Origin of the sequence: Microbacterium sp. SORGH_AS_0454 (assembly GCF_031453395.1) — a bacterium.
Taxonomy (GTDB): Bacteria; Actinomycetota; Actinomycetes; order Actinomycetales; family Microbacteriaceae; genus Microbacterium.
In genome coordinates, this window is the sequence record NZ_JAVIYS010000001.1 from 1,084,702 (window position 1) to 1,314,392 (window position 229,691).

Sequence of the window (229,691 nt, forward strand, 5' to 3'; positions counted from 1 at the left end):
GCTTGTGGAAACGACTGAACTTGCGCCTGCCCCAGCCGGCAGGCGTGCATGGGCAGGGCTGGCGGTCTTGATGCTGCCGGTGCTGTTGGTGACAATTGACAACACGGTGCTGAACTTCGCGCTGCCTTCGATTGCAGCCGAGCTTCAGCCGGGGCCGGCAATGCAGCTCTGGCTGATAGACGCGTACCCGTTGGTACTGTGCTCCCTCTTAGTTGCCGGCGGCAATTTCGGCGACCGCTTCGGCCGTCGTCGCACTTTGATGATCGGGCTGACAGGCTTCGCGATCGCGTCGCTCGGCGCAGCCCTCGCCCCGACCGCAGAGCTCTTGCTGGTTGGACGCGTGCTCACAGGAGTCTTCGGTGCCGTCATCCTGCCCGCGACGCACTCCCTGCTGCGCAACATGTTTCATGTCCGTGCTGAGCGCCGGCTGGCCATCGCGATCTGGTCGACCGGCTTCGCAGCTGGAGCAGCTATCGGTCCAATTCTTGGCGGCTGGCTCGTGAGCATCGCCGGCTGGCCGGCGGTGTTCTTGATCGCGGTGCCGTTCGCGGTCGTTCTCCTCCCGGCGGCGCCGCTGCTCGTCAGCGAATCCCGCGACCCCGAACCCGGTCCTTTAGACAGCTTGTCGATCCTGCTGTCGGCCCTGACGCTTGCGCCTCTCGTAGCTGCCATAAAGCATGCCGCCGACGGTGGGCCGGATGCTCTGTCAGGGGCGCTGGCAGTTATTGGTATCGCCGCCGGGGCACTGTTCGTCCGGCGGATGCTTACGGTTACTAATCCAATGCTCGACCTTCGGCTGCTCCGTAGGAGCGGGTTCACCGGCCCGATCCTGGTGAACCTCGTCAGCATCGCATCGCTCACGGGTTTCCTGTTCTTCGCTGCGCAGCATCTGCAGCTGGTTGCGCGGCTGTCTGCCTTGGAGGCAGCTTGGCTGCTGGCTCCTGGTGCGCTCGCGAATATCATCGCCGGTCTCGCTGTCGTCAAGCTGGTCAAGGTCATGCGGCCGTCGACGGCCATTGCCGCAGGCCTCCTATGCTCGGCGGCCGCATACTTGCTTACGGCGATCACCAGCGGGAGCCCTGTCGTCGCCGCGATCTGCCTGGCCTACATCCTGATCGGTATCGGTGTTGGATCCGCCGAGACGCTCGCTGGTGACATGCTGATGGCCAATATCGCGCCCGATAAGGCCGGGGCAGCATCTGCCATGTCCGAGACCGCGTACGAGCTTGGCACAGTGCTCGGCGTCACCGTCTTCGGAGGAATTCTGACAGCCACCTATCGAAGTGCTCTCGTCCTGCCAGACGGTTTGACGCAGGTGCAGGCAGACGCCGCACGAGCGACGCTCTCGGGCGCCCATGCGACAGCGGGCGCTCTGCCGGCAACGACCGCGGACGCCCTCATGACTGCAGCGGGGGCAGCGTTCGATTCCGGCGTCCTGACGACCTCGACGATCGGCGCCGTTCTCATGGCCGCCGCAGCCACGCTCGCCCTCACGACGCTTCGTCGTGAGACAGCCTGATGATATCCGCGCCCCTGGAAGGCAAACACATGACCGATCTCACCTGTACCCGCCGCGTGCATTTCTCCGCTGGTCATCGCGTGATGAACCATGAGTCCAAGTGCGCGACCGTCCACGGGCACAACTACTATGCGTCCATCCAAGCGCAGGCAAGCGTGCTCGACGACATCGGCCGCGTAATCGACTTCTCTGTCTTGAAGGACCGTGTCGGTGGCTGGATCGATGAACACTGGGACCACAACTTCCTCGTGTGGGAGCGCGACACCGAGGTGGTTTCGGCGTTGCTATCGCTGCCCCGAAAAAAGGAACCCTTCTTGTGTCCGTTCAACCCGACCGCTGAGGAGATGGCGCGCTACCTCCTGGACCACGTCTGCCCAGAGGTATTGAGCGGCACCGGAGTTCAAATTCAAAGCGTAACCGTGTACGAGACGGACAACTGCTCCGCGACCGCTCGGCGAGCCGGAGAAGGAGAGCGCTTTGTCAACTGACGCCATCTCGGGAGCCCTGGTCGCGGCGACGAGCGAGTCGGGGTACCCCCACCTAGTCAATTCGTTGAGCGATGACGAGAAGATCGCGAGGATCGAGCATCACTTCGCTCAGATCATGACGACGCTGGGGCTGGACATCGACCATGACTCCCTCCAGCGTTCTCCCCACCGTTACGCGAAGATGCTGGTGAACGAGCTGTTCTCGGGACTGAGCGGTGAGAAGTTCCCGCGCATCACAACCCAGGAGAATTCGTTTGGATACGACCAGCCCCTGATCGAGACCAACATCGCGATCCACAGCGTCTGCGAGCATCACTTCGTACCGATCGTGGGGTATTGCCACATCGCGTACATTCCGGGAGAGCACGTCATCGGACTCTCCAAGCTCAATCGCATCGCGGAGTACTACGCTCGTCGTCCGCAGGTGCAGGAGCGACTCACCTGCCAGATCCGGGCGACGCTGTCTCAGGTCCTAGAAACCGAGAACGTCGCTGTCGTGATTGACGCTTTGCATTTCTGCGTGCGTATGCGAGGCATCCAGGACCGGGACGCGCTTACGCGAACGGTGGACCTCGGTGGAAGGTTCCGGGCTGGCGAGGAGCGGCGCGATTTCTTTGCCTCGCTGACCAAGCTGTCGGAGGTGAATATCTAATGCGTAACGCCGGGGATGCGATTGCGTGGGATGTCCGCGCTGAGGAGTTCAACGACGGCGGCCATCTCACTCGCCTGATCGAGGAGTACAGGACCGAGTCGTTCACTCAGTTGATCGAGATGGAGTGCGAACGTAACACTCCGTTTCTGGTCGAGTGGGAACGTCAAATTCGGTCTCGGCCTGGCGCTGACCCTCAATGGACTCCAGGTCTCGTCGAGCTATTTCGTGAGACCCCGGCTCTGAGCGGAGTCCTCTACGTCTCGCAAAACCATGTCGTATCAGAAACGCTTTTCGCTGACGCGCCTGACGAGAAAGCGCACCTCACGGACCGTCCACTGCACCCTGCGGCTCAAAACGGACTCTCGGATGCTGACGCTCTCACCTTCTCGTTTCCTCGACTGTACGACATCGAAGGCTTCGGGAACGCGTGGGGATTCATGCGGATCGAGCGCCAAGACGATCAGGGCAACGGAGCGGGTGTGCTCCTGAGCGTCACGACGATCGACTCCGAGGTGATGGAGCTGCTTCGTGACCAGAACCGCAGAGACGTACTGTCGATGTACAACCGTGCCTGGGATGGGGCCATACACGATTATCTTCATCATGTAGCCCTGTACACGAACCCCTCATTCGGGATCGGGAAGATCTCGCCGATGTCGCTGAGCGGGTTACACCATGGTGTGGACGCGTGGGGCGAAGACATGCACAGCACATTCAACTATGAGTACTGGGCGCATCGCACACACCGCGCAATCACCACCGTTCTTTTCGACGACGAAGCCCGCGAGCAAGTCATCGCGAACGGGGTCCGATATTTCCGAGAGGTTCGCGCGTTCGCCGAAGATCTCCTGAAGTATCACAATCCTCACTACGTCCAGCGAGTCGTCGACTATCTCGCATGCATCTACCTCTGGCCGTTGAACGTTCTTCTGAGCCCGCTCGACGAGCTCTTCGATCAGCTCGCCGGAACTCTCGACGATCTTCAGGTAGACCCGGCTGCAGACATCAGCACGCTCGTCTCACGTGTTGCCGGCGATATGGTCGCTGAGGCGGAGCAGGCTGACCCCCCAAGAGCAGGGGCACTGATGGGGGTTGCGCGAATTTTAAGCGCGCGGGACAAGGAGCAGCATGGGTGGTCGGATGTTCTCCGACTCAAGGCCAACTGGGCCACGCAACGTGGATACTACGAGGGATGGTTCCACGAGATCCCCGTCATGTATCAAGGGCGTCCTACTCGATTGCATGACCCCGCCGAGGAAATCATCCGCCGTGTCATCGAGACGCGACTAGCATACGAATCGGTCCGTACAACCAGCGGCGGTTACGAGTTACGCGGTATCAGTCGCCAAGGACCCGAACTTTCAGCCGTCTGAGGGCAGATACATCCACGCTCGTGACCCGTCTGCCAGGACGACAACACCTCGCTGGTACTCGGGAGCCTCGAATTCGTCCGCCAGCTCTATCTGTGCCGGCGATAGTCGTACGACGAACCCGTCGACGACGGAGTCCTGGTCGGCTGTTGGCACGGCAACGGATCGAAACGGCTCCCGGTCAGTCGGAAGTAGCTCCTCCGCAGGAATTGGCACCCGCTCCAGTCTGAACCCGCGAACCCTCGCTGGCTCGACGGCAACAAGCTCTTCGAAAAGCGACCGCTGAAACTCGGGACGAGCGAGCGCGCCGTAGGAAAATACCGGAAGCTCTGTCTGTGAGTGCATGAGCGAACTATGCCAGATCGAGATTTGGCCGAGGCGACACCGTATTGGTCGATGCGGTCGTCCTACGTTCACACGAAGCGTGAGCGTCACGGCCTGCGCGTGGACCGCGCCATCGAATCCGGGGGCGATCCAAACGATGCAGTCGGCGACGTCGGCCAGGAGCGTTCCTGCTGCGCACGATGCCGCGTCGCCGGAACTCATGAGGGTTCTCTCATACGGCTCGCCTTGGCCCCCGTCTCTGACTAGGTTGAAACGCTGTAAAGGTCCGGCCAGGGTCGGTCGGCCCGTGCGACCAGAGGTGGGGGGACCATGTCGACAGATGACGAGCAGCTCTTCGCGCTCCATGACGAGGTGACGCGCAAAGCGGACCAGATGAGGGTCGCACTGGGCGCCGACACCACAACCGTGACCGAGGACCCGCACCGTCAGATCGCCGTACGGTGGGCCGACGATATTCCCGAGATCGAGATCGGAACGTTCTGGCGCACGGCCATCGCCCCCGACGATCTCGCCACCGCGGTGCTCACGACGGTCGGCACCGCCGCCTCCGAACGGCTCGGCGCGTGGACGCAGGCCTTCGGCTCCGAGGCGCCGACGGTACCCACCCGCTCCACGCTGACCGCGACGCGCACCGGCGGAGAGATCGAACGCCTCATCGAAGACGCCGACGGCGACGCCCTGCACCGCAATGTCAACCGGTTCCTCGAGGACTACTCCGAGCGTCTGCGACAGAGCCTCGACATCGTGCGGGAGCGCGCCTCGCGGGCGACGACCGCGAGCGATCGCGAGGGCCACGTGCACGTGGTGCTCGGGCCGGGCGACGACCTGCGCGAACTCGAGTTCAACCGCGATTGGCTCCGCTCCGCCGACGGCGAGGAGGTGACCTCCGCTTTGCGCGCCGCCCTGGCGAACGCGCGCGCAGCTGCCCAGGACTACACCCCGCAGGGGCTGTTCGCGGGAACCCCGCTCGACGTCTACGCCACCGAGCTGGCCGACCCGGTCGAACTCGTCCGTATGCCGAGAGTCGTGTACATGAGCGTCGTGAACACGTCGAGGCCGCCAACCGCACAGAGCCAGATCGACGGCGTCGCCGAGCGCGCGACCGCCTGGCCCGGGTTCGCGAGCCAGTGAGCGCCGACGTGAGGACTGCGATTGCCCGCTCCGCCCTCTGGCGGGGCGTCGTCGCCGCCGTCCTCGTACCCATCACGCTCGTGATGCTGCTCGTCGCCCTCGACGTGTGGGTCGCCTCGGTCGGCGCGGCCTTCCTCGCCCTCCCGGGCAATCTGCTCGTCGCGGTGCTCTTCGCCGTCGTGGCGGCCCGTTCGTTCGTCCTCGCCCGCCGAGGTGCGCAGACCGAACGCGGCGCGTCCATCGATCGAGCGCTGGTCCTGGTCTCCCTGATCATCGGCGGCTTCATGCTGGTGCTGCCGGCCTGCACGGTGTTGGGCGACCCCGGCGGGATCGCCGTCGCGATCTACGCGGTGGTGATCACCGCCATCCTCGTCGTCCTCTGCCGCTCAAACTGGCGGACGCCGTCGTCGAGCGCCCCCCTCGCCTCGCACGGTCCGCTCATCTGACACCTCGGCTCCATCGGAGGGCGCGGGCAGGCTCCTGGCGTGAGCGCCAGAGGCACGGGGCTCAGCGGAGCGCGCGGATCGCCAGCGCCACCGCCTTCACCTCGCGGATGCGACGCTCGTACGTCGCCGCGATCACGATGAGGAGCACACCGGCGATGCCCAGCCACAGCCACCAGAGGCCGGAAGCACTCTCGTAGAGCGAGGTGATCCACGGCCAGAGCTGGGCGACGGCGTGGAGGACCAGCACGACTCCGCCCAGCAACACGGGAGCCTGCCAGCGGAACCGCGCGCCGACCAGCAACACTGCCAGGGCGACGACGCCGAGGGCGAGGATGCGCCACAGCGCGTTGCCGCCGGAGAAGTCGAACAGCAGTGAGGGGACCAGCAGAAGCGCCAGGCCGACGCCCAGCGCGGGCCAGGTGCGCAGCTCGGGACGCAGACGCAGCGTGCGGATGCCCTGGACGAGCAGCGCCGCGGCTAACGGCGCCGTGGCTGCTTCGACGGGGTCGGCGCTGCCGAGCACGAGCGCCACGAGCGCGAGGACGGCCGACAGACCGGTCGTCGTCCACAACACGATCGCACGGCTCCACCACAGCCCGAGGGCCAGGACGGCGACGAGGGTCGCGACCAGACGCAGCGGACCTTCTGCCGTCGCCGAGAGCCGAGCGGCGGTCAGTGCGACGGCAACGGCGGGGGCGGCGATCGCCAGAGCGGTGGGCACGGAGGCCGGAACGTCCGGACGCCGCAGACGCACGAGAACCGCGACTCCGACGAGCGGGAGCGTCGCCGCGAGCATCCATACGTCGAAGAGCGCGGCGGGGAGATCGTGCAGGGCACGGAGGGCCGCCGCGACCACCAGGCTCAGCGATGCGACCGCGATCGCCGGGGCCGCCAGCGGAGCGAGCGCGTCACGGAGCACGAGGAGGGCGACGGCCAACACGGCGATCGCTGCGATCGTGACGCCGATCGTGCGCACCAATGACGCGTCGGCGAGCACCGCTGAGGGCAGCAGGCCGACCGCCAGACCTCCTGCGGCGAACAGCACCGGGGCAGCGGCAACCGGGCGACGGCGGTCGACGACGGCGGCGGCGGCGGCGATCCACACGAGTGCGAGCGGGACGGTCGCCCACTCGATGGGCCGGACATCCGCGCCCACACCGACGAGGGCGACGAGGGCCGCCCCGGAGTGCGCGGTGATCGCGAGCGGCACCCCGACCAACGGGTGGCGCACACGCAGCGCCGTGACGCCGACCGCACCGAGCAGGACCACCGCGGCCACCAAGCGCACGATCGGACCGGCGTCGACGGCGACGAGCACGGTCGACCCGAGCGCGAGAAGCGCCGCGGCCGCCACGACGGTGTGCCGAGCCGACGGCGGTGCCCACTGCGCGGGACGTCGCGCGACCCCGACCGCCGCCGCACCGATCGCGACCGCGGCCACCAGAACGACGAGATCTGCGACACCGACGCCGCCTCGATCCGCGGAGTGGACGAGCTGCATGGCCGTGAGAAGCACGAGGGAGAGAGCCCCGGCGGCGCCCACGGCGACGGGGAGCTCGTCGGGAGTGCGGGGAGGGCGGATCCAGGCCCCGGCCATCAGCACGGCGACCGAGACGACGGCCACCACGAGGACGCGCGCGAGGTCGTCAGGGGCGGAGAGGGCGCTGGGGGCGAGCGCGACGGTGGTGCCCGCGGCAGCGATCACCGCGGGTCCCGCCACGGAACGGCCCGCGACCAGACGTCGAGCCCGTTCCTGACCGGCGGCGATGGCGAGGACCGCGACGCCGACGGGCACGGTGAAGAGCTCGACGGTGTCGGTCTGCTGCCAGACCAATCGCGTCCAGAGCGCGAGGGTGCCCAGGATGAGGGCGAGCCAGATGAGGTGTCGGCGCGGGCCGCGAGAGCGGAACAGACCGTCGCTGTCGGTCGCCCACAGCACGACGGTGACCGCCGCGAACAGCAGCGGGACCCACCGGACGCCCTGCGACGGGACGACGACGATCGACAGAGCGGCCACGAACGCCGTTCCGACATCGACACAGGACCGAGTGGACGGGTCGTCACCGAGGAAGCGCAGCGCCCCCGCGGCGATGACCAGGGCGATCGAGGCGTAGACGATCGCCGGCACAAGAGGCAGAGCGTCGATGAGTCGGAACCCGGAACCCGCCGCCCCCGCGACGAGCAGCGGCGTCATCAGCGCCGCGACAGGCCGCGCGACGCGCCACGACCGATACGGCGGAGTGAGGACCGCCGCCGACGCGCCCGCGGCGACCAGCGCCGACACGAGCATCCAGACCTCGGACGTGGTACCCATGCGGAACAGCAGCGCGGGGCCCGCGACCACCACGATCACCGCGAGGGCGGCGACCGCTCCGGCGCCTCGCTGAGCGTCGCCGAGACCGAATCGTCGAGCGAACGAAACCACGACAGCGACGAGAGACAGGGATGCCACCGCGAGCGCAACCGTCAGCGGGGTGGCGCCGTCGATGGCGACATCGGCGCCGGCGCGCAACGCCCCCGGAACGAGAAGGGCGCTTCCGGACAGGAACAACACGACCGCGACCGTGGACGGCACCCGGAGACTCGCATGCGCGCCGGCGACGGCCGCGAGCACGGCGGCGACCACGACGGTCGCCAGTCCCCACGCGAGCGGCGACGAGAACGACAGCAGCCATCCCGCCCCGAGGGCGAGGGAACCCCCGATCGCAGCGAGGGCGATGTCGCCGCGACGGCGACGCAGCACGATGACGGCGACCACGGCGAGCACCAGGTACCAGGCGACGACGAGGACCAGGACGCGCAGCTGTGGCCCCGCGAGCAGAGCGACACCCGCCGCAGCGATCAACGCGGGCGTCCGGCGATCCGCCCACGCCCCCGACAGGCGCCAGACCGCGGCGGCGAGACCGACGATCGCGGCGAGCGCGATTACCGCGGCGGTGCTGGTGGCATCCGGGATGCCGATGTCGAGCGCCGCACGATCGAACACGAGGGCTGCTCGTGAGAGGAGGGCACCGACGGCCGTCGACGCCGTGATGAGCGGGAGGATCGCGGCGACGCCCGCGGCGATCGCCGCCGCCAGGGATGCGACGACGACGGTCGTGCGACCCAGGCCGGCGCCGACGCGACGGGCAGCGGTGTCGAGAGCCAGCGCGATGGCCGAGGCGACGAGCACCGGCACCGTGACCGCCAGGGTGGCGTCCGCCGCGCGGACCACCGTGGCCGCGATGCCCACGCCGACGACGATCACCGCCGCCACAGCGGCCGTCGGCGCCAGGGTCGCATCACCTCGACGGGCGAACGCCCACGCATGGAGGGCGAGGACGAGGGCGAGCACGCCGCCCAGGACGGCCGGGGTGGCCGTGCTGCGCGGGTCGACGATGAGCGCGGCGGTCAGCGCGACGACCGTGCCGAGGCCCGCAAGGCCCCGGACGACGGCGATCTCGACGGCCAGCTTCGGGCGGGGTGCCCGCCCGAGGAGCGGCGCGAGGGGTGCCGCGAGGGCGACGAGCAGCAGGGTGAGCCCCCAGGCGTACCAGCCGAGGGCGGCGTCGCGCGTGAAGATCCCGGCGACGAGCATCGCGGGGCCGACGGCGAGGGCGACGACGGCGACGGAGAGCGGGGCGCGCAGGCGTGACAGGCGCGCCCACCCGACGAAGGCGGCACCCGCGACCACTGTCGTCGCGCCCCAGTACACGCTGGGTTCGAGGGAGGCCGCCCCGCCCAGATCGTTGGCGCGAACGGCCCAGACGTCGAGGGCGACGAAGGCGATCCCGAGCAGGGCGATGCCTTCGGCGGTGGCGCCGAGACCGCGCCGGCGAAGCAGCGACGCCGTGGCGATGATCGCCGCGGTGACGAGTCCGATGACGATCGAGCGCAGCACGAGGCCGCCGCTGATCCACGCGACGGTGAGGAAGAAGGCCGCCGCGACCGCGAGCAGGACCACGCCCACCGACAGGAGGAAGACCTGGACACTGGAGCGACGGGGCTTCGACGACTCCGCGGCGACGGGCGGGGTCGACAGGACCGGAGGGCCGCCGGCGAACGGGGGCGTGGCGGGGGGTGCGACGAGCGGTCCCGGAGCGATGGCGGGCACGGACGGCGGCGTGAACGTCTCGTCCGCGACCGTCACGGGGACGGAGGCGGGTAACGCGGGGATCGAGGCCGGTGCCGTGGGGACGGAGGCGGATGCCGCGGAGGCCGTCGTGACGGGGTCGCTCGCCGGCGTCACCACGGGAGGCGGCAGCACCGGGTGGAGCTTGGACGCGGGGGCAGCCGGCATCCGCTCCTGTTCTGCGCGAATAGCCTCGGCCTCGGCGCCGCGATGCACCCGCATGAGGACGTCGGCGCGCTCATCGACCAGGGCGACGATCCGCTGCGAGAGCTCGAGCACGCGCGCGGTGCGCCCATCGGAGAGGTTCAGGCCGCACGAGGCGCACGGCGAAACGGTGATCGCCGCGAAGCACGAAGGGCAGCGCGAGGTGTCGACGAGCGCGCCCGGCCCCGGCGGCCATGCGAACCCGGAAAGCTGTGCCCCACCGTCGACTTCCGTCATCGTGCCCCCTCGGCGTTGGTCGTCGACCAGGCTAGCGAAGTGCGGGGTCTCTGCCGGGGTTGTCCACGGCGGACCCTCCTCCCCAGGCGCACCACTTCCACCGGGCACATCATGAAGACGCACCCACCGCGTCGCGAGCCGCCGCGCGACCTAGGGTGGACACCGTGCGGGTGCGGTTCTTCGGCGGCTTGAGCGTCGACACGGGTGAGGGAGACGCCACCGTGCCCGGCCGCGGGCAGCAGTCGCTCCTGCTGCGCCTCGCCGTCGACGCCGGCACCACGGTGGGCTACCGGGCGCTGGCGGAGGACATCTGGGGCCTCGACACCCCCGACGATCCCCGCGCCGCTCTTCAATCCCTCGTCTCGCGTCTGCGTCGGACGCTCCCCGCCGGCGCGGTCTCATCGACCCCCGGCGGCTATCGACTCGACCTGCCGCGGACAGAGATCGACATCACGCGCTTCCAGGATCTCGTCGCTCAGGCTCGTGCCACGAGCGATGCCGCACCGGCGCGGGAAGCGTTGGCCCTGTGGAACGGTGAGGTGTGGACCCCGCACGACGGATTCGACTGGCTCGTCCGCGACCTGCTCGAGGACCGATCGCACGCCGAGCGGTTGGTCGCCGCCGCGCCCGCGCCCGCGACAGGGCCGTTCCCCGCTGCCGATGTCACGCCCGCGGCCCTCACCGCCCTCGTGGGTCGCGAGGTCGAGCTCGATGCCATCCGCGAACGTCTGACGACCGATCGTCTCGTCACCCTCATCGGTCCCGGCGGCGCGGGTAAGACCACCCTCGCCGTTGAGACGGCGCGCGCGGTCGCCGACTCGATCGTCGTCGAGCTCGCCCCGGCCGCCGCGGGAGACGTGTGGACGGCGATCGCGGGTGCCGTGGGTCGTCGCATCCGCCTGCCCGAATCGGCGGGCGCACCCCTGACCGCAGCCGAGCGCGTGGCCGAGGCCGTCACCGGTCGACGCGTCGTGATCGTGCTCGACAACTGCGAGCACGTCATCCACGAGGCTGCCGAGGCCGCCCTCGATCTGCTGCGCATGAGCCCGGGAGTGCGCGTGCTGACCACGAGTCGCGAACCGCTGGGCATCGCCGGCGAGGCATTCGTCGACCTCGGGCCGCTCCCCCCGGCGGACGCCGACGCGCTCTTCGCCCAGCGTGTGCGGTCGGCGCGGGGACGTGTCCCCGACGACGACGACGAGCGCGAGACCGCGCAGCGCATCGTGCGACGCCTGGACGGGCTGCCGCTGGCGATCGAGCTCGCCGCCGCGCGGTCGCGCACCCTGACCCTCACCGAGATCGACGAGGGCCTCGACGACCGTTTCGCGCTCCTGTCGAACGGGCCGCGGCTCAGCTCGCAGCGCCACCGCACCCTGCGTGCCCTCATCGACTGGAGCTGGGACACCCTCAGCGACGGCGAGCGCACCGCCCTGCAGGTCGCCGCGGTCTTCGCCGACGGGATCGGAGCGGCCGACGCTGCCCCCGTGGCTCGCGCCTTCGACAGGGATGCCGCCGAGTTCGACGCCCTCGTCGACCGCTCGCTGCTCGTCCGACGCGAGGGACGGTTCCGCATGCTCGAAACCGTGCGCGAGTACGGTCTCGAACGCCTGCGCGAGGACGGGAACGAGGTGCCGTTCCGCGCGCGGGCGGCCGCAGTCCTGACCCGTCTCGCCGCACAGCGCGAGCAGACCGTGCGCGGACCGGGGCTGCGAGCGGCCCTCGCCTGGTTCGACGCGAACGACGAGAACCTGGCCGCAGCACTACGCACCTACGTCGACTCGGGCGATCGGAGAGAGGGCATCCCGCTGCTGCGCAGCCTGCTGTGGCCCTGGGCGGTGCGCGAGCGCGGCGACGACCTGCGCCGCGCGGTCGGAGAGTTCGCCGACGCCGATGCCCCGCTCGACAGCGAGGCCCGGGTGGTGGTCGAGTCTCTCGCCCTCTTCTCCGCGTCGTTCCCCGAAGCCGGACGAACCGCGACAGTGACCCCCGAAGCATATGCGGTCCGCCGCGCCGAGCTCGAGGCGGCGGCGGCGGCGTACCCCTCCGAGGTGACGGCGCTGGTGGCCCCCCTCCTGCGGCTGGCTGCGACCGTGATTCTCGCCGGAGGCGGCGAGGGCGAGCGCACCTGGCACGTCGAGGTGACCGATGACGAGCTCGCCGAGGCTCCCCCGTGGTCGCGCGCGATTCTGCACGCCCTGCGCGCGGGAGCCGCCCAGAACTCCGGCGACATGGACGCACTCGGGGTCGAGAGCGCGAAGGCGTTGCAGATGTTCGAGATGATCGGCGACCCGTGGGGCACGGGTTTCGCCAGCCAGCTGCGCTCCGAATGGCTCGTGCTCGCCGACCGTCTCGACGAGGCACTCGCCGTCATCGACCGCTCCGGCGACGCGATCCGTGGCCTCACCTCCGCGCCGGATCTGCTTCAGCAGGAGGCTCAGGCGGTCGGCATCCTCCTCCGCCTCGGCCGCCTCGACCTCGCCCGGCGGCGGGCAGCCGACATCGATCGCGCGGCGGCGGCGGACGGATCCGTTCGCGCGCTGGGGCAGGCGCGCATGACCGCGGCCCAGATCGAGATCGCCGCCGGTGACGGCGACGCCGCCCTGCGCCAGATCGAGCGCATCGATCTGACCGGGCAACCCGGCATCCCGGATCAGTTCCTCGCGTGGATCGACGCGCAGCGGGCCCAGGCTCTGCTGCTCCTTGGGCGTTGCGACGAGGCCCGCGACGTCCTGCGCACGGGGCTCACGCGCGCCGCCGACTCGCGGGACCATCCCATCATCGCCATCGTCCTGCTCACGGTGGCGGGATGGAACGGGCGGCCGTCGACCGCCTCGACCGCGCCGAGGAGGCACTCGCCCGGGCGGACGCCGTCCGCGGAGGCTCCGACGAACGCGCCCCCTTCGCCGTGTGGGTGCGCGAGCGCATGACAGCGGGCGCCGAGGTGACCCCGGCGCCCGCTGTCGGCATCCGTCCCGCTCTTTCGAAGGTGGATGCCGAGACCCTTCTCGCGTTGCTCGACTAGGCCTTGCGCATGTAGGCGCGCACCGTGAGCGGGGCGAACACCGCCACGATCACCGCCGCACCGACGAGCGAGATGATCACGTCGGAGCCCGCCGTGCCGGTGTTGACGAGGTCGCGCACCGCGGTGACGAGGTGCGAGACGGGGTTCACGTCGACGAACCACTGCAGCCACGACGGCATGGTGTTCGAGGGCACGAACGCGTTCGACAGGAACGTCAGCGGGAACAGGATCAGCATCGAGATGCCCTGCACGCTCGACGCGCTGCGTGCGATGACGCCGAAGAACGCGAAGATCCAGCTGATCGCCCACGAGCAGGCGATGACGAGCAGGCCCGCGGCGACCACGGCCCAGATGCCGCCGGCCGGACGCAGACCCATGATGAAGCCCATCGTGAAGGTCAGCACGGTCGCGATCGCGTACCGCACCGTGTCGGCCAGCAGCGCCCCCGACAGCGGGGCGATACGAGCGATGGGAAGCGAGCGGAACCGGTCGAACACTCCCTTGTCCATGTCTTCGCGCAGCTGCGTGCCGGTGACGACCGAGGTCGTGATGACGGTCTGCACGAGGATGCCGGGGATGATGATCGGCAGGTAGCTCTGCACATCTCCGGCGATCGCGCCGCCGAAGATGTACGTGAACATCAGGGTGAACAGGATCGGCTGCACCGTGACGTCGATCAGCTGCTCGGGCGTGCGGCGGATCTTCAGAAGGCCGCGGCCGGCCATCGTGACGGTGTTCTGCAGGGTCTGCGCGAGGCTCGCGGTGCGGGGCAGGTCGCGGGTGGCGGTGAGGGCGCTCATGAGCGGGCTCCTTCCAGGTCGTCGGCGCTCTCGCGCGCGGCGGTGTCGTCGGTCGGCACACCGGTGCCGGTGAGGGTGAGGAAGACCTCGTCGAGGGTGGGCTGCTGGACGCTGAACTCGCTCAGGTGCAGCCCCTCCTCGCGGAACGCCACGAGCAGGTCGGTGACGCGGTCGGGGTCGGACATGGGCACCGTGAGGCGCGCGGCCTCGGGCGAGACGATGGCCGTGGCATCCAGCACTCGTCCGACGGTCGCTCGCGCGGCGTCGAGGTCGGAACCCGGCTTCAGTCGCAGCACGAGCGAGGCCTGGCCGACGGAGGCCTTGAGCTCGAGGGCCGTGCCCTCGGCGACGACGCGTCCGCGGTCGATGACGGCGATGCGATCGGCGAGCTGGTCGGCTTCGTCGAGGTACTGCGTGGTGAGCACGACGGTGGATCCGGATGCCACGAGCTGGCGGATCGTGTCCCACATCTGTCCGCGGGTGCGGGGGTCCAGGCCCGTGGTCGGCTCGTCGAGGAAGATCAGCGGCGGCTGGGCGATGAGGGATGCCGCGAGGTCGAGCCGACGACGCATGCCGCCGGAGAACTTCGCGAGCGGTCGAGATGCGGCCTCGGTGAGCCCGAACTCCTCGAGCAGCTCGCTCGCCTTGCGGCGCGCATCACCGCGGGACAGGCCCAGCAGGCGCCCGAAGATCATGAGGTTCTCGGTCGCGGAGAGCTTCTCGTCGACCGAGGCGAACTGCCCGGTCAGGCCGATGAGCTGGCGCACGACGTGCGGCTCGCGGGCGACGTCGTGGCCGAAGATCTCGGCGCGGCCGCCGTCGGGTCGCAGCAGCGTGGTGAGCATGCTGATGGTGGTGGTCTTGCCGGCGCCGTTGGGGCCGAGGACCCCGTAGACCGTGCCGGCTTCGACGACGAGATCGACGCCGTCGACGGCGCGGTTCGAGCCGAACGTCTTGACGAGCCCCTCGGCTCGTACGGCCGGAGTGCGGGTGGAGGAAGTGGTCATGACGACAGGATGCGCCGGAGGCTCTGCCGCACCGCTGTCACGACGGCGGGAGCGCTGTCACGGCGCTGTCACGACTACCCCGAGACGACGAGAGACCGGATGCCACGGCCTCGGGCCACGGCATCCGGTCTCTCGTTCTCGCGGGTCAGGCTCCGCGCAGGCGCTCAGCCAGGTATCCCTGAAGCGCGTCGAGGCCGATGCGCTCCTGGCCCATCGTGTCGCGGTCGCGCACGGTCACGGCATTGTCGTCGAGCGAGTCGAAGTCGACCGTGACGCAGAACGGCGTGCCGATCTCGTCCTGACGGCGGTAGCGGCGGCCGATGGCGCCGGCGTCGTCGAAGTCGATGTTCCAGCCGGCCGCGCGCAGGGTATCGGCGACCTCGCGGGCCAACGGCGACAGCCGCTCGTTGCGCGAGAGCGGCAGGACGGCGACCTTGACGGGCGCGAGACGCGGGTCGAGCTTGAGCACCGTGCGGGTGTCGGTGCCGCCCTTGGCGTTGGGCACCTCTTCTTCGCGGTAGGCGTCGACGAGGAAGGCCATCATCGCGCGCGTCAGACCGAACGAGGGCTCGATCACGTAGGGCGTGTACTTCTCGCCCGAGGCCTGGTCGAAGAAGGTGAGCGACTGGCCCGACGCCTCGGAGTGGCTCTTGAGGTCGTAGTCGGTGCGGTTGGCGACTCCCATGAGCTCGCCCCACTCCTTGCCCGGGAAGCCGAAGCGGTACTCGACGTCGATCGTGCCGGCGGAGTAGTGCGCGCGGTCGTCCTCGGGGACGTCGAAGCGCTTCATGTTCTCGGGGTCGATGCCCAGCTCGATGAACCAGTTCCAGCAGGCCTCGACCCAGTGCTCGAACCACTCGTTCGCCTCGGCCGGCGGGGTGAAGTACTCGATCTCCATCTGCTCGAACTCGCGCGTGCGGAAGATGAAGTTTCCGGGCGTGATCTCGTTGCGGAACGCCTTGCCGACCTGGCCGACGCCGAACGGGGGCTTGCGACGGGATGCCGTGAGCACGTTCGAGAAGTTCACGAAGATGCCCTGCGCCGTCTCGGGGCGCAGGAAGTACAGGCCCGACTCGTCGTCGACGACGCCGAGGTAGGTCTTGACCAGGCCCGAGAACGACTTCGGCTCGGTGTACTGGCCCTTGGTGCCGCAGTTGGGGCACGGGACGTCGGCGAGACCGTTCTCGGCCTTGCGGTTCTTACGCGCCTCGAAGTCCTCGATGATCGTGTCGGCGCGGAAGCGCTTGTGGCAGCTCAGGCACTCGACCAACGGGTCGGTGAAGGTGGCGACGTGACCCGAGGCCTCCCACACGCGCTTGGGCAGGATGATGCTGGAGTCGAGACCCACCATGTCGCCGCGGCCGCGGACGAAGGTCTGCCACCACTGGCGACGGATGTTCTCTTTCAGCTCCGTGCCGAGGGGGCCGTAGTCCCACGCGGAACGCGAACCGCCGTAGATCTCACCGGCCTGGAAGACGAACCCCCGATGGCGGGCGAGGGCGATGACCTTATCGAGGCGGGATTGTTCGGCCACGGTGGCTCCAATGGTCGGGAAAGCTGTGGGGTGCGCGAGCGCGCGGCATCCAGTTTATCGAAGCGGCTCGGGCTCTTCCGGCCCGCCGGTCAGCGCCCGATCGCGCTCCGCCCGCCAGCTCCGCAGGTACGGCATCGCGGTGTTCGCCGCATGGGCGCCGCGGGTGGCGCGCGCTGCGGCGGCCAGGGCCGCGGGGCTCTCGGCCAGCGTCGACGGCATGTGTGCGATCGGGTAGGGGAAGCGGTTGCGGAACATGTCCATCCACAGCAGCACCAGATCGCCGTCGTGCGCCAGAGTCGCTCGGGTGCGGGAGCCGCGCTCGTGCCGCTCGATCGACCATCCGCCGCGGTGGACCGTCGCCCGATAGTCGGGATCGCCGCCCCATCCCCAACTCCCCCACCCGTACCGCGGAGTGAACGCGCCGAGCGGGGCGAGAGCAGCGGCGAGGGTCTTCGGGGTCCAGGGCGCGGGGAAGAACGTCGACAGGCTCACGCCGAGAGCGAGCGGCGACAACAGCGCAGACACCTCGGCATCGTCCCGCGGCATCTCGGCGGCGAGGGCGGCGAGCAGCGCGACGGTCGTGGGCGCCGGCTCTCCCTCGTCGAGCAGGGCGACGAACGTCTGCAACGACAGCACGTACGACCGGTGCGCCGCGGCATCTCGGAACGGGGGAAGGGGGATGCCGTCGACCGCCGGACGACCCCACGGGACGTCCTCGCCAGAGGTCTCGCTGAGCCCCTCACGGCCCGGCCGGGCGCCCCGGATCATCGCGTGATCCGCTCGCGCCGCACCGTGAACCGCTCCAGCGCCGCGGTGTCGATCTCGACGCCCACGCCCGGCCCGGTCGGCACGCGCATATATCCGTCGTCGAGTACGGCCGGTTCGGTGACGATGTCGCGATCGTAGAAGCGGGCGGATGCCGAGATGTCACCCGGCAGCGTGAAGCCCGGCAGCGCGGCCAGGGCGGCGTTGGCGGCGCGGCCGATCCCCGTCTCGAGCATGCCTCCGCACCAGACGGGAACACCCGCCGCGAGCGCCCGGTCATGGATCGCAACGGCCTCGAGGTAGCCGCCGACACGGCCGGCTTTGATGTTGAGGATCGCCGCCGACCCCAGGGCGAGCGCGTCGGCCGCCGCCTTGTTGGAGACGATCGACTCGTCGAGGCAGACCGGGGTCGTCAGTCTCTTCGCGAGGGTCGCGTGATCGACCAGGTCGTCTTCCTGCAGGGGCTGCTCGATCAACAGAAGCTCGAAGCGGTCGAGTTCGGCGAGGGTGTCGGCATCCTGAAGCGTGTACGCGGAGTTCGCGTCGACCTGCAGCGGGATCGATCCGAAGGCGGCGCGGACGGCGGCCGTGTCGCCGATGTCGCGACCGGGTTTGATCTTGATCTTGATGCGCACGTACCCCTCGTCGAGGTAGCCGCCGACGGTGTCGACCAGCGCCGCCGGGTCGCTCTGGATGCCGACCGAGACGCCCGAGGGCACGCGGGTCTTCTCGGAGCCGAGGTACTGCGCGAAGCTGCGACCTTCCGCGCGCAGAGCGGCGTCGATGACCGCGAGCTCGAGACCCGCCTTGGCCATGCGGTGGCCGACGATACGGTGCAGCGCGCCGGCGACCTCCTCGGGCGCGACGATACGCCGTCCGAGCAGCGCCGGAGCGAGGAACCGGGTCAGCACGTCCCACGCACCCTGCGTGTACTCGCTGGAGTAGGACGGCTCGGACTGTGTCACCACTTCCCCCCAGCCGCGGCCGTCGGGCGTCTCGGCGGTCACGATGATCACCTCGCGCACCGTCTCGGTGCCGAACGAGGTGGTGAAGGGAGACACGAGCGGCATGTGCAGCACACGCAGTTCGACCGCATCGAGGGTCACGGGCGCGGCAGGGCGGATCGATGGCATGACGGCAGGCTAGCGGGCGCGTTCGCGAACCGATCGCGCGGTGGGCCACGCTCCTGAGAAACCGGCTCTGCGGGCGTTGTCGTCGGGATCCGGACGGACGGTGCCGCCCATCTCTCAGGAGTTTCGCTCGGGCCCCGTCGGCGGGCGGGCGACCGTAACGCCCGCGCGCGCACCTGGCAAGGGACCGTGCCCCCGTCCGACGCGCGCGTAGCGTCGGCCGCATGAGCGCTGACTTCACCCCCCGCCACGCGATCGTCACCGGCTCCGACTCGGGCATCGGCGCGGCGACCGCCCTCGCCCTCGCCGACGCCGGCATGGACGTCGCCGTGACCTACCACTCCGATAAGGACGGCGCCGAAGAGACCGCCGCGGCCGTGCGCGAGCGCGGCGTGCGCGCGATCGTCGCGCAGTTCGACGCCACCGACTTCGACGCGGTGCCGGATGCCGTGAACGCCATGGCCGACGAGCTCGGCGGCCTCGACGTCTTCGTGAACAACGCCGGCGGCGGCATCGGCGGCAGCTTCCTCGACCTCGATTTCGACACCTGGCGCACCGACATCTCGCTCAACCTCGACGGAGCGTTCCTCGCCCTGCACACCGCCGCCCGGCGCATGGTGAAGACCGGTAACGGCGGACGGCTCATCGTCGTGTCGAGCGTGCACGAGCACCAGCCGCGCGTCGGCTCCGCCCCCTATGTCGCCGCCAAGCACGGCGTCGGCGGGCTGATCAAGACGATGGCGCTGGAACTGGGCCAGTACGGCATCACCGCCAACGCGGTCGCCCCCGGCGAGATCGCCACCCCCATCAACGACATGTCGGCCGAAGACGCCGATCGCATCCACCGCCCCGGCATCCCGCTCGGCCGCCCCGGCAAACCGGAGGAGATCGCCGACGTCATCCGCTTCCTCGCGTCACCCTCGGGCTCGTACGTCACCGGTGCGAGCTGGGTCGTCGACGGCGGGATGCTGCACATGGGCCCGCAGGCGGGCTCGCACATGGAGTCGGACGCCTGGCGTTCGGCAGGACAGGAGTGACGCGATGAGCGACGAGAAGAGCTTCGAAGAGAACCGTCACGACCAGTTGACGACCGCCCCGAAGGCGACCGAAGAAGACGCGGCACCGCGCTTCGACGTCACCGAGCACGACGGCGTCACCCGCATCGACGTGCGCGACGATGCGGCCGTGCGTCCCGGCCCCGGCCAGGGTGACCCGGCGGCGGAGAAGGACACCCCGATCACCGAGCAGTGATCGCGCGGGGGCCGAGTCGATCGGGCCCCGCGCGTCACCCCACGATGAGGTAGCCGCGGCGGTCGAAACCGCCGATCCGGCGACCGGATGCCAGGTGCTCGCGCAGGTCGTCGCGCACGCGCCGGCGCCACCCGGCGGCTGCCACGGGGTCGCTGCGGCGCAGATGCTCGATGGCGTCGGGCACGGCCACGACGGCCTGGATCTCGGCATCCGTCGGCGTCGGCGCGGGCGGCTCGGCGAGCGCCCACGACACCATGAGCCGGTCGGACTCGTCGCCGCGGTTCACGGCGTCGGCCATCGCCCCGTAGTGGTCGACCAGGTACTCCGTCGCGCGAGCGCCGAGTACGGCGAGGTTGAAATGCGCATTGCGAGCCACGAGCGGGTCGAACGTCCAGGTGATGCGCCCGACCCCGCGCTCGAGCGCCCAGGCCCGCTGGTGCTCCTTGAGCTGTCGGCCGAGGCCGCGCCCCTGCTGCCCGGGCACGATGCCGGTGATGTGCGAGTGCATCGTGCGCTCGGCGGGCGGGCCGAAGAAGGCCGCAGACGCCCCGATCATGCGGTCGCCGTCGAAGAGGCCCACGACGTAGTTGCCGGCGTGTTCGAGCGCGCGCAGGATGTTCGCCGGCATGGTGCCCTGCTCACCCCACACCTCGTCCAGCACCCGCGCGGCCTCGTGGATGCCGGCGACGGTGTCGAGAGTGCGGATGTCGGTGGCGCTCATGCTTCGAGTCTGACACCGTCCGCTTCGTGTCTGAGGGGAGCGTGATGTTCTCGCCCGGCGATGCGTTTCATCGATGGAGACGAACGAGTGAGTCATCGACGAGAGGACACGACATGGCATCCATATTCTCGGCCCGCCGCCGGATGGCATCCGAGGCATTTCGTGAGGTGGGTCTCGTCGGCCCGAGCGGGGCGGCGTGCGGCGTGCGGCGTGCCGCGTGCCGCGTGCCGCGTCATATCTTCAGCGATACGCATGATGTCAGCCCGAAGTCCCGGGTGGTGGGTGAAGTTGCGCGAATCCCCGAGGCTACGCGCAACGCAAGGCTCCCGGCATCCGCTGCCGGGCGCGCGGATCCCCGAGGCTGCGCGACGCAAGGCTCCCGGCATCCGCTGCCCGGCGCGCGAATCCCCGAGGCTCCGCGCAACGCGGGGCTCCCGGCATCCGCTGCCCGGCGCGCGGAGCTGCGCGCTCGGCGACTCGCACAAGGTCAGCCCGACGACCGCGCGATGAACTGACCTGGCGCGGATCACGGAGGCTCCGGGGAATCTCGACCCGCCGAGCGCGCCCGCGAGGTCGACCCGCCCAGCGGGGAACTGCGGAAGCGATCGACCGGGCGCGCCGGAACCCCGCTCAGGCGCAGGGCACCGGGGTGTTCGCCACGTGGATCCGCGGAGTTGCGGGAAGGCGACGATCGTCGCGCGGTGGGAGTTCCCTCACTCGCCGCGTCCGACGAGCAGCGGTCGTCACACGGCCGAGTGTGGCACGACCACGGGGCGCCCGGTGTTCGGATCCACCAGGATCGTGCACTCGACGTCGAAGACCCGGCGCACGACGTCTCGGTTGATGACGCTCTCCACCGCTCCGGTCGCGACGACCCGACCGTCTCGCATGGCCACGATGTGGTCGGCGTAGCGGGCGGCCAGGCTCAGGTCGTGGAGCACCATGACCACCGTCACACCCTCGCTGTGCAGGCGTCGAACGGTGTCGAGCACTTCGAGCTGGTGCGCGATGTCGAGGTAGGTGGTGGGCTCGTCGAGCAGGAGGACGGGGGTGCGCTGGGCCAGCGCGAGCGCGATCCACGCGCGTTGCCTCTGCCCGCCGGAGAGGGTCTGAAGGGGGTGATTCGCCAGGTCGCGCAGGCCGGTGCGCTCGAGCGCATCGAGCACGAGGTCTTCGTCGACGCGTGACCACTGGTCGTACCAGCGCCGGTGCGGGTCGCGCCCCCGCGAGACGAGATCGATGACGGTCAACTGCTCGGGCGCGATGGGGGCCTGCGGCAGAAGGGCGACATGGCGCGCGAAGACGCGATGTGGGATCTGGGCGATTGGGGTGTCCTCGAGCAGCACCTCACCCTCGACCGCCGGCCCGAGCCGGCTGAGACTGCGCAGGAGGGTCGATTTTCCGCATCCGTTCGGGCCGATGATGGCCGTCACCTGACCGGCGGGGATCTCCAGGTCGATGCCGTTGAGTACCGGACGGTCCCCGAAGGTGAGGACGAGATCGCGAACGGTGAAGACGGTGGTCATTGCGTGAGATCTCTCCTCGAGCGAACGAGCAGCCAGATGAGGAACGGGGCGCCGACGACGGCGGTGACCGCACCCGTGGGAAGAAGGAGCGGGGCGAGCGCGAGTCGTGCGACGAGGTCGCTCGCAAGCAGGAGCGCGGCTCCCGCCACTGCGCTCGCCACCAAGGGAGGTCGCGGTGTGCGGCACGCGAGGCGGGCGAGATGGGGCGCGACCAGGGCGATGAAGCCGATCGGTCCCGCGGCGGCCACGGGGACGGAGGTCAGGACCACCGCCAGCAGGAGAAGCATCGCCACCGACGCCGGGACGCGATAACCGAGCGAGGTGGCGAGAGAGGACCCGAGCTCGAGCGCGGGGAGCCGCGAGGAGAGGACGATGAGGGGCACCAGGGCGGCGACGGCGGCGACGGTGACGGCGGCGACCTCCGCCCACCCGCGGCCGCCGAGCGAACCTGCGAGCCACGCGTTCGCGCGGGCGGCGTCGTCGATGCTCGCTGCGGTGAGCATCCAGCTCGTCAGTCCGCCGAACAGCGCGGAGACGCCGACACCGGCGAGCAGAGGGGACAGCCCCGTGGTGCCCGTGAAACCGAGGAGGAGGCCGACGAGAGCGGCGGCGAGGGTTCCGCCGATGAGCGCGGCGATCGGGGTTCCGATGACATCCAGCGCCGCGACTCCGGCGGCGTTCGTGCCGCCGAGCACGATCGCGGCGACCGCGCCGGCACCCGCGCCCGCGGAGACACCGAGCAGATCAGGGCTCGCCAGAGAGTTGCGTGCCGTGGTCTGCACGACCGCCCCGGCGACGGCGAGGCACACGCCCACGACGACGCCGAGCACGATGCGGGGAAGACGGATGACGTTGACGACGAGGTGATCACGGGCGCTCCCCTCTCCTCGGAGGGCGGCGATGACACCCCCGGGCGAGAGCGTGTAGTCGCCGAGGGCCAGCCCGGCACCGGCCAGAAGAACCGCACCGGCGAAGAAGAGGGCGCAGACCACGACGGTTCGCCGGTGGATCTGTTGAGAGAAGGGACCGATTCGCACGATCGTGGAGGAGCTCACGAGTACGCCCTTCGCGTGCGGACGATGATGACGAGAAGGGCCGGAGCGCCGATGACGGCGACCACGACACCCACCGGGAGTTCTGCGGGGTGGACGATGACGCGACCGATGACGTCGGCGACGACGACGAGCAGTGCACCGAGCATCGCGCTGACGGGCAGGAGCAGCGTGTGCGTCACACCGACCAGGCGTCGCGCGAGATGCGGGGCGACGAGTCCGACGAATCCGAGCGCGCCGATGGCGACGGTCGCCCCGCCGACGAGCAGGGTCACGGCGGCGAAACCGAGGAGCCGCGTCGGAAGGAGGCGGCGCCCCAGTGCCGCCGCGATGTCGTCGCCGAGCGCGAGCACGTCGAGCGCGCGCGCGTGAGCTCCGGCGAGGAGGCCGCCGACCGCGAGGGGCACGAGCGCGGCCGCGAGCACGTCGAGGCCTCGCCCCGCGCTCAGGGAGCCCACCGTCCAGAACCGGAAGAGATCGAGCGTGGCGGAGTCGAGGAGCAGAACGATTCCGGTGATCGCACCGAGCAGCGCCGAGACGGCCGTTCCCGCAAGCACCAGCGAGGCGGGTGACGCGTCTCTGCGGCGGCTCGCCGCGAGTCCGATGACGACGACCACGACGGTGCCCAGAGCAGCGCCACCGAAGGCCGCGCCGAGGTAACCGGTCGGTGTGGTGAGTCCGGCGAGGGCGATGCCCGCGACGACGGCGAGGGAGCTGCCGGCGGTGATCCCGAGCAGACCGGGATCGGCAAGCGGATTGCGGGTGTGGCCCTGGATGACGACGCCCGCGACCGCCAGAGCGGCGCCCCCGACGATCCCGATCAGCGTGCGCGGCAGACGCTGATCCTGCACGATCGCCCGGGCTTCGGCGTCGGCGCCCCCGAGCAGCGCCTGCCACACCACCGCCGGGGCGAGGTCTCTCGAGCCCACCGTCAGGCCGAGGGTGAGGCACACGACGATCACGACCGCTGCCGCGCCCACGAGGAGCGCGGCGCGGGCCGTGCCGCCCGACAGAACGTCCAGGACTCTGCGCTCAGAAGGTGGCGAGCAGGGACTCGACGACATCGAGGCTGTGCAACGCGGTCAGCGCGGCGCCCTCGTGGGTCTGCTTGTCCGAGCGCACGACATGGCCGCCGACGACCGCGGGGAGCTGCGTCCACAACGAGTCGGTCTGCAGTTCGTCCCAGTACGCGGCATCGTTGACCAACGCCACGACCGCCCTGGCGTCGCTCCACGTCGACACGAGCTGCTCCGGCGAGAATTCGACGCCTTCGCCGCTCTGAATCGCCTCAGCGAACGCGGCGGACGGTGTCGCGCCGAGATCACGCAGCACGGTCGACAGCAGTCGGTTCGGGCGCGTGTCGCTGCCGTCCGAGTGCATGTTGACGGGTGCGAATGTCTGAGACGCGAGAACATCCGCGTACGCCTCGGACACCTCCGCCACACGCGCGTCGTACTGCGCGATCAGCTCCGCGGCACGATCCTGCGTCCCCGTCGCCTCGGCGACGAGACGGAGATCGTCCTGCCACGAGCTGGTGCTCTGATCGCCGATCGCCAGGACCGGGGCGATCGCTCGCAGCTCGTCGAGGATCGGTTCGACGTCGTCGACGCGGCTGACGACGAGGGTCGGCGCGGCTTCCGCGATCGCCTCGAGGTTGATCTCCTCTGCCAGGAACATCGGCGACGCCCCCGCGGCGCCCGAGAGCACGTGCGCAACGGGTGCTTCCAGGTCGAGCGTGCTGGCCGCCTCGTACGGATATCCCGTGAGGGGCAGGCCGAGAGACAGCACGATGTCGAGATCGCGGCGCCCCTCCAGCACGATCACCGACTCGATCGCCTCGGGCACGGTCACGGGTCCGAGGACCGTCTCGACGGTACGGCCCCCTTCGTCTGCCGACGAACCGCCGCCGGCCGCAGCCGTGCAGCCCGTGAGCGTCAGAGACGCAACGCAGGCGAGGGAGAGAAGAGAGACGAGGGAGCGTTTCGAGGTCACGAGAGGTATCCTTGATGCGTCATGGTCGACTGAGTAAGGCTACCCTAACCCATCGGAGCAGAGGGGTTGTGGCGGGAGGAATCCAGATGCAGCGGACAACCCCGGGACGGGGACGTCGAGAGGGCGGTGTCATCGACGGCCCCGAGAGCGTCACCGCGATCGCCGCGGCAGAACTGCGCGCCCGGATCATCGACGGACGACTCGCGATGGGCGCTCACGTGACCGAGCATTCGCTCGCCGCGGAGATCGGCGTGGGACGACAGTCTCTTCGTGAGGCCCTCCGCGCACTCGAGAGTCAACGCGCGATCGTCCACGTGCCGCGCGCGGGGAGCCGCGTCGTGCAGCTGACCCTGCAAGACGCCTTCCACGTGACCACCGTGCGCGAACAGCTCGAGACCCTCGCGGTGCGCCAGGGGGTTCCCGCGACCGGCGACACGTTCGCGCGCCTGCGGGCGGCCATGCACGCCATGCAGCAAAGCGCGCGTGCCGACGACGAGAAGAGCGCTCCCCGCGACGGCCTGGAGTTCCACACGGCGCTGGTCGCCCTGGCAGGCAACGACCACCTGAACGCCGCGTACGCCGCGATCGCCCTACCCGTCGCCATCCTCATGCGGCTGAACCGTCACGCTCAAGCGGGGGCGGAATCTCTGCTCGAGCGCGCGGCACGGCACCAACGCGTCGTCGACCTCGTCGCCGAGGGAGACCCCGACGCCGTGCTCACGGAGCTGCGCGCGCACCATACGGCCGCCTACCTCCTGGGCGACCACCTGTCGGCCGACGGCGCCTCCGAGGACGCACTCGCATGGGCCCGAACGCTCGGCCGGATCGACGGCGAGTAACCCCCGGTGACACGAAGGGCGGCCCCGGAGATCGATCCCCGGCGTGGTGCCGCATCCGCATCGCCCGCCGCGTCCCCGGCGCGCCGGGCGGCACGTCAGCGATCCGACGGACGCAGCTTGTCGACGCCGCCCACGTGGCGGATCGTCCGACCGCGTTCGACGACGATCGCCGCGCCCCCGAGCAGCCACAGGGGCACCTGTGCGAGGAAGGCGATGCGGAACGCGTCGAGCGAGTAGGTGTCGGGCGTACCGGCGCCCTGTAGGTCCATCGCGACGCCGATGAAGAGGATCGCCAGGAGAGCCGCGAGGAACCCGCCCCCGTTCACGATGCCGGTCGCCGTGCTCAGTCGATGGCTGGGGGTGAAAGTCCGCGCGTGATCGAAGGCGATCATCGACGCCGGTCCGCCCGTCGACAGGGCGAACATCAGCACGACGAGCAGCCACACCGGCGCCGGCCCCGGCCAGGCGATGACGGCGATCCACACCACCGCCTGGAAGACGATCACCGGCAGCACGAGCCACCGGGAACGGCGCGTGGGATGCCGACTCGACAGCGCGCCGATCACGGGCCCGCACAGGATGCCGAACAGCACGAGCGTCGTCATGATCAGCGACGCGGTCGCCGGCGCCAGTCCTTCGCCCGCGGTCAGGAAGGGAAAGCCCCACAGCAGCATGAAGGCCGTACCCGCGAAGGGGGTGGCGAAATGCGACCAGAACCCGAGACGCGTGCCGGGATGCGCCCACGATTCGCGGAAGCCCTGCCGCAGGTCGGCCGAGGATCGCACCACTTTGATCGCGCCCGTCTGGGTGTCGACGGTCGTGTCGACCGGGTCGGCGCGACGTTCGGGCGGGCGATTGCGGATGATGGCGAAGGTGAGCACGGCGAAGAGCACGCCGAGACCCGCGACGCTGCCGAACGCGACGCTCCAGCTGGTGGCGTGCAGGAGCGCGGCGAGCGGCACCACCGCGATGATCTGGCCGAACTGACCGATGATGCCCGTCAATTGCACGAGCAGCGGCGCCCGCTGCGCCGGAAACCACGTCGCGATCACGCGCAGGACGCTGGGGAAGATCGCGGCGTCCCCCGCGCCGATGAGGACACGGGCCAGGATGCCGATCCCCACGGCATCCGCGAAGGCCATCACGAGCTGACCCGCCGCCATCAGCACCATGCCGATCGCGATCATGGGCCGCGCGCCGAAGCGGTCGAGCAGCAGGCCGACGGGGATCTGCATCGCGCCGTAGACGAAGAGCTGGATGACGGCGAACATCGACAACGCCGACGCGTCGGCGTGGAAGCGCGTGGCCGCGTCGACACCCACCGCCGACAGGGAGGTGCGGTTGACGATAGAGACCACGTAGGCGAGCACCCCGACGCCCCACAGCACCCAGGTACGCCACCCCGGCCGGTCGAGGCGGAGGGCGTTCGTCACGAGTCCAGGCTATCGGCGACCTCCGACACCGGGGCCGGGATGCTTACTCGACCGGGTCGGCCAGAACAGCGCGCATCCTCTCGCGCACCCGCGCCAGGTGCGCCGTCAGCGGGGCGACGTCGTCGTCGCCGAGCCACTCGTCGAGGGCCGTCTGCAGCAGGTCGACCGTGACGCCGGCCACGACGCGGGCGGTCAGCGCATCGACACCCCGCGCGAGGCACCCGGCGGCGATCGCCTCGCGCAGGGCGTCCTGCTTCTGCAGGTCGCGCTCACGAAGAGCGGGCTCGTCGCGGATGAGACGGCGAGCCGACCTCATCTGCTCGCGTCGCGGCTCGAATCTCTCGACGGCGAGAACGTGCAGGCCACCCCACACGACCGCGAACGGCGGCGGACCCGCGGGCGCTGCGGCCAGCATGGCGGTCGCGAGGGCGGGGATCTCGTCGTCGCCGAAGAACACCTCGCGCTTGTCACTGAAGTGGCGGAAGAACGTCCGCTCGGTGAGCCCCGCCCGCGCGACGATGTCGGGGACGGTGGCGCCGGCGAACCCCCTCTCCTCGAAGAGCTCGAGGGCGGCGGCGCGCAGGCGTTCGCGGGTGTCGGGTGCCCATCTGGCCATGAGACCAGCCTAAGTGATGACAGTTCATGTCATCACCGGTAGAGTGATGACACCCCCTGACATCACCGAGGAGATCGTCGTGCCGAATCACTCCGCAGCCGTGCTGCGCACCGCCCGAGCCCGGCTGCACGTCGACAGCGTCGCCACCCCCGAGCCCCGCGAGGGCGAGGTGCTCGTTCGGGTGCGCGCCGTCGCCGTCAATCCGGTGGACTGGGTGATCCAGGGCACGGGAAGCATGACGTACCGGTGGCTGCGCGGACCCGCCGTGCTCGGCTCCGACGTGGCCGGCGAGGTGGTCGCGGTCGGGCCCGGTGTCAGCCGTTTCCGCCCGGGTGACCGCGTGTTCGGATTGGCCACCGGCACGGACCGTGGCCGCGACCCCCTGCGCGAGGGGGCGTTCCAAGAGGTCACCGTGCTGCTGGAGCGCCTCGCCGCCCCCATCCCCGACGGCATGAGCGACGAGGAGGCGGCCGTCCTGCCCCTCGCGGTGTCGACCGCCGCATGCGCGCTGTTCCAGCCGGCCCACCTCGGGCTCCCGCTGCCCGAGCCGGGCCGCCCGGTCTCCGCCGAGCGCGGTGTGGTGGTCGTCTGGGGCGGCTCGACGAGCGTGGGAATGAACGCCGTCCAGCTCGCTCGCGCCGCGGGGTACGACGTCGTCAGCACCGCCTCGCCCCGCAACGCCGCCCTCGTACGCTCGCTGGGCGCCGACGTCGTCGTCGACCACCACGCGCCGGGAGCGGTCGACGACCTGGTCGCCGGGATCGCCGGACGCCGCGTGGTCGGCGCGATCGCCCTGGGCCCCACCTCGGCCGAGGCGTGCCTCGCGGTGCTGCGTCGCACCGGCGGCACGGCCCTGGCCCTGGCGAGCACGCCCGTGTCGCTCGCCGACCTCGCCGGCCGACGACGGCTGCTGCCGGGCGGTCTCGCCGTCTTCGCGCGCATCGGACTCGCGTCGGTGACCTCGGCGCTGCGCGCCCGGCGCGCGGGCGTGCGATCGCGCTTCATCTGGGGCAGCAGCCTGCGCGACGACGACCTCGGGCCGGCCCTGTGGGGCACGCTGCTCCCCGCGGGCCTCGCCGACGGCACGCTGAAATCCGTTCCCGCACCCCTCGTGGTCGGCTCGGGATTGGATGCCGTCCAGCCGGCGCTCGATCGCCAGCGCGAGGGCGTCTCGGCGCAGAAGATCGTCGTCCGGCTGTAGCCCGACGCCCGGGTTGCGAGAGCGTGCATCCGCCGCGCACCCCCGGCCCGGGTCGCCGCGCGCCGCCGCCCCCGCAATCCTGGTCGTCGAGCACCACCCGCGCACGGCAGAATGGTCCGATGGTCTCCGCGAGCCCCCACCTGCAGCCCGATCACGCGTGCCTCATCGTCCACGGCAGCGACACCCCCGGCATCATCGCCGCGGTCTCGGCGCTCATCGCCCGCCAGGGCGGCAACATCGTCGCCTTCGACCAGTACTCCGACGACCCTCGCGGCGGCGCGTACTTCCAGCGGGTCGTGTTCCACCGCCCCAACCTGTCTGTGGCCCTTCCCGACATCGAGGCCGATCTCGCCACGACCCTCGGTGAGGGCTTCGAGCTCGAGTGGACCCTGACCGACCTGTCGACGCCGAAGCGCATGGCGATCCTCGCCTCGAAGCAGGACCACTGCCTGCTCGATCTGCTGTGGCGTCACCGCCGCGGCGACCTGCCCGTCAGCATCCCGATGGTCGTGTCGAACCACACCACGGCCGCCGAAGACGTGCGCTCGTTCGGCGTGCCCTTCTTCCACGTGCCCTCGACGCCCGGTCCCGACAAGTCCGAGTCCGAGGCCCGCATTCTCGAACTGCTCGTCGGCAACGTCGACTTCGTCGTGCTCGCGCGCTACATGCAGATCCTCTCGCCCGACTTCCTCGACAAGATCGGGGTGCCGGTGATCAACATCCACCACTCGTTCCTGCCGGCCTTCATCGGCGCCGAGCCGTACAAGAAGGCCAAGGAGCGCGGTGTCAAGCTCATCGGCGCGACCTCGCACTACGTCACGAGCGACCTGGACGAGGGACCGATCATCGAGCAGGACACCGTGCGCGTGACCCACGCCGACTCCTCGGCCGAGCTCGCCCGCCGCGGTGCCGATGTCGAGCGTCAGGTGCTCTCCCGCGCCGTGCTGTGGCACGCCGAGGACCGCATCATCCGCCACGGCAACCACACCATCGTCTTCTAGAGACCGGATGCCGCGCCCCGGCGGCTACGCGCCGTGCGGCTCCCGTGAGCACGGCCAGGCGTGTGCCCCTCCGCCGACGCGAGAAGCCCCTGACCACCGCGAGACGGCATCTCGCTGACATCTCGGTTGCACGCTGCAACGGTTTCGTCAGCGAAATGCCGTCTCGACGTCGAAGGGGCCCGCGGGACGACCGGCGCGTGAGCGCTACTCCGGATCGGTCGCCCGGCTGAGCGGACCCGAGCCGCCGCGCGGCGGCTGCTTGCGCTGATCCGAGAGCTCGCCGCCCTGGCGGCCCCCGTACGGCCGGCCGTGATCGGCGAACTCCGCGCGGAAGTACGCCAGTCGCCAGTCACCCAGTTCGATGCGCGCGCCCGTGCGCAGGATGCGGCCGCCGCCGGAACGCCCCGGGCCCTGTTCTCGCGTCCCGCCGCCCCCGACCGCGTCGAAGCCGTAGAGCACGTACTCGTCGTCGCCCTCGTGCCGGATCTCGGCGTGTACCGGCGCGAGCCCCGGCAGGCGCAGGTCTGCGTCCTCGCCCGACCCGATGACCGTCGTGGTCGGCAGCAGGTCGAACTCGCGCGGGCGCGAGCCGTCCCACGTCGCGTCGCCCACCGCGAAGATCAGGCGCGGGCGGCCGGATCCGGGCGTGTAGTGCGTCGTCGTGATGCGCCGTCGCACCGTGCGATTGACCGTCGGCACCAGCGGCAGCGGCGTCTCGGGCGGGATCGGGAACGTCAACGCCCGCCCTTTGTTGCGGCGGGTGAGCAGCGGCGCGACCGCCCCCACCGACCCCAGCCGGATGTGGCGCGACCCGGTGATCGCCCGCTGGAGAGCACTCTTCTTCACGTCCCCGAGGTGCAGGATCGGCCCGTCCGGGCCCTCGAGCCTCACGGAGATGCCTCGGGATGCCAGGGCGTCGGCCACCGTGGACAGCTCGGCGAGTGTGCGTCGGCCGTTGCCGGGCAGCCGCGAGGGGTCGCTCACGACGATGCGCACCTCGGTGCCCGCGGCCGTGATCGTGCCCTCGAACGGCGGGGTGTCGGCATCCTGTCCCTCGTGCTCCGAGAAGGCGAGGTCGATGTCGAGGCGCACCATGACGGCGCCGCCCCTCAGTTGCCGCGGTACGGGTCGGACCCGGCCGCGGTGTCGTCGCTCGTGGTGACGCGGAGGGTGCCGTTGAGCTTCCAGGTCGCACGGGGAGCGTCGGGGCCGATGTCGCGCGGCACCTCGACGGTCATGTCGACGAACGAGTAGTTCACGGCGGCGCCGCGACCGGTCAGGTACGACCACATCTCACGGCCGAGGTCGGTCCAGTCGGTGATGGAGTGCGCCTCGGGCCCGGTGGAACTGGCGAACGGATCGCTCGCGGGGGTGGTGTCCGACATGGCTTCGGTCCCTTCTTTCGCTTCGAGGCCACCAGCGTCCCAGCGGGTCGGGGGGCGACAGCGGGGATTGCGCTCCGGCGCGTGGTGCGGGACCATCTGCCCGACCCCCAAAGAGACGTTTGACGGTCGCGGTCGGACGCGCCACGATGGCGGGATGTCCCGGATCGACGAGCTGCGCGCGACCGCGCACCCCCTGCGCCTGCGCCTGCTGTCGCTGCTCACCGGTGCGGCGATGAGCGCCGCCGAGGCGGGGCGCGAACTCGGCGTCTCGCAGGCGTCGGCCAGTTACCACCTGCGCGTACTCGAGCGGGCGGGTCTGATCCGCGTCGTCGAGGTGGTGCGGCTGCGCGGCGGAGAGGCACGGCGATACCGCCACGAGAGCTCGTCCCGACGATACGATCCCGACGCTCACACCGGCGAGCGCTCACCCGAGAGCGAAGAGGAGTACGTCGAAGCGCTGATCGACGAGCTCCGGCGCCGAGCACGCGCCCGGATCGATGGGCCGGCTCTGACCGCGGATGCCGAGCTCTGGGTCGACCCGCAGGTCTGGGCCCGCATCGTCCGGCACGTCGGCGAGGCATCGGCCCTCCTGCACGCCGCCGCCCAACCACCCCGGAGCCCCGGGACGAGACCGGTGTCGATGACGACCGCCCTCTTCCCGCTCCGGCACCCCCGATGACCGGCCCCCTCGCTCACGCGCCGTTCCGCTGGCTGCTCGCCGCCCGCACCACGGCGATCATCGGCAACGCCGTCGCACCCATCGCCCTCGCCTTCGCCGTGCTCGATCTGACCGGGTCGGCCGCCGACCTGGGTCTCGTCGTGGCCGCCCGCTCGGTCGCGAACGTCGCGATGCTGCTCTTCGGCGGCGTGCTCGCCGACCGCCTCCCCCGCGGGGCGGTACTGGTGGGATCCTCCCTGGCGGCCGCCGCCACCCAGGGCACGATCGCCGCGCTCGTGCTCACCGGAACCGCCGGCATCCCGATCCTCATCCTGCTCAGCGTCGTGAACGGCGCCGTCGCGGCGGTGAGCCTTCCGGCGGCGGCCGCCCTCGTCCCCGACACCGTTCCGGTCGCCCTGCTGCGGCCGGCGAACGCTCTGCTGCGTCTCGGTCTGAACGGCGGCGGCATCGTCGGCGCCTCCGTCGGTGCGGTGGTGGTCGCCGCGGTCGGGCCCGGGTGGGGTCTGGCGATGGACGCTGCGGCTTTCGCCGTCGCGGCGGTGTTCTTCACCCGCCTGCGCCTTCCCGCGAGAACGGATGCCGTCGACCCCGGCGCGGCGGCATCGGTCTGGGCCGACCTGCGCGGGGGGTGGCGCGAATTCGCGAGCCGCCGGTGGATCTGGATCGTCGTGCTGCAGTTCGCCGTGCTCAACGCCGCGTTCGTCGGGGCCACCACCGTGCTCGGCCCTCTCGTGGCCGACGAGACCTTCGGTCGCGGCGGGTGGGGACTCGTCGTCGCTGCGCAGACCGCCGGTCTCGCGGTGGGCGCCGTGATCGCCCTGCGGTGGCGCCCGCGCCACGCCCTCGGTCTCGGCGTCGCGGGCATGGCATTGGTCGCCCTTCCGGTCGCGGTCCTCGCGGTGCAGCCGACGCTCGCGCTCCTCGTGGGCGCGTTCGCCGTCGGAGGGGCGGCGATCGAGCTGTTCGCGATCGCATGGGATCAGTCGCTGCAGACGCAGGTTCCGCGCGAGGCGCTGTCGCGCGTGTACTCGTACGACATGGTCGGATCGTTCGTGGCCGTCCCGCTCGGGGAGATCCTGGTCGGGCCCCTGGCGCACGAGCTCGGAGCGACCCCCGTGCTTCTCGGGTGCGCGGCGATCATCGTGCTGGCGACGGTGTTCGCGGCCTGCTCGCGCAGCGTGTGGCGCGTGCGAACCGCCTGATCACCCTCAGTACACGTACTCCATCAGTTCGACGCCGAGCACGCGGAAGGCGTCGTGCGCACGCAGGCGGTGGGCGATCGAGAGGTCGTCGAAGTTCACGATCAGCGCGTACGAGATTCCGGCGCGGGGTCCGCCGAGCACCCCCGCCTCGGCGCGGACACCCGGGGCACGTCCGGTCTTGTTGATGAACAGCAGCCCGTGCTGGTCGTTCTCGTGCGCGAAAGGATCGAGGCCGGTGGCGGATGCCACGAGCGACAGGTCGTGGTTCAGACTCAGCCACTCCGCGACCTGCGCGCTGACCTGCGGCGAGACGATCGTGGAGTTCACGAGCCCCGCGAACACCTGCGCCATCTCGCGAGCCGTCGACAGTGCCAGGTGGGGGGCGTCGTCGGGGCCGCGGTCGTCGCGGAAACGGTCGAGCAGGGCCGTGCGGCGAAGCCCCAGCTGCTCGACGCGCGCCCGCACCGATTGCAGGCCCACCCGGTGCAGCAGGGCGTTGACGGCGAGGGCGTCGCCGGAGGAAGCCGCGAGCACCGCCACGTCGGCGAGGGGCAGTGCCGGGGCCTTCAGGTGCTGCCAGACCCCGCCGTGAGCGGCGCCGTGGACGGTCGCCCGATCGATGATCTCGAGCGGGTCGAGACGGCCGGACTCGAACGACGCCGCGGCCTCGATGAGCAGCGGAACGACACCGAGGCCGCCGACGGGAAGGGTGACGAAGTCGTCGCCCGCCAGCACCTCCGTCGAGCCCCCGTCGAGGTCGTCGATGCGCACCGACACCTTGGCGCCCGACGAGGCGAGCTCGTCGAGGGAGCGGAGGGTCGCCGTGAACGACCGACGACCCGCGGCGGCGCGACGCGGCAGGCGTTTCGGCCCCTTCCGTCCGGCTCCGCGGAGGGCCGGGGCGTCGCGACGAGACGACTCCACCGGCCCGCCGACGGGGTCGGGCGGGGCGGACTCGGGAACCGGGGGCATGCCCACGAGCGTGGCTCCTTCCGCGTCAGAAGAGCAACAAACAGGACCTCACCAAATGGTGACGCGCTGGTCGGCGTCGAGCCAGAGGGCATCGCCCTCGGTCACCTCGAACGCGTCGTAGAACGCGTCGATGTTACGCACGATCTGGTTGCAACGGAACTCGTTCGGCGAGTGCGGGTCGATCGTGAGCAGGCGGATGGTCTCGGCATCCCGACCCTTCTGCTGCCAGATCTGCGCCCAGCTGAGCAGCAACCGCTGGATTCCGGTGTACCCGTCCACGACCGGTCCGTTCGGATCGGTCTCACCCTGGCTCTCGAGGAACAAGCGGTACGCGGCGATCGCGATGCCGAGCCCTCCGAGATCGCCGATGTTCTCGCCGATGGTGAGGGCGCCGTTGACGTGGTGCTCCTCGCTCAGCCCCTGGGGGACGAGCGCTTCGTACTGGGCGATCAGGGCCTTGGTGCGCTCCTCGAACGCCGAGCGATCGGCATCCGTCCACCAGTCGCGAAGCGACCCGTCGGCGTCGAAACGGCTGCCCTGATCGTCGAAGCCGTGCCCGATCTCGTGTCCGATGACCGCGCCGATCCCGCCGTAGTTGGCGGCGGCGTCACGGTCGGCGTCGAAGAAGGGGTACTGCAGGATGGCCGCGGGGAACACGATCTCGTTCATGAGCGGGTTGTAGTACGCGTTGACCGTCTGCGGGGTCATGTACCACTCGTCACGGTCGATCGGCTGGCCGACCTTGGCGAGCTGACGGTCGTGCTCCCACACGTGCGCCCGGCGGACGTTGCCCACGAGGTCGTCGGCGGTGATCTCGAGCTCGGAGTAGTCCTTCCAGCGAACCGGGTAACCGATCTTCGGCACGAAGGTGTCGAGCTTGGCGAGGGCGCGCTCGCGCGTCTCGTCGGTCATCCACGACAGGCTCTGGATCGAGCGGCGGTACGCCTCGATGAGGTTGGCGACGAGTCCGTCCATCGCGTCCTTCGCCGCGGGCTGGAAGTGGCGCTCGACGTAGACCTTTCCGATCGCCTCGCCCAGCGCCGCTTCGACGAGGCTGACGCCGCGCTTCCAGCGCTCGCGGTTGACGGGGACGCCGGTGAGCTGCGTGCCGTAGAACGCGAAGTTCTCGGCGACGAAGGCCTCGGAGAGGAAGGCGGCCGCCGCGTGCACGACCTTGAATCGCAGCCAGGCCTTCCAGTCGTCGAGGCGCTCCTCGACGAGCAGGGCGCCGAGCGACTCGATGAAGCTCGGCTGATAGACGACGACCTCGGCGAGCGCCTCGTCGTGCCCCGGGGCGACCCCCGCGCGCCACGGCTCGAGGTCGATCCCCGAGAGGGCGAGGGTGTCGTCCCATGTCTTCAAGTTGTAGGTCTTCACCGAGTCGCGGCTGTCTTCGCGCGACCAGTGGTGCGCGGCGATGTCGGTCTCGAGGGCGAAAGTGCGATCGGCGGATGCCGCGGCCTCGGCGACTCCGGCGAGCTCCAGGATCCGCTCGATGTGCGCACGGTAGGCGGTCCGCGTCTCTTCGAAGTTGTCGAGACGGTAGTAGCTCTCGTCGGGCAGCGAGATGCCGCCCTGGTAGACGACGGGCACGTAGCGGGTCGGGTCGCCCGGATCGGGCTCGACGAAGAGCGTCAGCAGGCCGCTGATCCCGTCGCGCTCGAGCTCGCCGATGAGCCGGAGCAGGGAGGGGATGTCGGCGACACCGTCGACACGATCGAGCTGCGCGGCGAGCGGCTCGCGACCGGCGGCCTCGATGCGGTCGGTGTCCATGAAGCTCGCGAACAGGTCGCCGATCTTGCGGGCTTCGCTGCCCGACTCGGCATCCTGCGACTCCTGGACGATGGTGCGCACGTCCGCCTCGGCCTGCTCGGCGATGAGGTGGAACGAGCCCCAACGGGCTTTGTCGTCGGGGATCTCGGTGCGCTCGAGCCAGCTTCCGTTCACGTGGCGGAACAGGTCGTCCTGGGGGCGGATCTCGTCGCTGAGCTCGTCGAGCGCGAGACCGGAGCGGGGGGTGTCGGTCATGGAGACAGGATATGTGTCCGATATCCATGCGGGCTCGAAACGGCCCGAGCCCCTCGCGGGTGCGCCGCCGCGGCGGTGTCGGAGGCCCGCCCTAGGCTCGGACCGTGACGACCCCGCAGCCCGCGACGCTGAACCGCTCGATCCTGCGGCTCGCCCTGCCCCCCCGCCCTGGGCGCGCTCGTCGCGGAGCCGCTGTTCCTCATCGTCGACGCGGCGATGGTGGGCCACCTGGGTGTCGCTCCCCTCGCGGGCCTCGGGATCGCCGGGGCCGTGCTGCAGACGATCGTCGGGCTCATGGTGTTCCTGGCGTATTCGACGACGCCCGCGGTCGCGCGGCGCTACGGTGCGGGCGAGTACGGCCGGGCCGTGCGCGTCGGGATCGACGGCATGTGGCTCGCGCTCTGCCTGGGTGCCCTCCTGGCCGCAGCCGGCTCTCTCGCGACCCCCGGGATCGTCGACCTCTTCGGCGCCGCGCCCGATGTCGCCGAGAACGCGCGCACCTATCTCGCGATCTCGATGTGGGGTCTGCCCGCCATGCTCGTGGTGTTCGCCGCCACCGGCCTGTTGCGCGGCATGCAGAACACGGTCACTCCGCTCTGGATCGCCGGCCTCGGCTTCGGCGCCAACGCGCTGCTCAACGCGCTGTTCATCTACGGCTTCGGATGGGGCATCGCGGGTTCGGCGATCGGCACGGTCGTGGCGCAGTGGGGAATGGTCGGCGCCTACGTGCTCGTCGCGCGGCGACTGGCGCAGGTGCACACGGCATCCCTCGGGTTCCAGCGCGAGAGCCTCGGCAGCACCGTCCGCTCGGGCGGGTGGCTCTTCCTGCGCACGGTCAGCCTGCGCGCGGCGTTCCTGGCCACGGTCGCCGTGGCGACGGGGCTCGGCTCGGCCGAGCTCGCCGGATGGCAGATCGCCTTCACCATCTTCTCGACGGCGGCGTTCGCCCTCGACGCCCTCGCGATCGCGGCCCAAGCGCTGATCGGCAGCTCCCTGGGCGCCGGCGACACCGATGCGGTCGGTCGGGTGCTCTCGCGCACGAGCGCCTGGGGCATCTGGTCCGGCGTCGCGGTGGGGGCGGTGCTCGCCGCCGCCTCGGGCGTCATCGGCCTGATCTTCACGGGCGATGCCGAGATCGCCGCGCTCATCCAACCGGCGCTGCTGGTGCTCGCCGTCGCACAGCCCCTGGCCGGGTTCGTCTTCGTGCTCGACGGCGTGCTGATCGGGGCCGGCGATGCACGTTACCTCGCTCTGGCGGGGCTGTTGAACCTCGTGCCCTACGCGCCGGCGCTCGTGCTGGTGGCGCTGTTCGCCGGCGGTGGGGCCGTCGGTCTGGCGTGGCTGGCGGCGGCGTTCTTCGGCGTCTACATGGTGGCGCGGGCGCTCACCCTCGGACTGCGGGTGCGCGGGCGGCGCTGGATGACGGCGGGCGCCTGACGTCCTGTGGTCGGCACCGGTCTCGACGAAGCGCGGGGCGGGACGCCGGTGGGCGCCCCGCCCCCGGGAATCACGTGTACCAGGTGGGGACCGGCACCTGGTAGAGCAGCACGTACTCGCCGACCTCGCGCTTCTTGTAGGCAATGGGGTCGTGCAGGCTGTGCGTGCGGAGGTTGCGCCAGAAGATGTCGAGGCCGACGGCGTTCGACGTCGCGCGAGCCCCGGTGAGCTCGTAGACCTTCGAGGCCACTTCGAGACCGTCGTCGACGATCCGCAGCTTTCCGGCGGCGATGCGCACCGCGATCTCTCCGCGACGGTGCTCGGTCAGCTCCTCGCGCGGAGCGTGCAGGACGGCGCTGATCTCGGCGCCCACCGCGTCGAGCAGCGCTTCATCGGCCCACAGCTTCGACTGCAGCGTCCCGTACCCCTCGAGCAGGTACCACTCGTCGGTCGCGCGCTGCTTGTCGTCTCCGCCGTACGGCCACGGCCGGGTGCGGTCGCGCGTGTACGCCGCGGCGGTCTCGTGGGCTCCCTGTGCGATGCCGAGGTAGAAGTTCGCGAAGACGAGCTGGATGGCCGGCACGTTGAGGGTGTTGTAGACGAGCGGCTGGAACTGCTTGTCGACGAAGCCCGCGGCATCCGCCCACGGCACCCGGACGTCGCGGATCTCGACCGACCCCGACTCGGTGAGGCGCTGGCCGAGGTTGTCCCAGTCGCCGGCGAAGACGATGCCCTCCTGCGCGGTGGGGACGATGGCGAAGATATGGGTGTCTGTGCCTTCGAGCACGCCCTCGAGCACCGTCAGGTCGGAGACTCGGCCGCCGGTCGAGAACGACTTGTGCCCCGAGAAGATCAGATCGCCGCCGTCTTCGCGGATGACGAGGTCGGAGTCGCGCGGGTTGACCGCCCCGCCGAAGAGGAAGGCGTTCGAGGTGTACAGCGCCTCGACCGCGGCGATCTGGGCGTCGGTCGCCACGAGCCGAGCCGCCCACGCCCACAGGTAGTGGTAGCCGAGCAGCTGGCCGATCGAGCCGTCGCCGCGGGCCACCGCGCGGATGACCTTGTACGCCGTTTCCCACGTCTCGCCGGCGCCGCCGTGCTCGCGGGGGCCGAGCAGCGTGACCAGGCCCGATGCCTTGAGGAGCGCGACCTCGGTGAACGGGGGTTGATTCGCCCGATCGCGCTCGACCGCGTCGGCGGCGAAGATGTCGGCCACCTCGCGGGCGCGCGCGATCCAGCCGGCGCTATCGTGTGGAGCGGGTGCGTCCCGCCAGCGGTCCGCCAGGTCCGTCGTCGCTGAATCCGTGGTCGTCATGGTCATTCCTTCCAGGAGTGTGATTCGGTGTCGCGTCCTTCACCGGCTGCCACCGGCGAAGGGCAGGCTGCGCGACTCGCGGCGGGGCGCTTCCTCCTCCCCGCGGGTCTTGCAACCGGGTGCCGTCAGTAAACAACCGTCGCGCCGCCCAGCGGCAGCGCGTTACCGACAAAGACCCCGCGTTTCACACGGTGGCGTCACGAAGGCGCAGCTCACGCCCAGCGGCGGCACCACTCGTACATGATCACGGCGGCGGCCGACGCGGCGTTGATCGAGCGCGTAGAACCGTACTGGGTGATCTCGACCACGCCGGTGGCCGCCTCGATCGCCTCGGGCGACAGCCCGGGCCCCTCCTGACCGAACAGCAGGACGCACGCTTCGGGGAGCTCGGCCCGGTCGACCGGCACCGACCCCTCGACGTTGTCGACGGCGATCACCGGGAGTCCCGCCTCGCGCGCCCAGGCGGTGAAGGCGGCGACGTCTTCGTGGTGACGGACGTGCTGGTAGCGATCGGTGACCATGGCGCCGCGACGGTTCCAGCGGCGCTTGCCCACGATGTGCACCTCGGTCGCGAGGAACGCATTGGCGCTGCGCACGATGGAGCCGATGTTGAGGTCGTGCTGCCAGTTCTCGATCGCGACGTGGAACGGATGCCGCTTGTCGTCGAGGTCGGCCACGATCGCGTCCATGCTCCAGTAGCGGTAGACGTCGACGACGTTGCGCGTGTCGCCGTTCTCGAGCAGCTCGCGGTCGTAACGCGGGTCGTCGGGCCAGGCGTCCGGGCCGCCGGGCCAGGGACCGACGCCGTGCGCGGGTGCCGCTGCGACGTCGTCCGACCGCGGCGCCGGATCGTCGGCATGCGCGGATCGGGGCTCGGCGGCGTCGGTCGGCGCCGGCGCGGTCTCGTCGGCTTGCGTCACGTCCTCAGGCTACCCGCGCGCTGCGCGCCGCCCCGCGGTGGGCGCCCTCCCCCGCGGACAGGCCGCCCACCGCGACGCACTCGCCCGCCGCGGGTCGAGGGCACAGGCGCGAGGCCGCGCGTCGTACCGGCCGCGTCCGGGGCCGCCTCGCGCCCGGCGTGTGATCGCCGCACCCGTCGTCGCCACTTTTCGGTCGCCCGAAATATTGGTACGGTTTCGGGATGCCGAAAAATATGGATGCCGTGGATCGCCGCCACACATCCGGGCGCGCACTCTGGCTGCTCGGACCGGCCATGGTCGCCGGCGTGGCCTACCTCGATCCGGGCAACGTCGCGAGCAACATGACCGCGGGCGCGACCTTCGGCTACCTGCTCGTCTGGGTCGTGATGCTCGGCAATGTCATGGCCTGGTTGATCCAGTACCTCTCCGCGAAGCTCGGCATCGTCACGGGCGAGAGCCTCCCCCAAGCGCTCGGGCACCGCATCCGCCGACCCTGGGCGCGTCGTGCGTACTGGCTGCAGGCGGAACTCGTCGCGATGGCCACCGATGTCGCCGAGGTCATCGGCGGTGCCGTCGCTCTGCATCTGCTCTTCGGCATCCCCCTGGTGTGGGGAGGCGCGATCACGGGGGTCATCTCGATGTGCCTCCTGCTCGTGCAGACACGGCGCGGAGCACGGGCCTTCGAGACGGTGCTCATCGGGCTGCTGCTGATCATCGCCGTCGGCTTCACCTTCGGGCTGTTCTTCGCCCCGCCCGAGCCCGCCGGGGTCATCGCGGGTCTCGTTCCGCGGTTCGAGGGCAGTACCTCCGTCCTGCTGGCCGCCTCGATCCTGGGCGCGACCATCATGCCGCACGCGATCTACGCGCACTCCGCCCTCGCCCGCGATCGCTTCGCACCCGCGGGGGCCGATCCGGCCGCGAGCGGCGACGGCACCCACCGGCTCGCCGACGCGACCGCCCAGACCCGCGCCGATGCCCTCGCCGAAGCCCGAGGCATCTCGACCCCGCGCCTGCTGCGAGCGACCCGGTGGGACGTCACGATCGCCCTCGCCGTCGCCGGTACCGTCAACCTCGCGATCCTGCTGCTCGCCGCCGCGAACCTCGCCGGGGTCGAGGGCACGGACAGCCTCGAAGGCGCGTACGCGGCTCTGCGCGCGGGACTGGGCCCGCTCGTGGCCACCCTGTTCGCGGTGGGCCTGCTCGCCAGCGGTCTCGCCTCGACCTCGGTCGGCGCCTACGCCGGCGCCGAGATCATGCAGGGGCTCCTGCACGCGCGCATCCCCCTGCTCGCCCGCCGGCTCGTCACTCTCGTCCCCGCGCTGGTGATCCTCGCCCTCGGCGTCGACCCCACCCTCGCGCTCGTGCTCAGCCAGGTCGTGCTGTCGTTCGGCATCCCGTTCGCACTCGTCCCGCTCGTGGCCCTGACCCGTCGACGCGATGTGCTCGGCGACTATCGCAACCGCGCGGCGACCACGGCGGCCGGGGTGCTGGCATCCGTGTTCCTCATCGCCCTCAACGCCCTGCTCCTGTGGTTGGTCTTCACCGGCGGTTAGGCTGACGCTGTGGAATCGCCCGTGGCCGACGACTATCTCAAGGCGATCTACCACCACACCGAGTGGCAGGACAGCCCGATCACGCCCTCGCAGCTCGCGAGCGTGCTGGGCCTGGCCCCCTCGAGCGTGACAGAGATGGTCAAGAAGCTCGCCGCGCAGGGTCTGGTCACACATCGGCCGTACGGACCGGTGTCGCTGACCCCCGCGGGCGGACTCCGCGCAGCGGGCGTGATCCGCCGGCACCGCCTCATCGAGACCTGGCTCGTACGCGAGTTCGACTACTCGTGGGACGAGGTGCACGACGAAGCCGAGGTGCTCGAGCACTCCCTGAGCGACCGCCTGCTCGAGGGGATCGACGAGCGACTCGGCCGCCCGCGTTTCGATCCCCACGGAGACGCGATCCCGGATGCCGACGGCTCGGTGCACCGCGAGCCCTTCGTGCTCCTCGCCGAGGCGTCGGCCGGACACGCCGGACGCGTTCTTCGCGTGAGCGACCGCGACCCCGAACTGTTGCGGGCGCTCGTCGAGAACGGCATCGACGTCGGGCACGAGCTCGAAGTGCTCAGCGACGACGTCGTGCGCGCGGACGGCGTCGAGGTGACGCTGCCGGCCGGCGCGGGCAGTTCGGTCTGGCTCACGCGCTGAGAGCCGGGGTCTCGCCCGGCGTGCGCCGCAGACATCTCGCGCGAGCCGCGGCAGGTGCACGGGAGGGGATCCGGCGAGAAGAGGACCCGAGCGAGGTTCTCCCTCGATGCTCCTCCGCTCAGCGGTGGCCCAGGGCCGGGTTCAGGATGCCGCGCGCCGAGCCCGATCGAAGGGCCAGCGCACGTGCGTCGCCGTCTCGCACGCGCGCCACAGGTCGGCACCGAGCTCGCTGCCCCGCGTCCGGCGAGCCGGGGTCGCCACGCGCGGGGCTCCGCGGGCGACGAGCGCCGGTCCGTACATCGCGCCGCCCTCGGCGTACGGGTCGACGAGAGCGCGGACGAGGGCCCAGGCGCCCTGCTCCTTGGACTGGGTGATCGGCGCCTGCAGGTTGTCGAGGAAGCGCGTGAGCCGACTCGGCTCGTTGACGCCGCGAACGCCGCGCGTGCGGCCGCTCGTCGAGTAGCCGGGGTGGGCCACGAGGCTCTGGATCGGAACGCCGTGGGCGAGGAGCCTCTTCTGCGCCTCGAGGGCCAACGCGGTCGTCGCGGCCTTCGACTGCACGTAGGCGCGCCACGGCGAGTAGCCCTCGCGCAGCTCGGGATCGGTGGGTACGTGCCGCCAGAGCGACGTCGACATGCTGCCCACCCAGACCATGCGGCCGCGGGCAGCGGCGAGGGGTTTGAGCAGCTCGCCGGCCAGGGCGAAGTGGCCCAGCACGTTCGTGGCGAAGACGAGCTCGTGGCCGCCGGCGGTTTGGCGATCCTTGGGCGGGTGGACGATGCCGGCGTTCAGAAGGAGCCCGTCGAGCCGCCCGCGCGCGCGGGCCGTGGCGGCCGCGGCCCGCACCGAGCCCATGTTGCTGGTGTCGAGCAGAAGCGTCTCGATACTGGCATCCGGAGTCGAACGCTTGATGGCCGCCTTGGCCGCGGACATCTTGTTGGGGTTTCGGCCGGTGAGCAGCACGTGGGCACCGGCGGCGGCGAGTTGCTCGCACGCGAAGAAGCCGAGCCCGCGAGTGGCGCCCGTGACGAGATAGGACCGCCCGGAGAGGTTCGGGAGGTTCTCGGGGTCCCATTCGGTTCGCGTCACCCTTCGACCCTAACGAGATCGGGCGCGTCCGTCACGGGTGCATTCCGCGAACGGAATACCCGCGGCGAGAAGTTTTTCGCGACGTCGCGTGACGAATCGCGCTCGGGGTGCGTCTCATCCGTGAGCAACCCGCTCCGTCGCGACGAGATCCCCTCGCCGCCGACGCCGAGACGACGAAGAGGAGTCACATCATGGGTCTCGACGACAAGATCAAGAACGCCGCCCAGGACATCGTGGGCAAGGCGAAGGAAGCGATCGGCAACGCCACCGACAACGACAAGCTCGCCGCCGAGGGCAAGGCCGACCAGGTCAAGGCCGACGCGAAGAAGGCCGGCGAAGACGTGAAGGACACCTTCAAGTAAGTCGGCATCCGCGGTCGGGCGGGCCACGACTTCCGGTCGGGCCCGCCCACGCTCGTCCGCGCAGCACCACCCCTGGGAGCGTGTCGGTGGCCGGGTCTAGGCTGGGCCCCATGCGGACCCGAGGCGATATCGAGTGCTGGCTGACCGACATGGACGGCGTTCTCGTCCACGAGAACACCCCCATCGCCGGGGCATCCGAACTGCTCGCCCAGTGGCGGGCCGAGGGCACCCCGTTCCTCGTGCTGACCAACAACTCCATCTACACCCCGCGTGATCTCAGTGCCCGACTCCGGGCGTCCGGTCTCGTCGTGCCCGAGTCCTCGATCTGGACCTCGGCTCTGGCCACCGCCGACTTCCTCCGGTCGCAGATGCCCGGCGGATCCGCCTTCGTCATCGGCGAGGCGGGGCTGACCACCGCCCTGCACGAGGCGGGCTTCATCATGACCGAGACCACGCCCGACTACGTCGTCGTGGGCGAGACCCGCAATTACTCCTTCGAAGCGATCACGAAGGCGATCCGCTTCATCCGCGGGGGCGCCCGCTTCATCGCCACGAACCCGGATGCCACGGGCCCCTCTACCGAGGGCGTGCTGCCCGCGACCGGAGCCATCGCAGCACTCATCACCAAGGCCACGGGCAAGGAGCCGTACATCGTCGGCAAGCCGAACCCGATGATGTTCCGCTCGGCCCTCAACCGCATCGGTGCGCACAGCGAGAACACCGGCATGATCGGCGACCGTATGGACACCGACATCGTGGCCGGCATCGAAGCCGGGCTGCACACCGTGCTCGTCATGACCGGCATCAGCGACCAGCGAGAGATCGAGCGCTACCCCTTCCGCCCCGACGAGATTCTCGGCTCGGTCGCCGAGCTCGTGCGCCAGGAGCCCCTCGAGTCCGACCTCGCCGACGGCGAGGAAGGCCTCGAAGCGGGTCTCTGACCCCGACGAGGAGACACCATGGACGACCGTACGCTCTGGCTCATTGTCGCCTTCTTCATCACGGCGGGAACGCTCGTGGCCTTCATCGTGCAGTGGCGCCGTCCGCGTCGCGGCGGCGGCGGGCGGCGAGACCCGTTCGACGGGCCGGGCGACGGGTCGGCCTGAGGCGGGTCGGCCTGAGGCGGGCCGGGCTGAGACGGGCCGAGCTGAGACGGGTCCCGGCGCGGGGCGCGCCGACGCGATCGGCTGCTGCGCTCTGGCCGGGCGCCGGGGTGCCGGCATCCGCCATCTCCGTCACCAGAACAGGAGACGCCACCAAAACAGGACGAAACCCCACGAAACGCCCTGTCCTCGTCGCACCACCCTGTCCTCGTAACGGCGCGGCGACGCCCCGACGCACCCCGGCGGCTGCACCCCGGCCGGGCGCCCAGGGGCCGGCATCCGCCACCCCAGTCACCAAAACAGGAGACGCCGCCAGAACAGGACGAAACCCCACGAAACGGCCTGTTCTCGTCGCACCACCCTGTTCTCGAAACAGCGCGGCGACACACCGACGCACCCCGGCGGCTGCACCCCGGCCGGGCGCCCAGGGACCGGCATCCACCACCCCGTCACCAAAACAGGGGATGCCACCAAAACAGGACGAAACCCCACGAAACGCCCTGTTCTCGTCGCACCACCCTGTTCTCGTAACAGCGCGGCGACGCCCCGACGCACCGGCCGAGGGTCCGGCGGAGCGGGACTGCTTACTGCGGGGCGAGGCCCAGGTCGTCGAGGTCGATGGATCCCAGCCACTGCAGGCCCTCGGCCTCGATCGCTGCCTGCGCTCCGGTCTTGCGGTCGACGATGACGGCGACAGCGACGACCTCGGCACCAGCGCGGCGCAACGCCTCGACGGCCTTGAGGGCGGACTGGCCGGTGGTCGAGGTGTCTTCGACGACGACGACGCGCTTGCCCTCGACATCGGCGCCCTCGATCTGGCGACCGCGGCCGTGGTCCTTGGGCTCTTTGCGCACGACGAACGCGTCGAGCGGGGTTCCGGCGTGCACCGACTCGTGCATGACGGCGTTGGCGATGGGGTCGGCGCCGAGCGTGAGGCCGCCGACGGCGACGACGCCGTCGAGGTCCTTCACGAGGTCCAGCACCAGACGGCCGATCGCGGGGGCGGCGCGGTGGTCGAGGGTGAGCTTGCGCATATCGACGTAGTACGTCGCCTTCTTGCCGCTCGAGAGGGTGAAGTCGCCGTGGAACACCGCCTCGTCCTTGATGAGGCCGATGAGGGCCTGACGGTCGGCTTCGAGCTCGGGCGTGGAGGCGGTGGTCACGGCGTCGATTCTATTGCCCTGCCCCGCCGCGGACCGGGCCGCTGCCGGGCGCGGGTCTGCGGCATCCGTCGTGCGGAGATTTCCCCCGACACTCCGCCCCTGCTGCGGCGACGCCGGCGCGCCGCCCGCGCACTCCGCACGACGGCCCACCAACCGACCCGGCACGCCGCCCGCACACTCCGCACGACGGTCCTTCAACCGCTCCGGCGCGCCGCCCGCCGTCCCGCGGAGTTCGACCCCGGCACGCCGCCCCATCGGCGACCCGAACGGAATGTCGGCCACCGGCTCCGCGCGACGGGCCGCGACCGCCTCGCGCGCACGGCGATGTCGGCGCACGAAAGTAGGCTGGATGCCATGCGCCTGGCCACCTGGAACGTCAACTCCATCCGTGCCCGCGTCACCCGCACCGTCGAGTTCTGCGTGCGCGAGCACATCGACGTGCTGGCGATGCAGGAGATCAAGTGCAAGACGGAGCAGTTCCCGTACGCCGCCTTCGAGGAGGCCGGTTATTACGTCGCCGCGCACGGGCTGAACCAGTGGAACGGCGTCGCGATCGCGAGCCGTGAGCCTCTCGAGGACGTCGAGATCGGCTTCCCCGGCATGCCCGGGTTCGAGAAGGGCAAAGAGGGGCCCGACCTCCCGCAGGAGGCCCGCGCGATCGGCGCCACCGTCAACGGCGTCCGCGTGTGGAGCCTGTACGTGCCCAACGGCCGCGGGCTCGACGACCCGCACTTCACCTACAAGCTCGACTGGCTCGACAAGCTGCGGCAGTACACGGCCGATACCCTCGCGGCCGACCCCGACCTGCCCCTCGCGCTGACCGGTGACTTCAACATCGCCCCGACCGACGACGACAACGGCGACCCGACGATCGTGCAGGGTGCGAGCACGCACGTCTCGCCGGTCGAACGGGCGGCCTTCGCCGCGTTCGAGACAGCGGGGCTCACCGACGTGGTGCGACCGCTCATCCCCACCGGCTATACCTACTGGGACTACAAGCAGCTGCGCTTCCCGCGCAACGAGGGTCTGCGCATCGACTTCATCCTCGGCTCGCGCGCCTTCGCCGACGCCGTCCACGGCGCCGAGATCCATCGCAACGAACGCAAGGGCGAGGTCCCCAGCGACCACGTCCCCGTCGTCGCCGACCTCGAGCTGTCGGACGCCGACGACGATGACGACCTGCCGATGATCTTCGGCTGAACGCCGAGGTCGCGGCATCCGGAGGCATCCACCCGTGCAGGTGTGTCGATCGGCGTGCCCGCGAGGCACCGGACTCGAACCCACGGCAACAGATTCGGAGCTCAGGCGCCGGATGACCGGCGTCCGTTGCATCCACCCGATTCTGCGGGACCGCCGCGGGAACCGATCCCGCCGCGAACGCATGGCGCGCGAAGAGTGCACCCCGCAACGCACGACGGCGGGGCCGGAGCGAACCCCGACCCCGCCGTGCGGGAGCGTCAGACCGAGGGGACCTCGGCGGGAGCGGTGCGCTGGACCAGCGTCACCAGCGCCTCGATGATCGAGCGGAGGAACGCGGCGGTCCCCTCGTCGGTGACGGTGCCGTCCTCTTCGAACAGGCCGGGGGTCGACTGGATGTACCCCTCGGGCTGACCGAGGACCAGGGCGTTGTAGTGCAGGAGCACCGCGCGCAGGTGCTGCTGACCGGCGGCGGTGGCGATACCGCCCTGCGAGGTGCCGATGACGGCGGTGGGCTTGTCGTTGAACGACGCCTCGCCGTAGGGGCGCGCCGACCAGTCGAGCGCGTTCTTGAGCACACCCGGGATCGAGCGGCTGTACTCGGGGGTGACGATGAACACGCCGTCGGCGTCCTCGATCGCCTTCTTGAACTCCGTCGCGACCTCCGGGAAGTTCCCGTCGTAGTCGGGCGAGTAGAATGGCAGATCCTTGATCGGGATCTCCTTCAGGGTCACGCCCTCGGGGGCGACCTTCTCGAGTGCCTTCGCCAGACGGCGGTTGATCGAGGTGCTGGAGATGCTGCCGACGATGTAGCCGATCGTGTAGTCGGTCACGATGATCCTCTTTCTGGACGACGGGGGCGCCGAGCGCCCTGATTCATTCACGTGCAAGCATCACGGTCGAACCTGTATTCCCCCTCCTCTTGACTCCGCCGTGCGGGGGATGCAGGTGTCGCAGGTCGCCTCTAGCGTGGAGGGATGCCACGGATCACGCGCGCGCAACAGCGGAACGACATCGTGCTCGCGGTCGTGCTGCTGCTCGGCGGGTTGCTCAGCGCGGTGTTGTCGTCGGTGTCGGGCCTCTACGGCGACAAGCAGGCCTCGCTCGCCCTCGCGGTGGGCTACGTGTTCGTGCTCGCCGCCCCCATCGCGTTGCGTCGGCGCTGGCCGTCGGTGGTGGCCGTGATCGTATCGTTCGCGTACTTCCTCGCCGTGACCCTCCGCATCCCCGAGATCTACGCCGGGAACATCGCCATGTTCATCGCGCTGTACACGGTCGGCGCGTGGGAGACGAGCCGCCGCCGCGCGACGATCGTGCGCGTCGCCATCATCGTGGGGATGTTCGCCTGGTTGTTCGTGGTGATGTTCCAAGACGCCACGCAACCGGTGGAGGGGATCACCGGAGGCGCGTTCTCGCGCGCCGGCGCCTTCTCGCCGTTCGTCGCCTACCAACTGCTGATGATCGGGATCAACGCCCTCTTCTTCGGGGGTGCCTACTACTTCGGCGACCGTTCGCACCAGCAGATGCGAGAGCGCGCGGCCCTCGAGGAACGCACCGCCGAGCTCGAGACCGAGCGCGAGGTGACCGCGGCGCAGGCCGTCGCCCTCGACCGCGTTCGTATCGCGCGCGAACTGCACGACGTCGTCGCCCACCACGTCTCGCTCATGGGGGTCCAGGCGGGGGTCGCCCGGTCGCTCCTGACGCGTGACCCCGACGCCGCTCGCGAAACCCTGGCGAGCGTCGAGAGCTCCGCGCGCGCCTCGCTGCACGAGCTGCGCCAGCTTCTCGAGACCCTGCGCACGCCCGACGGCGACGCCGCCCCCCAGACCGCGCCCACCACTCACGGGCTGACTTCGATCCAGGCCCTCGTCGACGACGCCCACCGCCGCGGGGCTCCCCTCGACCTTCACCGTCGTGGGCGATCCCGCGTGCGATCCCCCTCCCCTCGTGCAGGTGAACCTGTACCGCATCGCGCAGGAGGCGCTGACGAACGCGCGCCGCCACGCGGGGCCGGATGCCAGCGCAGACGTGCGCCTGAGGTTCGAGACGGATGCCGTCGAGCTCGAGATCTCGAACACAGGACGCCGCGGTTCGTCGACGCCGGGGCTCGGACAGCTCGGCATGCGCGAGCGCGCGGCCGTCTCGGGCGGGACGATCGAGATCGGGCCGCGCTCGCGCGGCGGCTACCTCGTGCGCGTGCGCGTGCCCCTCACGCCGGCGGGGGTGGCACATGTCTGAGGTGCGCGTGCTGCTGGTCGACGACCACGCCATGATGCGCGCCGGCTTCCGCACGATCTTGTCGCTCGAGCCCGACATCGAGGTCGTGGGCGAGGCGGCATCCGGGCTCGAGGCACTCGCGGCGGCGGCGCGCCTGCGGCCCGACGTGATCTGCATGGATGTGCAGATGCCCGGCATGGACGGCCTCGAAGCCACTCGCCAGCTGACCGCCGACCCCGCCTCCGACGCGGCGGTGCTCATCGTCACGACCTTCGATCGCGACGACTACCTCTTCTCGGCCTTGGCCGCCGGGGCCAGCGGGTTCCTGCTCAAGAACGCCGGCCCGGAAGAGCTCGTCTCGGCGGTGCGCATCGTCGGGGCCGGAGACGCGCTGCTCGCACCCGAGGTCACGCGCCGGGTCATCGAGCGCTTCGCCTCACAGGGTGCCGAGGTGCCGGTATCCGCTTCCTCCGAGACGATCGAGCCGCTGCGTCTGACCGAGCCTCTCACCGAGCGCGAGAGCGAAGTGCTGCGGCTGGTGGCCGAGGCGCTCAGCAACGCCGAGATCGCCGCGCGCCTGTTCATCGGCGAGGCGACGGTCAAGACGCACGTGTCGAACCTGTTGCAGAAGCTCGGCGCGCGCGACCGCGTGCAGGCCGTGGTGCTGGCCCACCGGCACGGTCTGGCCTGACGGCGGCGCGGGCGCCAGCCGGGCCGGGGCCGGTCGGGTTGGGTGCCGTGCCCGAACCGCCGCGCCCGCCGAACCGCCGCGCCCGCCGGGCCGGGCGGTGATCGCCGGCACCGCGGGTCATCTCGGCGATCGAGGGTGATCAGGGCGCCTCGCCGCAGCCCCGCGGTGGAGGGGCCCTCCCCCGTGCGGCGGACACGCAGAACCGTCCCGGGGCGGAGGCGACGCGGCATCCGGATCCCTAGCGTGGGAGACATCGAGAAGAAGGGATGCATCGTGCTCCATCTGGACGGCATCACCAAGAGCTACGGCGGACGCCGCGTGCTCGACGGGGTGGGCTTCGACGTCGCCCCCGGGCGCCTCACGGGTTTCGTCGGCGGCAACGGCGCGGGAAAGACCACGACGATGCGCATCGCTCTGGGCGTGCTCGGCAAGGATGCCGGCGCCGTCGAGCTGAACGGCGCCCCGGTCACCGCCTCCGACCGCCGTCGCTTCGGGTACATGCCCGAGGAGCGCGGGCTGTACCCCAAGATGAAGGTGGCCGAGCACATCGCCTACCTCGCGAGGCTCCACGGCTTCGGCAAGACCGAGGCGAATGCCAAAGCCACGGCCCTGCTCGAGCGCCTCGGACTCGGCGAGCGCCTGGGCGACCTCATCGAAACGCTCTCGCTCGGCAACCAGCAGCGCGCACAGATCGCGGCCTCGCTCGTTCACGAGCCCGAGGTGCTGATCCTCGACGAGCCCTTCTCGGGTCTCGATCCGCTGGCGGTCGACGTGGTCGCCGGCGTCCTGCAGCAGAAGGCCGCCGAGGGCGCGGCCGTGCTGTTCTCCTCCCACCAGCTCGACGTGGTCGAGCGTCTCTGCGACGACCTCGTCATCATCGCCGACGGCACGATCCGGGCGGCGGGAAGCCGCGAGGGCCTCCGCGCCGAGCACGCGACCCACCGGTACGAGCTGGTCTCGCGCGGTGACACCGGGTGGCTGCGCGACGAGCCCGGGGTGCGCGTGATCGATTTCGACGGCGGCTACGCCCTCTTCGACGCCGACGACGACCTCGTCGCCCAGCGGGTTCTGCGCGAAGCCGTCGGACGCGGCGACGTCGCCAGCTTCTCCCCCCAGCGGCCCACCCTGGCCGAGATCTTCAAGGAGGTCATCCAGTGAGCACCGTGACCACCGCGCAGGCACCGGCCCGAAAGGCCGCACCGCACCGCGCGCCCGGCGAGGTGCAGAGCATCTGGCTGGTCGCCGAGCGGGAGATCGGCTCGAAGCTGCGCAGCAAGGCATTCGTCATCTCCACCGCGATCCTCATCGTCGCCGCCCTCGCGTCGGTGCTCTGGGGCGGTTTCACCGCTTCGAACGCCAGCGGCAGCGGCATCCCCGTCGCCGTCACCTCGCAGACGCAGGGCGATGTGTCGGGCCTCGACGGACTCGAGGTGACGGTTGCCGACAGCGACGACGCCGCCCGCGCTCTCGTGGCGGACGGGACGGTGGATGCCGCCCTGGTCCCGGGCTCGTCGGACTCGGCGTTCGACTTCACCGTCGTGGTGAAGGACAGCGTCCCCTCGACCCTGTTGCAGATGCTGAGCGACACCCCGCCGGTCGACCGGCTCGAGCCCGGCTCGACCGCCGCCGACGTGCTGCGGTACTTCATCGCGCTGGCCTTCGGCCTCGTCTTCCTCATCGCCGCGACGACCTTCGGGGGCACCATCGCGCAGAGCGTCGTCGAAGAGAAGCAGACGCGCGTGGTCGAGATCCTCATCTCGGCGATTCCGGTGCGGGCGCTCCTGGCGGGCAAGGTGCTCGGCAACACGATCCTCGCGATGGCGCAGATCGTGCTGCTCGCCGCCGTCGCGGTCGTGGGACTGGCCGTCACCGGCCAAGCGGGGGTGCTCGACGCCCTCGGCGCCCCGATCGCGTGGTTCGCGATCTTCTTCCTCTTCGGCTTCGTGCTGCTGGCGGCGCTGTTCGCCGCGGCCGCAGCGATGGTCTCGCGGCAGGAGGACATCGGAGCGACGACCACCCCGATCACGATGCTGATCATGGCGCCGTATTTCCTGGTGATCTTCTTCAACGACAACCCCGTCGTGTTGACGATCATGTCGTACGTGCCGTTCTCGGCTCCGGTGGGGATGCCGCTGCGGATGTACCTCGGCGACGCGCAGTGGTGGGAACCCGTGCTCTCGCTCCTCGTGCTGCTCGCCTCGTGCGTGCTCGCGATCGGCGTCGCCGCCCGCATCTACCGCAACTCGCTGCTGCGCATGGGGGCACGCGTCAAGCTCGGCGAGGCTCTGCGGGGCTGACCGGTTCGGGTCCGGTCAGCCGGGCGGGGGTTGCCGTGGCCACGGTGACCCCCGCCCTTCTGCGGGATCCCGGAGCCACGGCATCCCGCCCCCTTTTCCCGACGCTCACCCGGGACGTCTAGGCTTTTCAGGTGCTTCGCCTTGTTGCTTCCGCCGCCCTGGGAGTGGTGATCGGGGCTCTGATCGTCGCCCTGCTCGGAAATCCGGACACCGGGATGCCGATCTTCGGCATCGCGCTCACGGTCTTCATCCTCGCGATCACCATCACCCGGTTGGCGAGCGGTCTCTCGGCGTCATTCCCCTCTGCCGCCGCCGTCCACGAGGCTCGCGACGCCCGCCGCCTGGGACGCGCCCGCATCGACTCGGTTCGCCAGACCGGGACGTTCATCAACGAGCAGCCGGTCTGCGACATCGATGTGACGGTGGTCGCGCTCACCGGCGACGCGTGGGCGACCACGATCCGCACGATCGTCCCGCTGATCGAGCTGCCGGCCTACCAGTCCGGTGTCGAACGCGATGTCGCGATCCTGCTCGAGGGCGGCCCCGAGGTCGCCTTCGTCGACGGGGAACTCTCGCCCGCCGAGATCGAGCGCCTCGTCATCCCGACACGTACCGAGGTCGAGGTCCGATCGATCCCCCCGGGAACGCGCATCGACAAAGGCCGTCGCCGCGGGCCTCTCATCGGCATCGGCCGCCGCGGACGTCCCCTTCGACTCGCGGTGTTCGCCGTGGTCGCGGCCCTCGCCGCCGGTGCCGTTCTGCTGCCGTTCCGAGAGGGTCTCGGCCTGACCGTCGACGCGTGGTCGGAGGGACGGTGGAGCGTCGACATGCGCCGGCCCGACACCCTCCTCAGCGCCGAGAGGTCGCTCGAGGAGGCGATCGGTCACGATCGAGTGGTGTCGATCACCGTGATCGCGGATGCCGTGATCGTGAACGCCCCGGTCCGCGCCGGCGCCATCGAGACCGACGAGTGGACCTACCGCGGGGGCCGCGTCAGCCACGACGGGCCCGCGAGCAGCCAGCCCCAGCTCGCCGAGGAACAGTTCTCGTGGTCCGACGTGGCTCTCGACCGCATCTGGCCGGCCATCGAGAACGCTTCGGCCCAGAGCGGGCTACCGACAGACGGCGGATCGGTGTTCATCCACCGCACGACCGACACCGACCTGGACAGCCCGACCTTCAACCGCAGCGTCGAGGCGCCCGAGATATCGTTCGGACTGCGCGATGACTACCGCGACCAGTCCTTCCGCCTCGATGCCACCGGAACCGACCTCCGCGCGATGGGCTGAGCCATCCGTCATTCGTCGAGGACGGCGAGGACGTTGCCCGCCGGGTCACGGAACCACGCGATCAGCGGACCGCCCTCGCGCATGATGCCGCGGGAGTCGGTGGGAAAGTCGGCGTCGTCGTAGATCTTCGTGTCGACGCCGCGGGAGCGCAGGTCGTCGACAGCCGCCTCGACGTCGGCCACGGGGAAGTTCAACACCGTGAACGAGGCCGGCTGGTGGTGGGGCTTGCCGTAGACGAGCACGCGTCCCCCGGAACCGAGATGCAGCGCGAGAAAGCCCGATCCCTCGAGCACCTCGACGCGGAGTCCGAGGGTGTCGGCATAGAAACGGTGCGCCGCCTCGAGGTCGTCGACCGCGAACCCGGAGTAGGCGCCATCGGCGTGGAACATCGTCGTTCTCCTTCGCTATTGCGTCACGTACGCCGTGACACTCGGTGACAAACGGATCGGGATGCCGGTGACATCGGAATCATCGGGATCCCCGATCGCGACGGTGAGGGTCTCGTCGACCCCGAAGATCGCGGCTCCCTCCTGTGCCCCGCTCGCGCAGCCGGCCGACCACGGTCGATTGTCGGTGGAGGTGAAGGCGACGATGCAGCGTCCGTCGCCGTCGTCGGGCTGGGCGAGGTAGATGCGGAAGTCGCTCACCGTCGCGATGTAGCGCGTGCTCCCCGCGTCGATCCCGCTGTCGCGCAGGATGTCGGCCGAGATGACGTCCTCGATCGTCTGCGGGAAGGTCAGCTCGGGATAGGCCGCCGACGCGGGATCGGGGGTCGCGGCCATGGTGGGGGCCACGCTCGCACCGATCGCGATGCCGATACCGAGCAGAGCCAGAGCGCCGACGGAGAGGAGCACGAGGCGCAGAACGCGCCGGGGCGTGAGGGGGGCGGCATCCGGGGTCGAGGAATCCTCGTCAGGGGCGGCGGCTCCGGGGGTCGAGGGACCCTCGAGAGGGGCGGCGGCTCCGGGGACGGAGCGCATGGCGACGGGGGCGACGGGGGCGGGCGTCGAACCCGCGGACTCGGGGGCGGCGGAGGAGCCGGAGCGGCGGACCTGCTCCTCGAGCTCGGCGAGACGCTCGATCATCGCGGGGGTCGCGGACGCCCCCTCGGCCCCGTACACGCGCTCGCGCAGCCGGCGCAGCTCGACGTCGTCGTCCATGCGTTGACTCTAGGGCCGTGCCGGTGCGGTCGGGGCGGGCTCAGGCCTCTCGGTGGGGCGCCGTGGCGTCGAGGGCGTCGGCCGCCCCCACCAGGGCGAGATGCGAGAGCGCCTGCGGGGTGTTCCCGGCCTGACGACCGGTCGTGGGGTCGTACTCCTCGGACAACAGGCCGAGATCGTTGGCGACGGCCGTCAGCCGGTGCATGAGCGCGACGGCCTCGTCGCGGCGGCCGCTGTGGGCGTACTGCCCCACCAGCCAGAACGAGCAGGCGAGGAAGGGATGCTCGTCGCCGGTCAGGCCGTCCACGCCCGTGGTGCGGTAGCGCAGCAGCCATCCGTCGGGCATGAGGGTCTGTTCCATGCGGGCGACGGTGGCGAGCATGCGCGGATCGTCGTAGGCGCAGAAACCCACCTGCGGCAGCACGAGAAGCGAGGCATCGACCTCGTCGGTGTCGAAATGCTGCGTGAACCAACCGCCCGCGTGCACACCGCGGGCGTCGATGTCGGCCCGAACACGATCGCGCAGGGTGCGCCACGTGGTGACGTCGCCGTCGCGCCCGCCCTCTTCGACGGCCCGGATGCCACGGTCGAACGCCGCCCACACCATCGCCCGCGAGTGCGTGAAGAAGTGGGGTTCGCCGCGCATCTCCCAGATCCCGAGGTCGGGGCGGTCGACCTCGGTCGCCAGCTGGTCGAGGAGCGCCCGCTGCAGCGACCACGAGAACGTCGTCTCTTCGACGCCGGCGTTGCGCGCGGCTTCGAGCGCGACCATCACCTCGCCGATGACGTCGGCCTGGTACTGGTCGACCGCGCCGTTGCCGATGCGCACGGGGGCCGCGCCGCCGTAGCCGGGAAGGCTGGGGATCTCGCGCTCGGGCAGGTCGCGCTCCCCCGCGATGCCGTACATGATCTGCACGTCGGACGGGTCGCCCGCGATCGCGCGCAGCAGCCAGTCGCGCCAGCGGTGCGCGGCATCGAGGTAGCCGTGGTCGATGTAGGCGCTGAGGGTGAGAGCGGCGTCGCGCAGCCAGACGTAGCGGTAGTCCCAGTTGCGGGAACCGCCGAAGGCCTCGGGGAGAGAAGTCGTCGCCGCCGCCACGATTCCGCCCGTCTCGGAGTGCGTGAGGGCGCGCAGCACCATGAGCGAGCGCGTGACCAGCGCCGCGTGGGTACCGGCGGCCTGCACGCGGTCGGCCCACGCGGCCCACCATTCGCGGGTGCGCTCGAGCGCCGCCTCGACGTTGAAGGCGGCGGGCGGCTCCTGCCACGACGGGCCCCAGGCGAGGACGGAATCGACGCTTCGGCCCGGCTCCGTCGTCCAACGGCCGCGGTGGGCGGTGTCGACGGCGATCAGGCGGGGTCCGCGGATCGTCACCGAATCGGGGCCGGCCGCGGCGAGGACGACGTGCTCGTCGCCGCCGCCGATCTGACGCACCCACGGCACCGCACGGGCGTAGTCGAAGCGCAGACGCACCTCGCTGACGAAATCGACCTCGCCCGAGACCCCGACCACGCGGCGGATGAGGGCCTCCACGCCCTCGTCGACGGGCATGGCGTCGTAGACGTCGGCGATGCCGGTCGAGGTCTCCCACCGCGTGACGAGCACGAAGGTGTCGCCGTCGTACCGCCGGGTCGCCCGCGCCTCGGGGTCGGCGGGACGCAGCGTCCAGGCACCGTGGGACTCATCGCCGAGAAGGGCGCCGAACATCGACCCGCTGTCGTACCGCGGCAGGCACAACCAGTCGACGCTCCCCGCGGAGGAGACGAGAGCGGCGGACCGGCAGTTGCTGAGGACCGCGTAGTCCTCGATCGGAGTCGTCACCCTCGGATTGTGGCAGGTACCGCCGACATCGTGTCGATCGATCTCGCTAGTGACTTCCCTGCGCCCGCTGCAAGCGGCACGGCGATGTCGGGGGCGAGCGCTACGGTGACCCCATGGCTGCGGACACCACCCTGATCATCCTGGGCGCTTCGGGCGACCTCACTTCGCGACTGCTGCTCCCGGCCCTCGGCCAGTTGCTCTCGCGCGAGCCGAACCGGTCCGTGCGTCTGCACGGGGCGGGCATGGAGGACTGGACCGACGAGCACTGGCGCGAGGTGGTCGAGAAGGCTTTCCAGACGATGGATGCCGACGACGCCTTCGCCTCGGTCTCGGAGACGACCTATTCTCGAGCCGACATCACGACGGCCGCCGATCTGCAGAAGCTGCTCGACGACGCCGAGGGCCGACCGGCCCTGTACTTCGCGGTGCCCCCGGCGGTCACCGAGAAGGCGTGCCTCGCGCTCAGCGACGTGACGATCCCCGAGGGAACGATCCTCGCCCTCGAGAAGCCGTTCGGCACCGACGAGGCGAGCGCCCGCACGCTGAACACGCAGCTGGCGAGCCTGGTGCCCGAAGACCAGGTGTTCCGCATCGACCACTTCCTCGGCCGCTCCACCGTGCTGAACCTGCTGGGCACGCGATTCGCGAATCGCATCGTCGAGAGCGTCTGGTCGGCCGACGACATCGCCTCGATCCGCATCGACTTCCCCGAAGCCCTGGGCCTCGAGGGCCGCGCCGGCTACTACGACGCGGCCGGTGCCCTGGTCGACATGATCCAGAGCCACCTCCTGCAGGTCATGGCCTTCGTCACGATGGAGCCCCCGGCATCCCTGGATCAACTCGATCTGCGCGATGCGACTTCGGCGGTGCTGCGCGCGACCCACGTGAAAGACGACGACCCGGTCGCGAACTCGCGCCGCGCGCGCTACACCGCGGGCGACGTGGGCGACCGCCACTTCTCGTCGTACGTGGACGAGCCCGGGGTCGATGCCTCGCGCGACACCGAGACGCTCGCCGAGATGACCGTCGAGGTGCGCACGGCCCGCTGGCAGGGTGTTCCGATCCTGCTGCGCTCGGGCAAGGCACTCGGTGCGGGAGACCCGGCCGTCACCGTGACGTTCAAGCCCGTCCGGCATCTTCCCGACGGGTTCATCGGCGAGAGCGAGCCCTCCCAGATGGTGTTCTCGCTCGGGCCCGACACGATCAGCCTGGGCCTGAACATCAACGGCGCCGACGACCCTCTCGACCTCGAGCGCGTGAACCTCTCCGCCCACCTCGGCGAGGGTGCCCTCAAGGCCTACGGCGAAGTCCTCTCCGGCATCCTCGATGGGGACGCCATGCTCGCCGTCCGCGGCGATGCGGCCGAGCAGTGCTGGCGCATCGTTCAGCCGGTCATCGACGCGTGGCGCAAGGGCGAGGTCCCGCTCGACGATTACCCGGCGGGTACCGCCGGTCCCGCGTCGTGGAACGCCTGACCGACGCCGCCGCGCGCACCGGGGCCTCGGCGCCGCCGGTTGCGGACCGGCGGCTCATCGCAGACCTATAGGTTCACACGGGAACACTTCGCCGTCTCATGGCGTTGAATGGCTCGGGTCAACGGCGTCCCGGATCAGCCCTCGTTCTCAGGAGTCCCCATGTCTCTCACCCTCGACCGCACCGCCCCCACCGACGCCCCCATCCTCGACGTCCTCGCCGAGCGTTGGAGCACCCGCGTCTTCGACCCCGAGACGCCGATCGACGAGTCGGCCCTGCGCTCCGCCCTCGAGGCCGCCCGCTGGGCTCCCTCGGGCATGAACTTCCAGCCGTGGCGCTTCATCGTGGCGCGCCGGGGCACCGCCGCGCACGAGCGCGTCGTCGCCTCGTTGATGGGCTTCAACCAGGCCTGGGCTCCCGCGGCCGGCGCTCTTCTCGTCGTGCTCGCCGAGACCGAGACAGAAGACGGCGAGGCTCGTACCTGGGCTCTGTACGACAGCGGACAGGCCGCCGCCCACTTCACCGTGCAGGCGCACGCCGAGGGCCTCGCCACCCACCAGATGGGCGGCTTCGTCGCCGACGACCTGCGCGCGGCGTTCGACATCGACGCCCGCTTCACCCCCGTCACCGTGATCGCGGTGGGCGCCCTGGGCGACGTCGACGCCGCCGAAGAGGGCCTGCGTCAGCGCGAGCTCGCGCCGCGCCAGCGCCGCACGGTCGAGGAGTCGCTGCTCGTCGACGACTGAGCCACGGCATCCGCCCTCCGACGCTCCCCGCCGGGAGGACCGCCCTCGTACGGCGTCCCTCCGGGCGGGGAGCGTTCTCGTTCGCGCGGCGCGGCTGGTCCGGAGTCCGGGCTGCCCCGCGGGGCAACCGGGACCGGGTCGCCGTCTCCCCCCCCGCCCCCCGCCCGCATAAACGCTATTTGCGCGCAGAAACACGCTCTGCTCGCGTTTTTGCGAGCAGAGCGCGTTTATGCACGGGCGGGGGGGGAAGAGCGGGAAACGGCGCTCATGCATGGGACGTCGAGCGAGCGGGAGACGCGCCGCATCCTCGAACGCAGAGGGGGGATGCCACGCCCTCGACGCGGCATCCCCCCTCGCTCCCGCTACTCGACGATCTCCGCCTCGATGACGTCGTCGTCGCCCGGCTCCGGTTGCGCGGGGCCGGTGCTCACGAGCACGAGCGAGTCGCCGTCGCTGGCCACATCGACCCGAACGACGTCGCCGTCGCGCACCGTTCCGGCGAGGATCGCCATGGCGAGGCGGTTCTGGATCTCGGTCTGGATCAGACGGCGCAAGGGCCGGGCACCGTACACCGGGTCGTAGCCGCGCTCGGAGAGCCACGACCGGGCATCGGGTGTGACCGCGAGGCTCAGCCGCCGCTCGCGCAGGCGCTTGTGCAGCGCGTCGACCGCGAGCTCGACGATCTGTGCGAGGTCGTCCTGGCTGAGCGCCTGGAAGATGACGATGTCGTCGAGGCGGTTCACGAACTCGGGTTTGAAGGCCTGGCGCACGAGCGCCTGCACCTGCTCGCGCTTGGCGTCGATCGACAGGGTCGGATCGATGAGGATGGGCGACCCGAGATTCGAGGTCAGGATCAGGATGACGTTGGTGAAGTCGACCGTGCGACCCTGGCCGTCGGTCAGGCGACCGTCGTCCATGACCTGCAGCAGCACGTCGAACACCTCGGGGTGCGCCTTCTCGACCTCGTCGAGCAGCACGACGCTGTAGGGGCGCCGACGCACGGCCTCGGTGAGCTGTCCGCCGGCCTCGTACCCGACATACCCCGGAGGGGCACCGACCAAGCGCGAGACCGAGTGCTTCTCGCCGTACTCCGACATGTCGATGCGCACCATGGCGTGCTCGTCGTCGAAGAGGAAGTCGGCGAGCGACTTCGCCAGCTCCGTCTTGCCGACGCCGGTCGGGCCGAGGAAGAGGAAGGAGCCGACCGGGCGATTCGGGTCACTGATGCCCGCGCGCGAGCGACGCACCGCGTCGGACACCGCCTTCACGGCATCCTTCTGTCCGATCAGGCGCTTGCCGAGCTCGCGCTCGAGGTGCAGCAGCTTCTCGGTCTCGCCCTGCAGCAGGCGCCCCACCGGAATCCCCGTCCACGCGGCGATGACGGCCGCGATGTCCTCGTCGGTGACCTGATCGTTGACCATGCGGTCGCCCGCCGGTTCTTCGCGCTCGGCGACCATGAGCTCGCGTTCGAGAGCCGGGATCTCGGCGTAGAGGAGTCGCGATGCCCGCTCGAGGTTGCCCTCGCGCTGCGCGCGCTCGGCGTCGACGCGAGCGGCATCCAGCCGGGTCTTCAGATCACCGACGCGGTTGAGCGAGGCGCGCTCGCGCTCCCACCGGGCCTGCAGGTCGTCGAGCTTGGCCTGTTCGGCGGAGAGAGTCTCGCGCAGGGTCGCCAGGCGCTCCTTCGACGCGTCGTCCTTCTCTTTCTTCAGCGCGAGCTCCTCGAGCTTGAGGCGGTCGACGTGTCGGCGCAGTTCGTCGATCTCCAGCGGCGCGGAGTCGATCTCCATGCGCAGCCGCGAGGCGGCCTCGTCGATCAGATCGATGGCCTTGTCGGGCAGCTGACGCGAGGGGATGTAGCGGTTGGACAGGGATGCCGCGGCCACGAGCGCCGCGTCGGCGATCGCGACCTTGTGGTGAGCTTCGTACCGCTCCTTGAGGCCGCGCAGGATCGCCACGGTGTCTTCGACCGTGGGCTCGCCGACGTAGACCTGCTGGAAGCGCCGCTCGAGCGCCGCATCCTTCTCGATGAACTCGCGGTACTCGTCCAGCGTCGTCGCACCGATCAGGCGCAGTTCGCCGCGCGCGAGCATCGGCTTGAGCATGTTGCTTGCCGCAACCGACCCCTCGCCACCACCCGCGCCCATGAGGACGTGCAGTTCGTCGATGAACGTGATGATGCGGCCGTCGGACTCGGTGATCTCTTTGAGGACGCTCTTGAGGCGCTCCTCGAACTGGCCGCGATACATCGCCCCCGCGACGAGAGCCGAGATATCGAGCGAGACCAGCTCTTTGTTCTTGAGGCTCTCGGCGACGTCGCCCGCGACGATGCGCTGCGCGAGCCCCTCGACGACGGCGGTCTTGCCGACGCCGGGTTCGCCGATGAGCACGGGGTTGTTCTTCGTGCGCCGGGTGAGCACCTGGCTGACGCGGCGGATCTCGCCGTCGCGCCCGATCACGGGATCGAGCTTGCCCTGGCGAGCCCGGTCGGTGAGGTTGATGCCGAATTGCTCGAGGGCGCTGCGCGCGTCCTCCTGCCCCGGCTGTTGTGTGGCGTTCATGTGTTCTCCTGAAAGTCTGTTCGCCGCCTCAAAAGTTGAGCTGCTTTGACTCAAGTTTAGCAGCGGGGAAGTCACGGGGCAATGGGGGTCGGGCCACCCGGGACGGGGCCGTGACACGGGGAAGACCCGGTCGAGGTCGAGGTCGGGGTCGAGGTCGAGGTGCGGGCCGAGGTCGAGGCGGAGGCCGAGGTGCGGGTCGAGGCGGGCCGTCATGCGGAGCATTGCCGAGCCACGCCGGTGGGGGCGGCGGCGAAACGGCGTGTCAGCGTCGTTCTCCGCCCGACGGCCCTGCCCCGCGGCTCCGCTTCGGGCGCAAGCCACACCCCGCCGCACACGGCACCACCGACCGTCGCGCGGAGTTCCGTCCGACACGCCGCCACCACGCCCGCCGGAACAGGCGTCGACCGCGAACTCCGCACGACGGCACAGGGCGGCGAACCGTCGGCTCACCGGAGACGGGCCACCGACCGCGCCACGAGCCGGACCACCAGGACACCGGGCCAGGACACCGGGACACCGGGTAGGCACACCGGGACACCAGGACACCGGACCGGGACACCAGGACACCGGACCGGGACACCGGGCAGGCACACAAGGACACCGGACCGGGACACCGGGCAGGCACACCAGGACACCGGGCCAGGACACCGGGCAGGCACACCGAGACACCGAGCAGGCACACCGGACCGAGGCACAGAACCGGGACACCTGTCCGGGCCGGCGCACCGGACCACCGGCCGGGACCCGTGGAGACCGGAACCCGACCCGGCGAGCTCAGGCCGGGATCGGCTCCTCATCCCGCGCGGGAACATCAGCCCCGGACGCCACGGGCTCGCCGCACGAGAAACGCGCGCGGTACGCCGTGGGGGTCAGCCCCATCGTGCGGGCGAAGTTCTGGCGCAGCACCGCGGCCGAGCCGAAACCGCACTCCGCGGCGATCCGATCGAGGCCCAGGTCGGTCTGCTCGAGCATCCGCTGGGCGTGCAGCAGACGCTGACGCGCGAGCCACGCGGCCGGGGTCACCCCCAGGTCCGCCTTGAACCGCCGAGCGAAGGTGCGCGGCGACATGTGGGCGCGCGCCGCGAGCCGATCGACCGAGAGCTCGCCATCCAGATTCTGCAGCATCCACTCGGTGACCGGGGCGAGCGAGAGCGAGGAATCGATCGGGATCGGCGAGGCGATGAACTGCGCTTGGCCTCCGTCGCGTTGGGGCGCCACGACCATACGACGGGCGATGCGGTTGGCGAGTTCGGAGCCCAGCTCCTGACGCAGCAGGTGGAGGCTCGCGTCGAGCCCGGCGGCGGTGCCGGCACTGGTGATGATGTTCCCGGACTGCACGTAGAGCACGTCGGGATCCACCTCGATCTCGGGGTACATCCGCGCCATGACGTCGGCGTAGCGCCAGTGCGTCGTCGCCCGCTTGCCGTCGAGGACCCCGGATGCCGCGATCACGAACGACCCGCTGCATACGCTCAGCAGCCACGCGCCGCGCTCGTGAGCCCGACGGACGACCTCGATCACGCGCGGGTCGACGGCTCCCCACTGCGCGCGCGGTATCGGCGCGAGCACGAGAATGTCGACGTCGGCGGCCGCATCCAGTCCGCGCTCGACGTTGACCGAGAACCCGATGTTCGACGGCACCACACCGGGGTCGGGCGCGACGATTCGGAAGTCGAAGTTCGGGATGCCGTCATCGCTGCGGTCCAAGCCAAATGCCTCGCAGGCGAGACCGAACTCGAACGGGGCGAACCCGGGCTGGATGACGACGGCGACCGAGCGCATGCGAACCTCCGGTGTGGCAGAAATCTGACGACAGGCGTCCATCATGCCACTCGTGGGCACCATTCCTCTACCCGTAGCTTTCCTGCCATGGCTTACTTCATCGCCCTCGGCATCCTTTCTCTGGCCGGCATCGTCGGAACCGTGTGGCTCGTCCGCACCGACGGCTACGGCCGGGTTCCCACGGACCCCCGGCGTGTGGACCCGCGAGAGCCCCGCGCGGCGAGGGGCGAGGCCCCGCAAGAGCCCCGCGCGGCGAAGAACCAGGCGCCGCTCGAGACGCTGCGGGTGGCAGCCCCCGAGACCCGGCACGCCGCGACCGGCCCCGCCGTCGCGCCCACACCCGTGACGGCCACCGCCGCGCGCACGGTCGCAGACAGGGAAACACACCCCGATCCCGGATGCCGGCACCCCGGCGCGTCGCGACACGCTCCGTCCGCGCGCGTGCGGGGTCTTCCGATCCGCTCGGACCGGTCGTCTCAGCGTCCCGCGGCGACCGCGCGAGCGTACACGTCGACCATCGCTGCCGTGCGCGAGGACTGGCGGAACCGCTCGGCGATGGAGGGATCGGGCACGATCGGGGAGCCGGCGGCGACGTCGTCCGCGGCACGGCGCAGGGCCTCCGCGAGCGCCGGGACCGTGGCATCCCGAACCGCCCAGACGCCCGAGCCGAGCTCGGCGGCGATGTCGGGGTCGCTCACCACGGCGGGGGTCCCCAGCGAGGCCGCCTCGAACACCGTCATGCCCTGGGTCTCGAACCCGATCGAGGTCTGCACGACGACGTCGGCATCGCCGAGACGCCGGAGTGTCTCGGCGTAGGGCAGACGGCCCGAGAAGATCACCGAGGCCACGGGCGACGACCGTTCGATCAGTCGTCGCGCGGCGCGCAGCTGAGCCCCGCCGCCGACGATCTCGACCTCGGCGTCGATTCCCGAGGCGACGACCGCCTCGAGGAACGGCAGAAGGCGCTTCTCGGGACTCATGCGGCCGAGCCAGATGAACCGCGGGCGGCCGGGCCGGCGAACCCCCGCCTCGGCGCTCAGTGCCGCGTCGAGCACATCGTCGTCGATGCCGTTCCAGATGACGTCGACCGCATCGGCGACGCCGTGCGTCTCGAGGCGGCGGGCGAAGTGGCCGGAGGGGGCGGTGACGGCTCGCGAAAGGCGGGCGAGCTGTCGCAGGAACGCCCACCCGTCGGCGGGGCGCGGGGTCGCCGGACTCGGCGCCACTCGCCGACCTTGCACAGACGCGACCGAGCCCTCCGAGGTCGGCGCGCTCGCGCGAGACCCGACAGCGTCCGGAAGCACTCGCCGCGCCCAGGCGTTGAGCGCGCGCAGCACGAGCCCGGGGAAAGGCGCGGTCGCCTCGATCCCCACGTCGACGCGGTTGTGCATGGTGTGCACCACCGGCAGGCCGTGGCGAGCGGCGTAGCGGTGGCCGATGAACGCGCCCCAGAAGTCGGCCTGCACGTGCACGACGTCGACCGGGAGCCGCGCGCCCATCTCGGCATCCAGGAATCTGTCCGTCCGGGTGCCCGGCCAGGTCAGCGCGTACTCGCGGTCGGGGGTGATCGCGATCGACGGCAGGTCGAGGTAGGCCGCGTCGTGGTCGGCCGGTCGATGCAGGCGCGGCGCCACGACCGTGACGACGTGACCCGCGCGCTCGAGGAAGCGCTTCTGCAACCGCATCGACACCTGCGCGCCGCCGAGCGACTCGAGGTGCTGGTCGGCGAACATCACGACGTGCACGGGTGTTACTCCGGCAGCGGTCGACCGCGGTACAGCGCCTCGAAGGTGTTGAGCGTGCGGTTGATGTCGTGCACGGCGACGGCATCGAGGGACGCCTGCTGCATACGCTTTCGCTCGTCGGGAGCCGCACTGAGCACGTCGGTCAGGCGCGCGGCGAGCTCTTCGGCATTGCCCGGCTCGAAGAGGTAGCCGTTGTCTCCCTCGTGCACGAGGTGCGGGAGGGCCACGGCGTTCGCGGCGACGATCGGCAGGCCGGATGCCATGGCCTCCATCGTGGCGATCGACTGCAGCTCCGCGATCGAGGCGATGGCGAAGACACTGGCCCGTGAGTACAGCGTGCGCAGGTCCTCTTCGGAGGCGTGGCCGTGGAACGTCACCCGCGAGGCGACTCCGAGCTGCTGCGCGAGGGTCTCGAGCTTGGCGCGCTGGTCGCCGCCGCCGACGATGTCGAAGGTGGCATCGAGAGCGGGGTCGAGCTGCGACAACGCCGTCAGCACGACGTCGATGTGCTTCTCGGTCGTCAGCCGCCCGACGAACAGGATGCGGTTGGCATCGCGCGGCGTGAAGTCGGGCCGGTAGTTGGAGCGGTCGATACCGCACGAGATGGGGATGACGCCCGAGATGTCGATCGTCGACTCGAGGAAGTCGGCCGCCTTGCGGGTGGGGGTCGTCACCGCACGCGTCATCTTGAACGTGCGCTCCGCGTCGGCCCAGGCCAGCTTCACGAAGAGGCGGTCGAGCGCGTCGGGCAGGGTCGTGAAATCGAGGATGTTCTCGGCCATCACGTGGTTCGTCGCGATCACCGGGATGCCGCGCTTGCGCGCCTCGCGGGCGAGACCGCGACCGATGATGATGTGCGACTGGATGTGCACGACATCGGGCTTGATCTCGTCGAGCAGGATGCGGGCGTAGTGCTTCGCGCGCCACGGAAACACGAAGGTGAGCCAGTCGTGCGGCAGGAAACGGTGAGAGGGCAGCCGGTGCACCGTCATCGGCTGGTCTTCGATGACCTCTGTGCCGGTGCCGACTTTGCCGTGCTGCGCGCTGGGGGCCGCGACGTGCACCTCGTGTCCGCGGGCGACGAGACCCGCCGCGAGACGTTCGGCGAAGCGGGCGGCACCGTTGACGTGCGGGAGGAAGGTGTCGGCGCCGATGAGGATCCGCAGCGGCCGATCGGGGGCCGGCACCGCTTCGGGCGCGGTCGAGGAGTCGGTCGACGCGGCGGGCGCGGGAGGATCGGCGGGCGTCGCAGGAGTGGTCACGAGGGGTGAGGCCTATCTATGCGGCGGTCGTGGCGAGGGGAAGGTGCATGCGCTTCCCCACTGTACCCGAGCGAATTTCGGAGGCCCCGGGCCGCTTCACGGGTGGCGCCGACGGTCCCCCGGATCCCGGACGGACGACGAAGCCCGCCCGGCGCGGAACCGAGCGGGCTTCGAGGGCTGACGCGAAGCGGTGACGTCACTCGTCGGTTCGGGGCTCGGAGGCAGGGACGCCCTGCGCAGGACGCGGCGGACCATCGGTGCCTGCCGCGGCAGGGACCTCGGATGCCGCCACCGCCATCGCCGAGACCACCACGGCGTCATCCGTCGCCGGTGAGCGCGGCGGGTCGCCGTCGCGCTGCCCCTCCGCCGAGACCGGGTCGAGGTCGGTCGTGGCCTGTTCGAACTGCGAACGGTAGAGGCGGTAGTACGCCCCCTCGAGCGCGATGAGCTCGTCGTGCGTGCCCTTCTCGACGATGTCGCCGTGCTCCATCACCAGGATGAGGTCCGCATCGCGGATCGTCGACAGGCGGTGCGCGATCACGAACGACGTCCGCCCCTCGCGCAGCGCGGCCATCGCCTGCTGCAGCAGCAGCTCGGTGCGGGTGTCGACCGACGAGGTCGCCTCGTCGAGGATCAGCACCGACGGGCGCGCGACGAACGCCCGCGCGATCGTGATGAGCTGCTTCTCGCCCGCCGAGACGTTGGCTGCGTCCTCGTCGAGCACGGTGTCGTACCCCTCGGGGAGCGAGTGCACGAACTGGTCGACGCGGGTCGCCACGGCGGCCTCGATGATCTCGTCGTCGGTGGCGCTCTCGCGGCCGTAGCGGATGTTGTCGCGGATCGATCCGGCGAAGAGCCAGGGATCCTGCAGCACCATGCCCGTACGCGAACGCACGTCGTCGCGTCGGAGCTCGGCGATGTCCTGCCCGTCGAGCAGGATGCGCCCGCCGTCGAGCTCGTAGAACCGCATGATCAAGTTCACCAGAGTGGTCTTGCCCGCACCGGTCGGGCCGACGATCGCCACGGTCTGCCCGGGCTCCACCCGGAACGACAGGTCGGTGATCAGCGGCCGCTCCGGCGTATACGAGAACCGGACGTTCTGGAACTCGATGACACCGCGTCCGTCGACGTGGGTCGGGGCGTCCGCGGCATCGGGGTCCTGCTCCTCGGCGTCGAGAAGCGCGAAGACGCGCTCGGCCGAGGCGGTGCCCGATTGCACGACCGCTGCCATTCCGCCCAGCTGCGACAACGGCTGCGTGAACTGCTGCGAATACTGGATGAAGGCCTGCACGTCACCGAGGCGGATCTGTCCGCCGGCCACCATCAGTCCGCCGAGCACGGCGATGCCGACGTAGGTGAGGTTTCCGACGAACATCATGCCCGGCATGATCATGCCCGAGAGGAACTGCGCCGTGAAGCTCGCCCGGTACAGCTCCTCGTTCTCGACCTCGAACTTCTCGCGCGCGTCCTTCTCGCGGCCGTAGACCTTCACGAGGGCGTGACCCGAGAAGGACTCTTCGACGCGGGCGTTCAGGCGACCGACCTTCTTCCACTGCTCGCCGAAGGCCTTCTGCGACTTCGGCCCGATGACGCCGAAGATGACCGCCATGAGCGGCAGCGAGACGAGGGCGACGAGCGCGAGCTGCCACGAGATCGTGAACATCATGATGAGCACGCCCACGACGGTCAGCACCGAGGTCAGGGCGCTCGAGAGCGACTGCTGCATCGTCTGCGTGATGTTGTCGATGTCGTTGGTCACACGGGAGATGAGTTCTCCGCGCTGGACCCTGTCGAAGTACGACAGCGGCAGGCGGTTGATCTTCGCCTCGACGTCTTCGCGCAGGCGCCACATGGTGCGCACCATGATGACGTTGATCACGTAGCCCTGGATCCACGACAGCAGCGACGAGCCGACGTAGATCGCGAGCACCGTCACGATGACGCGTCGGAGCGCGTCGAAATCGACCCCGGCCCCCACGGAGAAGTCGTCCATCGCGCCGACGATGTTGGCGATGTCGTTCTGACCGGCGGAGCGCAGGGCGTCGACGACCTCGGCCTGCGAGGTGCCGGCGGCGAACTGCTGGGCGAGGCCTTTCGAGACGACGCCTTCGAAGATGATGTTCGTCGCATCCCCCAGCACGCGCGGTGCGAGCACCGCGAGGACGACGCCGAGGGCGCCGAGGATCGATACGAAGACGAAGGCCGCGGCGTGCGGCCGCAGAAGCCCGACGAGGCGGCGGAAGCTGGGTCCGAAGTTCGAGGCCTTCCCGGGCGCGACGCTGTCCCAGCTGCCGGAGTTCAGTCGCGCCTGTTCGGCGAGTTCTGCCTCGGCGCGCTCTTCCTCGGTGAGGGTGTCGGGAGTGCTCATGCCTCGACCCCCAGCTGCGACTCGACGATCTCGCGGTAGGTGGCGCTCGTGGCCAGCAGCTCGTCGTGCGTGCCGAGGCCGGCCATGCGACCGTCCTCGAGCACCACGATGCGGTCGGCGCCCGTGATGGTCGACACGCGCTGCGCCACGACGATCTTGGTCACCTCCGGTAGCTCTTTCCACAGCGCTTGTCGCAATCGAGCGTCGGTGCTGAGGTCGAGTGCCGAGAACGAATCGTCGAAGACCAGCACCGCGGGGCGGTGCACGATGGCCCGCGCGATCGCGAGGCGTTGGCGCTGACCGCCCGACACGTTCGTCCCACCCTGTGCGATGCGCCCCTCGAGCCGGCCCTCCATCGCCTCCACGAAGTCGCGGCCCTGAGCGATCTCGAGGGCATGCCAGAGCTCGGCGTCGGTGGCCTCTTCACGTCCGAAGCGGAGGTTGGATGCGACCGTGCCGCTGAAGAGGAAGGGCCGCTGCGGCACGAGCCCGATGCTCTTCCACAGCACGTCGAGATCGGCCTGTCGAACGTCGACACCGCCGACGCGCACGGCACCCGACGTGACGTCGAACAGGCGTGGGATGAGCGAGACGAGTGTCGTCTTGCCCGCACCGGTGGAGCCGACGATCGCGACGGTCTCGCCGGGTCGGGCCGTGAAGCTGATCCCCGAGACGACGGGAGACTCCGCGCCCGGGTATGCGAAGGCGACGTCGTCGAACACGATCGCGCCGGGGTCGGGCAGTCGCTCGACGGGATTCGCCGGACGCTCGAGCGTCGATCGACTGTCGAGCACCTCGCCGATGCGCTCGGCCGAGACGGCGGCACGCGGGATCATCACGGTCATGAAGCTCGCCATGAGGACGCCGCCGAGGATCTGCGCCACGTATTGGATGAAGGCGAACAGCGTGCCGATCTCGACGCCGCCGGCATCGACCTGGATGCCGCCGAACCAGATGACACCGACCACCGTGACGTTGAGGACGAGCATCGCCAACGGGAAGAGCAGCACGAAGAGCGAGCCCACCTTGCGACCCACCACGAGGATGTCGGTGTTGGCCTCGCGGAAGCGCTCTTCTTCGATGCGCTCACGGACGAAGGCCCGCACGACGCGAACTCCCGTGAGCTGTTCGCGCATGACGCGGTTCACCGCGTCGAGCTTGGTCTGGTAGCTGCGGAACAGCGGCACCATGCGCGCGATGATGAGCCCGGCCGCCACGAGCAGGGCGGGCACCGCGACGGCGATCAGCCAGCTGAGACCGACGTCTTGCTGCAGGGCCATGACGATGCCGCCGATGGCGAGCAGCGGGGCGCTGACGAGCATGGTCGCGCCCATCATCGCCAGCATCTGCACCTGCTGGACGTCGTTGGTGTTGCGCGTGATGAGAGAGCCCGCGCCGAACTGCGACAGCTCGCGCTCGGAGAAGCCGCTCACGCGCTCGAACACGTCGAGGCGGATGTCACGGCCCGCGGCCATCGCGGCCCGCGCGGCGAAGTAGGTGGCGATCACGGATGCCACGATCTGCCCGAGCGAGATCAGGAGCATGAGCCCGCCCTGCGACCAGATGAAGCCCGTGTCACCGCGCGCGACGCCGAGGTTGATGATGTCGGCGTTCAGGCGCGGGAGATAGAGCGTCGCGATCGCGGACGCCGCCTGGAACACCAGGATGGCGACCAGCAACCAGCGATAACGCGAGAGATAGCGGATGAGGAGTTTGCCGAGCACGAAGCCCTCCGAGCAGATCGACGCGGTCGCGATGACCGCTGGACCCAGACTGGCACCGACCTCCGACAACGGCCACCCGCTCCGGTGTGGGGGCGTTCTCCCGCCGCGAACGCCGGGAGCCGGTATCCCGCTCCCCGGCGCCGGATCGTAGGCTGATCGCATGTCCCGACTGCAGGCCGACGCCCCCGCCGACCTCTGGGTGCCCGTGACGGGTTCGCTCGGCTTCCGCGGCCGCCGCCACCGGAAGGCCGCGATCGGCATGCTGCTGAGCCAGGCCAATCAGGCCGCCGGCGCCGCTCCGAAGCCGGGCGGCGGTGCGTTCGCCTGGATCCTGAGCCAGGCGGCGCCCCTTCTCATGCGCCGCGCGGCCGGGCGCGTGCTCGTCTGGGTCTGGAAGAGCGACCCCGAGCTGCTCGTCGTGATGGCGCAGCTGCAAGAGGCCACGCCCCAGCTGCGAACCGCTCGCGCGATGATGCCGATGGAGTACGACGACACCGAGTCGTTCCGAAACCCCCATCTCGGTGTGGGCGAGAAGCTCGCGATGCCGCTCCCGAGCGATCCGAAGACGCCGCCGTTCGCCACCTACACGTGGGACACGGGTTCGCACTTCGTCACCGTGACGGCCGTGTGCTCGGATCGCGAGCGTTTCGGCACGGTCATCGCGTCGGTCGACGAGGTGGCGCGCACGATCCGGGTGGTCGACGACATGAAGCTCGGCGAGTCGCCCACGGTCCTGCGACTCGACCCGGCCTGACCCGGGGAACCGTTCGGAGAACGGCCGTCGCGTTCGACACGGGGAGATCTCGGCGGAACCGCCCTGCTACCGAGGCACACCCCTGTGTCGTCGCACCGACGGAGCAAGACGGGTGTTATCGGCCGACGACTCCGGGAGACACCGAGAAGAAGACGGCGCTTCAGTCGCCGTGCATGTCGCGCGGCCGCCACAGCACGATGTCGGTGGCGCGGCGCACGCGGGCTCCATGGCGGAGGGTCACGACCGATCCGGTCGCCCCGGCCGCGAAGACACGGGCCCCGGGGCGGGACTGCCGCTCGATCGTGAGCTGACGTTCGAGGTCGTTCACACGGCGGGCGAGCTCGTGCACCCGCTCCTCGAGGGCGAGCAGGCGGGCGATGGCCGGCAGGCTCATGCCCTCGCCCGAGAGCCGTGCGACTTCGCGCAACTGCTGCACGTGGCGGCTCGAGTACCGCCGTGACCCGCCCTGTGTGCGCGCGGGCACGACGAGACCGAGCCGGTCGTACTGCCGCAGGGTCTGCGGGTGCATGTTCGACAGCTCGGCGGCCGCGGCGATGGCGAAGATCGGAGCGTCTTCGTCGATCTCTCTCTCGGACACGTCTTCACCTCTTTCGTCGTGCCGGGTGCGGTGCCGGGTTCTCGGCATCCTGTCGTATCGGATGCCGAGAACCTCGGCGACGCGCGCGGTGTTATCGCGCCTTGGCCATCAGGTCGGCGCGGGGGTTCTCTTTGGGCTCGAGCTCGTGGAACCGCTCGAGGGCTTCGCGAGCGGCGTCGTCGAGATGAGTGGGAACCGCGACCTGGACCTCGGCGAGCAGGTCGCCGGAGCCCTTCGTGGTCTCGATTCCGCGTCCCTTGACGCGCAGCACGCGGCCGGACGGTGTTCCGGGGGCGACGCGCAGGCGGACGGGGTCGCCCCCCAGCGTCGGCACCTCGATGGTCGCGCCCAGCGCCGCCTCGGTGAAGGTGACCGGCACGGTGAGGCGGAGGTTGAGTCCGTCCCTCGTGAACACCGGGTGCGGACGCACCGCGACGGTCACGACGATGTCGCCGCTCTCGCCGCCGTCGGGCGACTTGCGCCCCCGTCCGCGCAGACGGATCTTCTGCCCGTCCGAGACGCCGGCCGGGATCTTCACTTTGAACGGCACGTTGTCTTCGCCCGCGAGGGTGATGGTCTCGCCCTTGGCCGCGGTGACGAAGTCGAGCGTCGTCCGCGCGGTGACGTCGGCGCCCTTCTGTGGACCGCCGAAGCCGCGGAACCCTCCGGTCGTCTGGCCGAACCGGCCGGAGCCGAAGCCGCCGCCCTGCTGGTCGAACATCGTGAAGAAGTCGTCGAAGCCGCCGGATGGCGCCTGGCGCCCCTGGCCGAAGCGGCTGAAGACGTCGTCGAAGCCGCCCCCGCCCCCGGCCCCCGGAGCCGAGAAGCGCGCCCCCGAGCCCATGGCCCGGATCTGGTCGTACTCCTCGCGCTGCTCGGGGTCGTTGAGCACCGAGTAGGCCTCGCTGATCTCTTTGAACTTCGCCTCGGCCTTCGCGTCTCCCGGGTTCGAGTCGGGGTGGTACTGGCGCGCGAGCTTGCGGTACGTCTTCTTCAGATCGGCAGCGCTGACGCTCTTGTCGACACCGAGGACCTTGTAGAAGTCCTTGTCGAACCAGTCCTGACTCGCCATTCGTCCTCCTCCTAGGCCGGCACGGCGACGACGACCTTCGCCGGTCGCAGTTCGACCGAACCGAGGCGGTAGCCGACCTCGACGACCTCGAGGATCGTCGTCTCGGTCACGCCCGGAGTCGGGGCCTGGAAGATCGCCTCGTGCTGCTGCGGGTCGAACACGTCGCCGACGGCGCCGTACGAGACCACGCCGAGGCGCTCGGCCACGGCCCGCACCTTGTCACCGATGGCCGCGAGCGGGGTGCCCTCGACCAGATCGCCGTGCTTGGCGGCGCGGTCGAGGTCGTCCATGACGGGTAGCAGGCCCTTCACGGCCTCACCCTTGGCGCGCTCGATCTCGCGCTCGCGCTGCTCCTCGGTGCGCCGACGGTAGTTGGCGTACTCGGCCTGCAGGCGCTTGAGGTCGATCAGCAGCGAGGCCTCCTTGTCGGAGGAAGCCCCCTCTGCGGCGGCCTCGGGCGTCTGCTCGGCCCCGAGGATGTCGTCGATGGTCAGGCCCTCGGCATCCGGTTCCTGCGTCTCGGACTGCTCGCCCGACGGCGCGGGGCCGGAGGTGTTCTCCTCCGGCCCCGTCTCGTCAGGACCGGCGCCCGAGCCCGTGGGCTGTTCGTCGTCCTTGTGTGCCATGTTCTATCGCTTACTTCTTGTTCTCGTCGGTCGGCTCGTCGTCGACGACCTCGGCGTCGATGACGTCTTCCTCGGGGTTCGGCGTCTCACCGTTGCCGGGCTGGCCCACGTTGGGGTCGGCCTGCTCGCCCGCGGCCTGCGAGGAGGCGTAGACGGCCTCGCCGAGCTTGCCCTGGCTGGCGTTCAGCTTGTCGAACGCGGTCTTGACCGCGTCGTCGTCGTCGCCGGCGAGAGCCGTCTTGAGTGCGTCGACATCGCCCTGCACCTCGGTCTTGACCTCGGCGGGGAGCTTGTCCTCGTTCTCCTTGATCAGCTTCTCGATCGAGTACGACAGGGTCTCGGCCTGGTTGCGGGTCTCGGCGGACTCGCGGCGCTTCTTGTCGTCGGCCGCGTTCTCTTCGGCCTCGCGCACCATGCGCTCGATGTCTTCCTTCGGCAGCGACGAACCACCGGTGATGGTCATCGACTGCTCCTTGCCGGTGCCCTTGTCCTTCGCCGAGACGTGCACGATGCCGTTCGCGTCGATGTCGAAGGTGACCTCCACCTGCGGGATGCCGCGGGGGGCCGGGGCGATGCCGGTGAGCTCGAAGGTGCCGAGCGGCTTGTTGTCGCGGGTGAACTCGCGCTCGCCCTGGAAGACCTGGATCGCGACCGACGGCTGGTTGTCGTCGGCGGTGGTGAAGGTCTCGCTGCGCTTGGTCGGGATGGCCGTGTTGCGCTCGATGAGCTTGGTCATGATGCCGCCCTTGGTCTCGATGCCGAGGCTCAGGGGGGTGACGTCGATGAGCAGGACGTCCTTGCGCTCGCCCTTGAGGACACCGGCCTGCAGGGCTGCACCCACGGCCACGACCTCGTCGGGGTTCACGCCCTTGTTGGCATCCTTGCCCGTCTCCTTCTTGACGAGCTCGGCGACCGCGGGCATGCGGGTCGAGCCGCCGACGAGCACCACGTGGGCGATGTCGTCGACCTTGACGCCGGCCTCGCGGATGACGTCGGAGAAAGGCTTGCGGGTGCGGTCGAGGAGGTCCTTGGTGAGGTCCTCGAACTTCGCGCGGGTGAGGGTCTCGCTGAGCGAGACGGGGCCCGAGTCGGTGAGCGACAGGTACGGCAGGTTGATGCTGGTCGAGGTCGAGCTCGACAGCTCCTTCTTGGCCTGCTCGGCCGCCTCCTTCAGACGCTGCAGGGCGATCTTGTCACCCGAGACGTCGACGCCGGTCGTGTCCTTGAACTGCTTGATGAGGTAGTCGACGACGCGCTGGTCCCAGTCGTCTCCACCGAGGCGGTTGTCACCCGAGGTGGCGCGCACCTGGATGGTCGAGAAGTCGTCGTCCTTGCCCACTTCGAGCAGCGAGACGTCGAACGTTCCACCACCGAGGTCGAAGACGAGGATGAGCTCGTCTTCCTTACCCTTGTCGAGGCCGTACGCGAGGGCTGCCGCGGTGGGCTCGTTGATGATGCGCAGCACGTTGAGGCCCGCGATCTCACCCGCCTCTTTGGTGGCCTGACGCTCGGCGTCGTTGAAGTACGCGGGCACCGTGATGACGGCGTCGGTCACGCTGTCACCGAGGTACTCCTCGGCGTCGCGCTTGAGCTTCTGGAGGATACGGGCCGAGATCTCCTGCGGCGTCCACTTCTTGCCGTCGACGTCGAAGGTCCAGGTGGTGCCCATGTGGCGCTTCACGCTGGAGATGGTGCGGTCGACGTTGGTGACGGCCTGGCGCTTGGCGGTCTCGCCGACGAGCACCTCGCCATCCTTCGTGTAAGCGACGACCGAGGGGGTCGTGCGGAAACCCTCGGCGTTGGCGATGACCTTGGGCTCGCCACCCTCGAGCACGCTCACGACGGAGTTGGTCGTACCGAGGTCGATTCCCACTGCACGGGGCATATGTGTCTCCTTGCTTGTGAGCACGGCCGTTGCCGCACTCGGGGTTCTGGTTGAAAGTCTCTGCGCGGGTTGAGCCGCGATGACTCAAGGCTAACGCACGCCCTCCGGGTCGTCAAGAAGAGTTGATATGAAATGGCTCAACTTCCGGATGCCGTACCACCCGGCGCGCTGTGCGCTCCGCGTTCCGCGGCCGCGGGGCACCGGCATCCCGAGCGCCCGTGTCCCGATGCGTGCAGGCCGTGTGCCGAAACGGCGGCGCGGACGGCGCTCGAGTGGGACACGGTCCGCACCGAGCACCCGGCCTCCCGGCCCCCCTGTCCCCTTCTGCGCAGACCATGTCCCGAAATGGGCTCTCTGCCAGGCCCCAGCCAGCACGAAGTGGGACATGGCCCGGTTCGCGACGGGCCGCGCACATCGCGCGGGCCGCTGGCCCGGTGCACGCACGACGCCCCCGCCACCGGAAGGTAGCGGGGGCGTCGAACGGATGCCGGGGCTCAGTCGCGGTCGCGGTCGCGGCGCTGGGGACGGTCGCTGCGCTTGGCGGAGCGCCCGCCCTGGTCGAGGCGCAGGTCGATCAGCTGACCCGAGATCCGCGTGTCGGCAAGGCGGCCGATCGTGTCGCTCGACAGGTCGGCGGGGAGCTCGACGAGCGAGAAGTCCTGGCGGATCTGGATCGCGCCGAAGTCGCCCCGGCGCAGACCCCCCTCGTTCGCGAGCGCGCCGACGATCTGACGCGGCTCGACGCGCTGGCGACGACCGACCGCGATGCGGTAGGTCGCGAAGCGGCCGGAGGTGTCGCGGCGCGGGCCGCCGTCGCGCGAACCGCCGTCACGCGAACCGCCCTCGCGCGCGGGCCGGTCGTTGTCGAAACGCTGCTGACGGAAGGCTTCGGCCTCGAGCAGCAGCGGCGTGTCGCCCTGGGCGACCACGGCGAGAGCTGCGGCCACGTCGGCCTCGGGCACGTCGTGGTGAGCGACGTAGTGGGCCACGACGTCGCGGAACGTCGCGATGGCCGCGGTGTCCTCCAGGGCGGTGGTGATCGCGTCGTCGAAACGGGTCAGGCGCGTGGCGTTGACGTCGTCGACGCTCGGCAGCGACATCTCGGTCAGCGGCTGGCGCGTGGCCTTCTCGATCGCGGTGAGCATGCGGCGCTCGCGCGGGGTGACGAAGCTGATCGCGTCACCGGTACGACCGGCGCGACCGGTGCGGCCGATGCGGTGCACGTACGACTCGGTGTCGATCGGAAGGTCGTAGTTGACGACGTGGCTGATGCGGTCGACGTCGAGGCCGCGGGCGGCGACGTCGGTGGCGACGAGGATGTCGAGCTTGCCCGACTTCAGCTGGTTGACCGTGCGCTCGCGCTGCACCTGGGCGACGTCGCCGTTGATGGCGGCGGCGGTGTAGCCGCGGGCGCGCAGCTTCTCGGCGACCGTCTCGGTCTCGTTCTTCGTGCGGGTGAAGACGATCATGCCCTCGAAGTTCTCGACCTCGAGGATGCGCGTGAGGGCGTCGATCTTCTGCTGGTACGAGACGATCAGGTAACGCTGCGTGATGTTCGTCGAGGTCGCGGTCTTGGTCTTGACCGTGATCTCTTCGGGATCGTTGAGGTACTGCGCCGAGATGCGACGGATCTGCACCGGCATGGTCGCCGAGAACAGCGCGACCTGCTTGGTCGAGGGCGTGTCGGCGAGGATCGTCTCGACGTCTTCGGCGAAGCCCATCTTGAGCATCTCGTCGGCCTCGTCGAGCACGAGGTACTTCAGCTCGCTCAGGTCGAGGGTGCCCTTGTCGAGGTGGTCCATGATGCGACCGGGGGTGCCCACGACGATGTCGACGCCGCGGCGCAGGGCCGACAGCTGCTGGCCGTAGCCCTGACCGCCGTAGACGGGGAGCACCGAGACGCCCTTGATGTGGGCGGCGTACTTCTCGAACGCCTCGCACACCTGCAGGGCCAGCTCACGGGTGGGAGCGAGCACGAGAGCCTGCGGGTTCTTGTGGCCGGTCTCCATCTGCGACAGCACCGGCAGCGCGAAGGCAGCCGTCTTGCCCGTTCCGGTCTGGGCGAGGCCGACGACGTCGCGACCCTGCAGCAGGACCGGGATCGTGGCCGCCTGGATCGCGGAGGGGGTCTCGTACCCGACGTCCTTCAGGGCCTTGAGCACAGCGGCATCCAGTCCCAGATCGGCGAAGGTGAGCTTTTCGGGGGTGGTCTCCGCCTCAGCGGAGTCGACGGGGGTTTCGGATGCCATGACTCCACGGTAGTCTCCTCCGCGCCCACGCGCGGGCCGGGGTCTAACCTGAACGCGCACGTCGACGACGGCGTGGCCTGATCCCGGCCTTACCGGGTGTTCACCGAAGGGCCCTACCGTGACCCCCATGCCTCCCCCCGCCGCCACCCCGACCGGCGTCTCCGCACGCCGTCCCGTGCTCGCCTGGGCCCTGTGGGACTGGGGCTCCGCGGCCTTCAACGCCGTGGTCACGACCTTCGTCTTCAGCACCTATCTGGCGAGCCAGCTCTTCGTGGACCCCGCGATCGTGGCCGCCGCGGACGGTAACGACAAAGACCCCGCCCTCGTGCGCGCCCTCGCCGACAACGCCACCCTCGTCGGCGTCGCCCTGATGATCGCCGGGATCGTGGTGGCGCTCGTGGCCCCCGTCCTGGGCCAGAGATCCGACGGCACCGGCCGCCGCAAGCTCTGGCTCGGCATCAACACCGGACTCGTCGTGATCGCGATGGCGGCGATGGTGTTCGTCGAGGGCACTCCGCACTTCCTCGTGCTGGGAGCCGCTCTGATCGCGGTCGGCAACGTCTTCTTCGAGTTCGCGAGCGTCAACTACTACGCGATGCTCACCCAGGTCTCGACCCGCGAGAACATCGGCCGCGTCTCCGGCTTCGGGTGGGGCATGGGCTACGTCGGCGGCATCGTGCTGCTGATCCTGCTGCTCGTGCTGTTCATCCAGAGCTTCGGGGATCCGGATGCCGGTGGGCTCCTCGCCGTGACCAAGGACGGCGGTTGGAACATCCGCCTGGCGGTGGTGGCATCCGCCCTCTGGTACGCCGTCTTCGCGATTCCGGTGCTGCTGCGCGTACCCGAGATCCCGGCCCGCGAGCGGCGGGTGAAGGTCAGCTTCTTCCGCTCCTACGTTCTGCTGTGGGCCACGCTGCGATCACTGTGGCGCGACAGCCGACAGGTCCTGGTGTTCCTCGTCGCCAGCGCGGTGTTCCGCGACGGGCTGACGGGCGTCTTCACCTTCGGGGCGATCATCGCCGCGCAGGTCTTCGGCTTCAGCTCGACGCAGGTGCTCTACTTCGCCGTCGCGGCGAACGTCGTCGCCGGTATCAGCACCTTCGCGGCCGGACGCCTGGACGACCGGTTCGGACCCAAGCGCGTCATCATGGCCTCGCTCATCGGACTCATCGTGCTCGGCAGCGCGGTGCTGTTCATCGGCACCTCGCAGACCGCGTTCTGGATCGTGGGCCTCGGCCTGTGCGCCTTCGTCGGTCCGGTGCAGTCGGCGAGCAGGTCCTTCCTCGCGCGCGTCGCCCCCGAGGGGCGCGAGGGCGAGATCTTCGGCCTCTACGCCACGACCGGTCGCGCCGTGTCGTTCCTCGCCCCGGGCCTGTTCGCGCTGTTCGTCGGGCTGACGGGCGACACGCGCCTCGGCATCCTGGGCATCGTGCTAATCCTCGGCGCGGGGCTGCTGCTGCTGATCCCGGTGAAGGCGAAGCCGGCCGTCATCGCCTGATCCCGCGCCGGCCGAGGTCCAGGGCGCCGGTCGGGCCACATGCTTCGCGCGAGCCCGGCGACCCCGACCGTGCGACCCGTGCGGAGCGCGTGACTGCGTGGCAAAGTGCCGGATGCCGCGAGCTACGCCCCGCGACCTCAGTCGCGCGGCCAGGAATCGGCGAACTTCGCCAAGAGGCGGGCGAACTCCACGCGCTCGGCGTCGCTGAAGGACTCGAGTGCGGAGCGCACGGCATCCCGCCTTCGTCCCCGGAAACCCGACACGAGCCTCTCGCCCTCGGGAGTGAGGCGCACGCGCGTGCGACGAGCGTCGTCGGGGTCGGGCTCGCGCGCGACCAGCCCCATCTGCGCGGCCTGTTGCACGAGGCGCGAGGCGCGCGGCTGGTCGACGCCGACGGCCTCGCCGATCTCGCTGACCGAGAGCGAACCGGATGCCGCGACCAGGGCGTCGAGCATGCGCAGGCGCGCCGGCCCGCCGAAGCGTCCGTGCGAGGGATCGGCGGCCCACGGCGGAGCGCCGCGGCCCCAGGGCCCGCCGTGCCCGCCACCGTGGTCGCCGTGCGGGTGGTGGTGCGCCTCGGCCGGGAACGGCGGCCTCGGGCGTCGTCCGCGCAGGCGCCCGAGGGCGGCGGCGATCTCGTCGGCGGGGTCGGTGGCCATGCGGAAATTTTACATGTCTCTTGACAAGCATCGGGAATGCATGTCACAGTACATTCGTTGTCACATGACATGCAATGGCGGATCGACCGCCCACGAAAGGACTCCCCCATGAACACCCCCGCACCTTCTGACCCCCGCAGCCTCGCCCATCGCCTCACGACGGTCGGCCACGCGCTGCACCACCGCCTGTTCGCGCAGTTGCGCGACAGCGACCTGCACCCGAAGACCGTCGCGGTCCTCTCCGTGATCGACGGGCGCCTCGACGCCCCGTGGATCAGCGACCGCATCGCCCGCGGCGGCAAGCGCATCAGCGCCCTCGCCGACCGGGGATGGATCGCCCCCGCCGGCGACGGCTGGACGCTCACCGACGAGGGTCGTCAGACGCTCGATCGAGTGGATGCCGACCGCCAGGCGCTTCTCGCCGGAGTTCCCGCCGAAGAGATCGCGCGCCTGACCGCCGCCCTCGACGCGATCTCCGGGGCCCTCGGCCTCGAGGAGGACGCCGGCCCGCGCGGCCCCCGCGGCTTCGGCTTCGGTCCCGGCCCGTTCGGCCCCGGGTCCGGCCGCGGCTTCGGTCCCGGAATGCGCGGCGGCCCCCGCTTCGGCGGCGGCGAGCGCGACCACCGGCGCGAAGACGGCGGCAACGCCCACCACGGCTTCGGCCCCCGCCACGGCGGGCACACCGACGGGCACCGCGCCGACGGCGACGGCACATCCGACGGCTCCCCGCAGGGCGGCGACCCCCGCCACGGCGACCACGGCCACCGGCACGAGCGCGGACACGGCCGCGGACACCGGGCGGTCGAGCGCGCCTACGAACGCGGTTTCGACGCCGGGTTCACCCGTGGGCGCGAGTCCGCGGCATCCGAGTGATCATCGAGAACACGACGCGGCGGGACCTCCCTCGGGAGGCCGCCGCGTCGTCGTTCGGTCAGCGTCCCGCGGAACCCGCGTCGGTGTAGCCGACGTCGGTGCGGTGGAAGTTCAGCGATGAGCGCGAGGCCGTCGGGCCGCGCTGTCCCTGGTACCGGTTGCCGTAGGGCCCGGAGCCGTACGGGTTCTCGGCCGGCGAGGTGAGCCGGAAGTAGCAGACCTGCCCGATCTTCATCCCGGGCCACAGCTTGATGGGCAGCGTCGCGACGTTCGAGAGTTCGAGCGTGACGTGACCCGAGAACCCGGGGTCGATGAACCCCGCGGTCGAGTGGGTGAGCAGCCCGAGACGCCCGAGCGACGACTTGCCCTCGAGGCGCGCCGCGACGTCGTCGGGCAGGCTGACGCGCTCGAACGTCGACCCGAGCGCGAACTCGCCCGGGTGCAGGATGAACGGCTCGTCGGGCTCGACCTCGATGAGACGCGTGAGCTCGGGCTGGTTCTCGGCGGGGTCGATGAAGGGGTACTTGTGGTTGTCGAACAACCGGAAGTAGCGGTCGAGACGCACGTCGACGCTCGAGGGCTGGACCATGGCCGGGTCGAAGGGCTCGAGGCCGAGGCGCTTCGCGTCGAGTTCGGCCCGGATGTCGCGATCGGAGAGCAGCACGGCCCCAGCCTAGAGGCGGGGCCCGTGTCACGTCGGTCGGGTTTCGGCGCCGACGGCGGTGTCGAAACCGCATCCGCTTGTCGAGACCGCGTGCGATGGGCGACGAACGTGTGCGTCCTCGCGAATCTCCCGCGGTCTCGACGGCGCCGATCCCGCGCTCGAATCGCGTGATCATCCCGGATGCCGAGGCATGCCACGCAGACGCTGTTATGCTGGCCGGGCTGCCGCAAGGCGCACGGGGCTGTAGTTCAATGGCAGAACATCTGCTTCCCAAGCAGATAGCGCGGGTTCGATTCCCGTCAGCCCCTCCACAGCCCTCGCGGGCGGCCTCAGGCCGTTCGGGAGGGCTTTGTCTTTCCCCCGTCACCCCTCCCCCTCGGCCGTTCACCGCACGGGCAGACTGGACGCGACGAGGGGGGAGACGTCATGACAGAGGTCGCGGAACGTCATCCGGATGCTACGGATGATCGAGGCCTGCCGTTCTGGGTGAAGGCGCTCGGATGGCTGCAGGTGGCGGTCATCGCGCTGGCGCTCGTCGCCTTCGTCGTGCTGCAGGGCGTGCAGGCGGCGTCCTCCGGCGTCAACTACGACGCGGCGGCGTTCGCGGTCATCCTCGCGCTCCCGCTGATCATCGTCTGGCAGCAGCAGATCGCGGCTCTCGTCGTCGCGGGTGCGCTCGTCGTCGGCATCGTGCTCGGCGTCCGTTTCCGCCGTGGTCGCATGAGCGTGGGCCAGGCCGTCTGGGGCTACACCCTGCTCGGGTGGACGCTGTTCTGGGTCACGATGTGCGCGTGGGGGTTCGTCCGGCTCCTCTTCGCCTTTCTCGGCTGAGCCCGCGGGCGCGGCATCCGAGGGGGACTTTCCACAGGGCTAGGAAACTCCGGAGACGACCGGCGCCGCGGAATTACGCGCGTGTAGTTTCGAACACGTTAACGAATCTGGGCCTTATCCACACGTGTTTGCACAGGCTGCGACGGTTTCCACACACGCTCTCCACACAGTTATCCACAGCTGTGGAGACAGTCGTTCGCCCGTGTCGACGAGTCGGCGGGGCGCATGGGTATCGTCAGGATCCTCCCCGCGCCGACGCGTCGAGCGCAGCATCGTCGTGTGCGAACGAACAACGGCTTCCCCTTTCACGCGAGCGGAACCTGGGGCTTCTACGAACGGCGACTGAGCGGTCACGGGCTCGTCGTCGAGCACCTGCGGGTGCTCCCCCCGGACGGCAGGCCCGAAGAGCGACTCGTGTGGAACGCGGCGGTGATCTGGCCCTACGTCGGCTTCTTCTGCGGCATCGCCGCGGCCGCCGCCGCGCATCACACCAGCTCCGTCGCGGCAAGCGTGGCACTCGGCGCCGTCGTGTGGCTCGTGCCGTGGGCCTGGCTGGCATGGAGAAGCCGCCCCTTCGCGCGGCGCGTCCGCGAGTCCTGGCGGATCAGCGGTGCCGGAACGTGGATGGTCGACCCCTCGCCGCTCCGCGATCACGCCGAACGTCTCGCCGAGGCCGGTCGACGGGCCGCCTTCGATCGGACACAGCGACACGTGACGCTCACCTGGGGCGACGTCTACGCGGCGCTCGCGGCGCAGGCGGAACCCGCCTCGACAGCCCTCGTCGTGCACACCCCCGCGGCGGAGCCCCGCGTCGTCCACGAGAGCCGCCATCCTCGGCCCCGACCCGCCGCCAACTTCCTCCCGCGCGGGACCGGCCTCACGTCCTCAGGTGCGACGCCCCGTTCAGATCGAGCACCGCACCCGACGCCCACTGCGAACCCGGCGAACTGAGGTACACCACGGCATCCGCCACCTCTTCGGGATTGGCGACACGACCGAAGGGACTTTGATCCCGGATGCCGTCGCCCGCCGCTCCGGCCAGCTTCTCCTGCTGCCGGTCGGTGCCGACGAACCCGGGAGCGACGCTCGTGACCGCGATGCCATGCGGAGCGAGCGCCACCGCGAGGGACTGCCCCATCGCGTGCAGTCCCGCTTTCGCCGCCCCATAGGCGGGGAACTCGGGTTCGCCGCGGAACGCGCCGCGCGAGCCCACGTTCACGATCGACCCCGGGAGCCCCCGTTCGATGAGGGAGCGCGCGACGAGGAAGGCCAGGTTGGCGGGCGCCTGCAAATCGACCTGGACCATGCGTTCCCAGGTGCGGTGCCAGGTGGCGTAGTCGACCGTCGCGACCGGGTGCGAGGTCGAGGGGTTCGGGGCGAGGGCCGCGTTGTTGACGAGGACGTCGATGCGTCCGAACGCGTGGAGGACGTCGTCGACGATGCGTTCCGCGGTCTCCGGGTCGGAGACGTCTCCTCCCACGAGGACGTGCCCGTCGCCGTGCAGCAGCGCGAGGGTCTCCTCGGCAGCCGAGAGAGGTCCTGACCGTAGTGGACGGCGACCCGATCTCCGCGGGCGCTCAGGGCTACGGCGATCGCGCGCCCGATTCCGCGTGAGGCGCCGGTGACCAGAGAGTGCAGCATGCGCCCATCCTCCCGGTGCCGAGCGTTCGGGCGGCTCCACGAAACGGCGGGCCGCCCGAACTGTCCGGGGCTCACGCATCGGGGCGATGAACCGGTCGCATCCGATGCGGATGGCCCACGCTACGTTCGCGCGCGGCCGGCGAGGCGGGCTTGACGAGCTCCCCCCGCGGGTGCGGGGGCCCGGGGAGCCGGGTCAGGCGCGGGTGAATCCGTCGAGGTCGGGGTCCCAGAAGGCGTCGGGGTTCGCGTCGTCGCCCGGCTGCTCGACCGCGATGGCCGGTGCCTGCGGAAACCGCTTGTGCTGGCGCAGCTCTTCGGCCGCCCACGAGAAGTCGGGCTCCTGACCTTCCCAGTCGGCCGGGGCGCTGAGCACGTCGTTGCCGACGCCGATGACAAGCTCGGCCTCTTCTTCGCCGCCTTCGGTGACGATCGGGATGCTCACCGCCTCCGCCTGCCCTTCGGCGGCGATCGACGCGGTGAGCTGCACGAGCGCCTCCGCCACGTCATCGGTCGTGGTCACGGTCTCACCGGCATAGGTCACACTGCGCATTCAGCGATGTTCTCCTCTCGAGCGCATCGGAGGGAGCCGGTTGCCCCGGGGCGCGCGCTCCGATAGGGCGCTCGTGTCGGAGGTCCGCGCTAGGGTCCGGTGAGCCGGCCGAGAGGATCACGACCATGACCGAAGCCCCCGAGCTGATCGTCGACGACGCCGCGCGCTGGCGATCGTGGCTCGACGCCCACGAAGACACCAGCGATGGTGTGTGGCTGGTGCTCGCGAAGAAGGGCACGACCTCGCCCACGTCCCTCACCTACGCCCACGCCCTCGACGAGGCCCTCTGCAGCGGGTGGATCGACGGGCGAAAGCAGTCCCGGGATGCCGACACCTTCCGACAGCACTTCACCCCGCGCCGCGCCCGCTCGATGTGGTCGAAGCGGAACGTCGATCACGTCGCCCGCCTGACGGACGAGGGGCGCATGCGGCCCCGCGGGGCCGACGAGATCGCACGCGCTCAGGCCGACGGGCGGTGGGAGCGCGCCTACGAGGGATCCGCGGCGATCGAGGTCCCGGCAGACCTGCGCGAAGCCCTGGATGCCGAGCCCGTCGCGGCGCGCGCCTTCGAGGCGCTGACCAAGGCCGAGCGCTACTCGGTGCTGCATCCCGTCGTCACCGCGACGACGCCCGCGACCCGGGCGACGAGGATCGCGCGACACGTGCACCGCCTCGCCGCCGATCCGGCTCCCCCGGCCCGGGAGGACTGATCACCGCCGAGAATGGGCTCATGCGCGCGCGACGACTCCTCGGCCTGACCGCAGCGGCATCCCTCGTTCTCGGGCTGACCGCCTGCGCGGCGCCCGCCACCGAATCCACGCCCGCCGCCACCGGACCCGTCGTGTCGTTCTACGGCGATTCGTACACGCGCGGCACGGGCGCGAGTTCGAACGACAAGCGCTGGTCGACGATCGTGTCGGCCGAGCGCGGCTGGCGCGAGATCAACCGCAGCGAGAACGGTCTCGGCTTCGTCAACCGCCGCGCCTCGATGGGACCCGGACTCGACGACATCCCCGCCCAGGTCATCGCCGACGACCCCGACCTCGTCTTCGTCACCATGGGGTTGAACGACAACTTCAGTTACGACCGCGCGGCCGAGCGCATCCGCGAGACGATCGAGAGCGACCTGCAGCGCCTGCGCGAGGGGCTGCCCGACGCACGGATCGTCGTCGTCGAGCCCTTCTGGTACACCGCCGACCGCCCGGCGTCGGTCGACGTCATCGCGGGCTGGGTCGAAGACGCCGCAGCGCGCATCGGCGCCGACCACATCGAGGGGGCGAGCCACTGGCTCGACGGGCACTACGCCGACTCCGCCGACAGCTGGATGGCCGGCGACGGCCTGCACCCGAACGACACCGGGTACGCGCACCTGGCGGAGCAGATGGATGCCGCGCTGGGCGCCCTCGACCCGCCCCTATGACCGCGACGCTCCGGAAAATCGCCGTCGGCTGAGCGCCCAGACCCCCGCCGCCGCGACGAGAAGCAGAGCCAGGATGCCGACGATGTGCAGCACCAGCGAAGCGAGGCCGCGCTCGGGCAGCAGGAATCCGTAGGGAACCCACCCGTCGGTCGCCCCGCGCACGAGGACGACGGTAATCCAGAGCAGCGGGTACGGCAGTACCCACCAGAGGTGCCGCCACGCGAGCCGGGGCCGGTCGCGAGCCGTCGCGATGTCGAGGACGACGATGACCGGGAACACGACGTGCAACACCGCACTGACCCACGGCGGGGCAGACCCCGTTCCGGGCACCAGAGCGTTGTAGACGACTCCGACCACGATGAGACAGGCCGCGCCGATCGCCCACGCGAGAGCGAGCGGGAACGGCAGGGCTCGATTCGCCAGACCGATTCCTCCGACGGCGATCAGCACGAGCGCCGTCAGACTGCTCGTCTGATTGGTGAAGTATCCGAAGTAGTCGAGGGGGTTGGCGTCGCCCGCCGCGATCCGCAACACGTAGGCGAACAGCACGACGACGAGCACGATCGCGCCGGCGACGACGCGAGCGAAGGAACGCACGGTTGCCGGGTGGGAGGTCACCCCGTGACGCTACCGTGCGCGCCCCGGACCGGCCGCTGCGTCAGGCGCCGTTCGCCGTCCGCGCGCGGAACCACACGGTGAGCTCGCGCACGGCGCGGATGCTCGCGTCTTCGTCGGCGGCCTCGAGGTCGTCGAAGGTGTCGCGGAAGCCCTCGGGCGCGGGTGTCGTGGGAACGCCGATCGGCTCGTACCCCATCGTCCACTCCGTGAAGCGCCGCTCATCGATGTGCTCCGAGAGCAGCACGCGAACGTCCGTGTGCCGCGGGTCGCGTCGGATCTTCGTCATGAGTTCGTCCACGGCATCCTGCGGCCCTTCGAGCACCTGGAAGAAACGCCCGCGGCGATACAGCAGCATGCCGGTGAGATCGTGCTCGTGATTCGACCGGCGGCTCTGCGCGAGGAGGTCGTTGAGGCGGTCGTCGTCGAACGGATCGGACGCCGCGCTGACGTACGAGATGGACACGAGGTCGGAGTTCACGAGGACCTCCCGCCGTCGATCGACCGCGGCGCGGGGACACGCACCTCGCGAAGCGTGATCTCGGCGTCGTGCGGGGGCTGGTCGTTGGTGACGGCGGCCATCGCGGCGGTCAGGGCTTCGAAGCGACCGACGAGGCGCGAGCGACCGTTGTACGCCAGGTACCCGCCGCCGCTCTGGCGGTCGATGTAGCCGAGGAACACCCCGCTCTTACTGCCGACGTGGAAGCCGTCTTCGACGCGAGCCCACACGACTCCGGCGCCGGGGCGGTCGTGAGACACCATGGTCGCCCCTCTTTCTGCCCGGGATGGAAACGGGCGAATGCGACCGTACCGGCCCCCTCCGACATCGAGGCGCCCTTGACAGATCGCCCGACGCACGAGCCACCGGGCGGAGGCGTCGAACGGCCGCGTCCCCGTCAGACCAACGCGGCGCGGATCTGCGCGGAATCGTCGGTGCCGGTCGCCTCGGCGATCCGCCCCTTCTCGATGCGGTACATCGCGAACGAGGCGATGTTCACGCGTCGGCGGGTCGGCATCACGTGCGCGAACGCGCCGGTGTGCGCTCCCCCGCCCCGCAGATGAACCGCCAGACGGTCGTCCTCCACGATCAGCTGGATGCGCTTCCACTGCCAATCGGGGAAGCCGTGCAGCAGCTCCGCCAGATCGGCGATCCACGCCTCGGCCCCCGCGGGCAGGTGCGCGCGACGTACCGCGGGGTGCAAGAACCCGCGGACGGCTTCGAGGTCGTGCCGGTTGAGGGCGTCGAGGTAGTCGGCGAACCACTCTCGCGTCTCCCAGACCTCCACTCCCCCATTATCGACGGGATGCCGGGGACCCGGCCCGTCCGCGCGAGAGGGGGAGCGTCCCTGGCTCCTACGGCTCTCGACCTCTCACGCGTCTTCGGCGAACACCTGAGTCGCGATGCGAAACGCCGTGTTGGCCGCCGGCACACCCGAGTAGATCGCCGACTGCAGGATCACCTCGCGGATCTCGTCGATCGTGAGGCCGTTGCGCAGGGCCGCCCGCAGGTGCATCGCGAGCTCTTCGTGGTGGCCGTGGGCGATGAGCGAGCTCAGCACCGCGATCGAACGGGAGCGGCGGTCCAGACCGGGCCGCGACCAGACGTCGCCCCAGGCCACGCGCGTGATGAAGTCCTGCCAGTCGGCGGTGAGCTCGGTCGCCGCCGCCGTCGCGCGGTCCACGTGTTCGTCCGACAGCACGGCACGGCGAACGGCCATGCCCTGGTCGTGGCGTTCCTGGTCGGTGGGCATCAGGCGTCCTTTCCGGTCGCAGATACGAAGAACGACCGCAGCAGCGCCGCCACGGCCTCGGGCTGCTCGGCGGGCGGGAGATGGCCGGCGTCGTCGATGCGCGCGACACGGCCGTCCGCCACACCCTCGGCGATCTCGACCGCCTTGGCCTCGGGGGCGACGGCGTCGAACGACCCCCAGGCCGCGAGCACGGGGACGCGGATCTCGCCCAGCACGGGCCGCACGTCGTACGCGGCGAGCGCCTCGCAGCAGCGCGCATAACCGTCGTCGTCGGCATCTTGAAGGACGTGTAGCAGACGCCCGGTCAACTCGGGACGCCGCGCGATCGAGTCGGGGGCGAACCAGCGCTGGGCCGAGCCGACGATGAGGCTCGACGTGCTCTGCGCCCGGGCCTGCGCCGCCCGGTCCGTCCACGACGCGGGTTCTCCCAGGACGGCTCCGGATGCCACGATCGCGGCGCCCCGAAGACGCTCGCCGTGCCGCAGCGCGAGCTCGAGCCCCGTCGCACCGCCCAGGGACACCCCGGCGTACAGGAACGTCTCGTCGGTTACGGCGGCGGCCACGGCATCCGCGAGGTCTCCGACGGTGAACGCCTCGTGCACCCGGGGCCCCGCGCCGTGGCCGGGGAGGTCCCACGCGCAGACGCGGTAGTCGTCGGCGAGAAGGGGCACGACGTCCTCCCAGAGAATCGTCGAGGTGCCCAGCGACGGCCCCAGCACCACGAGGGGCGCGTCGGCGGGTCCGACCGGCTCGGTCAGCGAGACGAGGCTCATGCGTCGACCCCCCTGCTGTGTGCCGTGCCGCCGCCCGCGTGGCCCGTGCCGCGCGCGAGGCGGGGGGCGAGGCCGAGGTACCGAGCCGGGTCGAGCAGCGCGTCGACGTCGAGACCGGCCGCCTCGGGCAGCGCGCGCAGACGCGGGGCGAGGTCGTCGTCGCCATCGAGCAAGGCCGCGAAGCGCTCGGCACCGATGAGCGGCACGAGCACTCCCCGCAGACGCTCGCTGACGATGCGCCCGCCGGTCAGACCGACGGTGGCGGCGGCCACAGCCGCGTCGACGCGCAGGTGCGCGAGCAGGGACGATCCGTGCGCCGACGCGCCGACCGCGAGACGGAGCAGCTCGCGCAGCGTCGGCCACTCGGAGTGCCAGGCGCCGTCGGGGCGCTCGTCGACCGCGAGGGCCGAGGCGAGGTGCAGGGTCGCACCCAGGTGCGGTGCGCGCAGGGCGGCCGAGCGGATGAGCACCGCTTCGGCGGGGTTCTGCTTCTGGGGCATCGCCGACGACCCCCCGCCCACGCCCTCCGAGACCTCGCCGATCTCGGTGCGGCTGAGCGTCGCGACGTCGGCGGCCGTCTTGCCGAGCGCGTCGATGGCCTGGACGAGGGCGTCTCCGATCTCCGTCACAGGCCAACGCGCCACGTGCCAGGGCGCGTCGGGGGCGTCGAGTTCGAGGGCCCGGGCGAAGGCCGCGGGAAGCGCGTCGGCGGCATCCGTCGATCCGGTGACCTCGACGAACGACGCGAGCGTCCCTCCGGCACCCGCGAGCTGCGCGGGGAAGACGAGGGCATCCAGCCGTACGACGGCGCGCTCGAGTCCGCGCGCCCAGATCGCGGCGCGCGCACCGATCGTGGTGGGCACGGCGTGCTGGGTGAGGGTACGGGCCGCGGACACCTCGTCGGCGTGCGCGGTGGCGAGCTGTCGGGCCCAGACGGCCGCGTTCGCGACCGAGCGACGCGTCTGTTCGACCGCGCGCCGCGCGACCACCATCAGCGCTGTGTCGAGGATGTCCTGGCTCGTCGCCCCGCGGTGGATCCACGCTCGATGCTCTGCGGGCACCTGCGCCTTCAGCGCGCCGACGAGCGGAATCACGGGGTTGCCCCCGGCGACCGCGTCGCGGACGAGGGCGTCGACGTCGATCCCGCGCAAGGACGCGCCGCCCTTCTCGTCGATCCCGAAGACGTGGTCGATCTCGACTCGCGCCCCGCGCGGGGCGGCCCCCACCTCGACGTACGCCGCGACCAGCGCGCACTCGACGCGGATCATCGTGGACAGCACGAACCCGTCCGACAGCAGCGCGTCGTGACCGACGCTCACCGGCGAGAGCAGCCCGAGGTCGATGCGTGGAAGGGGATCAGAACGCAAGGAACACCGTCTCGTTCTCGCCCTGCAGTCGGATGTCGTGCGACAGGTACCCGTCGGGCGTCCGGGTCGCGACGAGGCTAGCGCGCTCCTCGCTCGAGAGCGACGACAGCAGCGGGTCGGCGGCGAGAGCGTCCTGGTCGGCGGGCGAGTAGATGCGGGTGTGCAGCTTGTCGGGCAGGCCGCGCGCGAACACGATCGCGGCGAAGAACCCTGCACCACCCCGGATGCCGCCCGGCTCCCGCGTCCAGAACGAGTAGCGCCCCTCGTCGTCGGTGAAGGCGCGGCCGAAGCCGGTGAACGTGTGATCGTCGCGGCGGAACGCGCCTCGCGCGCGCGGCACCGAGCCGTCGGCATCCGCCCCGAAGATCTCGATGAGGGCGTCGGGGATCGGCGCTCCCGCTCCGTCGAGGATGGTGCCGCTCAGCACGATCGCCCCGGGCGAGTGGGGGAAGACGACCTGATGCTGCTTGTCGAACTCAAGGCCGTAGGCGAAGAACGGTCCGACCGTCTGGCCGGGGGTGGCGCGGTGCGTCTTGGCGGGGATCACTCGTCGCCCTCCTGCTCGAAGTAGGTCTGCTCGGGTCCGTCGACCACGATGTCGAAGCGGTAGCCCGTCGCCCACTCGGGCGAGGTCAGGTCGTGGTCGTAGACGCCGACGAGGGCGTCCCGGTCCTTCTGCCGGTGGATGGAGTTGTAGATCGGGTCGAGCGCGAAGAGCGGATCACCGGGGAAGTACATCTGCGTCACGAGCCGCTGCGTGAACGACGAGCCGAACACCGAGAAGTGGATGTGCGCGGGCCGCCACGCGTTGCGGTGGTTCTTCCACGGGTAGGGCCCGGGCTTGATGGTGGTGAACCGGTACTCGCCGTTGTCGTTCGTGACCGCGCGCCCGGCGCCGGTGAAGTTCGGGTCGAGCGGGGCGGGGTGCTGGTCGCGCTGGTGGATGTAGCGCCCGGCGGCGTTGGCCTGCCAGATCTCGATGAGCTGGTTCGCCACCGGCCGGCCCCACGAATCGAGCAGGCGCCCCTGCACGCTCATGCGCTCCCCCAGCGGCTCGCCCGCGTGCTGCAGCGTGAGGTCGGACTCGATCGCGGCGACGTCTCGCTGTCCGAACGCGGGCGAGAACAGTTCGATCGTCTCGGGGTCGACGAGCTTCGGATTCTTGGTCGGATGCCGCAGCACGCTCGACCGATACGCCGGGAAGTCGTGGGCGGTCGCGGCGACATGCGTGCCCGCGGCGTCGAGCGCGTCGAGTTCGGCGTGACGGGCGCGGATCTCGCGGACGATCTCGTCTTGCGTGGCCTGATCGGGTGCGGCCAGCAGCGATTCGGGGGCGGCGGCGGGAGGGTTCAACATGGGGTCTCCTTCGACCAGACAATGCTCCGGCACCGTCCCCAGCGGTGGCGAACGGTTCCCGCTGAATGGGAGTCATGGCATCCTGACCCCATGGCGAACTCCCCCTCGGGCGACTCGGTGACCGACCGCCTGGTGCGGATCCTCGAGACCTTCACCCCCACGCGCACCGCGCAGACCACGTCCGACATCGGACGGCGGGCGGGTCTGCCGAGCTCGTCGGCGCATCGGATCGTGAACGAGCTGGTGGATGCCGGCTTGCTCGAGCGCGACGAGGAGCGCCGCATCCGTGTGGGCATGCGCCTCTGGGAACTGGCCACGCGGTCCTCTCACGCCCTGCGCCTGCGCCAAGCGGCACTGCCGGCGATGGAGCGGGTGCAGACGCGCGTGCGCGAACACACGCAGCTGGCGATCCTCGAGCAGGAGGAAGCGCTCTTCCTCGAGCGGCTCAGCGCCCCCGACTCGGGGGCGAACATCACGCGCATCGCCGGGCGCCTTCCCCTGCACGCGTCATCGTCGGGTCTCGTCCTCCTCGCCTTCGCCCCCCACGATCTGCGGGAGCGCGTACTCGCCGGACCCCTGCGCGCCGTCACCCCCGAGACGATCGTCGACCCGGCAGCCCTGCGCCGCGTGCTCGCCGAGATCCGCAGCCTGGGCCGGGTCATCGCCCCCGGCTACGTCGACAGCGTCTCGACGGGAGTCGCCGTGCCCGTGCGCGATGAGACGGGGGCGGTGATCGCCGCCCTGTCGGTGGTGCTCCCCCGCGACGCCGAGACCCCGTTCGCCCTGGTCGAGCTGCACCGCGCCGCCCGCGACACCGAGCGCGCCCTCGGCTACCGCCGCTGACCCCGCCCTCTTCGCGCGGGGACGGATTCGGTCGTCCGCGGGACGAAGAGGCGGCGGGAGCGAACTCGTCGCAGGCGTGAGCTCTATCCCGTTCAATGAGAACACCGCGACGCGGCGGCGGAGCGAGGGGCACCATCGACACAGCCACCGTCGAAGGAGACGCCATGACCACCACCGTCCGTACCCGCGTCGCCATCGTCGGCGCCGGCCCCGCGGGGCTCCTGCTCTCGCACCTGCTCGACAGAGCGGGCATCGAGTCCGTCGTCATCGACCAGCGCTCGCGCGACGACATCGAGAGCACTATCCGGGCCGGCATCCTCGAGCAGGGCACCGTCGAACTGCTCGACACCCTCGGTCCCGCCTCGCGTGCCCGCACCCAGGGGCACCGCCACGACGGCGTCGAACTGCGCTTCGAGGGCGAGGGTCACCGCATCGACTTCGCGGCATCCGTCGGCCGTGCCGTCTGGCTGTACCCGCAGCACGAGGTGCTGAAAGACCTCATCGCCGCGCGGCTCGACGCCGGGCAGGATCTTCGTTTCGGCATCACGGCCGAGCGCGTCGACGACGCCGGCACCGCCCGCCCCCGCGTCATCGCCCGTGACGCCGACGGGCAGCCCCTCGAGATCGAGGCGGACTTCGTCGTCGGCTCCGACGGCTCGCGCAGCGTCGCTCGCGCCGTAGTCACCGGCTCGAGCACCGGCGGATACTTCCGCGAGTACCCGTTCGCGTGGTTCGGCATCCTGTGCGAGGCCCCACCCTCGAGCGACGAGCTCATCTACAGCAACTCCCCCGACGGCTTCGCCCTGGTCAGCCAGCGTTCCGACACCGTGCAGCGCATGTACTTCCAGTGCGACCCCGACACCGACACGAACGCGTATTCCGAGGCCCAGCTGTGGGACGAGCTGCAGAGGCGCGTGCCCGGCACGACCTTGAAGCAGGGCCCGATCTTCCAGCGCGACGTCCTGCGCTTCCGCAGCTTCGTCGCGCACGAGCTGCGCCGCGGCCGCGTCGCGCTCGTCGGAGATGCCGCGCACACCGTGCCGCCCACCGGCGCCAAGGGCATGAACCTCGCGATCGCCGACGTGCGCCTGCTCGCCGCCGCCCTCGAGGCGCTGCTGCTCGAGAACGACGAGCGCCTGCTCGACGCGTACCCCGAGACCGCCAGCCGCCGCATCTGGAAGGCGCAGCACTTCTCGTGGTGGATGACGAGCCTGCTGCACGTAGCCCCGGATGCCACCGACTTCGACCGTCGACGCCAGATCGGCGAACTGCGCACCGTCGTGGAGTCCGAGCACGGCCGCGCCTACCTTGCCGAGGCCTACTGCGGCTGGCCCTCCGACGCCTGACCCGCCGCCCGAGCCGAACCCCGAACCCCGCCCCGTGCCCGGGCGTCCCACCCCCTGTCGAGTGTCCAAAACACCCGGACCAAAATCGAAAACGTCCGGGTGTTCTGGACACTCAACGTGTCGTGCCCGAGGCGCGGGCTGGCAACGCCCCGCGCCGGAACACGAGCGACGGGATGCCGGCATCCGGCGCCCCACCCCCTCTCGAGTGTCCAAAACACCCGGACCAAAATCGAAAACGTCCGGGTGTTTTGGACACTCAACGAAGGTGAACACGCCCCCATGAAAGAACGCGGCGCCCGAGCCGAAGCCCGAGCGCCGCGCCGAGAGCCCGCGGGCTCAGCGCTTCGTGTCGCGTGCCTTCTTCTCGCGCGGCTGCGGGAAGGGGCTCGGCACCACCGGCACCGTGCCCGTGTAGCCCTCGCGCTCGGCGGCGAGCTCGGCGATGCGCTTGCGGCAGGCGAACCAGCCGATCGTGATGGCGAGGCTCGCCAGCACCGCCACCAGCAGCGTCGCGGGAGAGTCGATGAACACCAGCACGAGCACGACCGCGAGGAAGACGAGCGTCGCGTACCCCGTGTAGGGCGCCCAGAACAGGCGGAACTTCGGCCGTACGAGCTCGCCCCGGTCGGCGAGGCGCTTGAACTTCATCTGGCAGAGGATGATCGTCGCCCAGGTGACAAGGATGCCGACCGCGGCGACGTTCAGCACGGTCTCGAAGGCGTCGCTGGGGTTGACGTAGTTGATCGCGACTCCGAGCAGGGCGACGACCGCGGTGATCGCGATGCCGCCGTACGGGACGCCCGCCTTGTTCATGCGCGCGGCGAACTTCGGCGCCGATCCGGCGACCGCCATCGAGCGCAGGATCCGGCCCGTGGAGTACAGCCCTGCATTCAGCGACGACAGGGCGGCGGTGAGCACCACGAGGTTCATGATCACGTCGACACCCGGGACGCCGATCGATCCGAAGAAGGTGACGAAGGGGCTCTCGTCCTTGGTGTACGCCGTGTACGGCAGCAGCAGGGCAAGCAGCAGCACCGAGCCGACGTAGAAGATCGCGACGCGGAAGATGACCGAGTTGATCGCGCGCGGCATGACCTTCTCGGGGTTCTTCGTCTCGCCGGCCGCGGTACCGACCAGCTCGATCGAGGCGTACGCGAACACCACGCCCTGCATGAGGATGATCGCGGGGAGGATGCCGTTGGGGAAGAACCCGCCGTTGTCGGCGATCAGCGAGAACCCGGTGGGGGCGCCCGTGGGGGTGCCGAAGACGACGAAGTAGATGCCCACGAGCAGGAACGCCACGAGGGCGGCGACCTTGATGAGAGCGAACCAGAACTCCAGCTCGCCGAACACCTTCACCGACACCAGGTTGACGGCCAGCACGGTGACGAGCGCGGCGAGCGCCCACACCCACTGCGGGACGGCGGCGATCCACGGCACGTACTTGCCGAAGAAGTTCATGTAGAGCGCGGCGGCGGTGATGTCGACCATCGTGGTCGTCGCCCAGTTGATCCAGTAGAACCAGCCCGAGACGAATGCCGCCTTCTCACCGAAGAACTCGCGCGCGTACGAGACGAACGACCCCGAGGTGGGGCGGTGCAGCACCAGCTCGCCGAGCGCGCGGAGGATGAAGAAGGCGAAGACGCCGCACACGGCGTACGACAGCACGATCGCGGGTCCGGCCTGGGCCAGGCGGCCACCGGCGCCCAGGAACAGTCCCGTTCCGATCGCACCACCGATCGCGATCATCTGCACCTGACGCGACGTGAGGCGCTTGTGGTAGCCGCTGTCCTCGAGCTGAACGGTCGAGGTGGTGCGGGGCGGCTCTGCGGCGTCGCTCGAGCGGGGGGAGGAGTCGGTCACCTACCCATCGTGCGAATTGCGAAGCATCTGTCCAGCAAGCGCGCCGACATGTCGGCATCCCGGACAGGATGCCGCGACCCGGCGCGACCGGTCAGAGCCAGTGCTTGCGCTTGAACGCGAACCACAGACCGACCGAGGTGGCGGCCATGAGCGCGAGGGCCATCGGATAACCGAAGGTCCAGTCCAGCTCGGGCATGTTCTTGAAGTTCATGCCGTAGATGCCGCCCACCAGCGACGGGGCGAACAGGATCGCCGCCCAGCCCGAGATCTTCTTGACCTCTTCGTTCTGCTTGAGCGAGGTCTCGGTCTGGCGCTGCGTCACGAGCGTCGCATTGACGGTGAGGGCGTTGTCGAGGATCGCCCGGAGGGCGGTCAGCTTCTCGCACTGGCGCAGCACGTGGTCGAGCACGTCGCGCAACGACCGCTGGAGCTCGAGGTCGACGCCGTACTTGTCGGCGCCGCGCAGCAGCGCCTCGAGCATGTCGCGCAGGGGCTCGGCCGCCCGCTGGAAGTGGATGACCTCGCGCGCGAGTTCGTAGATGCGCTGCGTCAGATCGGCGCCGCCCTCGCCGAACAGCTGGTCCTCGATCTCGTCGACGTCGTTCTGGAGGCCGCGGGCGACGGGGTCGTACTGGTCGACCACCTCGTCGAGGATCGCGTAGAGCACCGCCTCGGGCCCCCGCGCGAGCAGGTCGGGGTTCTTCTCGAGCCGCTTGCGCACGGCTGCGAGGTCGGGCACCTCTGCGTGCCGCACCGTCACCACGTAATCGGGGCCGATGAACACGTGCAGTTCGCCGAACTCGACGGTCTCGGTCTCGTCGATGTAGCGGGCGGGGCGCAGAACCGCGAAGAGGTTGCCCCCGTACCGCTCGAGCTTCGCGCGCTGGTGCCCGGCGAGGGCGTCCTCGACGGCGAGGGGGTGCAGCGAGAACTCGGCGGCGACGCGCTCGAGCTCTTCGGGCGCGGGGCGGAGCAACCCGATCCACGCCATGCCTCCGTGAGCTTCCATGTACTCGAAGGTCTGGTCGAGGCTCGCGGGGTTCTCGATCCGGTGTCCGTCGACGTACACGGCGCTGTCGATGATGGGCATGGTTCCGTTGTACCCCGCCTGGCTATGACGCGGGGCCCGACGACGCGCGATCCTTACGCGATGTATACGGGCCGTTCCCCGGCGCCGCTCACTTCTTCGGGTCGTTGCCCCAGTTCATCAACGAGTACCGCCAGTCGGTGTCGGTGACATCGCCCTTCGGCTTCTGCGCGCTGTGCCGCTTGACGTACCCGACGACCTTCCGCATGTGGGCGTAGTCGTCGTCGGTGAGGTCGGCCTTCTTCTTCTCGAGAATGCGCACGATGTGGCGCCCGCTCTCGTGGCCGGTCGACTCGCCGCCGTCCTTCTTCTGTCCGACGGATTTGGATTCGTCCGTGTCGAGCCACTTCTTCAGCTCGCTCGCGGTCATGTTGACCGCCTCGTCGAAGTCCTTCGCGGTCTGCTCGTGGTCGTCGCTCATCACGTCATCCTCGCCATCGCCCGGGAGCAGGACAGACCCCTTGCGACGGCGCCGGGGTCATGGCATCCGTTCAGCCGACGGGCTCGCTCAGGGGTTCGTCGGCGTCCGATCCCGGATGCCGCGCCCCGGCGCTGCGACGCGCGGCGGCGAGCACCGCCCCGATGCTGGCCGTGATGACGAGCGCGATCCCGACGAGCTCGAGCCACGAAAGGTGCTGGCCGAGCAGGAGGAACCCGGCGAGAGAAGCGGTGGCGGGCCCGAGGCTCATGAGGATCGCGAACGCCGAGGCCGCCAGGCGCCGGAGCGCCACGAGTTCGAGAGCGTACGGGATGGTCGACGACAGCAGCGCGACCGCGGCCCCGATGGCCAGGATGTCGAGCCGCAGCAGGGCCGAGCCTGCCTGGGCGATCCCGAACGGCAGGGCGATCACGGCGCCCACGGCCATGGCGAGCGCGAGACCGTCGAGCCGCGGGAACTCCCGGCCGACCCGCGCCGACGCGAGGATATACAGCGCCCAGCTCACCGCCGCGCCCAAGGCGAACAGCACGCCGAGCGCGTCGAGGCGATCCCAGCCTCCCGCGCCGAGCGCGGCCACGCCGCCGAGCGCGAGTCCCGCCCATACCCACCGCGCGACCCCCGTCGCGGTGAGAATCGACAGGGTGAGGGGCCCGAGCACCTCGATCGTCACCGTCACGCCGAGGGGCAGACGCTGCAGCGCGAGATAGAAGAGTCCGTTCATGGATGCCAGCACCACGCCGAATCCGATGACGGAGCGCCACGCGTAACCGGTGTGTCCGCGCAGGCGCGGGCGGGCGATGACCAGCAGCAGCACGGCCGAGAACAGCAGCCGCAGCATGACGATGCCGAGCGGCCCGGTGTGGGGGAAGAGCAGCACGGCGAACGAGGCGCCGACCTCTTGACACGCCAGACCGACCAGCACGAGCGAGGCGGCCGACCCCTGCCCGCCGCGCGCGGTCATCGCCGGGTCATCCGGCGGGAGCGGCGCAGATGGCCTTGCTGTTGATGTTGTCGCGCATCTGCTCGGCGGTCCACGGCAGCCCCGCCTGGGGTGCGGTCTGCCCCTGGGCGGCGGGAGCCTTCGAGGCGATCGCCGCGAGCTCCCACGCCAGCCACGCGCCGGTGGTCTTGTCACCGCCGGAATTGTTCAGAACGACCGCGACCGACATCCCGGTCGTCGGGTCGGCGAACGCCCCCACCAGATAGCCGGGCATCGAACCGTACTGCCCGATCAGCGAGCCGGCCTGGAAGGCGCCGCCGGCCGAGGTGAACCACGTCGGCTGGTCGCCGCCGACGGGCACGGGGGCGGCGAACCGGTCGTTTCCGGCGGGCAGGAGCGCTCCGGTGGCGAGCGCCTGCGCGTACCGGCCGAGGTCGGTGATGTTCGTCACCGCGCCCGCGGCCGCACCGCCGTAGCTCGACGACATGTCCGTGTAGTCGCGCGGGTCGGTGCAGTTCCAGGCACCCTCGGCGTTCTGCTGCGACCAGTACCCGCGCAGCGACGCGTCGGCGGGGTCGGCGGGAGCCGGGTCCGGCAGACCGGTCGCGTCGAGTCCGAGCGGCTCGGTGACGCGCTCGGCGATGAGCTGAGCGATCGGTTCGTTGGCGGCGCGCTCGGCCGCGAGACCGGCGAGGACGAAGTTGGTCGCCGAATCGGCGAAGGCTGCGCCCGGGGCGTTGGTGCGCGGGCTCGCGATGCCGTAGGTCATGAGCTCGCGCGGGTTCCACACGCGCTCGGGGTTGTTCGCCGTCACCCCGTCGAGCACCGAGGTGTACGACGCGAGGCCGGAGGTGCCGTCGCAGAGCTGACGCAGGGTGATGTCGTCGTAGCCGGGGAGGTTGCTCACCCAGGTCGTCACGGGGTCGCTCATCGACAGCGTGCCGTCGGCCGCGAGGCGGTACAGCACGTCGCACGTCATCGCGCCGGTCACATCGCCCGCGCGGAACCCGAGGTCTGCGGTGACCTCCGCACCGCCGGGCCCCTGCGTTCCCAGACCCGATACCCACGTGCCGCTCCAGGGCGCCCACACGCCGACGATCGCACCGGTGGACCCCGTCGCGGTCATGGCCGAGGTGACGGCCGCTTGCAGTTCGGTCACCGTCGCCTCGGGCAGAGGGGCATCCACCTGGGTGGGGACGTTGATCGACACCGAACCCTGCGGCGAGCACCCGCTCAGCACGACGGCGAGAACGCTCGCTCCCGCGATCGCCACGGCCGCGGAACGACGCCATGCCCGCATGTGAAACCCCCAGCATTTCCGCGCGCGACGAAGCACCCGCTCCAAAGATTCAAACACATGGCACCTGAACGAAAGCGGCGCTTGCGCACCCGTTACCGTCACGTCTGCATCACGACGGGCCGGGTGAGAGGAGTTTCTGGGCGAAATGGGGGTTAGGTAAACCTAACTCTGTGCGTAAGATGGCCGCATGAACGCCGTCGTCCCGTTCTCGACAGCTCTGCGCGAGCGTTCCAGCGACGCGCACTCGCCCCACGAGTGCGACGGATTCATGACCGACCTCCTCACCGGAGCCGGCACGCGCGACGACTACATCGCCCTCATCGCCCAGCACTGGTTCATCTACGCCGCTCTCGAAGAGGCCGCCGGTCGCATGCGCAGCGACCCCGTGGCATCCGTGTTCCTCCAGGGGCGCCACTCCCGCCTCCCCGCCCTCGAGGCCGACCTCGGCTTCCTCATCGGCGACGATTGGCGCGAGCGGATCACCCCGCTGCCGACCACGCAGGCCTACGTCTCGCGCATCCGCCGCGTGGCCGCCACGTGGCCCGGCGGCTTCGTCGCCCACCACTACACGCGCCTGCTCGGCGACCTGTCGGGCGGGCCCTCGATCGGCCGGCTCATGCGACGCCGCTTCGGCTTCGAGACCAACGGCATCGGCTTCCTGCTGTTCGGCGACATCGCCGACCCCAAGGCGTTCAAGACCGTCTACCGCGAGCAGCTCGACGCCGCCCCCTGGGACGATCGCGAGAAAGAGCGCGTCATCGCCGAGGTGCTCGTGGCCTACCGCTTCACCACCGAACTGTTCGCCGACCTCACGCGCGCCAAGGCCGGCCAGGTCGCGTGACCCGGGGCGGCGGGTGACCGCTCAGGCCTGCGCCGTCGCCTGCCTGCTCAACCACGCCTGCTTCATGAAGCGGCGCACGTCCTCGTCGACACGGATGTCGCCGGGCTTGAGCGGACGCGTCAGGTACAGGCCGTCGAGCGAGGTCAAGCGGCTGAGCGCGACGTAGGTCTGCCCGGGGGCGAAGGCACCCGCACCGAGGTCGACGACCGCGCGGTCGTAGGTCTTGCCCTGCGACTTGTGAATGGTCACGGCCCACGCCAGCCGCAACGGGAACTGGGTGAACTCGGCGACGATCTCGCGCGAGAGGTTCTTCGTCCCCGGGTCGTACGCGTAGCGGTATCTCTCCCACACGGCCGGTTCGACGTCGTGCGCGGTACCGTCGACCTCGACGCGCACGCTGTCGCCGGCGATGCGCGTCACGGTGCCGATCGTGCCGTTGACCCAGCGCGGAGCCTCGCCGAACTGCGCCGCGTCGTTTCGGAGGAACATCACCTGTGCGCCGACCTTGAGCGTGAGCTCCATCTCGGCGGGATAGTTCGCCTCGCCCCGACCGAAATCGCCCGAGATCTCGGCGTTGGCCGTCTGCGTGCGACCGATCAACTCGTCGAGGTGCCGGCGGTTGATGGTGTTGACGCGGTCGTTGCGGGTCGCGAGCGTGATGATCGGGTGCTCGCCGTCGGCCGGGTGCGGCGGCGTGCGGGCACCGGCGGTGTTCAGGATGCCGGCCATCTCGGCCGTCACGCGCCCGTACCGCACGGCGTTGAGCAGCTGCTTGAACCCCGGGTCGGACTGCCGGTGGATCTCGACGAGTTCGTTGACGTGCAGGTCGGCGCCGTGGCGCCCGATGTCGATGAGACCGTCGCTGGCAGCCTCGCCCGACCACACCTTGGCGTCGAAGAACCAGAACGAGCGGTAGTGGTCGCGGATGTACCGCATCTCATCGCCGCGCGGCGGCACGGGAGCGAGTTGGTACGGGTCGCCGAACATCACGATCTGCGTGCCGCCGAACGGCTCCGACCGCCGACCGCGGGCCTGGCGGAGCGAGCGGTCGATGGCATCCATGAGATCCGCGTTCACCATCGAGATCTCGTCGATCACGAGCGTGTCGATGGCGTTGAGGAGCTTTCGTGTGGCGTCGTTCTGATCGATGTCGCCGTTCGCGATGAGCCCGATCGGCAGACGGAAGAGCGAGTGGATCGTCTGACCCTCGACGTTGAGGGCTGCCACCCCGGTGGGAGCGCACACGGCGATCTGCTTCTTCGTGTTCCAGGCCAGATGCTGCAGCAGGGTCGACTTGCCCGTGCCGGCGCGGCCGGTGACGAAGACGTGCTCCCGGGTGTCCTCGATCAGCCGGAACAGCGCCTGCTGCTCGGCGGAAAGGGGCGGCGTGGTCACCGGCCCATGCTAGTTCGCACGGGTCGACTCGGGCGGCGGGCTGGGGATGGGCCCGCCCGTCGGCTCGGTGTGGACGAGGAGCCAGCGCGCCTCTCCCGAGAGCACGTCGGCGACGTGGCTGCGAAATCGCGGGCACTCGGTGATGTCGTGCGAGCGACAGCGCAGGGCATGCTCGGTCATGGCGCGAGCCTGGGCGATGTCGGCGGCGCGGCGGTCGAGCTCGGCGACGTGCTCTTCGAGCACACGGTGGCGGTCGGGGGCTCCGTCGTCGAGCAGCACGCGGATCTGCTCGAGCGAGAGCCCCGCCGCCTTGTTGCGCAGGATCACCGCGATCCGCACGCTGTCGGCCTCGTCGTAGCGGCGTCGGCCCGCGGCATCCCGGGTCGGACGCAGGAGCCCCTCGTCTTCCCAGTGCCGCAGCACGTGCGTCTCGAGACCGAACCGCGCCGCCGCCTCGCCGATCGACTCGCCCGCGCGCACGACACTTGACTTCATGTCGACATGAAGTCACAGGATGGTCCGGAAAGCAAGCGGAAAGGAGCACGTCGTGTACGACGCGATCATCATCGGAGGCGGCCCCGCCGGCCTGCAGGCGGCCCTCACCCTCGGGCGCATGCACCGGCGCACGCTGCTGCTGGACTCGGGCGACTACCGCAATGGCAGCGTCCGTCACGCGCACAACCTGCTGACCAACGACGGGCGGGACCCCGCCGAGCTCCGACGCCTCGGCCGCGACGAGATCGCCGCCTACCCCGACGTCGAGATCCGGGATGCCGCCGTCTCGTCCGTCGTGAGAGAAGACGACGCCCTGACGGTCACCGTCGGCGCCGAGCGTCTCCGCGCCCACGCCGTGATCCTCGCCACGGGGGTCGCCGACCGGCTCCCCGCCATCCCCGGGCTCGACGAGCAGTGGGGCGACCGCGTCGCGAACTGCCCGTTCTGCCACGGCCACGAGTTCGCCGGCCGTCCGGTCGCGATCGTCAACGGCAGCGACCACGCCGCCGTGCTCGGGCGGATGCTGGAGCCCGTGGCATCCGAGGTCCATCTCGTCGACCCCGCCACCGTCGTCCGCGTCGACGGGACCGCCGACGGACTCGCCCTCGCGCGCGCCGACGGTTCGGTGCTCGAAGTCGCCGGGGCGTTCGTCGCGCCCACCTGGAGCTCGCGTGCGGACTTCCTCGACGCACTCGGCGTCGAGCTGCAGGAGTCGGGGGCCGTGCGCACCGATCCGTTCGGCCGGACGAGCGTCGAGAACGTCTACGCCGTGGGTGATCTGGCGCACCCCGACCATCTGCCGGGGCCGATGTTCTCGCTCGCCGCGGCCCTCTCGAGCGGTCAGCTCGCCGCAGTGGCCGTGGTGCAGTCGCTCGTCATGGACTGACGTGCGGGGCGCCTCCACAGGAGCCTTTCCTACACTGGAGGCGTGGACACCGCAGGCGGGGGCCCCGCGACGCCCGAAGGCGTTCGCGGCGTGCGCGCGCGCCCAGGACGCACCATCGCCGGAATCACCCTGGTGGGCGTCCTGCTGATCGCCGCCCTCGGCGCGGGCGCGGCCTCGCTCTATCGCGAGTTCTACAGCCCCCGCGCGTTCGTCCAGCATTACCTCGAGCTGCTTCAGGACCACCGGACGGCGGAGGCCCTCGCGCTCCCCGGTGTGGCCGTCGATTCCGCCGAGCTGCAGTCGGCGGGCCTCCCGGCCACCGCTTCCGAGGCACTGCTGCGCCCCGATGCGCTCACCGCGTTGACGGATGCCGAGATCACCGGCGAGAGCACGAACGGCGAGCAGACGCAGATCACCGTCAGCTACACGGCCGGCGGCTACGGCGGCCAGACCACCTTCGCGATCCAGCACGACACGAACGAGGGCCTCCTCCCCCGCTGGCGGTTCGCCCGGAGCCCGCTGTCGGTCATGAAACTCACGGTCGACGGGTCGATGCGTTTCGCCGTCAACGGCTTCGAGGTCGACAAACGTCAGGTCTCGGTCGACGGCGCCGACGTCGACCCCACGGCAGCGGTCCCCCTGCTGGTGTTCTCGCCCGGGCTCTACTCGGTCAACGTCGACACCGCCATCTCGGCGACTCCCGGTGTCGCTGTGCTCGCCGACGCGCCGCTGGCCGGCATCCCGGTCGATGTCCAGGCCCAGCCGACCGACGAGTTCATCTCGGTCGTCCAGTCGCGTGTCGAGGATTTCCTCACCACGTGCGCCCAGCAGAAAGTGCTGCAGCCGACCGGGTGCCCCTTCGGTTTCACCGTGCGCAACCGCATCGATGACGCCCCCACCTGGTCGATCGTCGAGCAGCCGGTGGTGACCGTCGTGCCCGACGGAGCAGGGTGGCGCATCCCCTCGGCGAAGGCCGTGGCGCACATCGTGGTCGACATCCGCTCGATCTTCGACGGGAGCGTGCGCACCGTCGAAGAAGACATCGCCTTCCGCGTCGACGGCGAGATCACGGTGCTGCCCGACGGCACCGCTTCGATCCTCGTCGGCGGCTCGTCCGACTGAGCCCGGCGAACGGGTCAGTTGCCCCGCGACGCCATCCGCGCGTCACGCTCGGCCAGTCGCTGCAACTCTTCGTTGTAGGCGTCGAGCTCGACGTCGCCGACGCGGTCGACGTGGCGGTCGCGTCGGCGCTGCTGGCGCTCGTCGCTGCGGCTCCACTGGATGGCGACCGCGATGGCGAGCACGAGAGTGGGGATCTCGCCCACCGACCACGCGACACCACCGCCGACGTACTGGTCTTGCAACGGGGTCGCCCCCCAGGTGCGCCCCATCGCCCCGAACCACTCGGCCACCATCAGACCCGAATTCATCATGATCGCGATGCCGAAGAAGGCGTGCATCGCCATGATCGCGATGAGCATCAGCAGGCGCATCGGGTACGGCAGACGGTACGGAACGGGATCGATGCCGATGAGGCTCAGCACGAAGAGGTAACCGGTCACCAGGAAGTGCGCGACCATCCAGATGTGCCCGACGTGGTCGTACAGCGACCAGCGGAAGAGGTCGGTGTAGTAGAACGCCCAGAGCGATCCGATGAACAGGCCCGCCGCCACGTAGGGGTTGGTCAGCACCTTCGCGACCGGATTGTGCACCGCCCAGAGGATCCACTCGCGACCGCCGCGCGTCCCGTCCGTGCGCTTGCGGATCGCGCGGGCCGCGAGCGACACCGGTGCCCCCGCCACGAGCAGGAGCGGGATCGCCATCGACAGCAGCATGTGCCCGATCATGTGCATGCTGAACAGGTAGTCCTGGTACACGTTGATGGGGCCCGAGGTGACCCAGAAGACACCCAGCATGCCGAGGCACCAGAGCACGGTGCGGTAGATCGGCCACGAGTCGCCGCGGCGCAGCAGCCGGTAGACGCCCGCCAGGTAGAAGAACACACCGAAAGCCACCACGAGCGTCCACAGCAGGTCGATGTCCCACGCGGTGAACCAGCGCTCGATCGTCAGGTCGGGGGGCAGCGGCGCACCGGTCAGGACCTCGGCCGGGGTCTGCCCCACGAGCGGGGGCTGCACGGGCGGGGGCGTGCGCGCGAGAGCGGCGGCAACACCGCTGGCGATGCCCATGAAGGCGAGCTCGAGCGTGATGACGCTCCAGAAGCGGCGGGAACCGGGCTCCTCGGCCATGCGCGAGATGAGACGACGGCGGTACCACGCACCCAGCACGCCCATCGCGATCAGGGCGCCCACCTTGATCAGCACGAGCACGCCGTACGCCGACCAGAGGTTCTGCAGTCCCAAGAGACCGATCGAGGCACGCACCGTCCCCGAGATCGCGACGACGATGAAGGCGACGAGGGCGATCGAGGAGTAGCGCAGCAGCGTGGTCTGCAACTGGCCTCGCGACATTGCGGGGCGGACCACGACGAGCAGGATCAGACCACCGAGCCATACGGCGGCGGCCATGATGTGCAGCACGAGCGAGGTGACGGCCGCGTTGTGGCTGGCCTCCTCACCGGCGTGCCCCTGTGTTCCCATCGGGATCAGCGAGGCGAGGGCGAGGATCGCGACCACGAGCGTGGGGATCCACGAGCGCACGGCGAAGGTGAGCACGGTCAGCACGGCGCCCGCGATCGTGGTGATCAGCCACGCCTGCCCGATCGAGCTCTCGACGAGGAAGCGCCCGAGTTGCTGGCCGAAGACCGCGTCGAGCGTCGGCTTCGCGTTGAGGACGTTGAGGAAGGTCAGATACCCCGTGGTCGCCGCCGAGACGGTGAAGACGGCAGCGCCGATGGATGCCGTGTCGAGGGCGATCTCGAACGGTCGCTCCCCCGCAGGAAGGGCGAAGAGCGCCAGGACCAGCGAGCCGACCATCGTGGCGGCGGCGAGGTTGACGACGACCGTGGCGATCGGCAGACCCCACCGCACGACCGGACCCGGGTCGGCGAGCTGCGTGGGCGCGGCTCCTCCACCGTAGGCGAGCCCCACCGCGACGGCGATGAGCGAGACCACGACCAGGATGACGGGTCCCGCGACGCGGAGCAGGCGGGGATTCACCCCCTCAGCCTACGTCGCGCGGGAACGACAGAGGGGGGATGCCGTGTGGCAACCCCCCTCTGTGATTCGACGCCGTCTTACTTGACGGCGGCCTTCAGCTTGGAGCCCGCGGTCACCTTGACGCGCTTGCCGGCGGGGATCGAGATCTCCTCGCCCGTCTGGGGGTTGCGGCCCGTGCGAGCCGACGTCGCGACCTGCTCGAAGGCGATCCAGCCGGGGATCGAGACCTTGCTGCCCTTGGCGACCGCCTCGGAGACGGTGGAGAAGAGGGAGTCGAGCACGCCCGACACGGCGGACTGGCTCTGCCCGGTCGCGCTGGCGATGCTCGCGACGAGCTCGGTCTTGGTGATGGACTTGTCAGCCATGTGGTTGTCCTCCAGGCGACGTCTGAGTCGCCTCTCGTTACGCGGACGAGGGGAAAATCCTCCTCGGTGGTCGGGAGACCGCCTCGACAGTATCAACCGAACCGCGGAATTACGCGGATTCTGACGGATTTTCCCCCTTTCGCGCCGGCGTGTCGCGGCACCGACGGGGCGGATGGGGCGGTCGGGGCAGCTGAGCGGCGCCCTCGTACGTCGGCGGCCCTGCACCTCGCCCGAAAACGGGGAGCGCGCGATCGAGGCCCGCCCGCCGCGCGCGAGCCGTGGTACCTCAAGAGCCGACCGGGGCTCGGGGGCACCCGATCAGGCAATTCACGAAACGGTATGAAATACCATAGAAAGGACCAAAAATACCCTGAGGTGCGCGCGAAGCGGAGGTGCGATGTCGGGAACCCCATCCTCCATCGACGCGCGCGCGACCCTTCACGCCGCGGTCGTCACGACGGCGACCCGGCTGGCACCGGGCCACGGAATCCCGATCACCCGTCATCTCGCGCTGCTGGCCGAGGCCGAGACCCCGGCCCCGCCCGCGATGTGGACCGACGCCTCCGCGCAGACGGTGGGGGCGCTGCTGGCGGCGCGAGCGCGGCGCGACGCTCTCGTCGACGGCGTAGGCGTGGTGCGTCTGTACTTCGACGAAGTGCGCCTGAAACGCCCCGCCGCCCTCTCTTCCAGCGGCCGGGCGCTGCTGCTGGCCAGCGCGGGCGAGTACTGCGCGGCGATCGGCTCAGCGCAGCACGCCGCCCGGTTCGGCGCCGAGGCGCTCCTCTTCGCCGACACACCCGCTCTGCGGTATCGGGCACTGACGGTCATCGCGCTGGGGCACGCGATCAACGGCGAGTACACCGCGGCCGAAGAAGCCTCGTCCGGCGCGCAGGAGATCTTCGCGGCCGAAGGATGGCCCGTGGAAGAGGCCGCCTACCTGCTCTTCCTCGCCGACATCCTGACCTCGTCGGCGCGCTGCGACGTCGAACGCCTCGCCGCCGTCCCCTCGGCGATGGCACTCACCCAACGCGACGACCCGTATTGGACGTACACGGCGCGAGCCGCCGGAGTGATGGTCAAGCTCCTCCGGCACAAGTTCGCCGACGGGCGGGCCGAGGCCCGCGAACTGCTCCACGGGGGCCTGCGAAGCGCGAGCCACCGCATGGTGCGCCACTTCCTGCTCTGCATCATGTCCGACCTCTACGTCGCGCAGGGCGATGACGCACAGGCTCTCGCGGTCCTCGCGCCCTACGACAACCCCGAGGGGCACGGTATCTGCTTCTCGATGCAGCGAGCCACGGCCCTGCTGCGTCTCGGACGGGAGCGCGAGCTGCTGCTCGAGACCGACGCCTGCGTGGCATCCGAGACCGAACACTGCCTGCGCACCTTCACACCGGTTCTGCTGCGCCGCGCCCTCGCCCAGCAGCGGCTCGGCAACTCCCGCCGCGCTCACCAGAGCATGGAGTCGGCTCTGCTGATCATGCAGCGCACGGGGACCTGGGCGACTCCGTTCCTCATGCTCCCGCACGACGAGACACGGCAACTGATGGAGGGCGTCGTCGCTCACAACCCGGAGTTGCGGCACCTGATGGCCTCTCTCGAGGGGGTCCTCGCCCGCGTGGCGGCGCCCGACAACGAGAGCGCCCCGGCGTACGCCACCCCGTGCCTCACACCGACGGAGCGCGCCCTGGCATTCCTGCTCGAAAGCCCTCTCAGCCTGGCCGAGATCGCGCGAGAACGCGGGGTGTCACTCAACACGGTGAAGAGCCAGGTGCGGTCGATCTACCTCAAGCTCGGCGTCAGCGGTCGCACCGAGGCCATCGAGCAGCTGAACTCCGTCGACGCCTGAAGGGCGCGCGGCGATCACCGGAAACGCCGAAGGGCGAGGGCTCCTCTCGGAACCCCCGCCCTTCGAACGGGTGTCTGGTGCTTACCAGGACGACTTGGTCACACCGGGCAGCTCGCCACGGTGGGCCATGTCACGGAAGCGGACGCGCGAGACGCCGAACTTCGTGAGGACACCACGGGGGCGGCCGTCGATGACGTCGCGGCTGCGCACGCGCGCGGGCGACGCGTTGCGGGGCAGCTTCTGCAGGCCCACGCGGGCGGCCTCGCGGGCCTCGTCGGTCGCGTTGGGGTCGACCAGGGTCTTCTTCAGCTCGGCGCGCTTCGCGGCGTAGCGCTCGACGACGACCTTGCGCTGCTCGTTGCGCGCGATCTTGCTCTTCTTAGCCATGTGCTTAGCGCTCCTCTCGGAAGTCGACGTGCTTGCGGACCACGGGGTCGTACTTCTTCAGCACGATGCGGTCGGGGTTGTTGCGGCGGTTCTTGCGCGTCACGTAGGTGTACCCCGTGCCGGCGGTCGAACGCAGCTTGATGATCGGACGAACGTCCTGAGCCTTCTTCGCCATTACAGCTTCACGCCCTTCGCCTGCAGGTCACGGACGACGGACTCGATGCCGCGAGCGTCGATGACCTTGATGCCCTTCGCCGAAACGTTGAGCTTGATGTTGCGACCCAGCGACGGAACGAAGTAGGTCTTCTTCTGCACGTTCGGGTCGAAGCGGCGCTTCGTCCGGCGGTGCGAGTGCGAGATGTTGTGACCGAAGCCGGGAACCGCTCCAGTCACCTGGCACACTGCTGCCATGGTGATGTCTCCTTCTGTACCGTGACACCGGACGGTGCCACCCAAGATCCCTTGTCTGCACCCCGTCCGAGCGCGGCCGAAGCCCACGTTCGAGAGTGAGGGATGCGAACTGCGTGCTGGAGTGCGCGCAGACAAGGGGTCAGTCTAGCACGGACGGCGTGTCGCCTTGACGGGCAGCCGCCTCCGCCGCGCCCCGCCCCCATCGGAACGCCGAGACCGTGGCATCCCCCTCGATCCAGAAGCGCCAGGGGAAGGCGTCGGTGCCCGCGATGCCCGCGACACCCACGCGCGGCCCGATCGCAACGGCCGGCGGCGGCGCGTCGGGCAGGAGCAACCGCGCTCGCGCGCCCGCGCGCATCTCGCCGCTGACCGCGTCGATGCCGTCGTGGATCGGATGCCGAAGACCCACCGCGTCTGCGAAGCGCCCGGGACCGCGGGCGAGATCGCGCGAGGAGCGCACGGCCCCGCGGCGTTCGAGGCGTCGGCGTTCGGCGATGTCCGCACCCTCGACGATCTCTCCTGCGCGCAGCAGCACTCCACCCGCGACGCCCTCAGGGCCGCAGACGACATTGACGCACGAGTGGATGCCGTGGCTCAGGTACACGTACAGGTGACCGGGCTCGCCCCACATGGTGGCGTTGCGCGCGGTCGGTCCCATGCGCGCATGCGAACCCGGATCGGGCTGCTCGCCGGTGCCGCGCCCGTGGTACGCCTCGACCTCGGTCACGCGCGCGCGGACCCGCTCGCCGGCGACCTCGGTCTCGAGCACGGCGCCGAGCAGCCGCGGCGCGGCCTCGACCGGCAGGTCGACGAGGTCGGCGCGGGTCGCGGGGCGCATCACTGCGGGGGAACCTGGCACCACGAGAGGTCGAAGCCCTGCAGTGCCACGACCTCCTGGCCGCTGTCGACTTCGACGAGGTGCGTGAGCAGACGCTGCGGGAGCGGCAGCTGATACCGGTCGAAGGGGTTGTCGACGGCTCGGGGAGCCACGAGCACGGCGGCATAGCGGCCGCTCGGAGACACGCAGGTCTGCAGCACGGTGTCCGAACCCGGCACGCTCAGCAGCTGACGGACGGCGCCGTCGGTGTCGACGTGCGAGACGATCGTGGAACGGGAGACCCCGTCGGAGCTGATGTCGGCGAACGAGCGGATCGTGCCCGTGCCCGCCCCGGGCATGGGCGTCGCGCGCCCCGCCATGCCGGGGGGATCGACGGGGTCGACCAGCGCTTGCTCGGAGCCGTCGGTGAGGTTGATCTCGCGGATCCCCTCGAGGCGCTCCACGATCGCGACCGACGATCCGCGCGCGATGCCGTCGATCGAGACGGCGCTGCCGAGAGGCGCGGCGTTGCCGCCCTGCGCGTCGGTCAGCAGCAGTCGCGAGTCGAAGGTCAGCACCAGCATGCTGTCGGTGTCGGGCACGAAACGGTAGTCGGCGATGCGCACGTCGCCGCCGTTCAGCCCCACCTCGACGGGCGGGGCGTCGTCGGCCGCCGACGCCGTGAACAGACGGCTCTCGCGTCCCCCGGCAGCGCCCAGGTCGGCATCCGAGAAGGTGAATCCGATGCGCTCGCCCCGATCGGCCGACTGCAGGTTGGTGACGTAGCCGGGGCCCGGGAGGGCGATGTCGCGCTGGTTCTTGCCGTCGGGGTCGGTCACGATGACCCGCGGGGTGTCGCCGTCGCGCACCGAGATCACGAGGTGGTTGGCGGTGGCGCGGAAGTCCTCGATGTGCGGGTGCACAAACACGGGCAGGCCCGCCTGTCCCTGCAGATCGGTGCGGAAGATGGTGTCGCCCTCGGGCGTGCCGCGTTGCATCAGGTAGGCCTGCAGGGCGGGGGTGCGGAACGACTCGGTCAGGGTCGAGGCGGGGCCGGCGCCGAGGCCGCTCACGCCGTTGACGGTGATCGTGTAGTCGGTGTCGTCGCGCAGCGGGAGCGTGAAACGCACGCCGACGCTGCGACCCGAGGTGTCGACGGTGAACGGGGTCGCCGGGTCCACCTGGACCTGCGAGGCGTCCACCTTCTCGAGGGACTGGGTCGTGGTGAGAATCACGCGGGAGCCGGATGCCGCGACGGCGGCCGCCGGATCGACCTGCACGTCCGTGACGCGCGGCCCCTGGGCCACGGCCACCACCGCGCCGAGGCCGCCGACGACGACGAGAGCGACGAGGATCGCGGCGAAGGCGATCGCGAAGCCGCGTCCGCGCCGCCGACGCGCGCGCGAACGCCGGGAGTCGCCGCCGCGACGGGAATCAGTACTCATACGGGTCCGAGGGCTCAGCGATGGCCGCGACCTGGTCGGCGTGCACCGCGAGCTTGCCGTCGCCGCTCGAACGCACCGTGCCCGTGACGGTCACCCACTGCCCGGTCGAGGGGGCGTCGGTGGTGGCCGCGATAGGCAGGCGGGCGGTCTGCGCGTCGATCACGCAGTGCGTGATGACGAGTCGGGTGAGGTCGAAGCTCGATCCGTCGTTGGCCGGGGTGATGAAGCCCGTGAGGGTCACGGGCTTTCCGTCGAAGGTCTCGGGGTTGGTGGCGTGGGCGAAGACCGCCGACCAGTCGCCGATGCCGAACTTCGAGGTGTCGCCCGACGCGGCGAGGGTCACCACGTCGGAGCCGGCGAACAGCGGCGGGGCTCCCACGTCGCGCGACACCGCGAGCTCGGTCGACAGCGACGCCGCGGGAGTCAGCAGCACCGCGATCACCGCACCCGAGGCGAGCACGCCGCCGGTGAACGCCGCGATCCCGCCGGGGGTCAGGCGCGGGCGGGCCGCGAGATGATCGTGGGCTGCGTGATCGTGCGCGTCGAGCGGATCGGTGTGCTCGTGATCGGCGTGCGCGAACGCCTCGCGCCGGGCGGAGGCCGCGGCGGGGGCGTGGCCGTGCTCGTGGTCGTGTCCGTGGTCGGCCTCGGCGCCGAGCGGCAGGGCGAACGAGGCGATCGAGCCGACCAGCGCCAGGAAGGCCATGCCGACGGCGAACCACGCCGAATCGGGGTTGATGTACAGCGCCATGCGGCCGGTGGCCCACAGCGTGATGGTCGTGATCGACAGGCACGCGGTCAGGCCCACCCCGAGCCAGCGCGTGGCGAGAGCACCCGTTCTAGACAAGGAGGTTCACCACCGTTCCGAGTGTGAAGGCGAAGAGCACCACGACGACCGTCATGCCCACGAGCACGCGCGTCGAGAAGGTCGTGCGCAGCAGAGCCATCATCTTCAGGTCGATGATCGGCCCCACCACGAGGAAAGCCACGATCGATCCGGGCGTGAAGGTCGAGGCGAACGACAGCGCGAAGAACGCGTCGACGTTCGAGCACAGCGACACCACGATCGCCAGCGCCATCATCGCGGCGATCGACAGCGCCGGGTCGGACCCGATGGCCAGCAGGGCGCTCCGCGGGATGAGCACCTGGACTGCTCCGGCCAGCAGCGAGCCGATGATGAGGGCCGGCATGACCGAGCGCAGCTCGACGACGAACTGGGCGAGGGTGCGCCGACCACGGTCGCCGCGCTCCTGCACGACGATCTCGCACGTCTCGAGGAAGCGTTCGGTGAGCAGTTTGTCGGGATCGGGATGCCGGCTGTACAGCCAGCCGATCAGGTTGGCGACCAGGTAGCCGCCGATCAGGCGCGCCACCAGGATGCCGTCGCTGAAGCCGAAGGCCGCGTGGGTGCTGATGATGACGATCGGGTTCACGATCGGGGCCGCCACCAAGAAGGTCAGCGTGTCGCTCACTCCGAAACCGCGCATGAGTAGACCGCGGGCGAAGGGCACGTTGCCGCACTCGCAGACGGGGATGAACATCCCCAGCAGCGACAGCACCGCCCGGCGCGCCCAGGGCGCGCGCGGCATCCATCTCTCGATCGCTCCCGGGGGCACCCACACCTGCACGATGATCGACAGCACCACGCCGAGGACCACGAAGGGCAGCGACTCGATGAGCACGCTGAGGGCGAGGGTGAGACCGTCCTGCGCGCGGGTCGGCAACGGCTGCGCGAAGAACGTGGGGGCGAAGGCGTCGACCAGGAACAGCGCCGTGACCACGACGACGCCCAGGCCGAGCGCGACGAGGGTGCGGGAGGCGCCCGAGCGTTGCGGCATGGGAGCCGTGGTGCGACTACTCGTCGCCACGCTCACGAGCCCGGGCGCGGGCGCAATCGGTGCAGATGCCGAAGATGTCGACGACGTGCTCGGCCTCGCTGAACCCGTGTTGGGCGGCGGTGCGCTGTGCCCACTCCTCGACGTCGGTCGCGGCGATCTCGACGGCCTTGCCGCACGAGCGACAGATCAGGTGATGGTGGTGTCCGCGCGTCTCGCAGGCGCGGAAGAGGTTCTCGCCGTCGGGGCTCTGCAGCGAGTCGGCATCGCCGCGGGCCGCGAGACCCGCGAGCGTGCGGTAGACGGTCGCCAGGCCGATGCCGGTGTTCTCGTCGCGCAGGGTCGCGTGCAGCGACTGGGCGCTGACGAAGCCGGGGGCTCCGGAGAGAGCCTCCCGCACGCGTTCGCGCTGCCACGTGTTGCGCTGGACCATGGCCGCGAGTCTAGCGAGGGGATCGGTGAATCGGCTGGGCGTGCTCGAAGTCGGCGGAGTGAGCCCTTCCCGCCCCGGCCGGACGACTCAGAGGGCGCGGGTCGTCCGGTCGCGTCGCGCACCCACCAGACGACACACGAGGTAGATCGCGAACGAGATGGTCGTGATGTACGGACTCACCGGCAGGGTCCCGGCTACCGCCAGGAGCACCCCGCCCACGGCCGAGACGAAACCGAACAGCGCCGCGAGCAGCGGCACCGACAGCGGACCGGATGCCACCCGCATCGCCGCCGCGGCCGGAGTCACCAGCAGCGCCATGACGAGCAGGGCACCGATGATGTGCACGGCGACCGCCACGATGAGTCCCAGCAGCAGCATGAACGCGAGCGACACCGCCGTGGTCGGCACGCCGCGGGCCGCGGCCGACTGCGGGTCGAGCGAGTCGAAGCGCAACGGGCGCCAGATGAGCAGCAGGGCGACCAGCACCGCGACGCCGATCACGACGAGCCACCCCAGCTGCTCGCTCTGCACCGACACGATCTGGCCGGTGAGCAGGCTGAAGCGGGTGGCACTGCGTCCGTTGTAGAGCGACAGGCACAGGATGCCGACCCCGAGCCCGAACGGCATGAGCACGCCGATGATCGAGTTGCGATCGCGCGCGCGGGCGCCCAGCACTCCGATGAGAGCCGCCGCGATGAGCGAGCCCACGATCGATCCCGAGACCACATCGACGCCGACGAGCAGGGCGACGGCGGCGCCGGCGAACGACAGCTCGCTGATGCCGTGCACGGCGAAGGCCATGTCGCGCTGCATGACGAAGACGCCGATGAGTCCGCCGACGAGGCCGAGCACGGCTCCCGCGTACACCGAGTTCTGCACGAGCTCGAGGATCGCGCCGTACTGGCTCACCCCGCCGAACAGGGCGTCGCCAACGTCGGACCAGTTCATGCGTCGTCCTCGTCGTGGTGATGGTGGTGGGCTTCGTCGGCATCCGGCGCTCCGACGACGATCAGTTGACCGCCCGCGCGCACGACGTAGACGGGGGCGCCGTAGAGGGCCGAGAGCGTCTCGGTCGTGAGCACCTCGTCGGGTGTGCCGAGGGTGAAGCGGCCGTTGGCGATGTAGAGGATGCGGTCCACGCGCGAGAGCACCGGGTTGATGTCATGCGTGACCAGCAGGACGGCCGCGTCCCGCTCGCGGCGGTGACGGTCGATGAGCCGGACGACGGCCTGCTGGTTGGCCAGGTCGAGACTCGTGAGCGGCTCGTCGCAGAGCAGCAGGGCGGGGTCGTCCGCGAGAGCCTGGCCCACGCGCAGGCGCTGCTGCTCCCCACCCGAGAGCAGGCCGACGGGTCGGTCTCCGAAGCCCGTGGCCCCGACAGCCTCGAGCAGGTCGTCGATGCGGGCGCGGTCCTTCTTGCGCGACAACGGCAGGCCGAGCCGGTGCCCGTCGACGCCGAGACCGATGATGTCACGGCCGCGCAGGGGTGTCTCCCGCGGCAGCGGACGCTGCTGCGGGATGTAGCCGATGCGGCGGTTGCCGGCCCGATGCACCGGAGCGCCGAGCGCCTCGATAGAACCGGAACTCAGGCGTTCGAGCCCCAGGATCGCGCGCAGCAGTGTCGTCTTGCCCGAGCCGCTGGGGCCGAGCACGGCGACGAGCTCGCCGGGCTCGACCTCGAGGTCGAGCCCGGCCCACAGCTCGCGACCACCCCTCTCGAGGGCGGCGCCGCGGATGCGCAGCGGTGCGGCGGCGCTCACGCCGCCAGCGCGTCGGACAACGCCGTAATGTTGCTCTGCATCCACGAGATGTAAGTCTGACCCTCGGGGAGCGTTTCCGTGAACTCGATCACGGGGATGTTCTTGGCCTTCGCCTCGTTCTGCACCTGCGTCACCTCGGCGCCACCGGTCTGCGGGTTGACGATCATGACACCGATCTGGCCCGAGTCCAGCAGCTGCAGCGACTCGAGCAGGGTCGCGGGCGGGACGTCCTGGCCCTCTTCGACCGATTCGCTGAACTCGTTGGGCGTCGCGTTGTCGAGGCCCGCCGCCGTGGTCAGGTACACGGGCACCGGCTCGGTCACGAAGATCTTCTTGCCGGCATCCTTCGCCTTGATCGCGTCGAGGGAGTCCTCGAGGCCGGCGATCTGCTGGGTGAAGGCCTCGGCGTTCGCGTTGAAGTCGGCCACGTGCTCGGGGGCGAGCGTTCCGAGCTGCTCGGCGATGGCCTCGGTGAGGTCCTCGACCGTGTGCGGGTCGTACCAGACGTGCTCGTTGAAGCCCTCGATGTGGGCGTGGCCGTCTTCGTCCGAGTGGCCATGATCGTCGGCACTCTCGCTGGGCGCCGGGCTCGCGTCGTCGGAGTGCTCTTTCGTGCCGGGGTAGTCGTGGTTGTACTCGACCGCGGTGAGCACCGGGGCCGTGGTGCCGCTGGCCTGGATGAGCGACTCCATGAAGGCGTCGTAGCCGGCGCCGTTCTCGATCACGAGGCCGGCGTTCTTGAGCGTCAGTTGGTCCTGCGCGCTCGCCTCGTACTCGTGCGGGTCCTGGCTGGGCGAGGTGATGATCGAGGCGACGTCGACGTAGTCTCCGCCGACCGCCTGAGCGATCGAGCCGTAGACGTCAGTGGATGCCACGACCTTGATCTTTGCGGACGAGTCCGACGACGCGGGGGAGGCGGTACCTCCGGCGCAACCGGCGAGCGCGAGAACGGAAACGGCCCCGAGGATGACGGGGGCGAGGATGCGACGGGTCATACCGACACCGTAACGCTGATGATAATCGTTCTCAAAATTGCGGGGAGCAGCCAGAGTTATTTCACAGGGGAGAACCGAGGACCCTGCCAGATCGTCCAGGAGTGACGTCTCCCCTGTGCACATCGGCAGGAGTCGAATCGTCGCCCACGTCCTTTACTGGGTGCCATGACCGACCACGATCTCCCCGTCATCGCGCACTGGATCGACGGCGCCGCCTCCCCCTCGACCAGCGGCCGCACCGCTCCCGTGTACAACCCGGCCACCGGCGCCGTGCAGGCCCACGTCGCCCTCGCCGACGAGGCGGAGGTCGACGCGGCCATCGCTTCGGCGCAACGCGGTTTCGCCGTCTGGAGCGGGTACTCCATCGCCAAGCGACAGAGCGTGCTGTTCGCCTTCCGCGAGCTCTTGAACGCTCGCAAGACCGAGCTGGCCGAGATTCTCACCTCCGAGCACGGCAAGGTGCTCTCCGACGCAATGGGCGAGATCGCCCGCGGACAAGAGGTCGTCGAGCTCGCGACGGGTTTCCCGCACCTCCTCAAGGGAGCGTTCAGCGAGAACGCCTCCAACGGCATCGACGTCTACTCGCTCAAGCAGCCGCTCGGGGTCGTCGGAGTGATCAGCCCGTTCAACTTCCCCGCGATGGTACCGATGTGGTTCTTCCCCATCGCCCTCGCCGCGGGCAACGCGGTCGTGCTCAAGCCGAGCGAGAAAAGACCCCTCGGCATCCCTCTGGCTCGCGCAGTTGTGGGCGGAGGCGGGTCTGCCCGCCGGGGCGTTCACCGTCCTGCAGGGCGACAAGGTCGCCGTCGACGGGCTCTTGAACAGCCCCGTGGTGCAGTCGATCTCGTTCGTCGGCTCCACCCCCATCGCGCAGTACATCTACGAGACGGCCGCGAAGAACGGCAAACGCGTCCAGGCGCTCGGCGGCGCGAAGAACCACATGCTGGTCCTTCCCGACGCCGACCTCGATCTCGTCGCCGATCAGGCGGTCAACGCCGGCTTCGGCGCGGCGGGCGAACGATGCATGGCCGTCTCCGTCGTGCTGGCGGTCGACCCGGTCGCCGATGAGCTGATCGCCAAGGTCACCGAACGAATCGGCCGACTGCGCATCGGCAACGGTGCGGCGGGACGAGACGGCGGCAGCGAACCCGACATGGGCCCGCTCATCAGCGAAGCCCATCGCGACAAGGTGTCGTCCTACGTCGACATCGCCGAGGCCGATGGCGCGAAGATCGTCGTCGACGGGCGAGGATTCACCGTCGACGGCCATGAGGACGGGTTCTTCTTCGGCCCGACGCTGCTCGACGAGGTGCCCACCACCTCGCGCGCGTACACCGAGGAGATCTTCGGCCCCGTGCTCTCAGTCGTGCGCGTGAAGAGCTACGAAGAGGGTCTCGAGCTCATCAACAGCGGCGACTTCGGCAACGGAACCGCGATCTTCACGAACGACGGCGGGGCGGCACGGCGCTTCCAGAACGAGGTCCACGTCGGCATGATCGGCATCAACGTGCCGATCCCGGTGCCCGTCGCGTACCACTCCTTCGGTGGATGGAAGAAGTCGCTCTTCGGCGACGCCAAGGCCTACGGCGTGCACGGCTTCGACTTCTTCACCCGAGAGAAGGCCGTGACCAGCCGCTGGCTCGACCCCGCCACCCACGGCGGCATCAACCTCGGCTTCCCCCAGAACAGCTGAGCCTCCTGCACCGGATGCCGCGACCCCGGGTTCTTCGGAGCCTCGGGGTCGCGGCATCCGTCGTTCTCCGCGGGTCTTCCGCCGCCCCGCCTCCCGCGGGCGGTGCCGTCAGGCGGACCTCACCACCGCCCCGCCACCCCACGGCTGCGGGCACCGGCGTGTCGTCCACGAGATCCGCCGGTTGGTCCCGCGGCAACGGGATCGACCGGCGGAACGCTCAGCCCTCGAGCTCGAGCGCGGCCCACAGCTCGGCCCGCGCGGCGAAGCTCGACAGGTCGATCCCGAGCACCTGCTCCAGCTGCGCGACGCGCGCCCTCAGGGTGTGCCGATGGATGCCGAGACTCCGTGCCGCGGGATCCCAGGCACCGTTGGCGTCGAGCCAGACCCGCGCCGAATCTCGGAGGCGCCCCCGTTCGACGGCCGGGAGCGCGTCGAGCGGCTGCAAGAGGGACCGCGCGAGCACCTCGCCCCCGCGGTCGCGGAGCGCGCCGACCAGGCCGCGTCCGGCGAGCTCGTCATAGGCGCGCAGGGCGCCGACCCCGGCGTCACGAGCCGCGTGCGCTGCGCGTCGCAGAGCCTCGGCGAGGTCGTCGCCCGTGTCGTGACGGGCGGTGCCGACGCTCAGACCCCGGCGCTCGGCGAGCGCCGCGAGCGCCGACGCCGCCCCGTCGGCCGCCAGCACGACGACGTCGTCGTCGCGCTCCGCCGAGAACAGGCGCGAGGGGTCGCTCGAGACGAGGTCGAGCTCGTCGAGCAGACCCGGCCGCGCCCCGGCTCCGCGCACCACCCCGACGAGGTAGGGCTCGACCGGTAGGCCGCCGAGCGCCGACTCCGCCACGCGCCGCGCCGTGTCGCCCTGCCCGTCGAGCAGAAGGTCGATCACACCGGCACGCACGCCGCGGAGGGCGGACTGTACGCTGCGCTGCTGCTCGAGCGCGATGCTCGCCAGTGCCACCACCGAAGCCACGAGGTCGCGACCGGCCGGGTCGAGCGGCTCGGGCCCACCCACCGCGAGCACGCCGCGCAGCCGCCCGCTCTGCCCGATCGTCTGCACCAGCGCATGACCGGCCGACGGCACGACGAGGCTCGCCGCGGTGCGTCGCTCCAGCAGGCGCCGGACGTCACGACCGACCTCCGCCTCGACCTCGGGCGGCGCCGCGCGCAGGCCCGGAGACGACAGGCGCCCGCCGACCGCGTCGTAGAGCTCGACCCACGCGTCGAGCAGCAAAGAGAGCGTGGCGAGGATTTCGCGCAGGCCGTCGTCGCGCACCGCGGCACGCGCCACCTGGCGCTGGGCGTCGAGCAGCCACGACAGGCGCGCGGCCCCGTCGGCGGCGATGATGTCGGCGACGAAGCGGATGATCCGGATGAACGGCGCCCGATCGGAGATCTCGACGATCGGCAGGTCGGCGGCCTCCCCCGCGCGCACGACGGCCTCGGGCACGCGGTCGTGGATGATGTCGGTCGCGAAGCCGAGGCCCGCGACCCCGTGCGCCCGCAGGCGTCGGCAGTAGGCCACGGCGTCGGCGGCATCCGGATCGGCGGAGAACTGCGCCCCGTTGGTCAACAGGAGGTTGCCCGCCTCGAGGTACGGGGTGGGGTCGAGCAGGTCGGAACTGTGCACCCACGACAGCGGGCGGTCGAGCGCCTCGTCGTCCCGCCGGCTCAGCACGCGCAGGGGGAACGAGCGGTCGTCGAGGAGAGTGCGGAGGGTCGCGGGCATGGTGGGCCAAACTGTCGATCGTCCGACGAGATTACCGACATATCGTCGCTCCCCGGTGTGGCGCGGCGCGCCCACACTGGTGCCATGTCGACTCCCCTCACCACGACCCGCAACGCCGAGATCAGCGACCGCGACCGCACGAGCGTCTTCCATTCGTGGTCGGCCCAGCGCACCCTCGCCCCGCTCCCCCTCGCGGGCGGCTCCGGCGTGGAGGTGTGGGATGCCGACGGCCGGCGCTACCTCGACTTCTCGAGCATGTTGGTCAACGTCAACATCGGGCACCAGCATCCCAAGGTCGTCGCGGCCATCCAGGAGCAGGCCGCGCAGCTGACCACCGTCGCCCCCGCCCACGCCAGCGAGGTGCGCGCGCACGCGGCCGAGCTCATCCTCGATCGGGCTCCCGAGGGGTTCTCGAAGGTCTTCTTCACCAATGGCGGGGCGGATGCCAACGAGAACGCCATCCGCATGGCCCGCCTGACCACGGGCCGCGACAAGGTCGTGTCGCACTACCGCTCGTACCACGGCAACACCGGGGCGGCGATCGTGGCGACCGGCGACTGGCGCCGCATGCCGAACGAGTACTCGCGCGGCCACGTGCACGTGTTCGGCCCCTACCTCTACCGGTCGGAGTTCTGGGCCGAGACCCCCGAGCAGGAGTGCGAGCGCGCGCTCCGCCACCTCGAGCGCACCGTGCAGGCGGAGGGTCCTGACACCATCGCGGCGTTCCTGTTCGAGACGATCCCCGGCACGGCGGGCGTGCTGGTGCCCCCTCCCGGTTACCTCGAGGGCGTCCGCGCGATCGCCGACCGCTACGGCATCCTGCTCATCCTCGACGAGGTCATGGCCGGTTTCGCGCGGACGGGCGAGTGGTTCGCGTTCGACGCGTTCGGCGTGCGCCCCGACCTCATCACCTTCGCCAAGGGCGTGAACTCCGGATACGTGCCGGTGGGCGGAGTGGCGATCTCGGATGCCTTGGCCTCGGTGTTCGACGACCGCGTCTTCCCCGGCGGCCTGACGTACTCGGGTCACCCGCTCGCCGCGGCATCCATCGTCGCCGCCCAACAGGCGATGGCCGACGAGGGCGTGATCGAGAACGCCCGTCGCGTCGGCGCCGAGGTCATCGGCCCGCGCCTGCGTCAGCTCGCGGAGGACTCACCGCTGGTCGGCGAGGTGCGCGGCCGCGGCGTGTTCTGGGCCGTCGAGCTCGTCGCCGACCAGGCTACGCGCGAGCCGCTGCCCGCCGCACGCATCGGGGCGATCAAGGCCGCGATGCTCGACAAGGGCGTGCTCGGCTTCACCGCCGACAACCGCGTGCACGTGGTGCCGCCCGCCGTGATCGGCGACGCCGACGCCCACCGCGGCCTCGACGTGCTGGTCGAGGTGCTGCGCGGGGAGGCGGATCGCCGCTGAGGCCGGCGCGTTCGAGTCGAGCGCGGATCAGCCTCCGGCAGAGGCTCGGCGATCGCGGGTTCGTCTGCGCATCCGCCAGGCCCGCCAGGCTCCGGTCGACCACAGCGCCCAGACCACCAGCAGGGGCTGGAAGAGCAGCCGGATGCCGCGAGCGAGATCGGTATCGAGACCGAACGCATCGGTGCCCCGCACGAACTGCTCGATGTTGCCGGGGAAGATCGCGACGAAGAAGGCTGCGACGACCCAGCCGACGGCCACGCGCCAACGGCTGAGCACGACGAGCGCGAGCCCGAGCGCGATCTCGACGACCCCGGATGCCACGACCGTGACATCGACCGGGAGCGGGAGCCACGACGGCACCTGAGCGACGAAATCGTCGCGCGCGAACGTGAGGTGCGCGGTGCCGGTGAAGAGCAGTGCGGCACCGAGGAGCCAGCGGGCGAGCGTGCGGGGGAGGCTCATCTACCGAGCGTAAGCGGGGCCGCCCGGGTTGGGCCGCTCACTCCAGGGGTCGGCCGCTCGCTGCGCTCCCGGGTTCGGGTAGGCGCCGCCCCCTACGGTTGAGTGTCCAAAGCACCCGGACGGTTTCGAAAATCGTCCGGGTGTTTTGGACACTCAAGGGAAGGCGCGGGCGCGGCCCGGCGCGAGTGCGGACGCGCCGCGGGCGGCGCCTCCCGTCAGCGGCGCAGGATCCGGTGCGCGAGCGCGTTGCCGATGAGCTGCCCGGCCTGCACGATGACGACGATGATCGCCACGGTCACCCAGGTCGCCTGCTGGTTGAACTGCTGGTAGCCGTAGATGATCGCGAAGTTTCCGAGGCCGCCGCCGCCGATGTAGCCGGCCATGGCCGACATGTCGACGACCGCGATGAACATGAACGTGTAGCCGAGGATCAGCGGGGCCAGTGCCTCGGGGATGACGACGCCGAACAGCACGCCGATGCGGCGCGCACCCGCGGCCCGAGCCGCCTCGACGGTGCCCGGGTCGACCGCCACGAGGTTCTGTTCGACGACGCGGGCGATCACGACCGTGGCCATGATCGTGATGGGGACGATCGCGGCATCCGTCCCCAGGGTCGTCCCCGTCACCGCGCGCGTGACCGGGGCCACAGCGGTGAGGAAGATGATGAAGGGGATCGGGCGGATGAGGTTGATCACGAGGTTCGCGACGGCGAAGACCACGCGGTTCTCGAACAGGTTGCCCGGCCGCGTGGCGTACAGCAGCGCGCCGATGACCAGGCCGGCGACGCCCGAGATCAGCAACGACACGGCGACCATGTAGACGGTCTCGCCGATCGACTGGATCAGCACCGGGGTGAGGGTGTCCCACTTGTTCACGAGCGCACCTCCTGTGCCGGCAGAACGACGTCGGTGTGTGCGCGCAGTTCGGCCACGACGGTGTCGAGGTCGTCCGCGTGCACGCGGTACGTCAGCGTGCCGAGCTGTCGCCCGAGTACGTCGGTCACCCCGCCGTAGACGACGGAGTGGCGCACACCGTGGCGGTGGAACACGTTCGAGACGTCTTCGCTCGAGAACTCGTTGACCTCGACGCTGACCAGCTCTCCCCCGCCGGCGGCGAGGGCCGCCAGGGCCTCACCCGAGGGCACGCCCTGGGTCACCGCCGCGACGAAGCGCTTGGTGAGGTCGGCCCGGGGGTGCGCGAACACGCGGTAGGTGTCGCCGCTGTCGACCACGCGGCCGCCGTCCATCACGATCACCTGGTCGCACAGCTCGTGCACGATCGAGATCTGGTGCGTGATGACGACGATCGTGATGCCCAGGCGCCGGTTGATCTCGCGCAGCAGGTCGAGAACCTCGGCCGTGGTCTGCGGGTCGAGGGCGCTCGTCGCCTCGTCGGCGAGCAGGATACGCGGGTCGGTGGCGATCGCGCGGGCGATGCCGACGCGCTGCTTCTGGCCACCCGACAGGCGTCGCGGGTACTGCTTCGCCTTGTCGCCGATACCGACGAAGTCGAGCAGCTCGGCGACGCGCTTGTCACGGTCGGCCTTCTTCCAACCCGCCACCTTGAGCGGGTACGCGACGTTGGCCGCGACGGTCCGCGAGGTGAAGAGGTTGAACTGCTGGAAGATCATGCCCACGCGGCGCCGAAGGTCGCGCAGTTTCGCCTCGGTGGCATCGCCCACGTTGACTCCGAGCACCTCGACGGTGCCCGACGTGGGTTGCTCGAGACCGTTGAGCAGCCGCACAAGGGTCGACTTGCCGGCACCGGAGTAACCGATCACCCCGACGATCGACCCCTCCTCCACCGTCAGCGACACGTCATCGACGGCGGTGGTGGAGGTGCGGCGATCGGTGCGGAAGCTCTTGGTGACGCCCCGCAGCTCGATGACCGCGGTCATCCCTTCTGGGCCTTGAGGGCGTCTTCGAGGCTCGTCAGCTCGTCCTGCAGCTGCGCGCCGGTCCACTCGGTCTTGAACTGCAGGTTGCCCTGGTTCAGCTCGATGACCGCGGCCTCGACCTCGGTGGAGTGGTACGCGTCGACGACCTTGGCCCAGCGCGGGTCGTCCTTCTTGTCGTCGCGCGTGACGAAGGCGTTGATGTAGGGGGCGAGCTGCGGGTTGTTCAGGTCTTCCTTGAAGATGATGAGCTCGTCGCCGAGCCCGCCCTTCTGCGCCTGCGTGTTGTTGACGATCGCCGCCTGGGCGCTACCGTCCTTGAGCGCGGTCACGGTCTGGTTGGTGTCGACGGGCAGCAGCTCGACCTTCGTCGAGACGATGTCGGCCGGCGTCGAGAAGGCGTTGCCGCCGTCCTTGAGTGTGAGCAGCCCCGCCGTCTGCAGGTTGAGCAGGCCGCGGGCGAGGTTGGTCGGGTTGTTGGGGATTGCGACCTTCGCCCCCTCGGGCAGGTCCTTCACGTCGGTGTACTGCTCGGAGTACAGCGCGAGCGGGTAGACGGCGGTCGCGCCGACCGGCACGAGCGAGCCGTTGTTCTCGACGTTGAACTGCGACAGGTAGATGAGGTGCTGGAAGAGGTTGCCGTCGAGCTCGCCGTCCTGCACGCCCTGGTTGAGCTGCACGCCGTCGTTGATCGTGCGCACCTCGAGGTCGATGCCCTCGTCGGCGAGCTTCTGCTTCAGCACCGTCCAGTGCGTCTCGTTGCCGTCGTCGGCTCCGAGCACGAGGCGGGACTCGTCACCGCCCTGGGCACCGCCGGAGCAGCCGGTGAGGGTGAGGAGGAGGGCTGCGGTGGAGGCGCCGAGGATCGTGGCCAGGCGGGAGGTGCGAGAAGTCATAGCTCCAGGCCACCACGGACACAGCGGATGCCGAAGTCGAGACGTTACGGCCGGTAACGGGCTGTCATGCGGGGTAATGGATTGGGTGGATGCCGAGGCATCGGCGAGGATCCCCGACCGCCGCCTACCCGCGGAGCGCAGCCCGGGGCTCTCAGTGCGGGCGTAGCCTGAGGGGCGATGTCACGGGATGAGAACGCGCGGAAGAGATTGTCCCGGAACAGCCCGCAGGGTCTGGTCGTCGCGATCCTGGCCCTCGCGGGCCTGTGCTCGTCGTTCATGTTCACCCTCGTGGTGCCCATCCAGTCGCAGTTGCCGCAGCTGCTGAACGCCTCGCGCGACGACACCGCCTGGGTCGTGACCTCGACGTTGCTGGCCGCGGCCGTCATCACCCCGATCGCCGGCCGCCTGGGCGATATGTACGGAAAGCGCCGCATCGTGCTGGTGCTGCTGGTCGTGATGATGCTCGGTTCGGTGGTCGCCGCACTGTCGACCGGGATCATCGGCATGATCATCGGTCGCGCCCTGCAGGGGGCGGTCGTCGGCGTGGTGCCGCTGGGGATCTCGATCATGCGCGACGTTCTGCACGAGAACCGCGTCGACAGCGCGATCGCGCTCATGAGCGCGACCCTCGGCGTCGGCGGCGCCCTGGGTCTGCCGATCAGCGCGCTCGTGGCCGAGAACACCGACTGGCACTGGCTGTTCTGGATCGCCGGCGCCCTCGGCGCGCTCGTCTTCGTCCTGATCCTCTGGATCGTCCCCGTCAGCGTGCTCCGCACCGCGGGGCGCTTCGATTACCTCGGCGCCGTCGGCCTCGCGATCGGCTTGATCGGCGTGCTGCTGGCCGTCTCGCGCGGTAACTCGTGGGGCTGGACGTCGCCGCTGACGCTGAGCCTCGCCATCGGCGGCATCCTGATCCTGCTCGTCTGGGGCTGGTACGAGCTGTGTGTCGAGAACCCGTTGCTCGACCTGCGGGTTGCGGCCCGCCGCCCCGTGCTGCTCACCAATCTGGCATCCGTCGCGATGGGCTTCGCCCTGTTCACCTCGAACGTCGCCTACCCGCAGATGCTCGAGCTGCCGGTGGCGACCGGCGTCGGACTCGGCCTGTCACTGCTGGCCGCGAGTCTCGTGGTCATGCCGTCGGGTCTCGTGATGATGGTGCTCTCGCCGATCTCGGGCACCCTCGCCCGCACGATCGGCCCCCGGGTGCTGCTGGTCGCCGGCTCGATCTCGCTGATCCTCGCGTACGGCTTCAGCCTGATCTTCTCGACCGAGGTCTGGCACTTCGTCGTCGCGAACGTCCTGATCGGCTTCGGCATCGGGTTTGGCTACGCCGCCATGCCGATGCTCATCATGCGTGCCGTGCCGCCGAGCGAGACGGGCGCCTCGAACGGCCTGAACGCCCTCGCGCGCTCGCTCGGGACGAGCACGGCCGCCGCGATCGTCGGCGTCGTGCTCGCGACCCTCTCGACCGGCGACGGCGACACCCGCGTCCCGACCTCGCAGGCGTTCCAGGTGTCGTTCCTGATGGGCATCGGGGCGGCGGCGGTCGCGCTGGTGCTGGCGCTGCTCATTCCCACGCGATCGACGCCGATCGAGAAGCGGCCTTCCCTGCCCTGAAAATGAGGCGAGCGAGCGCGCCAAGGTGATCGCGCGCGCCTTCTCCGCGTGGTCGAGCGCCGCCGCCGATGCTGCTTCAGCGTCACCGGGGCGATCACCGCCTCGACGATCACCTCGTGCTCGGCGAAGATCTCCCGCATGCGCTCTGCGCTGGAGGTGCGCACACCGATGCGTGAACGGCGGTGCAGACCGTGCCGCGCAGCCGGCGCGTCGTCGTTGTCGCCGATCTCGACGAACGCAGCCTGGGAGGCCATGTTCGCGCGGTAGGAACCCAGCCGGGGTCTTCGGCGTCGGCGGCACGGATCATCGCGCATCTCGCCGTCGATGACGGAGCCGGGTGGCGTCAGCAGCCACCCGGCACCGCGTGCAATCGTCAGAGCGAGAAGGGTACGACCAGTGCCCCCCACGCCAGCGGGGGCCCGACGAGCACGATGACCGCGGAGTAGCGGAGGATCCGCTGGTAGAAGGCGGCCGGATCGACGTTCTGCGCGTTCGCGAGGACGAGTGCGCCGTTCGTGGAGAAGGGCGAGACGTCGACCACCTTCGCGGCGATGGCCACCGCGGAGATCGCCATGCCTCCTGCGACCGGGCTGCTCTCGATCAGAGGCAGCAGCATCGGGATCGAGATGGCGATGACGGCTGTCGACGACGCGAAGGCGGAGACGATGCCGGCCATGACACAGAGGATGAGCACGCCGATCAGGGGAGAACCCAGGCTGCCGATGCCGCTGGCGACCCATTCGATCGCACCGGCCTCCTCGACGATGCTGATGTACGTGATCATTCCGGCGACCAGCAGGATGGTCGACCAGCTGATGCCCTCGACGGCCGCCGTGAGGTGGCGCTTCTCGATGAAGGCGATGATCGTTCCCGCAACGAGCGCGAGGATGCCGATGTCGAGGTGGAAGACCATCGCGCCGACGGCCAGCGAAACGAGCGCGAGAAGGGTCAGCACCTGGGCGGGTGTCACCCTGAGGCGCGTGGTCTGCAAGGTTTCGGTCAGTGTCATGGTCGCGCCCCCCGACACGCGATCGACCGAGATGTTGCCGGTGGCCGGCACACGTGGGCCGCGGACCGCACCGCCCATCCCAACGAATCCGTCGACCGCTGAGGCGCTGTGTCGAGAACCGGTGATCCGGGCTTTGTAAGCGAAGAACAGCTGGGTGAGGACCGCGATGAGCGTCGAGTACACGAAAGCCGTGACGAAGAGCACGATCGGGGAGAACCCAGGGACGTCTCCGACCATGCCGCTGACGAGAAGCCCCAGCACCGAGATCGGCGATAGCGAACCGGCAAGCGCGCCGTACACGACTGTCATTCCGACCGGCAGGGGATCCATCCCGTGCTTCGCCGCGAAGCTGAGCGCGACAGGGGCGACGAGAGCGACCGCGGCAGGCGGGAAGGTTCCCATCGCCGTCAGGAGTGCGGCGACGCCGAACAGCACCCAGGGAACGAGCGCGGTGCGCCCCCGGACGAGACGCACCCCACGGTCGACGATGAGGTCGACGGTGCCGTTCAGCTTGGCGACGGCGAAGAGATAGGTCACGCCGACGATCGTGAGGAAGAGGTCGGCGGGGAACCCCGCCAGCATCTGCTTCTCGTCTAGTCCGAGGACGAGCGTTCCGACGAGGAACGTGCCGATGAAGCCCAGGATGCCGATGTTGATCGGACGAAGCGTCGCGATGACGACCATCGCGAAGAGGGCGAGGATGGAGATCAGTTCTGGTGACATCTTTGTCTCCCGAGGATGGAGGCGAACGTCCGCGTTACCGGTTGCCCGCCGAATTGATCATGGAACGAGAACGGCGGTTTCGGCCAGGGCCGGAGCGAAGCCGACGAGTTGTTCGGTCGGCAGCGTGACGGACGCATCGGCGAGTCGACGTGCCGTGCGCACGACGCCGACCGCCGGCGATTCGCCTCGGCGCCCCGCCTGGGTGGTGATGACGCCTGACGGCGTCCGGAACGAGACGGCCCCCGGCTCGCGAGATGCTGCGAGTCGATGGACGACGGTGCCCTCCGTGGTCGCGGCCAGCGTCAGGGCGACGCTGCCGGTGATCGCCAGGGCGGGGTGGGTCTTTCCCATCGACATCATGACCACGCCGAGATCGTGGTCGTCTCCGCGCGGAGCGGACACGAGTGCGACTTTCGGAATCGCCTTCGCCGCCTCCTTCGGAGTCGCGGCCAGACGCATGCGCACCGCCGCCTCGCGCCGGATGCCGTCGATCCGGGCCAGGAGGTCGGGGCGGCTGTCGATGTCGGCCGGGCTCTCGAACCCGCTGAGCCCGAGCGATGAGGCCGTCACGGCGACGACCGGCGCGCCCGCGTCGATGAGCGTCACCGGCACGCCGCCGATCGACTCGGCCGTCCGACCGGTGGGGAGCAGGCTGCCCGTCGTTCGACCAGCCGGATCGACGAACCACAGCGTGACCGCGAGCCCAGCGTGGGGGACGCCCGCGATTCGCGCGTCTCCCGACTCGGAGAAGTTTCCGCCGGGCGTGGGCACGTCGGAGACGATGAGCTGGCCCGTGTTGGTGTTGTGAATGCGGACGGCCGTTCGTTCTCCTCTCGGCTGGAGCCATCCAGCGTGCAATGCATACGGCGCGATCGCCGCGGAACAGTTGCCGCAGTTACTTGACCAGTCCACGCGGGAATCGGCGAGTCCGATCTGGGCGAAGGAGTAGTCGATGTCGGCGTCGTCGCGCCGGCTGGGTGCGAGGATGACGGCCTTGCTGGTGGTGGAGGTTCCGCCGCCGATCCCGTCGATCTGCCGTCCGTCGGGGCTACCGTACAAGCGCAGGAGCACCTCGTCGATCGGGGCGCCGACCCGTTCCAGGTCTTCTCGGCGGAAGACCCAGCATTTGCTGGTTCCGCCTCGCATGAGCGTCGCGGGAATGTCGAGCATCAGAGCCTCCTCGGGGGATCGGGCTCCATACTCGTCCGAATAAAGGTTCATAAAAACAGGCACTTGCTTCATTGGGGTACCGTCTTGCTTAACCCTCACCAGGTCGGCAAAAACGCTCTTCGCGAGTAGATATGGGCTGCGACGACGGCCTATCCGCCCTGCTATGCGTGTAGGTTTGCTTAACGCACATTTACCGAAGGCCGGGAGGCTGCACACAAAAGTCGGAGGTTCCATGCTCGACGTTCGTCGCCTCTCCGTGCTCGTGACCATCCTCGACAGCGGCTCCCTGACGGCTGCCGCGAAGACGCTGGGCTACTCAACGTCGGCTCTCTCGCAGCAATTGCAGCGCCTGGAGCAGGAGGTCGGCCAGCCGCTCGTCCGACGGCAGCCCCGCGGCGTGATCGCGACCGAGGCCGGGGCCCTCCTCGCGGGGCACGCTCGCTACATCCTCCGCCGTCTGCAAGCCGCCGAATCGGAACTGGGCGAGCTCGCCGGCCTTCGCCGCGGAAGGATCGCGGTCGGGACTTTCCCGACCATCGGCAGCACGCTCATGCCGATCGCCATCAGCCGTTTCCGCCGTGACTATCCGCAGGTCCGGCTCGACGTGCAGAGTGCGAGGTTCGACGAGCTCGTGGCGTCCCTGCTCGAGAACACCATCGGCCTGTCGCTGCTGTGGGACTACGAATGGAACCGCATCGACGAACCCGACCTGTCGGTGACCCCGCTCTTCGAGGACCCGACCGTACTCGTCGTCTCGCAAGATCACCGTCTCGGCCGAGCCCGACAGGTGAGCATGTCGATGCTGCGACACGACGAGTGGATCGTTCGCAAACGCGACCATCCGGTCGCCGAAGTGCTGGAGCGCAGCTCGCGCGCAGCCGGGTTCACTCCGACGATCGCCTTCGAAGCGAACGACTATCAGGAGGCGCTCGCGATGGTCAGCGTCGGACTCGGCGTAGCCCTGGCCCCACGGACCGCGGTGCAGTCCGCGCGGCCCGACGTGAGGATCGTCAGCCTGGGCCAGGAAGCGCCCTCACGACGCGTCGTCGTCGCCCACCGCAGCGACCGCGTACGGCCCCCGGGCGAGCGCGCGATGCACCAGATCCTCGTCGAGGTCGCCCGCGAGCACCTGACGACAGGGTGAGGCACGCCGCGCGGAGCGGCGCAGACGTCGAGCGGCCGGATGACGTCGAACATCGCCGGGGAGCACCCGTCACTGCCCTGACTCTCGCCGGCCGGGCGGCCTCATCACGGCGAATCGTCGGGGACCGATGCCGTGCTGCCGAGGCCCGATCCCGTCGCGCCCCCAGCCCGCCGCGTACCGGGCGGCGACACCGAGACCGATCTTGCCCGCGTAGTTGGTCTCCCAGTTCTCGAACCGACGGGCATCGTCGCGCACGACGTAGCTGTCGGGGCCCGTCCAGCGTGCCGCGTGCAGGTCGAGGAAGGGCGGCTCGATGCGGTCGAGGAAGCTCAAGCGCACGTACAGGAAGCCGGTGCCGCGGGGGCCGCGCAAGAACTCGCGTCCCGCGCCCGAGAGCACGTCGCATCCTCCGCTCCGGCGTTGTTCAGGTGCGCGACATGCGCGGTTCCCGGGGTCTCGAAGCGGGCGCGCGACACATCGCCCGGTGTGAGCAGCCGTCTATTCGAGCAGACTTCCGGCTGCGCCGAGGACCGTATCCGCAAACTCAGTCCAGCAGCAGCGCCGGCTCCTCCAGCACGGATGCCACATCCGCGATGAACCGCGAGATCCCGTCGCCGTCGACCACGCGGTGATCGAACGAGCCCGACACCGTGGTCACCCAGCGGGGGCGAACCTCGCCGTCGACGACCCACGGCTTCTGGCGGATCGCGCCGAGCGCGATGATGCCCGCCTCGCCGGGGTTGATGATCGGGGTGCCGGCATCCACTCCGAACACGCCGATGTTGGTGATCGTGAACGTGCCACCGGTCTGGTCGGCCGGGCTCGTCTTGCCCTCGCGCGCGGTGAGGGTGAGGGTCTCGAGCGCCTTGGCCAGCTCGCGCGTGTTCATCGACTGCGCGTCCTTGATGTTCGGCACCAGCAGGCCGCGCGGGGTCGCCGCGGCGATGCCGAGGTTGACGTAGTGGCGGACCGAGATCTGCGCGCCGTCCTCGGTGTCGACCCACGCGGCGTTGATCATCGGCGTGCGGCGCAGGGCCCAGATCACGGCGCGCGCCATGATCAGCAGCGGCGAGATCTTGACGTCGGCGAAGTCGGGTGAGGCCTTGAGACGCTTGACGAGCTCCATGGTGCGCGAGGCGTCGACGTCGACCCACACCGACACGTGCGGCGCCGAGTAGGCGCTCGAGGTCATCGCGTTCGCGGTCGCCTTGCGGACGCCCCGGACGGGGATCGACTCCTCGCGGGCGTCGGAGGCGGGGGCGGATGCCGTGGGCGCGGCCGGCGCGGGAGCAGCCACCGGGATCGTCTCCTCGCGCACGGCGCCCCACGCGGGGGTCTCGATGTTGCGGAAGACGCTCGCCTGCTCGGCGTGCTTCACCACGTCGTCGCGGGTGACCTCGCCGGCGGGGCCGCTGGGCGTCACCGCCGAGAGGTCGACGCCCAGATCGCGCGCGAGTTTGCGGATCGGAGGCTTGGCGACCACGCCGACCGAGGCCTTCACGGGGCGCTCGGCGGGCTTGCGACGCCGGGACGACACCGCCCCACCCGTGCCGTAGCCGACGAGGACCGCTCCGCCGGGGTCGCTGGGCTCGGGGACACTGACCGGGGCCGCGGGCGCGGGGGCAGCGGCATCCGTCGATCCGATCGTGATGATCGGGGCGCCGACCTCGACGGTGGAGCCCTCGGATGCCAGCAGCTCCCCGACCGTGCCCGCGTAGGGCGACGGCAGCTCGACGAGCGACTTGGCCGTCTCGATCTCGACGATCACGTCGTTGACGGCGACGGCGTCACCGGGCGCGACGCGCCACTGGACGATCTCGGCCTCGGTGAGGCCTTCTCCGACGTCGGGGAGAACGAAGGTCTGCTCGGTCACGGTGTGTCCTTTGCTCGCGAGACTTCATCTGGCTGACGGAACGACGGCACCTTGTCGCGGTTTCGTCGGCGAGTTGCAGTCTCGCGGTTCATGGCGGGGGGAGAGGAAGAGCGGGTCAGTACGCCAGAGACCGGTCGACGGCCTCGAGGATGCGGTCGGCGTCGGGCAGATACGTGCCCTCGAGCTTCGCGGGCGGGAACGGCACGTCGAAGCCCGACACGCGCAGCACGGGCGCCTCGAGCGCGAAGAACGCCTTCTCCATCACGGTCGCGGCGATCTCGGAGCCGAGCGAGGTGAAGCCCGGGGCCTCTTGCGCGTAGACCATGCGGCCGGTGCGACGCACCGAGTCGAGCAACGGACCGTAGTCGACGGGCGACAGGGAGCGCAGGTCGATGACCTCGCAGCTCGTGCCCTCGCTCTCGGCGAGCGCCGCGGCCTGCAGCAGCGTCGTCACCATCGCGCCGTGGCCGACGAGCGTGACGTCGGTGCCGCGTCGGACGATGCGGCTGGCGTGCAGCGGCAGCGCGGGCGCCTCGGTGTCGACCTCGCCCTTCTGCCAGTACTTCGCCTTCGGCTCGAGGAAGATCACCGGGTCAGGCGAGGCGATCGCCTGCTGCATCATCCAGTAGGCGTCGTTCGCGTTCGAGGGACTGACGACCCGGAGTCCCGCGGTGTGCGTGAAGTACGCCTCGGGGCTCTCCTGGTGGTGCTCGACCGCGCCGATGTGCCCGCCGTAGGGGATGCGGATGACGACGGGCATCTGCACCGCGCCTTCGTGGCGGTTCGTGATCTTCGCCAGCTGCGAGGTGATCTGGTCGAAGGCGGGGAAGACGAAGCCGTCGAACTGGATCTCGAGGACGGGGCGGAAACCGCCCATCGCCAGGCCGATCGCGGTGCCGACGATGCCGGATTCCGCGAGTGGGGAGTCGATGACGCGGCGCGGGCCGAAGTCCTTCTGCAGGCCCTCCGTCACGCGGAAGACGCCGCCGAGCGGGCCGATGTCCTCGCCCATGAGCAGGACGCGGTCGTCCGTCTCGAGCGCGCGACGGAGGCCCGCGTTGAGCGCGCGGCTGATCGGAAGGTTCTCAGTCACTTCGCGCCCCCGTCCATCGACGCCTCGTAGTCGTCGAGCCAGCGCTGCTCCTCCTGGATGAGCGCGTGCGCCTCGGAGTAGACGCTCTCGAACATGTGCGCGCGCGGGATCGAACCGAGCTCGTTCGTGCGCACGCGCACGTCGTCGGCGAGGGCGGCACCCTCGGCATCCGCGTCGTCGAAGAACTGCTGCGAGGCGCCGCGGGCCTCGAGGAACGCACGCATACGGGCGATCGGGTCGCGCCCGGCCCACGCTTTCTCTTCGTCGGAGGTGCGGTACTTCGTGGGGTCGTCGCTGGTGGTGTGCGCGCCCATGCGGTAGGTCATGGCCTCGATCGCGCGGGGGCCGCCGCCCGCGCGCGCCTCGTCGAGGGCGACCTTCGACACGGCGTAGCTGGCGAGCACGTCGTTGCCGTCGACCTGGAGGCTCGGGATGCCATAGCCCTCGCCGCGCTTGTACAGCGGCGAGCGCGACTGCGTGGCGACGGGCACCGAGATGGCCCACTGGTTGTTCTGCAGGAAGAAGACCTCGGGGGTCTGGAAGCTCGCGGCGAAGACCATCGCCTCATGCACGTCGCCCTGGCTGGAGGCACCGTCGCCGTAGTAGACGATGACGGCCTCGTCGCGATCGGGGTCGCCGCTGCCGCTCTTGCCGTCGAACACCAGGCCCATGGCCAGACCCGTGGCGTGCAGGGTCTGCGCACCGAGGACCAGCGTGTAGATGTGGGTGTTGCCGTTCTTCGGGTCGGTGGGGTCCCACCCGCCGTGGGTGAGTCCGCGCATGAGCCGGATGATGTCGAGCGGGTCGACACCGCGGATGCGGGTGACCACGTGCTCGCGATACGAGGGGAAGACGTGGTCCTGCGCGCGGGCCGCGCGAGCCGAGCCGACCTGCGCGGCCTCCTGCCCGAACGACGGCGGCCACAGGGCCAGCTGACCCTGACGCTGCAGGTTGGTCGCCTGCACGTCGAAGGCGCGGATCGACACCATGTCGCGGTAGAAGGTCTCGAGTTCGGCGTCGCTGAGGGCGTCGATGAGCGGCAGGTAGCGCTCGGCCGCGGGCGTGGGCGCCAGCGTGCCGTCGGCTGCCAGAACGCGCACGAGAGCGGGATCGTCGAGCGGGGTCATGGTCCCACGCTAACGCGCGACCCATGCGCGCGACCGCATGAGGTGCACAACGGATGCCGGAATCCGACGTGCCCGATCGACAAAGGCGCCCCCGCGGGTCAGCGCACGGCGGCGGCCGCGGCGACCTCGACCACGCGGTCGAGCGACTCTTCCTCGCCGATCGAGATGCGGATGCCGTCACCCGGGAAGGGGCGCACGATGAGCCCGGCCTCTTCGAAAGCGGTGGCAACCTCGACCGTGCGGTCGCCGGCGGCGAGCCACACGAAGTTGCCCTGCGCGTCGGGGACGTCCCACCCGGCCTCGCGCAGGCGGTCGACCAGCCGGTCGCGTCGCTCGGCGATGACCTTCACGCGGTGCAGCAGCTCGCTCTCGGCATCCAGGCTCGCGATCGCCGCGGCCTCGCCGGCTGCGGTGACCGAGAGCGGGATCGCGGTGCTGCGCGCGGCGTCCAGCACGTCGGTGTGGCCGATCGCGTAGCCGATGCGCAGGCCCGCGAGACCGTACGCCTTCGAGAAGGTGCGGAGCACGACCACGTTCGGGCGGTTGAGCACGGCGCGCACGCGGCTGCCCTCGACCGAGTCGGGGTCGGTGACGAACTCGGCGTAGGCCTCGTCGAGCACGATCAGCACATCGCGCGGCACGGCGTCGACGAAGGCGGCGAACTCGTCGTAGCCGACGGTCGGGCCGGTGGGGTTGTTGGGGCTGCAGACGATCACGAGGCTCGTGCGCTCGGTGACGGCGGCGGCCATCGCGGGAAGGTCGTGACGCGAGTCCGCCGTCAACGGCACCTGCACGCTCTTTGCGCCCGCGACGGCGACCAGAGAGGGGTAGGCCTCGAACGAGCGCCAGGCGTAGACGACCTCGTCGCCGGGGCCCGACGTCGCCAGCAGCAACTGCGCGAGCACCGAGACGCTGCCGGCACCGACGTGCACCTCGTCGGGCGAGACGCCGTACCGCGCGGCGAGACGCTCGCGCAGGCGCGCGGCCGTGGCATCCGGGTATCTGTTGAACGCTCCCGCCGCGACGACCGCGTCGAGGACGCCGGGGAGCGGCTCGAAGGGGTTCTCGTTGCTCGAGAGCTTGAAGGCGTCGGGGCTGGCCTGTCGCCCCTGCCGGTACGCGGGCAGGGCGGCGATCTCGGGGCGGATACGGGGCAGGACCGGCTCTTCACTCACCCCGCGAGCCTAACCGGGGGCCCGCCGCGCGCGTCAGTCCGACTTTTCCGGCCCGCTCCTCCCCACGATGGGGAGAGCCGCGAGCTCTCCACAAGGCCATGGTGCTCCAGCGGGTGCGTGCCACGATGGGGGCATGCGCTTCGTCGTCCGCGTCGCCGTCAATGCCTTCGCCATCTGGATCGTCACGCTGCTGCCCGCCCTGCAGGTGCGGCTGATCCCCTTCGCTCCGGGCGAGTGGTTCCAGGTGCTGCTCACGCTGCTGCTGGTCGGGCTCATCTTCGCCCTGGTGAACACGATCATCGGCACCGTGGTCAAGATCGTCGCGATCCCGCTCTACATCCTCACCCTCGGGCTCATCTCGCTGATCATCAACGGTTTCCTGCTGTGGCTCACGGGCGTCATCACCGAGAACTGGGACTGGGGCCTGCGCACCGGCGAGTTCTGGCTGACGGTCGTCGCAGCGCTCGTCATCGGCATCATCAACGCCGTGCTCGGCGGCATCCTGCGCCCGCGGCGCGAGGAGCGCGAACGCCGCTGATGCGCGCGGGGCTCATCACCGCCATGATGGAGGGATGACCGCGAACCCCGACGCGCCGTTCCGCGTCGTGTTCGTCTGCAGCGGCAACATCTGCCGCTCACCGATGGCCGACGTGGTGTTCCGCCGCATCGCCCACACGTCCGGTCTCGGAGCGCACATCGCGTCGACGTCGGCCGGCACCGGCGACTGGCACGTCGGCGAACGCGCCGACCACCGCACCCTCGCGGCCCTCGAGCGCCTGGGCTACGACGGCTCGTCGCACCGCGCCCGCCAGTTCCAGTACGCCGACTTCGAGCGCAACGACCTCGTGGTCGCCCTCGACCGCAGCCACGAACGCGTGCTCCGCGGTTGGGCCCGAGACGACGACGACGCCGACAAGATCGCGCTGCTGCAGTCCTTCCTGACGGATGCCGAGACCCTCGACGTCCCCGACCCGTACTACGCCGGGGCCCCGATGTTCGACGAGGTGCTCGGTATGATCGAACGCGCAAGCCGAGCCCTGTTCCGACAGCTCGAGCCCGCCATCCGTTCCGCGGGCTGACCCGTTCGCGCGATCCCCGGGAGACCCGTGTCCTCTCTGCCCCCGCAGCCCCTCAGCCCCCTCGACGGCCGATACTTCGCCACCGTCGCAGAGCTCGGCGACTACCTGTCGGAGGCCGGACTCAACCGCGCCCGCGTCGAGGTCGAGGTCGAATGGCTCCTCGCACTCACCGACCGCTCGCTGTTCGGCACCTCTCCCGTCTCCGACGACGACCGGACCCGCCTGCGCGCGCTGTACGAGGAGTTCGGCGCCGACGAGATCGCGTGGCTGAAAGAGAAAGAGGCGGTCACCCGCCACGACGTGAAGGCCGTCGAGTACCTCGTGCGCGACCGCCTCGACACCCTCGGCCTCACGGCCCTCGCCGAGCTGACGCACTTCGCCTGCACCAGCGAGGACATCAACTCCACCGCCTACGCCCTCACCGTGCAGCGCGCGGTCGAACGCGTGTGGCTGCCCAAGCTCCGTTCGGTCACGGCCGCGCTCGCCGAGCTCGCGAAGCAGCACCGCGACGCCGCGATGCTCTCGCGCACCCACGGCCAGCCGGCCACGCCCACCACGATGGGCAAAGAGATCGGCGTCTTCGCGTGGCGCCTCGAACGCGTCATCCGTCAGCTGGATGCCGGCGAGTACCTCGCGAAGTTCTCGGGAGCCACCGGCACCTGGTCGGCGCACGTCGCCGCAGAACCGGACGTCGACTGGCCGTCAATGACGCGGGAGTTCATCGAGTCGCTCGGCCTCGGTTTCAACCCGGTCACCACGCAGATCGAGTCGCACGACTGGCAGGTCGAGCTCTACGACCGCGCCCGTCACGCCGGCGGCATCCTGCACAACCTCGCCACCGACATCTGGACGTACATCTCGCTCGGATACTTCACCCAGATCCCCGTCGCGGGCGCCACCGGGTCGTCGACCATGCCGCACAAGATCAACCCGATCCGGTTCGAGAACGCCGAGGCGAACCTCGAGATCGCGGGCGGGTTGTTCGCCACCCTGGCATCCACTCTCGTGACGAGCCGCCTGCAGCGCGACCTCACCGACTCGACGACCCAGCGCAACATCGGCGTCGCCTTCGGGCACTCTCTGCTGGCTCTCGACAACCTGCAGCGCGGCCTCACCGAGATCTCGCTCGCCGAAGACGTGCTGCTGGCCGACCTCGACGTGAACTGGGAAGTGCTCGCCGAGGCGATCCAGACGGTCGTGCGCGCCGAGATCGCCGCGGGCCGCTCGCAGATCACCGACCCCTACGCGCTGCTCAAGGACCTCACGCGCGGCCGCCGCGTCGGCGGGGCCGAGCTGGCCGAGTTCGTGCGCGGCCTCGACATCGGCGATGCCGCGAAAGAGCGCCTGCTCGCGCTGACCCCCGCCGCGTACGCGGGACTGGCATCGCGGGTGGTCGACGCGCTGTAACGCGCCCCGCGCCCCGCGCCCTCGGGGAGTGTCCGAGAGACGCCGCACCACCACCGGACGCACGGCGCGTCTTGGACACTCACGCCGTGACGTGGGGCGGGGCGTACCCTCGCGTGCTCCGCGCCACGCCGCGCGCGTCGCGTCGCGTCGCCCCCCGGCCTGTTGAGTGTCCAAAACACCCGGACGAAATTCGAAAACGTCCGGGTGTTCTGGACACTCGACGGGGTTGCGCGGGCGGCGACGGCGCCATGACGCGTCCCTTCTCGTGGCTCCGCACCGGGTCCGCCGTGTCGCGTCACCCGCCTGTTGAGTGTCCAAAACACCCGGACGAGATTCGAAAACGTCCGGGTGTTCTGGACACTCGACGTGGGTGCGCCGGCGGCGAGCGACGCGCCGCCCCCGGCCAGCGTCCACGCAAATCCCCCCTGGACGCCGCGCACCGCCGACCCATAGTGTTGACGTCAACATCCCCTCGACCCCCGGGTCGCCCAGCGCCGCAACGCCGCGGCGCGGATCGGAACAGACGCAATGACGCCTCGACGCCCGCTCACCTCTCGCCTGCTGGCCGCCGCCACGGCCGCCCTGTTCGCCACCGCCCTGGCATCCCCCCTCGCGGCGAGCGCGGCAGCCGGCGTCCCGACCGATCCGAACGACGACGTCCCCCGCGTCGACCCACCCGTCACGTATACGAACTTCCAGCCGCTCGCCGATCCGGGTTCCGGCGCCGCGGACTACTTCCAACCAGCCTGGTTCGACACCGACGGCCGGCACATCCAGGCGCACGGCGGGCAGGTCGTCACGACCGAGGAGAACGGCCAGACCGTCTACTACTGGTACGGCGAAGACCGCACGAACGGCTACTGGAACAGCCCCGGCGTGGCGGTTTACCAGTCGACGGATGCCAAGAACTGGACCAACCTCGGAGACGCACTGCGCAGCATCTCGACGCGCGACGACCTCCTCACCCCGTATTTCGAGAACCTCTACGACACCGTCGACGAGAACGGCCAGCCCCGCACCGAGAAGATCGATGCCCTGGCCTACCACCTGAACTCGACGCAGAACTCCGACTACACGGCGATCTTCGAGCGCCCGAAGGTGCTGCACAACGACAAGACCGGTCAGTGGGTCATGTGGTGGCACGCCGACGGACGCATCGAACCCGGCGGCAGCACCTATGCCCGATCGATGGCGGCGGTCGCCGTTTCAGACTCCCCCGCGGGGCCCTTCCGCATGACGGGCGCCTTCCGCATGCCCAACCGCACCGACTACCAGGCGTGCACGCCGTACGCGGTTCCCGGCCAGGCGCGCGACATGACGATATTCCAAGACGACGACGGCAAGGCGTACATCTCGTATTCGTCGGAGGAGAACTACAGCCTCTACGTCGCCGCGCTCGACGACAGCTACACGAACGTCACGCACACCACCGACCGCGACACCCTCGATGTGAACCAGTACTCCGAGGACGGCCGGTACCCCTACGTGTTCGCCGACGGGACCCCCGCGGCGCCCGAACGGGGGAAAGACTTCCAGATCGTCAAGGAATGCGGCCACCTCGAGGCCCCCGCGATCTTCGAGCGCGACGGCACCTACAGCGTCGTCACCTCCGGGGCGACCGGCTGGGCACCCAACCCGCAGACGTACTACACCACGAAGAACCTGATGGGCACGTGGATCCGCGGTGTCGATGCGAACGATGCGAACGAGACCGTCTCGTACGACGCCATCCCCGACGGGGGCGACGGCCTGCTGTCGATCGGCGACGTGCGCCGCTCGACCTTCGGTTCGCAGACGACGAACGTGTTCGAGCTCGAGCCCGGCAAGTTCGTCTACATGGGCGATCGCTGGAACGAGGGAAAGTCCGACTCGACCTACGTCTGGCTCCCGCTCACCGTGGGCGAGAACGGCCGGTTGGAGATGCACAACCCCGCGGCCGAGGATCCCGCGCGCTACGGCGACGGCTGGGATGCCTCCTACTGGGATGACAAGGGCTTCGGTCACGGCACCTGGAAGGCCGACACCGCCGCGCTCCCCCAGAACGTCCGACGTGGCGCCACCCCGCAGCTGCCGACCAGCGTCCCCGTGACCACCTCCGCCGGCACCGCGCCGGTCGCCGTCACGTGGTCGACGATCGACACGAGCGTGCTCGGCCCGCAGACGATCACCGGCACCCTCGCCGCCGACGCGCAGTTCACCGCCGGCCGCTCGTTCCAGCGCACGATCACGGTGGCCGAGCCCGGCATCGCCGACATCGCCCCCGAGGCGACCGTCACCGCATCGAGCCGCAACGATCTCGTCGGCACGCTCACCGACGACAATCCCACGGCCAAGGGCTGGGACGACTGGACCGGCAACGGCTATCCGCGCGACAGCTGGCTGCAGTTCGACTGGGGTACGAACCGCACCTTCGACTCGATCGTGGTGCACACGTACAAAGACGGCTCGACCGCGACCTGGCCCTCGCGCATCCAGGTGCAGTACCGCGACCCGGCCGGCGCGTGGAAGGACACCGCGGTCGAGGCGACCCTCGCTCAGGATGCCAGCACCCCGGCCCCCACGGCCGTGATCGACGCCCGGACGCTTCCGGCAGCGAGCGCTCTGCGACTGCGTCTGACGAGCGAGGCGAACACGTGGCAGTCGATCTCGGAGGTCGACGTGTGGGGCGACGCCTCGGCCGTGAACGTGTGCCGCGGCGGCGACGCCCAGGTGTCGGCATCCTTCCACCAGACGAAGTGGGCCACGATGCCCGCCTCGAACGCGTGCGACGGCCGACTGGGGACGGCATGGTCGACCTGGACCGACGCGGGCTACAAGGACACCGCGACCTTCACGATGGAGACGTTCGAGATCCACCGCCTGAACGAGGTGCGCTTCACGAACATCGAGGGATCGATCGCCGGCGTCTCGCTGGAGTACCGGGACTACCACGAGAACCAGTGGAAGCCGCTGCCTCTCACGGGTGACGCGCCCACCGTGACGAACGGCACCGAGACGACGCTGTCGTTCCCGAAGGTCCTCGCCACGGGTCTGCGCCTCACCTTCGCGACCCCCGGGTCGTATCTCAAGATCCCCGAGATCTTCGTGCCCGAGGCCGGCGGCATCGTGCACATCGACCCGGTCGTGAAGACGGCCCCGAACGCCTCGGGCTGGCACACCACCGCTCCCGTTTCGGTCTCGCTGTACCACGACGGCAACAGCGACGTCGTCGTGCAGCATCGCGTCGACGGCGGAGCATGGAGCGACGACCTCGACTTCACGATCACCGCCGACGGCGACCACACCGTCGATTACCGCGCGTTGTGGAACGGCGCCGAGGTGCCCGAGGTCGCCGGATCCCTGCCCGTCCGCATCGACATCGCCGCCCCGACCACCGCGGCCTCGGTCGAGGAGCCCTCGACCCTGCGGCGCCTGATGCAGCCGGCCGCGGTGTTCCAGGCTCTGTCCCCCACCGATGCCACGGTGGTGTTCGCGGCGACGGATGCCACCTCGGGCGTTGCCCTGACCGAGTACTCGCTCGACGGAACCACGTGGACCGCCGGCTCCCGCGTGCCCCTCACGGGCGCCGGCGACCACGTCGTGCAGTTCCGCTCGACCGATGTGGCGGGCAACCGCGAACAGGTGCGGTCCGTGACCGTCACGGTGCGAGCGGGCACCGCCCCGGGCGACGGCGACGGTTCCGGCACGGGCTCCGGCACGCCCGGTGCTCCCGGTGCTCCCGGCGCTCCCGGCGCTCCCGGCGCTCCCGCCGGAACGGTCGGCGGGCCGGGGAGCCCGGACGGCGGCACCGCCAGCGGTCTCGCCGTCACAGGCTCGGACGCGCCCGTGGTTCTCGGCATCCTGGCCCTGGCTCTGTCGGCTCTCGGCGCCGCGCTGCTCGGGGCACGTCGCCGCCACCGCGCCTGACCGCGTGCGCGCGTTCCCGCGCCGCCCACCCACTTGAGTGTCCAAAACACCCGGACGAAATTTCGGAACGTCCGGGTGTTTTGGACACTCAACGGGCAGACGACGCGTCACCGACCGCCCAGCGGAGGCAGCGCGCGCCGCGCAGGCCGCCGCCTGTTCGAGGCACACCACCCACCGGGCACCGGGCACCGGGCACCGGGCACCGGGCACCGCCCACCGCACACCGGGCACCACCCGCCGCCAACCACCCACCGGGCACCGCCAACCCACTTGAGTGTCCAAAACACCCGGACGAAATTTCGGAACGTCCGGGTGTTTTGGACACTCAAGGGGCGAACGCGGCGTCACCGCCCGCCGCGCGACGACTCACCCCGAGGTGAGCGACCGCACGGAGCGCGGGAGCGCCGGGCACACGCGGGAGAATGGATGCCATGCGCGCGATGATCATGGATGCCCTGGCCGACGCCCTCGAGGTGCGCGAGGTCGAGGAACCGAGCGCGCCGGCGGGCGGGGTCGTGGTCGAGGTGCACGCGACCGGCCTGTGCAAAAGCGACTGGCATGCGTGGGTCGGGCACGACGACGTCGCGCTTCCCCACGTGCCGGGACACGAGCTCGCGGGGGTGATCGTCGAGGTCGGCGAGGGCGTGCATCGCTGGAGCGTCGGAGACCGCGTCACGGTGCCGTTCGTCATGGGGTGCGGCGTGTGCGAGTGGTGCCGCGGCGGCGACGCGCAGGTGTGCCCCGACCAGCAGCAGCCCGGTTTCACGCAGTGGGGCAGCTTCGCCGAGCGCGTCGTGCTGCGCGCGGCCGACACCAACGTCGTGCGCATTCCCGACGACGTCTCGTTCGAGGCCGCCGCGGCCCTGGGCTGCCGCTTCGCCACCGCCTATCGCGCGCTGACCGGTCGGGCCAGGGCCCAGGCCGGCGAGTGGATCACCGTCGTGGGAGCGGGCGGGGTCGGCCTGAGCGCCGTGATGATCGGCGCCGCCCTCGGCGCGCGCGTCATCGCCGTCGACCGCACCCCCGCGGCCCTCGATGCCGCCAAAAGACTCGGCGCCGAGCACACGCTGCTCGCCGACGGTTCCGACATCGCCGCAGCCGTGCACGCGCTCACCGGCGGCGGCAGTCACGTCTCGGTCGACGCCGTCGGCAGCACGCAGACGGCTCGCGACGCCGTGCTGAGCCTGCGCCGTCGCGGCCGGCACGTGCAGATCGGGCTGCTGCCCACCGTCGACGGCGAGACCCCGATGCCCATGGCGCGCGTGATCGCGTGGGAGCTCGACCTGCTCGGCAGCCACGGCATGGCCGCGGTCGACTACCCCGAGATGCTGTCGCTCATCGAGAGCGGCGCCCTGCGCCCGCAGGAGCTCATCGAGCGGGTCGTCGGACTCGACGACGCCGCCGGCCTGCTCCCCACGATGGACACGGCCTCACCCGCGGGCATGACGATGATCGACCCGCGTCGGTAGGCGTTACGCCCGGGGTTCGACGGGGCCGTCGTCGGCGCGCGGAGCCTCGGGCGTGGTCGGGGCACTGGAGGAGTCGGCATCCGGTGCATCCTTCGGCAGGAGCAGCGGGCGATCGACGGTCGAGGTGACCTTGGTGGGGTCGACGACCAGCAGCAACAGCGCGAGCGAAACCAGAGTGACGATGAACGTCGCGCCGGCCGCGACCAGCGCCACGATCAGTGCGCGCTGGATCTCGTCGGCGGGACGCGTCTGGAAGAAGCCCATCGACATGAGCGTGACGAAGCCGGCGAACAGCGCGGCGATGAAGGCCAGACCGAGAAGCTGGACGGGCTTCATCAGATCGCGGCGGGTGGTGGGCTTGTCGGTCATGACGCGGCCTCCTCGGAGGGTACGGCCGGAACGGGCTCGGGGCGACGCGGAGAGAACCCCGCGATCGCGAGGAACACGGCGACGACCGCCGCGTACCCGCCGAAGAGTCCCACGGCGATGGTGATACCGGTCAGCGTGAACGAACCCGCCCCGGCGATGATGTAGTCGAGCGCGTACTGCTGGATCGGGAGCATCAGCACCACCCCGAGCACGAGACTCAGGATGCCGATGAGCACGCCGTCGCGCGCGCCCGCGGCCCCGACCGTCTTGCGTTGGCGCAGGGCGCCCACCAGCTCGATGACGCCCGAGAGGATCGCCCAGGCGATGACGACCCCGAAGAAGACACCGGTCGTGCGCCAGCTGCCGACGCTGCCGACCAGGCCCGCCACGATCGATACGGCCGCGAGGAGGGCCGGCGTCAGACGCTGACCGCGCGGGAAGACGAGCCACACCGACAGCACGAACACGAGTCCGGTCGCGATCGCGAATCCGCTGAACACGCCCAGCCCGAGAGGGGCGGAATGGTCGGACGAGAAGGTGACCATCACCGCGGCGAGAGCGGCGAAAAGGGCGCGCGCGAGTTGCACGTGGCGAACGTCGAAGGCTCGCTCGGAAGAAGGAGTGGTCACGGAGGGTCCCGGAGAGACGGTGTCGATGGCATCCAGTCTATTCCTCGGCGCCTGAGCGGACTTCGTGGACGCTCGACGTCGAGACGCTTACCCGGGCCCCTCGTCAGACCGCTCGAGCGGGCACCGCCTGCCGGGCGGGAGCGGACGGGCGCAGCATCGCCATCGGAAAGGCCCCGCGGATGCCACGGATCGGGGCGATCTCTTCGAAGCCGAGGCGGCTGTACAGGCGACGATTGTCGGGGGTCGACGACTCGAGGTAGGCAGCCTCTCGCGTGACGTCGAGAGTCTCGAGCCGGGAGCGCAGGAGCGCGCCGCCGACGCCGAGTCCTCGAGCCTTCGGCGAGACGCCGATCTGCGCCAGGTACCAGTGCGGTGAGCGAGGACGGTGGCGGGCCAATCGCGACGACAGGGCGGCGGCCCGGACGACACCGGCGAGGCCGAGCGCCGACAGGTACCCGGGGATCTGACGCCAGGGCAGGGACGGCGCGCCGGGGCCCTCCCACGCGGCGACCCCGAGGATCTCGTCGCCGCCGGTGCGGCGGGCGAGGTCGACGCTGCCGGTTTCGAAGGGGGCACCGCGGAGCATGGCCGTGAACAGGGTGGTGAGCCGCTCAAGGCGGCGCCCTCCGGGCAGGATCGCGGCCATCACGGGGTCGTCGCGGAATGCGTGCGCGAGCACGGCCGCAGCGGCGGGGAGGTCGGCTTCGCGAGCGGGGGTGACGTGCAGTTCGGTCATCTCGACCTCCAATTGGTCCGAATGGATATATTCAGTATGCGAGACTCGACCGCCCCGATCGCTTGGAGAACGCCGTGAACACCGAGGCCCCCACTCGTGATTACCTTCCCCTCGAGGAGCGCCGAGAGCGCCTGCTCGACACCGCGCTCTCGGTCGTCGCCGATGCGGGGGCATCCGCGCTGAGCCTGCGACGGGTGGCCGAGCGCGCGGGCGTCGCCCACCGCGTGGTCACCTACGCCTTCGGGTCGAAGCAGGCCCTCGTCGAGGCCGTGCTCCACCGCGCGTCGCAACGCGCGCTCGACGCGGTCTGGGCCGACGACCTGCCGCTGGACGGGTTCGCCGAGGCCGTGCGCCTTTCGCTGCACGGCCTCGCTCGCGATCTCCGCCGCCACGAGAGCGAGTACCGCGTGGTGAGCGAGCTCACGGCATCCGCCCGCGCCCATCCCGAACTGCGCGCCGCGGCGCAGAGCGAGATCGAGGCGAGCGTGCGGGCCATCGCCCAGAGCATCGAGCGGTGGTCGGACGCGACCGGGCGCACCCTGAACACCCCCACGCCGATCGTCGCCGCCGCCCTCCGCGCGAGCGTCGACGGATTGGTCGAGTGGTGGTTGAGCAGTCACGACGAGCAGGCCCTCGACGACGTCGTCGACGTGCTGGCATCCGCCTTCGTCGGACGCGAGGCCGCTCAGGACCGACCGGACACCGCCGAGCGATGAGGGCGAGACATCACCGGGGGATTCACGACCTCTCGCGCCGACAGCGTTCGTCGATTGAGCACCCTGGCCGCTCCTGAGGCCGTCGTCCGGTGTGCGGCGGCAGGAGGATCGCGCCTCCCCGACGCTGAGCAGCCAGGGCGATAGCCTCTCGACGATCCCTCGAGCGGCCCGAGCATCGCCCCTCGACCGCGGCCGAGGGCATCGTGTCCGACACCAGAGGAGAACATCGTGACCACGCAGCCCGCACCCGCCGGAACCACCTACCCGGGCAAGACGCTCGGCATCATCGGCCTCATCGTCGCCTTCCCGTTCAACCTGATCGGCCTGATCATCTCGATCGTCGCTCTCGTGCAGTCGAAGAAGGCCGGGTACAAGAACACCCCCGCGCTGATCGGCATCATCGTCGGCGCCGTCCTTCTCGTGGTGGGCATCATCGTCGCCATCATCGTCATCAGCGTCTTCGCGGGCATCTTCGCCGCGTGCGGCGACCTGGGACCGGGGCAGCACTACGTCGACGGTGTGACGTACACCTGCTCCTGAACCACACTCGAGCACGCAGAGGGACCGGGCCGCACGGCTCGGTCCCTCTGCGTGTTCTGCGATCGCGTTCGAGACGGACGTCGGCGCGGATGACGTCGGAGCACCCGCGCCGGCGGTCACCTGCACCTGGATGACCGCCGAGCCGTCGGCCGGGGCGGCGCGGTCGGCACCCACCCGGCGGACACCACGAGCACCGCCGCCGCCGCGACGGGGATCACGGTGCCCGATGTGCCCGGCGTAGGCCGAAGCAAAGCGACCGGCGGCTGAGCGACAGATCGATCTCGAGGGGGACGCGGATACTCCCCGGGGCGGACGACCCCGAGGCCCCGGCTCGCTGGGATGGGAACATGACCTCCTCACCCGTGCTCACCGCCTCCGGCCTCGTCAAGCAGTACGGCGCGCTGCGCGCCCTCGACGGCGTCTCGCTCACGATCCGAGCCGGAGAGTCCGTCGCGGTGATGGGCGCCTCGGGCTCGGGCAAGACCACGTTGCTGCATTGCCTCGCCGCCGTCATCGCCCCCGACGCGGGCTCCATCGTGCTGAGCGCCCCCGGCGCCGCCCCGCGCGAGCTCGTCGGGCTGAGCGAGAGCGAGCGCGCCCGGGTGCGTCGCGAAGCGCTCGGCTTCGTCTTCCAGGAGCATCTGCTGCTGCCCGAGCTCACTGCCGTCGAGAACGCAGCGCTCCCCCTGCTGTTGAAGGGCCTTCGCCGACAGGATGCCGAGCGGCACGCCGCCGTCTGGCTCGCCGCCCTGGGTCTCGCGGGAATGGAGGGTCGGCGCATCGGCCAGCTCTCGGGCGGTCAGGCGCAGCGCGTCGCGATCGCCCGCGCCCAGGTGACCGGGGCTCCCGTCGTCTTCGCCGACGAGCCGACCGGCGCCCTCGACTCGGCGACCTCGTCGGAGGTGCTCGACGCCCTGCTGCTCGCCACGACCGGCCAGGGCCGCACGCTCGTCATGGTCACGCACGATGCCGACGTCGCCCGCCGCTGCTCGCGGATCGTGCGGGTGCGCGACGGACGCATCGTCGGGGATTCGGAGACGGATGCCACGGAAGCGCTGTCGCCCGCGAGTTCGGCGCCGCGATCCGCTGCGGCGTGGCCGGCCCCCGCGTCCGCCCCGGCCCCGGCCTCGACCTCAACCTCGACCCCGACCTCGACCTCGACCTCGACCTCGACCTCGACCTCGACGGAGGCGAACCGATGAGCAACGTCCTCCCCCTCGCCCGGCTGCTCTCGCGCCCCGCGCGCCAGGGCCGGGCGGCGATCGCCCTCCCGGTCGTCGCGTTCGCCGTCACCACCGCGCTGCTGCTCGTGGTCGCGGGCGGGGCGCGCATGTTCCTCGTGGACCCGCGAGCCGGGGCAGAGGGAGGGCTCTACGGCATCCTGGCCGTGCTCGCCCTGGTGCTGCTCGCCGTACCGCTCGTCACCCTCGGCGCGGCCGCCGCGCGCCTGACGAGCCGCCGCCGCAACGACCGCCTCGCAACCCTGCGCCTGCTCGGCGCGAGCACACGCGAGCTGTGGTCGCTGACCGTGCTCGAGGCGACCGCGATCGCGACCGCGGGAGCCCTCGCCGGAGTGCTGCTGTACGCCGCCCTCCTTCCCCTCGTCGGGCTGCTGCCGTTCTTCGGCGGGCCGGTCGGCGTCGGTGCCGTGGTCGTCGACCCGCCGTTGGGGGCCGGGGTGCTGGCATCCGTGGTGCTCATCGGCGCGGCGAGCGCGGCGGCGAGCCTGCGCGGCGTCGCCGTCACCCCGCTCGGCGTGCGCACACGCAGCGAGGCGCCGGCGAAGAAGACCACGGCGTTCGTCGTCGGGGCGGTGCTCATCGTGGGGGTCGTGGCACTCGTGGCGAACCTCGGCACTCTGGCACCGCTGCTGGGGCCGGCCGTGACCCTCGTCGTGCTGCTCGGCCTCTTCGCCGGGGCCCTCGCCCTGCTCAACCTCATCGGCGCCCCGATCGTCGCCGCCCGCGGGCGCGCGATGGCCCGTCGCGCCCGCTCCGCCGCCGAGCTCGTCGCCGGCCGAGAGCTCGCCGCCCACGCGGGCCCCGCCTGGCGCCGCGTGTCGGGCATGGCGCTCGTGTCGTTCATCGCGGTCGTCGCCGGGTGCGGTCTCGCGATCGCCGACGCCGCCGCCGCCGCCGAAGCAGGCCCCCTCATGGCCGACATCCGCACGGGCGTTCTCGTGACCCTCGGTATCGCCTTCGTCCTGCTCGCGTGCGCGGTGGGGGTGACGCAGGCGGCGTCGGTGCTCGAGGAGCGCGAGCTGATCGTGGGCCTGGATCGCCTCGGCATCCCGGATGCCGAGCTCCGCCGCGCCCGCCGCATCACCGTCATGGTGCCGCTGCGGTGGGCCGCCGTGGGAGGTGCGGTTCTCGGCCTGATGCTCGCGTTTCCCCTCGCCGGGATCAGCCTGATCGTCGCGCCGCTCTCGGTGCTCACGATCGCGCTGACCTTCGCCGCGGGCTTCGCGCTGGTGGCCGCGGCACTGGCGTCGACGCGGCCGATCGTCACCGGCATCCGCCGCGGCGCCCTCTGACCCGCGGGACCGTCGCACGGCGCCCGTCGAGTGTTGAGTGTCCAAAACACCCGGGCGATTCCGCAAAACGTCCGGGTTTCTTGGACACTCAACGCCCATGCCCACGCCCACGCCCACGCCCACGCCCCCACGCCCCCACGCCCCCACGCCCCCACGCCCCCACGCCCCCACTTGAGTGTCCAAAACACCCGGACGATTCCGCAAAACGTCCGGGTTTCTTGGACACTCAACGCCCACGCCCACGCCCCCTCCGCGCCGGGAGGGCGGCTCCCGGGTGCTACCGTGCCGGGGTGATCCCGGATGCCACTCCCCCGCGCCGTATCCACGTTTCGGCCGCGGTCATCACCGACGCCGAGGGGCGCCTGCTGCTCGTTCGCAAGGCCGGCACGACGGCGTTCATGCAGCCCGGCGGCAAGCCCGAGGTCGGCGAGACGCCCGCCGAGACGCTCGCGCGCGAACTGGCCGAAGAGGTCGGCCTGCGCGTCGACCCCGCGTTGCTCGAACCCCTCGGCTCCTACGCCGCGAGCGCGGCGAACGAACCAGGCTTCGAGGTCGTGGCCGAGGTCTTCCGCGTCGACATCGGCGACCAGGAGCCGACCCCGGATGCCGAGATCGCCGAGCTCCGCTGGGTCACCGCGGCCACGGCATCCGGTCTCGAGATCGCCCCTCTCGCGCGCGAGTACTTCCTGCCCGCCTGAGGCCCTCGCGACCCGAACGCGCGTTGAGTGTCCAAAACACCCGGACGGATTCGAAAATCGTCCGGGTGTTTTGGACACTCAACAGGGCCGGACCGGGCCGGGCCGGGCCGGGCCGGACCGGGCGCGGCACCGGAGCGGGCGCCGGGCACGCCCCGCGCCCACCCCGCGGCGCCTTACCAGCTGCCCTTGTTGTAGTCCTTCAGGAAGATCCCGAACAGGTCCTCGCCGGCCTCGCCGCGCACGATCGGGTCGTACACGCGCGCCGCGCCGTCGACGAGGTCGAGCGGGGCGTGGAAACCCTCCTCGGCGAGGCGCACCTTGGTGAAGTGCGGGCGCTCGTCGGTGATCCAGCCGGTGTCGACCGCGGTCATCAGGATGCCGTCCGACTCGAACATCTCGCGCGCGCTCGTGCGCGTCAGCATGTTCAGTGCGGCCTTGGCCATGTTCGTGTGCGGGTGGCCGGGGCCCTTGTACCCGCGACCGAAGACGCCCTCCATCGCCGAGACGTTGACGATGTACTTGCGCCGCGCCGAAGACGCCGCCATCGCGGGGCGCAGTCTGCTGACGAGCAGGAACGGCGCGGTCATGTTGGCCAGCTGCACCTCGAGCATCTCGAGGGGCTCGACCTGGTCGACGTGCTGCGTCCAGCTGTTGATGCGGTCCTCGTCGGGCACGAGCCCGCCCGCGTCGATCGCCGTACCGGCGGCCAGACGCTCGAGCGACGACGACCCCGCCGCCATCGCCTCGGCGGTCAGCTCGTCCGCGGTGCGCGCGGCCGACGCGAGGATCGGGTGCGCCGACACCGACTGCGCGAGCGCGAGCGGGTGGGCGTCGTTCGTGTGGCCGAACGTGACGAGCTCGGGCAGCGGACCGTCCGGGAGCGGTGCGAGTTCGGCATCCACCAGGGGTTTGTAGGCCCCCGGAGAACGCCGAACCGTTTGAGCTGCGTTGTTGATGAGGATGTCGAGAGGACCCTCGGATGCCACGGACTCCGCCAACCCGATCACCTGGGCGGGGTCGCGCAGGTCGATGCCGACGACCTTGAGCCGGTGGATCCATTCGGCGCTGTCGGGCAGCGACGAGAAGCGGCGCACCGCGTCGCGCGGGAAGCGCGTGGTGATGGTCGTGTGGGCGCCGTCGCGCAGCAGCCGCAGCGCGATGTACATGCCGATCTTCGCGCGGCCGCCGGTGAGCAGGGCCCGCTTGCCGGTGAGGTCGGTGCGGGCGTCGCGCTTGGCATGGCTCATGGCCGCGCAGTCGGGGCAGAGCTGGTGGTAGAACGCGTCGACGAGGGTGTAATCCTGCTTGCAGATGTAGCAGGCGCGGGCCTTGATGAGTTCTCCGGCGAAGGGCATGGACGTGCGAGCGGCCAGCGGGATGCCGCGCGTCTCGTCGTCGATGCGGTCGGCGGCGCCCGTGGCGGTCGCGGCCACGACCGCGCGGTCGGCCTCGGCGATGCGCTGACGCTTCTCTTTGCGCGACTGGCGCTTGACGTCCTTGTAGAGCTTGCCGGTCTGGCGCCGCAGGGCGATGTACGCGGGATCCTCGGGGTCGAGCGAGGACGCGGCGTCGATGACGCGCAGCGCGATCTCGAGCTCGGTCGGATCGATGGATACCGCCCGCGCGGCATCGCGGTCGGGGTTCAGCTGTGTTTCGGGCACAGGGAAGTGTACCGAGGCGAATCTGGACGATCGGTGGGCCGGGCGTGTCGCGGCCCGGACCGCCGCGTCACGAGAACAGGGGATGCCACCAGAACAGGACGATTCGCCGCGAAACGGCCTGTTCTCAGCGAATCCCCTGTTCTCGACCCAGGCCCTCGGGAGCGGTCGGGCGCCGCCTCAGCGCTGCCCGGACTCGACCCAGCGGGTGTGCGCCTTCAGCGCGTGTAGCACCGCGAGACGCACGGCGACGTACAGCACCGCGCCGATCGCGACCAGGGCCACGCCCCAGGTGAGCAGGAGGATCAACATGTGCGCCCCGAACATCCCGCGAGCCTAGCGGGAGGCGGGGGAAGCGGCAGTCGACGCGCGCGCCTCTCCCCCGACCGCAGCGCCCGTGCCCTCCGACACGTGCCGCGACCGGTCGTACCGCAGCAGCCACTTCTGCGCCGGGATCTCGACCGCCCGGTGCAGCACCCACGCGATCGCCAGCGCGATCGCGAAAGCGGCGAGCGCGAGCAGAAGCGCGTGCCGCCAGGGCAGCTGGGGGTGACCGTCGGGCCACGACGACGACACCGACGCGATCACGAGCAGGTGCACGAGGTAGAACGCGAACGACACCCGACCGAGTTCCTGCCACAGCGGACGCGCGAGGAACGTCGACCGCCCGTGCGCGTCGGCGGCGGCGAGAGAGGCCACCAGCAGAGCGAACGACCCGACGGTCGCGGCCAGGCCGGGGTGGATGTCGGTGCCGGGGATCGGGGGCGCCTCCGACAGGGCGTAGCCCACGACGGCGAGCGGGACCGTGTAGCGCAGCTTCAGCGGCATCCATGCCCCGCTCTTGAGCACCAGCGCGAGGGTGACGCCCAGCACGAACTCGGGCAGGCGCAGGAGGGGAGTGGATGCCGCCGCCATCGGCACCGGAGACACCGCGGCAATCTGCGGGGCCAGGGCGACGAGCACGAGGGATGCCACGACCACGACGACCCGCGCGCGGCTCGACAGGCGCACGAGGGGGCGGATGAGGAACGGGAAGCTCAGGTAGAAGAAGGCCTCGCACACGAGCGACCAGCTCGCGGGGTTGCCGGCCTGCCACCAGTCGGGCACCCAGCCGTTGACGAGGAAGACGTTCGCGACGAGCGGCGCTGCGCCGTCGGTGCGGATCTCGGGCACGAGGGTCGAGGCCGCGATCACGGCGAGGATCACGCCGACGACGTGCAGGGGGTAGATGCGCGCGAAGCGGTGCCAGTAGAACGATCCGGCGCTCTGCTGCGGCTTGTAGCCCCACGCGAGCACGAAGCCCGAGAGGATGAAGAAGAGGGTGACGCCGGTCTTTCCGGCCTCGAAGAGGAACGCCCAGACCGTTCCCGCCGTCCCACCGAAGTACTCCACCGCCATGAGGTGGTGGCCGAAGATCAGCATGGCCGTGGCCCAGCGGAGCCCCGTGAGCGACGGCAGGTGGCGAGCGGGGTTCGCGGGACGGGATGCCGTAGGGGTGACGAGGGGTGCGGGTGCCGTCATCGTGCTGATGGTCATCGCCTCCGTGTCGTCGCTCGCGCCGGCGATCAGCGACCCGTGCGGGCGCACGAGTCCACACCGACTCCCGAGAAGTTACCCGTCCAGTTTCAACATCGGCTGAAAAGTCCGGGGCTTGACGGAGGCGCCGACGACCGTTGAGGCGACGGCCCCGCGACCGCACGCCGGCACCGTTTTCCGCGCCGCCGGCGCACGCCGCGATCTCGCCCGATGACACATCGCCGGACGCGAGAGTCGACGATCCGCAGCCGTCCGCGATCCCCGAGCGCCGCGAAAGCGTCGATCCGTCGCTGAAGGTCGTCCATTATGCACCCCGAGAATGCGCCGCGCCATCGGTCGCGGGGAAAACCGCTCGCTCAGTAGCGTGTGAGCGATCGGCACCGGTGAAGGTCCGCCTCATCGGTCGCCGCCCCGAGACGAGCACAGCAACGAGGGAGTTCCCATGGGCATCGGCAGCGGCATCGCCCTCTTCGTGATCGGCGCCATCCTGGCCTTCGCGGTCAATCTCGACCTCGGCGGCGTGGCGAACCTCCAGACCATCGGGTACATCCTCATGGCGGCGGGCGTGGTGGTCTTCCTGATCAGCCTGGTCCTGGTGTTCCGCCGTCGCTCCACCGAGTCGGTGAGCCGCTCGACGATCGATCCCGCCAGCGGCCAGCGCGTCACCACCCGTCGCACCAGCGACAACGGCGACCCTCTCGTGTGACGACACTGTCTGAATTCCCCCCTCACCACGATCGACCCCCGGACGAGCACGCCATGGGCAGCGAGACGTCCACGTTGCCGTCGCTCGACGGCGCGTTCGGTGGGCGATACCGCCTGATCGAACGCCTTGGCGCCGACCGCGAGGAAACGGTCTACCGGGCTCGCGACGACGTGCTCGCGCGCGACGTCGCGGTGAAGGTCTTCCCGCTCGACCCGGACGAGCCCTCCCACCCCCGGCATCGGCTCGCGGCCGCGCGCATTCTCACGGCCCTCGATCACCCGTCGCTGGTGACGCTCTACGACGCGCACCTCACCGGCGAGGGACACGGGCTCCTCGTCATGGAGTTCATCCCCGGACCCACGCTTCGCCAGCACCTCGACGATCACGGCTCGCTCGCCCCCGACTTCGCAGCGGGCCTTCTGCGTGACGTCGCCGAGGGCCTCGCCGCCATCCACGAGGTCGGTATCGTGCACCAGCACCTCGAATCGTCGAACGTCCTGCTCCGTCCCGAGCGTGCCGCGTCACGCCCGTTCACCGCCGTCCTCGGCGATTTCGGGGTCACTCAGGTGCTCGGCGCCCGCCCCGCCTCCACACGGACGCAGCCGGATGCCGCGTATCTCCCGCCCGAGCGGCTGCACGGCGAGCCGGCGACACCGGCATCCGACATCTACGCCCTGGGTCTGCTCGCGGAGGAGATGCTCACGGCCGACGGCCCGCTCAGTGGCGGGGCGATGCAGGAGCTCGTGCTGGGGCCCCTCGACTACGACCCCGAAGTCCCGAAGCGCTTCGGCTACGGCTGGGAGGTGCTGCTCACCGCCATGACCGCCCCCGACCCCGAGGGGCGTCCGACCGCGAGCGAGGTGGCCGACCTCGCGGCCGAGCTGTGCAGCGGCCCCGCGCCCGTGGAAAGCGCCGTCGCCCCCGCGGACCTCGAACCCATGACCGCTCTGGCCGCCGTCCATCAGACCCGGGAGACGTCCGCGCGACGACGCCGACCGCCGCTGTGGGCGTGGGTCACGCACTACCACTGAGCTCGAGGCTCACTCCTCGACCGGAAGCGCGCGCTGAGCCACGAGACGGCGGGCCTCGACGGCGGCGGCGGCGAAGTCGGCATCCGGGTCGTCCATGATGATCTCCGTCGCCCGGGCGTGCGCGCTGACGACGTCGTACGGCGAGGCCGCGGCGCGTTGCACGGCGGGCTCGGCACGAAAGCCGATCGCGGCGAAGGCCCGACTCAGGCTCCGCTGCGTGTCGTGATCACCCCTGCCGAACTGGGTCGAGAGTTCGTCGGCGAGACTCTCGTGCTGGTCGTCGGGAACGAGACCGGATGCCGTCCGCCAGGCCGCCCGAGCCACCTCGGGGTGCCTGTCGCGCAGGACCGCGGGCGTGATCACCGTGAACGCGACGGGGTCGCCGATCTTCGACAGCGTGTGCAGGGCCTGGCTCCGCGCCTGCGGGATCTCGGACCCCACCTCGGGAAGCAGCGCCGGAACCGTGCGCGCGGGGTCGTGACGCGTGAGCGCCCACGTCAGCATGTCGCGTACGAAGAAGTCGGTCTCGACCGCGCACCGCGCGACCAGGACGTCGACGTAGCGATCGTCCGGCCGCGTCCCCGCGGCGAGCGCGGCCTGAAGCCGTGCCGATGCGTCGGAGTGTTCGAGGGCCGTGCGCAGCCGGTCGGCGGGTGTGGGGTCGGTCATCGCGATCCCTCCTTCGGATCCAGCGTGTCACGCTGCGGGGCGGGTGGGGCCTTTCTGCGCGTTCCGCGCCTTCGCGGGCGACGGCTACGCGTCGCGCGCAGCGGTGGAGAACCTCGACGCCGCCCGGGTCGCCCTGATCACGGGCGCCCGGGCGAACATGTCGAAGTACTCCGTTACGTAGATGCTGGCCCCGGGAAGCGTTGGGAGAGCCAACGGCTCGGGAAGCAGCATGCGCGCCGGTTCGCCGTTCGTGACGTAGTCCACGCGCAGGGTCTGGCGCCGACCGGGCACCGACGCGCCAGGCAGCATTCGGTCTCTCTGCGGCAGCGTCGAGCAGTGCGACATCCGATCGTTACCCAGCGGATCGATTAGGAACGAATCGGGTCAGATATGGTCTTCGGTGTACTGATGCCCCGCGCGTCATCCCGTCTGCCCAACTCAGGAGAACCGCTATGCGCTCGCCCTCGTCAACATTCGCTCGTCGTGTCGTCGCGGGAGGTGTGGGCCTTGTCATGACCGCGGCGATGACCTTCGCCGGGGCGGTCACCGCGCAAGCGTCCGACACCTCATGCGACTCGGGTGTGTGCACGGTGACATTCGGCTACACCGGCTCCCCCGAATCCTGGACGGTGCCCGAGGGCGTCACCAGCGTCACGGCGACCGTGGCGGCCGGTTCAGGTGGACATGCAAAATTCGGAGATTTTCCCCTCGGGGCGGGCGAAGGGGGTCTGGGTGGCGTGGTGAAAGCGACGCTTCCCGTTATTGCCGGTGAGGATCTGGTCGCTACCGTGGGTGGCGCAGGCAAACCTGGCGTCGCCGACTACCAGGCGTCGGCCGCAAGGGGCGGCTATGGCGGCGGCGGATCAGCCGGCACGAAGAACTATTACGGTTCATACGGCAGCGGTGCAGGCGGCGGCGGAAGCTTCCTTGCCGGTGCCGGGTCGCTGCTCCTCGCGGCCGGCGGCGGCGGCGGGACCGGCGTTGCGCTCGTAGAGTCCGGGGGCAACACCATCGCCTACGCCGTGCCCGGCGGCCACGGCGGCTCCGCCGGCGCCGGTTCGTCCGGAAGCGACAGCAACACTACTTACGCATCCGGCCTCTCCGGAAAGGGGGCGACGGCCTCTGGCCCCGGCGCCGGCGGCTATAACTCGGTCGCGTATGTGGGCTCTTCCGGGAGCACGGCTGCCGCCTCCGGCGGGTCCTCTTTCGGGGTTGGCGGCGCCGGAGCGAACAACCCCAGCGGTCAAGGCCAATCCCTGACCGGCGCGGGCGGCGGCGGCGGCTATTACGGTGGCGGCGGCGGCGGAACCGATCCCTACTCGAGCATCGCCGGCGCGGGTGGTGGCGGGTCCGGGTTCGTCGCTGAGTCGGCGACGAATGTCAGCGCCCCATACAGCAACGCAGGCAACGGGAAGATCGTGATCACCTACACAGACCCGAAGGTCGCCACCACGACCGACCTGAAGGTCAGCGACAACCCGAACGACGCAATACCGACGGAGCTGACGGCAACCGTTTCCCCCGCCGCAGCGACCGGGACCGTGACCTTCAAAGACGGCAGCACCGAGCTGGGCTCGGCCACCCTCACCAGCGGGACCGCGACGCTGTCAAAGGTTCTCTCCGCCGGCACCCACACGATCACCGCCTCGTACACGGGCGACTCCTCCTACGGCCCCTCCACCGCGGATACCACCGTCACGGTGGCCACCTCCACGACCCCTTCGTTCAGTATCGACTCCTCCAGTAATGCCCCGGTCACCAAACGCGTCGTCGCCGGTGAGGCGTTCTCTTTCAGCGACCTGAAAGCAACCGGCACCCCCGCCCCCACCTACAGCATCGAAAACGACGACACCGACAGCACCGTCCTGCCCGACGGCGTCACCTTCACCAACGGCATCCTCGCCGGGTCCTCCACCCGCGCCGGCACCTGGAAGGTCAAGATCACCGCGACCAACAGCGTCGGCACCGCCACCGAGTACGTGAAGCTCACCATCGCCCCCGGCACCGCCACCGCTCTTGAAGCCCTCGTGTCTCCCGGCGACAGCAGCAGCACCACGCGGTGGGCCGTCGCCCCGGACGGGACCGTCGCCACGACGATCACCGCCAACCAGGGCGACTCGATCGTGTTCGACACGATGCCCGTCGACCAGTACGGCAACCCCACCACCCGAGGAAACGTTCAACCGGTGACCACCTCCAGCGTCGACACCGACACCATCACCTACGACCCGACCACGAACCTCACCACCGTGACGTTCAACCACGCCAGCCCGCACACCATCACCTTCAAGGTCGGGAACCTCACCAACTCCTTCACCGTCCAGGTCACCCCCACCGCCAGTGCAGGAACCGGCAACAGCAACAGCACCGCTGGAGCCGCATCCACCTCGAGCCACCTCGCCACGACGGGATCAGCTCCCTTCGCCCCCCTCGGGTTGGCACTCGGCATCCTCGCCGCCGGAATCGCGGTGACCCTGGTTCGCCGATACCGCACGACACGACGGTCGAGCTGACCGCCACAACGGAACGATCCAGGAGCCACTGCCCCCGCGGCAGTGGCTCCTGGCGTTCATGCGCGGAGCCGTCGCGCCTCCTCACGCTTGTTTCTAAAGTGGATGCCATGCGACGAACGCCGACGAAGGTCTCGGGGCTTGCTCTCGTCACGACCGCCCTCGTGCTGCTCAGTGCCTGCGCGCCGACGGCCGACCCCGGGGCGGCATCCGCCACCCCGACCGCGATCGGGTCGCAGACACCCACCGGCGCGACGGCCGTGTCGTCGCCGGAGGAATGCGACGACGTCGACCTCATCGCCGACGCGAAGGTCACGGGCGAGGCTCTCGCCGCCTGCGTGATCGCGTTCTCGCGGGCCGCCGGCAGCGGGCACCTGCACCTGCAGTCGGCAGATCTCACCGGGGAGGCCGACTTCCTCTTCGGCGACGCCCCGGCCACCTCGGGATCCTTCACCGGCTCCAACGGCACGCACGACTTCGTGCTCACGCCGACCGAAGCGTGGGTCAGCTTCGACGGCGCATGGGTGCGTGCCGACAAGACCAGCAGCGACTACCGCGCGGTGATCGCCGCCACGGTGGGTCAGGCGTATCGGGCCTTCGCCGACCCCTCGGCCGCCGCTGCGCTCCTCGCGGCGGCCCCAGGGTGGACCGTGCAGCCCGATCAAGACACCGTGTCGCTGCCCGACGGTACCGATGTGCGGGCGTGGAGGGTGCACGCCGACGGCTCCTTCTCGGCATTCGGGGTCGAGGTGACAGACATGACGGTGTGGCTGGGCCAAGGCCACCGCGTCGTGGCCATTCAACAGACGGGGGCGTTCGGCGGCATCGAAACCACCACGATGCAGCAGTTCACCGCGTGGGGCGAGCCGGTGAGGATCGAGGTTCCGAAGGGCTGAATGACAGGCCTGCGGAGGCACCCTGAGGTGAGCGGTTGTCGTCGAGCATCAGGCGGCGCGCACGACAGACACGAATTGTTCTGAGCCCTGGTCCACTCCGAACCCGCAGGACCGCCTCCTCCGTCATCGGCGAGCGCCGCTGTGGCCGCGCGTCGGCGTTGAGACCACCCCGGGCGTGCGCAGCTGCCCGGCGGGTGGAATCCATCATGGCCGCCTGCTTCGCACCTAACGTGTCGCGGTGCGAGGCAGGGTGAGCCGGTCCTCGGATATCTCCTGCCCACTATACGGTACATTTAGGTTTGAAACGGACTGAAACGGTTCGAATATGACGCGCGCGTGGCGACTCTGCGCGCGCCACGTTCAAGGAGAGGGAAATATGTCGCCCGTACGAAAAGCCACGTTCCGAGGGGTGGTGCGCTTGTCGGCCATCGCGGCCATCGTGGCTCTCGCCCTGGGCGCGACCTCACCCCAGGCCACGGCGGCGTATTTCACCGCGGGGAAGGCCGTGACGGGTAACTCGCTCACGGCAGCAACCCTCGAAGCTCCGGCAAACTTCCGCGACGACTGGTCCAGCGCGGCGGGCCACCAGCTTTCGTGGGCCGATGTCTACGGTCAGACCTGGGCAGCGGACAACCAGGTCACCACGGGAGTGACGTACCGCGTGACCAGGCACGTCGGGTCTTACGCCGCGCGCGACATCTACTCCGGCACAGGTCGGTCGTATACCGATTTGGATCCGAGGCCGTCGCATGTGCGATACGTATCTGTCGCCGCCGGCCAGCAGCACACGCTCGCTATCGACGAGAACGGCGCCATCTGGGCATGGGGTTCGGGGGGTCAAGGTGCGCTTGGAAACAACTCCACCGCAAACTCCTCCTCTCCCGTCAAGGTGATCCTCCCTGCAGGGAGAACGGCCAAGCAGATAGCGGCAGGAACTTGGTGGTCGGCCACACTCCTAGACGACGGGACCGTTTGGACCTGGGGTGCGAATGAGTCCGGTCAGTTAGGGATAGGGAACACGCAGGATCAGCTGCTCCCACAGCGAGTGTCATTCCCTAGCGGCGTCTCGATTCGCTCCCTCGCGAGCGTGTCGGGGTATACGGCATCAATGGGCGTCGTCGATACCTACGGGACGATGTGGATATGGGGAAACAACGTGACGGGCACGCTCGGCAACGGTTCCTTCACGAATAGCTCCGTCCCGATCCTCGTTCGCGACCTGCGAGTATCTTCGCTCGCGATACAGGGAGGGAATGCTATGGCAACCGGCCTGGACGGCCGTGTTTGGGCCTGGGGGCGGAATCGTTATGGCGCTGTGGGAAACCACAGCAACGTCGATCAGCCGACGCCCTACCATGTCGCGATCCCGAACGCTTCTCCCATTACCCAGGTCATGCCAGCCGCCTTCGGGGCCTCGTTCGTTCTGGAACAGAATGGCACCTTGTGGGCCTGGGGAACCGTAAAGGTGGACGGACACGAATGGCCCGGGGATCCCATCCAGGTACCGAAACCCTATCTGGATTCAGGTTCCCGAATCACGCAGGTGGCCGTGAACTACTACGGCCAGGTCGAAGCCCGCCTGGGTGATGGTCGGATGCTGCGACGAGGCAGCGACGCGAACGGATGGCTGTGGCTCGAGTTCGACAACACCCTGCGGGACACCTCGGTGACGGCGGTCGCAGTCGGAGGAACCTATACCTTCGCCTTGACGACGGAGTCGACCGGTAGCCGATTGTGGCAGTGGGCACCGGACGACGTACAACAGGTCTGGTCCCCGACGACCTGCCCCTACTCGACCCGAGCATCGGGTTCGTCTTGCGTATGGGACGGCGAACTGCTGTACACGCTCGATTACACCTACCAGAACTGGCGATCTGACTACAGCGTGGCGAACTACTGACCCGTGGACCGCGACCGTCCGCCTGATCGGCCCGGGCACCCGTGGACCTACGTCACACCCAGCATGCCCCCGTGCACGGGCGGCGAGGCACGGCCACCTCGCGGCGCACGAAGAACGGACCACCGGTGTTCCCGATCCGTCAGCTCGTGCGCGCGCTCAGCCGCCGTCGGCGATGCGTGACACGGTGCTCCAGAACATCTCACGCTCGGCAGGGGGGATCCGGTCGAAGAGCAGCCGTCGCACGGCGGTGGCGTGAGCACGGCGAGCCACGACGACGATGGCTCGGCCGTCCTCGGTGGCTGCGATCCAGCGCTCGGCACCGTTCTGTCGCCGACTGATGAGCCCGCGGCCTTCCATCCGACTCAGATGACGAGAGAGACGGCTACGCTCCCAGTCGAGTTGGTCGGCGAGATGCTGCTGGCGCAGCGAACCGCCCCCCTCTTCGACGAGTCGCGTGAGCACCGAGAAGTCCGACGCCGAGATCCCGGCGGAGTCTGCGATGGACTCCCCGACACCCGCCATGACTGCCTCTGCGGCTCGCTTCCAGGCGGTCCACCTCTTGCCCTCGTCGACGGTGAAGGTGTCAGGCATGACATCAGGATAAGGGCTTGCGTGTTGACATGTAAACGCGTTCCGTTCACCATGTTGTCATGTCAACACATCAGACAGTACTCATCACCGGCGGCTCCGCCGGCATCGGCCTCGCGCTCGCCCGGCGTTACCACCGGCGAGGAGACATCGTCGTGGTCACCGGCCGCTCCGTCTCGCGCCTCGACCGTTTACGGGTAGAGCTTCCCGGTGCCGTGACCTTCGCGGGCGACCTTTCGCGTCCGTCTGATCGCGAGGAACTCGCAGAGTCGATCGCGACCGATCACCCGAGTCTCGACGTGCTGATCAACAACGCGGGGATTCAGCGGCGGATCGGAATCGCCGATGACGATTCCCCGTGGTCGGAGAGGCAGGCGGAGATAGACATCCTCTTGGGAGCCCCCATCCACCTGACAACCTTGCTCACCCCACTCTTGCTGGAACGACCGGACGGTGCCCAGATCGTGAATGTGACGTCGGGTGGCGCTTTCATCCCGCAGCCGTTCGCCCCCACATACAGTGCCGCGAAAGCAGCCCTGCACAGCTACACCATGACTCTTCGGCATTCCCTCACGTCGACCTCCGTCTGCGTGACCGAGCTGATTCCCCCCGCGGTAGCGACGGGGCTCGCGGGCCCCGGCCTGTCCCACGGTGCCGACGTCGATTCCTTCGTGGATGCCGCGTTCGAGGGCATCACCGCGCGCCGAGAGGAAGTGGGTTTCGGACCGACGGCATCGGAGGAGTTCGGGCAGCGTCTGGCCGATGAGCGCGCACGCTTCGACGCCGCCTCCACCCGGTTCGCGGTGGCGACCTTCTAGAGGGCGCACCCGGTCGGTTTCGCGATTGGAGGGAGAAGGCGATCGGTCGGCGTCGTCAGCTCGTCAGTCCGGCGGGATCCGGGGCCTCCTCTCGGGGCTCCGGCACGATGCGCAGGCCCGCGGGGCTGCTCGCCGTGTACATCGGCGCCTCGAGCCACGTGCGATTGATGACCGGGGCTTTGTTGCCGCCGAACTTGAACACGAGCGTTGCGCCCGGGTGCACCCCCACCGACGAGCGTCCGCCGCCGACGGACTGATCTTCCTTCCATGAGAAGTAGAAGGGCTCTCCGCAGCGGAGTTTGTTGCCGATCACAATCTGGAGGTGAGCGAGGAGCCGGTCGTCGACGCAGCCCCGGACCTGCGTGCGCCCGCGCAACACCGCTCGCTTGCGCAGCCCCAGGAGGACGACGCGCGCTAAGCCGTCCGTAGCGCCGAACGAGCAGCCTCGGGGCCGAAAACGGCATCCAAGAACAGTCGCGCAGCTCCGAGGATGCCGCCCGTGCGCGGGTGGCGAGGCACGGCCACCTCGAGGTTCTCCGTCGCCATCGGCAGACAATCGGCCCACAGTTTCGACTTGATCGCGGCGATGAAGACGTCCGACGCACTGAGCGAGCCACCGACGACGAGCCGGTCGGGGGTGAAGAAGTTGACGATCGTGGCGAGGACGCCGCCGGTCATGCTGCCCGCCTCACGCAGAAGGCCGGTGGCGAGAGCGTCGCCGTTGCGCGCCAGGTCGATGACGGTCTCGACGTCGGAGACGTCCCGGCCGGCCTCCTGGGCCGCGCGGGTGAGAGCCGACCCGCTCGCCACCGCGTCCAGGCAGCCGACGCGCCCGCACGAGCAGGGCACGGGGGTCGCTCCAGGCACGGTGACGTGGCTGATGTCACCGGCAGCACCGCTCCGACCCGTGTAGAGCTGGCCTCCGGCGACGACGCCCGAACCGATGCCCGACCCGGCCTTGATGAAAACCTGATTGCGAGCGTCAGGGTTGCCCCCGACGAGTTCGCCGACGGCCATGCAGTTGGCGTCGTTGCTCGCGAGGGCCGGCACTCCGAGGATGTCGGAGAGAAGAAGGGCGACGTCGACGTCGTGCCACCCGGGCATGCGCGAAGGGGCGACGAGACGACCGGTCTCCGCCGACACCGGCCCCGGCAGCGCGATCGCCGCACCCGTCACCGTCGGGCCGCCGTTCGCCTCGGCCAGCGCGTCGAGTTCTCTCGCGACGCGGCGGAGAACGGCATCCGGACCCTCCGCCAGATCCAGCACGAGGTGCCGGTGGGCGAGGGAGATGCCGGCGTAGTCCACCAGCCCGATCGTGCTGCGCTCGACGCCGAGATCGATGCTGGCGACCGCCCCGAGGTCGCCGCGGATGGCGAGACGACGGGGTCGGCGACCGCCTCGCGAATCGTCGGTGCCGTCTTCGACGATGACACCGGACGCGATCAGCGGATCCACGCGTGCCGTGACGGTCGAGGGCGACAGCCCCGTGTGCGCGGCGAGCTCAGCGCGCGATCGTGCGGCGCCCGTGCGCAACGGCGTCAGCACCGCGAGGGTCTGCGAGCTGAAGGACGGCAGGGCGACGGATTGAGGCTGCACCCCTCCAGCTTAGTCCAAAGTTGGAGTATCTGTCTCGAATTATCTCTGTAACATGGCGTTGTTAGTTTGATTTCACCAACGACGCGGAAATCTCCTCCCGCGTCGGCTGTACCCGACATCGCGGCGAGTCCGCGGGAAGGATCTGCGCCCGTGTCGACGCCCGCATCACCCTCCGCCCCGGCGGCGGCGCCCCTCGTGGCGGTCCGCGAGGTGCAGAAGCACTTCGGTGACCACCACGTGCTCAAGGACATCGATCTCGACGTCGCCCGCGGCGAAGTCGTCGTGATCGTCGGCCCGTCGGGCTCGGGCAAGTCGACCCTCTGCCGGTGCTTGAACCGCCTCGAGACCATCACTTCGGGCACCATCACGATCGACGGCGTGCCCCTGCCGAGCGAAGGCCGCGGTCTCGCCGACCTTCGCGCCGAGGTGGGCATGGTCTTCCAGTCGTTCAACCTGTTCGCGCACCGCACGGTGCTCGACAACGTCGCCCTGGCCCCGCGCATCGTGTCGAAGGTGCCGCTGAAGAAGGCACGCGAAGAGGGTCTCGCCCTGCTCGATCGCGTGGGCATCGCCGACAAGGCCGACCGCTTTCCCGGCGAGCTCAGCGGCGGTCAGCAGCAGCGCGCCGCGATCGCCCGCGCGCTGGCGATGAAGCCCAAGCTCATGCTGTTCGACGAGCCGACCTCGGCCCTCGACCCCGAGATGGTCAGCGAAGTGCTCGACGTGATCACCTCGCTCGCCGAAGAAGGAATGACGATGGTCGTCGTCACGCACGAGATGGGTTTCGCCCGGCGTGCCGCCGACCGCGTCATCTTCATGGACGACGGCCGCATCGTCGAAGACACCACCCCCGAGCGCTTCTTCACCCGCGCCGAGAGCGACCGCGCGCGGGCGTTCCTGTCGAAGATCCTCGCCCACTGACATCCTCCCCGCCCCCGACGCGGCTCGCGCCGCACGCACCAGCAACCGAAAGGCAGTACCCGTGATCTCCTCTCGCTCGATCCTTCGCCGAGGCCTCGTCCTCTTGGCGTCCGCGGCCACGGTCGCGTCTCTCGCCGCGTGCTCGTCCGGCACCGCGGCCGTCCCCGGGTCCGACCCCAGCGCCTCGGCCAAGGCCAGCAGCCTCGAAGAGGTCTACGCCAACGCCCCCGTCGCCGACGCCGCGGCCCTCATCCCGGACTCGACGATGGCCAAGATCAAGGCGCGCGGCAAGCTCATCGTCGCGGAGGCCCTCGACGCTCCCCTGCTGTCGCAGCAGGACCCCACCAACCCCGAAGACGTCCAGGGCTTCGACGCCGACCTCGCGAAGATGCTGGCCATCTACATCCTGGGCGAGCCCAACGTCGAGATCGTCCCGCCGGCATCCGAGACGCGTGAGGCCCTCCTCGCCAACGGCACCGTCGACGTCGTCTTCAACACGTACACGATCACCGAGAAGCGCGCCGAGCAGGTCGACTTCGCGGGCCCGTACCTCGAGTCGGGTCTGGCCGTCGCCGTCCGCAGCGACAACACCGACATCAACGGCATCGACGACCTGGGCGGCAAGACCGTCATCGTCGGCGCCAACACCCCGGCCGTCACGGCCGTGCCCGAGAAGCAGCCCACCGCGACCATCGTGAGCTTCGCCACCGACCCGCAGGCCCTCCAGGCCCTGACCCAGGGCCGCGGCGACGCGTACGTGCAGGACTTCACCCTGCTCGCGAGCCACGCCATCGACGACAAGAGCATCAAGGTCGTCGGCCAGCCCTTCACCAGCGAGGCGTACGGCATCGGCCTGAAGAAGGACGACGCGCAGTTCAAGTCGTTCATCAACGACTGGCTGAAGAAGATCCAGGACGACGGCTCCTGGGCCAAGATCTGGGACGCCACCCTGGGCTCGGCCGTCGAGACGAGCGCTCCGACTCCCCCCGCGATCGGCAGCGTTCCCGGCTCCTGAGCCACCGACCGACCGGCGCCCGTTCCGCACATGACGGGCGCCGGTCTCCCTCTTCCCTCCCGCTCTCCTGAGGACCCCATGGACTTCTTCGCCTCGAGCGCCGGACCGATCGCGCAAGCGCTCGGAACGACGATCCTGCTCGCCGTCTCGGCCGGCATCGGGTCGATCGTGCTGGGCACGCTCGTCACCGCCGCGCGCATCAGCCCCGTGCCGGTGCTGCGCTGGGCCGCCTTCGCCTACGTGCAGTTCTTCGTCAACGTGCCTCTTCTGGTGCTGCTGGTGCTGGCGGTCTTCGCCTTGCCGGATGCCGGATTCCTCCTGCCCCTGACCCCGACGGCCATCATCGTGCTCACTCTCTACGAAGCGGCGTATGTCGCCGAGGCCGTGCGAAGCGGAGTGAACACCGTGAGCCGGGGCGAGATCGAGGCCAGCCGGGCGCTGGGCTTCTCGCTCGGTCAGACGCTGCGCGTGCTCGTCATCCCCCAGTCCTTGCGGGCCGCGATCCAGCCGATCGGCAACGTCATGATCGCCCTCACCATGAACACCGCCCTGGCCGCCGCGGTGGGCGTCGTCGAGCTGACGAGCGCGGCCAACAAGCTCAACCTCGTCGAGGCTCAGCCCATCCTGATCTTCACCGCGGCGGGGCTCATCTACATGGTGCTCGCGCTGGCGATCGGCCTCACCGCCGGCCGCCTCGAGAAGAAGCTGAGGATCCGCCGATGACCTCCACCCTTTCGCTCTACGACGAGCCGGGGCCCCGCACCCGCCGGCGCATCCTCATCTGGTCGATCGTCAGCGCCGTCGTCATCCTGGGTCTGATCACCCTCGCCCTCGTGCAGTTCGCGTCGAAGGGCCAGCTCGACAGCGACCGCTGGCTGCCGTTCCTCGACATCGCGATCTGGGAGTACCTCGGCGTCGGTCTGCTCGGCACGCTGCAGGCCGCTGCCCTGACCGCCGTGTTCGGCTTCGTGCTCGGCCTGCTGCTCGCGCTCGGGCGCCTCAGCCGCGTCCGCTGGATCAGCTGGCTCTGCACCGGTTACATCGAGATCGCCCGCACGGTCCCCGTGCTGCTGCTGATCTACCTCATGCTGTTCGGCCTTCCCCAGCTCGGCCTGAACTTCCCGGTGCTGTGGAAGCTCGTCATCCCGCTCACGATCGCCAATGCCGCGGCCTTCGCCGAGATCATCCGTGCGGGCGTCCTCGCCCTCCCGCGCGGGCAGGCCGAAGCCGGTCTCAGCCTCGGCATGACCCGCTGGCAGGTCGACCGCAAGGTGGTCCTTCCGCAGGCCCTGCGCTTCGTCGCACCCTCGCTCGTGGTGCAGCTGGTCAGCCTGCTCAAGGACACCTCGCTGGGCTACATCGTCGCGTTCACCGAGCTGCTGTACCGCGGCCAGGTGCTGTCGAGCTTCAACGGCCTGCTCATCCAGACCTTCGTGGTCGTGACCGTGATCTTCCTCGCACTCAACGGCGGCCTCTCGGGTCTCGCCGCCCGCCTGCAGAAGCGACCGGGCCGCCGCAGCCTCGCGACCCCCGCGAAGGTCGCTCCGGCCGGTCTCACCACCCCGAACGCCCCCGTCGACCGCTGACCCGCCCTTCCGCCCCGGCATCGAAAGAACCACCCATGACGTCCCTTCCCCCCGTCCCCTCCCCGCTGGCCGACCTCGCCGTCGTCATCCGTTCGGGTGTCGTCGAGAGCCGCCACCTCGGGTCGATCGCGGCCCTGGCGGCCGACGGATCGGTGGCCTGGCAGACCGGAAGCGGTGAGCAGATCCTGCCCCGCTCCACGGTCAAGCCCGTGCAGGCCCTCGCCTGCCTGCTCGCCGGTGCGGACATCGACGGCGCCGATCTCGCCATCGCCGCGGGCAGCCACACCGGCGAAGACGTGCACGTCGACGTCGTTCGCGACCTGCTGACCCGTGCGGGCCTCGACGAGAGCGCCCTCGCGTGCCCGGTCGACTGGCCCGAAGACGAGCCCACGCGCGAACGCCTCATCCGCGACGGCGAGCAGCGCTCACGTGTGCGCATGAACTGCTCCGGCAAGCACGCCGCGATGCTCCTCGCGTGCGCGGTCAACGGGTGGGACACCGCGACCTACCTCGACCCCTCGCACCCCCTGCAGCAGCTCGTGCGGTCGACGCTCGAGCGCCTCTCGGGCGAGACGGTCGCGTACGACGCCGTCGACGGGTGCGGCGCTCCGCTGTTCAGCGTCTCGCCGCTGGGCATCGCCCGCATCTTCCGTGCTCTCGTGATGGCTGCCCCCGGCACGCCGGAGCGGAGGGTGGCGGATGCCATGCGCTCCTTCCCCCGTTTCGTCGGCGGGGACCACCACGCCAACACCGACGCCATGCTGCGGGTGCCGGGGCTGCTGTCGAAGGGCGGCGCCGAGGGCGTGATCGGCATGGCCACTGCCGACGGTGCGGCGGTGTCGATGAAGATCCTCGACGGCAACCCCCGCGCGACGACCCTTGTCGCCTTGACCGTCCTCGAAGCGCTCGGCGCCGACATCTCGAGCGCGGGCGACCTCGTCGACCTGCCGATCCTCGGTGGCGGCGTTCCCGTCGGGTCGATCCAGGTCGGCGGCGACGTCCGCGCCTGGCTCGACGCCTCGATCGCTGCGGACACGGCACCGTGACGACCGCCGCAGGCCCGGCATCCCTCGTCGAGAAGTCCCCCGCGGGCGCCCGCGCCCTCGTGGAGATCTGTGTCGACGATCTCGCGGGGGTGCTCGCCGCCGAGCGCGCGGGCGCCGACCGCGTCGAACTCTGCGCCGACCTGCTCGAGGGCGGCACCACCCCCAGCTTCGGGATGATCGAGTCGGTCCTCGCCTCGGTGCAGCGTGTGGGCGTGCAGGTCATGGTCCGTTCGCGCGGCGGAGATTTCGTGTACTCCGCCGACGAGCTGCGCGTGATGCAGACGGACGCGCGCGCCATCGCCGTCCTCGCTCGGACCAGCAGCGTGCCCGTGGGCATCGTCTTCGGGGCACTCACCGCCGACGGGCACGTCGATGAACAGGCACTCGATGCGATCCGCGCGGCGGCTGGCGAGGTACCGATCACCTTCCACAAGGCTTTCGACGACACCGCCGACCTGTTCGACGCCTACGACACCCTCGCCCACCACGGCGTCGTCCGCGTGCTCACCTCGGGCGGCAAGGCCACGGCCCGCGAGGGAGCCGACGTGCTCGCCGGGCTCCGCGCGCGGTCGGAGGGCACCCGGATGCCGGCGGTGCTCGTCGGCGGTTCGGTCCGGGCCCACAACGTGGCGGCGCTGCTCGAGCGCACCGGCGCCCGCGAGGTGCACCTGCGCGCGCAGGTCGAGTCCGGCCGCGGGCACCTCGTCACCGACGAGTCCGCGATCCGCGAGACGGTCCTCGCCGTGTCTGCGAACACCCTCGCGTCGCACCCGGCCGTGATCGCGGTCGACATCGGCGGCACCTCCGCCAAGGGCGCCCTCGTCGACATCGACGGGCACGTGCTGCAGAGCTCCCGCGTCGCGACCGGCGGCTCGGGAGCCGCGACGGTCACGCGCATCGCCGAGCTCCTCAACGATCTCATCGCGGGAGCCGAGAGCCTGGGCCGCTCGGTCGTGGGGGCGGGTGTCGTCAGCCCCGGTCTCATCGACAGCGCCACCGGCACCGTCCGTTACGCCTCGACGCTCGGATGGACCGACGTCCCCCTCGCCCGGCTCCTGTCGGATGCCACGGGGCTCCCCGTCGCGGTCGACCACGATGTGCGGGCGGCCGGTGCGGCCGAACGGGCCTACGGCGCCGCCGCCGGGTCGCGCAACGTCGTCTTCGCCGCGATCGGCACCGGGGTCGCGGCATCCCTCACCTCCGACGGCCGCGCGGTCGAGGGGGCCATCTCGGGGGCCGGAGAACTGGGGCACATCCCGGTCGTGCCGGGCGGCGAGCTCTGCGCGTGCGGGCAGCGCGGCTGCCTCGAGGTGTACTTCTCGGGCGCGGGGCTGGCCCGGCGGTACGCGGCGAGCGCCCCGGTGTCCGACGGAGAGGCTCCGGATGCCGCGGCTATCATCGCCCGCATCGACACGGATCCCGTCGCCGCACGCGTCTGGTCGGAGGGGCTCGACGCCCTGGCCACCGGGCTCGCGACCCTCACGCTGCTGGTCGATCCCGAGGTGATCGTGCTCGGCGGCGGCGTCGCGCAGGCCGGTGACGCGTTTCTCGAGCCCCTCCGCGAGCGTCTGTCTGCGGCTCTCGCGTGGCGCGAGGCCCCGCGCCTGACGACCGCCGCCCTCGGCACGCACGCCGGCCGGATCGGAGCCGCGATGCTGGCCTTCGAGGCGGCGCAGCGACCCGAGGTCGTCCGCTCGTGGACCGCGCCTGTCATCCTGGCTGAGCCGACCCCCCTCGAAACGGAGACCCGCGCGTGACCGAGATCGCGATCGTGAAAGACCAGGCGGATGCCGGCCGCATCGCCGCCGACCTGATCGTCGCCGCGCTGGGTCGCCGCGTCGACCCGACGTTGGGACTGGCGACCGGTTCGACGCCCCTCCCGGTGTGGGCGGCCCTGGCCGAGCGTTCACTCGACCTCTCTGCCGTGCGCGGCTTCGCGCTCGACGAGTACGTGGGCCTGCCCGCCGGGCACCCCGAGAGCTATCGCGCCGTGGTCGACCGCGACATCGTCGGCCCGCTCGGACTCGACCCCGCGCTCGTGCGGGTACCCGGAGACGACGACGGTCCACTGGCCGAGGCCGGCGACCGCTACGAAGCCGCTATCGCCGCGGCGGGCGGGATCGACCTGCAGATCCTCGGCATCGGCCGCACGGGGCACATCGGGTTCAACGAGCCGGGCTCGTCGCTCGCGTCGCGCACCCGTCTCAAGGCGCTCACGCCCGCGACCCGCGCCGATAACGCGCGGTTCTTCGACAGCATCGACGACGTGCCCACGCACTGCCTCACCCAGGGCATCGGCACGATCCTCGACGCGGGAGTGCTCGTCCTGCTCGCGTTCGGCGAGTCGAAGGCCCCCGCCGTCGCCGCGGCGGCCGAGGGTCCGCTGACCTCGTCGTGTCCGGCATCCGCCATTCAGCTGCACCGCCGGGCTGTGGTGATCGTCGACGAGGCCGCCGCCTCGCAGCTCGAGCATCGCGACTACTACCGCTTCGCCTGGGACCACCGCGAGATCGCCACGACATGAACGCCGACGTGCTGTTCACCGGCGCTCGGGTGGTCGACGCTCGGCGCGACCTGCCCGACGCCTGGGTGCGGGTGCGTGACGGCCTGATCGTCGAGGTGGGCACGGGGCCCGCTCCGAATGTCGCCGAGCGCATCGACCTGGGCGGGGCGATCCTGACCCCCGGCCTGATCGACCTGCACGTGCACGGGGGCGGCGGGCACGCCTTCGACGACGGAGCGGATGCCATCACCGCCGGCGTCGCCGCCCACCGCGGCCACGGCACGACGGCGACCCTGGTCAGCCTGGTCTCGTCTCCGCTCGACGTTCTGCGTCGGCAGCTCTCCGCCGTCGAGATCGCGCGCCGGTCCGATCCCGGGATTCTGGGGGTACACCTCGAGGGGCCCTGCCTGTCGCCCGCCCGACGCGGAGCGCACGACCCCGGCGCGCTCGCTTCGCCCGACGCGCGGTTCCTCGAACTGGTGCGAGATGCCGAGCCCGGCCTGATCCGCCAGGTCACCCTCGCCCCCGAACTCCCCGGGGCGCTCGACGCGATCACGGAGCTCGTCGCCCGCGGCATCCGCGTGGCGATCGGTCACACCGAGGCCGACTACGGCCTCACGCGCGAGGCCTTCTCGCGCGGTGCCACCCTCCTTACCCACGCGCTGAACGCGATGCCCGCCATCGGCCACCGCCACCCCGGTCCCGTGCCCGCCGCGCTCGAAGACGACCGCGTGACGCTCGAGCTGATCCTCGACGGCGTGCACGTGCACCCCTCGGTCGCGCGCCTGCTGCTGACCGCGGCGCCGCAGCGGGTGGCTTTGATCACGGATGCCATGGCCGCCGCCGCCCACCACGATGGCGCGTACCGACTGGGTGAGCTCGACGTACGCGTCACCGACGGCCGCGCGCTGCTCGACGACGGCGTCACCATCGCGGGGTCCACGCTGACGCTCGATCTCGCGGTGCGCACGGCTGTCGTCGACCTCGGCCTGAGCGCCTCGGATGCCGTGGGGGCGGCGACCGCGGTGCCCGCTGCGGCATTGGGCGACTCCTCGCGCGGGCTGCTCGAGCCCGGCATGCGCGCTGACCTCGTCGCGTGGGACGCGGACTGGCGGGTGCAGCGGGTGTGGCTCAGCGCTTCGTGACGCGCCGCTCGAGCAGCTTCTTCGCCACGTCCATGAAGTTCGGCGCGTACTTCGCCCACTCCTGATCCAGCTTGCGCACGTCGATCTTGCCGGTGTGCAGCAGTTCGCAGATCTTCAGCCAGCTCTCGCCGGTCGCCGCGGTCAACGCGCCCGCCACCGCGGCGTTCACCACGATGCCGGCGCCGGGGATCAGCTTGAGGAAGCTCGTCGCGAGCGCACGACCGGCGACCTGCACGCCGAACTGCGCGAGCGCTCCGGCCGAGAGCATCGTCTTGACCTCGAGGTCGTAGATCGCGGCGATGCGTCCCATCATCGTGAGCTGGATCGGCGCCAGCGTGACAGCATCCGAGACAGGAAGCGGAACGGATGCCGCTCCCGCAGCCGCTGCGGCCGCCGCGGCGATGATCGGGCGCGCCATCTCGCGCTTCCACGGGAGGTTGAGGCGCTGTGCGATGCGAAAGGCGTCCTTGTCGCGCTCGGGGGCGAGCTCGAGGGTCTGCGTGACAAGGTCACCGAGGCCGTGCCCCTTCCCCTTCCCGTGCTTGTCCCGGGTCGAGGTGAGGATGACCTGCCGGTAGGGGATCCGCAGCCGTTCGCCGGTGTTCGCGTCGACGGGGTCGTTGAGCCAGTCGACGAACGCCTCGACGTCTTTCGCGACGCTCTGGTGCCCGGTGATCGGGTTCTTGATCCAGTCGACCTTCGTCAGCACGAGGATCACGGGCAGCCCCCGCGCGTCGAGCTCGCGGATCATGGCGATGTCGGCCGGGGTGAGGCGGTCGTCGTTGGCCTTCACGCAGTACCAGACGACCGAGATCTGGTGGTCGCCGGGGTGGGCGGCGATCGCATCGAGGTGGTTGCGCAGCTGCTGGTCGGGCGGGATGGGCGAGCCGATCTCGAACCCCTCGACGTCCCAGATGCCGAGCGAGTCGTCGCTGTAGAAGTGCACGCCACGGGTGACCGGCAGGCCGCGCCCCACCTTCGCCCAGTCGCGCCCGAAGACGGCGTTGACGAGGGAGGACTTGCCCACGCCCGAGGCGCCGACGATCGCGAGGTTGAACCGGCCGTAGCGCGACTTCGCCTCGGAGCTCGCCTCGATGAAGGCCTTCTGATCGAGGTCGGGTGTGTCGGCGTTCTTCTTCGCCATGGTGTGGCTTACCCCCGGTGACTCACTGCGCGACCCGCGGCTGCGGGATGGATCGAATCTACGGGGCGAGGCCCGTTGCGGGCGCCGCGAGGGGTGCCCCTTGCGCGAGAGGGATCAGTTCGACCTGCGCTGCTGGAACAGCTCCTTCGTCCGCAGCAGACGCAGCGCCGTGACCAACAGCATTCCGCCGAGCACGTTGAACAGCAGGGTGTACCCGAACCATCCCAGCCACTGCAGGTAGGTGATGTCGGCGCCGGATTGGATCGCCCCGAAGATGAGCAGCGAGTCCAGGATCGAGTGGAACAGCTGCAGGCCGGCGAGAAGAAACCCTCCGATGACGGTGGCGACGATCTTGGCGGGCTCGGAGTCGGTGCCCTGCTGCATCCGCGTCATGAGCGTGATGGTGCTTCCGCCCAGCACGGCCAGCACGATGCTCTGCAGCCCGAACGGAGCCTCGACGTAGTGGAGCGCGGCTTCGGCGAGGGTGTCGTTCCATTGCGGGAACGCGGTGGTCAGCAGCCACATGAAGACCCACCCGCCGGCCAGGTTCGCCACGAGGGTGCCGCCCCAGAGCCGGGCGAGTTGCCCGACCGTTCCCTCGCGGGCGACCAGCGCGGCGATGGGCATCAGGAAGTTCTCGGTGAACAGCTCGCTGTGCGCGAGGAGCAGGGCGATGAGTCCGATACTGAACGCGACACCCGCCAACAGGTGATCGCCCGTCTGGTGGAGCACCGCGAGATAGGCGGCGACGCCGAGGCCCACCTCGAGTCCGCCGAAGAACCCGGTGATCAGCACGATGCGCCAGGGTCTCTGCAGGCGTTCCGCGCCTTCGGAGACGGTGGCGTCGAACGACTCGGCGAGCTCGTCCTCGACGACCTCGTCGGATTCGCCGACCTCGCGGCGTCTGTCGTCGATCACCGGGGGCTCTGTCGTGTGCTCATGCCTCACTGTCGCTCTCCAGCCGCGGCTACACAACCCGGCTGCACACGGGTCAACGTGCGTGTAGAGGCCGGGCGCGCATGCGTCACGGCTGCCGCCGCTCCCCCACCCACCCGTCCCCGTCCCGCGCGAACACGACCCGGTCATGCAGCCGCGACTGCCGCCCCTGCCAGAACTCGATCTCCCGCGGCTCCACCCGATACCCGCCCCAGTGCGGAGGCCGCGGCACGACCGCGTCGTCTGCGAACCGGGCGGTGACCTCGGCCATCTGCTCTTCGAGAGCGGCTCGGGATGCCACGGACTCCGACTGGTGGCTCGCCCACGCCGACAGCTGCGAGCCGCGCGGCCGCGACGCGAAGTACGCGTCATCCCGCTCGGCGGGCAGGGGCGTCGCCGTCCCGAGAACGATCACCTGGCGTTGCAGCGCGTACCAGGGAAACAGGATCGACACCGCGGGGTTCGCGGCGAGCGCGCGGCCCTTCCGCGACTGCCGGTTGGTGAAGAAGACGAGCGCTCCGTCATCGTCGATGCCGCGCAGCAGAACCGTTCGCGAGGTCGGTGCACCCGTGGCATCCACCGTCGAGACGACCATCGCGTTCGGCTCGGGCTGATCGGCCGCCTCGGCCAGCCACCGTCGGAAGAGATCGAGGGGGGATGCCGCCAGCGCGCCGTCGTCGAGAGCATCGAGGTCGTAGTCGAGCCGGTGGGCGAGGGGGTTCTCGGTCATCGCGGGGTCCTCCGGTGGGTGGTGGAGCCCCATCGTAGGGCGGCGCCCCCGGACGCGCGGGGGCTTGCTCGACCTCGCTCGGGCGTCAGAGCCCCGCGATCCCCGCCGACCGCACGACGAAGTACACGAGGATTGCGACGACGGCCACGACGAGCACGACCGCGCTGAAGAACATCGCGATGCGGAGCCGTCGAGTGGCCGCTGATTCACCGGGCCGGTCCCACGGAGCGCGCGCCATCATCGCTTCTTCGGGGTCGTCGAGTTCATGCCCCGATCCTGTCGAAACCCTCCGTGAAACCTCGAGCCCGCCGCCCGACACGCCGTCCCCCTGCGCATGTGGAATATCCGCTGCGCCCGTCGGGTTACGAGGCACGGCCCTGTTCCCCCTCGAAAGGACACCCATGAGCCTGTTCGCCCCCACCACCGTCGGAGAGATCGGCGTCCGCAACCGCGTGTCGCTCGCCCCGATGACCCGCCTGCGCGCCGGCGCCGACGGAGTTCCCGGTCCGATCGTCGCGAAGTACTACGCGCAGCGCGCCGGCATCGGCCTGCTGGTCACCGAGGGTGTCTTCCCGAGCGCCGAGTCGCGCGCGTACCCGGGTCAGCCGGGCATCGTGACCGACGCTCAGGCCGCGGGCTGGGCCAAGGTCGCTGACGCCGTGCACGCCGAGGGCGGCACCGTCTTCATGCAGCTCATGAACGGCGGACGCGTCACGCACCCCGAGATCACCGGCACCGACCGCATCGTCGCCCCCTCGGCGATCGCGATCGACGGCGAGACCCGCCTGGCCGACGGCACCAAGGTCGCCTACGCCACCCCGCACGCGCTCGAGACCGCCGAGCTCGAAACGGTCCGCGACGAGTTCGTCGCCGCCGCCCGCAAGGCCGTGGATGCCGGCTTCGACGGCGTCGAGCTGCACAGCGCCAACGGCTACCTGCTGCACGAGTTCCTCTCCCCCGCCTCGAACCAGCGCACCGACGGCTACGGCGGATCGCCCGAGGCCCGCGCCCGCTTCGTCGTCGAGGTCGCGCAGGCCGTCGTGGCCGAGGTCGGGGCCACGCGTGTCGGCATCCGCATCTCGCCCGCGCACAACATCCAGGACGTGTGGGAGAAGGATGACGCCGAGACCCGCGCCACGTACGAGGCGCTCGTGGCGGGCCTCGCTCCCCTGGGCCTCGCCTACCTGAGCGTGCTGCACGCCGACCCTGCCGGCGAGCTGATCCAGGATCTGCGGCGCGCGTTCGGTGGCACCTTCATCATCAACAGCGGCTTCTCGCGCGTGACCACGCGTGATGAGGCCGTCTCGGTCGTTGAGGACGACATCGCCGACCTCGTCGCCGTGGGCCGCCCCGCGATCGCGAACCCCGACCTCGTCACCCGGTGGGAGCAGGGCGCCGACGAGAACGAGGTCGACCAGGCCTCCGTCTACGGCGGCGGCGAGCGCGGGTACACGGATTACCCGTTCCTGCAGGCCTGATTTCCGGATGCCAACGGGGCGACGTCGCGAAAGTGACGCCGCCCCGTTCGCATGTCCACCGCGAACGCCTCTCCGTTAGCCTGACCGCATGGGGATCCGCGGCCGACGCGCTCAATCCGGTGGTCTGGTGCGAGCGTGATGCGTCTGCTTGGCCCGCGCTCCTACGTCGTCTCGCTCGAAGTGCCCTTCGGCTTCGGGGACGATGTCGAGCTCGACCACGACCCGGCTTCTCTCCGGCACGGCCTCAAGCCGTTCCGCCGCATCGACCTGACGCTCTACGAGCTGCCCATCCCCGACTTCACCACGACGTACGGCATCTACTTCGCAACGCCCCCGCTCGCCGACCAGCTGCGTCCACTGCGCGGTCTCCGCGAGCGCGAATTCAGCCTGTCGTTCGACCCGCAGATGCAGGAGCTCGGGGCGTTCGAGGGCAAGCAGCTCCCCGACCTCGTCTGCTTTGACGTGACGGGCACCTTCGGCGTCGACGACTTCTCACACATCGAAGGCGAAGCGGACCTTCTCGTGTCTCAAAGGGCGGCCGCGGTGCTGCGCCGCTTCGATCTGGGACAGCTGGGCACCATTCGCCGCTTCCGGCCCGCGCGCTGATTCAGACGCTCGCCCCGCCGTGTCCCTCGGCTGCCCCCCGGTCGCGCATTCTCCCGCTGCTCAGCGCGAGAGGTCGTCGGTGATGCGGTACGGCACGGGGTAGCCGCCGGTCCAGATCCGTTCCCCCTCGTACCGCGTCTCAGCGAGGGTCTGCGCGTACCTCGTCGCCTCGTCTTGGTCCAAGAAGACACCGAGGATCTCCACCTCGTCGTCGCCCCTGTAGACGATCCACACTCGCTTCACGGAACGACGATAGCCACAGACCGCAGGGCGATGCAGCCGACGCGTGCGAGAGCGGTACCCCGCTGACGAGATACCGCTCTCGCACCGTCACCTGACTGGGTGCTGCAGCTAGGCGGGGTCCTTCGCGGTTCTGATCACGTTCTCCGGGAGGACAAGGCGGGCGTTGAGTACTTCGAGGCCGATCAGGCGGTTGTCATCGTCGAAGTCAAGGATGATCTCGCCGACGCCTCCCGGCGTCGCGATGGAATGCAGCTGTTGAGTTGCCGCTCCCTCAGCGATGTCGTCGGCGATCGTGATGTACGCGGCGTCCGCTTCGGCGTCGTAGGTGACTTGCATCTCAGCCCTTCGTCACGGTGATGATGTTGCCGGTCCGGAGCGGGACGTCATCGTGTTCCTGCGCCCCATAACGGTCAGTGAAGCTCACCCATCGCATGCGAACCCTCTCCTCTCCTCGATGCTCAATCTTGCTCCGCCAGCCGGAACCTTTGCACGACGGCGCCCGACCGGAACTCTCGCCGCTCGACCAGCTCGAGCCTCAGGTCGACGCCATCGAGCAGCCGAGGCCCCCGCCCCGCAATCACCGGATGAACGACGAACGTGTACTCATCGATGAGCCCGTGCGCCGCGAGCGTCGCCGGCAGCCTCACGCCACCAACCGAGATCCCTCGCCCGGGTTCATCCTTGAGCCGCCGAACAGCCTCAACGACATCGCCCCGCATCGGTTGGGCGTTCCAGCCGACGCTGTCGAGAGTCCCGGATGCCACGACCTTCCGCATCGGATCCATCACCTCCGAGAACGCGACCTCACTGGCATCCATCCAGTCCGGCCACTCCCCCGATTCCAGTCGGCGCCACGCGCCCTCCATGAGCTCGTAGGTGACGCGACCGTAGAGGAGGGTGTCGGAGCGGCGCAGTTCGTCCGTCCAGAACGCCATGGACTCAGCGTCCGGCGGCAGGCCCGCTTCGTGGTGAACGCAGCCGTCGAGAGTGACGTTTATGGCGTAGCGGAGGGGCTGGGTCATGCTGTCCGCCGATCCCCTTCTTCTCCGCCAGGAGGCGTCGATGCGTTCGACATGCTCGTGACCTTCACCATTCCGGCAATGCTCGTTGCCACTCGTGGTCTTCCCGTAGTCCTACCCTCGGCAAGAGTGCATAATTCCGGTAGATCGGGGGCAACAGGACCGGCGCGTCCGCCTGGTCGAGCTCGAGCAGGTCCCAACGATCTTCGTACCTAATGAACGTGTCCACGCCGACCCTCGATCGGTCGACCGGCGCGTTGCGCTTTCCGATGGCCGCGCCCGGATCGGTCAACCAATTCATGTGCGCAATCCAAGCTGCTGCAGCTACGTGTATACGTGGAACCACGAAGCTGCGCAGCCTAACGGAATGGTCCAAAGGGACGGCTACCAGGACGAAGTACTCTCGTCCGTGGGCACTGGGGGCCTGTGACTTGTTGCCCAGCGGCCAGCTGACGCGCTCCGCCTTCTCGCCGCGCGCGGTCTTGACCTGTATTTCGACCAGTCGGCGACCCGCGCCTTCAGCCATGACGGCCAAGATGTCGGTTCGCTCGAGTCCATCCCGAGTCAATGCGGGAGCCCAACCGCGGCGGGCCAGTTCGGCTGCCGCGTAATGCTCGCCGATGGTCTTTGTCTGCTTCGTGTCGGCCATAGCTGAGGCTAACGGCAGGGCCTGGCGAGGCTCACTACTGAATTCGAGACGTTTCGGTTCGTATTGCCGACACCGGATTTGCCGCCAGCTCGGGCCCGAGCACCCAGAGCAGTGCTGCGCATCTGCCCGCGCAAGGTGCCCGCCGACAAGTCGGTGTAGCCATGCGCACCGTGCGGAAGTCGGGATCACGTTATCGGTTGATGCGCTTGTCGCTATGCCGACCGGTGACTCGCCGCGGCACACTCGGCAGCGGAGGGGCTGGTCCACGCCGCTAGCTCCCTCGCCGGGGCTCCCCCGCGGAAGAGCCCGCCGCGGCGAAGCGCGCCGCCTGCACCTCGAACGCCTCCGCTAACTCCGGCGGCTCGACGACCTCCATCGCCACCTCGAACCTCCCGAACGACGCGGCGAGCGCGCCCCACGACCACGACCCCACCTCGAGGGTGCAGCGCTCGTCGTCGACAGCGGTGACCGTGCCGTCGCCCGCGAACGGCAGCACGTCGCGCACCTGCGCATGCAACAGCACCGTCCCGCGACAGGGCCACTCATTCGTATCCGACCCCTTGAACCGCGCGGACACGAACGAGTCCACGTCCCCGTCCGGCACGACCCGCGGTACGAACGGTGCCCCACGCGGCACCCGGGGTCGCACGCGATCCGCCGAGAAGAGCCGCCAGTCCTCCCGCTCGAGATCCCACCCGAGCAGGTACCACCGGCCATCCGAGGTCACGAGGTGGTGCGGCTCGATCCGCCGAGGCTGAGCCTCTCCCTCGCCCCTCGGCATGTAGTCGAAGCGCAGGGTGACCCGGTCGCGCACCGCCTGCGCCAGCGTCAGCAGCACGTCGAGCGGAACAGCAGCAACCGGTGCTTCCCCCGGGCGGCCCACCGTCGTCACCTCGACCGCTTCCAGCCGGTGCCGCAGCCGCGACGGAAGCACCTGCCGCATCGTCGCGAGAGCGCGCACCGCCGCCTCGCCGATGTCCGCACCCAACGCGGGAGCCGCGCGCAGAGCGAGCGCGACCGCGAGCGCCTGATCGTCGTCGAACAGCAGCGGTGGCATCTCCGCGCCCGCGTCGAGGCGGTATCCCCCGTCGGGGCCCATCGTCGTCTCGATCCGGTAGCCCATCTCACGCAGACGATCGATGTCGCGCCGCACCGTGCGATCGCTGACGTCCAGCCGCGAGGCCAACACCGACCCCGGCCAGTCCCGCCGCGCCTGAAGGAGCGACAGCAGGGTGAGCAATCGCGACGTCGTGGCCATGTATCCGACGGTAGTCGCGGTCTAGGACAGAAACCGACCTATACGGATGCGAACGTGATCTCACGAGCCGATCCCGGCCTATTCATCGAGGAGCAGACATGTCCGTGCAGACCACCACCCACCTGAACTTCCGCGGCGACGCCCGCGAGGCGCTCGCGTTCTACCAGTCCGTCTTCGGCGGGCACCTCGTCGTCAACACCTACGCCGATTTCGGGATGCCAGCCGAGACCCCAGGATCCGACAAGGTCGTCTTCGGCCTCGTCGCCGCCGAGAACGGCTTCCGCCTGATGGGCTACGACATCCCCGGCCGCACCGAGGCCGGCATCGCCGCCCCCGGCTCCACCCACCGCGAGAACAACACGACGGTCACCGACCAGTCGCTGTTCGTCTCGATCAGCAGCCCCACCCTCGAGGAGCTGCAGGGCTATTGGGACGCTCTGGCGGTGGATGCCACGGTCGTCGAGCCGCTGGCGGCTTCGGCGTGGAGTGCGGGGTTCGGGATGTTGACGGATCGGTTTGGGGTGACGTGGAGTGTGTCGGTTGACGCGGAGTAACCCGGTGGGCAGCCCGTGATCTGGGATGCCAAAGCCTCGCGCGACCAGGTTGCGCGGGGCCCGTTCCGTACACCGCCAGCCAGAACGGCCCGTGGTCAGCTGACATCCACCGGCATCGAGTTCTGGAACTCCGCGCGCACATCTCGGAGGCGACGCCCGTCACGGACGGCCCAGAAGTACCAGCCATTGGTCGCGCTTCGGCGGAGCGCAGATCCCGCTGCGGACGGCGATGTGTAGCGCTTGCCGTCAAGCAGGATCGCGCCGTCCGCAGTGATCGTCGCTTCGCGCCCTTTAAAGTCGCGGTGCGTCGCGACGATGCTCTCGCCTACGGCAAGCATCCCGCCTTCGATCAAGTGCCGGAGCTCGACCCAGTCGCCAGCTTTCGTCTGCGGGTCTACCACCTTTCCGTGATGCCCCTCCGGAACCGGCCAAACCCGCAGGAGGGTCTCGATGAGTTCGCTTGTCCGCTCATCAATGAGCTCTTCGTCCCAGGGCTCGGTCTCGGTTCGCTTGATGACCCGGCCGGTGAGCGTGATGGTGTTGTGATCCTGCAAGGCGGACCGCTTCGTCGGCCAAGCACTGTTCGACACCTTCGAATTGAGGGAGCGAGTCAACAGCGTGAGGTTGCCTAAGCGATGCACGTGAGCCTGACGCTCTTCAGCCTCATCCCGGCCGTCGACAGGCCAGGTTTCCGCCCACGTTCGGGGCAAGAGATGTTCGATCGGATAGCCCATCCGCTCGATCTGCGGCTGACCCGTCGCTCGGCGATACTCGTCTTCCGCCGCCTCGAGGATCATCCGAAGCCGTCCGCGCTGGAACCGCGTGTACGCGGACTCCGTGGCGAGCGTCTGGCGGATCTCCTCATCGCCCGGCCAGTAGGTACTCGTGACGTTGAGTCGCGCGAGCTGGCTCACAACGCGATCAATGAGCTCGGCCTCGGTTGCCTCAGAGTTGGCCGCGATGACATCGGTGACGATGCGCCCAAGATCGCTTCCTGTCAGGCGCAGGAGTTGGCGGCGGACCATCCAGCTCTCTGCGGCGTTGATGATCGCGTCGATCGTCTTCTCCGACAGCGCTCGGCTCGGTTCGTGCAACCAGATGAGCAGGGGCTTCAGCACCTCCACACCTGCCGCCTGCATTCGGTAGACCGCCATCTCCGTGCGGGTCAGGCTTCCACCTGGCCGGCCCGCGGCCTCCGTCCAAGACTCGTACTGCGCGGCCTGCACCTTGATGACTCGCAGTAGTTCGACCATCGACACCACGCTCTCCAGCTCCACGTATGACTTGAAGCGGGTGAAGGTCGACTGCGGGCTGACGTCCTCTCCTATACGTGCGACGAGCCACTGATTCAAGAACAGGGAGCTACGACTCAGCAGGTTGCGGCCGACACTCACCTCCTTTGACCAGAACTTGGTCTCAAAAGGCCAGTCCTCCTCGTAGGCCTTCGCCATGTCGTCGCCCTGCTCCGCCAACAGCTGGAACACGAAGTTGCGCACCAGGTCGGCCGCGGTCAACGGGGTGCCGCGGGCATTGAGGGTCTCGAAAATCTCCTGCGAATTCTCGTATGACTCCAGCTCAATCGACACCAACTGCAGGCCGTCGACCAGTACCGTCACAAGTGCCTTTGCCTTGACGGAGAAACCTTCGGAGTCGGCGGCTCCGAGCCACTGTTCGACAACGCGTGAAAAGTAAGCGTGCGCGAGAACGATCTGCGATTCGTGATGGACGAGGCTGCGGTGGTCGACCGGCGGTTCCGCCGTCATCACCTCATCGAACGCTACTCTGTCCTTGTTCAGGTGACGCACCTTGAGGCGACTGCCGCCCTCTTCCACGAAGATGTCGTCGTTGTGCGTGAGCCGCTCAAGCTGTGCAGCGAGTCGCATGTCGCCAGCGTCCGCGAGGACTGCCGAAGTGGCATCCGCGAGAATCTGCAACGTCGTCAACCGTTGCTGACCGTCAATGACGTTCCACGTCGTCAACCGACCGACCCGGGCCTGATTGCTCTGCAGAACGACCGCTCCGAGGAAGTGAGTGACCGTTGATCGCAGGTCATCGATTCGTCGCTCAGCCACCCTGCGAATATCACTCCACAAAGGAGCCCACTGCTCTTCCTCCCGCCACACGTAGGGTCGCTGGAAGAGGGGGATGAAGAACTGCTGCGGCAGGTTGAACAGCTGCAGCGGTGTTCGCTTGAAGGTCTCCATCAGTGGAATCCCATCTGTCGTGTGTACGGCGATTCAGCGGCGCGCCCAGCTGACCCCGTCAGCTGGGCTGAGGAGCGCTCCGCGATTGGCGATCATCCGCGTACCGCGAGGCCATCGACTCCATCTGGTCCATGACCAACTTGATCGCCTCCGGCTGCTTGTCGGGCGGGTACTTGTACTTCACCAGCAGGCGTTTGATGGACGAGCGCAGCTTGGCCCGGACGTCGTCGCGCACCGTCCAGTCCGTCCGTACGTCTCGACGCATCACGGCGACGAGCTCGCGAGCGATCTGGGCGAGCACATCCTCGCCCTGCACATCGACGGCCGATTCGTTCGTCGACACGGCGTCGTAGAAAGCGAGCTCATCGCTCGACAGCGGCGGCGTGAAGGTCTCACCGCGAGCGGCCTCCGCCGCGACGTCTTTGGCCATCGCGATGAGTTCGGCGATCACCTCGGCGGCGGTCAGCTGCTGGTTTGTGTAGCGGTTCATGATCTCGGCGATGCGCTCCGAGAAAGCGCGCTGGCGGACGAGGTTGCCGCGCGTCGCGGTCGCTCCGGCATCCACGAGAGAAGCGCGAAGGGCCTCGATCGCGAGATGGGGATTCGGGGCCGCCTGCGCCCGAGCCAGGAATTCTGGTCCGAGGTTGTCGAGCGATAGCCGGGGCAACCCCGCGGCATCGTAGATATCAAGCACTTCGCCGGGAGCTATCGCCTCGGCGACCAACCCGCTGAGCAGTCTCGAGATCTCCTCGGGAACCGGCTCGTCGCGTGCCTGTCGGTCCCTTGCGTCGAACTTCGCCATCCACACGCGGACTTCTTCGTAGAAGGCGATCTCCTGGTGGATCTCGGCGAGTCCTTCGTGACCGGATGCCAGCGCCCACGCTCGTGCCAGCTGGCCCGTCGCACTGCGGTACCGAACCGAGAGCCGCTCGTTCTCGAGGTCGGGAGCGTTCAAGGGGTTCGCGGAGTCTCGCAGGTAGTTCGTCGTCGTCGTGGCGGCTGTCCGCCATGCGCGGGGACCACCGCGCGTCACAGTCGCACGCCAGTCGCAGCCCACGAGCATTTCCCGGATCTGCGTCACCAGTTCAGTCGCGATCGTCACGGCTTCCTCGATGCCGCGACCGATGGGCCGGTTCTCCTGGTCCGAGCTCGTGTACTCCGCGAGGGCGTTCGCCAGGTTCTCGGCGAGCGGCGCGTACGCGACCAGGAGGCCATCCTCCTTGCCACGGAACGTCCGGTTCACGCGTGCCAGGGTCTGCATCAGCAGGGCGCCCTTGAGCGGGCGGTCGAGGTAAAGGGTGTGCAGCGGGGGCGCATCGAAACCCGTGAGCATCATGTCCTTGACGATCACGAGCTCGAGTTCGTCGTCGGCATCCTTCAGCCGGGCCTTGATGGCCTTGTTCTCGGACTCACGCCGGACGTGATCGCTCACCGGGGGCTGGTCCATCGCCGAACCCGAGTACACCACCTTGATACGCCCGGAGTCGAGGGCGGAGGAATGCCAGTCCGGGCGGAGCGCGACGATCGCCGAGTAAAGCCGTGCGCAGATCTCGCGCGTGCCGCCGACGATCATTGCCTTCCCCGGCGACTCGATGAACGGCTTCATCCGTTCACGGCGCTCTTCCCAGTGCTGCACGATGTCGGCCGCGAGGGTGTCGATCCGTTCAGGCGCGCCGTACACGGCGTTGACAACGGCGACGGATGCCTCGAGCCGGGCGCGTTCGGTGTCGTCCAGGCCGACCGTGTATTCGTCCGCGGCGCGATCGATGTCGTCCTGGCTGGCGCCTTCGGCGAAAGCGACCTTCACCAATCGGGGCTCAAAGTAGACGGGGACGGTCGCGCCGTCGTCGACGGCGCGGGACAGGTCGTAGATGTCGATGTAGTCGCCGAACACCGCCTGCGTATTGCGCTCGGTGAACGAGATCGGCGTGCCCGTGAAGGCGATGAGCGTCGCGTGCGGGAGGGCGTCGCGCAGGTGGCGCGCGTAGCCGTCGAGGTCGTCGTAGTGACTCCGGTGCGCCTCGTCCACGACCACGATCACGTTGCGGCGTTCCGTCAGGAGCGGGTGCGCGGTACCCGAGAGCTTCTCGGCCTCGGTGAGCCCGAACTTCTGCAGCGTGGTGAAGTAGATGCCGCCGGTGTTGCGGTTGCGCAGTTCGTCGCGCAGCTGGGCGCGCTCGCGCACCTGGACCGGCTTCTCGGGGAGCAGCAGGCTCTGCGCGAACGTCTGGAAGAGCTGTCCGTCGAGCTCGGTGCGGTCGGTCACGACGATCACCGTGGGATTGCGGAGTTTCCGGTGCCGCGACACCTGGTTGGTGTACAGCTCCATCTCCATGGACTTGCCCGAACCTTGCGTGTGCCAGACGACGCCGGCCTTGCCGTTCGTCTCCACCGCCTGCACCGTTCGGCCGACGGCCTTGGTCACGGCGAAGTACTGGTGCGGTTTGGCAATGCGCTTGGCCAGACCGTCGGCGTTCTCGTCGAACGCCGTAAAGTTCCGCACGAGCTGCAGGAACCGCTCCTGGTTGAACAGTCCGTCGAGCGCGTCGTCGATCGGCTCGACCGAGACGCCGTTCTCGACCCGCGGTTGAAGCAGCGGGATTCCGTCATCATCGACGTTCCACGGGGCGAAGTGGTTCAGCGGGGTGAAGGGGGTGCCGTACTTGGCATCCAGTCCGTCGCTGGCGAGCGTGAGCACGCAGAAGCGGAAGGCCATCGGGAACTCGCGCAGGTACGTGCGTAGCTGGTCGTGCGCGTCCGCGACCCCGGCGGATTGAGCGCCCGCGCGCTTCAGCTCGACGATGCTGAGCGGCATGCCGTTGACGTAGAGCACGATGTCGAAACGGCGGTGCGCTTCGCCCTGCCGCGCCGTGACCTGGTTGACGGCGAGCCAGTCGTTCTCCGACGGGTCGGAGCCCAGCAGACGGAGGCGCGGGTTCTGCTCGCGACCGTCCGTGTCGATGTAGCTGAGCGGATACCCGCCCACCAGGTACTGGTGGATGCGGTAGTTCTCCGTCAGCGCGTCCTGCGACTTCGGGGACGCGATCTCGGCAACCGCCTGACGGAGGTACTCGGCCGGGATTCCAGGATTCAGGCGCCGCAGAGCCTCCAGCAGGCGCGGGCGGATGAGGGGGTCGTCCCACGTGTCGCGCTCGCCGCTTCCGGGCGCGATCTCTTCCCCACGCACCGGCCGCCAGCCCAGCGGTTCGGAAAGCCGCTCGATTGCGTCCTGCTCCCAGGCGGATTCGTCAAGCAAGCTCATGTCGTGGACTTCTCCTGGTCAGGCAGCGTGGAACCTTCGATCGGTCCCACGCTCTGATCCACCCGCTTGGAGCGCTTGAACAGCCCGACCACCGCGTTCGCGGTTCCGGTTGCCGCCCCGCCGACGGCCTTCGCGGCCATCCCAGTGGCATCTCCCACGGCGCGCGCCGCCGTCCCCGTGGCGTCTCCGACCGCCTTCGCCGCGTTCTTCGTCGCGGTCACGGCGCGCGCCTCATCCGGGATGCCATCACCGTCGATGTCTACGCTGCGGAAAACCTCGGTTGCATCCACGACTTTGCCCCACACGTTCTCACCGAAGTCCTTGGCGGACTCGGAGGCCGCCCGCATCGCCAGTACCGCCTTGGACGGGTCGGGAACGCCGTCACCGTCAGCGTCCGTGAGCTCGAGCCACTCGGGCCACGATTCCATCGGTTCCGAGAAGCCGGTTCGACATGACTTCACGACACTGCTGCCGAAATAGAAGCTGGTGGCGGCGCCCGCAGCGGCGCCGATCACCGGGATCGCCTTCGAGCTGATCCTCACCGTTCCCATCACGGCGCCCTTGGCGGCTGCCTCTCGCGCCAGCACCATCGTTACCGGGACGAGAGCCGACTCGGGGATCTGCTCGGCGATGAGGTCGCCCCATCTCGACGAGGCGCCGCTCGCAACCGCTGTCGCTGCCGTCCGGCCCGCAGCGACTGTCGCTCCCGCCGGGAGCGCGGAGAGAACGAGGCTGGTCACCTTGTTGCGCTTCTTCTCGCCGAGCAGCGAGCCAAGGACGATGGCCTTCGCACGATCCGGATCGTCCACCGGGATGCCGCGCAGCTCCGCCATGCAGAGGGCGAAGAGCGCGGTCGTTTCATAGAAGAAGATGAGGTCACCGACGCCCAGACCGATCGCGACGGGAACCCCGACACCGGGGATGGACGCCGAAGCGCCGATGGCCGCGCTCGCTGCTGTCGTCGTGGCCACGTACTGGGACTCGATGGTCTTCATGACCTCAGCGGGCGTCGCCTCAGGCTTCTTCCGTCGGATTTCCTTGATGTATGCGGTCGCCGCAGGTCGCTGCACCGCGATCGCTCGAAACACGCGATCTTGAAAATCGCTCGGGAGGGCGCTGCCCACTGTCGGTTGAAGCGCTCCGCTCGCCGCGTTCATGCGTATGTCCGTGCCGACATCGGTCGATTCTTCGCTCATCTCCTAGAGCCCTCCTGCTGATGCTTCGCGCTAGTCATGACGTGAACTCGAACTTCAGCTGGATGGCTGGATCGATCGCGTGCACGATGCGGGTGTAGAACGTCTCCGCCTGCTCCTGGAGAACGGGACGGAAGCCGTCGATGTGCTCGTTCACGACCTGATCCGTGAGGATCTGCTCGAAGACTGCACTCTTGTCGATCTCAGGGGTCGTCCAGCTCAGAGCGCCGTTCTTCTCGCCTGCCACGCTCAGAACAGGATTCGCGTATCCGAGATAGATGAACTTCGGGATCTTCACGAGGTACGAGTCGTTTCCGGTCGACTGGATGTCCACGTCTTTGCCTTCGATGCCGAACTTGGCGTCGTACTCGTACCGCACCAGCAGCGAGCGTTCCGTGCCCGGAAGCGTGAAGAGCTGAAGATCACCGATGGCGAGCTTCAGGCCGTCGGCCTTCTCTTCCTTGACGTCGGTCATCCCTGCGGTGAGGAGAATGACCTGTTCTTCGCCCTTGATGGATCGAATGACCTGTGTGTCGCGGGATTCCTGGGCTCCGAAGAATTTTCCGACGGCGATGCCGCCCACCGCAGCGGCGGCGATGGCGACCAAGATCATGAGGACGAGGAGAATCTTCGCCCACAGGGGCGTCCGGCTTGCGGGCCGGGGCGACCTCGCGGCCCCCGGCGTCGCGTTGGTTGAAGCGGTCATGCGGCGAATCCCCCCAGATTCGTGCAGCGGTGCAATGGTGCGAACATACCGGCTTTCCGTTCCTCAGGCTCCGGCGTCCGCGGCGATCGCCTCGGCGTCGCGCACCCGGAGCTTCCCCGACATGAGCTGGGGGAGGAGCGCGTCGCGAGTCGCGGCGAGGGTGCGGCTTTCCCTTGTTTGAGACGCGACCGTCTCAAACAGACGAATCGCACGGTCGCCGAAATCCTGCAGCCACGCGGGATCAGGCTTTGGGATCCGATATTCGGCTAGGTCAGAAGCTGCCACGCGCTGGCGACCGGACGTCCCGACCATGTGCTGGATTGCGAAGTCTCGGAACCTGGGCGCGGTGGCTAGCAGGAACGACAGCGGCGCCGCCACGCCTGGGCGCGACCTCAGGACGATGAACTCGGTCGACCCAACCGCCACCTGGCCTCTCTCGAGTTGGTCCACGTATCCAGTCTTCCTGTTCTCGAGACAGGGTGTGATTCGCGCGAGCAGCGTATCTCCATTGAGGAACCGGGCTCCGCCTTTCGGGCGGCGCATATCAAAGCCATCGATCGACCAACCGGATTCGGGCAGGCGCTTCATGTCGATGTAGATGGCTGAATCCGCTTGCGGCATAGGCACCGAAGGGTTCAGTTCGAGGTAATCAGCGATACTTGCTGAGCGATCGTCACGGGTCAACCACGTCAGATCGATTTCCGCACGCAGTACCGCTTCTGCCGCACCCGCCGCCCTGGTGTTCGCGGCGATCTTGTCGTCGAGGGCGCCCAGCACTTCAGCGATCCCTCGCTGCTCAGCAAGAGAGGGAATCAACATGGGGACGCGCCCAAGTGTGGTCTGGTTCAGAGAAAGAAGTGTCGAACCGCCAGCATGTTGAAGCAGCCAGCTTCGCGAGCTCGGCGCGCGAAGCTGAAATGAGACAAACCGAGAGTCGACGCCCGACCTGACGCGAACCCTTAGCCCGTCCGAGCCTAGGAACCATCCCGCCTGATCATCGGAGACCCAGGCACTGCGGTCGACCGCGCCCTTCCTGCCGAAGACGATGTCTCCTTTGCGCAGTACGTAATCGCCGAGTCGGCTTGTTACCGTGGCATCAACGCGGGGCGTTTCGGGGCGCACGCGGAACTCCCCGTAGCCGACTTCACCGACCGATATGACCGGTACTCCCTCGCGCCCATACTCCGAAGCACTCAAAGACGTCCCGAAAGGGCCACTCTTGATGCCGCTTTCGCCGTCGACGAGGTCTTGAAGGATGCCGTGAGCAAACGGCTCAGACATCGACACGCCCCAACTGCTCGCGCACGACCTCCGCCAGCCGCGCGGACTCCGCGAACTGCGCCTCGAGCTCCGCGCGCAGCCGGGCGAGCTTCTCCTCGATCGGCTCGCCGTCGTCCTCGAGTTCCGCGGCACCGACGTAGCGGCCGGGGGTCAGGGCGTAGTCGGCGGCCTTGACCTCGGCGAGCGTCGCCGAGTAGCAGAAGCCCGGAACGTTTTCGTACTCGTCGAGAGCGGCATCCGATTCGATTCCGCGCCAGGCGTGGAAGGTGCCGGCGATCCTCGCGATGTCGTCGTCGCTCAGGGCGCGCTCGGCGCGGTCGACCATGTGACCGAGGTTGCGCGCGTCGATGAAGAGCACCTCACCGGCGCGCGCGCCCTTGTCCTTCGCGAAGAACCACACGCACACCGGGATGCCCGTCGAGCGGAAGAGCTGCGTGGGCAGGGCGACCATGCACGACACGAGGTCGGCCTCGACGATCTCGGCGCGGATGCGTCCCTCGCCGCCGGAGTTCGACGACATCGAGCCGTTCGCCATCACGACGCCCGCCTGGCCGCGGGGCGCGAGCTTCGACAGGATGTGCTGGATCCACGCGTAGTTCGCGTTGCCCGCGGGCGGCACGCCGTAGCGCCAGCGCGGGTCGTCTTCGCTGCGTGACCAGTCCTTGATGTTGAAGGGCGGGTTGGCCATGACGAAGTCGGCCTCGAGGTCAGGGTGCAGATCGCGTGCGAAGGTGTCGCCCCAGCGGGACCCCAGCTGACCCGTGAGTCCGTGGATCGCGAGGTTCATCTTCGCCATGCGCCACGTGCGCTCGTTCAGCTCCTGGCCGTAGACCGAGATGTCGCTGCCCTCGCCGTGGTGCGCGTCGATGAACTTTTCGGCCTGCACGAACATGCCGCCCGAACCGCAGCACGGGTCGTACACGCGACCGTGCGTCGGCTGTAGCAGCTCGACGAGCACCCGCACGACGCCGGCCGGCGTGTAGAACTCGCCGCCGCGCTTGCCCTCAGCTGCGGCGAACTTCTCGAGGAAGTACTCGTAGACCTCGCCCAGCAGGTCACGTGCGCGGCGGCCGTCCGAGCCACCTTGGCCCTGGGCGGCGAAACGCGCCGAGTTGAAGAGGTCGACGAGTTCGCCAAGGCGCCGCTGGTCGACGCTGTCGCGGTTGAAGATGCGCGGCAGTGTTCCATTCAGCTGCGGGTTCGCCTGCATCACGGCGTCCATTGCTTCATCGATCAACGCGCCAATCGATTTCTCGGGAGCGTTCATCGACGGCCCGGAGCCCTTAGCCCGCTCGGCGAGGAAGCCCCACCGGGCCTGGGCCGGCACCCAGAACACGCCACGACCGGTGTATTCGTCGGTGTCGTCGATGAGCTCGGCGATCTGCTCTTCGTCGTACGACTCGGCGAGGAGTTCGGCGCGGATGGACGCGCGGCGCTCGTCGAAGGCATCTGACACGTACTTGAGGAACACCAGTCCGAGGATCACGTCCTTGTACTGCGAGGCATCCATCGATCCGCGCAGTTTGTCGGCGGCTTTCCAGAGCGTGTCCTTCAGCTCCTTCATCGTCGACGGCACCTGGGGCGCGGCTTTCGGGGTGCGGGGCATGCGAGTCCAATCTTCTCTGTTCAGGCGTTTCTGTCATTCGACGCGTCAACCAGGGCAACCGCCCCGGACGTTGCGGCGGTGACGAGCAGTGTGGCGTACTCATCGAGGCGAGCAGAGCGACCCCTCGAGATCGGCGCGGGCTTCGGCGATGGCGTTGAGAGCCCGCGCAAGGGGAGCTGCGCTCCGATGGTCAACGCGACGCAGGCTCCATCGCTTCCACGCCCCGGGGCCCGTCATCGCATCGAGTATGTCCGCAGTGACCACCTCGGAGACAAGCCCTCCGGGATCCTTCTTGTTGATGCGCAGGACCCGAGCGGGATATGCGACTACCTTCGATCCATCCCTATCGACCCACGCAGCTGCGGTCGGGCTCGTGCGAAACACGATGTCACCCGGTTGAGTGAGTGACGCCCGGGGATGCTCCGAGGCGAATACGAGCTGATCGATTCGTGCACCGCCAATAGCCGACGGATCATCGAGGTCGGACACGCGCACGACCACCAGGCCATCTGACCCGATCAGCTCGCTCTTCACACGTGTTCCCGAGACCACCCGCAGATGCCGATCGCGGATGAGGTCAGAGACCGGCGCCGGCCGCAGAACATTATGGGGCGACGGGTCGATCTCGACCGGATCGAAGTCAGCCTGGATGGAGCTGCCGATGATGTCTAAGCGCGCGGCGACCTCGGCCCCTGTCGAGGGGCTTTTCTTCGCTTTCCGCGCCGAAGACGACACGAGAGACTCACTTCGTGCCTGCAGAGACGTGGTCGGTACCAATCCAGCAAACCGGAACTGGCGCGCTTGCACATCGCGCGCGGCACCCATCGCGGCCGCGATGTCGGAGACTATGTCGGAGCGGGCCGCGGGAGTGAGGGACATCGCGGACAAATCCGCCGTTGCCGTAAACCTGTCGGGAATCGCGGGAGCGCCCGCTGGGTTACCCATAACCCATAGGGAGAGCGACTCGCGTGAGGCGCTGGGCACCAACCCCTTGCCCAGTCGCACGATGCCTCGGACCCACCCCGACCGCAGAATATCCGCGCGTTCGCGCTCCTCGGGCCGCGGAAGTTCGTCGACGAGCGCGCGCGAGGGCCCGATCACCACCGCTGAGTCCACAGACCGCAGCGACAGGGCGACTTCCTCCGTGGTGTGAAGCATCGAGGAAACGTCGGCACCTCGAGCCACTGGTACACGCGCAACGACCACCGCTGGGTTTGCCGCGTCGGCGCTGAGCAGAAGTCCGTCTACACGAAGGCGACGTCTGAGCCGGCGAGCAGGCGCATCGGGCGGGAGGGAAAGGCTTACGCCGTCGCCGAGCTTCTGGGCAAGCATCGACGAGAGGGACGCATCATCGGGGTCCAGCCTCACAACACTGTCTGTCTGCGCAAGCATCCGAACCATCTCAACGACCAGGGCCGCCACCTCCGGTGCGAGTGCTCCCGCCGATGCGCTCGCGCGGCCCGCTGATGCCGAACGATCAGCGATCAACTGCATCGCCGCCGACGGCGAATAGACGGCATCGGTGAGGTTCAGGACGTAGTCGACCCAGGGTGAACCTCGTCGAGCGTGATCTTCGATCTCACGGCGCAGAAAGGCGTCTGAAGGGTCGACTTCGCGAGCAAATCGCGTGAGGTCCGCGCTCGTACATTTATCGAGATCGCCCGCGAGATGGGACAGCGCAACGAGGGCTTCCAACTCGGCGACGGCCTGCGCGTTTGAGAACAAGAAACCTCGAGGTGCGGCCACGCTAGCAAGATCAGCTTCAGCGTGCGGGTTGTTGCCGTGGTCGGTGCGCGCTAGCCACTCGGCCACGTCGGGCGCTGAGAACTGCGGACGCCCGTCCTCTTCAGAGACAGGTGGCGGAAACGCGTCGGGCCCGTTATTGAACCGCGTTCGCCACATCGATGCCACGGGTCGCCGCACGCCTGCCAGGCGCGAGACGCCTGCCAGATCGATGAGCAGCGACGAACTTTGGGGCATGTCCTCAGGCTATCGCTCGCGTCCTACCCGCATGCGTTACATCTGATAAGGGGTCTTATCGTTTTAAACGGCAAACTTATGCGCAGACTCTTGCATTATCGGATCGGCAGCGGGAGCCGCGGCCAAGACGACGTGGCGGTAGCACGCCACCCGACCCCAAGGAGACCCAAATGACCACCACAGCAAGCAAGCCCGCGACCACAGACATCAAGTGCCCGCACTGCGACACCCTGTTCGCCATCGACGGCGCGCAGTACGCCAGCATCATCGGACAGGTGCGCAACGCAGAGTTCGAGTCCGAACTGCATGCACGCCTCGCTGAAGCCGAAAAGGTCAAGGCGGCCGAGATCGCCCGCGCCGTCTCGGATACAGCCCTGAAGGCGCAGCAGCAAGCCACTGCGAAGGATGCCGAGATCGAGAAGCTTCGCGCCGAAGCAAAATCGGCCGAAACGGTTCGCGATCTGGCCGTCGCCACGGCGGTGTCGGAGGCTCAGCAGAACCTCAATGCCGCGAACATCAAGCTCGCGCTTCAGAGCGCCGAGCAGAAGGCGAAGGACGCGGCCCTTCGCGAATCGCACGCCAAGGAGCTCGCGCTCAAGGACGATCTCATCGAGAGATACAAGGACATGAAGGCCCGTCTTTCGGTCAAGCTGCTCGGCGAGACGCTCGAACAGCACTGCGAGACCGAGTTCAACCGTATGCGGTCGCTCGCCTTCCCCGACGCGCAATTCGGCAAGGACAGCGATGCAGCGAGCGGAACGAAGGGCGATTACGTCTTCCGCGATTTCAGCGACGGGGTTGAGTACGTGTCCATCATGTTCGAGATGAAGAACGAGTCCGACGTCTCGGCAACCAAGAAGAAGAACGCTGACTTCCTGTCGAAGCTCGATAAGGACCGCCGCGAGAAGGGATGCGAGTACGCCGTCCTCGTCTCGATGCTCGAAGAGGACTCAGACCTCTATACGGGCATCACGGACGTCTCCCACCTGTACCCGAAGATGTTCGTCGTCCGCCCGCAGTTCTTCCTGGCGATCATTGCGCTCCTGCGCAATGCCGCGCAGGACACCATCACGGTCAAAGCTGAGCTGGAGCAGGTCAAGAAGCAGAACATCGACATCACCAACTTCGAGTCTGATCTCGAAGAGTTCAAGTCGGCGTTCGGCCGCAACTACGACCTCGCCAAGCGCAAGTTCGATGGAGCGATCAAGGAGATCGACGTTGCGATCGACCGACTTCAGAAGGTGAAAGAGGGTCTGCTCGGGTCCGAGAACAACCTTCGCCTCGCGAACGATAAAGCGACGGCGCTCTCCGTCAAGAAGCTGACCAAGGGCAACCCCACCATGGCAGTCAAGTTCGACGAGGCTCGGAGTCAGGCCGACGACGAGGCTGCCGCCTAAGAAGAATCCACGAAACCTACGAAGGAGGCGACGGGTGGATACGGCAATCGACTCAACGGGAAATCTGGTGTCAATCGATCAATTGAAAGGTCTCACGACGCTGCCCGACCTGTGGTGCCCTGGAGAGCTCCTCGATGGCTCAGCGTGCAACGCCAAAGTCTGGACGACCGCAATGCACAGCACGAAGCGTGCTGCGGCATTCGCAGCCCACCACCTTGACGGCTGCGACGAAGGTTCAGAACGTTCGACCGATGCGTTCGGGGATTCTGGGCATGACTTCACTACCGGCACCCGACCCTTGCGCTGGCGGATGCGCCTTGGCGCGACAGAGCCATCCATCGGTCCGGATGGTCGGCGGCGACCAGACGCCGGAACACCCGGGTCATCGACTCGACGTCATGTCACGGACAGAACGCTGCCCGACATCGATGCGGCAGCCCGGCGATCGTTCTCCACTCTGTTGATAAATCTCTTGTCGGGCAACGTGCCCGAGGGCGTCGAGCTCGTCCTTGGCACTTGCAGTCCCGTCCTCGCGAGCCACCTGGTGGTATACGCCACTCACGCCTCCTCTGACAAGTGGATGGGCAAGGAACTCATCATCTGGGGCAAGGTGGCCGGACTTGTCCGCACACAATGGGAAGGTCTCATGCTGCGCCTGGAGGGCGCCGCAGACGACGTCGCGGTTCTGGTGGACAAGCAGAGCCTCGTCAGGCTGGAGATCGACGATGTCGAATCACTCGTCGGACGACATGTCATCGCATACGGCACCTACACGCGTGGCAGTGCGACACAACGCCCTTACGTTCGTGCCATGTACACGTCCGTCGCGTTCAACCCACGCGTGACGCACCGGCGGCGATAAGAGCGGGAGAGCGGCATGCCTGGGGCCGGGAGAGCGCCGTCCCGCGCGCTCAGGCGCCTCGTGGCCGCTACTCGCCTGCCCTCAGTCCCAGCAGCCGCTCAAGGCCATCCTCCGTGACGATCGGAACTCCCCACGCACGCGCCTGCCGCGCCTTCCCAGACATCGAATCGGGGTCGGCGGCCACGAGCACCTTGGCCTTCTTCACCATGCTGTCTTTGGGAATCAGACCGCGCTGGGAGAGTATCTGGAACCACTCCGCTCGATCCCGGCGCGTGTCACCGGTGATGACGACGGTGTCACCCGGTGACAGGCGGAAGCCGGTGGTGAGAGTCGGCGCTGCAGCAGACGGTTTCGAAGCGGCGCCGGCGATCGTCTGCGTGTCGATCTCGAGCAGGCCACCGATTTTCTGGATATCGGCCCACTCGTCAGCGGTGAGCTGGTCGTCCGCCCAGGCCGCCGATACCAGACCGTCGAAGTAGGCGCGGTGAATACGGCGAACTGCAGTGCTCGACAGGTTGAGCTCCGCGGCAAATCGAATGAGGTCGTCGGTCTCTGTCGCGGACATGTACCGATCGAGGAGGACGCGGTCGAGCAGAGCGAGATAGTCGAGATTCAATGCGCCGTCGTCGACGGCGGCATCGACCGCGACATCTACGTGCAACCGCTCGAGAACCGACCGCGGCGCTGTGTCGGAGTCCGTACGAGCCAGCCAGGCCGTCGTGTCGAACGGCTCATCCGGCCACTCCCCCGGGGTCGCGAGCCAGCCATCCCACCAGGCGGGATCGTGGCCCGCACCGATGTAAGCGCGAAGGAGCGCCGCCGCAGCCAGGGCATCCGCCGAGGCGCGATGAGCGTTCTGCATCGCGTATCCGATCGCAGCGCTGCAGTCGGCAAGACTCCGGTTGCCCGGCAGGAATGTGCCCGCAAGCTGCATCGTGCACATCCAGTACTCGTCACCGGGACACACCAGACCGACTTGATTCATGGAGTGGGCCAAGAATCGCGCGTCGAAACTGGCGTTGTGCGCGACAGGCACCCGCCCGCGTAAGAGCGAGGCAATGGACGGGGCGAGTGCAGCGAACTCCGGAGCTCGCGCGGCCGCAGCGGCGCTGATGCCGTGGATGCGCTGCGCACCCATGTCGCGCATCGGATTGACGAGTGTCTCCCAAGCGCCCTCGACGACGCCAGTCGGTGAGACATGCACGATCGCCACCTCGACGATGCGATCGTGCTTCTGCGGAAACAGACCTGTCGTTTCAAGATCGATGACTGCGAATCCTCGCCCCATACTGCGCCCCCCAGGTGATCGAGGTCACTCTATCCGTCGTCCGAACTCCATCGTGATCACTCAAGAACGCGCGACGTAAGCTCCCGACGGCGCGAGCTCGACCCGTCGGGTGGCCACAGCCACCGTCAAAGCCTCGGTGAGTCGCTCGGAGATCTGCGTCGTCATCCGCTTACCCCCGAACAGTCGCAAAGCCTCGCGCTTGATCTCTTCCTCGCGTACCCCGCCGCCGAGCTCGGCGACAACAGCCATCGCATTCGCGATCTCCTCCAGAGCGACGGACTCAAGCGGACGACTGTCCCCCGGAGTGCTCGTGCGAACCTGCCGCCAGGTGTCGACAACCACGCCCTCGGGCCAGACGAAGTGCTCGTCGCCCCGGCGGGTATGAGCGTCCGGAACCAGCCCGAGGATGGCCGTCGCCCGGGTCCCCGACACACGGGACAGTCCGAACGATTCCGCGGCCAGTCTCACCAAGCGCGCCCGCGAGATCGGCCCCTCTGCGGCGATGACCTCCACAAGGACAGAGCGAACCCGCTGAGCAGCAGATGGACTCGGAAGTGCATCGAGCACGGCCACTCCGCCCGACGTAGTGATCGGCCACGGCACGAAGGGGCGGACGTGGGGATGCGTCACACCGACGTCTCCTTCATCCTCTTGCCCCTCCGGCATTCGTCCACGCAGAGGCTCCGACGGTTCCTCCGCACCGAGCGACTCGAGATCCTCGACCTGGGGCGCAACGCTCTCGGCCGTCAAGGCCGAAGCGGACAAGCCACCAGCCTCAGCGCAGTGCACCGCCGCGACGAGTCGGTCGGCCGTGGCATCCGGGTTATCGAGCCATTCCGGCAGCCACACCCTTTCAATCCCCGGCCAGCGCATCAATCCACCGAGGACATCGACAGGCAGACCATCGCGGTCGGCCACGGTGCGGCGCGCGCGCCAGCCTTCTCCGTCGAGCAGGACGGCGATGAGGGGCTGAGCGGGGTCGGACGCGGATGCAAGTGTGAGATCGATACGGAAGTCCGAGAGCCCGACATCCGTCTTCACGACGAGTCCGCGCTCGCGCAGGACCGCTGCGATCTCATCGCGGTGGCGATCGGTCATGGGGACGCGGGCCGTGGAGTCATCGGTTGGCGCGACTCCGCGCGCGGCAAGCTCGAGATAGGACTTCAGGTCTTTGAGTCCGCGGGCCGACGTCTGCTCGGCGCGAAGCTCAGCAGGATCGAAGCTCGCGTACAGCACAACCTGTCGGCGCGCACGAGTCACCGCGACGTTCAACCGGCGTTCTCCTCCTGCGCGCGACAGCGGTCCGAAGTTCAACGGGAGCATTCCGCGGTCGTTCTTGCTGAAGGCGACCGAGAACAGAATCGTGTCGCGCTCGTCGCCCTGCACGCTTTCGAGGTTCTTCACGAACAAACCATCGCGCTCGTCAAGCGCCCGGCCGATGCGTTCGTCTGGAGCGTCGCGCAGCATGTTGTCGATGAGGTCGCGCTGCTGAACGTTGAACGTGATGATTCCAATCGACGGTGCGGTGTCGCCGGCGGCGGCGAACCGACGGATCACCTCGTCGACGATCGTCTGCGCTTCGACGCGGTTCGTCCGAAGGACCCCGCGCCCACCCGAACGTTCGAAACGACCGTCGACGCGCACGAGCGAGAGCCCGTAGTCAGGCTTCGACGTGGCGAGCGCGTCGGGCACGGACGCGGAGAAGTCACGCAACGGCGCCGGGAACGACGACAGGCGGCTCTCGTAGTACTGGTGGTTGCTGAAGGCGATGAGCGCCTCGTCCTGGCTGCGATAGTGCCAGGACAACCACTTGCTCGGAACTCGAGCTTGCGTGCACTCCGTGAGAATGGATTCCTCATCCGCGACGACTCCGGCATCTGCCTCAGCCTCGTCGCCGTCGGCCGTCACTTCGGCGAAGGTTGACGGCGGCATCTGCTTGGAGTCTCCGACAACCACGACAGAACGCGCTCGGCCCATCGCCCCCACGGCATCCGCAACGCGAATCTGCGAAGCCTCGTCGAACACCACGACGTCGAACATCCCCGCGCGGGCGGGGAAGAACCGGGCGACCGATTCCGGGCTCATGAGCATGCAGGGCGTGATCTGGGTGATCAGATCGCCGTACTTGTCCATGAGCGTCCGCACGCTGTCCCCACCGCGCTGCCTCGAGAGCTGACGTTTGAGCGCGCCCATGTCGCCGCCGTCGAACTTCGGGTCGAATCTCCGCTGAGACAGGATGTCAGCGGGCAGAGCCCGCGGAAGCTCGCCGCGAATAGCTGCCGAACTCGTCGCGAACCGCGCGATCGTCCGATTGTGCGCGGCGGGATCGAAGTCGCTGAGCGCGGTGGCGTCTTCGCGCTCAGCGAGGGACGCCGCCGCGACCCCCTTGTCGAAGGCGAGCGCCGCGTCGTCTGCACGGATGCGCCCAGCCAGAATCGCCTCCCGTGCCGCGTGCATGCCGTGGAGCCGCAGAGGTTCCACGTGCCGGAGCAGGTCGATCCAGCGTCCGAGCGTGACCGGTTCGGTCGTCACCAGGTTGCGCGCCGTGCGCGTGCGTTCCCAGGTCGACGCGATTCCTTCGTCGCCGGCCCAGATGGCGAGATGGTCAGACGCGCCACCTCCCGCTGCGGCTGTCAGTGCCCGCCACGCTGCGGCGAGCGCCGCGAAGCGCTCAGCAGCGGCCGTATCCGGGGTTGTTGTCTCGTACACCCGGCGCAGGTCGGTGCGGAGATCGCCGGCGCCCGATACACCGGACGAAAGCGTTCTCGATAGCCAACCCACCCACGTGAGCGCGGCTCCCACCTGATCCGCGGCGCCAGCCACATACGGATTGAAGTCGGCGGCTGCGACCACCACGGGCAGCCGCTGCAGCTCACCACGCAGCTCTTCGACCTGTGCGGCGGTCTCGGCCATGGCGCCGGTCAGTGTCGAGAGACCGCGCAGATCAATTGCGGTCGGCTCGCCGCGCAGGTCGGCCGCGAACTGAGCCAGCACGGCACGCCGACGCTTCTTGCGGCCGAAGAACGAGGACGTATCCGCGGCCAGGGCGGCTGCATGTATATCTCGGAGGTTCCGCGAGAGCACCCGCGGATCCACCTGAGCAAGCCACGCGGGCGGCTGCGCGACCGAGGTTGCCAGCCGCCGAACGAGGTCATCGACCGACTCGGGTTGCACACGATCCAGGACATCGAGCGCGTGGCGCGGCGCGCGAGCGACACCCGCCCAAGCGTCCAGCTGCTGCGGCTCCCGCACCCGAGACAGCAGCTCGCTCGCGCCGACGCGTTCCAGCGCCTCGTCGAAACTGCGGGCCGCGCTATGCAGAGTGACCGCGTCGACAGCGGGATCGTCGACGAACCCCCACGGATGCGTCGCTGCAGGGCGGGCGAGATCACTGACCGCGGGCAGCTGCCGCAGAGTCGCGCGTAGCTGGTCGATGTGGTCGCCCGACGCAACCAGTGAAGCGGGCACATCCAATGGCGGGATGTCCGCCGCCGATGCCAGCAACTGCGATCGAGCCGAGTACAGAGACAGACCCGCTGCGTTCGGTTCGTGAACTCGCTGCGCATAGCGCGACAGCGCGCCACGACTGGACTCCGCAGCCTCGCGCTGCGCGGACAACGCCGCCCGATCGGGCCGCGCAGTGGCGTCGAGGGCCGCCCGTAGTTGCTCGCGCACGGCATTCGGCCGCGCGCCCTTGTCATGCAGGTCAAGCGAGAAGGAGCCGAGACCTACGGCATCCAATCGATCTTTCACGACCTCCAGGGCCGCGCGCTTCTCTGCGACGAAGAGCACGCGCTTCCCGGATGCCAACGACCGAACAAGCAGGTTCGTGATGGTCTGCGACTTGCCGGTTCCCGGAGGGCCTTCGAGCACGAACGTGCGCCCCTCGACGGCCTCGACGACCGCCTCGAGCTGCGAGGAGTCCGCAGAGACGGGAACCTGCGCCGAAAGGGCATCGAGGTCGACGTCGACCGGCGCCGGTACGGCATCGATAAACGCCTCGTTCGGCGAATGGATGAGATGGGTGACGAGCGAGTTCGTCGAGAGCTCTTCCCAGTTGTCGTCGAGATCCTTCCACAGCCGGAACTTCGCGAACTGGAGGATGCCGAGGTGAACGGTGTCCTCGACGATGAAGGGCCGCTTTGCGTCGACCATCGCCTGACGGACCGCGTCGAAGGCGGCGCCGAGGTCGATCCCCGCGGCATCCGTCGCCGGATTCGCGAGCCCGGGCACCTCGATGCCGAAACTCACCTTCAGCTTCTCGAGCAAGCAGTAGTTGGGCGTGGACGCCCCCGCCTCGTCGAGGACGAGACGGAAAGACTGACCTCGCGACACACTCTCCAGGTTCACCGGCACGAGAACGAGCGGCGATTGCAGCTGCCGGTCGTTGAATTCCCATCGCAGGGTGCCGAATGCGAGGTACAGGTTGTTCGCGCCCGTCTCTTCGGTGACCGTCTTCGCTTTCGCGGCCAGAGCGCGCAGCCGCGTCGTGTAGGCCGCTTGTGTGACATCGCTCAGGTGCGCCTGCCTCTTGTCGGCTAGGAGCGCTTCTCGCTCGGTAGAGTCGCGGTCGCGACCGAAGCGGATGCCGCGCTCCCGAGCAATCTCCGGCACGTCGTCGGACGCGAGCAGCGTGACGCTCGCTCCCGCGTTGATCATGTCTTCGAGCCGGCCGAGGGCGGCGCCCGGAACCGCGAGTTGATATCCCGCGCTACTCGTGAAGTTGATGAGTCGGTTGCGGAGGCTCAGATCGAGCAGAGCGTTCTTCCACTGCGCGACCCTTGGCGGCGCCACGGTGCGGCCCTGCGCATCGCGTTGGCCGGCGACGAACGTCTGCAGGACGCGGTCCAACGGCCGATACTCGACGACGGTCACTTCACCGTCGATGCCCACCTTGCGGCTGGGGAGCGGCAGGATTCCGTTCTCTCGGGCTGCGCGCACGTCGGTGACACCGAGGATCTCATCGCGACGTGCTTCGAGGTACGGCTCGGGCGCGGACCGGGCGACGTCGAACGTTGCGGACGCCGCACCGCCGGTCATCCGGGTCGTCTCGAGCAACGATATCCGGCCCAGCTTCGCGAGGTTCGCCGCTTCCTCGATATCGGTGGTCGCGGGCAGCCCGAGGCTGCGATCCTCACGCCAGTAGCCGAGGAAGATGTGTCCGTCCACCAGCCAGAGCGTCGAGTTGATCCCGACCTGCTCGAGCAACGCTGCGAGCGTCAAAGTCGTGTCGAGACACGTTCCAAGCCGTCCCTCGAGCACCTCCTGCGGCGTGCGGACCTTCTGACCGCGCAGGCCCCAACTCGCCGGAGGCTCTGCATAGCGGATGTCGAGTTCGCGCACGGCATCCCAGATGGCCGCGACCATAGCGTCCACCCGCGCCGGGTTGTCGCTCTGGTAACCGTCGAGCTGCGTGCGACCGCTCGACTGCCCAAGGAGGTCCGAGGCACGTTGCAGGACGAGCGTCAGTGTGGTCGCCTGCGGCTGCACGAAGGAAGCAAGGAGCTCGAGGCCGAGGTGCAGCTCCCGGGCGATCCATTGGTTCGCCGCGAGAACAGTGACCGGATGCCGATGATCGGCGATCACCGCGCCATCCGGTCCGCGCAGAGTGAGAGTGATGAAGCCAGGCTGCTCTGTGTCGACCTGGAGCATTGGAGCCGGGTCGAGGGAAAGCAGGTCGATGCCGGCGAGTGTCTTGAGACCGGGCGCGAGGTCGAGGATCACGACCTTGGGCGCCCCTAGGGAACCACTGGCCGTAGAGGCTTCGATCTCAAGCGATGCTCCGCGAAGCTCGGGCCCATCGTACGAGACCCGAACCTCCTGCACGGGCACGATGCGCGCGTGTGCCATGGCGTAGCTGAGCTCGGTGACCGCGTCGAGGGAGAGACGTGCACTCGGCGTGGGCCCAGACGGGGTCGCCGACGCGTCCGTCTCGGGCTGCTCACGCAGCTGACGGCGGGTGAGGGTCGGTATCGCCGTCGCGTCGGACTCGGCGGATGGTGCGGTGGTGGCCGCCGGCTCGGTCGACGAAGGGGGCGCAACAGCCGGTGGAGCGGGGAGCCGCGAGGCCGATGGCGCAAACTGCGGCGCGCTCGGGGGTGCGGGAAGCGAGCGCCCGGTTATCCCACCGCCCAGAGCTGAGAGCACCGCCGGCTTGCGCGCCGCAATTCGCTGCGCTTCGTCGGCCGCGCCGACTTCGCGAAGGAGCAACTCCGCTGAATCGAGGGCCCGATATGTCTCGGCGAGACTGAAATCGACCTGGTGCGCATGCCTGTTACGCACCTCGCGCATCTCACTCGCCCAATTGGCCGCTTGTCGCGAGATATGCCCGTCGAAGGGGTAACCGAGGTTGCCCAACTTCTCGGTCATCACCCGCAGCATCAGTCCGACATCGTTCGCGTGATGATGTGAGGTGGATCTGCCCGCAAGCTCATCTTTATGAGCGATGATCTGCACCCATGACGGCCCCTGAGGGAGACGCTCAACAAACACCCGCTCGATGAACGGACGGAGGCCCTCCGCCAGATCGTCGACGGACCCCCCAATGAGCTGACGTGTATCGATAGTCATGACATCCCCCCTAACGCCCGTGACGACTAAGGTCGCGGTCATTCGGAGCCTAGATGATCGTGACCACCCCATTCCCGCCGCAACCTCTGTCGGTGTTGCTCACATCCTCTGGGGATGAAGAGAACATCAGCATCGCCGCTGCCTGCCCATTCGGCCAGGGGCTGCGCTTACCGCTGGTGAGCAGTTGCAGGTGGACGCGTAACGAGAACAGTCGGGCAGCGCGAGTTCGACGATCTCGTGTCGGGAACGAATCCCGAGACCGCAAAGGTCCATGGCGAGATCATGAGAGTAACCAGCGTCTACCTGAAGCGAGTGCCATGAGTAACGACAAGCCCACGTTCGTCTACGAGATAAACGGAGCCTCGTTCGCTAACCTCATCAATGGTCCGCGGTCGTACGAAGACAACTTGCAGCGGATGGTGTCTCTCCTCGGCAAGTCGGGCCGTTCGACGTTCTCCCTATCGAGGCTGCCGGACGGCCAGGACATCTGGGACGTGACCCGCGAGTCACTGCCAAGTGTGTTTCTACAGGCGGCCGGGACCGCCGAAGCCATGACCATCGAGTGGCGACGCATGGAGCAAGACGGATAGAGCGGCTCTACATCGTCGGTGATGGTGGACCGCGCGACGGCGAATCGCCCGTGACGATCGACTTCCTCGACGGGACGGCCCGCGCCCTCGTCTACCCAGACGAAGTGTTCACTGCGGACGAGGCCGGCGAGATCTTCGTGCATTACTTTCACACGCTGACGGTCCCCGACCGCTACGCCCTCCGCGAGCTGAACCTCCCCACGCCAGCACCATGACCATCTCGTTCGATAGCGATCGCCATGAATCCCTGCTGGTCTCGCTTCGGGCAGCAACGAATGCCATCGGGGCCGAGCTCGACGCGCTCGAACGCCAGGCGACCACGTTGCGTTCCTCCTGGAGTGGTGAAGCGCGCGACGCGTACGACGAGGCGCAGGACGCATGGAGCGCCTGCAGGCGGGTATTTTACGGCGTACTCAGCGGTACCGACATCGTCGCTGCATCCGCTGGCGACTCACTCCGCCGAGCCGAACAGGCGGTGCGGTCGCTCTGGGCCTGAGCACCGCCGCGCTGTCCACCCGCAGATGTGTCGCGCCTCAAGCACGCGTCACCACCTCCACGGCATGTCGTGCGCGCCCCCATCGCATCCGAGACGACCTTGCCGAGCTCAGAGGTCACGAGACGGGCGAGCTCGGGCTTGCGGGCGTTCAGCAGCTCACGGAACGCGAACAGCACCGCCTGTCGCTTCGCGATCGAGCACTCGATCGGCGCCGTGCGACGCAGGACGACAGGACAAAAGCGGTGGCTCGGCCGCGCCTGCCGTTCGGTCGAAGCGGATGCCGCGTGCTCGACAGGATGTCGGCGAGGGAGAGCGGGGCACAGACTCTACCGGAGACCGCGCGGAGTTTCCGTGCCCGCCCCCTCCCGGCGCGGGCGCCTCAGCGGAACAGCTCGACGTGGTCGGCCACCCAGCTACGGAACGTGCGAGGCGGGCGGCCCGTGATGCTCGTGTACTCGTCCGAGATGACCGGTGACGTGCCGACCGCCGCTCGCCAGTCCTTGATGATCTGCCGCACCCACACCTCGGGTACGTAGCGCGAGAGCATCTCCGCCGACTCCGCCTCGGTCTGCTCGATCACCGACACGGGCCGTCCGATGACGTCTCCGATGATCTCGATCTGCTCGCGCAGGGTGAGGCGTTCCGGCCCGGTCAGCACGGGGGCGGCGCCGACGAGGGTGTTCGTGGTGAGGGCGACCACCGCGACGTCGGCGATGTCCTGCTCATGGATCGGCACCTGCACCGCATCGGGATACGGCAGGGGAACGGCGCTCTCGCCCTTGACGCTCCAGCTCCACCGGGCGGCGTTACTCGCGAAACCACCCGGCCGGAGGAACGTGTGCGCGAGACCCAACCTCTCGACACTCTCCTCGACGCGGAGGAACCGCGAGCCGTTGAAGTCCTCCGCCGCCCCCGGGAACGTGACCGACGATGACGACAGCAGCACGACGTTCTCGACCCCCGCCGAGACGAAAGCGGCGAGCAAGGCCTCGGGATCGGCGAGGTCGGCATAGAGGAAGACGCGGTCGACGGCATCCAGGGCGTCTGCGAACGAGGCCGGCTCGTTCAGGTCGGCCTCGAACGCCTCGACCTGCGCGGGCAGGGACAGCTTCTGCGGCGTGCGACTCGTCGCGCGCACTCGCACCCCTCGCTCGAGCAACCCTGAGACGACCCCGCCACCGACGGCACCACTGGCACCCACGACCAGAACCGACATGATCTCCTCCTTCACGAACACCGTTCGCGAACAGTATTCGTCACGAATGATGATCGCGTCAAGTGCTACCGTTGCCCCATGCCCTCCCCTGCCGAGCCGGTGTCGCGACGCGCCCGTCCCGCGAAAGCTCCGCTGTCGCGGCAGTCGATCCTCGACGCCGCGATGACGCTGATCCGCGAGCACGGCGTCGACGCCGTGACCCTACGACACGTCGCGGCCCAGGTCGAGACCGGCCCCGCCTCGCTTTACGCCTACTTCGGAAACCGCGACATCCTGCTGGAACACGTGCTGGATGCCGCGTACGCCCAGGTTCCCCTCGTGGATGCCGACGACGACCGGCGCAGCTGGCGAGACGCCCTCGCCGCCACGATCATCCGCACGATCGAAACGCTAGAGGGCTACCCCGGCCTGGGCGCTGTGGCCCTCGGCACGATCCCTGTTCTACCCGGCGCGCTCCGCCTCGCGGAGCATGAGCTGGCACTCATGGAAGCCGGCGGCATTCCCGCAGATCGTGCCGCGCTCGCGGTCGACCTCATCGCGCAATTCGCCGCGTCGACGGCCGTCGAACGCACCGTCCGCCACGGTCGCGGTGGCACGGGTGACGAACGCGGGCGGGTCCGCGTCGCCTATGAGCACGCCGACCCCGAGAGCTTCCCTCGCGTGGCACGCTCCGCCGCCCTGCTGACCGGTCCCGACGAGACGGCACGGCGCGACTTCTCGATCGAGGTTCTGCTGAGCGGCATCGAACGCCCGGGGTGAGACCCTCCGACGGTTCCTGACCGACGAAAGGCGCGAGGGTGCGGCGAGGGCTGCGCCACCGCTCGCTCTCGCACGGGAGCGCGCCCGCCCGCGCGGGTCGGCGATCATCCCTGCGAAACGGCGTGTGCGACCATGACCAGATTGTCGAGTGATGCTCCCCCCTCGCGCGGGAGGCAGGTGATCATGATCAACCGTCCGGGACCGGGAGTCCATAGGTGTTGGTCGTGGGCGAGATCGGGCTTCGGGATGCGACGCACCTCGTCCACGGCGTAAGTCACCGACGCGACTTCGACGATGTCTCCCGCTCTGAGAGTCGGCGCGTGAGTAGTCGGGTCTGAGAACGCATTACCCGGCGCTGTCCCCCGCGCGAGAGCGTGCATGGCCAAGATGACCGTGCCCGTCTCGGCATGATCGAGCGCAACGCTCCGGTCGCGCACGACGTACGCCGAAGTGAAGCCTGGCGGAGTGATATCTCCGTCGACCGATTCCAAGGACCCGAGAGCGACATCGAGCCCTCGGGAGGGGACGCGCAGACGCGTCCCCTCATCATCGACGGCCTCCGATTCCGCGAGAGGGGGTGGCGTCACCCCCGGCTCGAAGGCGACCTCGACTCCGGTGAGGTCCCGTGCCCCGGTCGACGTACCGCTGTGCCAGCCGCCGAGCAGTCCGAAGACCATGGCGCCGATTCCCGCGGCCGCGAGCGTTCCGACGATCCCCCACTGACGCCGGCGGCGGGGTGGACGACCCGTCACCTTCCCCTTCTCCGACGAGGCTCGCGAGACCGGTAGGTCAGGAAGACGGCAAGCGCTATGGCGGCCCCCAGAGCGGTGAGCCCCGCGAAGACGAGCAGTCCCATCAACCGTGACTCCATTGCTGCAGACCCTCCGGTGTGGGCTGAGAGTCCGATCGGTTCGGACGTCGACGCCGACGACGGCGCCACCGGCGATGCGGTGGGGGTCGGTGAGGCAGTCGGAGTCGGCGACACGGCCGGAGTCGGCGAGACGGTAGGGGCCGGCGAGACGGTAGGGGTCGGAGCCTGGCCGCCTCCCGTCCCGCCCCCGCCCTGGCGCACGACCTGACCGGTGACGGAGGCATCGTTTCCTGCCCCGATGCTGATGTGTGCGCGGTTCGTGTAGCTCCCAGCGACTCCCTGGTCGGTGACGCGTGCGGCGAAGCGGACGTCGTAGTAGTGCCCAGCTTCCGCCGTGAACGTCACGGAGTCCGGCGTCGCCGCGTAGGTGGAACGGTCGACGGGCGCCCAGTAGCTGGGGAACTCCCACCCATTGGCGCCCGTGACCAAGCGAGACGACGACCACAGTTCGGCGTACTGCACCCCGTTCATCTCGCCGAGGAGTTCCTGATTCTCAGCGAGGACATCAGACACCTTGACGGTTTCGCCACCGGAGAATCCGCTCCGACCCGACCCCACCTGAACGACCCAGACGATCGTGCCGGTGACGGCGTCGTACTGGCCCCACTTGCCGTTGTCGCGGCCCGTGAAGGTGCACCCCTGGGTGCATACCTCGCCGGGACCCGGGTTAGGTGATGGCTCCACCTGGACGCTGAGAGTGTGGCCGTCAATGTTGTAGACGACGGTCCCTTCCTCCGCGGCTTCGTTCTGCACCGTCACCCAGAAGAAGAACGTTCCGTGGAGGTTCTCGGGGTGCGCACTCAGATAGTCCGCGTCGAAACTGCAGTCCAGGGTGGCCTGATCCACGAGGCAGCGGCCCATGACCGCCCCTGCGGGATCGACCAGCGGGAACGCGTCCGAGCGGCCCGTGAGCTCCGGGGGCAGGGTGAGTGTGAATCCTGCGGGGGAAGCGGGGTTGTCGGGTAGCGACCAGGTGCCGCGGATCTCGGCGGACGAGCCGTTCTTCACCGTGGCACTGGTGAAGTCGAGAGAGTCGATCGATGCCGTTGTGGCCCGCGCGGTCGCGGCCACCGACGCCGAGGGCGAGAGGCTGAAGGAGGCGACGAGTACGGCGATAGCGGCCATGGCGGCCAACGACGTGCGCGCCCATGCGGGCGGTCTGACTTTCGACGGGAACAAGGTCACGGTGACTCCAATGCAGAACTGATCTCGCATCCCGCATCGACGAAAGCGGTGCGGGACTCGCATGAAAGAGTCGAGTCAGCGCGTTTCATCACGCGATCTCCCAAAAAGATTTCGGGAGTTCTGCTTTGGTCCGCGGCCTTGGCGGAATGCTTGTCAGCGCCGAAGGAATGCAGGCTGCCGAACGCCGCTACTCCGCAGAAGGCCTGACGAGGAATGTCACGCGCGTCGCTTCTGCGGCGCTCTCGTCGAGCCGTTGGTAGGCGACCTCCAGCTCGTGGACCCCCGGGGCCAGACCGACCAGGCCCGACATTGTCGACCGGCCGATCCGCCGCTCCAGGACACCGGATGCAGGGATTTCCAAACCGGCAGCGAGTTCTCGACCGTCGAGACGGATGACGAGTGGACTTGCTTTCCACCCACGGACGATCAACGCCACGGGATCCGTCCCGACCACCGCGCCCGCGGCCGGCGCTTCAATGAGCGGGACGAACGCGAAGGGCGCGGATGAGACGACCGTCGACGTCCTCCCTTGGGAGTCGATCGTCACCGCGGCTACCCCCGCATCAGTCGGTCGTAGATCATCGATCTTGATCGACCACTGGCCCGACGCCGGCACCTCGGTCTCGGCTGCTGCATCCGGTCGTCCCTGGGGCCAAACGCGTACGCGGGTTCCCGGCGTTCCTCGTCCCTCGATGGCAGGCGCCTCGGTCGCCGCGGGCTCCCACGCATCGTCCACCGTCGGGGTCTGTGGCGCAGAGGAAGTGGTCGGCTCGGGGGTCGATTCAGGAAGGGCCGAGTGTCGTCCCGGTGCAGGTTCCGACCCGGACGGCACGTCTGAGCCGGCCACGGGCGCGACGCCGATATTCGGGAGCGTCAGCGTCGTCCGTGAGGGGGCTGGGACGGGTGGATCCAGCTCGATCACGACCGGTCCATCGGCATCCGCCTTCGGATCGACCGACTCCTCGGGAAGGGGCGTGTCGAGGGCGTGGGGTAGCTCCTCGCTGAGAAGCGGTCCCGAAGCCACCGAGTCGTTCGCCGCGACAGACACTTCCGAAGAATCGAAGGCCCCCGTCAGCGCCGCGCCCGCCCCCGATGCACCCCCGACGAGGACGACGATCGACGCGGCGATGGCCAACGATCGTCGAGAGCCGACTGCGCGCCCACTCGAGGATCTCTGCGCCACGACGGCACGATCGAGGCTCGTGCCCGCTGCTGCCACGGCCGCGGCTCCTCCGACGAGGAGCAGCAGGGACGGCAGAAGCCCCACGACGGCGCGCGCCTCGTCGACGAGGGCCGAACAACGGCGACAGGTCGTCACGTGGTTCTCGAACGCCTGTCGATCTCGAGCGGACGCGGTGCCTTCCTGGACGGCACCGAACACGGCGAGGGCCCTGCGGCACTCCTCCGGGCACCGTTCGAGTTCGAGGTGCGCCTGCATCCAGGCCGCCCGCAATGATCGTCGAGCGCGGTAGAGCAAAGAGGACGTCGCCCCCGGCTTCAACCCGATGGCGGAAGCAGCCCGGCGCGGGGGAATACCTTCCACATCCACGTACCAGAGCACGGCCTGCCAGCGCTCCGGCAGGGTTCGGAAGGCCCGCCCGAGCGTGGACTCACTGAAGCGAGACGCCATCATGGCAGCCGGGTCGCCGTCGGTGACACCTCCGACGACGGAATCGAGCTCTACGTCGTCGACGAAATGCTGCCTGTAGCGATGCTCTCGCGACGCGAGATGACGCACGACGGTGTACAGGTAAGGGCGGACGAGTTCGTCCGGGCCCGAACCTCGACGCAATGCGGCAATGGTCCGCTCGAATGCCTCCGACGAGAGGTCATCCGCCATGGAGTGGGATGACACCACCGCAGCGAGCTTCGTGACGGGCAGGCGGTGCCGACGCCACAGGAGAGCGACAGCCTCGTCGTCCCCCTGCCGAATTCGAGCGATGAGGGATGGGTCGCTCGGCTCGCTTTCCGACATACGACCTCCGCTCGTTCATCTTCGAACCAAAAGCACGAGCCTAGCAAGGGCCGAAATCTTTGTGGGAGAAACCGCTTGAGAGGAATGTCGCCTGACCACCTCGCCTGAGAGCCGCGAGATCTACGCCTTTCCTCACGACGTACCAGGGGCGATCGAGCGCAGCGCGATGCAGTTCTCACCCGGTCGAATGATCGAAAGGATTTCGAGTCCCTCGGGGTTTTCCCCGGCGAGCGGTGGAACCACCGTAGGTGCGTCACATGGCCGTGGACTTTGCCGGGTCGACCGGGAAGCTACATCCCCGGCGCCATATCCGTGAATCGCGAATAATGCCCTTGGAACGCCACCGTGATCGTGTCCGTCGGCCCGTTACGGTGCTTCGCCACAATCAAGTCCGCCTCACCCGCACGAGGTGAGTCCTTCTCGTAGGCGGCCTCGCGGTGCAGCAGCACCACCATGTCGGCATCCTGCTCGATCGAGCCCGACTCACGAAGGTCCGAAAGGGCGGGCTTCTTGTCGGCGCGCTGCTCAGCGCCACGGTTCAGCTGCGACAGCGCGATGACCGGAACCTGCAGCTCCTTGGCCATCAGCTTGAGCGCGCGCGAGAACTCACTGACCTCCTGCTGGCGCGACTCGACGCGCTTACCGCTCGTGAGCAGCTGCAGGTAGTCGATGACGACCATCTTCAGACCCTCGCGCTGCTTGAGGCGACGGCACTTCGCGCGGATCTCGACCAGCGTCATGTTGGGGCTGTCGTCGATGTAGAGGGGCGCGTCGTTGATGCGACCGCGGGTGGAGGCCACCGTGGTCCAATCGCGCGAGTCGAGGGTTCCCTTGCGCATGCTCTGCAGGGGGATCTGACCTTCGGCGCTGAGCAGGCGCATGGCGATCTCGCTGCGACCCATTTCGAGCGAGAAGAAGATGCACGGGGCGTTCGACTTGATCGCGGCGGCGCGGGCGAAATCGAGCGCGAGGGTCGACTTACCCATGGCGGGGCGTGCGGCGAGCACGATCATCTGCCCGGGGTGCAGGCCGTTGGTGAGCTGGTCGAGGCCGGCGAAGCCCGTGGGAATGCCCGTCATCGACCCGTCGCGGCCTCGAGCGGCCTCGATCTCTTCGACCGCGGCATCCACCGCCGTCGTTAAGGGGATGTAGTCCTCGGCGCTGTCATCGCCCGAGACGTTGTAGATCTCGGCCTGGGCGCTGTTGACGAGCTCGACCGGGTCGCCCTCGCCGGCGTAGCCCATCTGCACGATGCGCGTGCCGGCCTCGACCAGGCGGCGCAGCATCGCGCGCTCGGCGACGATCGAGGCGTAGTAGCCGGCGTTGGCGGCGGTCGGCACGATCGAGGTGAGCGTGTGCAGGTAGTCCGCTCCCCCGGCACGCTGGAGCTCGCCCGTCTTGATCAGCTCGTCCGTGACGGCGACGACGTCAGTGGGCTCACCGTGCGAGTACAGGGTGAGGATGGCCTCGAAGATCAGCTCGTGCTTCGGCACGTAGAAGTCGGGGCCTCGCAACGACTCGATCACATCGGCCACGGCGTCTTTCGACAGCAGCATGCCGCCGAGCGCGCTCTGCTCGGCGAGCGTGTCGTGCGGGGGCGTGCGCTCGGGGCGCGGCGCTTTTCCGAGACGTTCTTCGGCGATATCGGCGATCGACACGGGCTCTCCTTCAGTTCGGGCACCCCTGGCCGGGCCTCGCGCGCGCGTGAAGCGTTCGCGGAAACGGGGCTCGGGGCGGCCCCGGCAGCATGGAATCACCGACGTCCGACATCGACGCGCGCGGCAACGTGATCCAGCTGCCCGAGGGGCTGCACCCACGGTAGATACCACGCTCTCCACACGCAAACGAGCCTGTGGATAACTCTGTGGAAAGCCTGCGGGAAACGCCGCGAGATCTGTGCACAAGTGCTGTGGAGAACTCGGTGGATGGGTCCGAATTGTGAGCAGTTACATGCCCCTGATCTGGGTTTTATCTATCCACAGGTTTCCTGGGGAAATCCCGTGTGAAGTGAACGTTGAAGGTTCCCTCGATAAGCATTCACATGTGTACAACTCGGGGGATAACTCGCCGATGGCGTATCGACCAAAGGCCCTCGCTGTCAAATTTTTCTTCACCGCCCGGCGTGTCGCCCGTCACCAGCCCGTTCCCAGGGAACTACCTAGATTTCACCCGCCCCCTTCCCCCCGGGTGAATCGCGGCGTAGCGTCGCCGCCCAAGAGTTTCGGAGATTCACCTTTGGGGGGCGAATCATGGAGAACGTGTCCGATCGGGGGGCATCGCACCTGCTGCGGTTGCTCCTCGTCGGCGTGTCCACCGCGCTCGGAGCCGCAGCTCTCTCGGTCGCTCTTTCGGCCTCCCCGGCTTCGGCGGATGACGGCTCGGGCGGACTGCTCGGCACGATCGGCTCGACGGTCAACCAGGTCACCGACACCGTCGACGATGTCGTCGGTACCGTCGTCTCACCCACGGTCGAGCACGTCACCGAGACCGTCGCTCCCGTGACCGAAGTCGTCACCGACGTCGCACCCGCCCCCGTCGCCGAGGTGGTCACGACCACCACGGACACCGTGTCGAGCACCGTCTCCGAGGTCGTCGACACCGCGAACACCACCGTCGGCGGCACTGTCGGCACCGCGGGAGACGCGGTCACCGACATCGCCGGCTCGGGCGTCGTGGGCGGGGTCGTCACCCCCGTGGTCGAGACCGTCCAGTCGGTCCCCGTCGTCGGTGATGTCGTCCACGCGGTCGGCCTCGACGATCTCATCTCGGGTGTCACCGACGCGGTCGACGCGGCGCTCCCCGTGATCGTCGGCACCCTCCCCCCGATCTCTCCCGTGATCCCCGCGATTCCGGGCATCCCGACGGATCCCGGCGGCGAGGCCACCACCCCGATCATCGACGCGCTGCCCCTCGCGCCCCTGCCGGTCGAGGCCGCGGCAGACTCTGCTGCGACAGTGCCCGGTGCCCCCTCGACGGGTCCCTCCCCGGTTTCGTCGTCGCCCCGAACAGCCCTCTCGAGCCCGGTGGTGACGCTCTTCGCGGCCGCCACGGGCGGCGACGCCTCCGCGACCCTCGCGAGTGCGCAGAACGCTCTCCAGGCCCTGCCGATCGATGTTCACGGCGACCTGGGCGCGAGCACGGGCTCGAGCTCGTCGGCATCCGGAAACTCCGGCGCGGGCGGCGCGAACGCCGCAACAACCGACGGCGGCAAGCTCTTCGCCGCTCCGCTTCTTCTCGACCGCCGGAACGTCGTCGACGACGATCTGCCCGGCACCCCGGTCTTCGGCACCGACGTCTCTCCTGACTGAGGACGGTCGCACCGTGCATTGCACGGCAGACGACCCCGCGCTTTTCGCGCACCCTCATTCATCTACAGGAGAAACTCTCATGCGCAAGATCTACTCGCGTGTCCTTCTGGGCACGCTCGTCGGAGGCGGCCTCGCCGTCCTCGGAGCCGGCATCGCCAATGCCGCAGACACCTCAGGCGTCGACGGTCTGCTCTCGGGCGACCAGGTCGGTGTCTCGGTGAACCTTCCGGTCACCGTCGGCGGCAACGCCGTCTCGGTGATCGGAGACAGCAGCAGCGAAGGTGCCGACACCTCCGCTCCCGCCGCCCCCGCTCCCGCTCCCGTCACCATCACCGATGGCAGTGACGGCGTGGGCTCGGGCAACCAGGGGCTCGTATCGATCGACGTCCCCGTCACGGTCGGCGGCAACGCCGTCTCGGTCATCGGAGACAGCAGCAGCACGGATGCCGACACCTCGGCGCCCGCGCCCGAAGCTGCGGCTTCCGCGACGGACACCAGCACCGACGGCAGTGACAGCATCGTCGGCGGCAACCAGGGCGTCATCTCGATCGAGGCCCCGGTCACGGTCGGGGGCAACGCGATCTCGGTGGTCGGTGACAGCAGCACCGAGAACGCCGGAACCACCGGCGGCAGCACCTCCGGCTCGACCGGCGGCAGCACCGTCACGGACGGCAGCGACGGAATCCTCGGCGGCAACGTCGTCGACGCCCCGATCGGCCTGCCCGTCACCGTCGGCGGCAACGCCCTCTCGGTGATCGGTGACAGCGTCTCGAACGACGCCGACACCACCGGCGGCACCACGGGCGGCTCCGGCTCGACCGGCAGCACCGTGACCGACGGAACCGACGGAATCCTCGGCGGTAACGTCATCGGCCTCCCGGTGGGCGTGCCCATCACGGTCGGCGGCAACGCCGTCTCGGGCATCGGCGACAGCGTCACCGACGGCGCCACCACCACCGGCGGCACCACCGGCTCGACCGGCACCGGCACGACCGTCACCGACGGCATCGGCAGCGGTAACGTCATCGGCCTCCCGGTCGGTCTGCCCGTCACCATCGGCGGCAATGCCGTCTCGGGCATCGGCGACAGCGTCACCGACGGCGCCACCACCACCGGCGGCACCACCGGAGGCGGCTCCGGTGACGCCGGCACGGACGGCACCGACGCCATCGGGGGCGGCAACGTCATCGGCCTCCCGGTCGGTCTGCCCGTCACCATCGGCGGCAACGCCGTCTCGGGCATCGGCGACAGCACCTCGCAGGACGCCACCACCACCGGCGGCACCACCGGCTCGACCGGCGGCACCAGCACCGATGGCACCGGCAGCATCGGCGGCGGCAACGTGATCGGCCTGCCGATCAACATCCCCGTCACCATCGGCGGCAACGCGGTCTCGGTGATCGGTGACAGCACCACCACCGACTCCACCACCGGAACGCCCACCACGCCCGGCACCCCCACCACGCCCGGCACCCCCGGAACGCCCGGCACCCCCGGAACGCCGGGAACGCCCGGCACCCCCGGAACGCCCGGAACGCCCGGCACCCCCGGAACGCCCGGAACGCCCGGCACCCCCGGAACACCGGGAACGAACGGCACTGATGGAACGAACGGCACCGTCACCGTGGCAGGCTCGCCCGCCTCGGTCGGTTCGGTCAGCGCCCTCGCCGCCACCGGAACGGGCACCGCACGCGGCGCCCTCGCCGTGACGGGAACGGACGGCTCGACGGCCGCCGGCCTCGGCCTCGCGGGCCTGCTGACCCTGCTCCTCGGGGCTGGTCTGCTGCTGCGCCGCCGTCGCTCGGTCGCCTGACCCGGAGCGTTCACCCACGGAATGCGACACCGGATGCCACGCCCTCGGGCCGGCATCCGGTGTCGCGGCGTGCCCGGGCCGGGGCAGGCGCGAACCCTCGCACCGGCTCACGGTCCGGTGTCGACGGCTGAGCTCGTCGGGGCCGTCGACTGGCCCGTCGACCAGCTCAGCGCAGCCGATCCGCTCAGGCTAGAGCGCGCCGCCCCGACGCTCGCGCTCGAGGAAAGCGATCGTCTCGGGTCTCTGCGGAGCATCGAGGATCTGCGCGGGAGTGCCCTGCTCGACGATCCGCCCGCCCTTCATGAACACGATGCGGTCGGCGACCTCTCGCGCGAACGACATCTCGTGCGTCGCCATGAGCATGGTCGAGCCGCGGTCGCGAAGAACCCGAACCAGGTCGAGCACCTCGCCGACCAACTGCGGGTCGAGGGCCGAGGTGATCTCGTCGAGCAGCAGCAGCTCGGGGTCGGTCATCACCGCGCGTACGATCGCGACGCGCTGCTGCTGGCCGCCCGACAGGCGATCGGGGAACTCCCGCGCCTTCGCGCCGAGACCCAGTTGCTCGAGCAGTTCGGTGCCCCGGGCGTAGGCCTCGGCCTTCGGCATCCCGTGCACCTTCCGCGCCGCCAGCGTGACGTTGTCGATCACGCGCAGGTGCGGGAAGAGGTTGAAGTGCTGGAACACCACGCCGATGCGCGACCGGGCGGAATCCTGGTCGATGGTCGGGTCGGTCAGATCGTCGCCGTTGAGCAGGATCTGGCCGTCGTCGACCCGCTCGATGAGGTTGATGGTGCGAAGCAGCGTCGACTTGCCCGAGCCCGACGCGCCGATCAGCACGACGACCTCGTGCTTGGCGAGATCGAGGTCGATGCCGTCGAGGACGACATGGTCTCCGAACGCCTTCCGCACCCCGCGGACGTCGAGGACACTCATACGATCCCGCCCATCTGTTCGCGCTTCGCCAACCGCGCCGAGACGTAGTCGGTGAGGCGGATCATCGGCAGCGCCATGGCCACGAACAGCAGCGCCGCGACGATGTACGGCGTGAAGTTGTAGTACTCGGCCGCCGAGATCTGCGCCGCGCGCACGGCATCCACCGCTCCGAGAACCGAGATGAGGCCGACGTCTTTCTGCATCGAGACAAAGTCGTTCATCAGCGCCGGCACGACCTTGCGCACGCCCTGCGGGATCACGACGATCCGCAGCGTCTGGCCGTGAGTCAGGCCCATCGAGCGGGCGGCGACCCGCTGCGAGGGGTGCACGGCTTCCATGCCCGCGCGCAGCACCTCGGCGATGTACGCCGAGTAGGTGAGGCACGATCGCGATGGTTCCCCACAGCACCACCGGCACTCGCCCGAACACGCCCAGTGCGGGCAGGCCGAAGCCCACCAGGTACAGCACGATCAGCAGGGGGATGCCACGGAACAGGTCGGTGTACACCGTGGCCAGCGCGCGCAGCGGGAAGAACACCGGACCCCGCAGCGAGCGCAGCACCGCGAGGGTCGTGCCGAGCACCGCCACGGCGAGGGCCGCGACGATGAGCACCTGGATGTTGACCCACAGCCCCGCGAGGATCGACGGGAAGCTCTTGATCGCGATGTCGAGGTCGAAGAAGCTGCGGCGCACGTCCTCCCAACCGGGGCTCGACAGGATCGCCCACCCGACGACCACGACGAACACCACCGAGCTGACCAGGGCGATCAGCACCGACTTCGTCGACTGCTGACGCCGCGTGGCGCGCCGGGCGAGTTCGAGCTCGCTCGGCCGCCACGCGGTGTCGGATGAGGGGGATGCCACGGAGTTACTTCAGCACGGGCGCAGCGGCCGTGCCGCCGAGCCACTTCTGCTGCAGCTGGTCGAGCGTGCCGTCGGCCTTGAGCGCGTCGATCGCGTCGCTGACGGGCGTGGTCAGCGCCGAGCCCTTGGGCAGCACATAGGCGAGCTCGTCGCCACCGGCCGAGGAGTCGGGCAGCTGACCCACGACCTTGCCGTTGTCGAGAACGGCCCCGGCGAGGTAGAACGCGGTCGGCAGGTCGACGACGATCGCGTCGACCTGCCCCGACTGCAGAGCGGCGACGGCATCGTCGTTCGAGTTGAAGACGCTGAGGTTGCCGGTGCCGAGCTGCTCGGCGGCCACCTGGTAGCTCGTGGTGGCGCTCATGACGCCCACGGGGATGTTCTTCAGCTCGGCGACCGTGGTGGCGGAGGCCGCGGGCGAGGTGCCCGTGGTGACGATCGCCTGGGTGGTCGTGAAGTACGGCGACGAGAAGTCGACGGCCTGCTTGCGCTGCTCGGTGATCGAGAACTGCTGCACGTTCAGGTCCCAGTCCTTCGGGCCCGGGGCGATCGCGCTGTCGAAGTTCGAGCGCACCCACACGATGTCGTCGTTCGTGAAGCCGAGCTTCTCGGCGACGGCGCACGAGACGGCTGCCTCGAAGCCCTCGCACGACGCGGGGTCGTCGTTCTCGACCCAGGGCGAGAACGCGGGCTCGCCGGTGGCGATGGTGAGCTTGCCGGCGGCGACGGTCTGCAGCGCGCCCTCGGTGGCGGGGGCGGCGCCGGCGTCGGAGCCGGAGGGGGCGAACGCGCAGGCCGTCAGGGTGACGACCGTGGCGGCGGCCAGGGCGGTCAGGGCGGCGACGCGGCGCAGGCGTGCGGAAGCGGTCACGATTTCTCCTCGTGGACGTATCGGGGTCATCCCCGGAGTGCTGTGATGTGCACAGCGTACCGAGCGCATGTTTCGGGGATGTCGCCGGTGAAACCTGGCGACACGGGAAGCGACTACTCGGCGAGGCGCCAATCGGCGAAGCTGAAGCCGGGGGACACCACGCAACTGACCACGACCTCGGCGCTCCCCGCCGGCCGGGCGGCCTGCCAGACCCCCGCGGGCACGGTGTACTGCAGCACGTGCCCCGCGGCGAGGTCGGGTCCGAGCGTCACGGTGCGGGCGTCTCCGGGCTGGTCGCCGCTGCCGCCGAGCGAGAGCTCGAGGGCTCCCGGCCCGTGCCAGAGCCACACCTCGTCGCTGGTCACGACGTGCCACGCGCTCTCTTCTCCCGCGGTGAGCAGGTAGTGGATGCAGGTCGCCGCGGGCCGCGGGCCCCCGGGGGTCTCGACCTCGACGGTGCCCGTCCACATGCGTCGGAACCAGCCACCCTCGGCGTGCGGTTCGAGATCGAGCAGGACGGCGGTGGCGGGACGCTCAGCGGTCATCGGCGGATACTCCGGTCTCTCGGGTGAAGGCGGCGGATGCCGAGCGCACCTCGCCGTCAATGAAGGTGGCGGCGGCACGCCCCTCGCCGTCGACGACGAGGCGCTCGATCGTGTCATCGACCTCCGACACCGGCACGTCGAAGAACGCCAGATCCGCCACCGCCCCCACGGCGAGGTACCCGGTTCGGGCGGGCCCGGTGTCGAGCCCCATCGCGTGCGCTCCGCCGAGGGTCGCCGCACGCAGCAGCAGCTCTGACAGGTCGCGGTTCGCGTACCCCTGCGCGCGCGCCATGCGGTGAAGCGCCGACACATCGGCCAAGAGGTCCAGAGAGGGACTGGATGCCAACGAGTCGGTTCCCACGGCCAGCGCGTTGCCCTCGAGCAGATACGCGGCGACCGGCGGCTCGTCGAGCCCGATGACGGCATTGGACCGGGGGCACAGGGCGACGGTCGTCCCGCGTGCGCGCAGGATCGCCCGGTCACGTGCCGTCATGTAGACCCCGTGCGCGATATGGCAGTCGGGACCGAGAACGCCGAGCTCGTCGACGAACTCCGTCGCCCCCGTGCCGAAGCCCTCGTCGCGCAGGGCGCGGAAACTCGCGGGCTTGTGCGACTGCCAGGGCGCGGCCTCGCCGTGCTCGCGCTCGAAGGCGGCTTCGCCGAGGTGCAGGTGCAGCCGACTCCCGCGCTCGCGCACGATGTCGGGGATCTCGAGCAGCGGCTCCACGTCGAGCGAGTAGGGCGCGTGCGGCGACAGCCCCGTCCCCGGAGGTGAGGGCAGGGCGTCGAGCCGCGCCTCGACCTCCGCGCGACCGCGCTCGGCCCACGCCGCGTTCGTCCAGCTCATCACCTCCCAGTAGGTGATGCCGTGCAGGCGTGCGTCGTGCAGCGCCGAGGCCGCCTCGACGTCGGTGACGATGTCGGCCACCGCCGTGGTCCCGGCCGCGATCATCTGCAGGGCGCCGGCCCTGGCATCCGTCGCCCAGTCGTGACCGGCGCGATAGACGGGGGTGAAGGCGTCGTCCCAGTCGTCGAAGCCCGCGTACGAGCCCCGCCCGACCTCGGCCATGCCCGTGTACTGCAGGTGCGAGTGCGCGTTCACGAGTCCCGGGGTCAGCACCCCCGGCCAGTGCACCTCGTCGAACGCGATGCCGCGCGCGCTCAGCTCGTGGCGCACCCACTCGCGATCGCCGACGTGGCGGATACGCCCACCCGCCACCGCGATGGCCCCGCCGGGGATGGGCGGCGCCGTCACGGGGATGACGAGCGCGGCCGAGTACAACACCACGCTCATGAGCGGGAGTCCCGGTAGCGGGGCGAACGCCAGTCGTCCACACCGTCGGGATCGAGGTCGCGCGGCGGGTCGATCCCCGCACCTCGCACGGCCAGCGCCGTCCGGGCGACGAGCTCGTCGACCTCGGGGCCGAGCGCGTGCACACCGGGCTCGGGACGCCGCTCGAGCAGCTCCCCCAGGGCCGCGAGCTGCACGGCGAACGACAGGTCCATGATCTCGATGGGGTTGCCCTCGGCGGCGGTGATGTTCACCGCTCCCCCGCCGCCCAGCACGAGCGCGTCGCCCGCGTCCGACACCTCTCCCGGCACTCCTCCGGCGACCGCGATCACGCGCGCGACGGCGGCGATCTCGGGCGTCACCGTCGAGGGGACGCCCGTCGCCGAGACCACCAGCGCTCCCCCGGCCAGCTCGAGCGCTCGGCCGGTGACCAACCCGTCGTGCCGCGCCTCGAGCGCGCGGACGGGGTCGGTCTCGGCGACCCGCACCTCGACCCCGAGCGCGCGCAGGTGCGCGGCGACCCCTCGGCCGACGGGTCCGTAGCCGAGCACGAGCGCGGGCTGGTCGGTCAGCGCGATCCCCCGCTCCTCGAGCAGGTCGGCGATCGCGAAGACGCACGACTGCCCCGTGCCGTAGCGGTTGTCGAACATGGTCTTGGTGCGCGCATCGTTGACGGCCATCACTGCGCAGCGCAGGATGCCGGCATCCTGCATCCGACGAAGAGGGGTGAGCCCGCTCGTCGTCTCTTCGCACGCGCCGATCCACCCATCCACCAGCGCCGGGTCGTCTTCGTGCGCCAGGCGGATGAGGTGCGCCCCGTCGTCGAGCAGCACGTCGAGTCCCGCGCGGAGGAAGGCCAGCGCCGCGGCGCGCTCGTCCGGCCCCGCGAGCGCCGGGTCTGCCGTCACGGCGAAACCCTGGGCCCGCAGCTCGTCGGCAACGGCGGCGTCGGTCTCGTCGGGATGCGCGTACACCGACACCTCGGCACCCCGCTCGCGGAGCAGAAGCGACAGCACGGCCGTCTTCGGTTCGAGCACCATCGCCACGCCCACCCGCAGGCCGGTCAGGTCGAGCCTCTCGGCAAGGGCGGCGGCGACGGGCATGTGCTGCCGCGCGAAGGCGATGCGTCCGGCGGCGTCTCCGCGTTCGGGCAGCGGCTTCCCGTCGAGCAGCACTTGCTCGGCATCCAGGTCGAACTCGATGCGCCCCGGATGCGGGATCGGGCTCGGGATGCCGCCGAGCCCCGCCAGCAGATCATGCAGGGCGTCGGCACCGGTCCCGGTTACCGCGAACGGGCGTCCGGCGATCATGAGGTTCGACGAGCGCGCGAAACGGCGGACGATGCGCTCGGGTGCGCGAGGGTCGGTCACGGCACTCAGCCTAGGGTCGCCGGGCTCGCACCTTCGGACAGTCGGGCCCTCCGTCGTCGCATGCGCCCGACGAACCCACCCCGAACCACCCCCGGCTTCACCTCGGGAAGCGCCCCGCCCGGGGACGCACCCGGCGCTCGCGGCGGGATCAGCCGCCCCGCCCCAGGAAACACGAAAAGGCCCCGCCCTGCCGAAGCAGGAGCGGGGCCGAATCGTGCGTCGCGAATTACTTCGCGGCGACCACCTGGAGGGTGATCACGGCGGTGACGTCGTCGCGCAGGCGAACGGTCGCCTCGTGCTCGCCGACCGACTTGATCGCAGAGGTGATCTGGATCTTGCGCTTGTCGAGCTCGCCGAGACCGGCAGCCTTGACGGCGTCGGCGACATCGGCGGGCTTGACCGAACCGAAGAGACGACCCTCGTTGCCGGCCTTGACGGCGAGCTTGACGGTGTTCGACTCGAGCGAGTTCTTCAGGGCCACAGCATCTTCGTGGTCGTGGATCGCGCGGGACTCGCGAGCGGCGCGAATCGACGCGACCTGCTTCTCGCCACCACGGCTCCACGACACGGCGAAGCCCTGCGGGATGAGGTAGTTACGGGCGTACCCGTTCTTGACCTCGACAACATCACCGGCGCTACCGAGCCCGGTGACCTCATTCGTGAGAATCAGCTTTGCCATCGGGTGCTCCTTAGCGGCCGGCGCCGGCGTAGGGCAGAAGAGCCATCTCGCGCGCGTTCTTGATGGCGCGGGCGATCAGACGCTGCTCCTGCACGGAGACACCGGTGATACGACGGGCGCGGATCTTGCCGCGCTCCGAGATGAACTTGCGGAGGGTGGGGACGTCCTTGTAGTCGATGACGCCGACGCGGATCGCCTTCGCGGGGGCTGCGTTCTTCGCGCCCTTCCGCGGCTTGCGGCGGTCGCCAGTGGCCTTTCCAGCCATGCTTCCTTCTTTCGTGTGGTTCGGACGCCGTTCCGGTCACGTGGACCGGGGCATGGCATCCGGAATTTCGGGGGTCGTCTCGCTCGAGAGCGGGGCGAAGATCAGAACGGGGTGTCGTCGCCGTAGGAGCCGGGAGTGCTCCACGCGTCAGCGCCGCTGTTGTTGCCGCCGCCGTTGTTCGAGCCGGGGGTCGACCACGGCTCGTCGTTCGACTGCTGCACCTGCGGGCGCTGACCGCCACCGCCGCCACCGTTACCGCCACCGGCGGCTCGGGTGACCTGGGCGGTCGCGTAGCGGAGCGAGGGGCCGATCTCATCGACTTCGAGTTCGATGGAGGTGCGGTTGTTGCCCTCGCGGTCCTGGTAGGAACGCTGCTTCAGGCGACCGCTCGCGATGACACGGCTGCCCTTCGTCAGCGAACCGGCGACGTGCTCGGCGAATTCGCGCCACACCGAGGCGCGCAGGAACAACGCCTCGCCGTCTTTCCACTCGTTCGCCTGACGGTCGAACGTGCGGGGAGTCGACGCGATGGTGAAGTTCGCGACCGGCAGCCCGTTCTGCGTGTACCGCAGCTCGGGGTCGGCCGTGAGGTTGCCCACAACGGTGATGACGGTTTCGCCGGCCATCGTCGTTACTTCGCAGCCTTCTCGGCGGACTCGACCTTGCGGGGAGCGGCAGCCTTGCGAGCGGCCTTCTCCTCGGAGCGCTTGGCTTCGGCGGCGACCTGAGCGATCGCTTCCTCGGCACGGAGGACCTTGGTGCGCATGATCTGCTCGTTCAGCTTCAGCTGACGGTCGAGCTCGTTCGTGGCCTCGCTGGTCGCGACGAAGTTGACGACGGCGTAGATGCCCTCGTTCTTCTTGCGGATCTCGTAGGCGAGACGACGGCGGCCCCAGATGTCGATCTTGTCGATGGTTCCCCCATCGGCCGTGATGACCTTGAGGAATCCGTCGAGCTTCGGAGCGACCTGGCGCTCGTCGACCTCGGGATCGAAGATGACCATGAGTTCGTACTGGTGCGTCACTAACCCACCTCCTTCGGACTAGAACGGCTGACGGGCATTTCCCGGCAGCAGGAGGGTGTGTTGCACGTCGTCGCGGGCTCACACGCGCATGGGCGTAGCCGGACAACCTTCGTAGTCTAACGGATGCCGGTGGCACCGAGGAATCGGACCTGAGTAGCGTGGACGTGACCAGACGACGGCGGGGGGCCGCATGGCAGGGATCCGACCATTCGACGCGCGGGCGTTGCTCACGCCGCCCGACCCACGGGCCGCCAAGGCGTTCACCGCCGACCTGCGCAGAACGGGCCGACTCCCCGGCACGGGCGCGGGCGTCGTCGGATTCGCCCTCGCCTTCTCGTTCATCGGCGGCATCGGGGTCGTCATCATCGTGCTCGCCGCCGTGCTGTCGCCGGTGCTGCGCGAGGGGTCGTTCATCCTCGGCATCCTCTTCCTCTTCCCCATCGTCCTGGGGCTCGGCGGGCTCGCACTGGCGTGGGTCGTCGGGCAGCGCGCGCAGCGGACGCAGGAAGACCGCCGCTGGCGCCTCGCGGGGTTCAGCCGCGACGTGGGCATGGAGTACGTGCCCGCGGTGCCCGCTCCCCCACTGCCCGGAGTGCTGTTCGGAATCGGCGGCGACCGCACCGGCTACGACATCCTGCGCGGGAGTGAGCCGCGGTTCGTCGAGATCGGCAACTACGCGTACACGACGAGCGACGGCAAGAACACGCACACCTCGCGGTGGGGATACATCGCGATCCGGCTCGACGTGCCTCTTCCTCATATCGTTCTGGATGCCGTGGGCAACGGCGTGAAACTCGGCGTGTGGGAGCGCGGGCAGCGCCTGAGCCTCGAGGGCGACTTCGACAGGTACTTCCACCTGTCGTGCCCCGAGGGCTACGAGCGCGACGCGCTCTACCTCTTCACGCCCGACGTCATGGCCCGCTTCATCGACAACGCCTCCGCGCTCGAGGTCGAGATCGTCGACGACTGGATGTTCCTCTACTCCCCGACCGAGCTGTCGACCCTCGACCCGACCCGGTGGGCGTGGGCGTTCGCCGTCGTGTCGGCCCTCATCGACAAGCTCGACCAGTGGGGGCGGTGGCGCGACGACGCGCTGCGAGCGAGTGCCCCGGTGGTTCGACCGGCCGATGCCGCGGCACCGGCGGGGCCCGCAGTGCCCGCACCGGAAGCGACGCCCGCGCCGATGATGTTCACGCCCGCGCCCGTCGGGGTCGCCCCTCCCGGTCAGCGGTTGAAGCGCAGCAACGCGTGGCTCATCGCGCTGCTCGTCGTGGCGGGGGCCTTCGTCGTCGTCCCGGTGCTGCTGTTCGCGGTCGGCTTCCTCATCTTCTTGGCGCAGTCATCATGACCGTCGACACCGCCGCCCTGACCCAGCCGATCGACCGCGCGAAAGTCCGCGCCTTCGACAAGGCCCTGCGCGAGAAGGGGATGCTGCGAAGTCGCGCGTTCACGATCATCGTGTTCTCGTTCGTGGGGATCGTGGGCGCACTCATCATCGTCCCGACCCTCGCGACGATCGTCACGAACGCGTTCACGCGCGGCAGCGGCAATCCCGTCGCGCTCCTCCCCTTCGTCCTCGTCCTCGCCATCGTCGGCTTCCTGGCGTGGGCGTTCATCCGCGCGGTCGGCGGGGCCGCGGCACGCCGCTACCGGCTGAGCCTCTTCGCGAGCGCGAACGCGATGACGTGGCATCCGGGATTCTCCAACCCCCGCCGCCCGGGCATGATCTTCGACCTCGGCCGCAACCAAGAGGTGCACGACGTGATGCGCCGGGAGCAGCCGCGCTCCCTCGAGGTGGCCAACTACACGTACGAGACCGGGTCGGGAAAGAGCAAGCAGACGCACCGCTGGGGCTACGTCGCGCTGCGACTCGACACCCCGCTCCCCCATATCGTGCTGGATGCCGTGGGCAACAACGGTCTGTTCGGCGGCTCGAATCTTCCCATCACGTTCGGTCGAGACCAGCGGCTGAGCCTCGAGGGCGACTTCGACACGCACTTCGCCCTCTACTGCCCGGAGGGGTACGAGCGCGATGCGCTGTATCTGTTCACCCCCGACGTCATGGCCCGCTTCGTCGACAACGCCGCGGCGCTCGACGTCGAGATCGTCGACGACTGGCTGTTCCTCTACGCCAAGCGCGACCTGTCGACCCTCGACCCCGCCACCTGGCGATGGTTGTTCGCCACCGTCGACGCGATCGACGAGAAGCTCGCGCAGTGGGCGCGGTGGCGCGACGACCGGCTCGAGGGTTCGTCGTCGGGGGCCGCGGGCATCGCGGCATCCGGCGCCGCGGCGCAGAGCGTGCCGCTGCTCACCCCGCCGCCCGCCGGCGTCGCCCGCGAGGGGCGGCGGCTCAAGCGCGGATTCCCCGTCGGGGCGTTCGTCGTCGTCGCCGTCGTCGCGGGGTGGTGGATCCTGACGTCGGTGCTCGGGCGCTGACCTCGGGCGGGGGCCGCGGGGCAGAACCTCGGCGATCCGCACAACCTCAGTCGGCATCCGGCACATCCCGCGGAGGATGCGCGAATCACCGAGCTTGCGCAACGCAGGGGCGCGGATGCCGCGGGGCACAACCTCCACAATCCGCACAACCTCAGCCGGCATCCGGCACACCCACGGAGGATGCGCGAATCACCGAGCTTGCGCAACGCGGGGGCGCGGATGCCGCGGGGCACAACCTCCACAATCCGCACAACCTCAGCCGGCATCCGGCACACCCACGGAGGATGCGCGAATCACCGAGCTTTCGCAACACGGGGGCGCGGATGCCGCCGGGCACAACCTCCGCAATCCGCACAACCTCAGCCGGCATCCGGCACACCCATGGAGGATGCGCGAATCACCGAGCTTGCGCAACGCAGGGGCGCGGATGCCGCCGGGCACAACCTCCGCGACCTGCACACCTCAGCCGGCATCCGGCACCTCCCATTGAAGATGCGCAAACGACCGAATTCGTGTCACGCGAGGCGGATGCCGCGAGGCAGAACCTCGGCGATCCGCACAACCTCAGCCGGCATCCGGCACACCCCACGGAGGATGCGCGAATCACTGAGCTTGCGCAACACGGGGGCGGATGCCGCGGGGCACATCCCCCGCCACACGACAACCTCAGCCCGCACCCGGCACCTCCCAATGAAGATGCGCGAACGACCGACTTCGTGTCACGCGAGGCACGACCTCGGCGATCCGCACAACCTCAGCCGAGATCCGGCACACCCCACGGAAGATGCGCGAATCACCGAGCTTGCGCAACACGGGGCGCGGATGCCGCGAGGCACAACCTCCGCGATCCGCACAACCTCAGCCGAGATCCGGCACACCCCACGGAAGATGCGCGAATCACTGAGCTTGCGCAACACGGGGCGCGGATGCCGCGAGGCACAACCTCGGCGATCCGCACAACCTCAGCCGAGATCCGGCACACCCCACGGAGGATGCGCGAATCACCGAGCTTGTGCAACGTATCCCGCACGCCCGAAACGACCAGGGCCCCCACACAACGTGCGTGAGGGCCCGAATCTGGGCCGGTCAGACCCCGCGGGTCGACCGCCACAGCTCGCGGCGGCTCTCTTGCTCGACCGGGTCGGGCACGGGCAGCGACACCAGCAGGCGCTTGGTGTAGTCGTCGCGCGGCTGAGTAAGCACCTGGACGGTGGTCCCCTGCTCACGGATCACACCCTGCTGCAGCACGACGACGCGGTCAGCGACCTCGTCGACGACGGCGAGGTCGTGGCTGATGAACAGGCACGCGAAGCCGAACTCGGACTGCAGCTGCGCGAACAGCTGCAGCACGCGCGCCTGCACCGACACATCGAGCGCTGAGGTCGGCTCGTCGGCGATCAGCAGCTTGGGGTCGAGCGCGAGGGCGCGGGCGAGCGAGGCGCGCTGGCGCTGACCGCCCGACAACTCGTGCGGGTAGCGGTCGCCGAACGCGGTCGGCAGCTGCACGGCATCCAGCAGCTCGTTCACTCGGGTGCGCGCGGCGCGGGCGCCCGAGACGCGGCGGTGCACGACGAGCGGCTCGGCGATGCACTCCGCGATCGTGAGCAGCGGGTTGAAGCTCGTGGCCGGGTCCTGGAAGACGAACCCGATGTCGGGGCGGGTCTTGGCGAGCGTGCGGGGCCTCGCTCCGCGCATCTCGGTGCCGAGCACTTTGAGCGACCCGCCGACGACGGACGTCAGCCCGACCATCGCGCGACCGATCGTCGTCTTGCCCGAGCCCGACTCCCCCACCAGACCGAGCACTTCGCCCGGACCGATCCAGAAGTCGACGCCCTTCACGGCGACGACCCCCGGCGAACCGAAGCGGCCGGGGTAGCCGATCTCGACCTTCTCGGCGACGACCAGACTGCCCTCGGGCGGCGCGGTCGGGGCCGGTGTCTCGAGCGACTGGCGAGCGCTCTTGCCGCGACCGACGTGCGGCACGGCGGCCAGCAGCTCGCGCGTGTACGCCTGCTGCGGGGAAGCGAAGAGCTCGCGCACGGGCGCCTGCTCGACGATGTCGCCGCGGTACATGACGATCACGCGGTCGGCGAGGTCGGCCACGACGCCCATGTTGTGGGTGATGAGCACGATCGTCGCGCCGAACTCGTCACGGCAGGTGCGCAGCAGATCGAGGATCTCGGCCTGCACCGTCACGTCGAGAGCCGTGGTCGGCTCGTCGGCGATGATCAGGCCGGCGTTGAGCACGAGCGCCATCGCGATGACCACGCGCTGCTTCTGCCCGCCCGAGAACTGGTGCGGGTAGTCGTCGACGCGCTTCTCGGGGTCGGGGATGCCGACGCGGCGCAGGATGTCGACGGCCTTGGTCTTCGCCTCGGCCTTCGACAGCCTCTCGTGCGAGCGGAGCCCCTCGGCGATCTGCCAGCCCGCGGTGTAGACGGGGTTGAGCGCGGTCGAGGGCTCCTGGAACACCATGGCGGCGTCGCGCCCGCGCATCTCGCGCAGCTGGGCGCGGGTCGCGTGCACGATGTCGGTCTGGTCGCCGTCGCGGCCGCGCACGATGACGGCGCCCGAGAGCGTCGCCGTCTCGGGCAGCAGACCCAGCAGCGTGTTCGCGGTCACGGTCTTGCCCGAGCCCGACTCGCCCACGATGGCGAGCACTTCGCCGGCGTGGGCCTCGAGCGAGATCCCGTTGATCGCCGAGACCGGCTCGCCGTCGGTGGCGAAGGTGACGCGCAGGTCGTCGATCCGGGCGACGGGGGCGGTGGTGCCGGTCATGAGGGGCTCCCATCGGAGGGGGCGGATGCCGGGGGCCCGGCGGGAGCGGCGGTGGCGCGAGCCTCGGCGGGAGCCGTCGACGGGTCGACCGCGGTGACGGGCGCAGGTGCCCGACCGGCGCGGCGGCGCGTGCGCAGACGCGGGTCGCTGAGGTCGTTGAGGCTCTCGCCCACGAGGGTGATGCCGAGCACGGCGAGCACGATCGCGACTCCCGGCGGGATGGCGGTCCACCAGATGCCGCTGGTCACGTCGCTCACCGAACGGTTGAGGTCGTAGCCCCACTCGGCGGCGGCGGTGGCCTCGATGCCGAAGCCGAGGAACCCGAGGCCCGCGAGGGTCAGCAGCGCCTCGGAGGCGTTGAGGGTCACGACGACCGGCAAGGAACGGGTCGAGTTGCGCAGCACGTGACGCAGCAGGATGCGGCCGGTCGGCACCCCGATCACGCGCGCCGACTCGACGAAGGGCTCGGCCTTGACCCGCACCACCTCGGCACGGATCACGCGGAAGTACTGCGGCACGAAGACTACCGTGATCGAGATGGCGGTGGCGAGGATGCCGCCCCACAGCGTCGACTGGCCCTTCGTGATCGCGATCGACATCACGATCGCGAGCAGCAGCGAGGGGAAGGCGTAGATCGCGTCGCACAGAACGACGAGGATGCGATCCAACCAGCCGCCGAAGTAGCCGCCGACCAGGCCCAAGAAGATACCCAGGAAGATCGAGAACGCGATCGCGCACAGGATCACCAGCAGAGCGGTCTGCGCTCCCCAGATCACGCGCGAGAGCACGTCGTAGCCGCCGACGGTCGTGCCGAGCAGGTTCATCGCACTCGGCGCCTGTTGCGTCCCGAACTTGACGCCGTCCGCCTCCTGCTGCGCGAACCCGTAGGGCGCCAGCAGCGGGGCGAACAGCGCCGTCAGCAGGAAGACGGCGGTGATGAGGAGGCCGAGCACCAGCATGGTGCGCTGGAGACCGACACTGCGCCGTAGGTGCGAGATGACCGGCAGGCGGTCGCGCAGGGGGACCTTGCGCACGGTCACGCTGCCGTCGGAGAGGGTGGGGGTGATGGCATCCGACATGTCAGTACCTCACTCGCGGATCGATGATCGCCGCGATGACGTCGACCAGGAAGTTGGTGAAGGCGACCAGCACGGCGATGATCACGACGATCCCCTGGACGGCGACGAAGTCGCGCGCCTTCAGGTACTCGCTGAGCATGAAGCCGAGGCCCTTCCACTCGAAGGTGGTCTCGGTCAGCACGGCGCCCGACAGCAGCAGGGCGATCTGCAGTCCGATCACGGTGATGATCGGGATGAGCGCCGGGCGGTATGCGTGCTTGGTGACCAGGCGGTACTCCCCCACGCCGCGCGAACGAGCCGAGGTGACGTACTGGGCGCCCAGCGTGCCGATCACGTTCGTGCGGACCAGGCGGAGGAAGATCCCCGCGGTCAGGATGCCGAGAGCCACGCCGGGCAGGATCGCGTGGATCAGCACGTCTCCCGCGGCCGCGCCGTCGCCGAGGCGGATCGCGTCGAGCAGGTAGATGCCGGTGGGGTTCTCGATCGAGGCGAACTTCAGCTCGGTGCGGGTGCTCGCGCGTCCGGCGACCGGCAGGACGCTCAGCC

General features: G+C 69.6%; 210 protein-coding genes, 1 tRNA gene and 4 pseudogenes (1 of these 215 running past the window's edge). 86 read left to right on the forward strand and 129 right to left on the reverse strand.

Features of this window, described 5'->3' with window-relative positions; genetic code table 11:
- Positions 1-70: 70 nt before the first annotated feature.
- The 4 genes from QE454_RS04980 to QE454_RS04995 are packed head-to-tail and all read left to right on the forward strand — an operon-like array spanning position 71 to position 4,032.
- Positions 71-1,519 (forward strand): MFS transporter, encoded by a 1,449-nt coding sequence (locus QE454_RS04980; protein WP_309668543.1) that lies wholly within the window; start codon positions 71-73, stop codon positions 1,517-1,519.
- A 29-nt stretch (positions 1,520-1,548) separates the two neighbouring features.
- A complete protein-coding gene (locus QE454_RS04985; RefSeq protein WP_307457456.1) occupies positions 1,549-2,007 on the forward strand; it encodes a 6-carboxytetrahydropterin synthase in 459 nt (152 codons plus the stop codon).
- Positions 1,997-2,659: a GTP cyclohydrolase I FolE gene (folE, locus tag QE454_RS04990; RefSeq protein ID WP_307457452.1), complete on the forward strand. Its 663-nt coding sequence runs from the start codon at positions 1,997-1,999 to the stop codon at positions 2,657-2,659. The genes QE454_RS04985 and folE overlap by 11 nt, the downstream gene beginning before the upstream one ends.
- Entirely contained in the window at positions 2,659-4,032 is a 1,374-nt protein-coding gene (locus tag QE454_RS04995; protein WP_307457449.1) for a hypothetical protein, read from the forward strand. The genes folE and QE454_RS04995 overlap by 1 nt, the downstream gene beginning before the upstream one ends.
- Here the strand turns inward: QE454_RS04995 and QE454_RS05000 are convergent.
- Positions 4,021-4,374 (reverse strand): gamma-glutamylcyclotransferase family protein, encoded by a 354-nt coding sequence (locus QE454_RS05000; RefSeq protein ID WP_307457446.1) that lies wholly within the window; start codon positions 4,372-4,374, stop codon positions 4,021-4,023. The two genes, QE454_RS04995 and QE454_RS05000, sit on opposite strands and share 12 nt — an antisense overlap.
- 309 nt (positions 4,375-4,683) lie before the next feature.
- Between QE454_RS05000 and QE454_RS05005 the strand changes: the two genes are divergently transcribed.
- Positions 4,684-5,505: a hypothetical protein gene (locus QE454_RS05005; RefSeq protein WP_307457441.1), complete on the forward strand. Its 822-nt coding sequence runs from the start codon at positions 4,684-4,686 to the stop codon at positions 5,503-5,505.
- Positions 5,506-5,513: 8 nt separating this feature from the next.
- Positions 5,514-5,951, forward strand: a complete 438-nt coding sequence (locus QE454_RS05010; RefSeq protein WP_307457438.1) for a hypothetical protein — start codon at positions 5,514-5,516, stop codon at positions 5,949-5,951.
- A gap of 61 nt (positions 5,952-6,012) precedes the next feature.
- Here the strand turns inward: QE454_RS05010 and QE454_RS05015 are convergent, their stop codons facing one another.
- Positions 6,013-10,503 (reverse strand): SCO7613 C-terminal domain-containing membrane protein, encoded by a 4,491-nt coding sequence (locus QE454_RS05015; protein WP_307457434.1) that lies wholly within the window; start codon positions 10,501-10,503, stop codon positions 6,013-6,015.
- Between the two features lie 164 nt (positions 10,504-10,667).
- On the opposite strand from QE454_RS05015, the gene QE454_RS05020 reads away from it, so the two are divergent.
- Positions 10,668-13,430 (forward strand): AAA family ATPase, encoded by a 2,763-nt coding sequence (locus QE454_RS05020; RefSeq protein ID WP_309668544.1) that lies wholly within the window; start codon positions 10,668-10,670, stop codon positions 13,428-13,430.
- Positions 13,431-13,521: 91 nt separating this feature from the next.
- On the opposite strand, the gene QE454_RS05025 is transcribed toward QE454_RS05020, so the two are convergent.
- From QE454_RS05025 to menC, 5 genes are all read right to left on the reverse strand, one after another.
- On the reverse strand, positions 13,522-14,325 hold the full coding sequence (locus QE454_RS05025) for an ABC transporter permease (protein WP_116239503.1): 804 nt from the start codon (positions 14,323-14,325) through the stop codon (positions 13,522-13,524).
- A complete protein-coding gene (locus QE454_RS05030; protein WP_307457429.1) occupies positions 14,322-15,332 on the reverse strand; it encodes an ATP-binding cassette domain-containing protein in 1,011 nt (336 codons plus the stop codon). Before QE454_RS05030 ends, QE454_RS05025 begins: the two co-directional genes overlap by 4 nt.
- A gap of 145 nt (positions 15,333-15,477) precedes the next feature.
- Complete coding sequence (locus QE454_RS05035) at positions 15,478-16,866, reverse strand: glycine--tRNA ligase (RefSeq protein WP_307457426.1); 1,389 nt, start codon at positions 16,864-16,866, stop codon at positions 15,478-15,480.
- 54 nt (positions 16,867-16,920) lie between these two features.
- On the reverse strand, positions 16,921-17,634 hold the full coding sequence (locus tag QE454_RS05040; RefSeq protein WP_309668545.1) for a hypothetical protein: 714 nt from the start codon (positions 17,632-17,634) through the stop codon (positions 16,921-16,923).
- Entirely contained in the window at positions 17,631-18,764 is a 1,134-nt protein-coding gene (gene menC, locus QE454_RS05045) for an o-succinylbenzoate synthase (RefSeq protein ID WP_307457420.1), read from the reverse strand. Before menC ends, QE454_RS05040 begins: the two co-directional genes overlap by 4 nt.
- 221 nt (positions 18,765-18,985) lie before the next feature.
- On the opposite strand from menC, the gene QE454_RS05050 reads away from it, so the two are divergent.
- Positions 18,986-19,798, forward strand: a complete 813-nt coding sequence (locus tag QE454_RS05050; protein WP_307457416.1) for an SDR family oxidoreductase — start codon at positions 18,986-18,988, stop codon at positions 19,796-19,798.
- A gap of 4 nt (positions 19,799-19,802) precedes the next feature.
- Complete coding sequence (locus tag QE454_RS05055) at positions 19,803-20,012, forward strand: multidrug transporter (RefSeq protein ID WP_307313692.1); 210 nt, start codon at positions 19,803-19,805, stop codon at positions 20,010-20,012.
- Between the two features lie 34 nt (positions 20,013-20,046).
- On the opposite strand, the gene QE454_RS05060 is transcribed toward QE454_RS05055, so the two are convergent.
- From QE454_RS05060 to QE454_RS05080, 5 genes are all read right to left on the reverse strand, one after another.
- Positions 20,047-20,733, reverse strand: a complete 687-nt coding sequence (locus tag QE454_RS05060) for a GNAT family N-acetyltransferase (RefSeq protein WP_307457414.1) — start codon at positions 20,731-20,733, stop codon at positions 20,047-20,049.
- Between the two features lie 743 nt (positions 20,734-21,476).
- Positions 21,477-22,259 carry an ABC transporter ATP-binding protein gene (locus tag QE454_RS05065; RefSeq protein WP_307457409.1) on the reverse strand — a complete coding sequence of 261 codons (783 nt, stop codon included), beginning with the start codon at positions 22,257-22,259 and terminating at the stop codon, positions 21,477-21,479.
- Entirely contained in the window at positions 22,256-23,314 is a 1,059-nt protein-coding gene (locus QE454_RS05070; RefSeq protein WP_307457405.1) for an iron chelate uptake ABC transporter family permease subunit, read from the reverse strand. Before QE454_RS05070 ends, QE454_RS05065 begins: the two co-directional genes overlap by 4 nt.
- On the reverse strand, positions 23,311-24,375 hold the full coding sequence (locus QE454_RS05075; RefSeq protein ID WP_307457402.1) for an iron ABC transporter permease: 1,065 nt from the start codon (positions 24,373-24,375) through the stop codon (positions 23,311-23,313). The genes QE454_RS05070 and QE454_RS05075 overlap by 4 nt, the downstream gene beginning before the upstream one ends.
- On the reverse strand, positions 24,344-25,303 hold the full coding sequence (locus QE454_RS05080; RefSeq protein WP_307457398.1) for an ABC transporter substrate-binding protein: 960 nt from the start codon (positions 25,301-25,303) through the stop codon (positions 24,344-24,346). The genes QE454_RS05075 and QE454_RS05080 overlap by 32 nt, the downstream gene beginning before the upstream one ends.
- Positions 25,304-25,389: 86 nt before the next feature.
- Between QE454_RS05080 and QE454_RS05085 the strand changes: the two genes are divergently transcribed.
- On the forward strand, positions 25,390-26,142 hold the full coding sequence (locus tag QE454_RS05085) for a GntR family transcriptional regulator (protein WP_307457396.1): 753 nt from the start codon (positions 25,390-25,392) through the stop codon (positions 26,140-26,142).
- Between the two features lie 95 nt (positions 26,143-26,237).
- On the opposite strand, the gene QE454_RS05090 is transcribed toward QE454_RS05085, so the two are convergent.
- Complete coding sequence (locus QE454_RS05090; protein WP_307457392.1) at positions 26,238-27,575, reverse strand: nitrate/nitrite transporter; 1,338 nt, start codon at positions 27,573-27,575, stop codon at positions 26,238-26,240.
- 43 nt (positions 27,576-27,618) lie between these two features.
- A complete protein-coding gene (locus QE454_RS05095; protein WP_307457389.1) occupies positions 27,619-28,191 on the reverse strand; it encodes a TetR family transcriptional regulator in 573 nt (190 codons plus the stop codon).
- A 46-nt stretch (positions 28,192-28,237) separates the two neighbouring features.
- On the opposite strand from QE454_RS05095, the gene QE454_RS05100 reads away from it, so the two are divergent.
- Positions 28,238-29,392 (forward strand): zinc-binding alcohol dehydrogenase family protein, encoded by a 1,155-nt coding sequence (locus QE454_RS05100; protein ID WP_307457386.1) that lies wholly within the window; start codon positions 28,238-28,240, stop codon positions 29,390-29,392.
- Positions 29,393-29,511: 119 nt separating this feature from the next.
- Positions 29,512-30,393 carry a formyltetrahydrofolate deformylase gene (purU, locus tag QE454_RS05105; RefSeq protein ID WP_307457383.1) on the forward strand — a complete coding sequence of 294 codons (882 nt, stop codon included), beginning with the start codon at positions 29,512-29,514 and terminating at the stop codon, positions 30,391-30,393.
- 204 nt (positions 30,394-30,597) lie between these two features.
- On the opposite strand, the gene QE454_RS05110 is transcribed toward purU, so the two are convergent.
- Positions 30,598-31,488, reverse strand: a complete 891-nt coding sequence (locus QE454_RS05110; RefSeq protein WP_307457380.1) for an FHA domain-containing protein — start codon at positions 31,486-31,488, stop codon at positions 30,598-30,600.
- Positions 31,489-31,502: 14 nt separating this feature from the next.
- Entirely contained in the window at positions 31,503-31,778 is a 276-nt protein-coding gene (locus tag QE454_RS05115) for a hypothetical protein (protein WP_267788538.1), read from the reverse strand.
- A 154-nt stretch (positions 31,779-31,932) separates the two neighbouring features.
- Here QE454_RS05115 and QE454_RS05120 point away from each other — a divergent pair, with 154 nt between their 5' ends.
- Both QE454_RS05120 and QE454_RS05125 read left to right on the forward strand, forming a co-directional pair.
- The gene (locus tag QE454_RS05120) at positions 31,933-32,457 is read left to right on the forward strand and encodes a helix-turn-helix domain-containing protein (protein WP_307457377.1); all 525 of its coding nucleotides are present in this window, start codon (positions 31,933-31,935) and stop codon (positions 32,455-32,457) included.
- On the forward strand, positions 32,454-33,659 hold the full coding sequence (locus tag QE454_RS05125; RefSeq protein ID WP_210075850.1) for an MFS transporter: 1,206 nt from the start codon (positions 32,454-32,456) through the stop codon (positions 33,657-33,659). Before QE454_RS05120 ends, QE454_RS05125 begins: the two co-directional genes overlap by 4 nt.
- A 6-nt stretch (positions 33,660-33,665) precedes the next feature.
- On the opposite strand, the gene QE454_RS05130 is transcribed toward QE454_RS05125, so the two are convergent.
- Positions 33,666-34,631 (reverse strand): serine hydrolase, encoded by a 966-nt coding sequence (locus QE454_RS05130; protein ID WP_267788546.1) that lies wholly within the window; start codon positions 34,629-34,631, stop codon positions 33,666-33,668.
- 48 nt (positions 34,632-34,679) lie between these two features.
- A complete protein-coding gene (locus QE454_RS05135; protein ID WP_309668546.1) occupies positions 34,680-36,659 on the reverse strand; it encodes a M13-type metalloendopeptidase in 1,980 nt (659 codons plus the stop codon).
- A gap of 104 nt (positions 36,660-36,763) precedes the next feature.
- On the opposite strand from QE454_RS05135, the pseudogene QE454_RS05140 reads away from it, so the two are divergent.
- Positions 36,764-38,096, forward strand: a pseudogene (locus QE454_RS05140) (MATE family efflux transporter).
- Positions 38,097-38,166: 70 nt separating this feature from the next.
- On the opposite strand, the gene QE454_RS05145 reads toward QE454_RS05140, so the two are convergent.
- Positions 38,167-39,411 carry an acyl-CoA dehydrogenase family protein gene (locus QE454_RS05145; protein ID WP_307457371.1) on the reverse strand — a complete coding sequence of 415 codons (1,245 nt, stop codon included), beginning with the start codon at positions 39,409-39,411 and terminating at the stop codon, positions 38,167-38,169.
- 212 nt (positions 39,412-39,623) lie between these two features.
- Positions 39,624-40,331 (reverse strand): RNA methyltransferase, encoded by a 708-nt coding sequence (locus QE454_RS05150; RefSeq protein ID WP_307457367.1) that lies wholly within the window; start codon positions 40,329-40,331, stop codon positions 39,624-39,626.
- Between the two features lie 221 nt (positions 40,332-40,552).
- Here QE454_RS05150 and QE454_RS05155 point away from each other — a divergent pair, with 221 nt between their 5' ends.
- Positions 40,553-41,884: an Nramp family divalent metal transporter gene (locus tag QE454_RS05155; RefSeq protein ID WP_307457364.1), complete on the forward strand. Its 1,332-nt coding sequence runs from the start codon at positions 40,553-40,555 to the stop codon at positions 41,882-41,884.
- 9 nt (positions 41,885-41,893) lie between these two features.
- A complete protein-coding gene (locus tag QE454_RS05160) occupies positions 41,894-42,529 on the forward strand; it encodes a metal-dependent transcriptional regulator (RefSeq protein ID WP_210075836.1) in 636 nt (211 codons plus the stop codon).
- Between the two features lie 141 nt (positions 42,530-42,670).
- Here the strand turns inward: QE454_RS05160 and QE454_RS05165 are convergent, their stop codons facing one another.
- Positions 42,671-43,618 (reverse strand): SDR family NAD(P)-dependent oxidoreductase, encoded by a 948-nt coding sequence (locus QE454_RS05165; RefSeq protein WP_307457359.1) that lies wholly within the window; start codon positions 43,616-43,618, stop codon positions 42,671-42,673.
- A gap of 191 nt (positions 43,619-43,809) precedes the next feature.
- Between QE454_RS05165 and QE454_RS05170 the strand changes: the two genes are divergently transcribed.
- The 3 genes from QE454_RS05170 to QE454_RS05180 all read left to right on the forward strand — a co-directional run bounded on the left by QE454_RS05170 (position 43,810) and on the right by QE454_RS05180 (position 45,086).
- A complete protein-coding gene (locus QE454_RS05170) occupies positions 43,810-43,980 on the forward strand; it encodes a CsbD family protein (RefSeq protein WP_210075832.1) in 171 nt (56 codons plus the stop codon).
- A gap of 110 nt (positions 43,981-44,090) precedes the next feature.
- Positions 44,091-44,921: an HAD-IIA family hydrolase gene (locus tag QE454_RS05175; protein ID WP_210075830.1), complete on the forward strand. Its 831-nt coding sequence runs from the start codon at positions 44,091-44,093 to the stop codon at positions 44,919-44,921.
- An 18-nt stretch (positions 44,922-44,939) separates the two neighbouring features.
- Positions 44,940-45,086 carry a hypothetical protein gene (locus QE454_RS05180; RefSeq protein ID WP_307457353.1) on the forward strand — a complete coding sequence of 49 codons (147 nt, stop codon included), beginning with the start codon at positions 44,940-44,942 and terminating at the stop codon, positions 45,084-45,086.
- A gap of 581 nt (positions 45,087-45,667) precedes the next feature.
- Here QE454_RS05180 and pyrE read toward each other — a convergent pair.
- The gene (gene pyrE, locus QE454_RS05185; RefSeq protein ID WP_210076888.1) at positions 45,668-46,246 is read right to left on the reverse strand and encodes an orotate phosphoribosyltransferase; all 579 of its coding nucleotides are present in this window, start codon (positions 46,244-46,246) and stop codon (positions 45,668-45,670) included.
- A gap of 354 nt (positions 46,247-46,600) precedes the next feature.
- Here pyrE and QE454_RS05190 point away from each other — a divergent pair, with 354 nt between their 5' ends.
- Positions 46,601-47,446, forward strand: a complete 846-nt coding sequence (locus QE454_RS05190) for an exodeoxyribonuclease III (RefSeq protein ID WP_307457351.1) — start codon at positions 46,601-46,603, stop codon at positions 47,444-47,446.
- A 257-nt stretch (positions 47,447-47,703) separates the two neighbouring features.
- Here the strand turns inward: QE454_RS05190 and QE454_RS05195 are convergent, their stop codons facing one another.
- Entirely contained in the window at positions 47,704-48,276 is a 573-nt protein-coding gene (locus QE454_RS05195; protein ID WP_210076882.1) for an NADPH-dependent FMN reductase, read from the reverse strand.
- Between the two features lie 831 nt (positions 48,277-49,107).
- Here QE454_RS05195 and QE454_RS17240 point away from each other — a divergent pair.
- The 6 genes and pseudogenes from QE454_RS17240 to QE454_RS05220 form a co-directional block, all read left to right on the forward strand.
- Positions 49,108-49,188 (forward strand): annotated as a pseudogene (locus QE454_RS17240) (hypothetical protein); the annotation flags it as partial.
- Between the two features lie 208 nt (positions 49,189-49,396).
- Positions 49,397-49,681 carry an ATP-binding protein gene (locus tag QE454_RS17245; protein ID WP_396652981.1) on the forward strand — a complete coding sequence of 95 codons (285 nt, stop codon included), beginning with the start codon at positions 49,397-49,399 and terminating at the stop codon, positions 49,679-49,681.
- A complete protein-coding gene (locus QE454_RS05205; RefSeq protein ID WP_307457347.1) occupies positions 49,674-50,351 on the forward strand; it encodes a response regulator transcription factor in 678 nt (225 codons plus the stop codon). Before QE454_RS17245 ends, QE454_RS05205 begins: the two co-directional genes overlap by 8 nt.
- A gap of 273 nt (positions 50,352-50,624) precedes the next feature.
- Complete coding sequence (locus QE454_RS05210) at positions 50,625-51,509, forward strand: ABC transporter ATP-binding protein (RefSeq protein ID WP_307461158.1); 885 nt, start codon at positions 50,625-50,627, stop codon at positions 51,507-51,509.
- A gap of 5 nt (positions 51,510-51,514) precedes the next feature.
- Positions 51,515-52,648 carry an ABC transporter permease gene (locus tag QE454_RS05215; protein ID WP_307461153.1) on the forward strand — a complete coding sequence of 378 codons (1,134 nt, stop codon included), beginning with the start codon at positions 51,515-51,517 and terminating at the stop codon, positions 52,646-52,648.
- Between the two features lie 131 nt (positions 52,649-52,779).
- Positions 52,780-53,937, forward strand: coding sequence for a hypothetical protein (locus QE454_RS05220; RefSeq protein ID WP_307457344.1), 1,158 nt, complete (start codon positions 52,780-52,782; stop codon positions 53,935-53,937).
- A gap of 8 nt (positions 53,938-53,945) precedes the next feature.
- Here QE454_RS05220 and QE454_RS05225 read toward each other — a convergent pair whose 3' ends face one another.
- The 3 genes from QE454_RS05225 to QE454_RS05235 are packed head-to-tail and all read right to left on the reverse strand — an operon-like array spanning position 53,946 to position 56,919.
- Positions 53,946-54,326 carry a VOC family protein gene (locus QE454_RS05225; RefSeq protein ID WP_307313740.1) on the reverse strand — a complete coding sequence of 127 codons (381 nt, stop codon included), beginning with the start codon at positions 54,324-54,326 and terminating at the stop codon, positions 53,946-53,948.
- 15 nt (positions 54,327-54,341) lie between these two features.
- Positions 54,342-55,097: a hypothetical protein gene (locus tag QE454_RS05230; RefSeq protein ID WP_307457341.1), complete on the reverse strand. Its 756-nt coding sequence runs from the start codon at positions 55,095-55,097 to the stop codon at positions 54,342-54,344.
- Positions 55,098-55,137: 40 nt separating this feature from the next.
- Positions 55,138-56,919, reverse strand: coding sequence for a glycoside hydrolase family 15 protein (locus QE454_RS05235; protein WP_307457336.1), 1,782 nt, complete (start codon positions 56,917-56,919; stop codon positions 55,138-55,140).
- Between the two features lie 113 nt (positions 56,920-57,032).
- On the opposite strand from QE454_RS05235, the gene QE454_RS05240 reads away from it, so the two are divergent.
- Complete coding sequence (locus QE454_RS05240; protein ID WP_307457335.1) at positions 57,033-58,394, forward strand: glucose-6-phosphate dehydrogenase; 1,362 nt, start codon at positions 57,033-57,035, stop codon at positions 58,392-58,394.
- A gap of 159 nt (positions 58,395-58,553) precedes the next feature.
- A complete protein-coding gene (locus QE454_RS05245) occupies positions 58,554-59,138 on the forward strand; it encodes a nitroreductase family protein (protein ID WP_210076863.1) in 585 nt (194 codons plus the stop codon).
- A 362-nt stretch (positions 59,139-59,500) separates the two neighbouring features.
- Here the strand turns inward: QE454_RS05245 and QE454_RS05250 are convergent, their stop codons facing one another.
- The 6 genes from QE454_RS05250 to QE454_RS05275 all read right to left on the reverse strand — a co-directional run bounded on the left by QE454_RS05250 (position 59,501) and on the right by QE454_RS05275 (position 70,580).
- Positions 59,501-61,699, reverse strand: a complete 2,199-nt coding sequence (locus tag QE454_RS05250; protein ID WP_307313751.1) for an ATP-dependent Clp protease ATP-binding subunit — start codon at positions 61,697-61,699, stop codon at positions 59,501-59,503.
- A 774-nt stretch (positions 61,700-62,473) separates the two neighbouring features.
- Complete coding sequence (locus QE454_RS05255; RefSeq protein ID WP_307457331.1) at positions 62,474-63,481, reverse strand: GlxA family transcriptional regulator; 1,008 nt, start codon at positions 63,479-63,481, stop codon at positions 62,474-62,476.
- Positions 63,482-63,957: 476 nt separating this feature from the next.
- Positions 63,958-65,226 carry a glycosyltransferase gene (locus QE454_RS05260; protein ID WP_307457325.1) on the reverse strand — a complete coding sequence of 423 codons (1,269 nt, stop codon included), beginning with the start codon at positions 65,224-65,226 and terminating at the stop codon, positions 63,958-63,960.
- 5 nt (positions 65,227-65,231) lie between these two features.
- Positions 65,232-66,488, reverse strand: coding sequence for a glycosyltransferase (locus tag QE454_RS05265; RefSeq protein ID WP_373459396.1), 1,257 nt, complete (start codon positions 66,486-66,488; stop codon positions 65,232-65,234).
- A 196-nt stretch (positions 66,489-66,684) separates the two neighbouring features.
- Positions 66,685-68,856 (reverse strand): ABC transporter ATP-binding protein, encoded by a 2,172-nt coding sequence (locus QE454_RS05270; RefSeq protein WP_307457322.1) that lies wholly within the window; start codon positions 68,854-68,856, stop codon positions 66,685-66,687.
- Positions 68,853-70,580, reverse strand: a complete 1,728-nt coding sequence (locus QE454_RS05275; RefSeq protein ID WP_307457319.1) for an ABC transporter ATP-binding protein — start codon at positions 70,578-70,580, stop codon at positions 68,853-68,855. The genes QE454_RS05270 and QE454_RS05275 overlap by 4 nt, the downstream gene beginning before the upstream one ends.
- A gap of 160 nt (positions 70,581-70,740) precedes the next feature.
- On the opposite strand from QE454_RS05275, the gene QE454_RS05280 reads away from it, so the two are divergent.
- Positions 70,741-71,334, forward strand: a complete 594-nt coding sequence (locus QE454_RS05280; RefSeq protein WP_210076852.1) for a hypothetical protein — start codon at positions 70,741-70,743, stop codon at positions 71,332-71,334.
- A gap of 160 nt (positions 71,335-71,494) precedes the next feature.
- On the opposite strand, the gene QE454_RS05285 is transcribed toward QE454_RS05280, so the two are convergent.
- The 5 genes from QE454_RS05285 to QE454_RS05305 form a co-directional block, all read right to left on the reverse strand.
- Complete coding sequence (locus QE454_RS05285; RefSeq protein WP_056224717.1) at positions 71,495-71,932, reverse strand: heat shock protein transcriptional repressor HspR; 438 nt, start codon at positions 71,930-71,932, stop codon at positions 71,495-71,497.
- A gap of 91 nt (positions 71,933-72,023) precedes the next feature.
- Positions 72,024-73,004 carry a DnaJ C-terminal domain-containing protein gene (locus QE454_RS05290; protein WP_307313764.1) on the reverse strand — a complete coding sequence of 327 codons (981 nt, stop codon included), beginning with the start codon at positions 73,002-73,004 and terminating at the stop codon, positions 72,024-72,026.
- A gap of 11 nt (positions 73,005-73,015) precedes the next feature.
- The gene (locus QE454_RS05295; RefSeq protein ID WP_116239535.1) at positions 73,016-73,630 is read right to left on the reverse strand and encodes a nucleotide exchange factor GrpE; all 615 of its coding nucleotides are present in this window, start codon (positions 73,628-73,630) and stop codon (positions 73,016-73,018) included.
- Positions 73,631-73,640: 10 nt separating this feature from the next.
- On the reverse strand, positions 73,641-75,515 hold the full coding sequence (gene dnaK / locus QE454_RS05300) for a molecular chaperone DnaK (protein WP_307457316.1): 1,875 nt from the start codon (positions 75,513-75,515) through the stop codon (positions 73,641-73,643).
- Positions 75,516-76,009: 494 nt separating this feature from the next.
- Positions 76,010-77,764, reverse strand: a complete 1,755-nt coding sequence (locus tag QE454_RS05305; RefSeq protein ID WP_307457313.1) for a DEAD/DEAH box helicase — start codon at positions 77,762-77,764, stop codon at positions 76,010-76,012.
- Between the two features lie 127 nt (positions 77,765-77,891).
- Between QE454_RS05305 and QE454_RS05310 the strand changes: the two genes are divergently transcribed.
- Positions 77,892-79,262, forward strand: coding sequence for an MFS transporter (locus tag QE454_RS05310; protein ID WP_307457310.1), 1,371 nt, complete (start codon positions 77,892-77,894; stop codon positions 79,260-79,262).
- A 137-nt stretch (positions 79,263-79,399) separates the two neighbouring features.
- Here QE454_RS05310 and QE454_RS05315 read toward each other — a convergent pair whose 3' ends face one another.
- Positions 79,400-79,921, reverse strand: coding sequence for a MarR family winged helix-turn-helix transcriptional regulator (locus tag QE454_RS05315; RefSeq protein ID WP_307313766.1), 522 nt, complete (start codon positions 79,919-79,921; stop codon positions 79,400-79,402).
- 108 nt (positions 79,922-80,029) lie between these two features.
- On the opposite strand from QE454_RS05315, the gene QE454_RS05320 reads away from it, so the two are divergent.
- Positions 80,030-80,794: a MarR family winged helix-turn-helix transcriptional regulator gene (locus QE454_RS05320; RefSeq protein ID WP_307457307.1), complete on the forward strand. Its 765-nt coding sequence runs from the start codon at positions 80,030-80,032 to the stop codon at positions 80,792-80,794.
- A 58-nt stretch (positions 80,795-80,852) separates the two neighbouring features.
- Here QE454_RS05320 and dcd read toward each other — a convergent pair whose 3' ends face one another.
- Positions 80,853-81,458, reverse strand: coding sequence for a dCTP deaminase (dcd, locus tag QE454_RS05325; RefSeq protein WP_210076838.1), 606 nt, complete (start codon positions 81,456-81,458; stop codon positions 80,853-80,855).
- A 237-nt stretch (positions 81,459-81,695) separates the two neighbouring features.
- On the opposite strand from dcd, the gene QE454_RS05330 reads away from it, so the two are divergent.
- The 3 genes from QE454_RS05330 to QE454_RS05340 all read left to right on the forward strand — a co-directional run bounded on the left by QE454_RS05330 (position 81,696) and on the right by QE454_RS05340 (position 83,240).
- Positions 81,696-81,769: transfer RNA gene (locus QE454_RS05330), tRNA-Gly, on the forward strand.
- Positions 81,770-81,884: 115 nt separating this feature from the next.
- Entirely contained in the window at positions 81,885-82,289 is a 405-nt protein-coding gene (locus tag QE454_RS05335) for a hypothetical protein (RefSeq protein ID WP_307457304.1), read from the forward strand.
- Positions 82,290-82,514: 225 nt separating this feature from the next.
- A complete protein-coding gene (locus QE454_RS05340) occupies positions 82,515-83,240 on the forward strand; it encodes a DUF6611 family protein (RefSeq protein ID WP_307457301.1) in 726 nt (241 codons plus the stop codon).
- Here QE454_RS05340 and QE454_RS05345 read toward each other — a convergent pair.
- The gene (locus QE454_RS05345; RefSeq protein ID WP_309668548.1) at positions 83,167-83,769 is read right to left on the reverse strand and encodes an SDR family oxidoreductase; all 603 of its coding nucleotides are present in this window, start codon (positions 83,767-83,769) and stop codon (positions 83,167-83,169) included. The two genes, QE454_RS05340 and QE454_RS05345, sit on opposite strands and share 74 nt — an antisense overlap.
- 354 nt (positions 83,770-84,123) lie before the next feature.
- Positions 84,124-84,480, reverse strand: a complete 357-nt coding sequence (locus QE454_RS05350; RefSeq protein ID WP_210076830.1) for a hypothetical protein — start codon at positions 84,478-84,480, stop codon at positions 84,124-84,126.
- 125 nt (positions 84,481-84,605) lie between these two features.
- Between QE454_RS05350 and QE454_RS05355 the strand changes: the two genes are divergently transcribed.
- Positions 84,606-85,190, forward strand: coding sequence for a YdeI family protein (locus QE454_RS05355; RefSeq protein ID WP_307457293.1), 585 nt, complete (start codon positions 84,606-84,608; stop codon positions 85,188-85,190).
- 20 nt (positions 85,191-85,210) lie between these two features.
- Positions 85,211-85,900, forward strand: a complete 690-nt coding sequence (locus QE454_RS05360; protein ID WP_307457290.1) for an SGNH/GDSL hydrolase family protein — start codon at positions 85,211-85,213, stop codon at positions 85,898-85,900.
- On the opposite strand, the gene QE454_RS05365 is transcribed toward QE454_RS05360, so the two are convergent.
- From QE454_RS05365 to pcaH, 9 genes are all read right to left on the reverse strand, one after another.
- Complete coding sequence (locus QE454_RS05365; protein WP_307457281.1) at positions 85,895-86,518, reverse strand: Pr6Pr family membrane protein; 624 nt, start codon at positions 86,516-86,518, stop codon at positions 85,895-85,897. The two genes, QE454_RS05360 and QE454_RS05365, sit on opposite strands and share 6 nt — an antisense overlap.
- Before the next feature lie 40 nt (positions 86,519-86,558).
- Positions 86,559-86,996 (reverse strand): BLUF domain-containing protein, encoded by a 438-nt coding sequence (locus QE454_RS05370; protein ID WP_307457278.1) that lies wholly within the window; start codon positions 86,994-86,996, stop codon positions 86,559-86,561.
- A complete protein-coding gene (locus QE454_RS05375; RefSeq protein ID WP_307457273.1) occupies positions 86,993-87,277 on the reverse strand; it encodes a hypothetical protein in 285 nt (94 codons plus the stop codon). Before QE454_RS05375 ends, QE454_RS05370 begins: the two co-directional genes overlap by 4 nt.
- Before the next feature lie 134 nt (positions 87,278-87,411).
- Positions 87,412-87,801, reverse strand: a complete 390-nt coding sequence (locus QE454_RS05380; RefSeq protein WP_210076822.1) for an ester cyclase — start codon at positions 87,799-87,801, stop codon at positions 87,412-87,414.
- Positions 87,802-87,885: 84 nt separating this feature from the next.
- Positions 87,886-88,266 (reverse strand): 4-carboxymuconolactone decarboxylase, encoded by a 381-nt coding sequence (pcaC, locus tag QE454_RS05385; RefSeq protein ID WP_210076820.1) that lies wholly within the window; start codon positions 88,264-88,266, stop codon positions 87,886-87,888.
- Positions 88,266-89,039 carry an alpha/beta fold hydrolase gene (locus QE454_RS05390; RefSeq protein WP_307457270.1) on the reverse strand — a complete coding sequence of 258 codons (774 nt, stop codon included), beginning with the start codon at positions 89,037-89,039 and terminating at the stop codon, positions 88,266-88,268. The genes pcaC and QE454_RS05390 overlap by 1 nt, the downstream gene beginning before the upstream one ends.
- Complete coding sequence (locus QE454_RS05395; RefSeq protein ID WP_307457267.1) at positions 89,036-90,406, reverse strand: lyase family protein; 1,371 nt, start codon at positions 90,404-90,406, stop codon at positions 89,036-89,038. Before QE454_RS05395 ends, QE454_RS05390 begins: the two co-directional genes overlap by 4 nt.
- Positions 90,396-90,953, reverse strand: a complete 558-nt coding sequence (gene pcaG / locus QE454_RS05400; RefSeq protein WP_210076816.1) for a protocatechuate 3,4-dioxygenase subunit alpha — start codon at positions 90,951-90,953, stop codon at positions 90,396-90,398. Before pcaG ends, QE454_RS05395 begins: the two co-directional genes overlap by 11 nt.
- Positions 90,950-91,762, reverse strand: coding sequence for a protocatechuate 3,4-dioxygenase subunit beta (gene pcaH / locus QE454_RS05405; protein WP_307457263.1), 813 nt, complete (start codon positions 91,760-91,762; stop codon positions 90,950-90,952). The genes pcaG and pcaH overlap by 4 nt, the downstream gene beginning before the upstream one ends.
- Positions 91,763-91,852: 90 nt before the next feature.
- Here pcaH and QE454_RS05410 point away from each other — a divergent pair, with 90 nt between their 5' ends.
- A complete protein-coding gene (locus QE454_RS05410) occupies positions 91,853-92,605 on the forward strand; it encodes an IclR family transcriptional regulator (protein WP_210076812.1) in 753 nt (250 codons plus the stop codon).
- A 164-nt stretch (positions 92,606-92,769) separates the two neighbouring features.
- Positions 92,770-93,951, forward strand: coding sequence for a 4-hydroxybenzoate 3-monooxygenase (locus QE454_RS05415; RefSeq protein WP_307457260.1), 1,182 nt, complete (start codon positions 92,770-92,772; stop codon positions 93,949-93,951).
- Between the two features lie 336 nt (positions 93,952-94,287).
- Here QE454_RS05415 and QE454_RS05420 read toward each other — a convergent pair whose 3' ends face one another.
- From QE454_RS05420 to QE454_RS05440, 5 genes are all read right to left on the reverse strand, one after another.
- A complete protein-coding gene (locus QE454_RS05420; protein ID WP_210076800.1) occupies positions 94,288-95,814 on the reverse strand; it encodes an amino acid permease in 1,527 nt (508 codons plus the stop codon).
- 91 nt (positions 95,815-95,905) lie between these two features.
- On the reverse strand, positions 95,906-96,904 hold the full coding sequence (gene corA, locus QE454_RS05425; RefSeq protein WP_141378021.1) for a magnesium/cobalt transporter CorA: 999 nt from the start codon (positions 96,902-96,904) through the stop codon (positions 95,906-95,908).
- Between the two features lie 88 nt (positions 96,905-96,992).
- Positions 96,993-97,322: a DUF3140 domain-containing protein gene (locus QE454_RS05430; protein ID WP_210076798.1), complete on the reverse strand. Its 330-nt coding sequence runs from the start codon at positions 97,320-97,322 to the stop codon at positions 96,993-96,995.
- A 70-nt stretch (positions 97,323-97,392) separates the two neighbouring features.
- Entirely contained in the window at positions 97,393-98,301 is a 909-nt protein-coding gene (locus tag QE454_RS05435) for a DMT family transporter (RefSeq protein ID WP_307457257.1), read from the reverse strand.
- Positions 98,302-98,308: 7 nt separating this feature from the next.
- A complete protein-coding gene (locus tag QE454_RS05440; protein ID WP_210076794.1) occupies positions 98,309-99,580 on the reverse strand; it encodes a serine hydrolase in 1,272 nt (423 codons plus the stop codon).
- A 187-nt stretch (positions 99,581-99,767) separates the two neighbouring features.
- Here QE454_RS05440 and QE454_RS05445 point away from each other — a divergent pair, with 187 nt between their 5' ends.
- Positions 99,768-100,421, forward strand: coding sequence for a heme oxygenase (biliverdin-producing) (locus tag QE454_RS05445; RefSeq protein WP_210076792.1), 654 nt, complete (start codon positions 99,768-99,770; stop codon positions 100,419-100,421).
- A 21-nt stretch (positions 100,422-100,442) separates the two neighbouring features.
- On the opposite strand, the gene QE454_RS05450 is transcribed toward QE454_RS05445, so the two are convergent.
- Positions 100,443-101,816 (reverse strand): ATP-dependent RecD-like DNA helicase, encoded by a 1,374-nt coding sequence (locus QE454_RS05450; protein ID WP_210076790.1) that lies wholly within the window; start codon positions 101,814-101,816, stop codon positions 100,443-100,445.
- Between the two features lie 9 nt (positions 101,817-101,825).
- A complete protein-coding gene (locus QE454_RS05455) occupies positions 101,826-102,311 on the reverse strand; it encodes a MerR family transcriptional regulator (protein ID WP_307457250.1) in 486 nt (161 codons plus the stop codon).
- A gap of 52 nt (positions 102,312-102,363) precedes the next feature.
- Here QE454_RS05455 and QE454_RS05460 point away from each other — a divergent pair, with 52 nt between their 5' ends.
- Both QE454_RS05460 and QE454_RS05465 read left to right on the forward strand, forming a co-directional pair.
- Positions 102,364-103,197, forward strand: coding sequence for an NAD(P)/FAD-dependent oxidoreductase (locus tag QE454_RS05460; RefSeq protein WP_307457247.1), 834 nt, complete (start codon positions 102,364-102,366; stop codon positions 103,195-103,197).
- Positions 103,198-103,239: 42 nt separating this feature from the next.
- On the forward strand, positions 103,240-104,319 hold the full coding sequence (locus QE454_RS05465) for a hypothetical protein (RefSeq protein ID WP_307457244.1): 1,080 nt from the start codon (positions 103,240-103,242) through the stop codon (positions 104,317-104,319).
- Between the two features lie 14 nt (positions 104,320-104,333).
- Here the strand turns inward: QE454_RS05465 and QE454_RS05470 are convergent, their stop codons facing one another.
- Together QE454_RS05470 and QE454_RS05475 are read right to left on the reverse strand one after the other, a co-directional pair.
- A complete protein-coding gene (locus tag QE454_RS05470; RefSeq protein WP_307457241.1) occupies positions 104,334-106,316 on the reverse strand; it encodes a cytochrome c oxidase assembly protein in 1,983 nt (660 codons plus the stop codon).
- A 77-nt stretch (positions 106,317-106,393) separates the two neighbouring features.
- Entirely contained in the window at positions 106,394-106,681 is a 288-nt protein-coding gene (locus QE454_RS05475; RefSeq protein ID WP_013584778.1) for an HU family DNA-binding protein, read from the reverse strand.
- A gap of 397 nt (positions 106,682-107,078) precedes the next feature.
- On the opposite strand from QE454_RS05475, the gene QE454_RS05480 reads away from it, so the two are divergent.
- The gene (locus QE454_RS05480; protein ID WP_307457238.1) at positions 107,079-108,530 is read left to right on the forward strand and encodes a LuxR family transcriptional regulator; all 1,452 of its coding nucleotides are present in this window, start codon (positions 107,079-107,081) and stop codon (positions 108,528-108,530) included.
- An 81-nt stretch (positions 108,531-108,611) separates the two neighbouring features.
- On the opposite strand, the gene rpsN is transcribed toward QE454_RS05480, so the two are convergent.
- The 11 genes from rpsN to QE454_RS05535 form a co-directional block, all read right to left on the reverse strand.
- Complete coding sequence (rpsN, locus tag QE454_RS05485; RefSeq protein WP_022878196.1) at positions 108,612-108,917, reverse strand: 30S ribosomal protein S14; 306 nt, start codon at positions 108,915-108,917, stop codon at positions 108,612-108,614.
- 4 nt (positions 108,918-108,921) lie between these two features.
- On the reverse strand, positions 108,922-109,092 hold the full coding sequence (rpmG, locus tag QE454_RS05490; RefSeq protein WP_013584775.1) for a 50S ribosomal protein L33: 171 nt from the start codon (positions 109,090-109,092) through the stop codon (positions 108,922-108,924).
- The gene (gene rpmB, locus QE454_RS05495; protein WP_055832508.1) at positions 109,092-109,328 is read right to left on the reverse strand and encodes a 50S ribosomal protein L28; all 237 of its coding nucleotides are present in this window, start codon (positions 109,326-109,328) and stop codon (positions 109,092-109,094) included. Before rpmB ends, rpmG begins: the two co-directional genes overlap by 1 nt.
- Positions 109,329-109,467: 139 nt before the next feature.
- Positions 109,468-110,166, reverse strand: a complete 699-nt coding sequence (locus QE454_RS05500; protein ID WP_307457235.1) for a DNA-3-methyladenine glycosylase — start codon at positions 110,164-110,166, stop codon at positions 109,468-109,470.
- Entirely contained in the window at positions 110,166-111,590 is a 1,425-nt protein-coding gene (locus QE454_RS05505; protein ID WP_210076778.1) for a hypothetical protein, read from the reverse strand. Before QE454_RS05505 ends, QE454_RS05500 begins: the two co-directional genes overlap by 1 nt.
- Positions 111,580-112,437 carry a DUF1980 domain-containing protein gene (locus tag QE454_RS05510; RefSeq protein WP_210076776.1) on the reverse strand — a complete coding sequence of 286 codons (858 nt, stop codon included), beginning with the start codon at positions 112,435-112,437 and terminating at the stop codon, positions 111,580-111,582. Before QE454_RS05510 ends, QE454_RS05505 begins: the two co-directional genes overlap by 11 nt.
- A complete protein-coding gene (locus tag QE454_RS05515; RefSeq protein ID WP_210076774.1) occupies positions 112,430-113,428 on the reverse strand; it encodes a permease in 999 nt (332 codons plus the stop codon). The genes QE454_RS05510 and QE454_RS05515 overlap by 8 nt, the downstream gene beginning before the upstream one ends.
- 16 nt (positions 113,429-113,444) lie before the next feature.
- Positions 113,445-113,858 carry a Fur family transcriptional regulator gene (locus tag QE454_RS05520; RefSeq protein WP_103207737.1) on the reverse strand — a complete coding sequence of 138 codons (414 nt, stop codon included), beginning with the start codon at positions 113,856-113,858 and terminating at the stop codon, positions 113,445-113,447.
- A gap of 87 nt (positions 113,859-113,945) precedes the next feature.
- Positions 113,946-114,806: a metal ABC transporter permease gene (locus QE454_RS05525; protein ID WP_210076772.1), complete on the reverse strand. Its 861-nt coding sequence runs from the start codon at positions 114,804-114,806 to the stop codon at positions 113,946-113,948.
- Positions 114,803-115,618, reverse strand: a complete 816-nt coding sequence (locus tag QE454_RS05530) for a metal ABC transporter ATP-binding protein (protein WP_210076770.1) — start codon at positions 115,616-115,618, stop codon at positions 114,803-114,805. Before QE454_RS05530 ends, QE454_RS05525 begins: the two co-directional genes overlap by 4 nt.
- Positions 115,615-116,613, reverse strand: coding sequence for a metal ABC transporter solute-binding protein, Zn/Mn family (locus tag QE454_RS05535; protein ID WP_307457225.1), 999 nt, complete (start codon positions 116,611-116,613; stop codon positions 115,615-115,617). Before QE454_RS05535 ends, QE454_RS05530 begins: the two co-directional genes overlap by 4 nt.
- 165 nt (positions 116,614-116,778) lie before the next feature.
- On the opposite strand from QE454_RS05535, the pseudogene QE454_RS05540 reads away from it, so the two are divergent.
- Positions 116,779-118,306 (forward strand): annotated as a pseudogene (locus QE454_RS05540) (CoA-acylating methylmalonate-semialdehyde dehydrogenase).
- A 217-nt stretch (positions 118,307-118,523) separates the two neighbouring features.
- Here the strand turns inward: QE454_RS05540 and QE454_RS05545 are convergent.
- A complete protein-coding gene (locus tag QE454_RS05545) occupies positions 118,524-120,029 on the reverse strand; it encodes a PucR family transcriptional regulator (protein ID WP_307457222.1) in 1,506 nt (501 codons plus the stop codon).
- Positions 120,030-120,113: 84 nt separating this feature from the next.
- Between QE454_RS05545 and QE454_RS05550 the strand changes: the two genes are divergently transcribed.
- Positions 120,114-121,439 carry an aspartate aminotransferase family protein gene (locus tag QE454_RS05550; RefSeq protein WP_307457219.1) on the forward strand — a complete coding sequence of 442 codons (1,326 nt, stop codon included), beginning with the start codon at positions 120,114-120,116 and terminating at the stop codon, positions 121,437-121,439.
- Positions 121,440-121,466: 27 nt separating this feature from the next.
- On the opposite strand, the gene QE454_RS05555 is transcribed toward QE454_RS05550, so the two are convergent.
- The 4 genes from QE454_RS05555 to QE454_RS05570 all read right to left on the reverse strand — a co-directional run bounded on the left by QE454_RS05555 (position 121,467) and on the right by QE454_RS05570 (position 124,691).
- Positions 121,467-121,901: a hypothetical protein gene (locus QE454_RS05555; protein WP_307457217.1), complete on the reverse strand. Its 435-nt coding sequence runs from the start codon at positions 121,899-121,901 to the stop codon at positions 121,467-121,469.
- 215 nt (positions 121,902-122,116) lie between these two features.
- Complete coding sequence (locus QE454_RS05560) at positions 122,117-122,776, reverse strand: methionine ABC transporter permease (RefSeq protein WP_307457214.1); 660 nt, start codon at positions 122,774-122,776, stop codon at positions 122,117-122,119.
- Entirely contained in the window at positions 122,773-123,798 is a 1,026-nt protein-coding gene (locus QE454_RS05565) for a methionine ABC transporter ATP-binding protein (RefSeq protein ID WP_267788650.1), read from the reverse strand. The genes QE454_RS05560 and QE454_RS05565 overlap by 4 nt, the downstream gene beginning before the upstream one ends.
- Entirely contained in the window at positions 123,795-124,691 is an 897-nt protein-coding gene (locus QE454_RS05570) for a MetQ/NlpA family ABC transporter substrate-binding protein (RefSeq protein WP_307457209.1), read from the reverse strand. The genes QE454_RS05565 and QE454_RS05570 overlap by 4 nt, the downstream gene beginning before the upstream one ends.
- 177 nt (positions 124,692-124,868) lie before the next feature.
- On the opposite strand from QE454_RS05570, the gene QE454_RS05575 reads away from it, so the two are divergent.
- The gene (locus QE454_RS05575) at positions 124,869-126,308 is read left to right on the forward strand and encodes an MFS transporter (protein WP_307457206.1); all 1,440 of its coding nucleotides are present in this window, start codon (positions 124,869-124,871) and stop codon (positions 126,306-126,308) included.
- 373 nt (positions 126,309-126,681) lie between these two features.
- Here the strand turns inward: QE454_RS05575 and QE454_RS05580 are convergent, their stop codons facing one another.
- Positions 126,682-128,040 carry an SLC13 family permease gene (locus tag QE454_RS05580; protein ID WP_307457203.1) on the reverse strand — a complete coding sequence of 453 codons (1,359 nt, stop codon included), beginning with the start codon at positions 128,038-128,040 and terminating at the stop codon, positions 126,682-126,684.
- Between the two features lie 57 nt (positions 128,041-128,097).
- Positions 128,098-129,210 carry a PrpF domain-containing protein gene (locus tag QE454_RS05585; RefSeq protein ID WP_307457201.1) on the reverse strand — a complete coding sequence of 371 codons (1,113 nt, stop codon included), beginning with the start codon at positions 129,208-129,210 and terminating at the stop codon, positions 128,098-128,100.
- Between the two features lie 232 nt (positions 129,211-129,442).
- On the opposite strand from QE454_RS05585, the gene QE454_RS05590 reads away from it, so the two are divergent.
- Positions 129,443-130,354, forward strand: coding sequence for a LysR family transcriptional regulator (locus QE454_RS05590; protein WP_210076750.1), 912 nt, complete (start codon positions 129,443-129,445; stop codon positions 130,352-130,354).
- A 69-nt stretch (positions 130,355-130,423) separates the two neighbouring features.
- On the opposite strand, the gene QE454_RS05595 is transcribed toward QE454_RS05590, so the two are convergent.
- The 5 genes from QE454_RS05595 to QE454_RS05615 all read right to left on the reverse strand — a co-directional run bounded on the left by QE454_RS05595 (position 130,424) and on the right by QE454_RS05615 (position 135,622).
- Positions 130,424-130,753, reverse strand: a complete 330-nt coding sequence (locus tag QE454_RS05595; protein ID WP_307457198.1) for an aminotransferase class V-fold PLP-dependent enzyme — start codon at positions 130,751-130,753, stop codon at positions 130,424-130,426.
- A gap of 145 nt (positions 130,754-130,898) precedes the next feature.
- Positions 130,899-132,227 carry a dihydrolipoamide acetyltransferase family protein gene (locus QE454_RS05600; RefSeq protein WP_307457195.1) on the reverse strand — a complete coding sequence of 443 codons (1,329 nt, stop codon included), beginning with the start codon at positions 132,225-132,227 and terminating at the stop codon, positions 130,899-130,901.
- A 115-nt stretch (positions 132,228-132,342) separates the two neighbouring features.
- Complete coding sequence (locus QE454_RS05605) at positions 132,343-133,320, reverse strand: alpha-ketoacid dehydrogenase subunit beta (RefSeq protein WP_307457192.1); 978 nt, start codon at positions 133,318-133,320, stop codon at positions 132,343-132,345.
- Positions 133,317-134,447, reverse strand: coding sequence for a thiamine pyrophosphate-dependent dehydrogenase E1 component subunit alpha (locus QE454_RS05610; RefSeq protein ID WP_307457189.1), 1,131 nt, complete (start codon positions 134,445-134,447; stop codon positions 133,317-133,319). The genes QE454_RS05605 and QE454_RS05610 overlap by 4 nt, the downstream gene beginning before the upstream one ends.
- Positions 134,448-134,545: 98 nt before the next feature.
- Entirely contained in the window at positions 134,546-135,622 is a 1,077-nt protein-coding gene (locus QE454_RS05615; RefSeq protein WP_307457187.1) for a histidinol-phosphate transaminase, read from the reverse strand.
- Positions 135,623-135,755: 133 nt separating this feature from the next.
- On the opposite strand from QE454_RS05615, the gene QE454_RS05620 reads away from it, so the two are divergent.
- The 5 genes from QE454_RS05620 (at position 135,756) to QE454_RS05640 (ending at position 143,483) form a co-directional block, all read left to right on the forward strand.
- The gene (locus QE454_RS05620) at positions 135,756-136,160 is read left to right on the forward strand and encodes a phage holin family protein (RefSeq protein ID WP_267788675.1); all 405 of its coding nucleotides are present in this window, start codon (positions 135,756-135,758) and stop codon (positions 136,158-136,160) included.
- Between the two features lie 34 nt (positions 136,161-136,194).
- Positions 136,195-136,701 carry a low molecular weight protein-tyrosine-phosphatase gene (locus tag QE454_RS05625; RefSeq protein ID WP_210076739.1) on the forward strand — a complete coding sequence of 169 codons (507 nt, stop codon included), beginning with the start codon at positions 136,195-136,197 and terminating at the stop codon, positions 136,699-136,701.
- Between the two features lie 27 nt (positions 136,702-136,728).
- Positions 136,729-138,108, forward strand: coding sequence for an adenylosuccinate lyase (purB, locus tag QE454_RS05630; RefSeq protein ID WP_307457185.1), 1,380 nt, complete (start codon positions 136,729-136,731; stop codon positions 138,106-138,108).
- 528 nt (positions 138,109-138,636) lie between these two features.
- Positions 138,637-142,014: an OmpL47-type beta-barrel domain-containing protein gene (locus tag QE454_RS05635; RefSeq protein WP_309668549.1), complete on the forward strand. Its 3,378-nt coding sequence runs from the start codon at positions 138,637-138,639 to the stop codon at positions 142,012-142,014.
- Between the two features lie 431 nt (positions 142,015-142,445).
- A complete protein-coding gene (locus tag QE454_RS05640; protein ID WP_307457180.1) occupies positions 142,446-143,483 on the forward strand; it encodes a zinc-dependent alcohol dehydrogenase family protein in 1,038 nt (345 codons plus the stop codon).
- Between the two features lie 3 nt (positions 143,484-143,486).
- Here the strand turns inward: QE454_RS05640 and QE454_RS05645 are convergent, their stop codons facing one another.
- The 3 genes from QE454_RS05645 to QE454_RS05655 all read right to left on the reverse strand — a co-directional run bounded on the left by QE454_RS05645 (position 143,487) and on the right by QE454_RS05655 (position 145,217).
- The gene (locus tag QE454_RS05645; RefSeq protein ID WP_307457178.1) at positions 143,487-143,852 is read right to left on the reverse strand and encodes an amino acid transporter; all 366 of its coding nucleotides are present in this window, start codon (positions 143,850-143,852) and stop codon (positions 143,487-143,489) included.
- Positions 143,849-144,481, reverse strand: a complete 633-nt coding sequence (locus tag QE454_RS05650) for an acyl-CoA synthetase (protein WP_307457176.1) — start codon at positions 144,479-144,481, stop codon at positions 143,849-143,851. Before QE454_RS05650 ends, QE454_RS05645 begins: the two co-directional genes overlap by 4 nt.
- Positions 144,482-144,584: 103 nt before the next feature.
- Positions 144,585-145,217, reverse strand: coding sequence for an N-acetyltransferase (locus QE454_RS05655; RefSeq protein WP_307457173.1), 633 nt, complete (start codon positions 145,215-145,217; stop codon positions 144,585-144,587).
- A 74-nt stretch (positions 145,218-145,291) separates the two neighbouring features.
- On the opposite strand from QE454_RS05655, the gene QE454_RS05660 reads away from it, so the two are divergent.
- The 5 genes from QE454_RS05660 to QE454_RS05680 all read left to right on the forward strand — a co-directional run bounded on the left by QE454_RS05660 (position 145,292) and on the right by QE454_RS05680 (position 149,704).
- A complete protein-coding gene (locus tag QE454_RS05660) occupies positions 145,292-145,933 on the forward strand; it encodes a TetR/AcrR family transcriptional regulator (protein WP_210076725.1) in 642 nt (213 codons plus the stop codon).
- A gap of 228 nt (positions 145,934-146,161) precedes the next feature.
- Positions 146,162-146,473 carry a hypothetical protein gene (locus QE454_RS05665; protein ID WP_267788687.1) on the forward strand — a complete coding sequence of 104 codons (312 nt, stop codon included), beginning with the start codon at positions 146,162-146,164 and terminating at the stop codon, positions 146,471-146,473.
- A 347-nt stretch (positions 146,474-146,820) separates the two neighbouring features.
- Positions 146,821-147,675 (forward strand): ABC transporter ATP-binding protein, encoded by an 855-nt coding sequence (locus tag QE454_RS05670; protein ID WP_307457170.1) that lies wholly within the window; start codon positions 146,821-146,823, stop codon positions 147,673-147,675.
- A complete protein-coding gene (locus tag QE454_RS05675; protein ID WP_307457167.1) occupies positions 147,567-149,006 on the forward strand; it encodes an FtsX-like permease family protein in 1,440 nt (479 codons plus the stop codon). Before QE454_RS05670 ends, QE454_RS05675 begins: the two co-directional genes overlap by 109 nt.
- Positions 149,007-149,296: 290 nt before the next feature.
- Entirely contained in the window at positions 149,297-149,704 is a 408-nt protein-coding gene (locus tag QE454_RS05680) for an NUDIX domain-containing protein (RefSeq protein ID WP_210076724.1), read from the forward strand.
- Between the two features lie 173 nt (positions 149,705-149,877).
- Here the strand turns inward: QE454_RS05680 and QE454_RS05685 are convergent, their stop codons facing one another.
- The 3 genes from QE454_RS05685 to QE454_RS05695 all read right to left on the reverse strand — a co-directional run bounded on the left by QE454_RS05685 (position 149,878) and on the right by QE454_RS05695 (position 152,898).
- Positions 149,878-151,365 carry an SDR family oxidoreductase gene (locus tag QE454_RS05685; protein ID WP_307457163.1) on the reverse strand — a complete coding sequence of 496 codons (1,488 nt, stop codon included), beginning with the start codon at positions 151,363-151,365 and terminating at the stop codon, positions 149,878-149,880.
- Positions 151,366-151,542: 177 nt separating this feature from the next.
- On the reverse strand, positions 151,543-151,689 hold the full coding sequence (locus tag QE454_RS05690) for a hypothetical protein (protein WP_210076720.1): 147 nt from the start codon (positions 151,687-151,689) through the stop codon (positions 151,543-151,545).
- A 9-nt stretch (positions 151,690-151,698) separates the two neighbouring features.
- Positions 151,699-152,898: an acyltransferase gene (locus QE454_RS05695; RefSeq protein WP_307457160.1), complete on the reverse strand. Its 1,200-nt coding sequence runs from the start codon at positions 152,896-152,898 to the stop codon at positions 151,699-151,701.
- A 442-nt stretch (positions 152,899-153,340) separates the two neighbouring features.
- On the opposite strand from QE454_RS05695, the gene QE454_RS05700 reads away from it, so the two are divergent.
- Both QE454_RS05700 and QE454_RS05705 read left to right on the forward strand, forming a co-directional pair.
- A complete protein-coding gene (locus tag QE454_RS05700) occupies positions 153,341-153,604 on the forward strand; it encodes a DUF6458 family protein (RefSeq protein WP_210076716.1) in 264 nt (87 codons plus the stop codon).
- A gap of 53 nt (positions 153,605-153,657) precedes the next feature.
- Positions 153,658-154,635 (forward strand): serine/threonine-protein kinase, encoded by a 978-nt coding sequence (locus QE454_RS05705; RefSeq protein ID WP_307457157.1) that lies wholly within the window; start codon positions 153,658-153,660, stop codon positions 154,633-154,635.
- 9 nt (positions 154,636-154,644) lie between these two features.
- On the opposite strand, the gene QE454_RS05710 is transcribed toward QE454_RS05705, so the two are convergent.
- Entirely contained in the window at positions 154,645-155,304 is a 660-nt protein-coding gene (locus tag QE454_RS05710; RefSeq protein ID WP_210076712.1) for a HEAT repeat domain-containing protein, read from the reverse strand.
- A 43-nt stretch (positions 155,305-155,347) separates the two neighbouring features.
- Between QE454_RS05710 and QE454_RS05715 the strand changes: the two genes are divergently transcribed.
- From QE454_RS05715 to QE454_RS05730, 4 genes are all read left to right on the forward strand, one after another.
- Positions 155,348-155,485, forward strand: coding sequence for a hypothetical protein (locus tag QE454_RS05715; protein ID WP_307457151.1), 138 nt, complete (start codon positions 155,348-155,350; stop codon positions 155,483-155,485).
- Between the two features lie 331 nt (positions 155,486-155,816).
- Positions 155,817-157,817 (forward strand): Ig-like domain-containing protein, encoded by a 2,001-nt coding sequence (locus QE454_RS05720; protein ID WP_307457148.1) that lies wholly within the window; start codon positions 155,817-155,819, stop codon positions 157,815-157,817.
- 107 nt (positions 157,818-157,924) lie between these two features.
- Positions 157,925-158,710, forward strand: coding sequence for a hypothetical protein (locus QE454_RS05725; protein WP_307457145.1), 786 nt, complete (start codon positions 157,925-157,927; stop codon positions 158,708-158,710).
- Positions 158,711-159,086: 376 nt separating this feature from the next.
- Complete coding sequence (locus QE454_RS05730) at positions 159,087-160,610, forward strand: hypothetical protein (RefSeq protein WP_307457142.1); 1,524 nt, start codon at positions 159,087-159,089, stop codon at positions 160,608-160,610.
- Between the two features lie 156 nt (positions 160,611-160,766).
- On the opposite strand, the gene QE454_RS05735 is transcribed toward QE454_RS05730, so the two are convergent.
- A complete protein-coding gene (locus QE454_RS05735; RefSeq protein WP_307457139.1) occupies positions 160,767-161,201 on the reverse strand; it encodes a MarR family winged helix-turn-helix transcriptional regulator in 435 nt (144 codons plus the stop codon).
- Between the two features lie 59 nt (positions 161,202-161,260).
- On the opposite strand from QE454_RS05735, the gene QE454_RS05740 reads away from it, so the two are divergent.
- A complete protein-coding gene (locus tag QE454_RS05740) occupies positions 161,261-162,016 on the forward strand; it encodes an SDR family oxidoreductase (RefSeq protein WP_210075403.1) in 756 nt (251 codons plus the stop codon).
- 55 nt (positions 162,017-162,071) lie between these two features.
- Here QE454_RS05740 and QE454_RS05745 read toward each other — a convergent pair whose 3' ends face one another.
- On the reverse strand, positions 162,072-162,329 hold the full coding sequence (locus QE454_RS05745) for an ATP-dependent DNA ligase (RefSeq protein ID WP_307457133.1): 258 nt from the start codon (positions 162,327-162,329) through the stop codon (positions 162,072-162,074).
- Positions 162,330-162,430: 101 nt separating this feature from the next.
- The gene (locus tag QE454_RS05750) at positions 162,431-163,612 is read right to left on the reverse strand and encodes an ROK family transcriptional regulator (RefSeq protein ID WP_307457129.1); all 1,182 of its coding nucleotides are present in this window, start codon (positions 163,610-163,612) and stop codon (positions 162,431-162,433) included.
- 150 nt (positions 163,613-163,762) lie between these two features.
- On the opposite strand from QE454_RS05750, the gene QE454_RS05755 reads away from it, so the two are divergent.
- The 8 genes from QE454_RS05755 (at position 163,763) to nagA (ending at position 171,828) form a co-directional block, all read left to right on the forward strand.
- Positions 163,763-164,533 carry an amino acid ABC transporter ATP-binding protein gene (locus QE454_RS05755; RefSeq protein ID WP_210075409.1) on the forward strand — a complete coding sequence of 257 codons (771 nt, stop codon included), beginning with the start codon at positions 163,763-163,765 and terminating at the stop codon, positions 164,531-164,533.
- A gap of 61 nt (positions 164,534-164,594) precedes the next feature.
- The gene (locus tag QE454_RS05760) at positions 164,595-165,548 is read left to right on the forward strand and encodes a glutamate ABC transporter substrate-binding protein (protein ID WP_267788709.1); all 954 of its coding nucleotides are present in this window, start codon (positions 164,595-164,597) and stop codon (positions 165,546-165,548) included.
- Between the two features lie 78 nt (positions 165,549-165,626).
- Positions 165,627-166,271 carry an amino acid ABC transporter permease gene (locus tag QE454_RS05765; protein ID WP_056224894.1) on the forward strand — a complete coding sequence of 215 codons (645 nt, stop codon included), beginning with the start codon at positions 165,627-165,629 and terminating at the stop codon, positions 166,269-166,271.
- The gene (locus tag QE454_RS05770) at positions 166,268-167,134 is read left to right on the forward strand and encodes an amino acid ABC transporter permease (RefSeq protein WP_307457126.1); all 867 of its coding nucleotides are present in this window, start codon (positions 166,268-166,270) and stop codon (positions 167,132-167,134) included. The genes QE454_RS05765 and QE454_RS05770 overlap by 4 nt, the downstream gene beginning before the upstream one ends.
- 35 nt (positions 167,135-167,169) lie before the next feature.
- On the forward strand, positions 167,170-168,180 hold the full coding sequence (locus tag QE454_RS05775) for an asparaginase (RefSeq protein WP_307457123.1): 1,011 nt from the start codon (positions 167,170-167,172) through the stop codon (positions 168,178-168,180).
- Positions 168,177-169,937: a copper homeostasis protein CutC gene (locus QE454_RS05780; RefSeq protein ID WP_309668550.1), complete on the forward strand. Its 1,761-nt coding sequence runs from the start codon at positions 168,177-168,179 to the stop codon at positions 169,935-169,937. The genes QE454_RS05775 and QE454_RS05780 overlap by 4 nt, the downstream gene beginning before the upstream one ends.
- Positions 169,934-170,704 carry a glucosamine-6-phosphate deaminase gene (locus tag QE454_RS05785; protein ID WP_307457117.1) on the forward strand — a complete coding sequence of 257 codons (771 nt, stop codon included), beginning with the start codon at positions 169,934-169,936 and terminating at the stop codon, positions 170,702-170,704. Before QE454_RS05780 ends, QE454_RS05785 begins: the two co-directional genes overlap by 4 nt.
- Positions 170,701-171,828: an N-acetylglucosamine-6-phosphate deacetylase gene (gene nagA / locus QE454_RS05790; RefSeq protein WP_307457114.1), complete on the forward strand. Its 1,128-nt coding sequence runs from the start codon at positions 170,701-170,703 to the stop codon at positions 171,826-171,828. The genes QE454_RS05785 and nagA overlap by 4 nt, the downstream gene beginning before the upstream one ends.
- On the opposite strand, the gene QE454_RS05795 is transcribed toward nagA, so the two are convergent.
- The 4 genes from QE454_RS05795 to QE454_RS05810 all read right to left on the reverse strand — a co-directional run bounded on the left by QE454_RS05795 (position 171,815) and on the right by QE454_RS05810 (position 174,876).
- Positions 171,815-172,972, reverse strand: a complete 1,158-nt coding sequence (locus tag QE454_RS05795) for a GTPase (RefSeq protein ID WP_210075419.1) — start codon at positions 172,970-172,972, stop codon at positions 171,815-171,817. The two genes, nagA and QE454_RS05795, sit on opposite strands and share 14 nt — an antisense overlap.
- 114 nt (positions 172,973-173,086) lie before the next feature.
- Entirely contained in the window at positions 173,087-173,890 is an 804-nt protein-coding gene (locus QE454_RS05800) for a formate/nitrite transporter family protein (RefSeq protein WP_307457108.1), read from the reverse strand.
- A gap of 106 nt (positions 173,891-173,996) precedes the next feature.
- On the reverse strand, positions 173,997-174,638 hold the full coding sequence (pdxH, locus tag QE454_RS05805; RefSeq protein ID WP_307457105.1) for a pyridoxamine 5'-phosphate oxidase: 642 nt from the start codon (positions 174,636-174,638) through the stop codon (positions 173,997-173,999).
- An 85-nt stretch (positions 174,639-174,723) separates the two neighbouring features.
- Entirely contained in the window at positions 174,724-174,876 is a 153-nt protein-coding gene (locus QE454_RS05810) for a hypothetical protein (RefSeq protein WP_307313951.1), read from the reverse strand.
- Positions 174,877-175,039: 163 nt separating this feature from the next.
- Between QE454_RS05810 and QE454_RS05815 the strand changes: the two genes are divergently transcribed.
- On the forward strand, positions 175,040-176,116 hold the full coding sequence (locus tag QE454_RS05815) for an alkene reductase (protein ID WP_307457102.1): 1,077 nt from the start codon (positions 175,040-175,042) through the stop codon (positions 176,114-176,116).
- 135 nt (positions 176,117-176,251) lie between these two features.
- Complete coding sequence (locus tag QE454_RS05820; protein ID WP_307457099.1) at positions 176,252-176,722, forward strand: hypothetical protein; 471 nt, start codon at positions 176,252-176,254, stop codon at positions 176,720-176,722.
- Between the two features lie 60 nt (positions 176,723-176,782).
- Here QE454_RS05820 and QE454_RS05825 read toward each other — a convergent pair whose 3' ends face one another.
- The 5 genes from QE454_RS05825 to QE454_RS05845 form a co-directional block, all read right to left on the reverse strand.
- Positions 176,783-176,965: a hypothetical protein gene (locus QE454_RS05825; protein ID WP_307457097.1), complete on the reverse strand. Its 183-nt coding sequence runs from the start codon at positions 176,963-176,965 to the stop codon at positions 176,783-176,785.
- A gap of 108 nt (positions 176,966-177,073) precedes the next feature.
- Positions 177,074-177,301 (reverse strand): DUF2283 domain-containing protein, encoded by a 228-nt coding sequence (locus tag QE454_RS05830; RefSeq protein ID WP_307457094.1) that lies wholly within the window; start codon positions 177,299-177,301, stop codon positions 177,074-177,076.
- 122 nt (positions 177,302-177,423) lie between these two features.
- Complete coding sequence (locus QE454_RS05835) at positions 177,424-177,987, reverse strand: dihydrofolate reductase family protein (protein ID WP_307457091.1); 564 nt, start codon at positions 177,985-177,987, stop codon at positions 177,424-177,426.
- 64 nt (positions 177,988-178,051) lie between these two features.
- Positions 178,052-178,633 (reverse strand): hypothetical protein, encoded by a 582-nt coding sequence (locus QE454_RS05840; RefSeq protein ID WP_307457086.1) that lies wholly within the window; start codon positions 178,631-178,633, stop codon positions 178,052-178,054.
- Between the two features lie 271 nt (positions 178,634-178,904).
- Entirely contained in the window at positions 178,905-179,891 is a 987-nt protein-coding gene (locus QE454_RS05845; RefSeq protein WP_307457082.1) for a YafY family protein, read from the reverse strand.
- A 98-nt stretch (positions 179,892-179,989) separates the two neighbouring features.
- Here QE454_RS05845 and QE454_RS05850 point away from each other — a divergent pair, with 98 nt between their 5' ends.
- Complete coding sequence (locus QE454_RS05850) at positions 179,990-180,445, forward strand: VOC family protein (RefSeq protein ID WP_307457078.1); 456 nt, start codon at positions 179,990-179,992, stop codon at positions 180,443-180,445.
- Between the two features lie 95 nt (positions 180,446-180,540).
- On the opposite strand, the gene QE454_RS05855 is transcribed toward QE454_RS05850, so the two are convergent.
- From QE454_RS05855 to QE454_RS05885, 7 genes are all read right to left on the reverse strand, one after another.
- Entirely contained in the window at positions 180,541-182,649 is a 2,109-nt protein-coding gene (locus QE454_RS05855; protein ID WP_307457074.1) for a DUF262 domain-containing protein, read from the reverse strand.
- A 58-nt stretch (positions 182,650-182,707) separates the two neighbouring features.
- On the reverse strand, positions 182,708-185,911 hold the full coding sequence (locus QE454_RS05860; protein WP_307457071.1) for a type I restriction endonuclease subunit R: 3,204 nt from the start codon (positions 185,909-185,911) through the stop codon (positions 182,708-182,710).
- Positions 185,908-186,906 carry a hypothetical protein gene (locus QE454_RS05865; RefSeq protein WP_307457067.1) on the reverse strand — a complete coding sequence of 333 codons (999 nt, stop codon included), beginning with the start codon at positions 186,904-186,906 and terminating at the stop codon, positions 185,908-185,910. The genes QE454_RS05860 and QE454_RS05865 overlap by 4 nt, the downstream gene beginning before the upstream one ends.
- Before the next feature lie 235 nt (positions 186,907-187,141).
- Positions 187,142-187,717, reverse strand: coding sequence for a hypothetical protein (locus QE454_RS05870; protein ID WP_307457064.1), 576 nt, complete (start codon positions 187,715-187,717; stop codon positions 187,142-187,144).
- A 156-nt stretch (positions 187,718-187,873) separates the two neighbouring features.
- Positions 187,874-189,091 carry a restriction endonuclease subunit S gene (locus tag QE454_RS05875; protein WP_307461146.1) on the reverse strand — a complete coding sequence of 406 codons (1,218 nt, stop codon included), beginning with the start codon at positions 189,089-189,091 and terminating at the stop codon, positions 187,874-187,876.
- A complete protein-coding gene (locus QE454_RS05880) occupies positions 189,084-190,697 on the reverse strand; it encodes a class I SAM-dependent DNA methyltransferase (RefSeq protein WP_307457060.1) in 1,614 nt (537 codons plus the stop codon). The genes QE454_RS05875 and QE454_RS05880 overlap by 8 nt, the downstream gene beginning before the upstream one ends.
- Positions 190,698-190,796: 99 nt before the next feature.
- Entirely contained in the window at positions 190,797-192,677 is a 1,881-nt protein-coding gene (locus QE454_RS05885; RefSeq protein WP_309668551.1) for a hypothetical protein, read from the reverse strand.
- Positions 192,678-192,847: 170 nt separating this feature from the next.
- On the opposite strand from QE454_RS05885, the gene QE454_RS05890 reads away from it, so the two are divergent.
- Both QE454_RS05890 and QE454_RS05895 read left to right on the forward strand, forming a co-directional pair.
- Complete coding sequence (locus tag QE454_RS05890) at positions 192,848-194,074, forward strand: DUF2130 domain-containing protein (RefSeq protein WP_307457056.1); 1,227 nt, start codon at positions 192,848-192,850, stop codon at positions 194,072-194,074.
- Positions 194,075-194,108: 34 nt separating this feature from the next.
- Positions 194,109-194,936 (forward strand): hypothetical protein, encoded by an 828-nt coding sequence (locus QE454_RS05895; RefSeq protein ID WP_307457053.1) that lies wholly within the window; start codon positions 194,109-194,111, stop codon positions 194,934-194,936.
- Positions 194,937-195,003: 67 nt separating this feature from the next.
- On the opposite strand, the gene QE454_RS05900 is transcribed toward QE454_RS05895, so the two are convergent.
- Positions 195,004-196,224 (reverse strand): exonuclease domain-containing protein, encoded by a 1,221-nt coding sequence (locus QE454_RS05900; protein WP_307457050.1) that lies wholly within the window; start codon positions 196,222-196,224, stop codon positions 195,004-195,006.
- Positions 196,225-196,284: 60 nt separating this feature from the next.
- Entirely contained in the window at positions 196,285-202,836 is a 6,552-nt protein-coding gene (locus tag QE454_RS05905; protein WP_309668552.1) for a DUF3320 domain-containing protein, read from the reverse strand.
- Positions 202,837-203,111: 275 nt separating this feature from the next.
- Here QE454_RS05905 and QE454_RS05910 point away from each other — a divergent pair, with 275 nt between their 5' ends.
- From QE454_RS05910 to QE454_RS05920, 3 genes are read left to right on the forward strand one after another with little or no spacing between them, the layout of a single operon-like run.
- Entirely contained in the window at positions 203,112-203,384 is a 273-nt protein-coding gene (locus tag QE454_RS05910) for a hypothetical protein (protein WP_307457045.1), read from the forward strand.
- A gap of 50 nt (positions 203,385-203,434) precedes the next feature.
- Positions 203,435-203,599 carry a hypothetical protein gene (locus tag QE454_RS05915; RefSeq protein WP_307457042.1) on the forward strand — a complete coding sequence of 55 codons (165 nt, stop codon included), beginning with the start codon at positions 203,435-203,437 and terminating at the stop codon, positions 203,597-203,599.
- A complete protein-coding gene (locus tag QE454_RS05920; protein ID WP_307457039.1) occupies positions 203,596-203,880 on the forward strand; it encodes a WXG100 family type VII secretion target in 285 nt (94 codons plus the stop codon). The genes QE454_RS05915 and QE454_RS05920 overlap by 4 nt, the downstream gene beginning before the upstream one ends.
- A gap of 379 nt (positions 203,881-204,259) precedes the next feature.
- On the opposite strand, the gene QE454_RS05925 is transcribed toward QE454_RS05920, so the two are convergent.
- A complete protein-coding gene (locus tag QE454_RS05925) occupies positions 204,260-205,096 on the reverse strand; it encodes an SDR family oxidoreductase (protein ID WP_307457034.1) in 837 nt (278 codons plus the stop codon).
- Between the two features lie 78 nt (positions 205,097-205,174).
- Between QE454_RS05925 and QE454_RS05930 the strand changes: the two genes are divergently transcribed.
- The gene (locus QE454_RS05930) at positions 205,175-205,855 is read left to right on the forward strand and encodes a TetR/AcrR family transcriptional regulator (RefSeq protein WP_307457032.1); all 681 of its coding nucleotides are present in this window, start codon (positions 205,175-205,177) and stop codon (positions 205,853-205,855) included.
- A 104-nt stretch (positions 205,856-205,959) separates the two neighbouring features.
- Here the strand turns inward: QE454_RS05930 and QE454_RS05935 are convergent, their stop codons facing one another.
- The 4 genes from QE454_RS05935 to dnaB form a co-directional block, all read right to left on the reverse strand.
- A complete protein-coding gene (locus tag QE454_RS05935; protein WP_307457028.1) occupies positions 205,960-206,607 on the reverse strand; it encodes a class F sortase in 648 nt (215 codons plus the stop codon).
- Positions 206,604-207,851, reverse strand: a complete 1,248-nt coding sequence (locus QE454_RS05940; RefSeq protein ID WP_307457023.1) for a hypothetical protein — start codon at positions 207,849-207,851, stop codon at positions 206,604-206,606. The genes QE454_RS05935 and QE454_RS05940 overlap by 4 nt, the downstream gene beginning before the upstream one ends.
- Before the next feature lie 247 nt (positions 207,852-208,098).
- Complete coding sequence (locus tag QE454_RS05945) at positions 208,099-209,751, reverse strand: sigma-70 family RNA polymerase sigma factor (RefSeq protein ID WP_309668553.1); 1,653 nt, start codon at positions 209,749-209,751, stop codon at positions 208,099-208,101.
- Between the two features lie 425 nt (positions 209,752-210,176).
- Positions 210,177-211,544: a replicative DNA helicase gene (gene dnaB / locus QE454_RS05950; RefSeq protein ID WP_103207564.1), complete on the reverse strand. Its 1,368-nt coding sequence runs from the start codon at positions 211,542-211,544 to the stop codon at positions 210,177-210,179.
- Positions 211,545-212,144: 600 nt separating this feature from the next.
- Here dnaB and QE454_RS05955 point away from each other — a divergent pair.
- Together QE454_RS05955 and QE454_RS05960 are read left to right on the forward strand one after the other, a co-directional pair.
- The gene (locus tag QE454_RS05955) at positions 212,145-213,194 is read left to right on the forward strand and encodes a hypothetical protein (RefSeq protein WP_307457013.1); all 1,050 of its coding nucleotides are present in this window, start codon (positions 212,145-212,147) and stop codon (positions 213,192-213,194) included.
- A gap of 79 nt (positions 213,195-213,273) precedes the next feature.
- On the forward strand, positions 213,274-215,007 hold the full coding sequence (locus tag QE454_RS05960) for a chaplin family protein (RefSeq protein ID WP_307457010.1): 1,734 nt from the start codon (positions 213,274-213,276) through the stop codon (positions 215,005-215,007).
- A 189-nt stretch (positions 215,008-215,196) separates the two neighbouring features.
- On the opposite strand, the gene QE454_RS05965 is transcribed toward QE454_RS05960, so the two are convergent.
- From QE454_RS05965 to QE454_RS05975, 3 genes and pseudogenes are all read right to left on the reverse strand, one after another.
- Complete coding sequence (locus QE454_RS05965; protein WP_307314028.1) at positions 215,197-215,940, reverse strand: amino acid ABC transporter ATP-binding protein; 744 nt, start codon at positions 215,938-215,940, stop codon at positions 215,197-215,199.
- Positions 215,937-216,293 carry an ABC transporter permease subunit gene (locus tag QE454_RS05970; protein WP_309668787.1) on the reverse strand — a complete coding sequence of 119 codons (357 nt, stop codon included), beginning with the start codon at positions 216,291-216,293 and terminating at the stop codon, positions 215,937-215,939. The genes QE454_RS05965 and QE454_RS05970 overlap by 4 nt, the downstream gene beginning before the upstream one ends.
- 91 nt (positions 216,294-216,384) lie before the next feature.
- Positions 216,385-216,633 (reverse strand): annotated as a pseudogene (locus QE454_RS05975) (amino acid ABC transporter permease); the annotation flags it as partial.
- Here QE454_RS05975 and QE454_RS05980 point away from each other — a divergent pair.
- Entirely contained in the window at positions 216,545-216,733 is a 189-nt protein-coding gene (locus tag QE454_RS05980) for a hypothetical protein (RefSeq protein ID WP_309668800.1), read from the forward strand. The pseudogene QE454_RS05975 and the gene QE454_RS05980 sit on opposite strands and share 89 nt — an antisense overlap.
- A 75-nt stretch (positions 216,734-216,808) precedes the next feature.
- On the opposite strand, the gene QE454_RS05985 is transcribed toward QE454_RS05980, so the two are convergent.
- The 8 genes from QE454_RS05985 to rpsF all read right to left on the reverse strand — a co-directional run bounded on the left by QE454_RS05985 (position 216,809) and on the right by rpsF (position 222,849).
- Entirely contained in the window at positions 216,809-217,675 is an 867-nt protein-coding gene (locus QE454_RS05985) for an ABC transporter substrate-binding protein (RefSeq protein ID WP_307457004.1), read from the reverse strand.
- A 113-nt stretch (positions 217,676-217,788) separates the two neighbouring features.
- On the reverse strand, positions 217,789-218,220 hold the full coding sequence (locus QE454_RS05990) for a cupin domain-containing protein (protein ID WP_307457002.1): 432 nt from the start codon (positions 218,218-218,220) through the stop codon (positions 217,789-217,791).
- Positions 218,210-219,514, reverse strand: coding sequence for an amidohydrolase family protein (locus QE454_RS05995; RefSeq protein ID WP_307456999.1), 1,305 nt, complete (start codon positions 219,512-219,514; stop codon positions 218,210-218,212). The genes QE454_RS05990 and QE454_RS05995 overlap by 11 nt, the downstream gene beginning before the upstream one ends.
- Positions 219,511-220,881: an adenosylhomocysteinase gene (locus QE454_RS06000; RefSeq protein ID WP_307456994.1), complete on the reverse strand. Its 1,371-nt coding sequence runs from the start codon at positions 220,879-220,881 to the stop codon at positions 219,511-219,513. Before QE454_RS06000 ends, QE454_RS05995 begins: the two co-directional genes overlap by 4 nt.
- 226 nt (positions 220,882-221,107) lie before the next feature.
- On the reverse strand, positions 221,108-221,560 hold the full coding sequence (gene rplI / locus QE454_RS06005) for a 50S ribosomal protein L9 (protein WP_103207550.1): 453 nt from the start codon (positions 221,558-221,560) through the stop codon (positions 221,108-221,110).
- Between the two features lie 10 nt (positions 221,561-221,570).
- Positions 221,571-221,825: a 30S ribosomal protein S18 gene (rpsR, locus tag QE454_RS06010; protein WP_055832386.1), complete on the reverse strand. Its 255-nt coding sequence runs from the start codon at positions 221,823-221,825 to the stop codon at positions 221,571-221,573.
- Between the two features lie 101 nt (positions 221,826-221,926).
- Positions 221,927-222,451 carry a single-stranded DNA-binding protein gene (locus QE454_RS06015; protein WP_307456991.1) on the reverse strand — a complete coding sequence of 175 codons (525 nt, stop codon included), beginning with the start codon at positions 222,449-222,451 and terminating at the stop codon, positions 221,927-221,929.
- Positions 222,452-222,456: 5 nt separating this feature from the next.
- The gene (rpsF, locus tag QE454_RS06020) at positions 222,457-222,849 is read right to left on the reverse strand and encodes a 30S ribosomal protein S6 (RefSeq protein WP_058622540.1); all 393 of its coding nucleotides are present in this window, start codon (positions 222,847-222,849) and stop codon (positions 222,457-222,459) included.
- Positions 222,850-223,039: 190 nt separating this feature from the next.
- Between rpsF and QE454_RS06025 the strand changes: the two genes are divergently transcribed.
- Together QE454_RS06025 and QE454_RS06030 are read left to right on the forward strand one after the other, a co-directional pair.
- Positions 223,040-224,197: a hypothetical protein gene (locus tag QE454_RS06025; RefSeq protein WP_307456988.1), complete on the forward strand. Its 1,158-nt coding sequence runs from the start codon at positions 223,040-223,042 to the stop codon at positions 224,195-224,197.
- Positions 224,194-225,288 (forward strand): hypothetical protein, encoded by a 1,095-nt coding sequence (locus QE454_RS06030; RefSeq protein ID WP_307456985.1) that lies wholly within the window; start codon positions 224,194-224,196, stop codon positions 225,286-225,288. Before QE454_RS06025 ends, QE454_RS06030 begins: the two co-directional genes overlap by 4 nt.
- A 1,086-nt stretch (positions 225,289-226,374) precedes the next feature.
- Here QE454_RS06030 and QE454_RS06035 read toward each other — a convergent pair.
- The 3 genes in view from QE454_RS06035 to QE454_RS06045 are tightly spaced (at most 1 nt apart) and all read right to left on the reverse strand, a layout consistent with a single transcriptional unit that may run on beyond the window.
- Positions 226,375-228,066 carry an ABC transporter ATP-binding protein gene (locus tag QE454_RS06035; RefSeq protein ID WP_307456981.1) on the reverse strand — a complete coding sequence of 564 codons (1,692 nt, stop codon included), beginning with the start codon at positions 228,064-228,066 and terminating at the stop codon, positions 226,375-226,377.
- Positions 228,063-229,145 carry an ABC transporter permease gene (locus QE454_RS06040; protein WP_210075488.1) on the reverse strand — a complete coding sequence of 361 codons (1,083 nt, stop codon included), beginning with the start codon at positions 229,143-229,145 and terminating at the stop codon, positions 228,063-228,065. The genes QE454_RS06035 and QE454_RS06040 overlap by 4 nt, the downstream gene beginning before the upstream one ends.
- 1 nt (position 229,146) lies before the next feature.
- Positions 229,147-229,691 carry the 3' portion of an ABC transporter permease gene (locus tag QE454_RS06045; protein WP_210075490.1) on the reverse strand. 529 nt of this gene lie beyond the right edge of the window, so 545 of the gene's 1,074 nt are visible here — the last part of the coding sequence; its start codon lies beyond the right edge, outside the window — the gene reads right to left on this strand; its stop codon occupies positions 229,147-229,149.

Coding starts and splice junctions, on each gene's coding strand:
- QE454_RS05815 (WP_307457102.1), top strand. CDS start 175,040: ATGAGCCTGTTCGCCCCCACCACCGTCGGAGAGATCGGCGTCCGCAAC.
- QE454_RS05480 (WP_307457238.1), top strand. CDS start 107,079: ATGTCGGGAACCCCATCCTCCATCGACGCGCGCGCGACCCTTCACGCC.
- pdxH (WP_307457105.1), bottom strand. CDS start 174,638: ATGACCGAGAACCCCCTCGCCCACCGGCTCGACTACGACCTCGATGCT.
- QE454_RS05280 (WP_210076852.1), top strand. CDS start 70,741: ATGTCCCGACTGCAGGCCGACGCCCCCGCCGACCTCTGGGTGCCCGTG.
- QE454_RS05440 (WP_210076794.1), bottom strand. CDS start 99,580: ATGCGGGCATGGCGTCGTTCCGCGGCCGTGGCGATCGCGGGAGCGAGC.
- QE454_RS05575 (WP_307457206.1), top strand. CDS start 124,869: ATGTCACGGGATGAGAACGCGCGGAAGAGATTGTCCCGGAACAGCCCG.
- QE454_RS05390 (WP_307457270.1), bottom strand. CDS start 89,039: ATGAGCCTCGTCTCGCTGACCGAGCCGGTCGGACCCGCCGACGCGCCC.
- QE454_RS06040 (WP_210075488.1), bottom strand. CDS start 229,145: ATGTCGGATGCCATCACCCCCACCCTCTCCGACGGCAGCGTGACCGTG.
- QE454_RS05690 (WP_210076720.1), bottom strand. CDS start 151,689: ATGTTCGGGGCGCACATGTTGATCCTCCTGCTCACCTGGGGCGTGGCC.
- QE454_RS05455 (WP_307457250.1), bottom strand. CDS start 102,311: ATGAAGTCAAGTGTCGTGCGCGCGGGCGAGTCGATCGGCGAGGCGGCG.
- QE454_RS05505 (WP_210076778.1), bottom strand. CDS start 111,590: ATGAGTACTGATTCCCGTCGCGGCGGCGACTCCCGGCGTTCGCGCGCG.
- QE454_RS05920 (WP_307457039.1), top strand. CDS start 203,596: ATGACCATCTCGTTCGATAGCGATCGCCATGAATCCCTGCTGGTCTCG.
- QE454_RS05060 (WP_307457414.1), bottom strand. CDS start 20,733: ATGAGCGCCACCGACATCCGCACTCTCGACACCGTCGCCGGCATCCAC.
- QE454_RS05735 (WP_307457139.1), bottom strand. CDS start 161,201: ATGCCTGACACCTTCACCGTCGACGAGGGCAAGAGGTGGACCGCCTGG.
- QE454_RS05110 (WP_307457380.1), bottom strand. CDS start 31,488: ATGGTGCGCCTCGACATCGACCTCGCCTTCTCGGAGCACGAGGGACAG.
- QE454_RS05850 (WP_307457078.1), top strand. CDS start 179,990: ATGTCCGTGCAGACCACCACCCACCTGAACTTCCGCGGCGACGCCCGC.
- QE454_RS05005 (WP_307457441.1), top strand. CDS start 4,684: ATGTCGACAGATGACGAGCAGCTCTTCGCGCTCCATGACGAGGTGACG.
- QE454_RS05255 (WP_307457331.1), bottom strand. CDS start 63,481: ATGCGCTCGGTCGCCGTCGTCATCCAGCCCGGGTTCGCCCCGTTCGAG.
- QE454_RS05025 (WP_116239503.1), bottom strand. CDS start 14,325: ATGAGCGCCCTCACCGCCACCCGCGACCTGCCCCGCACCGCGAGCCTC.
- QE454_RS06015 (WP_307456991.1), bottom strand. CDS start 222,451: ATGGCCGGCGAAACCGTCATCACCGTTGTGGGCAACCTCACGGCCGAC.
- QE454_RS05245 (WP_210076863.1), top strand. CDS start 58,554: ATGTCTCTCACCCTCGACCGCACCGCCCCCACCGACGCCCCCATCCTC.
- QE454_RS05130 (WP_267788546.1), bottom strand. CDS start 34,631: ATGCCCCCGGTTCCCGAGTCCGCCCCGCCCGACCCCGTCGGCGGGCCG.
- rplI (WP_103207550.1), bottom strand. CDS start 221,560: ATGGCAAAGCTGATTCTCACGAATGAGGTCACCGGGCTCGGTAGCGCC.
- QE454_RS05525 (WP_210076772.1), bottom strand. CDS start 114,806: ATGAACTGGTCCGACGTTGGCGACGCCCTGTTCGGCGGGGTGAGCCAG.
- QE454_RS05240 (WP_307457335.1), top strand. CDS start 57,033: ATGGCTGCGGACACCACCCTGATCATCCTGGGCGCTTCGGGCGACCTC.
- QE454_RS05590 (WP_210076750.1), top strand. CDS start 129,443: ATGCTCGACGTTCGTCGCCTCTCCGTGCTCGTGACCATCCTCGACAGC.
- QE454_RS05100 (WP_307457386.1), top strand. CDS start 28,238: ATGACACCCCCTGACATCACCGAGGAGATCGTCGTGCCGAATCACTCC.
- QE454_RS06035 (WP_307456981.1), bottom strand. CDS start 228,066: ATGACCGGCACCACCGCCCCCGTCGCCCGGATCGACGACCTGCGCGTC.
- QE454_RS05515 (WP_210076774.1), bottom strand. CDS start 113,428: ATGCCGCAACGCTCGGGCGCCTCCCGCACCCTCGTCGCGCTCGGCCTG.
- QE454_RS05840 (WP_307457086.1), bottom strand. CDS start 178,633: ATGGCCGACACGAAGCAGACAAAGACCATCGGCGAGCATTACGCGGCA.
- QE454_RS05310 (WP_307457310.1), top strand. CDS start 77,892: ATGCCTCCCCCCGCCGCCACCCCGACCGGCGTCTCCGCACGCCGTCCC.
- QE454_RS05410 (WP_210076812.1), top strand. CDS start 91,853: ATGGCGAACTCCCCCTCGGGCGACTCGGTGACCGACCGCCTGGTGCGG.
- QE454_RS05990 (WP_307457002.1), bottom strand. CDS start 218,220: ATGACCGCTGAGCGTCCCGCCACCGCCGTCCTGCTCGATCTCGAACCG.
- QE454_RS05225 (WP_307313740.1), bottom strand. CDS start 54,326: ATGTTCCACGCCGATGGCGCCTACTCCGGGTTCGCGGTCGACGACCTC.
- QE454_RS05290 (WP_307313764.1), bottom strand. CDS start 73,004: ATGGCGAGTCAGGACTGGTTCGACAAGGACTTCTACAAGGTCCTCGGT.
- QE454_RS05350 (WP_210076830.1), bottom strand. CDS start 84,480: ATGCGCAGTGTGACCTATGCCGGTGAGACCGTGACCACGACCGATGAC.
- QE454_RS05135 (WP_309668546.1), bottom strand. CDS start 36,659: ATGACCGACACCCCCCGCTCCGGTCTCGCGCTCGACGAGCTCAGCGAC.
- QE454_RS05845 (WP_307457082.1), bottom strand. CDS start 179,891: ATGGCCACGACGTCGCGATTGCTCACCCTGCTGTCGCTCCTTCAGGCG.
- QE454_RS05335 (WP_307457304.1), top strand. CDS start 81,885: ATGACAGAGGTCGCGGAACGTCATCCGGATGCTACGGATGATCGAGGC.
- rpmB (WP_055832508.1), bottom strand. CDS start 109,328: ATGGCAGCAGTGTGCCAGGTGACTGGAGCGGTTCCCGGCTTCGGTCAC.
- QE454_RS05695 (WP_307457160.1), bottom strand. CDS start 152,898: ATGACCATCAGCACGATGACGGCACCCGCACCCCTCGTCACCCCTACG.
- pcaC (WP_210076820.1), bottom strand. CDS start 88,266: ATGCCCACCGACCAGGAACGCCACGACCAGGGCATGGCCGTTCGCCGT.
- QE454_RS05635 (WP_309668549.1), top strand. CDS start 138,637: ATGACGCCTCGACGCCCGCTCACCTCTCGCCTGCTGGCCGCCGCCACG.
- QE454_RS05570 (WP_307457209.1), bottom strand. CDS start 124,691: ATGACTTCTCGCACCTCCCGCCTGGCCACGATCCTCGGCGCCTCCACC.
- QE454_RS05865 (WP_307457067.1), bottom strand. CDS start 186,906: ATGAAGACCATCGAGTCCCAGTACGTGGCCACGACGACAGCAGCGAGC.
- QE454_RS05925 (WP_307457034.1), bottom strand. CDS start 205,096: ATGTCGGTTCTGGTCGTGGGTGCCAGTGGTGCCGTCGGTGGCGGGGTC.
- nagA (WP_307457114.1), top strand. CDS start 170,701: ATGAACGCCGACGTGCTGTTCACCGGCGCTCGGGTGGTCGACGCTCGG.
- rpmG (WP_013584775.1), bottom strand. CDS start 109,092: ATGGCGAAGAAGGCTCAGGACGTTCGTCCGATCATCAAGCTGCGTTCG.
- QE454_RS05705 (WP_307457157.1), top strand. CDS start 153,658: ATGGGCAGCGAGACGTCCACGTTGCCGTCGCTCGACGGCGCGTTCGGT.
- QE454_RS05175 (WP_210075830.1), top strand. CDS start 44,091: ATGCGGACCCGAGGCGATATCGAGTGCTGGCTGACCGACATGGACGGC.
- QE454_RS05565 (WP_267788650.1), bottom strand. CDS start 123,798: ATGACCGCGGTCATCGAGCTGCGGGGCGTCACCAAGAGCTTCCGCACC.
- QE454_RS05875 (WP_307461146.1), bottom strand. CDS start 189,091: ATGTCTGAGCCGTTTGCTCACGGCATCCTTCAAGACCTCGTCGACGGC.
- QE454_RS05340 (WP_307457301.1), top strand. CDS start 82,515: ATGGGTATCGTCAGGATCCTCCCCGCGCCGACGCGTCGAGCGCAGCAT.
- QE454_RS05065 (WP_307457409.1), bottom strand. CDS start 22,259: ATGACCACCGTCTTCACCGTTCGCGATCTCGTCCTCACCTTCGGGGAC.
- QE454_RS05890 (WP_307457056.1), top strand. CDS start 192,848: ATGACCACCACAGCAAGCAAGCCCGCGACCACAGACATCAAGTGCCCG.
- QE454_RS05415 (WP_307457260.1), top strand. CDS start 92,770: ATGACCACCACCGTCCGTACCCGCGTCGCCATCGTCGGCGCCGGCCCC.
- QE454_RS06025 (WP_307456988.1), top strand. CDS start 223,040: ATGGCAGGGATCCGACCATTCGACGCGCGGGCGTTGCTCACGCCGCCC.
- QE454_RS05315 (WP_307313766.1), bottom strand. CDS start 79,921: ATGGCCACCGACCCCGCCGACGAGATCGCCGCCGCCCTCGGGCGCCTG.
- QE454_RS05775 (WP_307457123.1), top strand. CDS start 167,170: ATGACGTCCCTTCCCCCCGTCCCCTCCCCGCTGGCCGACCTCGCCGTC.
- rpsR (WP_055832386.1), bottom strand. CDS start 221,825: ATGGCTGGAAAGGCCACTGGCGACCGCCGCAAGCCGCGGAAGGGCGCG.
- QE454_RS05075 (WP_307457402.1), bottom strand. CDS start 24,375: ATGTCGTCGAGTCCCTGCTCGCCACCTTCTGAGCGCAGAGTCCTGGAC.
- QE454_RS05120 (WP_307457377.1), top strand. CDS start 31,933: ATGTCCCGGATCGACGAGCTGCGCGCGACCGCGCACCCCCTGCGCCTG.
- QE454_RS04985 (WP_307457456.1), top strand. CDS start 1,549: ATGACCGATCTCACCTGTACCCGCCGCGTGCATTTCTCCGCTGGTCAT.
- QE454_RS05965 (WP_307314028.1), bottom strand. CDS start 215,940: ATGAGTGTCCTCGACGTCCGCGGGGTGCGGAAGGCGTTCGGAGACCAT.
- QE454_RS05055 (WP_307313692.1), top strand. CDS start 19,803: ATGAGCGACGAGAAGAGCTTCGAAGAGAACCGTCACGACCAGTTGACG.
- QE454_RS05555 (WP_307457217.1), bottom strand. CDS start 121,901: ATGAGCCTCCCCCGCACGCTCGCCCGCTGGCTCCTCGGTGCCGCACTG.
- QE454_RS05015 (WP_307457434.1), bottom strand. CDS start 10,503: ATGACGGAAGTCGACGGTGGGGCACAGCTTTCCGGGTTCGCATGGCCG.
- QE454_RS05765 (WP_056224894.1), top strand. CDS start 165,627: ATGGACTTCTTCGCCTCGAGCGCCGGACCGATCGCGCAAGCGCTCGGA.
- QE454_RS05860 (WP_307457071.1), bottom strand. CDS start 185,911: ATGAGCTTGCTTGACGAATCCGCCTGGGAGCAGGACGCAATCGAGCGG.
- menC (WP_307457420.1), bottom strand. CDS start 18,764: ATGCCATCGATCCGCCCTGCCGCGCCCGTGACCCTCGATGCGGTCGAA.
- QE454_RS05610 (WP_307457189.1), bottom strand. CDS start 134,447: ATGACCCCGCTCGACGATCCCGCTCTCGTGCGCGTTCTGGCAGCCGAC.
- QE454_RS05645 (WP_307457178.1), bottom strand. CDS start 143,852: ATGACCGACAAGCCCACCACCCGCCGCGATCTGATGAAGCCCGTCCAG.
- QE454_RS05270 (WP_307457322.1), bottom strand. CDS start 68,856: ATGAGCACTCCCGACACCCTCACCGAGGAAGAGCGCGCCGAGGCAGAA.
- QE454_RS05720 (WP_307457148.1), top strand. CDS start 155,817: ATGACCGCGGCGATGACCTTCGCCGGGGCGGTCACCGCGCAAGCGTCC.
- QE454_RS05230 (WP_307457341.1), bottom strand. CDS start 55,097: ATGGACGACGACGTCGAGCTGCGCCGGCTGCGCGAGCGCGTGTACGGG.
- QE454_RS05430 (WP_210076798.1), bottom strand. CDS start 97,322: ATGAGCGACGACCACGAGCAGACCGCGAAGGACTTCGACGAGGCGGTC.
- QE454_RS05830 (WP_307457094.1), bottom strand. CDS start 177,301: ATGCAAGTCACCTACGACGCCGAAGCGGACGCCGCGTACATCACGATC.
- QE454_RS05095 (WP_307457389.1), bottom strand. CDS start 28,191: ATGGCCAGATGGGCACCCGACACCCGCGAACGCCTGCGCGCCGCCGCC.
- QE454_RS05980 (WP_309668800.1), top strand. CDS start 216,545: ATGAGCACCTGGATGTTGACCCACAGCCCCGCGAGGATCGACGGGAAG.
- dnaK (WP_307457316.1), bottom strand. CDS start 75,515: ATGCCCCGTGCAGTGGGAATCGACCTCGGTACGACCAACTCCGTCGTG.
- QE454_RS05115 (WP_267788538.1), bottom strand. CDS start 31,778: ATGTCGGACACCACCCCCGCGAGCGATCCGTTCGCCAGTTCCACCGGG.
- QE454_RS05795 (WP_210075419.1), bottom strand. CDS start 172,972: ATGGCGAAGAAGAACGCCGACACACCCGACCTCGATCAGAAGGCCTTC.
- QE454_RS04995 (WP_307457449.1), top strand. CDS start 2,659: ATGCGTAACGCCGGGGATGCGATTGCGTGGGATGTCCGCGCTGAGGAG.
- QE454_RS05585 (WP_307457201.1), bottom strand. CDS start 129,210: ATGCTCGACATTCCCGCGACGCTCATGCGAGGCGGAACCAGCAAATGC.
- QE454_RS05835 (WP_307457091.1), bottom strand. CDS start 177,987: ATGACCCAGCCCCTCCGCTACGCCATAAACGTCACTCTCGACGGCTGC.
- QE454_RS05725 (WP_307457145.1), top strand. CDS start 157,925: ATGCGACGAACGCCGACGAAGGTCTCGGGGCTTGCTCTCGTCACGACC.
- QE454_RS05620 (WP_267788675.1), top strand. CDS start 135,756: ATGCGCTTCGTCGTCCGCGTCGCCGTCAATGCCTTCGCCATCTGGATC.
- purU (WP_307457383.1), top strand. CDS start 29,512: ATGGTCTCCGCGAGCCCCCACCTGCAGCCCGATCACGCGTGCCTCATC.
- QE454_RS05435 (WP_307457257.1), bottom strand. CDS start 98,301: ATGACCGCGCGCGGCGGGCAGGGGTCGGCCGCCTCGCTCGTGCTGGTC.
- QE454_RS05250 (WP_307313751.1), bottom strand. CDS start 61,699: ATGAACGCCACACAACAGCCGGGGCAGGAGGACGCGCGCAGCGCCCTC.
- QE454_RS05960 (WP_307457010.1), top strand. CDS start 213,274: ATGCGCAAGATCTACTCGCGTGTCCTTCTGGGCACGCTCGTCGGAGGC.
- QE454_RS05085 (WP_307457396.1), top strand. CDS start 25,390: ATGCAGCGGACAACCCCGGGACGGGGACGTCGAGAGGGCGGTGTCATC.
- QE454_RS05375 (WP_307457273.1), bottom strand. CDS start 87,277: ATGGTGTCTCACGACCGCCCCGGCGCCGGAGTCGTGTGGGCTCGCGTC.
- QE454_RS05810 (WP_307313951.1), bottom strand. CDS start 174,876: ATGGCGCGCGCTCCGTGGGACCGGCCCGGTGAATCAGCGGCCACTCGA.
- QE454_RS05930 (WP_307457032.1), top strand. CDS start 205,175: ATGCCCTCCCCTGCCGAGCCGGTGTCGCGACGCGCCCGTCCCGCGAAA.
- QE454_RS05295 (WP_116239535.1), bottom strand. CDS start 73,630: ATGGCACACAAGGACGACGAACAGCCCACGGGCTCGGGCGCCGGTCCT.
- QE454_RS05625 (WP_210076739.1), top strand. CDS start 136,195: ATGACCGCGAACCCCGACGCGCCGTTCCGCGTCGTGTTCGTCTGCAGC.
- QE454_RS06030 (WP_307456985.1), top strand. CDS start 224,194: ATGACCGTCGACACCGCCGCCCTGACCCAGCCGATCGACCGCGCGAAA.
- QE454_RS05900 (WP_307457050.1), bottom strand. CDS start 196,224: ATGGGGCGAGGATTCGCAGTCATCGATCTTGAAACGACAGGTCTGTTT.
- QE454_RS05475 (WP_013584778.1), bottom strand. CDS start 106,681: ATGGCTGACAAGTCCATCACCAAGACCGAGCTCGTCGCGAGCATCGCC.
- QE454_RS05355 (WP_307457293.1), top strand. CDS start 84,606: ATGACCGAAGCCCCCGAGCTGATCGTCGACGACGCCGCGCGCTGGCGA.
- QE454_RS05910 (WP_307457045.1), top strand. CDS start 203,112: ATGAGTAACGACAAGCCCACGTTCGTCTACGAGATAAACGGAGCCTCG.
- QE454_RS05360 (WP_307457290.1), top strand. CDS start 85,211: ATGCGCGCGCGACGACTCCTCGGCCTGACCGCAGCGGCATCCCTCGTT.
- QE454_RS05995 (WP_307456999.1), bottom strand. CDS start 219,514: ATGAGCGTGGTGTTGTACTCGGCCGCGCTCGTCATCCCCGTGACGGCG.
- QE454_RS05870 (WP_307457064.1), bottom strand. CDS start 187,717: ATGATCTTGGTCGCCATCGCCGCCGCTGCGGTGGGCGGCATCGCCGTC.
- QE454_RS05550 (WP_307457219.1), top strand. CDS start 120,114: ATGTCGACTCCCCTCACCACGACCCGCAACGCCGAGATCAGCGACCGC.
- QE454_RS05145 (WP_307457371.1), bottom strand. CDS start 39,411: ATGACGACCACGGATTCAGCGACGACGGACCTGGCGGACCGCTGGCGG.
- QE454_RS05040 (WP_309668545.1), bottom strand. CDS start 17,634: ATGATCCGGGGCGCCCGGCCGGGCCGTGAGGGGCTCAGCGAGACCTCT.
- QE454_RS05545 (WP_307457222.1), bottom strand. CDS start 120,029: ATGCCCGCGACCCTCCGCACTCTCCTCGACGACCGCTCGTTCCCCCTG.
- QE454_RS05640 (WP_307457180.1), top strand. CDS start 142,446: ATGCGCGCGATGATCATGGATGCCCTGGCCGACGCCCTCGAGGTGCGC.
- QE454_RS05945 (WP_309668553.1), bottom strand. CDS start 209,751: ATGGCGGATGACCTCTCGTCGGAGGCATTCGAGCGGACCATTGCCGCA.
- QE454_RS05700 (WP_210076716.1), top strand. CDS start 153,341: ATGGGCATCGGCAGCGGCATCGCCCTCTTCGTGATCGGCGCCATCCTG.
- QE454_RS05500 (WP_307457235.1), bottom strand. CDS start 110,166: ATGCGCCCCGCGACCCGCGCCGACCTCGTCGACCTGCCGGTCGAGGCC.
- QE454_RS05580 (WP_307457203.1), bottom strand. CDS start 128,040: ATGTCACCAGAACTGATCTCCATCCTCGCCCTCTTCGCGATGGTCGTC.
- QE454_RS05170 (WP_210075832.1), top strand. CDS start 43,810: ATGGGTCTCGACGACAAGATCAAGAACGCCGCCCAGGACATCGTGGGC.
- QE454_RS05880 (WP_307457060.1), bottom strand. CDS start 190,697: ATGCCCCGCACCCCGAAAGCCGCGCCCCAGGTGCCGTCGACGATGAAG.
- QE454_RS05670 (WP_307457170.1), top strand. CDS start 146,821: ATGACCTCCTCACCCGTGCTCACCGCCTCCGGCCTCGTCAAGCAGTAC.
- QE454_RS05320 (WP_307457307.1), top strand. CDS start 80,030: ATGAACACCCCCGCACCTTCTGACCCCCGCAGCCTCGCCCATCGCCTC.
- rpsN (WP_022878196.1), bottom strand. CDS start 108,917: ATGGCTAAGAAGAGCAAGATCGCGCGCAACGAGCAGCGCAAGGTCGTC.
- QE454_RS04980 (WP_309668543.1), top strand. CDS start 71: ATGCTGCCGGTGCTGTTGGTGACAATTGACAACACGGTGCTGAACTTC.
- QE454_RS05000 (WP_307457446.1), bottom strand. CDS start 4,374: ATGCACTCACAGACAGAGCTTCCGGTATTTTCCTACGGCGCGCTCGCT.
- QE454_RS05730 (WP_307457142.1), top strand. CDS start 159,087: ATGTCGCCCGTACGAAAAGCCACGTTCCGAGGGGTGGTGCGCTTGTCG.
- QE454_RS05710 (WP_210076712.1), bottom strand. CDS start 155,304: ATGACCGACCCCACACCCGCCGACCGGCTGCGCACGGCCCTCGAACAC.
- QE454_RS05535 (WP_307457225.1), bottom strand. CDS start 116,613: ATGACCCGTCGCATCCTCGCCCCCGTCATCCTCGGGGCCGTTTCCGTT.
- QE454_RS05655 (WP_307457173.1), bottom strand. CDS start 145,217: ATGACCGAACTGCACGTCACCCCCGCTCGCGAAGCCGACCTCCCCGCC.
- QE454_RS05940 (WP_307457023.1), bottom strand. CDS start 207,851: ATGGCCGCTATCGCCGTACTCGTCGCCTCCTTCAGCCTCTCGCCCTCG.
- QE454_RS05770 (WP_307457126.1), top strand. CDS start 166,268: ATGACCTCCACCCTTTCGCTCTACGACGAGCCGGGGCCCCGCACCCGC.
- QE454_RS05050 (WP_307457416.1), top strand. CDS start 18,986: ATGAGCGCTGACTTCACCCCCCGCCACGCGATCGTCACCGGCTCCGAC.
- QE454_RS05520 (WP_103207737.1), bottom strand. CDS start 113,858: ATGGTCCAGCGCAACACGTGGCAGCGCGAACGCGTGCGGGAGGCTCTC.
- pcaH (WP_307457263.1), bottom strand. CDS start 91,762: ATGTTGAACCCTCCCGCCGCCGCCCCCGAATCGCTGCTGGCCGCACCC.
- QE454_RS05125 (WP_210075850.1), top strand. CDS start 32,454: ATGACCGGCCCCCTCGCTCACGCGCCGTTCCGCTGGCTGCTCGCCGCC.
- QE454_RS05740 (WP_210075403.1), top strand. CDS start 161,261: ATGTCAACACATCAGACAGTACTCATCACCGGCGGCTCCGCCGGCATC.
- QE454_RS05855 (WP_307457074.1), bottom strand. CDS start 182,649: ATGGAGACCTTCAAGCGAACACCGCTGCAGCTGTTCAACCTGCCGCAG.
- QE454_RS05305 (WP_307457313.1), bottom strand. CDS start 77,764: ATGGCATCCGAAACCCCCGTCGACTCCGCTGAGGCGGAGACCACCCCC.
- QE454_RS05885 (WP_309668551.1), bottom strand. CDS start 192,677: ATGCCCCAAAGTTCGTCGCTGCTCATCGATCTGGCAGGCGTCTCGCGC.
- QE454_RS05030 (WP_307457429.1), bottom strand. CDS start 15,332: ATGACCACTTCCTCCACCCGCACTCCGGCCGTACGAGCCGAGGGGCTC.
- QE454_RS05205 (WP_307457347.1), top strand. CDS start 49,674: ATGTCTGAGGTGCGCGTGCTGCTGGTCGACGACCACGCCATGATGCGC.
- corA (WP_141378021.1), bottom strand. CDS start 96,904: ATGCCCATCATCGACAGCGCCGTGTACGTCGACGGACACCGGATCGAG.
- QE454_RS05445 (WP_210076792.1), top strand. CDS start 99,768: ATGAACGCCGTCGTCCCGTTCTCGACAGCTCTGCGCGAGCGTTCCAGC.
- QE454_RS05155 (WP_307457364.1), top strand. CDS start 40,553: ATGCCGAAAAATATGGATGCCGTGGATCGCCGCCACACATCCGGGCGC.
- QE454_RS05180 (WP_307457353.1), top strand. CDS start 44,940: ATGGACGACCGTACGCTCTGGCTCATTGTCGCCTTCTTCATCACGGCG.
- QE454_RS05190 (WP_307457351.1), top strand. CDS start 46,601: ATGCGCCTGGCCACCTGGAACGTCAACTCCATCCGTGCCCGCGTCACC.
- QE454_RS05905 (WP_309668552.1), bottom strand. CDS start 202,836: ATGACCGCGACCTTAGTCGTCACGGGCGTTAGGGGGGATGTCATGACT.